The 209,280-nt window shown below is 38.2% G+C and carries 204 protein-coding genes, 2 tRNA genes, 1 rRNA gene and 1 other annotated feature; of the genes, 167 read left to right on the top strand and 40 right to left on the bottom strand.

Annotated elements, in window-relative coordinates; genetic code table 11:
- Positions 1–8 precede the first annotated feature (8 nt).
- From rrf to IWB18_RS01835, 39 genes are all read left to right on the top strand, one after another.
- Positions 9–125 (top strand): 5S ribosomal RNA (gene rrf, locus IWB18_RS02025).
- A gap of 158 nt (positions 126–283) precedes the next feature.
- The gene (locus IWB18_RS02020) at positions 284–955 is read left to right on the top strand and encodes a TetR/AcrR family transcriptional regulator (RefSeq protein ID WP_195681921.1); all 672 of its coding nucleotides are present in this window, start codon (positions 284–286) and stop codon (positions 953–955) included.
- A gap of 246 nt (positions 956–1,201) precedes the next feature.
- On the top strand, positions 1,202–1,819 hold the full coding sequence (locus IWB18_RS02015; protein ID WP_195681920.1) for a corrinoid protein: 618 nt from the start codon (positions 1,202–1,204) through the stop codon (positions 1,817–1,819).
- Between the two features lie 58 nt (positions 1,820–1,877).
- A complete protein-coding gene (locus tag IWB18_RS02010; protein ID WP_195681919.1) occupies positions 1,878–2,861 on the top strand; it encodes a uroporphyrinogen decarboxylase family protein in 984 nt (327 codons plus the stop codon).
- 114 nt (positions 2,862–2,975) lie between these two features.
- On the top strand, positions 2,976–3,299 hold the full coding sequence (locus IWB18_RS02005; RefSeq protein WP_195681918.1) for a hypothetical protein: 324 nt from the start codon (positions 2,976–2,978) through the stop codon (positions 3,297–3,299).
- 24 nt (positions 3,300–3,323) lie between these two features.
- Entirely contained in the window at positions 3,324–5,099 is a 1,776-nt protein-coding gene (hflX, locus tag IWB18_RS02000; RefSeq protein ID WP_195681917.1) for a GTPase HflX, read from the top strand.
- A complete protein-coding gene (locus IWB18_RS01995) occupies positions 5,089–5,715 on the top strand; it encodes a YigZ family protein (RefSeq protein ID WP_195681916.1) in 627 nt (208 codons plus the stop codon). Before hflX ends, IWB18_RS01995 begins: the two co-directional genes overlap by 11 nt.
- Before the next feature lie 68 nt (positions 5,716–5,783).
- Positions 5,784–6,509, top strand: a complete 726-nt coding sequence (locus tag IWB18_RS01990; protein WP_195681915.1) for a YebC/PmpR family DNA-binding transcriptional regulator — start codon at positions 5,784–5,786, stop codon at positions 6,507–6,509.
- A 116-nt stretch (positions 6,510–6,625) separates the two neighbouring features.
- Positions 6,626–7,228, top strand: a complete 603-nt coding sequence (ruvA, locus tag IWB18_RS01985; protein ID WP_195681914.1) for a Holliday junction branch migration protein RuvA — start codon at positions 6,626–6,628, stop codon at positions 7,226–7,228.
- Positions 7,225–8,271: a Holliday junction branch migration DNA helicase RuvB gene (gene ruvB / locus IWB18_RS01980; protein WP_207740719.1), complete on the top strand. Its 1,047-nt coding sequence runs from the start codon at positions 7,225–7,227 to the stop codon at positions 8,269–8,271. Before ruvA ends, ruvB begins: the two co-directional genes overlap by 4 nt.
- A gap of 106 nt (positions 8,272–8,377) precedes the next feature.
- Positions 8,378–9,400 (top strand): tRNA preQ1(34) S-adenosylmethionine ribosyltransferase-isomerase QueA, encoded by a 1,023-nt coding sequence (queA, locus tag IWB18_RS01975; protein ID WP_195681912.1) that lies wholly within the window; start codon positions 8,378–8,380, stop codon positions 9,398–9,400.
- Positions 9,401–9,409: 9 nt separating this feature from the next.
- Positions 9,410–10,525 (top strand): tRNA guanosine(34) transglycosylase Tgt, encoded by a 1,116-nt coding sequence (gene tgt, locus IWB18_RS01970; protein WP_332310647.1) that lies wholly within the window; start codon positions 9,410–9,412, stop codon positions 10,523–10,525.
- Positions 10,526–10,578: 53 nt separating this feature from the next.
- Positions 10,579–10,884, top strand: a complete 306-nt coding sequence (gene yajC / locus IWB18_RS01965) for a preprotein translocase subunit YajC (RefSeq protein ID WP_195681910.1) — start codon at positions 10,579–10,581, stop codon at positions 10,882–10,884.
- Positions 10,885–10,914: 30 nt separating this feature from the next.
- Positions 10,915–11,058 carry a six-cysteine ranthipeptide SCIFF gene (gene scfA, locus IWB18_RS01960; RefSeq protein WP_195681909.1) on the top strand — a complete coding sequence of 48 codons (144 nt, stop codon included), beginning with the start codon at positions 10,915–10,917 and terminating at the stop codon, positions 11,056–11,058.
- Positions 11,059–11,152: 94 nt separating this feature from the next.
- On the top strand, positions 11,153–12,511 hold the full coding sequence (gene scfB / locus IWB18_RS01955) for a thioether cross-link-forming SCIFF peptide maturase (protein WP_195681908.1): 1,359 nt from the start codon (positions 11,153–11,155) through the stop codon (positions 12,509–12,511).
- A 54-nt stretch (positions 12,512–12,565) separates the two neighbouring features.
- Positions 12,566–13,813: a protein translocase subunit SecD gene (gene secD, locus IWB18_RS01950; protein WP_207740718.1), complete on the top strand. Its 1,248-nt coding sequence runs from the start codon at positions 12,566–12,568 to the stop codon at positions 13,811–13,813.
- Positions 13,814–13,823: 10 nt separating this feature from the next.
- Entirely contained in the window at positions 13,824–14,708 is an 885-nt protein-coding gene (secF, locus tag IWB18_RS01945) for a protein translocase subunit SecF (RefSeq protein ID WP_195681906.1), read from the top strand.
- Between the two features lie 17 nt (positions 14,709–14,725).
- A complete protein-coding gene (locus IWB18_RS01940) occupies positions 14,726–15,118 on the top strand; it encodes a LapA family protein (RefSeq protein ID WP_195681905.1) in 393 nt (130 codons plus the stop codon).
- Positions 15,119–15,209: 91 nt separating this feature from the next.
- Positions 15,210–16,949, top strand: a complete 1,740-nt coding sequence (gene recJ / locus IWB18_RS01935) for a single-stranded-DNA-specific exonuclease RecJ (RefSeq protein WP_195681904.1) — start codon at positions 15,210–15,212, stop codon at positions 16,947–16,949.
- 63 nt (positions 16,950–17,012) lie between these two features.
- The gene (locus IWB18_RS01930; protein ID WP_195681903.1) at positions 17,013–17,531 is read left to right on the top strand and encodes an adenine phosphoribosyltransferase; all 519 of its coding nucleotides are present in this window, start codon (positions 17,013–17,015) and stop codon (positions 17,529–17,531) included.
- 104 nt (positions 17,532–17,635) lie between these two features.
- Positions 17,636–19,801: a RelA/SpoT family protein gene (locus tag IWB18_RS01925; protein WP_195681902.1), complete on the top strand. Its 2,166-nt coding sequence runs from the start codon at positions 17,636–17,638 to the stop codon at positions 19,799–19,801.
- 8 nt (positions 19,802–19,809) lie between these two features.
- Positions 19,810–20,259 carry a D-aminoacyl-tRNA deacylase gene (dtd, locus tag IWB18_RS01920; protein ID WP_195681901.1) on the top strand — a complete coding sequence of 150 codons (450 nt, stop codon included), beginning with the start codon at positions 19,810–19,812 and terminating at the stop codon, positions 20,257–20,259.
- Between the two features lie 11 nt (positions 20,260–20,270).
- On the top strand, positions 20,271–20,891 hold the full coding sequence (locus IWB18_RS01915; RefSeq protein ID WP_195681900.1) for an MBL fold metallo-hydrolase: 621 nt from the start codon (positions 20,271–20,273) through the stop codon (positions 20,889–20,891).
- Between the two features lies 1 nt (position 20,892).
- Complete coding sequence (hemZ, locus tag IWB18_RS01910; RefSeq protein ID WP_195681899.1) at positions 20,893–22,368, top strand: coproporphyrinogen dehydrogenase HemZ; 1,476 nt, start codon at positions 20,893–20,895, stop codon at positions 22,366–22,368.
- Between the two features lie 32 nt (positions 22,369–22,400).
- Positions 22,401–22,592 (top strand) — a binding site (T-box leader).
- Between the two features lie 169 nt (positions 22,593–22,761).
- The gene (aspS, locus tag IWB18_RS01905; protein WP_408626542.1) at positions 22,762–24,534 is read left to right on the top strand and encodes an aspartate--tRNA ligase; all 1,773 of its coding nucleotides are present in this window, start codon (positions 22,762–22,764) and stop codon (positions 24,532–24,534) included.
- Positions 24,535–24,545: 11 nt separating this feature from the next.
- Positions 24,546–24,806 (top strand): metal-sensitive transcriptional regulator, encoded by a 261-nt coding sequence (locus IWB18_RS01900; protein WP_195681897.1) that lies wholly within the window; start codon positions 24,546–24,548, stop codon positions 24,804–24,806.
- 16 nt (positions 24,807–24,822) lie between these two features.
- Positions 24,823–25,257, top strand: a complete 435-nt coding sequence (locus IWB18_RS01895) for a SoxR reducing system RseC family protein (RefSeq protein WP_195681896.1) — start codon at positions 24,823–24,825, stop codon at positions 25,255–25,257.
- A gap of 115 nt (positions 25,258–25,372) precedes the next feature.
- Positions 25,373–26,062 carry a response regulator transcription factor gene (locus tag IWB18_RS01890; RefSeq protein WP_195681895.1) on the top strand — a complete coding sequence of 230 codons (690 nt, stop codon included), beginning with the start codon at positions 25,373–25,375 and terminating at the stop codon, positions 26,060–26,062.
- Positions 26,063–26,070: 8 nt separating this feature from the next.
- A complete protein-coding gene (locus tag IWB18_RS01885) occupies positions 26,071–27,855 on the top strand; it encodes a sensor histidine kinase (protein WP_195681894.1) in 1,785 nt (594 codons plus the stop codon).
- Positions 27,856–28,031: 176 nt separating this feature from the next.
- On the top strand, positions 28,032–29,360 hold the full coding sequence (locus IWB18_RS01880; protein ID WP_195681893.1) for a DUF512 domain-containing protein: 1,329 nt from the start codon (positions 28,032–28,034) through the stop codon (positions 29,358–29,360).
- 15 nt (positions 29,361–29,375) lie between these two features.
- A complete protein-coding gene (gene der / locus IWB18_RS01875) occupies positions 29,376–30,698 on the top strand; it encodes a ribosome biogenesis GTPase Der (RefSeq protein ID WP_195681892.1) in 1,323 nt (440 codons plus the stop codon).
- Positions 30,699–30,710: 12 nt separating this feature from the next.
- Positions 30,711–31,736 carry an NAD(P)H-dependent glycerol-3-phosphate dehydrogenase gene (locus tag IWB18_RS01870; RefSeq protein ID WP_195681891.1) on the top strand — a complete coding sequence of 342 codons (1,026 nt, stop codon included), beginning with the start codon at positions 30,711–30,713 and terminating at the stop codon, positions 31,734–31,736.
- Between the two features lie 95 nt (positions 31,737–31,831).
- Positions 31,832–31,908 (top strand) — tRNA-Pro (locus IWB18_RS01865).
- Between the two features lie 28 nt (positions 31,909–31,936).
- The gene (locus IWB18_RS01860; RefSeq protein ID WP_195681890.1) at positions 31,937–33,154 is read left to right on the top strand and encodes an HlyD family efflux transporter periplasmic adaptor subunit; all 1,218 of its coding nucleotides are present in this window, start codon (positions 31,937–31,939) and stop codon (positions 33,152–33,154) included.
- Between the two features lie 9 nt (positions 33,155–33,163).
- The gene (locus IWB18_RS01855) at positions 33,164–33,820 is read left to right on the top strand and encodes a YggS family pyridoxal phosphate-dependent enzyme (RefSeq protein ID WP_195681889.1); all 657 of its coding nucleotides are present in this window, start codon (positions 33,164–33,166) and stop codon (positions 33,818–33,820) included.
- Positions 33,821–33,834: 14 nt separating this feature from the next.
- On the top strand, positions 33,835–34,293 hold the full coding sequence (locus IWB18_RS01850; protein ID WP_195681888.1) for a cell division protein SepF: 459 nt from the start codon (positions 33,835–33,837) through the stop codon (positions 34,291–34,293).
- 9 nt (positions 34,294–34,302) lie between these two features.
- Positions 34,303–34,572 carry a YggT family protein gene (locus IWB18_RS01845; protein ID WP_195681887.1) on the top strand — a complete coding sequence of 90 codons (270 nt, stop codon included), beginning with the start codon at positions 34,303–34,305 and terminating at the stop codon, positions 34,570–34,572.
- 4 nt (positions 34,573–34,576) lie between these two features.
- A complete protein-coding gene (locus IWB18_RS01840) occupies positions 34,577–35,314 on the top strand; it encodes a YlmH/Sll1252 family protein (RefSeq protein WP_195681886.1) in 738 nt (245 codons plus the stop codon).
- 6 nt (positions 35,315–35,320) lie between these two features.
- Positions 35,321–36,241, top strand: a complete 921-nt coding sequence (locus tag IWB18_RS01835) for an RluA family pseudouridine synthase (RefSeq protein WP_195681885.1) — start codon at positions 35,321–35,323, stop codon at positions 36,239–36,241.
- Positions 36,242–36,261: 20 nt separating this feature from the next.
- Here IWB18_RS01835 and IWB18_RS01830 read toward each other — a convergent pair whose 3' ends face one another.
- Together IWB18_RS01830 and IWB18_RS01825 are read right to left on the bottom strand one after the other, a co-directional pair.
- Complete coding sequence (locus IWB18_RS01830) at positions 36,262–36,744, bottom strand: ferritin-like domain-containing protein (RefSeq protein WP_195681884.1); 483 nt, start codon at positions 36,742–36,744, stop codon at positions 36,262–36,264.
- Between the two features lie 59 nt (positions 36,745–36,803).
- Complete coding sequence (locus IWB18_RS01825) at positions 36,804–38,546, bottom strand: Rqc2 family fibronectin-binding protein (RefSeq protein WP_195681883.1); 1,743 nt, start codon at positions 38,544–38,546, stop codon at positions 36,804–36,806.
- 116 nt (positions 38,547–38,662) lie between these two features.
- Here IWB18_RS01825 and dapF point away from each other — a divergent pair, with 116 nt between their 5' ends.
- The 14 genes from dapF to IWB18_RS01755 all read left to right on the top strand — a co-directional run bounded on the left by dapF (position 38,663) and on the right by IWB18_RS01755 (position 52,276).
- Positions 38,663–39,514, top strand: coding sequence for a diaminopimelate epimerase (gene dapF, locus IWB18_RS01820; RefSeq protein WP_195681882.1), 852 nt, complete (start codon positions 38,663–38,665; stop codon positions 39,512–39,514).
- Entirely contained in the window at positions 39,514–40,392 is an 879-nt protein-coding gene (locus tag IWB18_RS01815; RefSeq protein WP_195681881.1) for a YicC/YloC family endoribonuclease, read from the top strand. Before dapF ends, IWB18_RS01815 begins: the two co-directional genes overlap by 1 nt.
- A gap of 12 nt (positions 40,393–40,404) precedes the next feature.
- On the top strand, positions 40,405–41,031 hold the full coding sequence (gmk, locus tag IWB18_RS01810) for a guanylate kinase (protein WP_195681880.1): 627 nt from the start codon (positions 40,405–40,407) through the stop codon (positions 41,029–41,031).
- A gap of 5 nt (positions 41,032–41,036) precedes the next feature.
- The gene (gene rpoZ / locus IWB18_RS01805; protein WP_195681879.1) at positions 41,037–41,225 is read left to right on the top strand and encodes a DNA-directed RNA polymerase subunit omega; all 189 of its coding nucleotides are present in this window, start codon (positions 41,037–41,039) and stop codon (positions 41,223–41,225) included.
- Positions 41,226–41,294: 69 nt separating this feature from the next.
- Positions 41,295–43,556 carry a replication restart helicase PriA gene (gene priA / locus IWB18_RS01800; protein ID WP_195681878.1) on the top strand — a complete coding sequence of 754 codons (2,262 nt, stop codon included), beginning with the start codon at positions 41,295–41,297 and terminating at the stop codon, positions 43,554–43,556.
- An 11-nt stretch (positions 43,557–43,567) separates the two neighbouring features.
- Positions 43,568–44,044 (top strand): peptide deformylase, encoded by a 477-nt coding sequence (gene def / locus IWB18_RS01795; RefSeq protein ID WP_195681877.1) that lies wholly within the window; start codon positions 43,568–43,570, stop codon positions 44,042–44,044.
- Positions 44,044–44,997 (top strand): methionyl-tRNA formyltransferase, encoded by a 954-nt coding sequence (gene fmt / locus IWB18_RS01790; protein ID WP_195681876.1) that lies wholly within the window; start codon positions 44,044–44,046, stop codon positions 44,995–44,997. Before def ends, fmt begins: the two co-directional genes overlap by 1 nt.
- A gap of 50 nt (positions 44,998–45,047) precedes the next feature.
- A complete protein-coding gene (locus IWB18_RS01785) occupies positions 45,048–45,734 on the top strand; it encodes a zinc metallopeptidase (RefSeq protein WP_195681875.1) in 687 nt (228 codons plus the stop codon).
- Positions 45,731–47,071: a 16S rRNA (cytosine(967)-C(5))-methyltransferase RsmB gene (rsmB, locus tag IWB18_RS01780; RefSeq protein ID WP_195681874.1), complete on the top strand. Its 1,341-nt coding sequence runs from the start codon at positions 45,731–45,733 to the stop codon at positions 47,069–47,071. Before IWB18_RS01785 ends, rsmB begins: the two co-directional genes overlap by 4 nt.
- A gap of 11 nt (positions 47,072–47,082) precedes the next feature.
- On the top strand, positions 47,083–48,108 hold the full coding sequence (gene rlmN, locus IWB18_RS01775; RefSeq protein ID WP_195681873.1) for a 23S rRNA (adenine(2503)-C(2))-methyltransferase RlmN: 1,026 nt from the start codon (positions 47,083–47,085) through the stop codon (positions 48,106–48,108).
- A 14-nt stretch (positions 48,109–48,122) separates the two neighbouring features.
- Positions 48,123–48,863, top strand: a complete 741-nt coding sequence (locus tag IWB18_RS01770; protein WP_195681872.1) for a Stp1/IreP family PP2C-type Ser/Thr phosphatase — start codon at positions 48,123–48,125, stop codon at positions 48,861–48,863.
- Positions 48,863–50,752: a Stk1 family PASTA domain-containing Ser/Thr kinase gene (gene pknB / locus IWB18_RS01765; RefSeq protein WP_195681871.1), complete on the top strand. Its 1,890-nt coding sequence runs from the start codon at positions 48,863–48,865 to the stop codon at positions 50,750–50,752. The genes IWB18_RS01770 and pknB overlap by 1 nt, the downstream gene beginning before the upstream one ends.
- A gap of 8 nt (positions 50,753–50,760) precedes the next feature.
- On the top strand, positions 50,761–51,630 hold the full coding sequence (gene rsgA, locus IWB18_RS01760; RefSeq protein WP_195681870.1) for a ribosome small subunit-dependent GTPase A: 870 nt from the start codon (positions 50,761–50,763) through the stop codon (positions 51,628–51,630).
- 4 nt (positions 51,631–51,634) lie between these two features.
- On the top strand, positions 51,635–52,276 hold the full coding sequence (locus tag IWB18_RS01755) for a thiamine diphosphokinase (RefSeq protein ID WP_195681869.1): 642 nt from the start codon (positions 51,635–51,637) through the stop codon (positions 52,274–52,276).
- A gap of 57 nt (positions 52,277–52,333) precedes the next feature.
- Here the strand turns inward: IWB18_RS01755 and rpmB are convergent, their stop codons facing one another.
- A complete protein-coding gene (gene rpmB / locus IWB18_RS01750; protein ID WP_195681868.1) occupies positions 52,334–52,525 on the bottom strand; it encodes a 50S ribosomal protein L28 in 192 nt (63 codons plus the stop codon).
- Positions 52,526–52,709: 184 nt separating this feature from the next.
- On the opposite strand from rpmB, the gene IWB18_RS01745 reads away from it, so the two are divergent.
- From IWB18_RS01745 to IWB18_RS01720, 6 genes are read left to right on the top strand one after another with little or no spacing between them, the layout of a single operon-like run.
- Positions 52,710–53,060 (top strand): Asp23/Gls24 family envelope stress response protein, encoded by a 351-nt coding sequence (locus IWB18_RS01745; RefSeq protein WP_195681867.1) that lies wholly within the window; start codon positions 52,710–52,712, stop codon positions 53,058–53,060.
- Between the two features lie 22 nt (positions 53,061–53,082).
- On the top strand, positions 53,083–54,702 hold the full coding sequence (locus IWB18_RS01740) for a DAK2 domain-containing protein (RefSeq protein ID WP_195681866.1): 1,620 nt from the start codon (positions 53,083–53,085) through the stop codon (positions 54,700–54,702).
- Between the two features lie 5 nt (positions 54,703–54,707).
- Positions 54,708–56,735, top strand: a complete 2,028-nt coding sequence (gene recG / locus IWB18_RS01735; protein WP_195681865.1) for an ATP-dependent DNA helicase RecG — start codon at positions 54,708–54,710, stop codon at positions 56,733–56,735.
- Between the two features lie 11 nt (positions 56,736–56,746).
- Positions 56,747–57,307, top strand: coding sequence for a 16S rRNA (guanine(966)-N(2))-methyltransferase RsmD (rsmD, locus tag IWB18_RS01730; protein ID WP_195681864.1), 561 nt, complete (start codon positions 56,747–56,749; stop codon positions 57,305–57,307).
- Positions 57,304–57,810 (top strand): pantetheine-phosphate adenylyltransferase, encoded by a 507-nt coding sequence (gene coaD / locus IWB18_RS01725; RefSeq protein ID WP_195681863.1) that lies wholly within the window; start codon positions 57,304–57,306, stop codon positions 57,808–57,810. Before rsmD ends, coaD begins: the two co-directional genes overlap by 4 nt.
- On the top strand, positions 57,788–58,231 hold the full coding sequence (locus tag IWB18_RS01720) for an ATPase (RefSeq protein ID WP_195681862.1): 444 nt from the start codon (positions 57,788–57,790) through the stop codon (positions 58,229–58,231). The genes coaD and IWB18_RS01720 overlap by 23 nt, the downstream gene beginning before the upstream one ends.
- Positions 58,232–58,257: 26 nt before the next feature.
- Here the strand turns inward: IWB18_RS01720 and IWB18_RS01715 are convergent, their stop codons facing one another.
- Positions 58,258–59,487, bottom strand: a complete 1,230-nt coding sequence (locus IWB18_RS01715; RefSeq protein ID WP_195681861.1) for a nucleotidyltransferase — start codon at positions 59,485–59,487, stop codon at positions 58,258–58,260.
- A 294-nt stretch (positions 59,488–59,781) separates the two neighbouring features.
- Between IWB18_RS01715 and IWB18_RS01710 the strand changes: the two genes are divergently transcribed.
- The 20 genes from IWB18_RS01710 to IWB18_RS01615 all read left to right on the top strand — a co-directional run bounded on the left by IWB18_RS01710 (position 59,782) and on the right by IWB18_RS01615 (position 76,079).
- Complete coding sequence (locus IWB18_RS01710; protein ID WP_195681860.1) at positions 59,782–61,002, top strand: acetate/propionate family kinase; 1,221 nt, start codon at positions 59,782–59,784, stop codon at positions 61,000–61,002.
- 38 nt (positions 61,003–61,040) lie between these two features.
- Positions 61,041–61,520, top strand: coding sequence for a YceD family protein (locus IWB18_RS01705; RefSeq protein ID WP_195681859.1), 480 nt, complete (start codon positions 61,041–61,043; stop codon positions 61,518–61,520).
- Positions 61,521–61,531: 11 nt separating this feature from the next.
- Entirely contained in the window at positions 61,532–61,711 is a 180-nt protein-coding gene (gene rpmF / locus IWB18_RS01700; RefSeq protein WP_195681858.1) for a 50S ribosomal protein L32, read from the top strand.
- 80 nt (positions 61,712–61,791) lie between these two features.
- Entirely contained in the window at positions 61,792–62,787 is a 996-nt protein-coding gene (plsX, locus tag IWB18_RS01695) for a phosphate acyltransferase PlsX (RefSeq protein WP_195681857.1), read from the top strand.
- Positions 62,788–62,824: 37 nt separating this feature from the next.
- Positions 62,825–63,052: an acyl carrier protein gene (gene acpP / locus IWB18_RS01690; RefSeq protein WP_195681856.1), complete on the top strand. Its 228-nt coding sequence runs from the start codon at positions 62,825–62,827 to the stop codon at positions 63,050–63,052.
- A 114-nt stretch (positions 63,053–63,166) separates the two neighbouring features.
- Positions 63,167–63,859, top strand: coding sequence for a ribonuclease III (rnc, locus tag IWB18_RS01685; RefSeq protein WP_332310646.1), 693 nt, complete (start codon positions 63,167–63,169; stop codon positions 63,857–63,859).
- Positions 63,849–64,964: an elongator complex protein 3 gene (locus IWB18_RS01680; protein ID WP_195681854.1), complete on the top strand. Its 1,116-nt coding sequence runs from the start codon at positions 63,849–63,851 to the stop codon at positions 64,962–64,964. The genes rnc and IWB18_RS01680 overlap by 11 nt, the downstream gene beginning before the upstream one ends.
- The gene (smc, locus tag IWB18_RS01675; RefSeq protein WP_195681853.1) at positions 64,945–68,496 is read left to right on the top strand and encodes a chromosome segregation protein SMC; all 3,552 of its coding nucleotides are present in this window, start codon (positions 64,945–64,947) and stop codon (positions 68,494–68,496) included. Before IWB18_RS01680 ends, smc begins: the two co-directional genes overlap by 20 nt.
- Before the next feature lie 10 nt (positions 68,497–68,506).
- Complete coding sequence (gene ftsY, locus IWB18_RS01670; RefSeq protein WP_195681852.1) at positions 68,507–69,421, top strand: signal recognition particle-docking protein FtsY; 915 nt, start codon at positions 68,507–68,509, stop codon at positions 69,419–69,421.
- Positions 69,422–69,492: 71 nt separating this feature from the next.
- Complete coding sequence (locus IWB18_RS01665; protein WP_195681851.1) at positions 69,493–69,849, top strand: sigma factor-like helix-turn-helix DNA-binding protein; 357 nt, start codon at positions 69,493–69,495, stop codon at positions 69,847–69,849.
- A 12-nt stretch (positions 69,850–69,861) separates the two neighbouring features.
- A complete protein-coding gene (gene ffh / locus IWB18_RS01660; protein ID WP_195681850.1) occupies positions 69,862–71,196 on the top strand; it encodes a signal recognition particle protein in 1,335 nt (444 codons plus the stop codon).
- A 19-nt stretch (positions 71,197–71,215) separates the two neighbouring features.
- Positions 71,216–71,461, top strand: a complete 246-nt coding sequence (gene rpsP, locus IWB18_RS01655) for a 30S ribosomal protein S16 (protein ID WP_195681849.1) — start codon at positions 71,216–71,218, stop codon at positions 71,459–71,461.
- 23 nt (positions 71,462–71,484) lie between these two features.
- Positions 71,485–71,715, top strand: coding sequence for a KH domain-containing protein (locus IWB18_RS01650; RefSeq protein WP_195681848.1), 231 nt, complete (start codon positions 71,485–71,487; stop codon positions 71,713–71,715).
- Positions 71,716–71,778: 63 nt separating this feature from the next.
- Positions 71,779–72,291, top strand: coding sequence for a ribosome maturation factor RimM (gene rimM, locus IWB18_RS01645; protein WP_195681847.1), 513 nt, complete (start codon positions 71,779–71,781; stop codon positions 72,289–72,291).
- A complete protein-coding gene (trmD, locus tag IWB18_RS01640; protein WP_195681846.1) occupies positions 72,288–72,986 on the top strand; it encodes a tRNA (guanosine(37)-N1)-methyltransferase TrmD in 699 nt (232 codons plus the stop codon). The genes rimM and trmD overlap by 4 nt, the downstream gene beginning before the upstream one ends.
- A 99-nt stretch (positions 72,987–73,085) precedes the next feature.
- A complete protein-coding gene (gene rplS / locus IWB18_RS01635; RefSeq protein ID WP_195681845.1) occupies positions 73,086–73,427 on the top strand; it encodes a 50S ribosomal protein L19 in 342 nt (113 codons plus the stop codon).
- A 122-nt stretch (positions 73,428–73,549) separates the two neighbouring features.
- Positions 73,550–74,077, top strand: coding sequence for a signal peptidase I (gene lepB, locus IWB18_RS01630; RefSeq protein WP_195681844.1), 528 nt, complete (start codon positions 73,550–73,552; stop codon positions 74,075–74,077).
- Positions 74,078–74,085: 8 nt separating this feature from the next.
- On the top strand, positions 74,086–74,940 hold the full coding sequence (gene ylqF, locus IWB18_RS01625) for a ribosome biogenesis GTPase YlqF (protein ID WP_195681843.1): 855 nt from the start codon (positions 74,086–74,088) through the stop codon (positions 74,938–74,940).
- A gap of 1 nt (position 74,941) precedes the next feature.
- Positions 74,942–75,715 carry a ribonuclease HII gene (locus tag IWB18_RS01620; protein ID WP_195681842.1) on the top strand — a complete coding sequence of 258 codons (774 nt, stop codon included), beginning with the start codon at positions 74,942–74,944 and terminating at the stop codon, positions 75,713–75,715.
- A gap of 10 nt (positions 75,716–75,725) precedes the next feature.
- The gene (locus IWB18_RS01615) at positions 75,726–76,079 is read left to right on the top strand and encodes a YraN family protein (RefSeq protein WP_207740716.1); all 354 of its coding nucleotides are present in this window, start codon (positions 75,726–75,728) and stop codon (positions 76,077–76,079) included.
- Between the two features lie 63 nt (positions 76,080–76,142).
- On the opposite strand, the gene IWB18_RS01610 is transcribed toward IWB18_RS01615, so the two are convergent.
- Positions 76,143–77,681, bottom strand: a complete 1,539-nt coding sequence (locus IWB18_RS01610; protein ID WP_195681841.1) for a YifB family Mg chelatase-like AAA ATPase — start codon at positions 77,679–77,681, stop codon at positions 76,143–76,145.
- Positions 77,682–77,768: 87 nt separating this feature from the next.
- Between IWB18_RS01610 and dprA the strand changes: the two genes are divergently transcribed.
- From dprA to IWB18_RS01535, 15 genes are all read left to right on the top strand, one after another.
- On the top strand, positions 77,769–78,854 hold the full coding sequence (gene dprA, locus IWB18_RS01605; RefSeq protein WP_195681840.1) for a DNA-processing protein DprA: 1,086 nt from the start codon (positions 77,769–77,771) through the stop codon (positions 78,852–78,854).
- A 102-nt stretch (positions 78,855–78,956) separates the two neighbouring features.
- Positions 78,957–81,041 (top strand): type I DNA topoisomerase, encoded by a 2,085-nt coding sequence (topA, locus tag IWB18_RS01600; protein ID WP_195681839.1) that lies wholly within the window; start codon positions 78,957–78,959, stop codon positions 81,039–81,041.
- Between the two features lie 173 nt (positions 81,042–81,214).
- Positions 81,215–81,763, top strand: coding sequence for an ATP-dependent protease subunit HslV (hslV, locus tag IWB18_RS01595; protein WP_195681838.1), 549 nt, complete (start codon positions 81,215–81,217; stop codon positions 81,761–81,763).
- On the top strand, positions 81,760–83,160 hold the full coding sequence (hslU, locus tag IWB18_RS01590; RefSeq protein ID WP_195681837.1) for an ATP-dependent protease ATPase subunit HslU: 1,401 nt from the start codon (positions 81,760–81,762) through the stop codon (positions 83,158–83,160). Before hslV ends, hslU begins: the two co-directional genes overlap by 4 nt.
- Positions 83,161–83,175: 15 nt before the next feature.
- On the top strand, positions 83,176–83,964 hold the full coding sequence (gene codY / locus IWB18_RS01585) for a GTP-sensing pleiotropic transcriptional regulator CodY (RefSeq protein WP_269747892.1): 789 nt from the start codon (positions 83,176–83,178) through the stop codon (positions 83,962–83,964).
- A gap of 159 nt (positions 83,965–84,123) precedes the next feature.
- The gene (gene rpsB, locus IWB18_RS01580) at positions 84,124–84,861 is read left to right on the top strand and encodes a 30S ribosomal protein S2 (protein ID WP_195681836.1); all 738 of its coding nucleotides are present in this window, start codon (positions 84,124–84,126) and stop codon (positions 84,859–84,861) included.
- Positions 84,862–84,954: 93 nt separating this feature from the next.
- Positions 84,955–85,602, top strand: coding sequence for a translation elongation factor Ts (gene tsf / locus IWB18_RS01575; RefSeq protein WP_195681835.1), 648 nt, complete (start codon positions 84,955–84,957; stop codon positions 85,600–85,602).
- 168 nt (positions 85,603–85,770) lie between these two features.
- Entirely contained in the window at positions 85,771–86,490 is a 720-nt protein-coding gene (gene pyrH, locus IWB18_RS01570) for a UMP kinase (RefSeq protein WP_195681834.1), read from the top strand.
- Positions 86,483–87,040 carry a ribosome recycling factor gene (gene frr / locus IWB18_RS01565; RefSeq protein ID WP_195681833.1) on the top strand — a complete coding sequence of 186 codons (558 nt, stop codon included), beginning with the start codon at positions 86,483–86,485 and terminating at the stop codon, positions 87,038–87,040. The genes pyrH and frr overlap by 8 nt, the downstream gene beginning before the upstream one ends.
- A 77-nt stretch (positions 87,041–87,117) precedes the next feature.
- Positions 87,118–87,831, top strand: coding sequence for an isoprenyl transferase (locus IWB18_RS01560; protein ID WP_195681832.1), 714 nt, complete (start codon positions 87,118–87,120; stop codon positions 87,829–87,831).
- The gene (locus IWB18_RS01555) at positions 87,831–88,628 is read left to right on the top strand and encodes a phosphatidate cytidylyltransferase (protein ID WP_195681831.1); all 798 of its coding nucleotides are present in this window, start codon (positions 87,831–87,833) and stop codon (positions 88,626–88,628) included. Before IWB18_RS01560 ends, IWB18_RS01555 begins: the two co-directional genes overlap by 1 nt.
- Before the next feature lie 11 nt (positions 88,629–88,639).
- Complete coding sequence (rseP, locus tag IWB18_RS01550; protein WP_195681830.1) at positions 88,640–89,644, top strand: RIP metalloprotease RseP; 1,005 nt, start codon at positions 88,640–88,642, stop codon at positions 89,642–89,644.
- A 62-nt stretch (positions 89,645–89,706) separates the two neighbouring features.
- On the top strand, positions 89,707–90,774 hold the full coding sequence (ispG, locus tag IWB18_RS01545) for a flavodoxin-dependent (E)-4-hydroxy-3-methylbut-2-enyl-diphosphate synthase (RefSeq protein ID WP_195681829.1): 1,068 nt from the start codon (positions 89,707–89,709) through the stop codon (positions 90,772–90,774).
- A 69-nt stretch (positions 90,775–90,843) separates the two neighbouring features.
- Complete coding sequence (locus IWB18_RS01540; protein ID WP_195681828.1) at positions 90,844–95,058, top strand: PolC-type DNA polymerase III; 4,215 nt, start codon at positions 90,844–90,846, stop codon at positions 95,056–95,058.
- A gap of 78 nt (positions 95,059–95,136) precedes the next feature.
- On the top strand, positions 95,137–95,979 hold the full coding sequence (locus IWB18_RS01535) for a PHP domain-containing protein (protein ID WP_195681827.1): 843 nt from the start codon (positions 95,137–95,139) through the stop codon (positions 95,977–95,979).
- Between the two features lie 18 nt (positions 95,980–95,997).
- Here IWB18_RS01535 and IWB18_RS01530 read toward each other — a convergent pair whose 3' ends face one another.
- Entirely contained in the window at positions 95,998–96,696 is a 699-nt protein-coding gene (locus IWB18_RS01530) for an MgtC/SapB family protein (protein ID WP_195681826.1), read from the bottom strand.
- Between the two features lie 166 nt (positions 96,697–96,862).
- On the opposite strand from IWB18_RS01530, the gene IWB18_RS01525 reads away from it, so the two are divergent.
- The 29 genes from IWB18_RS01525 to thiI all read left to right on the top strand — a co-directional run bounded on the left by IWB18_RS01525 (position 96,863) and on the right by thiI (position 129,702).
- Positions 96,863–97,912 (top strand): extracellular solute-binding protein, encoded by a 1,050-nt coding sequence (locus tag IWB18_RS01525; protein WP_195681825.1) that lies wholly within the window; start codon positions 96,863–96,865, stop codon positions 97,910–97,912.
- Between the two features lie 101 nt (positions 97,913–98,013).
- Positions 98,014–99,717, top strand: coding sequence for an ABC transporter permease (locus IWB18_RS01520; protein ID WP_195681824.1), 1,704 nt, complete (start codon positions 98,014–98,016; stop codon positions 99,715–99,717).
- A gap of 14 nt (positions 99,718–99,731) precedes the next feature.
- Positions 99,732–100,808 (top strand): ABC transporter ATP-binding protein, encoded by a 1,077-nt coding sequence (locus tag IWB18_RS01515; RefSeq protein ID WP_195681823.1) that lies wholly within the window; start codon positions 99,732–99,734, stop codon positions 100,806–100,808.
- On the top strand, positions 100,801–101,556 hold the full coding sequence (locus IWB18_RS01510; protein ID WP_195681822.1) for an MBL fold metallo-hydrolase: 756 nt from the start codon (positions 100,801–100,803) through the stop codon (positions 101,554–101,556). Before IWB18_RS01515 ends, IWB18_RS01510 begins: the two co-directional genes overlap by 8 nt.
- 142 nt (positions 101,557–101,698) lie before the next feature.
- Positions 101,699–102,163: a ribosome maturation factor RimP gene (locus tag IWB18_RS01505; protein WP_195681821.1), complete on the top strand. Its 465-nt coding sequence runs from the start codon at positions 101,699–101,701 to the stop codon at positions 102,161–102,163.
- Positions 102,164–102,213: 50 nt separating this feature from the next.
- Entirely contained in the window at positions 102,214–103,302 is a 1,089-nt protein-coding gene (nusA, locus tag IWB18_RS01500; protein ID WP_195681820.1) for a transcription termination factor NusA, read from the top strand.
- A 15-nt stretch (positions 103,303–103,317) separates the two neighbouring features.
- Positions 103,318–103,584 (top strand): RNase P modulator RnpM, encoded by a 267-nt coding sequence (gene rnpM, locus IWB18_RS01495; protein WP_195681819.1) that lies wholly within the window; start codon positions 103,318–103,320, stop codon positions 103,582–103,584.
- The gene (locus IWB18_RS01490) at positions 103,571–103,900 is read left to right on the top strand and encodes a L7Ae/L30e/S12e/Gadd45 family ribosomal protein (protein WP_195681818.1); all 330 of its coding nucleotides are present in this window, start codon (positions 103,571–103,573) and stop codon (positions 103,898–103,900) included. The genes rnpM and IWB18_RS01490 overlap by 14 nt, the downstream gene beginning before the upstream one ends.
- Positions 103,897–106,074 carry a translation initiation factor IF-2 gene (infB, locus tag IWB18_RS01485; RefSeq protein WP_195681817.1) on the top strand — a complete coding sequence of 726 codons (2,178 nt, stop codon included), beginning with the start codon at positions 103,897–103,899 and terminating at the stop codon, positions 106,072–106,074. The genes IWB18_RS01490 and infB overlap by 4 nt, the downstream gene beginning before the upstream one ends.
- A 15-nt stretch (positions 106,075–106,089) precedes the next feature.
- Entirely contained in the window at positions 106,090–106,461 is a 372-nt protein-coding gene (gene rbfA, locus IWB18_RS01480; protein ID WP_195681816.1) for a 30S ribosome-binding factor RbfA, read from the top strand.
- Entirely contained in the window at positions 106,454–107,392 is a 939-nt protein-coding gene (locus IWB18_RS01475; RefSeq protein WP_195681815.1) for a DHH family phosphoesterase, read from the top strand. Before rbfA ends, IWB18_RS01475 begins: the two co-directional genes overlap by 8 nt.
- Positions 107,393–107,400: 8 nt before the next feature.
- Entirely contained in the window at positions 107,401–108,306 is a 906-nt protein-coding gene (truB, locus tag IWB18_RS01470; RefSeq protein WP_195681814.1) for a tRNA pseudouridine(55) synthase TruB, read from the top strand.
- A gap of 2 nt (positions 108,307–108,308) precedes the next feature.
- On the top strand, positions 108,309–109,247 hold the full coding sequence (locus tag IWB18_RS01465) for a bifunctional riboflavin kinase/FAD synthetase (protein ID WP_195681813.1): 939 nt from the start codon (positions 108,309–108,311) through the stop codon (positions 109,245–109,247).
- A gap of 9 nt (positions 109,248–109,256) precedes the next feature.
- Positions 109,257–110,009: a tRNA threonylcarbamoyladenosine dehydratase gene (locus IWB18_RS01460; RefSeq protein ID WP_195681812.1), complete on the top strand. Its 753-nt coding sequence runs from the start codon at positions 109,257–109,259 to the stop codon at positions 110,007–110,009.
- 102 nt (positions 110,010–110,111) lie between these two features.
- The gene (locus IWB18_RS01455; protein ID WP_195681811.1) at positions 110,112–110,300 is read left to right on the top strand and encodes a hypothetical protein; all 189 of its coding nucleotides are present in this window, start codon (positions 110,112–110,114) and stop codon (positions 110,298–110,300) included.
- Between the two features lie 22 nt (positions 110,301–110,322).
- Complete coding sequence (locus IWB18_RS01450; protein ID WP_195681810.1) at positions 110,323–111,555, top strand: serine hydroxymethyltransferase; 1,233 nt, start codon at positions 110,323–110,325, stop codon at positions 111,553–111,555.
- Between the two features lie 211 nt (positions 111,556–111,766).
- Entirely contained in the window at positions 111,767–113,827 is a 2,061-nt protein-coding gene (locus IWB18_RS01445; protein WP_195681809.1) for an N-6 DNA methylase, read from the top strand.
- On the top strand, positions 113,802–114,839 hold the full coding sequence (ltaE, locus tag IWB18_RS01440; protein WP_195681808.1) for a low-specificity L-threonine aldolase: 1,038 nt from the start codon (positions 113,802–113,804) through the stop codon (positions 114,837–114,839). The genes IWB18_RS01445 and ltaE overlap by 26 nt, the downstream gene beginning before the upstream one ends.
- 13 nt (positions 114,840–114,852) lie before the next feature.
- Positions 114,853–116,178 (top strand): replication-associated recombination protein A, encoded by a 1,326-nt coding sequence (locus tag IWB18_RS01435; protein ID WP_195681807.1) that lies wholly within the window; start codon positions 114,853–114,855, stop codon positions 116,176–116,178.
- Between the two features lie 12 nt (positions 116,179–116,190).
- Positions 116,191–119,118 carry an insulinase family protein gene (locus IWB18_RS01430; protein ID WP_195681806.1) on the top strand — a complete coding sequence of 976 codons (2,928 nt, stop codon included), beginning with the start codon at positions 116,191–116,193 and terminating at the stop codon, positions 119,116–119,118.
- Positions 119,115–120,410, top strand: coding sequence for a D-alanyl-D-alanine carboxypeptidase (locus IWB18_RS01425; RefSeq protein ID WP_195681805.1), 1,296 nt, complete (start codon positions 119,115–119,117; stop codon positions 120,408–120,410). The genes IWB18_RS01430 and IWB18_RS01425 overlap by 4 nt, the downstream gene beginning before the upstream one ends.
- Positions 120,407–122,800, top strand: coding sequence for a U32 family peptidase (locus IWB18_RS01420; RefSeq protein ID WP_195681804.1), 2,394 nt, complete (start codon positions 120,407–120,409; stop codon positions 122,798–122,800). Before IWB18_RS01425 ends, IWB18_RS01420 begins: the two co-directional genes overlap by 4 nt.
- A gap of 1 nt (position 122,801) precedes the next feature.
- Positions 122,802–125,174: an endonuclease MutS2 gene (locus tag IWB18_RS01415; protein ID WP_195681803.1), complete on the top strand. Its 2,373-nt coding sequence runs from the start codon at positions 122,802–122,804 to the stop codon at positions 125,172–125,174.
- Positions 125,175–125,198: 24 nt separating this feature from the next.
- Complete coding sequence (gene dcd, locus IWB18_RS01410) at positions 125,199–125,732, top strand: dCTP deaminase (RefSeq protein ID WP_195681802.1); 534 nt, start codon at positions 125,199–125,201, stop codon at positions 125,730–125,732.
- A gap of 11 nt (positions 125,733–125,743) precedes the next feature.
- Complete coding sequence (locus tag IWB18_RS01405) at positions 125,744–125,935, top strand: hypothetical protein (protein WP_195681801.1); 192 nt, start codon at positions 125,744–125,746, stop codon at positions 125,933–125,935.
- Between the two features lie 5 nt (positions 125,936–125,940).
- A complete protein-coding gene (locus IWB18_RS01400) occupies positions 125,941–126,237 on the top strand; it encodes a YkvA family protein (protein ID WP_195681800.1) in 297 nt (98 codons plus the stop codon).
- A complete protein-coding gene (locus IWB18_RS01395) occupies positions 126,234–127,358 on the top strand; it encodes a hypothetical protein (RefSeq protein ID WP_195681799.1) in 1,125 nt (374 codons plus the stop codon). The genes IWB18_RS01400 and IWB18_RS01395 overlap by 4 nt, the downstream gene beginning before the upstream one ends.
- 12 nt (positions 127,359–127,370) lie before the next feature.
- Positions 127,371–128,528 carry a cysteine desulfurase family protein gene (locus IWB18_RS01390; protein ID WP_195681798.1) on the top strand — a complete coding sequence of 386 codons (1,158 nt, stop codon included), beginning with the start codon at positions 127,371–127,373 and terminating at the stop codon, positions 128,526–128,528.
- Between the two features lies 1 nt (position 128,529).
- Positions 128,530–129,702, top strand: a complete 1,173-nt coding sequence (thiI, locus tag IWB18_RS01385) for a tRNA uracil 4-sulfurtransferase ThiI (RefSeq protein WP_195681797.1) — start codon at positions 128,530–128,532, stop codon at positions 129,700–129,702.
- Positions 129,703–129,956: 254 nt separating this feature from the next.
- On the opposite strand, the gene IWB18_RS01380 is transcribed toward thiI, so the two are convergent.
- Entirely contained in the window at positions 129,957–133,058 is a 3,102-nt protein-coding gene (locus tag IWB18_RS01380) for a transglycosylase domain-containing protein (RefSeq protein ID WP_195681796.1), read from the bottom strand.
- 450 nt (positions 133,059–133,508) lie between these two features.
- Here IWB18_RS01380 and alaS point away from each other — a divergent pair, with 450 nt between their 5' ends.
- The 11 genes from alaS (at position 133,509) to IWB18_RS01325 (ending at position 143,221) form a co-directional block, all read left to right on the top strand.
- Positions 133,509–136,145 carry an alanine--tRNA ligase gene (gene alaS, locus IWB18_RS01375; protein ID WP_195681795.1) on the top strand — a complete coding sequence of 879 codons (2,637 nt, stop codon included), beginning with the start codon at positions 133,509–133,511 and terminating at the stop codon, positions 136,143–136,145.
- A gap of 104 nt (positions 136,146–136,249) precedes the next feature.
- Entirely contained in the window at positions 136,250–136,510 is a 261-nt protein-coding gene (locus tag IWB18_RS01370) for an IreB family regulatory phosphoprotein (protein WP_195681794.1), read from the top strand.
- A gap of 114 nt (positions 136,511–136,624) precedes the next feature.
- The gene (locus IWB18_RS01365; protein WP_332310644.1) at positions 136,625–137,527 is read left to right on the top strand and encodes an aldo/keto reductase; all 903 of its coding nucleotides are present in this window, start codon (positions 136,625–136,627) and stop codon (positions 137,525–137,527) included.
- A gap of 2 nt (positions 137,528–137,529) precedes the next feature.
- Entirely contained in the window at positions 137,530–137,976 is a 447-nt protein-coding gene (gene ruvX / locus IWB18_RS01360) for a Holliday junction resolvase RuvX (protein WP_195681793.1), read from the top strand.
- The gene (locus tag IWB18_RS01355) at positions 137,963–138,241 is read left to right on the top strand and encodes a DUF1292 domain-containing protein (protein WP_195681792.1); all 279 of its coding nucleotides are present in this window, start codon (positions 137,963–137,965) and stop codon (positions 138,239–138,241) included. The genes ruvX and IWB18_RS01355 overlap by 14 nt, the downstream gene beginning before the upstream one ends.
- A gap of 121 nt (positions 138,242–138,362) precedes the next feature.
- A complete protein-coding gene (locus IWB18_RS01350) occupies positions 138,363–138,809 on the top strand; it encodes a Fur family transcriptional regulator (protein ID WP_195681791.1) in 447 nt (148 codons plus the stop codon).
- 17 nt (positions 138,810–138,826) lie between these two features.
- On the top strand, positions 138,827–140,491 hold the full coding sequence (locus tag IWB18_RS01345) for a ribonuclease J (RefSeq protein WP_195681790.1): 1,665 nt from the start codon (positions 138,827–138,829) through the stop codon (positions 140,489–140,491).
- A gap of 59 nt (positions 140,492–140,550) precedes the next feature.
- The gene (locus IWB18_RS01340; protein WP_195681789.1) at positions 140,551–140,883 is read left to right on the top strand and encodes a YlbF family regulator; all 333 of its coding nucleotides are present in this window, start codon (positions 140,551–140,553) and stop codon (positions 140,881–140,883) included.
- A gap of 1 nt (position 140,884) precedes the next feature.
- A complete protein-coding gene (locus IWB18_RS01335; RefSeq protein WP_195681788.1) occupies positions 140,885–141,532 on the top strand; it encodes an O-methyltransferase in 648 nt (215 codons plus the stop codon).
- Positions 141,533–141,557: 25 nt separating this feature from the next.
- Positions 141,558–142,799, top strand: a complete 1,242-nt coding sequence (locus IWB18_RS01330) for a peptidase U32 family protein (RefSeq protein ID WP_195681787.1) — start codon at positions 141,558–141,560, stop codon at positions 142,797–142,799.
- Positions 142,796–143,221, top strand: a complete 426-nt coding sequence (locus tag IWB18_RS01325) for a methylglyoxal synthase (RefSeq protein ID WP_195681786.1) — start codon at positions 142,796–142,798, stop codon at positions 143,219–143,221. Before IWB18_RS01330 ends, IWB18_RS01325 begins: the two co-directional genes overlap by 4 nt.
- A gap of 15 nt (positions 143,222–143,236) precedes the next feature.
- On the opposite strand, the gene IWB18_RS12545 is transcribed toward IWB18_RS01325, so the two are convergent.
- The gene (locus IWB18_RS12545; protein ID WP_269747889.1) at positions 143,237–143,365 is read right to left on the bottom strand and encodes a hypothetical protein; all 129 of its coding nucleotides are present in this window, start codon (positions 143,363–143,365) and stop codon (positions 143,237–143,239) included.
- A gap of 349 nt (positions 143,366–143,714) precedes the next feature.
- On the opposite strand from IWB18_RS12545, the gene IWB18_RS01320 reads away from it, so the two are divergent.
- The 22 genes from IWB18_RS01320 to pulA all read left to right on the top strand — a co-directional run bounded on the left by IWB18_RS01320 (position 143,715) and on the right by pulA (position 165,979).
- The gene (locus IWB18_RS01320) at positions 143,715–145,403 is read left to right on the top strand and encodes a GspE/PulE family protein (RefSeq protein ID WP_195681785.1); all 1,689 of its coding nucleotides are present in this window, start codon (positions 143,715–143,717) and stop codon (positions 145,401–145,403) included.
- A 21-nt stretch (positions 145,404–145,424) separates the two neighbouring features.
- Entirely contained in the window at positions 145,425–146,486 is a 1,062-nt protein-coding gene (locus tag IWB18_RS01315) for a type IV pilus twitching motility protein PilT (protein WP_195681784.1), read from the top strand.
- 15 nt (positions 146,487–146,501) lie between these two features.
- Complete coding sequence (locus tag IWB18_RS01310; RefSeq protein WP_195681783.1) at positions 146,502–147,716, top strand: type II secretion system F family protein; 1,215 nt, start codon at positions 146,502–146,504, stop codon at positions 147,714–147,716.
- A gap of 91 nt (positions 147,717–147,807) precedes the next feature.
- Positions 147,808–148,146, top strand: coding sequence for a prepilin-type N-terminal cleavage/methylation domain-containing protein (locus tag IWB18_RS01305; protein WP_195681782.1), 339 nt, complete (start codon positions 147,808–147,810; stop codon positions 148,144–148,146).
- A gap of 78 nt (positions 148,147–148,224) precedes the next feature.
- Positions 148,225–148,545: a type II secretion system protein gene (locus IWB18_RS01300; RefSeq protein WP_195681781.1), complete on the top strand. Its 321-nt coding sequence runs from the start codon at positions 148,225–148,227 to the stop codon at positions 148,543–148,545.
- 33 nt (positions 148,546–148,578) lie between these two features.
- Complete coding sequence (locus IWB18_RS01295) at positions 148,579–148,881, top strand: DUF5658 family protein (RefSeq protein WP_195681780.1); 303 nt, start codon at positions 148,579–148,581, stop codon at positions 148,879–148,881.
- A gap of 167 nt (positions 148,882–149,048) precedes the next feature.
- Entirely contained in the window at positions 149,049–149,807 is a 759-nt protein-coding gene (locus IWB18_RS01290; RefSeq protein WP_195681779.1) for a prepilin peptidase, read from the top strand.
- Positions 149,804–150,256, top strand: a complete 453-nt coding sequence (locus tag IWB18_RS01285; RefSeq protein ID WP_195681778.1) for a type II secretion system protein — start codon at positions 149,804–149,806, stop codon at positions 150,254–150,256. Before IWB18_RS01290 ends, IWB18_RS01285 begins: the two co-directional genes overlap by 4 nt.
- 2 nt (positions 150,257–150,258) lie before the next feature.
- Positions 150,259–150,639 (top strand): hypothetical protein, encoded by a 381-nt coding sequence (locus IWB18_RS01280; protein WP_195681777.1) that lies wholly within the window; start codon positions 150,259–150,261, stop codon positions 150,637–150,639.
- Positions 150,632–151,120 (top strand): hypothetical protein, encoded by a 489-nt coding sequence (locus tag IWB18_RS01275; RefSeq protein WP_195681776.1) that lies wholly within the window; start codon positions 150,632–150,634, stop codon positions 151,118–151,120. The genes IWB18_RS01280 and IWB18_RS01275 overlap by 8 nt, the downstream gene beginning before the upstream one ends.
- Positions 151,113–152,192, top strand: a complete 1,080-nt coding sequence (locus IWB18_RS01270) for a PilX N-terminal domain-containing pilus assembly protein (protein ID WP_195681775.1) — start codon at positions 151,113–151,115, stop codon at positions 152,190–152,192. The genes IWB18_RS01275 and IWB18_RS01270 overlap by 8 nt, the downstream gene beginning before the upstream one ends.
- Positions 152,193–152,216: 24 nt before the next feature.
- Positions 152,217–153,305, top strand: coding sequence for a pilus assembly protein PilM (gene pilM / locus IWB18_RS01265; protein ID WP_195681774.1), 1,089 nt, complete (start codon positions 152,217–152,219; stop codon positions 153,303–153,305).
- 2 nt (positions 153,306–153,307) lie between these two features.
- The gene (locus tag IWB18_RS01260; RefSeq protein WP_195681773.1) at positions 153,308–153,841 is read left to right on the top strand and encodes a PilN domain-containing protein; all 534 of its coding nucleotides are present in this window, start codon (positions 153,308–153,310) and stop codon (positions 153,839–153,841) included.
- Complete coding sequence (locus tag IWB18_RS01255) at positions 153,838–154,521, top strand: hypothetical protein (RefSeq protein WP_195681772.1); 684 nt, start codon at positions 153,838–153,840, stop codon at positions 154,519–154,521. Before IWB18_RS01260 ends, IWB18_RS01255 begins: the two co-directional genes overlap by 4 nt.
- 143 nt (positions 154,522–154,664) lie before the next feature.
- Positions 154,665–155,222, top strand: coding sequence for an elongation factor P (gene efp, locus IWB18_RS01250; protein WP_195681771.1), 558 nt, complete (start codon positions 154,665–154,667; stop codon positions 155,220–155,222).
- A gap of 57 nt (positions 155,223–155,279) precedes the next feature.
- Positions 155,280–155,762, top strand: a complete 483-nt coding sequence (locus tag IWB18_RS01245) for a CD1247 N-terminal domain-containing protein (RefSeq protein WP_195681770.1) — start codon at positions 155,280–155,282, stop codon at positions 155,760–155,762.
- Positions 155,763–155,934: 172 nt separating this feature from the next.
- Positions 155,935–157,833 (top strand): 1,4-alpha-glucan branching protein GlgB, encoded by a 1,899-nt coding sequence (gene glgB, locus IWB18_RS01240; RefSeq protein ID WP_195681769.1) that lies wholly within the window; start codon positions 155,935–155,937, stop codon positions 157,831–157,833.
- Between the two features lie 32 nt (positions 157,834–157,865).
- Entirely contained in the window at positions 157,866–159,002 is a 1,137-nt protein-coding gene (locus IWB18_RS01235; RefSeq protein WP_195681768.1) for a glucose-1-phosphate adenylyltransferase, read from the top strand.
- Between the two features lie 12 nt (positions 159,003–159,014).
- Positions 159,015–160,148: a glucose-1-phosphate adenylyltransferase subunit GlgD gene (gene glgD / locus IWB18_RS01230; protein WP_195681767.1), complete on the top strand. Its 1,134-nt coding sequence runs from the start codon at positions 159,015–159,017 to the stop codon at positions 160,146–160,148.
- A complete protein-coding gene (gene glgA, locus IWB18_RS01225; RefSeq protein WP_195681766.1) occupies positions 160,145–161,578 on the top strand; it encodes a glycogen synthase GlgA in 1,434 nt (477 codons plus the stop codon). The genes glgD and glgA overlap by 4 nt, the downstream gene beginning before the upstream one ends.
- 17 nt (positions 161,579–161,595) lie before the next feature.
- Positions 161,596–164,025: a glycogen/starch/alpha-glucan phosphorylase gene (locus tag IWB18_RS01220; RefSeq protein ID WP_195681765.1), complete on the top strand. Its 2,430-nt coding sequence runs from the start codon at positions 161,596–161,598 to the stop codon at positions 164,023–164,025.
- A gap of 4 nt (positions 164,026–164,029) precedes the next feature.
- The gene (gene pulA, locus IWB18_RS01215) at positions 164,030–165,979 is read left to right on the top strand and encodes a type I pullulanase (protein WP_195681764.1); all 1,950 of its coding nucleotides are present in this window, start codon (positions 164,030–164,032) and stop codon (positions 165,977–165,979) included.
- A 17-nt stretch (positions 165,980–165,996) separates the two neighbouring features.
- Here pulA and malQ read toward each other — a convergent pair whose 3' ends face one another.
- On the bottom strand, positions 165,997–167,481 hold the full coding sequence (gene malQ / locus IWB18_RS01210; RefSeq protein ID WP_195681763.1) for a 4-alpha-glucanotransferase: 1,485 nt from the start codon (positions 167,479–167,481) through the stop codon (positions 165,997–165,999).
- 120 nt (positions 167,482–167,601) lie between these two features.
- On the opposite strand from malQ, the gene IWB18_RS01205 reads away from it, so the two are divergent.
- Positions 167,602–168,147, top strand: coding sequence for a DJ-1 family glyoxalase III (locus IWB18_RS01205; protein WP_195681762.1), 546 nt, complete (start codon positions 167,602–167,604; stop codon positions 168,145–168,147).
- 18 nt (positions 168,148–168,165) lie between these two features.
- On the top strand, positions 168,166–169,020 hold the full coding sequence (locus IWB18_RS01200; protein WP_195681761.1) for a Cof-type HAD-IIB family hydrolase: 855 nt from the start codon (positions 168,166–168,168) through the stop codon (positions 169,018–169,020).
- A 1-nt stretch (position 169,021) separates the two neighbouring features.
- On the opposite strand, the gene IWB18_RS01195 is transcribed toward IWB18_RS01200, so the two are convergent.
- The 6 genes from IWB18_RS01195 to IWB18_RS01170 all read right to left on the bottom strand — a co-directional run bounded on the left by IWB18_RS01195 (position 169,022) and on the right by IWB18_RS01170 (position 175,070).
- Complete coding sequence (locus IWB18_RS01195; RefSeq protein WP_195681760.1) at positions 169,022–169,516, bottom strand: ferredoxin-thioredoxin reductase catalytic domain-containing protein; 495 nt, start codon at positions 169,514–169,516, stop codon at positions 169,022–169,024.
- Positions 169,516–169,797 carry a glutaredoxin family protein gene (locus IWB18_RS01190; protein WP_195681759.1) on the bottom strand — a complete coding sequence of 94 codons (282 nt, stop codon included), beginning with the start codon at positions 169,795–169,797 and terminating at the stop codon, positions 169,516–169,518. Before IWB18_RS01190 ends, IWB18_RS01195 begins: the two co-directional genes overlap by 1 nt.
- 12 nt (positions 169,798–169,809) lie before the next feature.
- Positions 169,810–170,433: a cyclase family protein gene (locus IWB18_RS01185; protein WP_195681758.1), complete on the bottom strand. Its 624-nt coding sequence runs from the start codon at positions 170,431–170,433 to the stop codon at positions 169,810–169,812.
- Positions 170,420–171,910, bottom strand: coding sequence for a glucose-6-phosphate dehydrogenase (gene zwf / locus IWB18_RS01180; protein ID WP_195681757.1), 1,491 nt, complete (start codon positions 171,908–171,910; stop codon positions 170,420–170,422). The genes IWB18_RS01185 and zwf overlap by 14 nt, the downstream gene beginning before the upstream one ends.
- A gap of 13 nt (positions 171,911–171,923) precedes the next feature.
- On the bottom strand, positions 171,924–172,823 hold the full coding sequence (gene gnd / locus IWB18_RS01175; protein ID WP_195681756.1) for a phosphogluconate dehydrogenase (NAD(+)-dependent, decarboxylating): 900 nt from the start codon (positions 172,821–172,823) through the stop codon (positions 171,924–171,926).
- Positions 172,824–172,904: 81 nt separating this feature from the next.
- Positions 172,905–175,070, bottom strand: a complete 2,166-nt coding sequence (locus IWB18_RS01170) for a DNA topoisomerase III (protein WP_195681755.1) — start codon at positions 175,068–175,070, stop codon at positions 172,905–172,907.
- Positions 175,071–175,304: 234 nt separating this feature from the next.
- Between IWB18_RS01170 and IWB18_RS01165 the strand changes: the two genes are divergently transcribed.
- Positions 175,305–176,066 (top strand): MBL fold metallo-hydrolase, encoded by a 762-nt coding sequence (locus tag IWB18_RS01165; RefSeq protein ID WP_195681754.1) that lies wholly within the window; start codon positions 175,305–175,307, stop codon positions 176,064–176,066.
- Between the two features lie 30 nt (positions 176,067–176,096).
- Here the strand turns inward: IWB18_RS01165 and IWB18_RS01160 are convergent, their stop codons facing one another.
- Positions 176,097–177,332, bottom strand: coding sequence for an aminopeptidase (locus tag IWB18_RS01160; protein WP_195681753.1), 1,236 nt, complete (start codon positions 177,330–177,332; stop codon positions 176,097–176,099).
- A gap of 230 nt (positions 177,333–177,562) precedes the next feature.
- Here IWB18_RS01160 and IWB18_RS01155 point away from each other — a divergent pair, with 230 nt between their 5' ends.
- Positions 177,563–178,066, top strand: coding sequence for a hypothetical protein (locus tag IWB18_RS01155; protein WP_195681752.1), 504 nt, complete (start codon positions 177,563–177,565; stop codon positions 178,064–178,066).
- Between the two features lie 350 nt (positions 178,067–178,416).
- On the opposite strand, the gene ytvI is transcribed toward IWB18_RS01155, so the two are convergent.
- Positions 178,417–179,499 carry a sporulation integral membrane protein YtvI gene (gene ytvI, locus IWB18_RS01150; protein ID WP_195681751.1) on the bottom strand — a complete coding sequence of 361 codons (1,083 nt, stop codon included), beginning with the start codon at positions 179,497–179,499 and terminating at the stop codon, positions 178,417–178,419.
- A gap of 142 nt (positions 179,500–179,641) precedes the next feature.
- Here ytvI and IWB18_RS01145 point away from each other — a divergent pair, with 142 nt between their 5' ends.
- The 5 genes from IWB18_RS01145 to IWB18_RS01125 all read left to right on the top strand — a co-directional run bounded on the left by IWB18_RS01145 (position 179,642) and on the right by IWB18_RS01125 (position 183,683).
- Positions 179,642–180,100 carry an FHA domain-containing protein gene (locus IWB18_RS01145; protein WP_195681750.1) on the top strand — a complete coding sequence of 153 codons (459 nt, stop codon included), beginning with the start codon at positions 179,642–179,644 and terminating at the stop codon, positions 180,098–180,100.
- Positions 180,100–181,380, top strand: coding sequence for an FtsW/RodA/SpoVE family cell cycle protein (locus tag IWB18_RS01140; protein WP_207740715.1), 1,281 nt, complete (start codon positions 180,100–180,102; stop codon positions 181,378–181,380). Before IWB18_RS01145 ends, IWB18_RS01140 begins: the two co-directional genes overlap by 1 nt.
- Entirely contained in the window at positions 181,373–182,785 is a 1,413-nt protein-coding gene (locus tag IWB18_RS01135) for a peptidoglycan D,D-transpeptidase FtsI family protein (RefSeq protein WP_195681749.1), read from the top strand. Before IWB18_RS01140 ends, IWB18_RS01135 begins: the two co-directional genes overlap by 8 nt.
- A 76-nt stretch (positions 182,786–182,861) precedes the next feature.
- Positions 182,862–183,131 (top strand): TIGR03905 family TSCPD domain-containing protein, encoded by a 270-nt coding sequence (locus IWB18_RS01130; RefSeq protein WP_195681927.1) that lies wholly within the window; start codon positions 182,862–182,864, stop codon positions 183,129–183,131.
- Positions 183,132–183,278: 147 nt separating this feature from the next.
- Positions 183,279–183,683, top strand: coding sequence for a hypothetical protein (locus tag IWB18_RS01125; RefSeq protein WP_195681748.1), 405 nt, complete (start codon positions 183,279–183,281; stop codon positions 183,681–183,683).
- Positions 183,684–183,688: 5 nt separating this feature from the next.
- Here the strand turns inward: IWB18_RS01125 and IWB18_RS01120 are convergent, their stop codons facing one another.
- Together IWB18_RS01120 and IWB18_RS01115 are read right to left on the bottom strand one after the other, a co-directional pair.
- Positions 183,689–184,771 carry a tyrosine-type recombinase/integrase gene (locus IWB18_RS01120; protein ID WP_195681747.1) on the bottom strand — a complete coding sequence of 361 codons (1,083 nt, stop codon included), beginning with the start codon at positions 184,769–184,771 and terminating at the stop codon, positions 183,689–183,691.
- Between the two features lie 445 nt (positions 184,772–185,216).
- Positions 185,217–186,134: a tyrosine-type recombinase/integrase gene (locus IWB18_RS01115; RefSeq protein ID WP_195681746.1), complete on the bottom strand. Its 918-nt coding sequence runs from the start codon at positions 186,132–186,134 to the stop codon at positions 185,217–185,219.
- A gap of 216 nt (positions 186,135–186,350) precedes the next feature.
- Between IWB18_RS01115 and IWB18_RS01110 the strand changes: the two genes are divergently transcribed.
- A tRNA-Trp gene (locus IWB18_RS01110) sits at positions 186,351–186,426 on the top strand.
- 58 nt (positions 186,427–186,484) lie between these two features.
- On the opposite strand, the gene purB is transcribed toward IWB18_RS01110, so the two are convergent.
- The 15 genes from purB to rpsO form a co-directional block, all read right to left on the bottom strand.
- Positions 186,485–187,915, bottom strand: a complete 1,431-nt coding sequence (gene purB, locus IWB18_RS01105; protein ID WP_195681926.1) for an adenylosuccinate lyase — start codon at positions 187,913–187,915, stop codon at positions 186,485–186,487.
- Positions 187,916–187,919: 4 nt separating this feature from the next.
- Positions 187,920–189,119 (bottom strand): pyridoxal phosphate-dependent aminotransferase, encoded by a 1,200-nt coding sequence (locus IWB18_RS01100; protein WP_225877731.1) that lies wholly within the window; start codon positions 189,117–189,119, stop codon positions 187,920–187,922.
- A 33-nt stretch (positions 189,120–189,152) separates the two neighbouring features.
- Positions 189,153–189,962 (bottom strand): PHP domain-containing protein, encoded by an 810-nt coding sequence (locus IWB18_RS01095; RefSeq protein ID WP_195681745.1) that lies wholly within the window; start codon positions 189,960–189,962, stop codon positions 189,153–189,155.
- 89 nt (positions 189,963–190,051) lie between these two features.
- Positions 190,052–190,831, bottom strand: a complete 780-nt coding sequence (locus IWB18_RS01090; RefSeq protein ID WP_195681744.1) for a TIGR00282 family metallophosphoesterase — start codon at positions 190,829–190,831, stop codon at positions 190,052–190,054.
- Between the two features lie 126 nt (positions 190,832–190,957).
- Positions 190,958–192,505, bottom strand: a complete 1,548-nt coding sequence (rny, locus tag IWB18_RS01085) for a ribonuclease Y (protein WP_408626543.1) — start codon at positions 192,503–192,505, stop codon at positions 190,958–190,960.
- A gap of 205 nt (positions 192,506–192,710) precedes the next feature.
- Positions 192,711–193,730 carry a recombinase RecA gene (gene recA, locus IWB18_RS01080; protein ID WP_195681743.1) on the bottom strand — a complete coding sequence of 340 codons (1,020 nt, stop codon included), beginning with the start codon at positions 193,728–193,730 and terminating at the stop codon, positions 192,711–192,713.
- Between the two features lie 88 nt (positions 193,731–193,818).
- On the bottom strand, positions 193,819–195,054 hold the full coding sequence (locus IWB18_RS01075) for a competence/damage-inducible protein A (protein ID WP_195681742.1): 1,236 nt from the start codon (positions 195,052–195,054) through the stop codon (positions 193,819–193,821).
- Positions 195,055–195,064: 10 nt separating this feature from the next.
- The gene (gene pgsA / locus IWB18_RS01070) at positions 195,065–195,607 is read right to left on the bottom strand and encodes a CDP-diacylglycerol--glycerol-3-phosphate 3-phosphatidyltransferase (RefSeq protein WP_195681741.1); all 543 of its coding nucleotides are present in this window, start codon (positions 195,605–195,607) and stop codon (positions 195,065–195,067) included.
- Positions 195,591–196,931: a 30S ribosomal protein S12 methylthiotransferase RimO gene (rimO, locus tag IWB18_RS01065; protein WP_195681740.1), complete on the bottom strand. Its 1,341-nt coding sequence runs from the start codon at positions 196,929–196,931 to the stop codon at positions 195,591–195,593. Before rimO ends, pgsA begins: the two co-directional genes overlap by 17 nt.
- A gap of 13 nt (positions 196,932–196,944) precedes the next feature.
- Positions 196,945–199,239: an FtsK/SpoIIIE family DNA translocase gene (locus IWB18_RS01060; protein ID WP_332310642.1), complete on the bottom strand. Its 2,295-nt coding sequence runs from the start codon at positions 199,237–199,239 to the stop codon at positions 196,945–196,947.
- Positions 199,240–199,275: 36 nt separating this feature from the next.
- The gene (locus IWB18_RS01055) at positions 199,276–200,112 is read right to left on the bottom strand and encodes an undecaprenyl-diphosphate phosphatase (protein ID WP_195681739.1); all 837 of its coding nucleotides are present in this window, start codon (positions 200,110–200,112) and stop codon (positions 199,276–199,278) included.
- Positions 200,113–200,171: 59 nt separating this feature from the next.
- On the bottom strand, positions 200,172–201,353 hold the full coding sequence (locus IWB18_RS01050) for an aspartate kinase (RefSeq protein ID WP_195681738.1): 1,182 nt from the start codon (positions 201,351–201,353) through the stop codon (positions 200,172–200,174).
- A gap of 20 nt (positions 201,354–201,373) precedes the next feature.
- Positions 201,374–201,817, bottom strand: coding sequence for a dUTP diphosphatase (dut, locus tag IWB18_RS01045; protein WP_195681737.1), 444 nt, complete (start codon positions 201,815–201,817; stop codon positions 201,374–201,376).
- Positions 201,818–201,988: 171 nt separating this feature from the next.
- Complete coding sequence (locus tag IWB18_RS01040; RefSeq protein WP_195681736.1) at positions 201,989–204,076, bottom strand: polyribonucleotide nucleotidyltransferase; 2,088 nt, start codon at positions 204,074–204,076, stop codon at positions 201,989–201,991.
- 104 nt (positions 204,077–204,180) lie between these two features.
- Positions 204,181–204,450, bottom strand: a complete 270-nt coding sequence (gene rpsO, locus IWB18_RS01035; RefSeq protein WP_195681735.1) for a 30S ribosomal protein S15 — start codon at positions 204,448–204,450, stop codon at positions 204,181–204,183.
- Positions 204,451–204,643: 193 nt separating this feature from the next.
- On the opposite strand from rpsO, the gene deoC reads away from it, so the two are divergent.
- Positions 204,644–205,300 carry a deoxyribose-phosphate aldolase gene (deoC, locus tag IWB18_RS01030; RefSeq protein ID WP_207740712.1) on the top strand — a complete coding sequence of 219 codons (657 nt, stop codon included), beginning with the start codon at positions 204,644–204,646 and terminating at the stop codon, positions 205,298–205,300.
- Between the two features lies 1 nt (position 205,301).
- On the opposite strand, the gene IWB18_RS01025 is transcribed toward deoC, so the two are convergent.
- The 6 genes from IWB18_RS01025 to IWB18_RS01000 all read right to left on the bottom strand — a co-directional run.
- Complete coding sequence (locus tag IWB18_RS01025) at positions 205,302–205,721, bottom strand: flavodoxin domain-containing protein (protein WP_195681734.1); 420 nt, start codon at positions 205,719–205,721, stop codon at positions 205,302–205,304.
- Between the two features lie 78 nt (positions 205,722–205,799).
- Positions 205,800–206,390 carry a class I SAM-dependent methyltransferase gene (locus IWB18_RS01020; RefSeq protein ID WP_195681733.1) on the bottom strand — a complete coding sequence of 197 codons (591 nt, stop codon included), beginning with the start codon at positions 206,388–206,390 and terminating at the stop codon, positions 205,800–205,802.
- A gap of 287 nt (positions 206,391–206,677) precedes the next feature.
- Complete coding sequence (locus IWB18_RS01015; protein ID WP_195681732.1) at positions 206,678–206,821, bottom strand: hypothetical protein; 144 nt, start codon at positions 206,819–206,821, stop codon at positions 206,678–206,680.
- Between the two features lie 64 nt (positions 206,822–206,885).
- A complete protein-coding gene (locus tag IWB18_RS01010; RefSeq protein WP_195681731.1) occupies positions 206,886–207,353 on the bottom strand; it encodes a pyridoxamine 5'-phosphate oxidase family protein in 468 nt (155 codons plus the stop codon).
- A gap of 521 nt (positions 207,354–207,874) precedes the next feature.
- A complete protein-coding gene (locus tag IWB18_RS01005) occupies positions 207,875–208,780 on the bottom strand; it encodes a hypothetical protein (RefSeq protein WP_195681730.1) in 906 nt (301 codons plus the stop codon).
- Positions 208,781–209,022: 242 nt separating this feature from the next.
- Positions 209,023–209,280 (bottom strand): hypothetical protein (locus tag IWB18_RS01000; protein ID WP_195681729.1); only part of this gene is annotated, 258 nt, incomplete at its 5' end.

Genomic DNA, 209,280 nt, shown 5'->3' with positions numbered 1-209,280 from the left:
TAAAGTAATTCCGCGGCAATGGCGGAGGGGCTACACCTGTTCCCATCCCGAACACAGAAGTAAAGTCCTCCTGCGCAGATGGTACTTGGATGGCGACGTCCTGGGAGAGTATGTCGCTGCGGGATTCCACAAGAATGACTCTTGGTCTTATGACCGAGGGTTTTTTCTTTTTTTGTAGAAGACAGTAAATGCTATTTTAAAAAGCTAAAAATATAGCTTTCCAAGTTGGAGTTTTAAAAGATGTATGTTATTATAAAAGGAAAAAAGAATGAGGGCATCTTACATGAATACTCGAGACAAAATATTTAATACGGCAAAAAGATTGTATTTGGAGAACGGCTTTATCAATACACCCAATAAAATGATAGCCAAAGAAGCAGGTGTGAATTTAGGTCTTATAACCTATTATTTTAAGACTAAAGATTGTATCGCAAGTGACATGTTAAATTTTAACTATGAAACTTTGTACAAACACGTTAAAATGTATCTCACTGAAGAGGATGAATTGCTGCAAATTCTGACATTTTTTAAATTGCACTTTATATTAACTGATATTGACCCGGATTATGATCGTTTTATTTACGAGATGAACAAGCTTGATTTGTTGGAAAAGGCGACTAGAGAAGGAAAATTGTACGTATTATATCAAAAAATGGTGGAGAAAAATCCGGACATACCTGACCAGGAGAAAGATATCTTATGCGATCGGGGCGTGACCATGGCTTTTTCAGTTATACGGGGTTTGACTTTAAAACAATATGAAAAGGAACTTCAATTAACAAAGGAAGAACTGTTTCAACTTTGTTTGGATCAGATGTTTTATGCTTTAAAAATACAAACCAACCATTTGATTATGCAAACATTAACGATTTCAGCTAAAATGACTGTGGAGAGATTGTTGGAAGAACATCCAGAATTAAAACGTGTGAAAAATTATTTATATGTTGAATATTAAAATAAAAGGACTAGGAATTGTTTGTAAACAAATCCTAGTCCTTCTTTTGTGTTGAAAAATGCAATAAATAACTAAAATACATAGAAAGTGCTTGATGAAAATAAATATGCACAAAGAATTTACAAAAACATTTGACTTTATAAGCAAGATTGTGTATATTTAAATTGCTTGCAAGCAAAATTGAAAATTGTGTCATGGTTATTAAAAAAACAAATTAAAACGATTACAATCAGGGAGGAAACAACGATGTCAAAAATTCAAGAAGTACAGGAAATGGTAGCAAAGGGAAAAACCAAATTGGTAGCAGGTTTGGTTCAGGAAGCACTTGACGAAGGCGCACAGCCAAAAGAGATATTGGATGCAATGATCGAATCCATGGGAGTAGTTGGAGACAAGTTCTCTGCAGGAGAGATCTTCGTACCCGAAATGCTTATAGCAGCAAAAGCAATGAGCAAGGGTGTAGACGTACTTAAGCCCCTGTTGGCAGGAGACGCTTCAACATCTTTGGGAACATGCGTTATCGGAACAGTTGCCGGAGACCTTCACGATATAGGAAAGAACCTTGTAAGCATGATGCTTGAGAGCTCAGGATTTACAATGATCGATCTTGGAGTTGACGTACCAGCAGAGAAGTTTGTAGAAGTGGCTAAAGAGAACAACGCAGTTATAGTAGCTGCATCAGGACTTCTTACTACTACAATGCCTGCACTTAAGCAGACATCGCTTGCACTTAAAGAAGCAGGATTCACTGTAATCGTAGGTGGAGCACCTGTAACACCTGAGTATGCAGCAGAAATCAAGGCAGACGGATACGCTCCTGATGCTGGTAGCGCTGTAACCAAGGCGAAAGAACTGTTGAAATAATAAGACTAATATTAGATAAGTAAAACAATATAAATCGATAAAAACGGGGGGAATTGATATGTTAACTATTAAACAAAATTTGCAGGAAGTTATCTCAGGTGGAAATCCGGACAGATATGTGAAGCAATATGAATTTATGGACATAATAATGGAGGCCCCTATGGATTTGCCGCTGGCTCCAGCTCCAGGTACACGTGTCAAAAATAAATGGGGTATAACTTTTGATTGGCCAGAAGGTCAAATAGGATCATTTCCAATGCATGATGAAGATCACAAAGTTTTAAAAGATATTACTAAGTGGAGAGATTATGTAAAAGCGCCTTCCGTTAAATATTCGGATGAAGAGTGGGCTGCAGCCGTAGAGCACGCAAACAGTGTAGACAGAAACGAAAAATACGTAACTGCATTTTGTGCTCCGGGTGTATTTGAGATGACACACCACTTGATGAGCATGGAGGACGCTCTTATGGCTTTGTATGAAGAACCTGAGGCAATGAAAGAATTGATCGAATACGTGATAGAGTACGAACTGGCTTATGCTGCAGAGTACTTAAAGCATATCAAACCTGATGCATTGTTTCACCACGATGACTGGGGTAGTCAAATAAGCAGCTTCTTGTCGCCGGAAATGTTTAAAGAGTTCATTTTGCCGGCCTACAAGAGAATATACGGATTTTGGAAAGAGAATGGCGTAGATTTGATTGTTCATCATTGTGATAGTTATGCGGCAAATCTGGTTCCATTCATGGTAGAGATGGGGATTGATATTTGGCAGGGGGCGATGACCACAAATAATATTCCCGAGCTGATAGAAAATTACGGAGAAAAAATCACTTTTATGGGAAACATAGATAGCGGTCGAGTAGACTTTCCGGGTTGGACTCGTGAAAAGATATACGATGATGCAAGAAAAGCTTGCGAAGAATGTGGAAAAGTGTATTTTATTCCATGTTTGAGTCAAGGATTAAATATAAGTTCATTTCCAGGAGTATATGAAGCAACAGATGAGGTCATCGACCAACTCAGCAAAGAGATGTTTTAAGTCAAAAAACACCCTAGGGTGTTTTTTTATTGGCTGCTTTAAAAACACTAGTATTGATGCCGCGCCTTCTGTATAATGATAAGAGCACAAAATAATAACCTGAAGGGTGATAAAATGGACATACAAAAGATTTTAGTATGGGCTTTGGTGGTATTCGGTACTGCAATGATAATAATCGGGATCATGGATTTTTACAAGGGCCTGAAAGTTGATGAAGAAGACGAAGAGGATAATGAACAGGTGAAAAAATTGAAATTGATACAGCATCTTTTGGATGCTTTTTCAGGTTTTGTTTATGCTGTCCTTGGAACTATGGCACTAACGAAAACAATAGAAGTTCAATTAGTCTACGGATTGGTTTTCATATATGCAATAATCAAGAAAATCATAGATGTTTTGATTAAGAAGAAAATACATAAAATTTATGAAGAAGAGTAATACAAATGGAAGCAAGGTGATCGAATGATTTACGGAAATATTGATGGATTGAAGAAATCAACGTTGGAGCAACTTGAAGATCTTAGAGGCTACATCATGGAAAATGGATCTTATCTCGATTTGCAGACGGCAGAAATCCTCTTGGATATTACCGAATCCACCAATAGGGAAATTATAATTGTAACGGATAAAAGAAATGAGATTTTAGAGATTGGTGTGGGTGATTTCAGAAGTACTTCTTTTCCTGAGATGGACTACGACAAGATCCAAGGAGTTAAAAGTTTTCACACTCATCCAAATGGAAACCCGATTTTATCGGAACAGGATATTTCAGCAATGATAAATATAGGATTCGACCTTTTAGGCGCTGTTGCCGTTCAAAATGGAAAGATTTTGATAGGAGCTGCAGTTTTGGATGTTCAGGACGGACAGGTGTCTGTTAAAGATTTGGGAATATTTGATTTGAAAGGACTAAACGAACTCGATATAAGCGACTATACGGAAAGAGTCGGAAAATACAGAAGAAAATCCCTGTCCATAGTTGAAGATGACAAGGAAAGGGCTATTCTCATTGGAGTAAATTTAAAAAGCCAAAAAGATTACCTGGACATTGAATCATCAATGAATGAGCTAAAGGAGCTGTCCATTACAGCTGGGGTCGAGCCATTGGACATGGTAATCCAAAACAAGGAAAGAATCGACTCGAATTTTTACATCGGAAAAGGAAAACTTCAGGAACTCAGGGAACTTATCCAAATCAAAAATGCCAATCTGGTGATATGCAATGATGAACTCAATGCAATACAGCTGAGAATAATAGAAACTGTATTGGGAGTTAAAGTGATCGATAGGACAGCATTGATACTTGATATATTTGCAAATCATGCCAAATCCGGTGAAGGTAAACTACAGGTGGAGTTGGCACAATTAAAATACAGATTGCCCAGACTTATGGGAATGGGAAAAGTATTGTCCAGGACTGGCGGGGGGATCGGAACCAGAGGCCCGGGAGAAAAGAAGCTTGAAACTGATAGAAGGTCGATTTACAAACAAGTGAATATTCTGGAAAAACGGCTAAAGGATATGGAATCCGCCAGAAAGACACAAAAAAGCAGAAGAGTTAAAAATGAAATGCCTGTGGTTTCATTGGTGGGGTATACCAATGCAGGGAAAAGTTCACTTTTTAATGTTCTGTCATCAAGCGAAGTACTGGCGGAAGACAAGTTATTCGCCACGCTGGATTCAAAAACCCGTAAAATCAAGCAGGATGACAAGGAATTTTTATTGTCGGACACTGTTGGTTTTATTGAAAAATTACCTCACGACCTTGTAAAATCATTCAAGTCCACATTGGATGAAGTAAGAGATGCAGATTTGATCCTTCATGTGATAGACAGTTCAAATCCGAATTTCTACCAGCAGATCAGAATTGTTGAAGATGTTATGAAATCAATAGAATGTGAGAACAAGGAATCGATATATGTTTTTAATAAGGTTGACTTGGTTGATGATGACCAGTTGGAAAATTTTGATTTGATACGGGGTGACAAAATCAAGGTAAGTGCATTGACTGGTGAAGGAATCGATGTTCTGAGGGAAACCATAATTAAAAAGATTTTTGGATCCTTGATTGAAATGACTATAAAAGTTCCATATAGTGACAGTAAATATGTAAGTTATCTCCATGACATGGGAGTCGTAGTAGATGAATCCTACGAAGAGGATGGCGTAATTTTAAAAATCAAAGTCAGTGAGAAAAATAAACATGTGATAGATAGGGGCAAGGATCATGCTCAATAATTTCAATACCGTTAAAGGAACTGCCATGACGGAGATTGTTATTAAGAAGTCAAGGTTTTTGGCTTTTTCGTTCCACGTTGAAAATGTTGATGAAGCAGAAGCGTTGCTTAAGTCGGTACAAAAGGAGCACCATAAGGCTACTCATAATACATATGCTTATATCTTGGATCCTGACGGGAACACTTTTAAGTACTCTGATGACGGAGAACCTTCATTGACAGCTGGAAAACCTATTTACGATTGCATGAAGGGTTTGGGCATGAGCAATACTCTGGTGGTCGTAACAAGGTATTTTGGTGGGACCAAACTGGGTACGGGTGGTCTTGTTCGAGCTTACGCACAAAGTGCCAAATCGGTTTTAGATGCAAGTACGATCGTTCGGATGGAATTACACACTTGTTGCCGGATCATATCAGACTATAGCATGATTGGAACTTTGCAAAATTACTTTTCGACATTCGATCTTGTTGTCAACAACATGGATTTCACCGACAATGTATTGTTTGATGTTAGCGTGAATAAGGACCAGGTCGACAGATTCGTGAAAGGATACGTAGAACTCTCCAACGGCGGTGATATTTCTTGCGTTGGAGATATTTTTGTTGAAAAAAGTTAAAAAATTTGGTTTGAACTATATTGCTATGTTAAAATATAAAAGCAAAATTATTTCAAGGAGGAAATCTTATGTCAGGACACTCAAAATGGTCAACCATTAAGCATAAAAAAGGCAAGGCAGATGCTATCAGGGGTAAAATCTATACGAAGTTATCGAAAGCAATTGCAGTTGCAGTTAAAGAGGGTGGCTCTGATCCCGAGATGAACGCAAGGCTCAGGGATGCAGTAGCAAAGGCAAAAGCGGCGAACATGCCTAACGACAACATAGATAGAGCGATAAAAAAAGGATCTGGTGAGCTTGGGTCGACTAATTATGAAGAAATAACTTATGAAGGATATGGTCCAGGTGGTGTTGCAGTTATAGTCCAAGCATTGACCGAAAATAAAAATAGAACAGCCGGCGATGTAAGACATGCATTTGATAAAAATGGTGGGAATTTAGGTACTACCGGTTGCGTATCTTTTATGTTTGAAAAGAAAGGTCAGATAATGATCGAAAATGATGGGGAATCTGATGAAGATGAACTTATGATGGTAGCTCTCGAAGCAGGTGCTTCCGATATAAATGTAGAGGATGAAGGGTATGAAATCATAACGGAGCCAGAGGATTTCGACAAGGTGTATAGTGCTTTGGACAAAAAGGGCTACGCTTTTGCCTCGGCTGAAGTGGCAATGATACCTACGACGTATTCCAAACTTAATCAAGATGACGAGAAAAAAATGAACAAGATGCTGGACATGTTCGATGATAATGACGATATCCAAGAGGTTTATCATAATTGGGAGGAAGAGTAAATCGAATATATGTTTGCCTGAAACTGCAGATTTATATATAATGGACTTGATAATCAAATATTTGCAATAATCATTATTTAACGGAAAGTAAAAGATTTCAGGGAAGGGGTTTTAAATTGTACGAATATATAATCGGTTCAATTGCAGGTGCAGACGAAGATAGACTAATAGTAGAATGCAAAGAAATCGGTTATTCGATTTTAGTCTCTTCACAGACGCTCGCAAAATTGACCAAGGACAAAGAAAAGGTGAAAATATATATACATCAGCACATAAGGGAAGATGAAATGACTTTATACGGTTTCTGGAGCAAAGAAGAAAGAAAATTATTTAGAGATCTGATAAGTGTTTCGGGAGTTGGTCCAAAAGTTTCACTGGGAGTACTGTCGACATTTTCCATGGATCAATTCATACAGCACATTTCATCTTCAGATGAAAAAGCAATCTCTTCCGCTCCCGGGATAGGCAAGAAGACTGCTAACAGGTTGATCCTGGAATTGAAGGACAAATATAAAAATTTCAATTTTACTTCTGATGTTTCCATGCCTTCAAATCCGTTCATGACAGATAAATTAAAGGAGGCCTCTGAAGCTCTTGAATCTTTAGGGTTTCCATACACTGAGGCTTTAGCCATGGTTAACAAGGTGTTTGATGAGAACAAACCAATAGAAGATTTGATCAAAATGGCCCTGAAAGCAAGCAAATTCGGAAATAAATGACTGGGGATGATATTGTGAAAGATAGAATAATAACAACTGAATTCACAGAAACTGACCTGGATATAGAAAAAAGTCTCAGACCTAAAAAACTTGTTGATTATATAGGCCAGGAAAAAGTCAAAGAGAAGATGAAAATTTTTATAACGGCAGCTTCTGAAAGAAACGAAACGTTGGATCACGTCTTGTTGTATGGTCCTCCGGGGTTGGGGAAAACTACCCTTGCAAATATAATAGCCAACGAAATGGGTGTAAATATAAGAATAACTTCAGGACCCGCTGTTGAGAAGCCGGGAGATTTAGCGGCGATCCTCACAGGGCTTAATAGAGGAGACGTTCTTTTTATTGACGAAATACACAGATTGAATCGAAATATTGAAGAAATACTTTATCCTGCCATGGAAGATTTTGTAATTGATATAATCGTGGGAAAAGGCCCTGGAGCAAGATCTATACGATTAGAGTTGCCTCCCTTTACATTGATTGGAGCAACTACCAGAGCAGGACTTCTTACATCACCTCTCAGGGACAGGTTTGGTGTGATTTCGCGACTTGAGATCTACAACACAGATCAACTTTCTGAAATAGTGACGAGAAGTGCGGGCATATTAGATGTTAGTATAGAGGTCGAAGGTGCCCGAGAGCTGGCGAGACGTTCAAGAGGAACGCCTAGAATAGCAAACAGGTTGTTGAAAAGAGTCAGAGACTACGCTCAAGTCAGAGGAAACGGTGTGATCGATCTGGAGACGGCCAGAGAAGCTCTCGAGCTTCTGGAAGTTGATGAAATCGGGCTTGATGAGGTGGACAGAAAAATGTTGTCCAGCATCATTACAAAATTTTCCGGTGGGCCTGTGGGGTTGGACACACTTTCTGCCACCATCGATGAGGAAAAATCGACTATCGAAGATGTCTACGAGCCTTATTTGTTGCAGTTGGGCTTCATTAAGAGAACACCACGTGGACGTGTTGCCACTCGTAGAGCATTTGAGCATATGGGAATACCTATTGAGAGTGATAACATAAGTTTTTTTGATGCGAAGGGCTAACAAAATCTCCCGAAAGGGTAATCGACCCAAAGGAGATTTTTTTAAATCAAAAATTGAAGTGACACTGCAATTTGATCAATATGATGTTATGAAGACAGGAGAACAAATGAAAACAAAAGATTTTTACTATGAGTTGCCTCAGGAACTCGTAGCTCAGCACCCAATAAAAAATCGGGATCAGGCCAGAATGATGGTACTTGACCGAGCAACTGGAACCATAGAAAATAAACGGTTTTATGAAATAGTCGACATGCTTGACAAGGGCGATACCCTGGTCTTGAACGATACAAGGGTCATGCCGGCCCGTTTGTTTGGAGAAAATAAATCAAGAAATGGTAAAGTTGAAATTCTCTTGCTTAAAAGAACTGGTAAAGACCAATGGGAGATCATGGTAAAACCAGGGAAAAAAGCAAAACCAGGGGATATCTTGTCATTTGGAGATGTTTTAACTGGAGAAATCGAATCTATTGAACAGGATGGTCTCAGGAGAATTAAATTTACCTATGAAGGTGTATTTGAAAATATAATCGACGACTTGGGTCATATGCCCCTGCCACCTTATATAACTGAAAGATTGGAAGACAGGGAAAGATATCAGACTGTTTACTCAAAAGAGACCGGTTCTGCTGCTGCGCCTACCGCCGGATTACATTTTACCGTGGATTTAATGGAAAAGATCAGAAAAAAGGGAGTAAATATATGTTATATAACACTACACGTCGGAATAGGAACATTCAGACCTGTAAAAGTTGAGAATATAACCGACCATCAAATGCATTCCGAATATTATTCTATAACCAAAGAAACTGCAGAAATTTTAAATGAAACCAAGAGAAACGGCGGAAGAATAATCGGTGTGGGCACAACTTCGGTAAGGACTTTGGAGAGTGTTTTCGGGGATGGTTATCCTATCGGAGAAAAAAGTGGATGGACAGATATTTTTATATATCCTCCATATGAATTCAAGGCGGTAGATGGGATAATAACAAATTTTCATCTTCCGGAATCAACTTTGCTTATGCTGATTTCAGCATTTGCTGGAAAAGAAAATATTATGAATGCATATAAGTCGGCTGTTGACAACAAGTATAGATTTTTTAGTTTTGGAGACAGTATGTTTATAAAATAATAGGAGGATATTATGGCGGTAAAATATGAATTGTTAAAGAAATGCAGTCAAACCGGTGCTAGACTTGGGAAACTACATACACCTCACGGAATAATAGAAACCCCAATATTCATGCCTGTTGGAACCCAGGCTACGGTCAAGAGTCTGACACCTGAAGATGTAAAATCCACCGGGGCTCAGATTATACTGTCCAACACTTATCACCTTTACATCAGACCGGGAACAGAAGTGATTGAACAGGCTGGAGGTCTGCACAAATTTATGAATTGGGATATGCCGATTTTGACCGATAGCGGCGGATTTCAAGTTTTCAGCTTAGGGGATTTAAGACAGATAAAAGAAGAGGGGGTAACATTCAGATCCCATCTGGATGGATCAAAACACTTTATAGGACCGGAAGAAGCCATGGAAATACAAAATATTTTGGGTTCAGATATTATGATGGCATTTGATGAGTGCACACCTTATCCGGCGGATTACGAATATTCAAGAAAATCCATGGAAAGGACATTGAGGTGGGCACAAAGATGCAAAGATGCTCACAAAAACACCGAAAATCAGGCGTTGTTTGGAATTGTTCAAGGCGGCATGTATCAGGATCTAAGGGAAATGAGCGCAAAACAAACTGTAGATATCGATTTTCCCGGTTATGCAATAGGAGGACTCAGTGTTGGTGAGTCAAAGGAGCTTATGTACAAAGTCCTGGACTACACAGTGCCTTTTCTGCCGGAAAACAAAGCCAGGTATCTTATGGGCGTGGGAAGCATTGATGCTTTATTTGAAGGCGTGATCAGAGGGATAGACATGTTTGATTGTGTACTGCAAACCAGAATAGCAAGAAATGGAACTGCCATGACTTCTTTGGGCAGAGTTGTTATCAAAAATGCCAAATATGAAAAAGATTTTACTCCACTGGATCCCAATTGTGAATGCAATACATGTAAAAATTACTCTAGGGCGTATTTGCGGCATCTTATTAAAGCTAACGAAATATTGGGCTTGAGACTGCTCTCTTCACATAACCTTCATTTTACTTTGAAGACGATGGAGAATATCAGAAAAGCTATCATGGAAGACAATCTTTTAGATTATAAAAATGAATTTTTCAAGAATTATATATATTAACAAAAAAAAATGCTATAATTAAAGTCAATACTTTGAAAGGGGTTTTTTAACCGATGAGCACACAGGATTTAATTTCTTTTTTACCAATAGTGGCTGTTTTTGCTTTCTTTTATTTTTTTGTGATCAGACCTCAAAGCAAACAGCAGAAAAAAATTCAAAATATGAGGCAAGGTCTTCAAAAGGGCGACAAGATCATCACGATCGGAGGATTTTATGGCCGTGTTGCAGGATTCAAAGATGATGGATTGATAATCGAACTGAAGCCTGACAATGTAAAAGTTCAGATGAGCAGAACCGCCGTAGCTGATGTTTTAAACAAAGAAGATGTGAAATTTGAGGAAACAAAAGAAGAAAAATAAGATAAACAATATTTAACGAGGAGTGAAATTATGAAACACATTAAGATTATCAACGTTGGAAATTTGAACAAAGTTGATGGAAAAGGCTGCGGAGAGTGCCAAACATCTTGTCAATCTGCATGTAAAACTTCTTGTACTGTAGGAAATCAAAAATGCGAAAATACTGAAGTATAGGAATTGGCAGTAAATATTTTTATATTTACTGCTAATTTTCTGTTTGTTGCAATAGCGAGTGCATAATCAATAGCAAGTTTTTTAGGAGGAAAAAATGATACATAAATATTATTTGAATGGACATCACATACTGATGGATATCAATTCAGGTTCAGTATTCGAGATAGATGAGCTTACTTATGAAGTATTGGATTATTTTCCGGACAAGGACAAGTGTTTTGATTTATTGGGAACAAAATACGACGAGGATCAACTCGCTGAGGTTTGGAATGAATTAACTTATCTGAAAAATCAGGGGATACTATACAGTGAGGATATTGTGCTTGATGAAAAGATCATTAAAAACAGGGATGTAAAAGCAATGTGTCTGCACATATCTCATGACTGCAACATGAGATGTGCCTATTGTTTTGCCGCTGAAGGCAGTTTCAACGGAGATAAGCTGCTAATGAGCTATGAAACCGGTAAAGAAGCAATCGATTTTTTGATCGAAAATTCAGGGGAACGCAAACATTTAGAAATCGATTTTTTTGGCGGAGAACCTTTGATGAATTTTTCAGTAGTGAAGGATCTTGTTGAATATGCGAGATCTATAGAAAAGAAATACAACAAAGAATTTAGATTTACCATGACTACAAATGCACTACTTTTAAATGATGAAAACATGAAATACCTTGATGAAAATATGGCAAATATCGTGTTGAGCCTTGATGGCAGAAAAGAAACAAACGACAAGATGAGAAAAACCGTTACCGATGAAGGTACTTATGACCTTATAATCGATAAGATAAAAAGAATGGTTGAACTCAGAGGTAACAAGGATCATTATGTTAGAGGTACGTTTACAAAAAACAATCTGGATTTTTCCAAAGATGTGATGGATCTGGCTGATAGAGGCTTTAAAAGCATATCAGTGGAGCCAGTCGTTGCGTCACCTGAAATGTCATATGCCTTGACTGATGAAGACTTGGATAGATTGATTAATGAATATGAAGATCTGGCGGTCAGGTATTTGGATTATTGGCGTTCAGGCAAAGGCTTTGATTTCTTTCACTTCAATATCGATCTACACGGGGGACCATGTGCATATAAAAGAGTATCGGGCTGTGGTGCCGGTACTGATTATATTTCGGTAACGCCGACAGGAGAGATCTACCCATGCCACCAGTTTGTGGGTATAGAAGATTTTGTCTTGGGAAGTTTAAAAGAGGGTATAGTAAGAACGGATCTGAGAAAAGATTTTGAGCGGGTAAACCTTACTGATAAAAAAGCTTGTAATGATTGCTGGGCAAAATATTATTGCGGTGGAGGTTGTTTTGCCAATGCATACAACTTCAATAAAGACATTTATCAACCTTATGAATTAGGGTGTGAACTTGAGAAAAAACGAGTGGAATGTGCAGTGATGATAAAGATAGTTCAACAGGCTGAGGACCGGGACAATCAAAATTGACGTTATAAATCACAAAATATATAATAAATGTTGTTTTGTACGAGGAGGATGCATATGGAATTAAAAAACAGAGTAAAGTTGTCGGCGATATTGGTCATTATCCTTATTATTGGATGGATTCTAATAAATGGCATGTCTTTGGGAAATTATAAAATTATTCCAGTAAAGGATGCGATCAATTACGGGTTGGATCTGACTGGAGGAGTATATGTGGTTTTGGAGGCTGAAGAAACCGAAACTGATCCTATTACAGATGAAAAGATAAATAGAGCCATCGCTACGATTCGACAAAGGATAGATGCTTTGGGAGTTTCTGAACCTGTTATTGCGCGACAAGGAGACACCAGGATCAGGATCTCGATACCTAACATATCTGATCAGCAGGAGGCTTTGGAGTTGATTGGAAAGACCGCTCAATTGGAATTTGTTGGACCTGATGGAGAAACGGTAATTACCGGAGAACACGTGATGGATTCGACAGCAGTGTACCAAAATAATTCCATGGGAATTCAAGAAGCGGTAGTTTCCTTAAAATTGAATGAAGAGGGTACTCAGGCATTTGCCCAAGCAACACAAGAATTTTTGAATCAGGTCATAGAGATCAAGTTGGATGGCGAAGTGATATCTGCACCTGTTGTTAATGCTGTGATCACTGATGGCCAAGCCGTTATTCAAGGTATGGGAGACATTGATGAAGCCGGCAATTTGGCCATGCTGATAAAAGGCGGAGCGCTACCGGTACAATTGGATGCGGTTGAGATCAGGACGATAGGGCCAACGCTGGGTCAGGATTCTTTTGATAAGAGCTTGCTGGGCGGAATGATTGGGGTGGCTTTGGTATTTGCATTTATGTTTTTATATTACAGGGCTCCGGGTTTCGTTTCGACAATAGCTTTATCAATATATATCATACTGTTTATGCTTAGTTCGGTAGCAATTGGATACACTTTGACTCTTCCTGGAATAGCAGGGATAATCCTTTCCATAGGAATGGCTGTAGATGCAAATGTAATCATTTTTGAAAGAATACGTGAAGAGTTAAAATTGGGAAAATCTGTATTGGCTTCTGTAGATGCCGGCTTTAAGAGAGGCTTTACCACAATTATAGATTCAAATGTAACCACTTTGATTGCCGGTGTAGTATTGTTCACTTTGGGAAGCGGTTCCGTAAGAGGTTTTGCGGTTACTTTAATGCTGGGTATTATATTGAGTTTGTTTACTTCTTTTGTATTGACAAAGAGAATACTGAAAACATTTATCAATGCTTCGATTTTGAATAATAAAAAAATGTACGGAGCTTAGGAGGCAGTTTATGATAAAAGTCAAAATAACTAAAAATCACAATAAATTTTTTATCCTTTCAGGGCTGTTGATTCTAGTCAGTATTGGAGCCTTGTTGTTGAGCGGTCTTAACCTTGGCATCGATTTTTCAGGAGGAACTATAGTTCACGTAGATTTAAATCAACAATTCGAAACCTCCGATATAAGAGAAATCTCAGATAAATTTGACGAAAATGCGGATATAACCTATGCTGGAGAAGATAGGGATCAAATGATTTTGAGTACTAAAGTAGATTTAAGTGAGCAACAGAGAGCAGATTTTTTAGATGCTCTATCTGAAAAATTCGGGATAGAACAGGCTGATGATTTGCTTTCGATTGACAATGTAAGCGCTACTGTAGGAGATGAGTTGAAAAAGCAGGCATTAATAGCTGTTGTTGTGGCGATCGTGGCAATGCTTGTGTACATCTCATTTAGATTTGAACCTTTTTTCGGCGTAGCGGCAGTAATTGCATTAGTTCACGATATAATTATCGTTTTAGGAGTATATGCGGTCTTGGGCATTCAGGTCAACACTCCATTTATCGCAGCGTTACTTACAATTTTAGGTTATTCGATCAACGACACCATAGTGGTTTTTGACAGGATCAGAGAAAATAGAGGAAAGTATAATAAATATGATTTTGAAAATCTCGTTGACGACAGCATACAACAGTCAATGAGACGATCGATCAATACCTCGCTTACTACGGTACTGGCCATTGGAGCATTGTATTTTGTCGGAGTTCAGTCCATAAAAGACTTTACATTGCCAATGATAGTTGGTTTTTTAAGTGGAACATATTCTTCGATTTTTGTTGCAAGCTCTATTTGGTACTTATATAAGAGCAGAAGAAAATCTGCAAAAAATATTTAAGGAAAAGAGGAGATATCATGCAGGCAGGTTTCATACTCTCGATAATATTTGCGATATTGGTTAGCATTTTTGCATTGCAGAATGCTCAACCGGTAGACATCAATTTTTTTGTTGTTCACGGTCAAGCTTCATTGGCTTTGGTGATTTTGATTTCGGTGGCGCTTGGTGCTGTTATTTTAGGTTTATTCAATATTTACAACTACATAAAGAGCAGCAAAAGCATCAAAAAATTACAGAGTCAGGTCCAAGAATTGGAAGGGCAACTGTCGGCTGCAAAAGATGCACTGAAAATAATGGAAAATTCAAACAAGCCTGATGACAAATCCGATTCGTTAACTGAGACTGTAAATGATAATGCCGACAACTTGGAAGGATCTGTCGACATTGACAGTGAAGATATTCAAGACTAGAGATAAATTCTTAATAATACGAAAACCAACAAAGAGGTAAAGAAATCTTTATCTCTTTGTGTATTAAAGAGTATTTTACGGAGGATGATCGATGAAAAAATGGATTTTGACCAATAAAAAGGGCGATGTCGATAAACTCTCGAAAGCTCTTGGCTTGTCGAAACAATTTGCCAATTTATTGGTTAATAGAGGCCTTGATTCTATAGAATGTATTAAAAGTTATCTTGATCCAAAGCTTTATATAAAATCAAATTTTAAGATGAAAGATTTAGAAGAAAGTTCAGAAATTTTAAGAAGAAAAATAATAGAAAAAAAACATATTAGAGTCGTCGGTGATTATGATGTAGACGGAATCATGTCCACGTATATTCTCGTGAACACTATTAGAGATTGCGGAGGCTTGGTTGATTACGACATACCCGATCGGGTCAATGATGGTTACGGAATAAATGACAGGATAGTTCTCAAATGTTTGGAGGACGGAGTTGATACCATTTTAACCTGCGACAATGGTGTAAGTGCCTTTGAGCCCATCGAATTGGCTAAAATGAATGGTATAACTGTGATAATAACTGATCATCACGAATTGGCGGTTGAAGAAGGGGAAGAATTGATCCCGGATGCAGATTGTTTGGTGAATCCAAAACAAAGCAGTTGTTTGTACCCTTTTAAAAGCTTATGCGGAGCGGGCATTGCCTATAAATTGTCCGAAGCCTTAGCAGTTAAATTTATGGATGATTATCCCAGAAAAACGGAAATTCTACAATTTGCAGCTATAGCTACTGTTTGTGACGTGGTTGATTTGCTCGATGAAAATAGATATATTGTTAAAAAAGGCTTGGAAAGCCTGCATTTGACTGAAAATATTGGTTTGAAATCCTTGATCGACGAAAATGGGTTAGGTGATAAAAAAATAACTTCATACGATATCGGCTTCGTAATAGGTCCCTGTATAAATGCAGCTGGAAGACTTAAGGACGCATTCAAAGCGTTGGACCTGTTTTTTTGCAATGAAGGGTCTGAAGCTTGCAGATTGGCTTCTGAATTAAAGAAGTTGAACGATGAAAGAAAAGAACAAACAGAAGAAGGTGTAGTTTCAGCATACAGACAAGTAGAGGAATATAAAAATGACAGAGTATTGGTTTTATATCAGCCGGACTTGCATGAAAGTATTGCAGGGATAGTCGCTGGAAGAATAAAAGAGAAATTTAATTTGCCTACGATTGTACTTGCCAAAACTGAAAGTCTCGTGAAAGGTTCTGGTCGATCTGTAGAGGGCTACGATATATTCAGTGAAATGACAAAGTACAAAAGGTTGTATTCAAAGTTCGGCGGACATCCCATGGCTGTGGGTTTGTCAATGGAAGAACATAACATAGAAAAATTGAGAATCGTTTTAAATGAAAACTTTCCTCTATCTGACGATGATATCAAACCGAAATTAAGATTGGATCTATTCATGCCTCTAAGATTTGCAACAGAGAGTTTTTTAAATGAATTGAGTAAAATGGAACCCTTTGGCAAGGGGAATCCAGTTCCTGTATTTGGAGATAAAAAAGTGGTTTTTAAGGGAGCAAGAATCGTCGGAGCCAACAAAAATGTTCTTATCGTTGATCTCCGCGACCCAATCGGGAATGAATTTAAAGGCATTATATTTAAATATTCCGATGATTTCGATAAATATATGGACAATAAATACGGTAAAGGTTCCATGTCCGTCTTGTTGAATAATCAAGGTAATGGATATGCTATGGACATAGCATATCAGCCAACCATAAATGAATATCAGGGCAGAAGGAATGTTCAAATCGTAATTAAGGAATACAGATAAAATTCTATTATAAATTGTATTTTAGTGATAAAATATATACGATAATGCAAAGGTGGGGTATAGATGGACTTAAAGGAAAAGATTAGAGTAATACCTGATTTTCCCGAAAAGGGAATAAGCTTTAAAGATATTACAACTTTATTGAAAGACAAGGAAGCTTTAAAATACAGTATTGATAAATTCACTGAGCTGGCTAAAGATTTGGATGTGGATTTGGTCGTTGGGCCTGAAGCTAGAGGGTTTATATTTGGCACTGCCTTGGCATATAATATAAATGCCGGGTTTGTACCTATAAGAAAGCCTGGAAAATTGCCGCACAAGATTTTGGTTCAAGATTATGTACTTGAATACGGCAAGGACTCATTGGAAATTCACGAGGATTCAATAATACCCGGACAAAGGATTTTAATCATAGATGATTTGTTGGCTACGGGTGGCACCTTGCTTTCAACAGCAAAATTGATCGAACAACTTAAAGGAGAGGTCGTTTCAATAATGACCTTGATAGAACTTACCGATTTAAAAGGTCGAGAAAAACTTTCCAATTATCGTGTGGAATCCTTGGTTTCATACCCTTATTGATTTGGGATCAAAATATTTAAGTTATAGATGATGGAAAGCAGCAAGGCTGCTTTCTTTAAATTTCGACGGTGTTGTGAACTAGCTATACGTTGGGTGGTGAAATTATGAACAACAAACTTATAAACAAGGTATTAGAATACAATAAAGAAGCTGATGTAGAGGTTTTGAGGAAAGCCTATAATCTTGCTTTGGAGGCGCATCAAGGGCAAAAACGTGTCTCGGGTGAAGATTATATAATTCATCCCATGGAGGTGGCCATGATTTTGGCAGACCTTCAGCTTGACGTGCCTACGATCACTGCTGCCATACTCCATGATGTCATTGAAGACACAGATTATTCATTCGAGGATGTTCAACGGGAATTCGGTCAAGAAATTGCCGATTTGGTGGATGGAGTGACAAAAATCAGCAAACTGGAATTTAAGACAAAAGAAGAACAACAAGCTGAAAGTCTTAGAAAAATGATTATAGCCATGGCTAAAGACATACGAGTGATCATGATCAAGCTTGCTGACAGATTGCATAATATGAGGACTTTAAAATATATGCCGATAGACAAACAAAAGGCCAAAGCACAGGAAACATTGGATATTTACAGTCCAATTGCTCACAGGCTTGGTATTTCAAAGATCAAGTGGGAACTCGAAGATATATCGCTCAGATACCTCGACGAAGAGGGATATTATGACCTGGTCAGTAAAGTAGCACAAAAGAGAGAAGTAAGAGAGAAATATATCACCGACGTAATAGAAATATTAAAAGAAAAATTGGCAGACGTTGGAATTGAGGCGGACATTCAAGGCAGACCCAAGCATTTTTACAGCATTTACAGAAAGATGTACCAGCAAAATAGAAGTTTTGAGGAAATCTACGATCTGATAGCCGTAAGGGTCATCGTCAACAGCATCAAGGATTGTTATGGTGTATTGGGTGTCGCGCACACAATGTGGAAGCCAATACCGGGAAGATTCAAGGACTATATCGCTATGCCCAAACCCAATATGTACCAGTCATTGCATACAACTGTCATAGGACCTAAAGGTGATCCATTCGAGATTCAGATTCGCACATGGGAAATGCACAAGACTGCGGAATTTGGAATTGCGGCACACTGGAAATATAAAGAAGGCATAGAAGAAAGTGACAATTTCGAGGAGAAACTGGTGTGGCTTCGTCAAATACTTGAATGGCAAAGAGAACTTCAAGATGCCAGTGAATTTATGGAGACGTTAAAGGTTGACTTGTTTACCGATGAAGTATTTGTTTTTTCACCAAAAGGGGATGTAATTCAGTTGCCAAAGGGCTCATGCCCGTTGGATTTTGCATATAGGATTCATAGCGACATCGGAAACAAATGTATTGGGGCAAAAATCAATGGTAAAATAGTGCCATTAAACTATACACTCCAAAATGGGGACATAGTAGAAGTGCTTACATCGTCTCATTCAAACGGACCCAGCAGGGACTGGTTAAAAATCGTCAAGAGTTCCCATGCCAGAAATAAAATCAAACAATATTTTAAAAAAGACAAAAAAGAAGAAAATATTCAAAAGGGCAAGGAACTTTTGGAAAAAGAAGTCAAAAGACAGGGGCTTCAGCAATCCAATGTGCTTAAACATAATTATTTGGAATATGTATCTCAAAAGTCAAATTACAATTCTATAGATGACTTGTATGCCTCGATAGGGTATGGAGGTATAAAACCGAATTTTGTTATTCAAAAGATAAAGAATCAATTCAAAAATGAACTGAATCTTGCACCCGAACATCCTACATTGGAAGAGATACAAGTAGAAAGCAAATCCAGCAAACCGACAGCGGGCTATGACAAGTTGGAAAAAGCAGTCAAGGTCTCGGGTTTTAAAAATATGGCTGTAAGGTTTTCAAGATGCTGCAACCCGGTACCGGGCGATAAAATAATTGGGTACATTACAAGAGGTCGTGGTGTGAGTGTTCACAGGGCAGATTGTTCCAACATCAGAAATGCAGATGATATTGGACGTTTGATCGACGTCGAATGGGTAAAATATACCGTTGCCAACTTTGTTTCTGAAATCAACATCAAAGCAAAAGATGCCAAAGGACTTTTGACAAAAGTTACAACTGTTTTATCCGATCAAAATATAACAATAGTTTCTTTAAATGTCAGGACGGACCAAGACTATGCATATTTCAATATATCTTTTGAGGTCAAGAGTACCAGAGAGCTTAATCAACTTATAAAAAAATTGAACAAAATACCTGAAATAATTTCAATATACAGAATATAGGTGTGACTATGAGAGCAATAGTTCAAAGAGTCAACAAAGCTTCGGTGGAAGTTGACGAAAAAACAGTAGGAAGCATAAAAAAGGGGATTTTGGTATTTTTGGGTATTAAGAAGGAAGATCAAATTTCTGATATGGAGTATATAGCAGATAAATTGATCAACTTGCGAATATTCGAAGATGAAAATGATAAAATGAATAAATCTGTCAAAGACATTAACGGAGAAATATTGATCGTATCGCAGTTCACTTTATACGGAGATTGTAGAAAGGGTAGAAGACCAAGTTTTATAGAAGCAGCGCCGCCTTTCGAAGCAAGGGAATTGTACGACAAGATTGTACTGAATTTAAAAAAGTCGGGTTTGAATATTCAACAGGGAGTTTTTCAAGCTCATATGGACGTGTGCCTGGTCAACGATGGTCCTGTCACTTTAATGCTGGACAGTGAAAAAATATTATAGCGGGTGGAAATATGATTTTAAAAAAAATGTTGAACATGTTTACAACAAACAGCTACATACTTATTCAAGACAAGGTTGCGGTTTTTATCGATCCGGTCGGAAAAATCGAGGATTTTATTGATATTTTAAATAGAAATGATGCAACTCTTGCAGGCATAGTTATGACCCATTGTCACTACGATCATATTGCAAATTTAAATCAATTGACCGATCATTTCGATGTAGATGTTTATGTGCACAGCTCTGAAGTAGAGATGCTATTTAAACCAGAGCTGAATTTGTCGGCTCATTTTTCCAGAAGTTTTACTTTCGACAAACCAGAACGAGTTATAGCGGTAGAAGATAATGACATTATGTCTTTTGAAGGGATTGAACTAAAAGTCATACATACTCCAGGACATACTCCAGGATGCATATGTCTGCTGTACGGTAAAGATCTTTTTACCGGAGATACTTTGTTCAATGGCTCTATCGGACGAACAGATTTTCCGTCAAGTGACTTTAACCAAATGAAGATTTCATTGAAAAAACTTAAGGAACTGGATAAAGAGTATAAAGTGCATCCTGGTCATGGGGACAGCAGTTCGATTGGTGAAGAACTCAAAATAAATCCATATCTTCAAGAGGTATAAAATGGGAAATGCGATTTATCTAGATTTGACCGGTGATATATTTGAGAATGATGTCAGAGAAATAATGATGTCTTTTTTTCCGGGATATCCGATAGTAGTTCAACAAAAATTGGATAAAAGCTGCGAAAAAAATTTTTTGAAAATCACAAAAACAAAGACTTCCATGCACATGGAAGCTGATTTGTTAGATTTCGACAAATATGAGTATAAGCAGTTGATTGAAAGTAAATTGAACGAAAGACACCAACTGAAGATTTTTTTATATGATTCTCTTTCAATTGTGACTGGTCGCAAATTGAAATGGGGAACATTGACAGGCATAAGACCTGCTAGGATCGCTCACAAGAAACTTCTTGAAGGAAAATCATGCCAAGGGGTTTTAAACGAGATTTCAACAGAATACAGAGTAGGCGGAAGAGAAACGGAAATGCTTGTTTCCATCGCAAAAAAAGAGATCAGAGAGCTGTATCCGTTGAATGTTAAGAAATACAGTCTTTACATAAACATACCATTTTGCCCGGGAAGGTGCAGTTATTGTTCTTTTATCACTTATGATGCAGTCAATAATGAACAGATGTTGGAGAAATATCTGGAAAGTCTCGTCATTGAAATCGAAAAAATGGGGAAGTTTCTGAATGAAAGTGCTTTTGAGCTGGAAACTGTTTACGTTGGGGGCGGTACTCCCACCGTTTTGAATAAAATTCAGATTCACAGACTAATGAAAGCGATACACGATAATTTCGACACTTCGTCTTTAGTAGAGTTTACATTTGAAGCTGGACGCCCCGACACTATTACTAACGATAAACTCGATGTTCTTAAAGAATGGAATATTGACAGGATATCCATAAATCCCCAGACATTCAATGAAAATACTTTGAATAAAATTGGCAGATCACATAGCATAGAAGAATTCCGCAATGCTTTTAAAATGGTAAAGGCTCATAAATTTAGGACCGTAAACTGTGATATGATCATAGGTCTTGAAGACGAAAACAGCTCAGATATGATAGAAACTGCAATTGAGATATCAAAACTTGAACCCGAAAATATTACTGTGCATAGTTTGTCACTTAAAAATTCTTCCAGATTGAAAAAAGAATCTGGTACAGATTTTTTTTCATCCCATAAAGATGTTGACCATGCGGCAAAAACCATCTATGATATATTTGTAAAAAGCGGTTATGAACCATATTACATGTATAGACAAAAATATTCAATCAATAACGGAGAAAACATTGGTTATGCAAAAGAGGGACATAACGGTATATACAATATGGCAATAATGTCGGATAAGAGAACGATAATAGGTTTGGGAGCAGGATCTTCAGGCAAGTTATACTCGCCATCAAATGATCGCTTGGTGAGATTGGAAACAGTCAAAAATCTCAGTATTTATATTGAAGATATTGAAAAAATAGTGGAAAGAAAAATCATGTCGGTTAAAAGTGGTTTAATTGATGTTGACATGAAATAAATAAATAATTATAATAATAAACAATTGCATATAAAGGGACTATGAAAAAGGGAGTACGATGTCTAAGTCTGACAGGGATAAAATGCCGCGACTGAAAGCATTTTTTTGTACATTCATCGGAATAACACTTTGGAGTCTGTTCGCTAAACGCGTTATAATACAAAGTGGGTTGTTAATTCAACCAAACAGGGTGGTACCACGGGTTATCAAAGCTCGTCCCTGACGTAATTGTCAGGGACGGGCTTTCGTTTTTTTAGAAGATCTCTTAAAAACATTGGCACTTCAATATTTTATTTAAGGTGCATTGCTTTCATATAGACATGATCTTGGGAACAGATATTTTGTGATTGAAACAAATAAAATCTAACGGATATATTAAACAAGGAGGAAATGATGAAAACTTATTACAGAAGCGGTATGTGCGCAGAAATTAACGAAAATAATATTGGTGAAAATGTTAAATTGTGTGGTTGGGTACAGAACAGAAGGGATTTGGGAGGAGTTGTATTCATAGATCTGAGAGACAGAACTGGAGTGATACAGCTTGTATTCAATGGAGAAAACAACGAAGAAGCATTGAAAATTGCGGATAGACTTAGAAGCGAATTTGTAATTCAAATCGAGGGAAATGTGGTAAGAAGAGATGCAGGAAATTACAATGCAAACATACCTACAGGCGAGCTGGAGATAATCTGTGATAATGTCAAGATATTGGATACTGCTCAAACACCTCCCATATACGTGGATGACAGTGATACTTCCAAGGAAAGTGTACGATTGAAATACCGATACTTGGATTTGCGAAAAAGCAAGATGCAAAACAACATGAAAACAAGACACAAGGTATCAAAATATATAAGAAATTTCTTGGATAATGAAGAATTCATCGAAGTTGAAACGCCATTTCTCACAAAACCCACACCTGAAGGAGCAAGAAGTTTTTTGGTTCCGAGCAGGGTTCAAAAGGGCAATTTTTTTGCTTTGCCTCAATCTCCTCAGTTATTCAAACAAATATTAATGGTATCGGGATTCGATAGATACTATCAGATCGTCAAGTGTTTTAGAGATGAGGATTTAAGGCAGGACAGACAACCCGAGTTTACACAGGTGGATATAGAAATGTCCTTCGTGGATGAAAATGATGTCATGTCAATTAATGAAAAAATGATAGCGGGTCTTTTCAAAGAAATGTTGGACGTAGAAGTAAAACTTCCTATAAGAAGAATGACTTACCTTGAAGCCATGAATAGATTCGGGTCCGATAAACCTGATTTAAGGTTTGGATTTGAACTTAAAGATATAAAAAGTGCAGTGGAAAATTCTGCGTTCAAAGTGTTTTCCGACTCAATCAAAAACGGTGGGGACGTCAGGGCTATAAATGCGAAAGGTTGCGGGGACCTGTTCAGCAGAAGGGAGATTGACGCCTTGGTAGACTTTGTCAAGATCTATCAAGCCAAGGGCCTTGCATGGATAAAAATCACCGAAGAGGGTGTGAAGTCACCAATAGAAAAGTTTTTAACCGAAGACGAAATAAATGATATAATATTAGGGACGGGTGCTGAACCTGGTGATTTGATATTGATTGTCGCAGACAAGCAGAATATAGTATGGGATGCATTGGGACAATTAAGACTTGAAATTGCACGAAAACTCAATTTGAACCACGAAGGCAAGTACGAATTTGTCTGGATAACGGATTTCCCTCTTTTGGAGTATGATGAAGAGGAGAAACGTTATGTAGCCATACATCATCCGTTTACCAGTCCCAAAGATGAAGATGTTGATCTTTTAGATACGGAACCTTTGAAAGCAAGGGCAAAGGCATATGATATGGTTCTTAACGGTGCAGAGATCGGGGGCGGAAGCATAAGGATACACAACAAAAATCTTCAGGAAAAATTGTTTAATACACTGGGATTCAGTGATGAGAAGGCTTCTGAAAATTTTGGATTTTTACTTGACTCGTTTAAGTACGGTACTCCACCACATGGAGGGATAGCATTTGGATTGGATAGACTTGTAATGGCAATTTTAGATACCGACAATATCAGAGACGTTATAGCGTTTCCCAAAACACAAAATCATAGTTGTCCAATGACAATGGCTCCTGACATAGCCGAAGACGCTAGGTTGGATGAGTTGGGATTGATTCTTAAAAAACTTTAAGAGGTGATTTTATGAATGAATCAAAAAAAAATATTTTGGTCAGATTAAATCGTATCGAGGGTCAAATAAGAGGAATTCGCAAAATGATAGAAAATGATGAAGATTGCAAATCTTTATTGACCCAATTGAGTGCTGTCAAGTCTGCGTTGGAATCCACATCTGCAATTGTGCTTGATAATCATGCAAAACAATGTTTGAGTGGAATCATTGAAAATAAAGACGATATGGATTTGGACGAGTTGTTGGGGCTGATGAAAAAGTTCCTTAAATAGATGAACAGGTGATAATATGAAAGAAATTGGTGTAGTAAGGAGTATTACAGGGAAAAAGGCAAATGTTACAATAAATAGGCACGCAGCTTGCGGTGACTGCGGTGCCTGTTCCGTGGGCAAAGAAAAAATGACCATGGAGGCAGTTGCATTCAATGGAATAGGAGCAAAAGAGGGTGAAATCGTAGAAGTTGAGATGCAATTCACCAATATTATGAAAGCTTCCATGATAGCATATGGAATCCCGCTGGTAATGTTTGTGGTAGGAGCCATCATTGGTTTTTATTTTCTCAATGAAATGATGAATTTAGGCGACAGTCCCATGCCTGCGTTTTTTCTTGGAACAGTTATGACAGCCATGACATATGTGATAATAAAAATAGCTGAAAAAGCTGGAAAGTTTTCTAAAGGGTACGAACCTCAAATAACAGCTGTGATCGGAAAATGTGATTAGACTGGAGCGATCTCGTTAAATGCGAGATTGCTCTTTTAAATTTCGAAAATTAACATTAAATTAACACAGTAGAAAAATAGTATTATATAATTAGTAGAGAATCAAGGAGGTAAACATGAGTTGTAAAATTGCTGTAGTTGAAGATGAAAAAAATATTTTTGAATTGATAAAATTCAACCTTGAGAAGAATGGTTACGTGGTTTCAGGGACTAATGATGGAGCGGATGCCATCGACCTCGTGAAGACAACAAACCCTGCTTTGGTTATATTGGATTTGATGCTTCCCAACAAGGATGGGCTGAACATTCTTAAGGAAATGAGAGAGACCGAAGGAATAAGTAAAACACCAGTTATAGTTTTGACAGCTAGAGACACTGAATTTGACAAGGTATTGGGTTTTGAAATAGGTGCGGACGATTATCTTACAAAACCTTTCAGCATCAAGGAGCTCGTTGCAAGAGTGAAGGCCGTATTAAGGAGAAGTTTAGAAGTTGTACATGATGAAGACATTATTAAAATCGACAATATTGAAATGCATCAAGAGGCCTTTAAAGTCTTCAAATCAGGTGAGTTGGTTAATCTCACATTAAAGGAATATGAGCTTTTGGCACTATTGATCAAAAATAGAGGCAAGGTTCTAAATAGGAATTATTTGTTGGATACGGTGTGGGGTTACGATTATATTGGAGAAACAAGAACTGTCGATGTTCATATAAGACATTTAAGACAAAAGATCGAAGATGATGACAATAATCCAAAGTTTATTGAAACCGTAAGAGGTGTAGGTTACAGGTTTAAAGAATAGGAGCTGTTATGATAAAAAAAATATTTTTGTCTACATTGATGATATTATTCTTGACATTGGCGCTTATGGGTTTTTTAACTTTGAACAATTCAAAAAGCCTATATTATGATTTTGTGGAAGACGGGCTCGATAGAGCTTTAAGCGCCATAGAACTGTCCATCAGCGGAACAGAAGATTTTTACAATGCAGAAAGCAACACCATGATCCAGAATACGGTGCTTAATAATGAATATAGGATAACACTCATTGACAATAAAGGAAATGTTGTCTATGACACTGACAGGGATGCCGAAACCATGGAAAATCATTTAGATAGGCCTGAAGTAAAAAGTGCATTTGCAGATGAACCCAAACGTACCATCAGGCACAGCGATTCGATCAAAGCAGATATGATGTATCTTGCCAGAAAGATTTATCTGGATGAAGCAGAGACTGCCGTTGTAAGATTGTCCATGAGACTAAGTCTTACCGAAGATATATATTATCAAAGCCTTAAAAACATGTTGTTTTACATTTTATTCAGTTTTTTTGTTGCTGCATTTTTTTCCAGATACATACTGGCCTATTTGTTGAAGCCGGTTAAAGAAATCAGCCTGTTCGCAAAAAGTATAGCGGGGGGCAATTATACTGAGAGGATGACCTGGTTCAAAAGAGATGAAATTGGAGACTTGACCGATTCATTGAACGATATGGCAGATGAATTACAGGATACATTTAATCTTTTATCTGATAGAAATTCTGAACTCGAAGTGATCCTTGCAAATATTGTTGATGGAATTATCGCAATCGACAATAATATGAGTGTAAAGATAATCAATAAGAGTGCCAAAGAGATTCTGGAAATCACAGAAAATGAAAAAGTGATAGGAAAAAATATTTTTGAGATCATTCGGACTATAAAAATATTTGACGAACTAAAAAGGTTTGTTGATGATGTAAATAGCGGTACACTTGTCTCATTTGAATCAGAGATATCCGGTAAAATAGTAAGGCTGACTATTAGCAAAATCAGCGAAAATGACTTCGTACAAGGTTATATCCTTGTTTTACAAAATGTTACCCAAATTAGAAAATTAGAAAATATCAGAAAAGATTTTGTGGCAAACGTATCTCATGAACTTAAAACTCCAATAACAAGCATCAAAGGTTTCATTGAAACTTTGAAAGAAGGAGTGGAAGATGAGCGAACAAGAGAACAATTTTACAATATAATCCATATGGAAACAGAAAGATTGATAGATTTGGTTGAAGACATTTTGACATTGTCGTTTTTGGATAACGAAAACAACATTAAAGGTCTAAATAAAGAGTGGATCGATCCTAAAACCAATTTGGAGGAAGCAGTTGAAATTTCTAAAAATCTGGCCAAAGAAAAGGGTATAGAGATTAAAGTCGAAACCTCTGAAAATTTACCGAGAGTGCTTTTCAATAAAGACTATTTCAGGCAAATGTGTTTAAATCTGATAGGCAATGCCATTAAGTTCAGCAATGAAAATTCTCAAATTATAATAAGGATGTATAAAGACCCAAAGTCAGTAAAACTCGAGGTTTTGGATTCAGGAATAGGTATAGCAGAGGAAGATCTGGAAAGAATTTTTGAGCGTTTTTACAGGGTAGAGAAAGGACGGGCCAGAAAAGAGGGTGGAACAGGACTGGGATTAGCTATTGTCAAGCATATAGTTCAATCGCAAGGAGGCGAAATCAAAGTAAGCAGCAAGGTCAACGAAGGCACTGTGTTTACAGTTTCGTTTAATTATGTGAAAAATGATTTAAGCGGTAATGACTTATATTGAGAGGTAAAAAGAAGTGCGTCTCAAAAATTTAAAATATTTTTGGGGCGCATTTTATAATTGCTAAAAATATAAAACTTGACCGTCTGCGTTCATAAATGATAATATACATAAAGAATTGACTGATCAACTTTGTATTTAGAAGTTTGTGGGTAAACCCAATTGAAACAGGTGATAGAGTGAACGAGAAAAAAACAAAAAAAATAGTTATATCGGAAGTAGAAGTAAACAGCATTGCCGAAGAGTTGGATATCGAACCCGGTGATGTTTTGGTTTCTATAAATAATAAAATCCCAAAGGACATATTTGATTACTATTATCTCTTGAATGACAATGAAATTGTGGTAGAGATAGAAAAAATGTCCGGCGAAATATGGGAACTTGAAATTGAAAAAGAATTGGACGAATCACTAGGGTTGAGCTTTGAACAAGGACTTCTTGATGAACCCAAAAGCTGCAATAACAAGTGTATATTCTGTTTTATCGATCAATTGCCAAGAGGTATGAGACATACATTGTACTTCAAGGACGATGATACCAGATTGTCTTTCATGCACGGGAACTATGTAACCTTGACGAATCTTAAAGAGGAAGAAATACAGAGGATCATAGATTACAGGATCCAACCGATCAATATTTCGATACATACGACCGATCCCGAATTGCGCAGGCAAATGCTCAACAACAAAAATGCGGGCAAAATAAACGATCTTATTCAAAGATTTGCTGATAAAAACATGCATATGAATGGTCAGATAGTGTTATGTCCCGAGATAAACGATGGAGACAATTTAATAAAAACACTCAATGATTTATCAGGGCATTATCCATACATGGAAACTGTTTCAGTTGTACCCGTAGGCATAACCAAGTTTAGAGAGAAATTATCTCATCTGAGGTCTTTCACCAAGGAAGAGTGCAGGAAAACCTTAAAAATAATTCGAGATGTTCAAGACAATATGCTTTCTAAGCACAATACCAGGTTTGTATTTCCCAGTGATGAATTCTTTCTAAAAGCAGAAATCGAGATACCTGAAAAAGAATACTATGAAGGATTCAACCAATTGGAAAATGGCGTAGGAATGATGTCATTTTTTATCAATGACTGCAAAGAGGCTATAGCTAAGGCGACCAGCCCATCATCTCCCAAGGAGATATCCCTTGCTACGGGTGTTTTGGCCTACGAGGACATTTTAGATATCAGCGAACTGATCATGTTAAAATATCCCGACATAAAAATAAAAGTCCACAGGATAATCAATGAATTTTTCGGAGAAAAAATAACTGTAACCGGATTGATCACAGGACGGGACTTGATTGATCAATTGAAGTCAAGTAGTCATTATAATCAAATATTTATTCCTTCCAACATGCTTAAACACGATGAACCTGTTTTTTTGGATGATTTGAGTTTGGATGATGTAAGGAAAGAATTAAAGGCAAATGTGACACCACAGGATCTGGATGGATTCAGTTTTATAAAAAATATATTGGAAAGCAACATTTAATTTGGAGGTAGAATAATGGCTAAACCCGTAGTTGCAGTAGTTGGCAGACCAAATGTAGGAAAATCAACGCTGTTCAACAAAATAGCAGGGGCACGTATTTCCATAGTGGAAGATACCCCTGGAGTAACAAGAGATAGAATTTATGCTGATTGTGAATGGACAGGAAAACAATTCACGCTGATAGATACAGGAGGAATTGAACCGTATTCTGATGACATCATACTGGCACAAATGAGAAGACAAGCCCAGTTGGCCATAGACACTGCTGATGTAATAGTTTTGCTTGTAGATGGCAGGGAGGGTATGACAGCATCTGATTTGGACGTTGCAAATATGATCAGAAAATCAAATAGACCTGTAATATTGGCCGTTAATAAAATCGAAAACAAGGAACTTGAAAGAAATATTTTTGAATTCTACAATTTAGGACTGGGAGATCCAATAGCAATTTCTGCAGAACAAAGCCTTGGACTTGGTGATTTTCTTGATATGGTAGTAGAAAAATTCATGATCTCCGATAAAATCGATGAAGAAGATACAAGGTTGAAGATAGCAGTTTTAGGAAAGCCAAATGCAGGTAAATCAACACTTGTAAACAAGATGATTGGGGAGGAAAGGGTCATAGTCAGCAACGTGCCCGGAACTACAAGAGATGCCATTGATACTAGTTTCAATTATTATGGAGAAGAGTATGTTATCATAGATACTGCTGGACTCAGAAGAAAAAGCAAGGTATATGATGATATTGAAAGATACAGCATCGTTAGAAGTGTCGCAGCAGTAGACAGAGCTGATGTCTGTTTGATATTGATAGATGCAAAAGACGGCATAAGTGAACAGGATGCCAAGATAGCAGGAATAGCTCACAACAGGGGAAAGGCTTCCATTATCGTCGTCAATAAATGGGATATTTATGACAAGGACCAATCCAGCCAAAAGAAATTCGAAAAGGATATTAGAAGCACATTGTCTTTTATGGCGTACGCTCCAATTGTTTTCATATCTGCCAAGACCGGCCAGAGAATGAATAAAGTTATGGAGACAGTTCTTTTGGTTTCAAACGAATATGCCAAAAGAATAACTACCGGTACATTGAACGATGTCATCGGTGAAGCTGTTTTAATGAATCAGCCGCCTGCTGACAAGGGTAGAAGACTAAAGATATATTATGCAACTCAAGGAGCTGTCAAGCCTCCAACCTTTATTATTTTCGTTAATGACAAGAGTTTATTACATTTTTCGTATGAAAGATATCTGGAAAACCAGATTCGAAATGCTTTCGGATTTGTAGGAACACCTATCAGGCTTATTTCACGAGAGAAAAATGAAAAATCATAGGGGGGACTTTAAATGAAGATCGGCGTATTGGGAGCGGGCAGTTGGGGTACTGCGTTGGCAACTTTATTGGCGGAAAAGGGTTTTGAAGTCATGCTTTGGCATAGACGTGAAGAGTTCATCAATGACATGATCATCAAGGGAGAAAATACCAAATATCTGCCCGGAGTTCCTTTTGACAATAACATATATCCTACCAATAATCTTGAAAAGGCAGTTGTAGATTGCGAAATAGTTATCTTGGCAGTTCCGTCTCACGGTATCAGGGAATTGTGCCAAAATATCAAGGGATTTGTCAGTGCGGATCAACACATTGTCAATGTAGCCAAAGGTATAGAGGACAAGACATATTTTAGGTTGAGTCAAGTGGTCAACGAAGAGTTGTCCTATAACAATGTTTACGTTTTGTCAGGACCAAGTCATGCGGAAGAAGTTGCAAAAAAGCTTCCGACCACGGTCGTGATTTCAGGCGAAGAAAGATCAAAATGCGAGTACCTCCAGGATGTATTCAGTACAGATAATTTCAGGGTGTATACAAATCCAGACATGATCGGTGTAGAACTTGGAGGAGCGTTAAAAAATATCATCGCTCTGGGAGCAGGAATATCTGACGGCTTGGGATATGGCGATAACAGTAAAGCTGCTTTAATGACAAGAGGAATTGCAGAGATAAGCAGATTGGGCAAAATATTGGGGGCTAAAACCGAAACTTTTGCAGGTTTGACAGGAATAGGAGATCTTATCGTAACCTGTACCAGCATGCACAGTCGAAACAGAAGAGCCGGTATCAAACTGGGTCAAGGTGAAAAACTGGAAAAGGTACTTGAAGATATTGGAATGGTTGTTGAGGGGATAAAAGCTACGAAAACAGCTTATGAATTATCAAATAAATTCGAATGTGAAATGCCGATCACCAGAGGAATATACAAGATTCTATACGAAAATATGGATCCGAGAGACATTGTCACACAAATTATGACGAGGTCAAACAAACATGAAATAGAGGAAATAAACAGTTTGTACTATTATGGATGGAATTGATAAAACAGGGAGCTTTGTCTCCCTTGTTTTAAATTTAGTACATGATAAATTAACCTTGAAATTAACTCAGTTAATGTTTATAATAAGGTATATGTCTGGGTGTGGCGCAGTTTGGTAGCGCGCGTGAATGGGGTTCACGAGGTCGCAGGTTCAATTCCTGTCACTCAGACCATTTTATTTTAAAAGACGGAAGTGGTCTGTTGAACAATAAAAAAAAAATACGCAAGACCAATAACAGGAGAATCCTTGTTTACATATTTGTACTTTTCTTCGTGGTTTTGGCATTGATAAACTTAAACAGTAAAAGAACTTTAGTCTTAAAGAGCGAAGATTACATAAAAAAATACGACACAAAAACTTTCCTGCTCAAAGATGAACAGGTTTTTTATTTTGATCAGAAACCGTCCTATGACCTATCTGAAGGAACCAAGGTGTCAAAAAACCAATTGTTGTCAACAAAGAGCCTGACTCTAAATTCGTACGCTAATCAAAAACTGAAGGCAATTAATTTAAAAGTTGATTTTAGCGGTGGATTGGAAGAAATAGTTGATTTAGCCTTAAAATCAGGATTGAAAGATAAAGATGTTTCATCTCAAACCATAGACGAATTTTTATTGAATCTGGATGGTCTTAAGTATTCAAAATTCGATGTAGAGCAACTTGAATCAGAGAAGTCGAAAATAGAAAACCTGTTACAGGGATCGTTCATAAATGGTATATCATTAAATAAAATCAATGCGTCTTGTCCTGGTTATGTTTTTTATTCTTTGGATGGTTATGAACAGATATTTGATATTTCAAATATTGAAGATTTGATCGATTTGGATTTTGAAGATCTGAATATCGTTTCTGAATCATTATCAAAAAATATCAAAAATGTCTTAAAGGTAGTTAATGACGATTCTGTATACATTTGGGTCCCAGTGCCACATGATTTGGAAACTGACTGGGAAGAGTCTATGATAGCCAAGAAATTAGATGTTATAAAAAATCTTGACAATGAAACATCAATTGATTATCTTGAACGACTGTACTCACGTGTTGACATACTCAGGTCCATGCCCAAAGTAGATTTTGCATCAAACGATGTATTATATACTGCTTATGCCGTAGATGTTTTTAAAAACAAATCTAATAAGGCATATTTGTTTCAAATAAAAGAAAATGTGATAAAAGAAATATTGTCAAAAAGAAGCATGGATATCGAATTGATAACATACAGAAATAAAGGCTATTTAATACCTGAGAAATCTATTTTGGAAAAAGACGGCAAGAATTACATAGTTGTATTAAATAAAGGTTACTTAAGGAAACTCGTTGAGGTCTTTATCACTGAAATAGATGAAGACAAGGTTTTTTTAAGCAGGTCTGAAAACAACAATATTTCTGAAGGCATGCAGTTGATAATAAATCCATAGAGGTGTAGAATGGACAGTATTAGGGAAAATATTGAGAACATAAAAAATAATTTGAATAAAAATACAATTCTGGTGGCAGTTACGAAGTATCGAAGCATTGATGAAATTCAAAAGGTTTTACAATGTGGTATTAAGGATCTCGGAGAAAACAGAGTGCAGGAATTCAAAGAAAAATTTGATCTTTTGCCTAAGGATATTAGATGGCATTTGATCGGACACCTGCAAAAGAATAAAGTAAAATATGTTATCGGAAAAACATTTCTGATTCATTCTGTTGATTCCGTATCATTGGCCGAAGAAATAAGCAGGTTGTCTATTAAATCTGGGATTATAACAGATATTTTAGTTCAGGTAAATGTTGCTAAAGAGGATAGCAAATACGGTTTTGACCAGGATGATCTTGAAACAAACCTGAGAAAAATCGACAAACTGGATAATATACGAATACTGGGTTTGATGGTAATGGCCCCAAATACAAAAAATACAAAGATGCTTGAAGATATTTTTACTACAACAAAGAATTTGTATGATAAAATAAAGAGTAGTGAAGATGAATACAATAATCTGGAAATGAAATATTTATCCATGGGTATGACAAATGATTACGATTTGGCTGTAAAGTGCGGTTCGAACATGGTCAGAGTGGGTTCAGGGATTTTCAAATAAGAGGAGGAATAACCGTGGCAAAAGATTCTTGGGGTAAAGTAAAAAATATTTTAGGTTTGGAGATCGAAGACGAAATCGATGATGAATTTGATGAAGTTGAACAATATGACGAAGAACCTGAAACTACAAGCAATATATTCAATAAAAAACAAAAGAGGGATAAACCTTTGATATCAGGGAAGGAAAACTCAAAAGTACTTGTTGTAGAACCCGAATTTTTTAATGATGCACCAGTTATTTGCGATAACCTTAAAAGCAATAAAACAGTTGTAGTGAATTTGGAAAATGCGGACTACGAAGATGGAAGAAAAATTTTTGATTTTCTAAACGGAGCTGTTTATGCTCTTGATGGTACGATTCAAAAGATAGGTGAAAACGTATTTATCCTTGCACCAAGCAGTGTCGATGTAATTACTGAAGATCTTGACACAGATCACAGCCATGAGTTTTTGGACTGGAATAATGAAAAATAGGTGTATTAAATGAGTGAAATGCTAATCAGAGTAGGCAATATTTTCTTTGTCTTTCTTGATGTAATGATAATATTGAACTTGATTCTCGGTTATATAAACAGTGACGGAAAGGGCAATCTGGCCAACTTCGTTCATTCAGTGACTGAACCCATGCTAAAACCTTTTCGGAAATTCGCACGAATTGGTGCCATGGATTTTTCTCCTTTTGCAGCGGTGATGTTTATTGAATACATAATCACACCTTTGTATAAAGCTATAGTTCTGAAGATTTTTGGTTAAACATATGAAAAAATATAATGACGATGATTTGATAGCTAAAAACATTATTGAAAAAGCCTCGTATATTTTTGACGGGGTTTTTTATTCAGATTTTCTCGATCCAGGCATTCAAAGAAAAATATCAACGACTCTCGATAAAATGAAAGTGGACCATATATTCTTTGGAGGTTATGAAGATGCTGAACGAAAAATTTTGATCACTGGTATTAACAATGATGATGAGAAAGTTCCACCCATCGATCTATTGCTGATCGAAAATGCGAACGGACTTACCCATAGAGACATTTTAGGCTCTCTTTTATCTACTGGAATCAAAAGAAACGTTTTGGGAGACATAATTGTGGATGAGAAGAATGCTTATGTATTTGCTAAGTCCAATTTTTCCGGATACATTGACTCAAATTTGGAAAAAATTAAAAGCAAATATCCTGTAATAAGGATTTTGCGTCCGGGAGAAGTTTCATTGCCTGAAAAAAGGGTGGCTAAAAAAGTTTTTGTAATTTCATCTACAAGACTGGACAATGTGATTTCAAAAGTTTGTTCCATATCTCGAAACGAATCCTCGGCTTTGATCAAAAAAGGATTAGTAAAATTAAACCACGAAGTAATTGAAAAACCAACAGTTGCAGTTACAGAAAACACATTGATCTCTATCAGGGGACATGGCAGATATCTTATAAGCTGCATGAATGGTCTTACCAACAAGGGGAATCATAAAGTGGAAATACAAAAATATTTGTGAGGTGCCATGGAAAAGGAATATATAATCACCATAACGGAAGAGCATGAAGGATTCAGACTCGATCATTTTCTAAACGATCGATTCAAGGATATTTCACGTAGCTATTTAAAAAAATTGATCGACTCAGGTAAAATACTTCTTAATGGAATCAAGGTGAAGGCAGGATCAAAAGTTCAAATCGGCGATACGATCACCGTTAGCATTCCTGAACTTGACGACAGTGACATTGAACCTCAAGATTTACCGCTTGATATAGTATACGAGGATAATGATGTTATGCTTATAAACAAACACAAAGGAATGGTAGTCCATCCGGGCCATGGAAACCGGGAAGGGACTCTTGTAAATGCACTTCTGTATCAAGTGGAAGACCTTTCGGGAATAAATGGTGTAAAGAGACCTGGGATAGTTCACAGGATCGATAAGGATACGTCTGGACTTTTGTTAGTTGCAAAAAATGACACAGCTCACAGATCCCTTGCCGATCAATTAAAAGAACATAAAATATCCAGAAATTACATGGCTTTAGTAGAGGGCGTTATTAGAGAAGACAACGGAAAAATTGAAGCCCCCATCGGAAGAGATCCTAAAAATAGAATAAAGATGGGTGTGACACAATATAATTCAAAACATGCGATAACTCATTTCAAAGTCATTAAAAGATTTAGGAAACATACATTGATTGAAGCAACACTTGAAACAGGGAGAACTCATCAGATTAGAGTTCATATGGCTTACATAGGACATCCACTTGTGGGAGACAAAGTTTATGGATTTCAAAAACAGAATCTTTTTGACAAGGGACAATTACTGCATGCGTACAAACTGACCTTTACTCATCCCGCATCAAAAGAACTGATGTCTTTTGAAACGGAATTACCCGAATATTTTATGAAAATTTTGAGAAAGCTTGAAAACCAAAATTAAGGAACCCCAAGGGGTTCCTATTAATATACTTCTCTTATGTTAAATTCAGCATCTTCGACCCATGTTTCAGGCTTTTTCATATAAAGAATTATATCATCAAGAGTCAATATGTGCTTTCGTTCTTCTTTTTCCAACATTTTCAAAAGTTTGATGGTTTTTTCATCTTTTGTCTGATTCTGCATCTTCCTGTAATACTCCACGCTTTCCACTTCAAGTTTTCTCGCAAATTCGTATGCTTCGATTGTTGATAGATCCATCTCAAACCGCACATCATTTTCAAGAAACTCGGTAAAAATATTTTTTACGTCATCTAAAACATCTGTTTCCACAAAGGATTCATTTACAAATCCAAGCCCGCGAATATATTCATAGTGACGCTTTTCGTCATCGGCAAGCTTCAGAAATATTTTCTTAAGCCCCTCATTATCAGAGTTTTCAGCCTGTTTTAAATAAAAAGCCCGGCTTTCAGTTTCCATTTTTAACGCTACATCGTAAAGACTCAATCCAATCCCTCCTTTAAGCTATTCGAAATAATGATACCCTTGATTAAAGAATCAAAACATTATTCGGCATATTCCACGGCTTTTACCACTTTTTCATCTGGAGTAACGAATATGGTTTTATTGTCTGTATATATGACCATTCCCGCTTTGGATCCCTTTGGTTTTTTGACGTATTTTACCTGCGTGTAATCAACGGGAACATTCGCCGACATCTTGGCTTTACTGTAGTATGCAGCTAGTACAGCTGCTTCTTCGATGGTTTTTTCGCCAATCACTCTACCTTCGGTTTTGACTATTACGTGCGAGCCTGGGATATCTTTCACATGAAACCAAAGATCATCTTTTGAAGAACTTTTTAATGTCAAAAGATCATTTTGCTTGTTGTTTTTGCCCACGTAGATTGTGAAGTTTTCTGATGACTTGAATACCATGGGTTTGCTCTCGACGGTTTTGCTTTTCTTTTGCCTTGACTTGGCAGACTTAAGAAATCCGGTTTCTGCTAGCTCTTCCTTTATTTCGTTTAATTCATCATATGTCGTGCATTTTTCCAAATTGTCAAGTACACTTTCGAGATAATATATTTCTTCCAGAGTCTTTTGCATCTGTTCGTCTATATATGTCAGTGCCCGTTTTTGCTTGTTGTACCTGTCATAATATTTTTTTGCATTTTCTGCAGGGGTCAGTCGAATGTCCAAAGGGATGGTAATATCCTTGTCGCTATAGTAGTCATAAAGATCAACACTGGTTGTCTTGTCGCTTAAGTTGTATAAATTGGCAAAAATCAAATCACCATACACTTTGAATTTCTCAGCGTTTTCAGCTTCAACTCTATCTTGGTTCAGATTGTCCAGTTTGTTGTAATCTCGTTCTAATTTGTTTCCAATCAATTGGTTGATCGATGCGGATCGTTGTTTGATTCGTTGACTGCTGTCTTTCAACTTGTAATAATCTTCCAAAAGACTGCTGATTTCACTGTATTCTTTTTTGGTGGCTCTATCATTTAAGCAGGTTGAATCGTAAGTGGTGAAATCCAGGATATCTCCGGTATCTTTATCAGAATAAATATAAAACGATGGATTATTTATAAAATCGTGAAGTTGGTCTATTATGTTCGAGAATATATTTTTGGGGATTTCGGTGACAAGTTGATTTTCATCCAATGAATTTCTTGTGCATAATTCCAGCATGGCCGGCTTGCTTATGCCCTGAAGAGTATCCATTATGACCTTACCAATCCTTTTGTTTGGAGATTTTTGCACTTCATCATAAAGTTCTTCCGGTCTCAATCTACGGAAGTCCTTTTTTCCCATAGGTGGCAGTATATATTCTCGACCGGGCAAAACTTCTCTATAGGAACTTATGAATTTATTGATTCTCTTAATGCTGTCTGATATAATATTGTTTTCAATCAATATTACGTTACTGTGTCTACCCATGATTTCCACCACTAATTTAAGCTCGGTATAGTCCATAAGCTCATCTCTTGAAGAAACTGTAATCTCAATGATCCTGTCGAATTCAAGCTGCTTGACGCTAGTAATGATACCTCCCATGAGTTTTTTTCTTAAAAGCATGCAAAACATGGGTGGAGAGGCCGGATTGTCTTTTGTTGTTGAAATCAAATGAATCCTTGGAAAACTGCTGTTGGCAGATACTAGAAGGTTATATTTATTTTTATTTTTAAGGACATTAAAGATCAATTCATCGGTTTCAGGTTGATATATTTTATTGATTTTGCCTCCGGACAGTTTATTTTCAAGTTCAGAGGCTATATGAAACATTGCAATGCCGTCTAAAGCCATGTTGACAACTCCTTTTCCATTTAAATGTGGAACACCTAATATTGTAACAAAGACAGATTAAAAATTCTATAAGATTCAATCTGATATATGTTATAATGTAATAATACAATTGGAGGTTGGTTAAAATAAATTTCAGTAAATATCACGGTACGGGAAATGATTTTATAATTGTTGAGAATTTAGACAAGAGAATATCTTTGAGTCAGGATGCGATAGCAAAAATGTGTGATCGACATTTTGGCATAGGTGCAGATGGGTTTTTATTGGTTGAAAAATCTGACAGTTCCGATATAAAAATGGTATATCATAATTCAGACGGTAGCCTGGCAGCCATGTGCGGTAATGGTATAAGGTGCTTTGCAAAACATGTATATGACAATGGAATATTGGACAATAAAATTTTTACTGTTGAAACACCGGCCGGTGAAAAAATAATAACTATTGAGGAACTCGACGGTTGCAAGGCTTCAAAAATTAGTGTCGATATGGGACCGGCTATTTTTGAAACGGAAAAGATAGGAGTTGTCACCACTGAAAAACAATTGATCGATTTTAGTCTTCAGACAGAATTTGGGGATATTCTTTTATCAGCAGTGTCTATGGGAAATCCACATGGAATAATACAGGTCGATGATATGGATTCATATCCAATAGAAAAGATAGGGCCGTTTGTGGAGAAAAATAAATTGTTCAGCCATGGTGCAAATGTAAATTTTGCTCAAATATTAGACCGAAAAAATATCAGGGTAACCACTTGGGAAAGAGGATCGGGTCTTACCTTGGCTTGCGGAACAGGTTCATGTGCCAGCGTTGCACTGCTAAATAAAAAGCAAATGATAGATGAAAAAGTCAATGTAAAAACACCCGGAGGGATATTGACTGTAGAAGTTGGAGATACAGTGATCATGACAGGCCCTGCGATCCACGTATTTGAAGGAAAAATTTCATTTGCCGAGGAGGAATTTTGATGAACAGCATGACCGGGTATGGAAAAGGCGAATTTAAAGACGATCTTATAGATATAACGGTCGAAATCAAAACTATCAATCATCGTTACAAGGATTTTTTTATAAGAATGCCCAGACAGCTTAACTTTGCAGAAGATATGATTCGCAAGGAAGTCGGCAAGTTTTTAGTTAGAGGCCGAATCGAAATAAATGTCAAGATAAATCATTTCGGTTTGGAAAGCAAAAACATCAAGGTCGATTTGGACTTGGCCAAAGCTTATATGGATTGCCTGAAGACTATAAAAAATCAAATACCTGAAGTTACAGGAGAATATTCGCTGTCTTTGATTTCCAAGTTCCCCGATGTGATTTATTCGGAAGAAACTGAAACCGACATGGAAATTCTATGGAGAAAAGTAAAGGCTGCACTAGGAAAAGCTTTAGATGGAGTTGTTGAGACCAGAAAGAGTGAAGGCGCCGCGCTTGAAAGCGATTTTGTCAAGCGACTGGGCTTGATAGAAAATGATTTAAAACAGATCAAATCTCTTGAAGATGTTGTATTGAAGGATAATACTGAAAAATTAAGGATGCGAATTCAAGAATACACGCAGGAAATTGAAATAGATGAAAAAAGACTGCTTGAAGAAATAGCATATTTATCGGACAAAGCAAATATTACTGAAGAATTGATCAGATTAAACAGCCATATCCAGCGTTTTGGAAAAATAATGAACGAGTCTGATTCTGTTGGCAGAAAACTAGATTTTCTGATTCAAGAGATGCATCGAGAAATAAATACAATCGGTTCAAAGTCAAATCACTTGGATATATCAAATTTTGTAGTAGACATTAAGAGCGAGATAGAAAAAATGAGAGAACAGATTCAAAATATTGAATGATGGAGATAAAATATGAGTAGCAGCTTTTATGAGAGAGATAAAGGATTATTAATAGTAATATCAGGTCCTTCAGGCGCCGGCAAGGGGACTATTTGCAAGGAACTTTTAAAGCATGAAAAGAATCTGGAAGTATCGGTGTCGGCCACCACGCGAGATCCTAGAAACGGTGAAGTTGAAGGGAAAAACTATTACTTTATAAACAAGGCGAATTTTTTGGATATGATAGGCAACAATGAATTTTTGGAATATGCCAAGGTATATGACAACTATTATGGAACTCCTAAAAGTCCAGTTTTGGAAAAAATGGATAGAGGAATCGATGTGATATTGGAAATTGATATTCAAGGAGCTGCACAGGTTAGAGCAAACTATCCTGAAGGGATCTATATTTTTGTTGTACCTCCTTCAATCAAGGAGCTGAAAAAGAGAATCACTGAAAGAGGCACAGAAAATCCTGAACAACTCAATAAAAGAATGGAATGTGCCTGTGATGAAATAAGAAATGCAACAAAATACAGTTATATAGTAATCAATGATGAGGTTACGGTGGCTGCTAAGCAGGTTTCTGCAATTATAACAGCGGAAAAATGCAGATCAGAAAGACTTAAAAGTAAAATTGAAGAGATAATAGGGAGGTAACCAAGATGAGATATCCTGCACTGAACAAGTTGATCGCAAAGGCCGGCAATAAGTACTCTCTTGTTTTGATCGTATCAAAAAGAGCCAGACAAATAGTTGAAAAGAACCAGTTTGTTGAAGGAGAGATCAAAAATCCGGTTTCATTGGCGACAAAGGAAATTGCTGAGGACAAATTGAAATTTTATTACAAGTAAGATTGATCGGCAATGGCTTGACAGCTGTTGCTCTTTTTTTAAACTTAAAGCTGGACATTGGAGGGAAATGTGAAAATTGCCCAAGTTTATATCAATCAATTAAACATCAACACGGATAGACCTTTTGACTATTTTGTTCCTGAAAAATTGGAAAATGAAATTATGCCCGGAATGAGAGTAATAGTACCCTTCGGCATAAATAATAAAAAAATCGACGGTCTGATATATAAAATCACTGAAGGTAACAATACAGAAAAATTAAAGAAAATTTTGGGAACCATAGACGGTTTTCCAACACTTGACTGGAGACAACTAGAAATTTGCGAATGGCTGCAGTTTAATTATCATTCTTTTTTCATGGACGCTGCTAACTCTTACTACCCTGGAACCATATCAATTAAAACGAGGAGACACAAGTCGGGGGAAACAGAGTATTACGTAAACTCAAAAGCGAAAGAAGATATCAGTTACAGGTTTACTGAAAAATTTCAAGAGATGGACTTTGAAAAGTTATCGGATCTATTGAAGTCAAATGCCATTATACAAAAGAGAATTCTAAGATTGATTTTTGAAAAGAAGCAAAAACACGAATGGATCAAAAGCGAAATCAATAACTGCAATACTGCCTTGAAAGCTTTGATCAAAGCCAATATAATAGAACCTTACAAGAGCGAAAATGACCGCAGTTCAAATTTTAATCTATCAGAAAAGCCTGCTTTGACAATCATACAGAAGAAAATCCTTGAAGAATACGAAAAATCGGATCACAAAGGATATCTAATACACGGTGTGACAGGTAGTGGAAAGACAGAAGTATATCTAAGAATGATGGAAGCAAGCCTGAAAACAGGAAAGTCTTGTCTTTACCTGGTTCCTGAAATTTCTTTAACACCACAAACAATAAACAGGATCAGGGAAAGATTTGATGAAGAGATAGCGGTTATACACAGTAAAATAACTGAAAGTGATAGAATAAGACAGTATCGTGATATCGAAAATCGCAAAATCAAAATAATAATAGGAGCAAGATCGGCCATATTTTCGCCATTTAAAAATTTAGGTGTTATCATAATTGATGAAGAACATGAAAACACGTATAAGTCCGGCAATAGGCCGAGATTCGACACTATAACTCTTGCAGGGAAAATTGCTGAATTGCACGGTGCCAAATTGGTTTTGGGAAGTGCGACTCCTTCAATTGCTACTTACTATAATGCAATCATGGGAAAGTATAAACTGTTCAAGATGCCAGATAGAATCAATGGACAATCCATGCCACCATCGACGATTGTAGATATGCGAGAGGAACTCAAAAATGGTAATAGGTCTTTTTTGAGCAAAAGACTTTACGATTCGATAAAACGCAGATTGGAAGAGAAAGAACAAGTTATATTGTTTTTAAATAAAAGAGGATATTTTAGTTTTGTATTCTGTAGAGAATGCGGACATGTGATAAAATGTAATAAATGCGATGTGGCTATGACATATCATGGAAAATCAAACAAAATGGAATGCCATTATTGTAAGAGCAGCAAACCAGTCGCTGAGTTTTGTCCCAATTGCAACAGTAAAAAAATCAAATATTCAGGAAGTGGGACCGAGAGGATTCAAAGTATGCTTGCAAAATATTTTCCGGAATCAAAAATTCTTAGAATGGATACAGACACCATGCGGAAAAAAGACGATGTTCAAAATGCGTTGACTTCTTTTTCAAAGGGAGAGGCTGACATACTTCTGGGAACGCAAATGATCACCAAGGGATTTGATTTTGAAAATGTAACACTTGTAGGCGTCTTGTTGGCAGATTTAACTTTGAATTTTCCTGATTTCAGGGCATCAGAGAGAACCTTTCAACTAATAACCCAAGTTTCAGGCAGGGCTGGCAGAGGGGAACGTCAAGGTGAAATTGTTATTCAAACATATGATCCGGAGCATTATGTCTTGGAATTTGCATCAAGGCATGATTATGAAGGGTTCTATGAAAAAGAAATAAAATATAGAAAAATCGGAGATTATCCTCCCTTTACACAGCTTCTATACGTTGGTTTTTCAGGAAATCAAAGAGATGCGGTAAAAAAAGATTGCGAAACCTACTACAAGATGCTTGAAGAAGAGATTAAAGACCTGGGTGATCAAGATATGATGAATCAGGTTTATCCTCCGGCACAATCGAATATTACAAGAATCAACAATAAATACAGATATTATATTCTCATAAAGACAAACGAAATCAAAACGTTCAATAAAGTGATTTCAAAGATAAACAGATCTAGAACAAATAAAATCAAATCAAATATGGTAGTGGATGTAAATCCAAATATCATTTATTAGGAGGAATTCAAATGGCGCTGAGAAACATAAGAATAGATGAAGACCCGGTCTTGAGAAAGCGGGCCAGGGAAATAGACCAAATCACCGACAGGATTAAAGTTTTGCGGGATGACATGCTTGAAACCATGTATGACGCAGAAGGAATCGGACTGGCGGCAAACCAAGTGGGAATACTTAGAAGAATTGTAGTTGTTGATATTGGAGAAGGACCCATAACGTTGATCAACCCTGTGATTATTGAGGAATATGGATGTCAAGACGGACTAGAAGGATGCTTGAGTATCCCGGATGTAACAGGCCGGGTCGAGCGTCCAGAAAAGATCGTGGTCGAGTTTACTGATATTGATGGCAAAAACAATACATTGGTTGCAGAAGAACTTTTGGCAAGAGCGATATGTCATGAGGTGGATCATTTGAATGGAGTTTTGTTCACTGACAAGGTAGTCGAAGAAGAGTTGACAGAATTTGATGAAGAGGTTGATGAATAATGAAGGTCATATTCATGGGAACACCGGAATTCTCTGTGGATTCACTAAAAGCTCTTGTTGAAAGTGATTATGAAATATGTGCGGTTGTTACTCAGCCGGACAAACCAAATCAAAGAGGCAAAAGGGTAAAATACAATCCGGTAAAGGAAGCTGCATTAAAATTTGGATTGAAAGTACTGCAGCCCCAAAATATAAAAGACCCGAAAATTGTAGCTGAATTGAAATCCATGGAGCCTGATTTTTTAGCTGTAGTTGCTTACGGGCAACTATTGTCAAAGGAAATTTTAGATATTCCGAAGAAAGGCAGCATAAATGTTCATGCGTCACTTTTGCCAGAATACAGGGGTGCGGCCCCAATTCATTGGGCAGTCATTGACGGTAGAGAAAAATCAGGCGTAACCACCATGTTAATGGATGAGGATATGGATACTGGGGACATGTTGCTACGTAAAACAGTTGAAATTAGCGGGGATATGACAACCAGTGAGTTGCACGATGAATTGGCAAAATTGGGCGCTGCATTGCTTGTAGATACGTTAAATCAAATTGCCAGTAACCGACTTGTTCCAGAAAAGCAAAACCACGACGCAGCAACCTATACTCAAAAGATAAACAGGGAAACGGGAAAAATTCAATGGGAAAAAAGTGCAAAAGAGATCCATGACTTGATCAGGGGAACCTACTCCTACCCGGGAGCTTTTTCTTATCTGAACGGAGAAAGAGTGAAATTGTCCGCCTCGCAAATTCTGGAGAAAGAAGATAAACCCGAGTTTGAAAAGGCAAAGCCAGGGACAATTCTGGGGATAGATAAACGTGGAATGTCCATAAGGACAGGCACTGGTCTGTTGTTGATAAAAGAAATCCAATTTCCGGGCAAAAAAGTAATGAGCGTTGAGGAATATTCAAGAGGACATAAAGACTTGACAGGGGCTGTGTTTGCCACTTTAAGTTAATATTAAGCTATGTGAGATATTCTTAAGGAAAATATTTGGAGGGGAAAATCATGTTTCCATTTTTATTTGATTCAACAATGTTAATTCTCATACCGGGAATTTTGATAGCTGCCTACGCACAAAATAAAGTGAGCAGTACATATAACAGATATTTGCGTGTCCCCAATTCAAGGGGCCTGACCGGAGCGCAAACAGCAAGGAATATTCTAGATAGGAACGGTCTAACAGGAATCTCCATCGAGTTGGTGGGCGGCAAGTTATCGGATCATTACGATCCGAGAAAACGAGTTCTCAGATTGTCAAACGAGGTTTATAACGGAAGAAGCGTGGCAGCTGTGGGAATTGCTGCTCATGAAGTGGGACATGCAATTCAACACAATGAATCATATGCTCCGCTGAAAATTAGAAATGCCATAGTCCCTGTGGTCAATCTTGCATCAAATGCAGCTTGGATACTTTTCTTAATAGGATTTATTTTTTCGGCTACGGGATTGATGAATCTTGGAATAATTTTTTTTAGCGGATCAGTCGTATTTAATTTGATTACATTGCCGGTCGAATTTAACGCCAGCAGAAGAGCTGTAACCCAGCTATCAGCCAATGGACTGGTTTTACAGGAAGAAACAGTAGGTGTTAAAAAAGTATTGGATGCGGCAGCCTTGACTTATGTAGCTGCTATGTTGATGTCCATACTGCAAATTGTAAGACTTCTTGTGTTAAGGGGTTCGAGAGATTGATAGAAAATAATTACAGAATCAAAAGCGCACGTGGGACGGCGATTTCCATATTATATGATATAGAGGAAAAGGGTTCGTACACAAATATCATATTGAAAAAGAAATTGGACGAGGGTTCTTTGAGTCAAGTAGACAAAGGACTTGTGAAGGCCATAGTATATGGAACGGAAAAAAACAAACTTTTTTTGGATAGCGTTATTGCCAGTTTCACTAAAAAGAGCTTGAAGAGCATTTCGCCTTGGATATTGGCAATATTGAGGACAGGCATTTATCAAATTCTATATTTGGATAAAGTGCCTTCTTTTGCTATTGTAAATGAATGTGTAGAAATAAGCAAAAGTGTCGACAAAGGCAGAGGTTCGGGTTTTGTTAATGGAGTTTTGCGCAACGTTGCAAGAAATGCGGATCAGATCAAATCAAGGGAAATACCGGAAAATCTCAAATATTCAGTGCCAAAGTGGCTCTTCGATTTTGTGAAAAGTTTTTATGGGAGTAGATTCACTACAGAATTTTTTAAAGCTTCAATGGATGAGCCAGAGCTTAATATCAGGGTAAACACTTTAAAGACAAATAAATTGGAATTACAGGACATCTTAAGAAGTGAAGGAATAGAGAGCTTTTCGAACAAATATGTATACGATTCTCTAAAAACTTTGGGGATGGTCAATATATCCGATTTGGAAAGTTATAAGAAGGGTTTGTACATAATTCAAGATGAGGGTGCCATGCTGAGCGTGGAGGCAATGGATCTGAAAGACGGGAATACTGTTTTGGACATGTGTGCAGCACCGGGAGGAAAAACTACGCACATTGCTCAAAAGATTGGCTCTGGAACCGTGGTTGCCAGAGATGTTCATAAACATAAAATAAAACTCATAGAGGATAACCTTAAACGCATGGGGATGAAAAACGCAATTTGTCAATTGCATGACGGTTCGATGCCGCCTGACAGGGATGAATTGGAAAGTTATGATAGTGTTTTACTGGATGCTCCCTGTTCGGGCATTGGAATCATCCGGCGAAAGCCTGATATAAAGTACAATCTGACCCCGAAAAAATTACATGAGCTTCAACTAATTCAAAAAAATCTCATATTGAATGCATACGACAGCTTGAAAAAAGGTGGTTTGTTGGTTTACACCACGTGCACCATCAATCCCAGAGAAAATCAAGGAGTAGTCGATTTTCTGCTAAAGAAACGGCCTGATTGTGAAATAGATAGGGAATTCGAGGCGAACATTTTTAATGGTTTAGTTGATGAAAATGGCTTCGTCAAATTGTTTCCAAATGTCCATGGAACTGATGGCTTTTTTATTGCGAGAATAAGAAAGAAATAAATAGGTGGATAATGATAGATTTAATAGATAAGACCAAGGATGAATTGCAGAAAGAAATGGTTCTTAAGGGAATGCCAAGATTTAGAGCCAATCAAATTTTTAAATGGGTGAATTCAGGAATAGAAGAAATTGACGAAATGATGAATTTGCCTAAAAATTTAAGAGAAAGATTAAAGGAAAACTATTCGATAAATAGAATAAAACTTGTCAAAAGATATGAGGATGGCAAAGACTCTACAAGGAAGTTCCTTTTTTCCTTGAATGATGGAAACATCATTGAAACTGTCCTGATGAAGTACACATATGGATATAGTTTATGCATATCATCTCAGGCGGGATGCAGGATGGGATGCTCTTTTTGTGCTTCTACTATTGACGGTCTTGACCGTGATTTGACCGCTGGCGAAATGGTCGATCAAATTTCAAGTGTTGAAAAACTCGAAGGTATCCGTATTTCCAATATTGTAATAATGGGTAGCGGAGAGCCATTGGACAATTTTGAAAACACCATACGTTTCATAAAAATAGTAAATGACAAGGACGGTTTGAATAAAGGGCAAAGACATATAAGCATTTCAACATGCGGGCTGGTTCCGGAAATATACAAATTAGGTGAACTTGGTTTGCAGGTCAATCTCTCAGTATCATTGCACGCCCCCAATGATGAATTAAGAAGACAATTGATGCCTATAGCAAAAAAGTATACTCTAAAGGATCTGATGCAGGCTTGTGAGTTTTATTACGAAAAAACCAGTAGGAAAATCACCTTTGAATATGCTATGATTAAAAATGTGAATGATTCAGATGATATGGCCAAACAATTGGCATTATTACTCAAACCATTGAGAAATTCTATGGTCAACCTTATACCTGTAAACGAAATTGAGGAACGCAATTATAAAAAAAGCAACGACGATTCAATTGTGCGTTTTAGTAAAATCTTGACAGAAGCGGGAGTGTCTAATACTGTAAGAAGAAAATTGGGTACGGAAATCGATGCCGCATGCGGACAATTAAGAAGAGGATTTGTGAAATAACAAGGAGTGTTACTATGAGGATTGGTTTTGGAACAGATATAGGCAGACAAAGAAGAGTCAACCAAGACGCTCTTTTGGCAACTGAAGCAAAAGACGGTGTGGCAGTTTTTGCAGTGGCAGACGGGTTGGGCGGACATAAGGGCGGTGAAATTGCCAGTCGCATGCTTATTGATGAAATAGGCAACTATTTTAAGAATACATCGATTTCTTCATTTAATGATTTCAGACATTTAAAGGCTGCGGTCATGCAAGAGATTGAATCCATAAACAGCAAGATTTACCATGCAGGATTGGGTGATCAGGATCTTTTAGGTATGGGCAGTACTCTGACCATGTGTATTTCGAACGGTGACCAGCTGCATATTTTTCACGTGGGTGACAGCAGATTGTATGTGTTTGAAACAGACTCGTTCAAGAAGTTGACAAAGGATCACTCTTTAGTGGAATCATTGGTCGAAGCTGGTGAAATCACAAGAGAAGAGGCAAAAAGACATCCTAATAAGAATGTTTTGACCAGGGCAGTGGGAACTGATGAAAATACAAATGTAGATTATGTGAATTTTCAATTACAAAACGGACAACGTTTTTTGATTTGTAGTGACGGTCTTACCAATTATGTGGAAGAGGATAAAATTTCAGAAATTGTATTGGAATATGATCCTCAAGAGGCTGTTAACAAATTGATAGAAACCGCAAACGAGAATGGCGGCGGAGACAATATAACTGCAATAATATTTGCACCGGAGGTTAATTAATGGAGGGCAAAAAGTTATTAAATAGATATCAAATAATGGAGTTGATAGGTCAAGGAGGTATGGCCTTGGTTTACAAGGCCAAGGACACCCTTTTAAATAGAGTTGTAGCCGTCAAGGTATTAAAAAGCGAGTTTAATGAAAATGAACAGTTCATAAAAAAATTCAAACGAGAATCACAGGCTGCTGCAAGCCTTTCGCATAATAATATCGTCAGTGTTTTCGATGTTGGAGTTGAAGACAACAACCATTTCATAGTTATGGAGTATGTCGAGGGCGATACTTTAAAGGAATACATACAAAAAAAAGGTAAACTGAGTTGGAAAGAGACCGCGTATATATCAAAACAAATTGCGCTCGCACTGGATCATGCCCATAAGAATAAAATAATACATAGGGACATCAAACCACACAATATATTAATAACTGAAGATTTAATACCAAAGGTAACCGATTTTGGCATAGCACGAGCAATAACCACCTCTACCATAACCCTCGTTGAAGAAACCATGGGATCGGTACACTATATCTCTCCTGAACAGGCGAGAGGAGGGTTTGTTGACGAAAGGTCAGATTTGTATTCCCTTGGAATAGTGATGTTTGAAATGCTTACTGGAAGAGTTCCTTTGGATGCTGACAACGCAATTTCCGTAGCAATCAAACACATACAAGAAGAAATAGAATTTCATGAAGATGACTTGGACGACATTCCTGAAAGCATGGAAGAACTTGTCCTGAAATTGATCAAGAAAAATCCTAATGACAGATATGAAAACGCAAAAGATTTGATTCAAGATCTAGTCGCAGTTCAAAACGGCGAAAAAGTCAAAAATATAAAATCCCGAGATAAAAGAACAAGGATACTGCCGGGAATAAAACCAGTACAAAAACCAAAATCAGTTGACGCAGATACTAAAAAATCTCAGAATAAATCAAATAACATTTATAGAAAGCCCGCATTTTGGATCATGGCATCGGCAATTGCTGTAGTCGTAATTGTAGGCCTTATATTTGTTGCGTCGATTTTTAAAGTTAAGGACGTGCAAGTGCCCAAAGTGGAAGGTATGGAAATGACGGAAGCAATAAGCCTTATTGAAGAAGCCGGGCTTAATTACGAAATAGAAAAAAGAGAAAATCATCCGAACATTCCGGAAAATCATGTAATAAGCCAGAATCCGGCATCATCCACCTATATAAAAGAATCTCAAACAGTAAAATTGACAGTTAGCGAAGGGCCTAGAGAAGTAGAAGTGCCAGATGTTATAGGGAAATTTGAAGTTGAAGGGATTCAAGAATTGGAAAATTTCAACTTTGTAGTCAAGGAGATAAATCGACAATTCAACGAAGAAATTGAAAAAGACATAATATACGATCAAAATCCGATGCCCGGATTGGTGCTTAAAGAAGGGTCGGAAATTATCTTATACGTCAGTAAAGGGAAAGACACTGTGATAATGGAAGACTACAAAGGCAAAACGGTAGAAGAAGCAAAGGCAGCCATACAGGCTGCTGGACTGCAGGTTGGCAATATTACTGAAGTTGTGAGCGAACAATTCGACAAAGGTCTAATTATAGATCAAAATCCCAAATCCAATGAAGAAGTGCCTAGAAACTCAGTGGTTACATTGACAGTGAGTAAAGGAAAACTTCAGACAAAAACCATAAACATAAGAATTCAAGATTATTTGGACATAGATTTAGATGATGAGGAAATTCCAACAGTCAATTTAAAAGTTGTCTTGATCAGCCAAGACAACGGTAGTTCTGTTGAATATGAAAAGAAACACAAGGCTGATGAGACAGTTAGTGTTGAACTTGAGGGATTTGGTGTACAATATTATCAGGTCGAAATCGACGGTAAGCAATTTAGTCCTGAAATCATAACATTTTAGGTGAAGAAATGATTAAAGGAAGAATTATAAAAGGTATCGGAGGATTCTATTATGTAGAAACCAAAGATGAAATAATTGAATGTAAGGCCCGGGGAATTTTTAGAAACAGCAGCGAAAAGCCTTACGTTGGAGATTTGGTCAGAATATCGATGACTGGAGAAATGACAGGAATAATTGAAGAAATTTTAGACAGGGTCAGTTTGATAAAAAGACCCCCTGTGTCCAATGCAACCCAAGTGTTGGTAGTATTTTCATGGATCGAGCCTAAGTTGAATCTCCAATTGCTCAACAAGATAATTCTGGGTGCTGAAAAATTAATGTTGGATATCGTCATTTGTTTCAATAAATCGGATCTTACCGATTTGGAAACAGAAGAAAAGATTAGATCCATTTTCAAAAATACCGGATACAAGTTAATTTTTTCATCAGTGGAAGAAGCCAAAGGTATCGATGAGATTAAGTCGATCTTGCAGGATAATATAACAATATTATCGGGACCTTCAGGAGTAGGAAAATCTTCCTTGATACGAAAACTAACTGGATTGTCAAATTCTGTAGAAGTTGGAGAATTAAGCGAAAAAATCAAAAGGGGTAAACATACCACGCGGCATGTGGAACTTTTTAAAATCCAAGAAAATTCATATTTGGCTGATACGCCGGGTTTTGCAAACTTTGAGGTGGATCAAATGGACGAGAGTGAATTGGAAATGTTGTTTCCTGAGTTTGAACCATTGAGAGAACAATGCAGGTTTAAAGGATGTCTGCACATAAACGAACCGGACTGCATGATAAAGAAAAATATCGGTAAAGAAGTCTCGGAAGAAAGATATGAATTTTACAAGCAAATGCATATGGAATTGATACAAAATAGGAGATGATCGCGTGAAAGGTCTTTTGATTGCAAACGGACCTGTGGATGACACGGAATTTTATAAAAAATTGGCATTTAAAGAAGAATTTGACATTATAATCTGTGCAGATGGCGGCGGTAACAATGCCAGAAAGATTGGGATCGTGCCGGACTTGGTAATAGGAGATTTGGATTCCATTTCCAGCAATACAAAACAAGAATTTATTGCTCAAGGTGTTAGATTTGAAAAACATCCCATCGAAAAAGACGAAACAGACACCGAGTTGGCTTTGCAGCGATTGGTCGATTCAGGGTGCGACGAAATAGTGATGATTGGATGTACCGGCGGAAGGTTCGACCACACTATGGCTAATGTATTTTTGTTGATCGAACTGGCAAAAAAAAATATCCACTCAAAAATAGTGGATGAACAAAATGAAATTCAAATAGCGATCAAATCTACGAAGATATTCGAAAGAAAAGGGTCTACGATTTCTTTGATTCCGATAAGCGATACGGTTGCAGGCATTACCTTGAAAGGATTTAAATATCCATTGAAAAATGAAAATCTTTATGTTGGCTTGTCTCGAGGAATCAGCAATATAGTGGTCGACAATAGGAGTGAGATCGTATTTGAAAAAGGGATACTCATGTTGGTGTATTCCGAAGATTGATGGGATTTGAAAAACAGACGTTTATAAAGGGGATGAAGACATCCCCTTTAAATTTTATTATAGTGCTCTTTCAATTTTGTTGCTTCTTAAACATCTGGTGCAAACTGAAATTCTCTTAGGAGAACCGTTTACCATGGCTCTTACTTTCTGTAAATTAGGCAGCCACACTCTTTTAGTGTGCCTAACAGAGTGACTTATTTGATTTCCAGAAACGGAACCTTTTCCGCAAACTTCACAAACTCTTGACATTTCCAACCCTCCTTAGCTATAATCACATAGCATTAAGATTATAGCACAATTGATATTGAAGTTCAATAACTAGTTTAAAAAGTTGATTTGAAATTGGTGTTGAGAATAAAAACGTATTGTTACTTGAATAATTACATGGCATAACTTAGAATAATAATGTAAACAATTAAGAGGAGGAAACAAAATGTCAGCAAAAATATATAATAAATTTGGATATATCAATATTTCTGAAAATCTTATTGCCAACATTGCAGGCCTTTCCGCAACAGAATGTTACGGTGTGGTAGGAATGGCATCAAAAAAAAGTACTGATGGAATAGTGCAGCTTTTAAAAGGAGAAAACCTAAGCAAAGGTGTTAAAGTCTCTGAAGAAAATGGAAAGATCAGCATAGATCTTTACGTGATAATCGAGTTTGGAGTGAAAATTTCAGTTGTGGCTGAGAACATAATTGAAAAAGTCAAATACAATGTAGAAAATCAAACAGGTTTAAAAATTGAAAAAATCAACGTTATAGTAGAAAGCGTCAGGGTATGACAGCCAGAGGAGGAATAACAAAATGCAAACCAAATTTATTAATGGGAATTTAATAAAAAGAATGCTGATGGAAGCTTCGGCAAACCTTGATGCAAATAAGACAACAGTGGACGATTTAAATGTGTTTCCCGTTCCAGATGGAGATACAGGTACAAATATGTCATTGACCATGAGACATGCTGCAAAAGAAATTGAAGCTTATGCAGATACGAGTGTTTCCGAAATAACATCAGTTGCGTCAAGTGGTGCTTTAATGGGAGCGAGAGGAAATTCCGGAGTAATACTTTCACAACTCTTGAGAGGACTATCGAAAGCCTGCAAGGGACTTGATGAAGCAAATATGGAACAGATGGCAATTGCTCTTCAAAGTGCTTCGGACATGGCCTACAAAGCTGTGATGAAACCCACTGAAGGTACTATATTGACAGTAGCCAGGGGAATGGCGGAATTTGCCATGAACAATCACTCTAAATATGAATACATGGAAGATTTTTTGATGGATATCATCACAGAAGGTAGAAAAGTTTTGGATAAGACACCCGAAATGCTTAAGGTGTTAAAGGACGCAGGTGTGGTAGATGCAGGAGGAATGGGTTTGATCTTTATAATGGAAGGAGCTCACAATGCCCTTACTGGAAAAGAGTCGGTCTATAATGAAGTCATAGATTGGGAGAAACCTGTTGAAGACAAAATTCTGTCACCGGAAGACATTACTTTTGGATACTGTACTGAATTTATCATAATAGGAGAAAATGACGAGCAGATCCGTTCAGATTTAGCTGAAGAATTCGAAAAAATTGGAGATTCAATAATTGTTGTCGGGGACGAGGAAAAAATAAAAGTTCACTTACATACAGATAATCCTGATATTGCCATGGGCAAAGCTATGAAAATAGGTTCATTGACAAAAATAAAAATCGACAACATGAGAGAACAGGTCGAAACCAAATCACAGGCAAAAAGTGAAGTACAGACTGATGAACCCAAGAAGTATGGGATCATAGCTGTGGCATCAGGCAAGGGCATGCAAGATCTTTTTATGGATATGGGTGTTGATGAAGTAATTTTAGGTGGCCAAACGATGAACCCGAGTACTGAAGATTTTATCAGCAGGATAGATAAGATCAATGCTGAAAATATTATTATTCTACCAAACAACAGCAATATAATACTTGCAGCAAACCAATCGAGAGCCATCAGCAAGAAAAATGTTATCGTAATACCGACCAAAACAGTGCCACAAGGAATAACAGCGCTTATTGGATTCAATTCTGAATCAACAGTGGAAGATAATGATAAGAATATGTCAGAAGCTATTAAAGGAGTCAAGACCGGGCAGGTGACTTATGCTGTAAGAGATACCAGTTTTAAAGGCAAAGAAATCAAGAAGGATGACATTATAGGAATTTTCGACGGCGAAATAGCATGCATAGGGAATGATCCGCAGAAAGTTTGTTTGGATCTATTCGAAATCATGATCGATGAAGATAGCGAACTCGTTTCGATTTATTACGGGGAAAATGTCAGTGAAGAAAATGCAAATGATCTTCTAAACAATGTTGAAGAAGATTATGAAGAGCTCGATGTGGAACTACACTGGGGGGGACAACCACTTTATTATTACATCGTATCAGTGGAGTAATATAAATGAACAAGTACGAGTCAATAAAATCTTTAAAAGGCATAGGAGAAAAAAAAGAGACACTCTTTCATAAAGTTGGTATATTTAACATTCGTGATCTGATCAATTATTTTCCATGGGATTATGAACGCAGAGTGTTGATAGAAAATTCGGATGAATTGACGGAAGGTGAGAAATTCGTTGTCAAAGGTACTATTTCTTCTCTTCCGCTTGAAAAAAGAATCAGAAACAATCTTAAGATAATTAAATTTGCATGTAGAGGTAGTATTGGAAATTTCGATGTAATTTGGTACAATATGCCTTATGTAAAAAATTCAATAAAAAAGGGAAATGAGTATTATTTTTACGGAAAAATCAACAGAAAATTTGGTGTTATTACTATTGAGAGTCCCGATTTCAACAAAGATATCGGTCAAATAGTGTTTAGCGAATACACACCAAAGTACAGCCTGACGAAAGGTCTGGGACAGAAGGACTTTCGTAATGCCGTTTTTTCGATATTTGAAGATGGATATTCCGAGAAAGAGTATTTAAACACAGAAATTTTAGATGAATTTGAATTGCTGCAACGTGATTTGGCATTAAAGATGATTCATCTCCCCACTTGCAGCAAAGATATTCTGCAAGCTAGAAATAGATTGGTCATCGATGAATTGCTTCAAGTAAGAGCTGGATTTGAATATTTGAAAAAATTTAACGTGACAGATGTTAAATTGGATTTAACTGATGAAATAATAGAGAAAGCAAATAGATTTATAGATTCACTGCCTTTCAAATTAACTTCGGGACAAGAAAATGTAATTGGTGAAATTTATTCGGATTTAAAAGAAGCCAAAAGAGTAAACCGATTGATACAAGGAGATGTCGGAAGCGGAAAAACCGTTGTTGCAGTGGTTCTTCAGTATCTGTTTTATCTCTGCGGTTATCAATCGGTAATGATGGCGCCAACTGAAATTCTTGCGACACAACATGAGAAGACTTTAAAAAAGTTTTTGGAACCATTCGGCGTCAGGGTGGCCCTTTTAAAAGGCAAAATGAAAAAGCAAGATAAAGAATTGGTCTACAAGGATATAAAAAACAATTCAGTCGATGTTTTGGTAGGCACCCACGCTTTAATAGAACCGGATTTAAAGTTTGCTGATCTTGGGTTGGTCATCACAGATGAACAGCATCGTTTTGGTGTAGAACAAAGAAAAAAGCTGACAGCAAAGGGTGCTTCACCCCACATGATGGTTATGAGCGCAACTCCGATACCCAGAACAGTCTCCCACGTTCTTTACGGAGATTTGGACATTTCTACCATTGACACACTTCCAGTAGGAAGAAAGGAAATAAAAACTCATACACTTAAAAGAAACAAACTTGAAAAATTATATGGTTTCTTGTTAAATGAAGTTAAAAATGGAAGACAGGCTTTCATTGTTTGTCCCGAGATAGAACTTTCGGATTCAGGCAATTTTTCTGCCGAAGACTTGTACAAGGAATTAAAAAGCACTTATTTTAATAAAATAAATTTGGGTTTGGTTCATGGTAAGATGAAAAATCCTGAAAAAGAACAAGCCATGGGAAAATTCAACTCAGGTGAAATTGATGTTTTAATTGCGACTACGGTTGTAGAAGTGGGGATAGATGTTCCCAATGCCAGCATAATGGTCGTGATGGATGCTGATAGATTTGGACTGGCTACTCTTCACCAATTAAGAGGAAGAGTGGGAAGGGGCAATCACGAATCCTGGTGTTTTCTGGTCTCTGAATCTGACAATGAGAAAACAAGGGAAAGATTAAAAGTATTGACTGAAAGCACTGATGGATTCTATATAGCGAACAAGGATTTTGAAATGAGAGGGCCTGGAGATTACTTTGGATTTAAGCAGCACGGACTTCCGGATTTTGCGCTGACGGATCTGGCCAGGGATTTGGTTCAGGTAAAGATTTCAGAAAGAATTTTTGAAAGACTCAAAGAAGATGGAAGGACAAAGATAATAGAAAATTTGATAGGATCATTCAAGGAAAAGATCCATTATCTTGATTAACAGGTGATATCATGCGAGTTATCAGCGGAAGAGCCAAGGGGAAAAAGTTATTTTCTCCCAAAAATTTGACTGTAAGACCTACTACGGATAGAATAAAAGAGTCCTTATTTAATATAATCAGTCCGTGGATTTATGAAAGTGTATTCATAGATTTGTTTGCAGGCAGTGGTTCAATGGGAATCGAAGCAATAAGCAGAGGAGCAAAAGAAGTATATTTTTTTGACAACAATAGAGAAAGTATAGAGTTGATAAAGAAAAATCTTAAACATTGCAATTTTGCCGACAGTGGCATCGTAAGAGAATCGTCCTATGTCAAATCCTTGGACTTTCTTGAAAAATCAGGTAAAAAATGTGATGTCTTTTTTCTGGATCCACCTTACAATATTGAAAATTTGGAAAGCGTCGTCAATTCAATTTATCGTCGTGATTTGCTGAATGAAGACGGAATAATTCTCTTGGAGCATGACATTACCAGAAACATAAATCTTGATCTTATTGAATTTGAGTGTTACGATTCCAGAAAGTTTGGCAATACTGGAGTTTTATTTTTTAGAAACAGGGTGATTGAATGAAAATTGCAGTATATCCTGGTAGTTTTGATCCTATGACCAAGGGCCATCTCGATGTGATCGAGAGAGGGTCGAATATGTTTGACAAATTGGTTGTGTCCATTTTGGTCAATTCTTCAAAAACGCCATGTTTTACTACAGATGAAAGAATGGATATGATACGAAAAGCTACAAGTCATTTGAAAAATGTCTCCGTTGACCATTTCGAGGGTCTTTTAGTCAATTATATGAAAGAGAACAACTATGAGTATATTCTCAGGGGACTCAGGACTGTAGCAGATTTTGAAAACGAAATTCAAATGTCCACGATGAATAAAAAGCTTAACAATAAAGTTGAGACTATTTTCTTAATGACAGACGTAAATTATTCTTACATTAGTTCCACTTTGATCAGGGAAATCATCAAATTCAACGGTGATGTAAAGAATATGGTCCCTGATTTGGTGTATGAAAAGATAGCTCAAAAATACGGGAGGACAAAAGATGAAGATCATAGCACTTCTTAATGAATTGGAAAGCATACTTAATGAAGGTACACATGTTCCTTTTTCATCAAAAGTCATGGTGAATACGGAAGAGGCACTGGAAATCATACAGGAGATAATGCTGTCATTGCCTGATGAAATAAAACAGGCTCAGTGGATCAAAGAAGAGAGAAAAAAAATTCTTTTAGAAGCCCAAAAAGAGTCGGAAAAGATTTTGAATGATGCAGAATCAAAAATAAGATCAATGGTTGACGAAAATCAAATTACACAGTCGGCATATCAAGAAGCTCAGGAAATCAGAAAAAAAGCTGAGGAGATTTCCAGAGAAATTAGAAAATCAACCAACGAATATGCGGACAGCATCCTAAAAGATTTGCAGAGTCAATTAAAAGAAGTTTCTGAAACTCTGGAATTGAATAGAAAACAGCTTAAAGGGAAATGAAAAAGCAAGGAATTGTTCGCGATTCCTTACTTTTTTTTGACATACACCGGCTTTGTGACAAAGTCAGCTCCAAGTCTGTCAGGATTTGATTTTAAAAAAAACATATCGGTTGATCTAGTGTCGAATTTTAGGCATTGCTTTTGTTTTTCATCAAGGTTTTTAACAGACTTACCAAGATTCACAACCATGGGAATGTCAGAAGATCCGCTTATTTTTTTTAAAATTTCTCGGCCATTGTCATTAAAAGACAGCACTCTTGCATAGGGCTTGAAAATTTTTGACTTGAAGAAGTCATCCATTTGAGTTTTTCCGTAATTGTTCATCAAGTGGCACAAAATTCTGGAAATCCTGGTGTATGTGTATCTTTTGGAGTTTACACATTTAATTAATTCATCCATGTTTTTAGACTTTGAACCACAGGCGTACAACTTGTTTTCGATACCTTCCGATACATCAGGTATCGATTTTAATTCAAGGATGTTTGACCTGATTATGCTGTAACAAATTTCTTTTGAATAATGTTCTAATTTGTTAAATTCATGATTTCTCTTATAATCCATAACTTCTTGATAAGTCACGGCTGGAACCAGCTGGAATAATTTTTCAGACCAATTTGGATCCTCAAAAATCAAGTTTCGAATGAAAGTAGCACTAGCAATCCCATCCAATGCGAAATTGCTGTGATAACCCACCTTGGTTCTTTTAACAGCCATGGGTTTGATTTTACTATTAAGTCTATATAACCATTTTAAATATTCGATACCCAGTATGTCGTTTGATTTATCTATCTGAATTTCCCCGCCGATCGCCCTTTCGATAGCCAGCTCTCTTGCTTTGGGAAAAGAAAAACCTTGTTTCAACTTTTCGTGGAGTGTTGTTTTAAAAACATCACTTTCATTGGCTAGAAGAAAAGCGATCCTTTCAAGTTCCGCAATTTTGCCGGATTCACTCCCGAAAGCAAGTACGTCCACCAGGCCTAATTCATCCAAAGTCTTTATAGAGCCATAAGCGAAGATTTCGGCACTTTGACATGAAAAAGCATACGGAAGTTCCAAAACCAAGTCTATTCCGTTTTTAACTGCGATTTCGGCTCTTTTCCATTTGTCGATAAGTGCGGGTTCGCCTCTTTGCAGGAAATGTCCACTCATTATGGCTATTGTGTGAGTGCATTCACTGATTTTTTTTGATTCGTTTAAATGATAAAGATGGCCGTTGTGAAAAGGATTGTACTCTGCGATAATACCCAAAACTTTCAAATAACCCCCCCCTTAATGAAACTTTGATTTTATCATACAATAAAAAGAAGTCTGAAGAAACCATTTTGACATCCATATGAAACAAATTAATGTTAATTAAATATCACAACAGTGATGTATATCGTATACACTATCCTGATTTTGACAAAATAAATTCAAATCATGGAAGACTTTACAAAATTGTACTGTGATTGATCTAAAAAAACAACTAAAATAAAAGTGTTTTTTTGATTGAATCAGTTATGGTATATGTTAAAATGATAACTATACGATAATAAGTTAGGAGATGTTTTAATGAATTTACTAGTTATTAATTGTGGTAGTTCATCGCTAAAGTACCAATTGATCAATGCAGACAACGAGTCTGTTTTAGCTAAAGGATTAATAGAGAAGATTGGCTTGGAAACAGGGATCTTTACTCATAGCCCCACTGGAAAACATAAGATAGTACAAAAGGAAAACATACCTGATCACAAGGCCGCATTGAATTTAGTTATGAATGCTCTGACGGGTGAAAAGTACGGAGTAATAGAATCCCTGTCGGAAATATCAGCCGTTGGGCATAGGATTGTCCACGGGGGAGAGTTCTATTCAGAATCAGTGATGATCGATGATCAAGTTATGGAAGCTTTGGAGAAATGTATTGAATTGGCACCTTTGCACAATCCGGCAAATATTACGGGAATAAATGCTTGTACTGCACTTTTACCGGGAGTTCCTCAAATAGCTGTATTTGATACTGCTTTTCATCAAACCATGCCCAAGGAAGCATACATGTATCCTTTGCCTTACGAGTATTACGAAAAATACAAAGTGAGAAAATACGGATTTCACGGTACATCCCACAAATACGTCTCTGACAGAGCTGCGAAATTTTTAGGCAAGGATATAGGATCTTTAAAAATCATTACCTGCCATTTAGGCAACGGCGCCAGCATATCCGCCATCAAAAACGGCTACTCGATTGATACAACTATGGGATTCACACCTCTTGAAGGTCTGGCCATGGGAACACGATGCGGAAGCATAGACCCGTCGATAGTAACTTTCTTAATGGAGAAGGAAAATCTGACTACCGATGAAGTGTATGAGATATTAAATAAAGAATCCGGAGTACTTGGGATTTCAGGAGTAAGTTCCGACTTCAGAGATATTGAAAGTGCGGCAGAAAATGGAGACAAGAGAGCTCAACTGGCAATAGACGTTTTTAATTACAAAGTAAAAACATCCATAGGATCATATGTTGCAGCTATGGACGGTGTGGATGCCATTGTATTCACAGCAGGTCTTGGAGAAAATTCAGGTTCAAACAGAAAGGCCATATGCGGAGGATTGACATATCTTGGTATAGAGATCGATGATGAGAAAAATAAAATCAGAGGACAGGAAAACATGATTTCGACTCCTGAATCAAATGTCAAAGTACTTGTCATACCTACTGATGAAGAAATGGCCATAGCACGAGACACCAAAAAAATCGTGGATGGGATAGTACTTGACAAAGCCTTGTCTTAGAATATATAATACTCTTTGCAAGTTATGAGGTGGTTTTTTTGAATATCAACATTGCAGATTTGATTAAAGGACACAAAATTGTCCAAGAAATTGAATTTGTTTTAAATTCAGATGTTATTTCTGACAAAAATGTTGCAATAGTCACGCCAATCAAGGTAAAAGGAACAGTCAGCCTGTTGGAGGATGAATTGCACGTTGCATTTAACTGCTCATTCAGAGCTAAGTTAAATTGCTCAAGGTGCACAGCTTTATTCGAAAGAGATTTTTCCATCGATTTTGATGAAGTACTGGAATTGAGTGATATTCAAAAAGACGGAAATGAAAACCTGGACTTGACAGAATTGATACGGGATAATATTATTCTAAATTTGCCAACAAAACCGTTGTGCAAAGAAACCTGCAAGGGTCTTTGTGCCGTTTGCGGCAAAGATAAGAATTATAATGACTGTAATTGTGAATCGGAACAATTTGATCCTCGTTTATCTGTTCTGAACAATCTATTAAATGAGGACGAATAGGAGGTGTAAACATGGCGGTACCAAAGCGAAAAACATCCAAATCAAGAAGAGATAAAAGAAGGACCCACTACAAGCTTACTGTTCCGGGAATGAGTACTTGTCCCAAATGCGGAGAGGTAAAGCTCCCACACAGAGTATGCAAATCTTGTGGAACTTACAAAGATAAAGAAGTTATTTCAGTTGAAGCATAACTATGGCAGAGTTTAACTCTGCCGTTTCTTTTATTTATCAAAAATTTATTGGTGCTTAAAAGATTGACGAGAGGTGGATCATGAATATTTATGTAGACGGCATGGGTGGGGACAATGCTCCTGAAGCGATTGTTGAAGCTTGTGTCAAGGCTGTCGGTGATTTTAACAAAAAAATACACATATTGGGTTCTGAAATCGCAATCAACAACGAATTGAAAAAGATTGGATATACCGGGACCGACATTGAAATAATTAATACTACTGAAGTAGTTGAGAATGAAGATGAACCTTCCAAGGTAATCAGGCAGAAAAAAGATTCGTCAATGGTTGTCGGAATAAGACGCTTAAAGGAGGACCCGGAGTCGATTTTTGTATCTGCAGGCTCTACTGGGGCTTTATTGGCAGGTGGAACTCTTTTGTTGGGGAGGATCAAAGGAATACAAAGACCGGCTCTTACGATTGCGTTACCTTCGAAGAAAGGAACTCCCACACTGCTTTTGGACGTTGGTGCAAATGCTGATTGCAAGGCGGTCTATTTGGAACAGTTTGCCATGATGGCGTCGGTTTATGCAGAAAATATCATGGGGATCCAGAGTCCCAAGGTAGGTTTGATAAATATTGGAACCGAAGCGAACAAAGGAAGCGAATTATATAAGGAAGCTTACGTTTTGCTGAAAGAATCGGGTGTTAATTTTATTGGCAACGTGGAAAGCAGAGATCTGGTGGAATCAGAGGCGGATATCTTGGTTTGTGACGGTTTTACGGGAAATGTTATTTTAAAATTGACTGAAGGCTTGAGCAATTACATAATGGGATCACTTAAACGATCCATGACGTCCAATATTAGGTCAAAAATCGGTGCGCTTCTCTTAAAACCTGCTTTGAAAAAATTCAAAAAACAATTCGATTACAAGGAGTACGGCGGTGCACCGCTTCTTGGTGTAAAGGCTGGAATCATCAAAGCACACGGCAGTTCGGATGCCAAGGCATTTTATAATGCTATAAGACAAGGCATCATTTTTCAGGAAAAAAAAGTTTTAGAAAAAATAACAAATAAAACAGTTGAAAAATTATAGGTTTCTTGCATAATATAAGTAGTAGGAGGTGTGACATATGAGTACATTTGATAAGATCAAAAACATTATTTTGGAACATCTGGACATTCAGGAAGACGACATAACCCTAAATGCTGATTTTATGGAAGATTTAGGTGCCGATTCACTAGATGTTGCAGAACTTATAATGTCTATTGAAGACGAATTTAATTTGGAAATCAATGAAGAGGAAATCGAAGGAATGCGCACTGTGGAGGATGTTGTTGAGTATCTCGACAAACTATAAATAGTGAAAGACATTGCTGGTTAACAGACAAGAATCTAAAGCACACAGCTTGAGATTCTTTTTGTCCGTTTGGAACTTTTTTTGCATTGAGAGATTGAACACAGGAGGTGAATGATGGATACGAAAAAAATCGAGAGTATAATTGGTTACAAGTTTGGAGATAAAAGATTGTTGAAGAAGGCCATGACACACAGCTCGTACATAAATGAAAAATCAAACATGGAAAACAATGAAAGACTTGAATTTTTAGGAGATGCTGTACTCGAGGTCATAATAAGTGATTACTTGTATAAGAATTGTCCTTCAAAAACAGAGGGAGAACTTACAAAGATAAGAGCTAAAATAGTTTGTACAGAGTCATTGTCGTCCGTATCCGCTCATAATGATTTTGGGAAATACATTTTGATGGGCAAGGGAGAAGAAAATACAGGCGGCAGGGAACGAAAATCTATTTTAGCTAATACCTTTGAAGCCATTATTGGAGCCGTTTATCTTGATGGTGGGATACAAGATGCGGAAAAAGTGATATTGGGCCTCCTTAGTGAGAATATTACAGAGTCAATCAACGGTAATCTGGTGTTCGATTACAAGACCAAATTGCAGGAGATAGTCCAGCAAAAATCAGAATCATTTGCAGAGTATACAGTGTCAAAGGAAGTCGGCCCAGAACATAACAAAATTTTTTACGTCGATTTGATTTACAACGATAAAGTCATCGGCAAGGGCAAAGGAAACAACAAGAAAGAGGCAGAGCAAAAGGCTGCATACCGGGGACTGGTATATTTGGGTGTTTTGGATGAAAAATAAGATAATACCTGTTTTTATTCCTCATGAAGGTTGTCCGCACGACTGTTCCTTCTGTAACCAAAAAAAGATATCCGGAGCCGTTAAAACGCCATCTCTTAAAGAAATACAAAATATAATTGATGATTATATTAAAAGTAATCGAAATGATGAAATTGCTTATACCCTGGCTTACTACGGTGGAAGTTTTACAGCTATCGAGATAGAGCTGCAAAACGCCCTTTTGAAACTTGCCGGGCAAAACATTGATGAAGGAAAAATCAACGATATTAGAATTTCCACCAGGCCTGATTATCTGGAAAAAGACGATGTGAAACGCTTGTCTGCATTTGGAAATATTCACGTTGAAATCGGCATTCAATCCACAGATAATGAAGTTTTGAATTTATCCAATAGAAATTACGACTTGAATATAATTAAACGGGCGGTAAAAAATCTGAATGAAGAAAACATGTCGTATGGTTTTCAAATAATGGTCGGAATGATGTCTGATAACGAGCAAAAATTGTACAAGACAACCACAGAACTACTGAAATTGAAGCCGAAGACCATGAGGATATACCCGTGCATAGTTATAAAGGAAACCTTGCTTGAAAAACAGTATGAAATGGGTACGTTCATGCCATTGAGCTTAAATGAAGCGATAGAAGCCGTAAAGATACCATACACGATATTCACCAATCACAATGTCCCAATAATAAGAATAGGGCTTCACGCATCAAAATCCTTGACAGAAGGTGGAGAAATAGTGGCCGGTCCATACCATCCTTCTTTTGGAGAAATTTTGATATCTTCAATTTATCTGGATATGTTAAGGAAATCCTGCGATGTGCACGATTTGAAATCCGGTGAATTGATCATTCATTGTCCTGTGAAGCTAAGATCTAAAATTGTTGGCAACAGATCCTTTGTTATAAAAACTTTGTCTGAAGAAATGGATCTGAAAATACGTTTTGTACATGCTGATGATTTGGAAGGTCGTTTAACTTTGGAATTTGAAGGAAAGTCATATTTACTGGATCTGAGAACATTTCTTTTAGAAAAAGAAAAATACTACAATTGGAAATTCAATGTTGGGAGTGAAGGTTTTGCACCTGAAGAAAATTGAAATATACGGATTCAAATCATTTGCCGATAAAATAGAATTGGATTTTGACAAGGGTATTACAGCTGTGGTAGGGCCGAACGGAAGTGGTAAAAGCAATATTTCCGATGCAATCAAATGGGTTTTAGGTGAACAAAAGGTCAAATCTCTCAGGGGCACAAAAATGGAAGATGTTATTTTTGCCGGTACAGTGGCAAGAAAACAACTTGGGTATGCTGAAGTAACATTGATCCTGGATAATTCGGACAAAAATATGGATCTGGAATTTGATGAAGTTTCGGTTACAAGGAGGTTGTATAGATCAGGAGATAGCGAATACCTTATAAACAAGGTACAGTGCAGGCTCAAGGACGTGCAGGACCTGTTTGCTGATACTGGGTTGGGAAAAGAAGGATACTCGATCATAGGTCAAGGAAAGATCGATTCAATAGTAAGCAGCAATCCCCAGGATATCAGACATTTATTTGATGAAGCTGCGGGTATAGTCAAGTTTAAAAACAGGAAAATCGAATCTGAAAGAAAACTCGAAAGAACCGTCGACAACATACACAGGGTAACTGATATAGTCGCTGAACTGGAGAAACAACTTGGACCATTAAAAAGACAAAGGAAAAAAGCTCAAGATTATCTTGAAATTGCCGATGAACTAAAAAAGATCGACTTGAATGTATTCGTTTATAAAACGGACCGTTTGAACAAGATCATCAGAGACTTTGAAAATGATAGAGACGATGGCCTGGAAAACCAAAATTATAAGAATGCAGAAATCCAAGCCGCGGATGAAAGATATCAAACTTTACGCAGAGACATAGGAAAAATAGATATGGATATGGCTGATTTGAACGATCGATTACTTCAAATAAGTCAAAGTGCCGAGAAGTTTAATACAGAAATTCAGGTTTCTGTTACGAACATAAGCAACAGCAAAAGCAGCATCACTCAACTTGAAGAAGAAAAAGCCGAAACCTTTTTGAACAACGAAAGACTACTTGAGTCGATGGACAAGATCTTGCTTGCAATAAAAGACACCTTAAATAAACTTGATATCTTAAAAGCAAAAATTGAGAGTTTGGAAGAAAGCAAAAAAGATTACGAAGAATCGATCGTGCAAATCAAAAACTCCAATATTTTATCACAAGATAAAAATCGTGATTTAAATGAAAAGTATAATATAAAAAGAAACGAAATCTTGAAGCTGGAACGAGAAACCGAGTTTGCCGCCGAAAAAATCAGGGACTTGGAAACTGCAAAAGATACTCTAAAAGATAAAGAAAAGATATTTAATGAAGATCTTTTGGAAAGTTTGAAAAAATTGGAAATTCTTGAAGAATCACTGGTGAAATCGGAATCGGAAAAAATCGATCAGAATGAGGAAATACTACAAATAAAAGAATCAAAAGAAAGTAAGTTGCTCCATAAAAGTACGATCTTGAATAATATCGCATCACAAAAATCCAAGCTTCATATGCTTCAGGAAGATCAGGATATAAAGGGTTATTACAAAAGTGTCAAGAATCTTCTTTCATACAAGGAAAAGGACGACTATTTCAGGACGAATATCCATGATATAACAGGAAATTTGCTGGATGTTGATGAAAAATATTCAGTAGCTGTAGAAACGGCCTTGGGCGGAGCATTCCAAAACATTGTAGTCCAGGACGATGAATGTGCCAAAAAAGCCATCAAGCTTTTAAATAAGTTCAATTGGGGCAGAGCTACCTTCCTGCCTATCGACACTGTTAGAGGGAACAAAGATGTTTTGCCTGAATCTGTCAAATCGCTTCCCGGTGTCATTGGCCTTGCGGTGGATATAGTACAATTTGATAAAAAATATGAAAATATCTTCAACAATTTATTGGGTAGGACTTTAATTGTTGAATCAATGGAAAGTGCTTCCCAGGTTAGACAAAAATTCAATCATAAATCTAAAATAGTCACTCTTGAAGGAGAAGTATTTTATCCGGGCGGAGCAATAGTCGGGGGAAGTTTTAATAAAAATAATCTTTTGCTTCAGAGAAGCCAGCGAATAACAGCTTTAAAAAATGAAATCAGAAATTATGGTCTTGAAATAAAAGAGATCGACGATGAGTTAAATGTTTTGGACAATGAATTGGCTGATCGAACGCAGTATTTTGATAGGATACTAAAAGATGTCAATGAAAAAAGCATCGAAAAAAAATTGTTGGAGCAAAAGATTTCGAACATTAAATCAGAATTGCATGAAAATCATAAAAAAATCGAAGAATATGCGAATACCATGCATTCAATCAGAGAGCTCTTGTTGACAGCAGATACTGAGAAAGTATGTTTAATGAACCATTTGACTAGCCTGAAGAAGGAGATGGAAATATCTGAAAAGGAAGTTGACAGTAGCGAACTTGAAAAACTTGAATCTGAACTGGGCAGAATAAATGAGATGCTTAATGAATCCAAAATGGAAAGAGTAAAACTTGATACGGAACTCACCAACTTGAATCAAAGACAGGAAGAAATGGAAATAACCATAACTGAACAAAAGAATCTTATTGAAAAAAAAGACAATCAGATCAAATGCCACAAAGAAAAAATAATTGAGTTGGAAAATACAATTAAAGTAAGAACCGAAAGCATGGTGAGTTCTGAAGAAAAAAAGAATGAAGTCAAAAACGAGCTTAAAGAGATGCAGGAAATGCGTCATGACCTTAATTCAGAATTTGATTCTCTCGAGCGAAAATTGAAGGATCTGAATCACGAAATGGCGTTAATAAATGAATCCTTGGGAAAACTTGATCTGAAAATAAATTCGAACACAATCGAGAAGGAACATTTGTCGGAAAGTATCTTTGAAAATTATCAAATGACCTATTTAATGGCCAAAGAGTATAGCTATCCGGTCGAAGACATGGATGCGGAGATCAAGAAAGTTCGGGAGCTAAAAGACAGAATAAAGAGCTTGGGAAACATTAACCTGGCAGCCATCGAACAATACACTGAAGTAAAAGAAAGATTCGAATTTCTCACCGAGCAAAAGGAAGATCTGTTAGCTGCGAGGGACGAATTGAAATCTTTGATAAAGAATATCAGCAAGGATATAGAAATTCAGTTTGTAGAACAATTTTCATTGATACAGAGCCAATTCAACCAAACGTTCAAAAAATTGTTCAACGGTGGAAATGCAGGACTGTTAATTATCGACGATGAAGATATAATGGACACAGGAATCGAAATCGTCGCTCAGCCTCCGGGGAAAAAACTTAAGAATATAACTCTTCTTTCAGGTGGAGAAAAGGCATTGACCGCTATAGCGTTGCTCTTTGCCATAATAAGCATCAAACCTGCTCCGTTCTGCGTGTTGGACGAAATCGATGCAGCATTGGATGACAGTAATGTAGATAGATTTGCTGAATTTTTATCAGTTATTAACAAGCAAAATCAATTTATTACAATTACTCACAGAAAAGGTACCATGGAAATAGCTGACAGGCTTTATGGAATAACCATGGGAAAGGACGGAGTTTCAAAAATGCTCTCTGTTCAAATATCAGATATTATTTAGGAGGATGCAAATGGCGGCAAATTTTTTTGAAAAATTAAAAAACAGTCTGGTTAAGACAAAAAAGAATTTTTCAGGAAAAATAGATCAACTGATAAATTATTCAGGGGTCTATGATGAAGAATTTTTTGAAGAGCTGGAAGAAATATTGATTTTAGCGGATATTGGATATGAAAGTACGAATAAAATCATTGAAAGAACCAGAGATCTTATTTCCAAAGAGAATATAACGGAAAAAGCTATGGTAAAGTCAGCGATCAAAACTGTTATCAAGGAGATCCTGGAAGTAGAAAATGTTGAAAACAAGAACATTGATACTCCCGCTGTAATTTTGATAGTTGGAGTTAATGGAGTGGGTAAAACTACGAGCATAGCAAAATTGGCAAAAATGTTCAAGGATGAAGGGAAGTCCGTGATGCTGGCTGCTGGAGACACTTTCAGAGCTGCAGCAGTGGAACAATTGGAAATATGGGCCGAAAGAGTAGATGTTCCTATCATAAAAAATGCGCAGGGTGCTGACCCGAGCTCGGTGATTTTTGATGCGCTCCACGCTGCTAGAGCCAAGGGTGTGGACATACTGATTTGTGATACGGCTGGAAGACTTCACAACAAGGATAATTTGATGAAGGAATTGTCCAAGATGAACAAAATTATCAATGGGCAATCTGATTATTTCAATATCTACAGATATTTGGTGTTGGATGCAACCAGCGGTACAAATGCATTAAACCAAGCTGCCACATTCAATGAAGTAACCAATCTCGACGGGATCATTTTGACAAAACTTGATGGATCTGCAAAAGGCGGTATCGTGATACCTATAAAAAATCAATACCGGATCCCCGTCGAATACGTTGGAGTGGGTGAGGGCATGGATGATTTGCAAAAATTCTCTCCTGAAGATTTTGTTGAAATTTTGTTTGAATAAAACTTGACAGAAGGATGTCTTTCTATTAGAATCTTACTGTAAAGCAAATAACCTTTACAGCGAGGTGCCAAATGGAAGAATTTTTTGAGATATCCATTTTGTATGATTTTTACGGTGAGTTTTTAACTGAGAAACAAAAGAAAGCTGTAGAATATTATTACAGCTTCAACTATTCTTTGGCAGAAATTGGTGAAAAAATGGGTATTACCAGGCAGGCCGTCAGAGATCTTCTGATCAGATCCAAGGAAATACTGCATGATTTTGATATAAAACTAAATTTAGTTCAAAGATACAAAAAGAGACAAACAACAGTATTGGAATGCATGGATATTTTAAACGAGATCGATCAAAACGGTAGTGATCAAGAAATAAAGGGCATGGTAGATTCAGTAAAAGCAAAACTCGGTGAACTGTTGGAGGAAAATTGATGGAGGTCAACTATGGTATTTGAGGGACTTAGCGAAAAACTTCAGGACACGTTCAAGAAGCTTAGAGGAAAAGGCAAACTCACAGAGAAGGACATCAAAGAAGCGACAAGAGAGATAAAATTAGCATTGCTTGAAGCGGATGTAAACTTCAAGGTAGTAAAAAAATTTGTCAACAGCATAAATGAAAGAGCCATGGGATCAGAAGTGCTCAAAAGCCTTACACCGGGGCAACAGGTTATCAAGATAGTCAATGATGAATTGACTCAGTTGTTGGGTGGAGAACCGTTTAAGTTAAAATATTCGCCAAAAGGCATGACGTCCATCATGCTTGTAGGACTCCAAGGTGCAGGTAAAACCACCACGGCGGGCAAGCTGGCTGCTTACATGAAAAAAGATGGAAAGAAGGTATTGCTGGTCGCCTGTGACGTATACAGACCTGCTGCCATAAAGCAGCTGCAAGTAATAGGCAAACAACTGGAAACTCATGTATATGCTGACGAGAGTGCTAAAGATCCGGTTAAAATAGCTGCAGATGCGCTTAAATATGCGAGAGAATACCTTTTTGACACTGTGATTTTCGATACTGCAGGAAGACTTCAAATAGATGAAAAACTTATGGATGAATTGGTGGACATTAAAAAAACTGTGGAACCTGATCATGTAGTTTTGAATATCGATTCGATGACAGGGCAGGAAGCAGTAAATGTTGCTGAAACGTTTAATGAGAAAATCGACATAACCGGTGTCATACTAACTAAACTTGATGGCGATACAAGGGGTGGTGCGGCCCTATCCGTGGCGTCTGTGACCGGTAAGCCCATATTGTTTGCAGGTATGGGAGAAAAACTTACGGATCTGGAAGTTTTTTATCCGGACAGGATGGCATCTCGAATTCTGGGAATGGGAGACGTCCTCAGTCTTATTGAAAAAGCCCAGACTGACTTTGATGAGGAAAAGGCAATTGAACTTCAGGAAAAGATCAGAAAACAGACATTCACGCTCGAAGATTTTAAAAATCAACTGATTCAAATGAAGAGCATGGGTTCGTTTAAAGATATATTGAATATGATGCCTGGAGGAAACAAAAAAGCTCTCAAAGGATTGGATTTTGATGAAAAAGAGTTTAGCAGATCAGAGGCTATTATCAACAGCATGACTCCCGAAGAACGTATCAATCCCGGAATAATAAATGCGAACCGCAGAAAAAGGATCGCTGCAGGGTCGGGAACGCGAGTACAAGATGTGAATAAATTGCTGAAAGGCTTTGAGCAATCAAAGAAGATGATGAAGCAGTTCAGCGGTTTAAATAATAAAAAACATGGAAGAATGAAATTTCCATTCATGTAAATTTCAAGGAGGTGAAAAAATGGCAGTTAAAATCAGATTAAAAAGAATTGGTGCTAAGAAAAAACCTTTCTATAGAGTTGTTGTTGCAGATTCAAGATCTCCAAGAGATGGTAAATTCATCGAGGAGATTGGTTACTTCAACCCTTTGACTGAGCCGGTTCAATTGAAAATCGATGAAGAAAAGGCAAAGAAGTGGTTGGATAATGGCGCACAGCCTTCTGACACAGTTAAAGCTTTACTCAAGAAAAACGGAATTATCGGTTAATTATGATTTCCGGAGGTGTCTTTTTGAAAGAACTAGTAGAAATTCTGGCTAAATCACTTGTAGATCATCCCGAAAACGTTGAAGTCAGAGAAATTAAAAAAGATCAATCAATAGTTCTGGAGTTGCGAGTCTCGCCTGACGATATGGGAAAAGTTATCGGCAAGCAGGGAAGGATCGCCAAATCACTGAGAACTGTTTTAAAGGCAGCGGCGACGAAAGAAAATGTTAAGGTTGTACTGGAAATAATGCAATAAATAAGTCAGGGAAACCTGGCTTTATTTATTATAAATTAATTGTTTATACGGGACGGTGAGCTTTTGAAAAATGATAATACACTTGTTGTCGGCAAAATCGCTGCGGCACACGGTATAAAAGGCGAAGTGAAGGTTATGCCACTGACAGATGATCCTGAAAGATTCGAGGAACTGAACGAAGTCAGAGTCAAAACAAGATCCGGCGAAAAAACACTTCATATTCAAGGCGTCAGATATCACAAGAATGCCATACTCATTACTTTTGAGGAAATTAAGGATAGAACGCAGGCAGAATCATTAAAAGATTTTTTGCTTGAAATTGACAGGGAGCAGGCGGTAGAACTTCCTGAGGACAGGTATTTTATAGTTGACTTGATCGGAAGTGACGTTTACGAAAATGAAACAAGAATTGGAGTGCTAAAAGACGTGCTTCAATTTGGCGCTGCTGACATCTACGTAGTCAAAACTGAATCAAAAGAATTGATGATTCCGGCGACAAGAGAGAATATTGTCGATATAGATATTGAAAATAATAGAGTAGATGTTTCCATACCGGAAGGTTTGTGGGATCTATGAAGTTTTTTATCTTGACAGTGTTTCCGGAGTTTTTCAAAAATTTCATTTCGGAAAGTATTATTGGCAAAGCTGTAAGCAAAGGGCTCGTTGAAATCGAAGTAGTTAACATAAGAGATTTCACTTTGGACAAGCACAACAAGACAGACGACTATCCTTTTGGTGGAGGTCCGGGAATGGTTATGACACCACAACCTTTGGCTGATGCTATAAAATATTCATTGGGAAAGGCAAATTCCGGCAAAGTGATATATCTTACACCAAAAGGAAAAATATACGATCAGGAGCTTGCTGCAGGTCTTTCAAAAGCTGGAGAAGATCTTATCTTGGTTTGCGGTCATTACGAAGGTATAGATCAAAGAATAATAGATAAATACGTGGACTTTGAAATTTCCATTGGTGATTTTATACTGACAGGAGGGGAAATACCTGCAATGGTCATGATCGATTCGATCACCAGGCTTTTAGAAGGTGTTTTAGGAAACGAGGAAAGCTCTGAAAGTGAAAGCTTTTACGACCATCTTTTAGAACACCCTCAATACACCAGACCTCGAGAATTTGAAGGAATGAAAGTACCAGAGGTCCTTTTGAGCGGCAATCATAAAGAAATCGAAAAATGGCGTCTTGAAGCTTCGATAAATGAGACCAAAGAAAAACGGCCTGATCTAATTAAAAAATATATGAGTAAGAAACAATAATCATTGAATCTTAAAAATTAATATGTTATAATACTTGAAGTTATCTCAGGCGGTCCTCTGCCAGGAGCAAGAACGTCCAGAAAGGGAGGAGGTAAAAAAATGAACATATTGAAAGAGCTCGAAAGAGAACAACTTAAGCAGGATATTACTCCATTTAATGTTGGTGATACAGTAAAGGTGCATGTAAAAGTTGTGGAAGGAAAAAGAGAGAGAATCCAGATTTTTGAAGGTACCGTTTTAAAAAGACAAAATGGTGGAATCAGAGAAACTTTCACAGTAAGAAAAATTTCTTCAGGTGTAGGTGTCGAGAGAACTTTCCCTTTACACAGCCCAAGAATCGAAAAAATCGAAGTATCTAGAAAAGGTAAGGTCAGAAGAGCAAAATTATTCTACCTTAGAGACAGAATCGGCAAGGCTGCCAAAATTAAAGAGAAGATGTAATGACATGGGACTGCTGGACAGTCCCGTTTTTCATATACATACTAGAAAAAAACAATTATAATAATTGAGTAGCATATAGTACAGCTAAATTGCTGAACACAAAAAACTCGGGAAGTGAACGCATGAAAAAAGAAGCAAAAAAAACAAAGGGTGATCTCAGAGAATGGGCTGAATCTGCTGTAGTTGCAATAATTTTGGCGGTGGTGATAAAGCTTTTTGTTTTTGAATTCGTGATGGTAGAAGGTAGCTCAATGAATCCTACGTTAAACAACGGCGACAGACTGATGGTTACCAAGATAGATTATTTTTTTAAAGAGCCTGATTACGGTGATGTGATAATTTTGAATTATTCTGACGGTGTTGAATTCGTCAAGCGCATAGTGGCCATTGGAGGGGATTCGGTCGAGATCAAGGACAGCAAACTCTATGTCAACGATAAAATGGTCCAGGAAAGCTACACGGATGATTCAAGTTATCCCGATTATCCCAAAACTACCGTTCCCGAAGGAGCATATTTTGTTCTGGGTGATAATAGAGACAACAGCAGGGATAGTCGCTTTGCAGATGTAGGATTTGTAGCAGAGGATGAAATAGTGGGAAAGGTATTTATAAGAATATACCCTTTCGATGATCTGGGAAGGATAAAGTAGGTGATTTAATGGATATACAATGGTATCCCGGCCATATGGCAAAAGCGAAGAGACAAATCAGAGAAAATCTTAAATTGATAGATGTCGTAATTGAATTGGTGGACGCCAGAATTCCAATCAGTAGTTCCAATCCGGAAGTAGATGATTTGATCAATGGGAAAAAGAAGATAGTAGTATTAAATAAATCCGATTTAGCAGATCCGGAGATCAATAAGCTTTGGGAGAAGCACTACAAAAAAGCCAATCAGCCTTATGTATTTGTGGATGCGATCTCGGGAAAAGGTTTAAAGGAGCTCATTGCCACTGTTAAAACTACAATGAAACCCGTCTTGGACAGAGATAAGGCGAAAGGCAGGTTAAACAGGCAAATCAGGTGTCTGATTTTAGGCATTCCCAATGTTGGAAAATCGACATTGATAAATTCCATCAGCGGTAGGGCATCTACCAAAACAGGAAATAAGCCCGGCGTAACAAAAGCCAATCAATGGATAAAAGTCAGTAATGAAATTCAACTGCTCGACACTCCGGGGATTTTGTGGCCTAAATTTGATGATGAAACCATCGGACTGAAACTTGCGTGGATCGGATCAATAAAAGACACGATTTACGATAGGGAAGAAGCTGCTCTTAAGCTTCTTGAATTTCTGAGAAGTGCATATCCGAATGTGATCTACGATCGATATAAAGTTGAATTTGATGAGAATACCACTGCATTAGAGCTAATGGAATCCATAGCCCGAAAAAGAAATTATGTCATAAGAGGCGGAGAAATCGATTATTCCAGGACGGCAGAGATGCTAATGGATGAAATCAAAAAGACTACTCTTGGCAAGGTTTCTTTTGAATGGCCGGAGGTGGACTAGATTGGATTTTAAAAACATGTCTGTAAAAGCTGTTAAAGAAATGGTAGAAATGTCGTCTATGGACGATTATGCCCGACTGATGAGTTCTCTTGAGAAGGATACCCGGCAGGGAGTTCGCTCAATTGTTAAATCAATGAGAAAACGAATCGAAAAAAATAATTTGGAAGATTTGAGAATACAAGAGCTCAAATACATCGAAGAAAACCTGCATGCCAACGGTTTTAAACTGATAGCAGGGATGGACGAGGTTGGCAGAGGTCCACTGGCAGGACCGGTAGTCAGTTGTGCAATAATGTTGCCTATAGAGTCGAAAATCAGATTTGTCAATGATTCTAAAAAACTTAGTGCTGAAAAAAGAGAAGATTTAAGCAGGGTCTTGATTGAAAGCGCCATCAGCGTAGGACTTGGAATAATAGACAATAACGAAATAGATCATTACAACATTTTGAACAGTACAAAAAAAAGCATGGTACAGGCTTTGGAAGATCTCGCGGAAAAGCCTGATATCATACTTGTTGATGCTGTACATCTGGAAAGAGTATCTATACCACAGAAGTCTTTTATCAAAGGGGATGAAAGGTGCTATGCCATTGCGGCTGCCAGCATTGTTGCCAAGGTGAAAAGAGATGCCATGATGGATGAATACCATGAGTTATATCCCGAGTATAATTTCAAGACAAACAAAGGATATGGCACTAAAGAGCATGTTGACGCCATACGGAAGTACGGTCTGAGTCCGGTTCACAGAAAGTCGTTTTGTGGTAATTTCATTTAAGAGGTGTCTCATGATTTCTAATCAGAATAAAGGAAAATTTGGAGAAAGTTTGGCCGTGGACTACTTAAAATCTCTGGGATACAGTATTTTGAAGAGAAACTACAGGTGTAGAATGGGAGAAATAGACATAATTGCCAAAAGGTGTGAAGATGTTATATTTGTGGAGGTAAAATCCCGCAGCAGTGATGAATATGGTGCTCCTTCTGAATCAGTGCCCGTATCGAAACAAAAACATATAATCAAGACAGCGCTGCATTACCTTGGAACGAATACCGAATTTGAAGATAATTACCGATTTGATGTCATTGAGTTATTGGCAGGAGAGATCAACCACATTGAAAATGCTTTTGGGATCAACTGGTAGATTTGAAAATAAAAAAATTCATCCGAAAGAACCGATCAGGTTCTTTTTTCGATTTTAATAAATTTAAAAAATTTCCCAATATTTTCTATCCAAACTCCTGTATTGTACAGCTTCACCCAGGTGGATACCTCGGATCAGTTCACTTTTATCCAAATCAGCTATTGTTCTGGAAAGCTTGATTACTTTATGGTAAGCTCTGGCGCTTAAGTTCATGGTATCGAAAGCACTCTTAAGCATGGATTTTGCTTCCTTGTCCATGGGACAAAATTCATCTATCTGTTTGACGGACAATTGTGAATTGAAAGTTAAATTCTGGTTTTTATATCTCGACAACTGTAACTGTCTGGCTTCTTCCACACGTTTCTTGATCGAAATCGAGCTTTCTTCTTTTGCAGATTTGTTCAAATCTTCGTATTCAGCTTTTTTGACTTCAACATGTATGTCTATCCTATCCAAAAGGGGACCGCTTATCTTGTTAAGATAGTTTTTTATTTGGGTAGTACTGCATTGGCAGTTGTGAGAACTATCGCCATAGTACCCGCATGGGCAAGGATTGATGGAACTTACAAGTAGAAATGACGCTGGAAAAGTCATTGTTGCATTTACTCGCGAAATGTTTACGAATTTGTCCTCCATGGGTTGTCTGAGGACTTCTAAAGCCGATTTTTGAAATTCAGGCATTTCGTCAAGGAATAAAACACCCAGATGGGCAAGCGAAACTTCTCCCGGTTTTGGTATTCTTCCCCCGCCAATCAAACTGATTTTGGAAATTGTGTGATGGGGACTTCTGAACGGACGGTCTGTAATTAAAGGTTTGCCTTTTAAAAGGCCTGAAATACTGTATATTTTTGTTGATTCAAGAGCTTCGGAAGGAGTCAGCGACGGCAGTATGGATGGAAGTCTTCTGGCCAGCATAGTTTTACCGGAACCCGGTGGGCCAATCATTATTATATTGTGATATCCTGCAGCAGCAATTTCAAAAGATCTCTTGACTTGAAGTTGTCCTCTGACATCGGAAAAATCCAAATCAAAATTTTGCTGTTGATTTAATAATTCATCAAGATCATTAACATATGGCTCTATTGGATTGATGTCGCAGACATGCTCGATGGCATCAGAGAGTTTTTTTACCGGATATATGGTAATTCCCTCAACCAGTGAAGCTTCCCTGGCATTGTCCCAGGGGACGACAGCAGCCTTGAAATTCTTTTCTCTGGACTCAATGATCATGGGAAGGATCCCCTTCACTGGTCTGGTATCACCATTTAGTGACAATTCTCCGATAAAAACTGTTTTTCTTAAATCAACAACGGGCTTTATCTCTTCCGAAGATGTTAAAATTCCCATTGCTATGGGCAAGTCGTACGAAGGGCCCTCTTTTTTCACATCAGCTGGAGCCAGATTGATAGTAATCCTTTTCATAGGATATTTGAATCCGTTGTTTTTAATCGCGGAAAAGACTCTGTCTTTAGACTCCTTTACTGCAGCATCAGGCAGACCGACTAAGGAAAAGCTTGGCAGTCCCTTTGATATGTCGACTTCAACGCTGACGATCAGTCCGTTCACTCCAATGACCGAACAGCTGAATATTTCTTCTATCATATAATCACCTCCATAACATTATATATGATTGTTTCCAAACATGCTATAATATATAACGTGTTAAAAAATATATTCGGAGGCGGTTGTTTGGAAGAAAAAATGTATTTGATCTGGTTGAGTGAGCACAAGGGGATCAGTCTTGATAAGAAATATCATTTGCTTGGATATTTCGGCTCAGCAAAAGAAATTTATCAAAGTAAAAAAAGAGACTTGGTGAATTCCAAGATTTTAACTTCAGAACAAGTAGAGAGTATTGAACACAAAATAGTGGTCGATGAAAAAATTTTGGAAAGTTACAAAGGATCCAATGTGGGAGTGATTGATTTCAGGGATAATGATTACCCTGAATTTCTGTCACAAATTTATCTGCCGCCGATGGTATTGTATTATAAGGGAACTTGCAATACAAAAATGTTTAAAAAGACTTTTGGAATAGTAGGAGCCAGAAATGCAACATTTTCTGGAAAACTGAACACGGAGAAAATCGCTGCTGACTTGGCCTCTTCAGGCATAACAGTGGTTAGTGGATTGGCTAAAGGCATAGACGCAGCAGCCCATAAAGGTGCGCTGGCATCAGGAGGTATCACAACTGCTGTTTTGGGCTCGGGTGTAGACATCTGTTATCCGAGGGAAAACATGAAGATATACGAATCTATAATTCGTGATGGAGGATGCATTTTTTCAGAATTTCCCATGGGAACACCTCCTCTGCCCATGAACTTTCCACGTAGGAATCGAATCATTAGTGGAATTTCTATTGGTTTGATGGTGGCGGAGGCTGAGGTGAAAAGCGGATCCTTGATCAGTGCAGGTTTTGCCTTGGAGCAAGGCAGGGAAGTGTACGCACTTCCAGGTGACATAAACAGGAAAAACAGTCTGGGAACCAATTTACTGATACGCGATGGAGCCAAGATGGTATTGAAATCATCGGATATAATTGAAGACATCGTGCCCATGTTCGATACTCGCCAGATGAAACAAGATAAAAACAATGTGGATATTGATGAAAAAGAGAATGAAATTATGGATTTGGTAAGAAAAGGCTGGGATACAGTGGAAATGATCGGAGAAAAATCGGATTTTTCTTTATCTGAAATAAATTATATCTTGACAAAACTGGAAATAAAGCAGATTATCACTATTAACAGAGGGCGCTGTCATATACTTGTTTGACTGTTTTATGTGATCATAGATAAAATGAAAACTGTCTTTATATTGAATAGTTCTTGGCTTTCTGTTATAATTTACAACTGTTAAATAATTTGAGGTGATTAAATGGCTAAAACGCTTGTTATCGTCGAATCTCCGGCTAAAGCAAAAACTATAAACAAGTACTTGCCCAAAGGGTACAAGGTCCAAGCCACTATGGGACATGTAAGAGATTTGCCGAAAAGCAAATTGGGAATAGATATAGAAAATAATTTTGAACCCAGCTACGTAACTATACGTGGAAAGGGAGACATACTTAAAAAAATGAAAAGTGAAGCCAAGAAAGCAGACATGGTTTTATTGGCTACTGACCCCGACCGAGAAGGGGAAGCCATATCCTGGCACATAGCAAACTATTTAAATTTGACAAAAGAAGGATCAGCTCGGATAGAGTTTCACGAAATAACCAAAAATGCGATAAGAAATTCTATAAAAAGCAAAAGGGAAATCAATATGGATCTGGTAGATGCGCAACAAGCCAGAAGGATTTTAGACAGACTTGTAGGTTATAGCATCAGTCCATTATTATGGAAGAAAATAAAAAAGGGGTTAAGTGCAGGAAGGGTCCAATCCGTCGCAACCAAATTGATAGTAGACCGTGAAAAAGAAATTATGGACTTTGTCAGCCAAGAATACTGGAATTTGAATCTTGATCTGATCAAGGAAAAGAACTCCGATGATTATTTTGTTGCAAGATATCACGGTATCAACGGCAAGAAGAAAGATATTGGCGACGAAGAGGAACTGACAAAAATAACCGATACCCTAAAAAACGAAGAAATCAAAGTACTAGACGTGAAAAAGGGTAAACGCAACCGTAAACCGCCAAACCCCTTTACCACCAGCACCATGCAACAGGAAGCTTTCAAAAAATTAAATTTCACTACCAAGAAGACAATGAGTATTGCACAGCAACTATACGAAGGCCTTAATATCGAAGGAATAGGAAGCGTAGGACTAATCACTTACATGAGAACCGATTCCATCAGAATTTCGGACGAGGCCAAGGATAATTGCAAGAACTATATACTTGAGAATTTCGGGAAAGAATATTTGGGAACGAACATAGGAAAAAACAAAGGTAAAAATGTTCAGGATGCTCACGAAGCGATTCGACCAACTACCATAGATCTGGACCCAAAAACTGTGAAAGGCTCTCTAAAGCGCGATCAATACAGGCTTTATAAACTGATTTGGGAAAGATTTGCAGCAAGTCAGATGTCAAATGGAGTCTACGACACGACTTCTGTGGATATCACATGCGGTCAATACGGTTTCAAGGCATCAGATTCAAAATTGATATTCAAGGGATTCATGAAGGTTTATGACATGACCGAAGATTCGGACGAGACCAATGACAAGGGATTTATTCCCGAATTGACTCCGGGGGAACTGCTTTTCCTTAAAGATATGCAAAAGGAACAAAAATTTACTCAACCACCGGCAAGATATACGGAAGCGTCCTTGGTAAAAGCCATGGAGGAAAGAGGGATTGGAAGGCCAAGCACCTATTCTCCTACGATCCAAACAATTAGAGCCAGGGGGTATGTTGAGAACATAGATAAAAAGTTCCAACCTACAGAATTGGGTATAATGGTTACCGAGCTTATGGAGGAGTACTTTAAAAATATCTTGGACTACGATTTCACTGCAGAAATGGAATCATCACTGGACAAAGTTGCAGAAGGAGATGTGAAGTGGCAGACGGTTATTGAGTATTTTTACAAGGATTTTGAAAAAGATCTGGCTCATGCAGAAAAGGACATGGAAAAGATTATAATAGAGGATCCGGTTTCTGATGTAGAATGTGATAAATGTGGACGAATGATGGTAATAAAGAACGGCAGATACGGAAAATTTCTTGCTTGTCCCGGATTCCCAGAATGCAGAAATACCAAAACCATCGTGGAGGACCTGGGAATACCGTGTCCTGAGTGCGAAAATGGAAGCATAGTTCAGAAAAAATCAAAAAAAGGCAGAGCTTTCTATGGGTGTACAAACTATCCTGAATGCAATTTTATGGTTTGGGACAAACCCGTAAAAGATGAACAATGTCCAAAATGCGGTTCGCTGCTTTTACAAAAAGGTTACAGCAAAACCAGCAAGATATATTGTTCCAACGAAAAATGTGATTATGTAAAAAAACAATAATTGTCAGCAAGTCCTATCGGTGCTTAGACCGATGGGGCTTTTTCTACCGTAGGGCAATTGTTTCAAATTGCGAAATATTCTGAAAAATCAATTGAATTAATATAACCCCTATGTTAATCTTAAATTGCTATGCTTGATCAGGAAATGAATCGAGAATAATATGAGGTGAAGATATGTTTCATGCCACTACTATAATAGCTGTAAGAAAAGACGGTGTTTGTGCCATGGCCGGGGATGGACAGGTAACATTTGGTGAAAATACCATAATGAAGACAACAGCAAAAAAAGTAAAAAAAATATACAAGGACCAGGTTTTGGTGGGATTTGCCGGATCGGTTTCCGATGCATTCACTCTGAGTGAGAGATTCGAGGCAAAACTTGAAAAATATGGTGGAAACCTTCTCAGAGCAGCAGTCGAACTTGCCAGGGAATGGAGGAGCGACAAAGTGCTCAAGAACTTGGAAGCTCTGCTGTTGGTAATGGACAAGGATGATTTATTGTTGCTTTCGGGCAACGGTGAAGTAATCGAGCCTGATGAAAATGTAGCAGCCATCGGTTCAGGCGGGAATTACGCTCTTTCAGCAGGTTTGGCTCTTATGAAGCATTCTGATATGAGCGCTACTGAAATAGCGGAGGAATCTTTAAGGATAGCTGCCAGGATATGCGTATATACCAATGAAAACATTAAAGTCGAGTCCTTGACAGAGGAGGGGCTAAAATGACAGACATGACTCCCAGGGAGATAGTAAATCAACTCGACAGGTTTATAATTGGACAGAAAGAGGCGAAAAGGAAAGTTGCGGTTGCCTTGAGAAACAGGTATAGAAGATCACTTTTGCCCATTGAGCTACAGTCTGAAATAACCCCCAAGAATATAATATTAATGGGCCCCACAGGAGTGGGTAAGACAGAGATTGCAAGAAGATTGGCAAAACTGGTGGAAGCGCCTTTTGTAAAAGTTGAGGCTACGAAATTTACTGAAGTTGGTTATGTGGGCAGAGATGTCGAATCCATGATAAGAGATCTTGTGAATACATCCATCAGGAATGTAAAAGAAAAACATATGAATAGTGTAAAATCCAAGGCAGAAGAGAATGCCAGATTGAAATTGCTTGATCTGTTGGTTCCAGTTCCAGGCAAAGATAAAAAGATAAAGACGCCCTTTGATATGCTCTTCAATACAGATGTACCCAAAGAAAATGCAGTCGAAAGTGAAAAAGAAGAGCTGAATGAAGGCTTGATCAGGAAGAAAGAAAGAATAGCGGACCAATTGGACAATGGAGAGTTGGAAGATCACATCGTAGTGGTCGAAGTCGAGGATAAAGGATCCGGATCCATGGCTTTGATGGGTGGCGGAAGCGGAGAAGACATGTCGCTTAATATGGGAGACATATTCGGAGGAATTTTGCCAAAACGCACAAAAAAGAGGAAGGTGTCGGTTTCCGAGGCAAGGGAGATTTTAATACAAATGGAATCTCAGGAACTTATAGACATGGATGCTGTAACCAGTGAAGGCTTGAAAGAAGCGGAACAGAACGGGATAATTTTCCTTGACGAAATAGACAAAATTGCTGGTTCCGGAAATCGAAACGGGGCTGAAGTGTCCAGAGAAGGGGTGCAACGCGACATCCTCCCCATAGTTGAAGGATCGACTGTCAACACCAAGTACGGTCCTGTCAATACAGACCATATCCTGTTCATCGGAGCAGGGGCTTTTCATGTCAGCAAGGTTTCAGATTTAATACCGGAACTTCAAGGACGTTTTCCAATCACAGTTGAATTGGAAAGCCTGGATGCTCGAAATTTTGTAGAAATTCTAACACGACCCGAAAACTCGATCATCAAGCAGTACCGGGAACTTTTGAAGACCGAGGGCGTGGAGCTTGAGTTTACTCAAGATGCTATAAATCAAATAGCGGAGATAGCCGCATCAATGAATGAACAGCAGGAAAACATAGGAGCAAGAAGATTGCACACTGTCGTGGAAATGCTGATGGAAGAGATATCTTTTCATGCCTCTGAATACGACCGGGAAACGTTTGAAATCAACGAAGATTACGTGAAGAGGACATTCAAAAATGAAGAAAAGCAAAGAGACCTAAAAAAATATATTTTGTGATTGGAGACGGTAAGAATGATGAGCCTTCTTGAAAAAGTCAGAAAGGTAAACAAGGTTTTACAGGAACCTAGAAGCGGTGGCAGACATTTTTCCGAACTGAGTGACACCTTGAGTGAAGTGCTGGGATCAAATGTTTATATAGCCAGTAACAATGGAGACTTGCTCGGGTATTCCTTCTTTAAGGATTTCGAGTGCGAATTAAATATAAAAACACTTCAGGAACAGGGAACTAAGTTTCCAAAGGACTTCAACAAACTCTTGGGTGAAATAAAAGAGACTGTTTCGAATAAGGTGGAAAATGATCCAGGTTGCGTTTATGACCACAGGGAACTTTGCGGCTTCAAAGACAGATATTCCACATATGTTCCCATCAACAGCGGTGGAGAAAGGCTGGGGACTTTGGTACTGGCTCGATTTGGTAAGGAGTTCACCGCGCCAGATCTTATTTTGGCAGAATTGTCAGCTACAGTAGTGGGCATGGAGATGATGCGTCTTAAGAATATTGATTTGGAAAAAGAAGCACGCCAAAAGACAGTGGTCCAGATGGCAATCGGAACTCTGTCTTACTCTGAGATGGAAGCCGTAGTTCATATATTCAAGGAATTAGACGGAAACGAGGGACTTTTGGTGGCAAGTAAAATTGCCGATCGAGTAGGAATAACAAGATCGGTCATTGTTAATGCCCTCAGAAAACTTGAGAGCGCCGGGGTAATAGAGACAAGGTCATTGGGAATGAAGGGAACATTCATAAAAATCCTGAATTCAAAATTCCTGGATGAATTGGACAAGGTGGAAGGAAAATAAGTGCGGAATAAATATCAAAAATTAAAGATTGATTTTAGATGCAGGTTGTGTTAAACTTTTAAAGCACACAAAACACACATCTCTCGATGAGCGTCCGGTGCCCAATGGGTGGAATGTTCAGTAGACGGAGATGGAGGAAAAACCATAGGAGGTGTAGCAATGTCTTACGTATCAATGAAACAATTATTGGAGGCAGGTGTTCATTTTGGACACCAAACTAGAAGATGGAACCCTAAGATGGCTCCTTATATCTTCACAGAAAGAAATGGGATCTACATTATCGACCTGCAAAAAACAGTAGGGTTGATAGACAAAGCTTACGATTTTATCAGAGAGCTTGTAGAAGACGGACAAGACATCTTGTTTGTAGGAACAAAAAAGCAGGCACAGGATGCAATCAAGACACACGCGCTTAGAAGCGAGAGCTTTTTTGTGAATCACAGATGGCTTGGAGGAACGCTCACAAACTTCCAAACTATCAGCAAAAGAATCAAAAGACTTCATAAGTTGGAAGAAATGGAAAATGATGGAACTTTCGAAGTTCTTCCCAAAAAAGAAGTTATCCAACTTAAAAATGAAAGAGAAAAGTTGGAGAAATTCCTGGGTGGAATCAAAGACATGAAAAAACTTCCGGGAGCACTTTTCGTAGTTGACCCGAGAAAAGAAAGAATTGCGATTCTTGAAGCTAAAAAATTGGGTATTCCTGTAATAGGAATTGTCGACACAAACTGTGATCCCGATGAGATTGATTATATTATTCCAGGAAACGACGATGCTATAAGAGCAGTAAACCTATTGTCTGAAGCAATGGCAAATGCTGTTCTTGAAGGAAAGCAAGGCGTTCAAATGGAAGATGCTGAAGCGGTGGCCGAGGAAACTGCTGAAGTTGAAGCGTAAATGACTTATAGGGAGAAGACGGGGAGAGAATCCTCCTTCTTCCATTTTTATGGTCGATACAAATGATCATAACAAATACGAGGAGGTAATAAAATGGCAAGTGCGCAAATGGTTAAAGAACTTAGACAAAAAACCGGTGCAGGCATGATGGACTGCAAGAAGGCTTTGGAAGCAAACAACGATGATATGGATAAAGCAATAGAGTTTTTAAGAGAAAAAGGATTGGCGGCAGCCTCCAAAAAAGCTGGCAGAGTTGCAGCTGAAGGCGTAGTTGAATCATACATACACATGGGCGGTAAAATTGGAGTTTTAGTTGAAGTAAACTGTGAAACTGATTTTGTAGCCAAAACTGATGATTTTAAAAATATGGTTAGAGACATAGCCATGCATATAGCTGCTACAAATCCATTATTCCTTAATGTTGAAGATGTTCCAGCGGATTATGTTGAAAAAGAAAAATCCATTCTTAAGGCTCAGGCACTCAACGAAGGAAAACCTGAAAAGATCATTGAGAAGATGGTCGAAGGAAGGATCAAGAAGTTTTATCAAGAGATTTGTTTGATGGAACAAGCATTTGTTAAAGATCCTGACAAGACGATCAAAGAAATCGTAAATGAAAAAATTTCCAAAATCGGAGAAAATATCAAAATAAGAAGATTCACCAGATACCAAATGGGTGAAGGAATTGAAAAGAAAGAAGAGAATTTTGCTGAAGAAGTAGCCAAGCAAATGAGCCTTTAATGAAAAGGACACCTTAAGCGTGTCCTTTTTTAACGCAAATCAACAGAATATAATAACGCTGTTGTAAAGCCGTAAATTTAAAATACAGTCTACGGTCATTAATTAAATTCAAATTACTACTTCTATAAAATTAAAGTAAGTGTTATATTATAAAAGGGAGGTACTTATATGAAACCTAAATACAACAGAGTTATAATTAAGCTCAGCGGAGAAGCTTTGGCGGGGGAAAAAAGCTTTGGGATCGATCCTGCCACGATTGCTGAAATCTGTAAAAATATAAAAGATGCAAAAGATCTGGGTGTTGAAATCGCAATAGTTGTAGGCGGAGGAAATATCTTCAGAGGAAGAGACGGTGAAGGAATCGACAGGGCTACAGCCGACTATATGGGCATGCTGGCAACAGTTATCAACGCATTGGCTCTACAAGACGCTTTGGAGTCCATGGGCGTTCCCGTCAGAGTTCAGACTGCCATAGAAATGAAAGAAGTTGCGGAACCATATATAAGAAGAAAAGCCATGCGTCATTTGGAAAAGGGAAGAATAGTCATTTTTGCTTCAGGTACGGGAAATCCATATTTTTCAACTGATACCACTGCTGCGCTTAGAGCGGCGGAGATAGATGCAGAAGTTATTCTCTCAGCTAAAAAAGTGGATGGCGTTTACGACAGTGATCCGAAAGTAAATCCTGAAGCGAAGAGATTTGATGTTCTAAGTTACATAGATGTTTTAAATAAGGGTTTGAAGGTTATGGATTCAACTGCAATATCCTTGTGTATGGATAACAACATACCGGTACTGGTATTCGGTCTGGAACAACCTGAGAATATAGTAAAAGTACTTTGCGGTGAAAATATCGGAACAATAGTCAAGGAGGATACTCATGATTAAGGAAATCAAAAAGGAAACTATTGAAAAGATGGACAAAGCCATAGGAAGTTTGAAGTATGAACTTAATTCCCTGAGAGCAGGAAGAGCGAATCCACAAATCTTGGAAAGAGTTACTGTGGATTATTACGGAGCCGTAACACCGTTGAATCAATTGGGCAATATCAGCGCTCCAGAACCCAGAATGATCTTGATACAACCTTGGGACGCAAACTCTATAGGGTTGATCGAGAAAGCTATTTTGAAAGCTGACTTGGGCCTGAATCCTGGAAATGACGGAAAAGTAATTAGGATAGTACTTCCACAATTAACTGAAGAAAGAAGAAAAGAACTGGTAAAAACGGCAAAAAAATTTGGTGAAGAATCAAAAGTAGCCGTAAGAAATATAAGAAGACATGCCATACAGGATTTAAAAGATTTGGAAAAAGAAAGCATGATAACTGAAGACGAGTTAAAGCATGCTGAAAATGACATTCAAAAGATGACAGATGATGAAATAAAAAAAATCGATGAGATCGTAGCAGCAAAAAATGATGAAATAATGGAAGTTTAATAGATAAACACCCTTAGGGGTGTTTTATTCTAAATGAAACTATTATTGTGCACTAGACTATTTAGGGGGTATTGCCCATGTCAATTGAAATCAAGCATTTGCCAAAACACATAGGCATCATAATGGATGGAAACGGAAGATGGGCCAGTAGACAAAATAAGCCGAGACTATTCGGACATAGGGCCGGTGTGGAGACAATAAGGGATATCGTGAAATTGGCCTCGAAATATCAAATTGAAGTTCTGACGCTTTACGCATTTTCCACTGAAAACTGGAAAAGACCCAAGGCAGAAGTCAGTGGATTGATGAAGATATTTGGAGAATACTTGAGGAAAGAAATAAAGGAACTTTATTCTAATAATGTCAAGTTCAGGATCATTGGCGATAGAGATCCTCTTTCCGCGAGATTGAAAGATGAAATTTGCAAGGCTGAAAAACTGACTGAAAATAATACAGGCCTTGTTCTCAATATAGCTGTCAACTATGGAGGACGATCCGAGGTGATTTATGCCGTAAAAACTATAGCGCAAATGGTCGTCGATAAAAAAATCCAAATCGATCAAATCGATGAGAAAATCATGGATAAAACTTTGTTCACTGAAGGACTTCCAGATCCTGATTTAATAATACGGACCAGCGGCGAATTAAGGTTGAGTAATTTTTTGATATGGCAGTGCGCTTATTCTGAATTATGGTTTACACCTGTATTGTGGCCGGATTTCAATGAAGAAGTTTTCATGGAAGCTTTAAACGACTTCCAAAACAGAAAAAGACGATATGGAGGAATATGATGAGTAAAAGGCTGTTAACAGCAATAGTTGGTATTCCGGTGTTGGCTGCGATTTTAATAATTGGAGATCTTTTGCTTTATTTGTCGATTTCTCTGGTTGCTGCTATCGGTATTTACGAATATTGCAAATCAATAAATGGCAATGAGAACATCGATCTAAGCCTGCCATTGATGATGGTTCTGGTTTTGGGAACGTTGTCGTCTTTTCGTTATTTTCAAGATTTTACAATGGCTTTCATAATACTGTCTGCTGCACTTTTGGTATCGAGGGACATATTTCGGGATAATGTGAACATATACAATACCGTTTTTGGTGTTTATGGTCTTATATACGTTTCATTTTTCTTAGGTCACCTTATTCTATTGGACGGCCTAGCAGCCGGAAGTTATTTGGTTTGGCTTGTTTTTATCATTAGTTTTTCTACGGATACTTTTGCATACATTGTAGGAATGAGGATTGGAAAGCACAGGCTCTCGCCCAAAATCAGTCCCAAGAAATCTATAGAAGGCTCTATTGGAGGGACACTGGCTGCCGTATTGATAACACTGGTGTACGGCATTTTCGTGTCTAATGTTTCTGATATTGGGTTATCTGTGATCGATTATGGTATAATAGCTATTGTCGCCAGTCCTGCTTCGCAAATCGGTGATTTGGCCGCATCCATGATAAAGAGGCAGTTTGGAATAAAAGATTTTGGAAATTTGCTCCCCGGTCATGGAGGAGTTCTAGATAGATTTGACAGTGTTATTTTTGCATCACCGGTTATATATTATATGGTGATCGCACTGACTTTATAAGAGGTGATAAAGTGTTCCCAACGGTAATAATAGCAATAATAATGTTTGGTTTTCTAATAATAATCCACGAGCTGGGTCATTTTTTGGCGGCCAGGATGACTGGTGTTAACGTATTGGAGTTCGCCATTGGAATGGGACCGGTCATATATAGTCGTCAAGGGGCTAGAACTAAATTTTCATTAAGGGCATTGCCCCTTGGTGGATTCTGTAAAATGCAGGGTGAAGACGAGTCAGATTACTCTGAAGGAAGTTATAATTCAAAAAGCAAGGTCGCTCGTATATTCATTTTAGCCTCCGGCGCACTAATGAATATTTTAGGGTGTATAATTTTACTTGCTGTAGTATTTTTTATGATTGGTTCACCCATAAACAAGATAGATTTGGTAGAACAAGGATATCCGGCATACGAGTCCGGTATGCTAAGCGGCGATGAGATCGTCTCGATCAATGACCAAAAAATCGATTCTTGGGAAGACATAAATTACATAATCGACGATGAAAATCAGGATTCTTACGAGCTTGTGATCAAAAGGGATGGGGAAGAATCCAAAATAACCCTGGTATCCAAGTACGATGAGGAACTGGACAGATTCAGGATAGGTATTACTCCTGCAAGACAACATGGGGTTTTTCGGTCCATTGGCGAAGGGTTCAACCAAACCGTTTTATACACGGGATTAATGCTGGATGCCTTGACTCAACTGTTCACCGGAAAGGCTTCGACCAATGATTTCATAGGACCAATAGGAATCGTTAACGTTGTTGGCGAAACTGTACAGTATGGTGCTGTTGCCATGCTCAACCTGGCGGCGGTCATAAGTCTGAACTTGGCCATATTCAATTTATTGCCAATTCCTGCACTAGATGGCAGCAGGATCATATTTGTATTGATAGAATGGATCAAAGGATCGCCGGTAGACCCGGAAAAGGAAGGGATGGTCCATCTCATAGGATTCATACTTCTAATTATTCTGGCTATATTCATCGCTTATAATGATATTTTAAGGTTGAATTGATAAAATATGCCTGTTCTGATTTCAGAATATAAAATCTAATATAAATTTTAAGAGGTGATAAGTTGAACACCCGTGACAAAACTAAAGAAATATCTATTGGAGATATAAAAATAGGCAAGGGAAATCCAATTGCAATACAAAGCATGACTACTACAGATACCAGGGATGTTAAAGCGACTGTCGATCAAATTTTAATATTTGAAGGAGCCGGATGTGACATTATCAGAGTAGCTGTGCCGGACATTGAAAGTGCTCAGGCCATCAAGGAAATAAAAAAACAAATAAGCATACCGATCGTAGCCGACATACAAATGGATTACAGGCTTGCACTTGAATCTCTAAAATCCGGAATCGACAAATTGAGAATAAATCCTGGAAACATCGGCGATATTGATAGAGTTCAGGAAGTTGTGAGAGAGGCCAAAGCCAGAAACGTCCCTATAAGGATCGGAGTAAACAGCGGTTCTGTGGGGAAAGACCTTTTGGAAAAATATAATGGAGAAGTTAGTGCCCGGGTTTTGGTGGAAAGCGCCGAGGAACACATAAAAATTCTTGAAGACATGAATTTTTCCGATATAGTCGTATCCATAAAAGCCTCAGATGTTCTTACAAGTGTTGAGTCATACGACTTGTTTGCAAAAAAATACAACTATCCGACCCATGTTGGGATAACTGAAGCTGGAACAGCTTTCAGAGGAACGATAAAATCATCTGTGGGTTTGGGCATAATTTTGAACAAGGGGATCGGAGATACCATCAGGGTTTCCTTGACGTCAAATACCACGGAAGAAATAAGAGTTGCCAAAGAAGTTTTAATGTCATTGAATCTTTATAACAAACCAGATATAAAGTTCGTCTCTTGTCCCACGTGTGCACGTTGCAAGATAGATTTGATAAAATTGGCAAATGATGTTGAAGAATTGACCCAGGGATTAGAGAAAAAAATCAAAGTTGCCATCATGGGTTGCGTGGTCAATGGGCCTGGAGAGGCCAGAGATGCAGACATAGGCATTGCCGGAGGAGATGGCAAAGCTGTTTTGTTCAAAAAAGGCAACGTAATTAGAAGTATAGACGAAAAAGACGTACTGGATGAATTAATAAAAGAAATAAAAAATTTTAAGTCCGAATAAGCGATTACTCGGACTTTAATAAATATTTAAACATTTTTTAAAGATGGAAGATAGGTTGCGGTGATCGAAATGGTAGAAAAGAGACTTCAAATCAAAAAAGATTTGGAAAAGCTCATGTCAGACGAAAAATTAAATGTTAAAAAAGCTGAGATATCCAGAGACAAAAAGAAATGGACACTTTACATTGATCCGGTTAAATCAGGCAAGTACGAAAAAATAGAAAAAGCCATTGAGATAATTATGGGAAATGAAGTCAAAGTCATACTGGTAGTCAATGATCACGAGGATAAATTGCTTAACGAACATCAAAAGGAAGCCATTAAGCAATGGATCCGTGATTTTCAAAAGGGAGTGCTTCTAACTAAGAATAACTGGAAGGTGAAAGAAAATCGCGTCACCATTCCTTTGATCCAGCTAAGCGATCACAAATCCATCAAGCAAAATAATGGAGAAATAAAGCTTTCCCATTGGTTTAAAAATACTTTTTCTCATGATTTGGAATTTGCATTTGAATTATTCGATGAGGTCGAAAAGCTTTCCGAAGAGATACACGCTGAAAAGAAAAATTTAAAAGTAAGCTACAAACCGAAACACGAATCCAAAGAATCGACGATCTCTGGAAACACACCGGGAAATGTATTGTTGGGTCGTAAAATCAAAGATGAACCCCAACCGATATCTGAGGTCCAATCGGATCAGGATGTGGTTGTAAGAGGAAAAATTTTCAACATAGAAAAAAGAGAAATTCGTAACAATATGACAATAGTGTCATTTGACATAACTGATTTTTCATCATCATTGACCTGTAAATCTTTTTTGAATGAGGAAAAAACCAAAAAAATTCTGTCGTGTGTAAGTGAAGAGTCCTGGTTGAAAGTTAAAGGAAAAATTCAATACGACACATTTGCCAGGGAGAATGTTCTAATACTAAGTTCAGTGGAGACCAGCTCGGTCATAGAGCGGGAAGACAAGCATGAAGTCAAGCGGGTTGAACTTCATGCCCACAGTCAGTACAGCTCCATGGACAGTGTAGCAAAGGTATCAATGCTTGTTGAAAAAGCTCTGAAGATGGGACACAAATCTCTGGCTATAACGGATCATGGGATATTGCAGGCATATCCTGAAGCCATGGAACATTCGGAAGGAAAAGACATAAAAATTATATACGGCATGGAAGGTTACCTTGTTAATGACGACAGTAATCCAAAATGGGGCGATAAAAACGAGCCTTTGGATGGGACTTTTATTGTTTTCGACATTGAAACAACGGGTCTTTCAGCTAAAAACAGTGAAATAATCGAAATAGGTGCGGTCAAAATTAACAACAACCAAATAGTTGAAACTTATAATTCCTTTGTTCGACCTGAAAAAAAGGTTCCAGTCAAAATAACTGAAATAACCGGGATATCTGATGAAATGGTAAGAAACCAAAGGGATATTCGAACAGTTTTAACAGAATTTTTGGATTTTGTGGGAGATCATACCTTGGTGGCCCACAACGCACGTTTTGACATTTCATTTATTGAAGCATACTGTAGAAAACTTGATATCGAAAAGGATTTTACTGTCATTGACACATTGGCTTTGGCACGGAATATATTAACGGATGTGGGACGATTCAATTTAAAGAGCTTGTCGCGCTATTTCAAGATCGATCTGACCAATCATCACAGAGCTTCTGACGATGCGATGGCCACGGCAAAGATTTTTATCAAATTAATCAACTTAAGCAGGGATAAAGGTGCATCTTTTTCCGAAGACTTGAATGACATATTCGATTCAGAAACTGCTATTAAAAAAATGGATACTTATCATATAATCATTTTGGTAAAAAATCTTATAGGCCTTAAAAATTTGTACAAATTGGTGTCTCTGTCACATTTAAGATATTTTTACAAAAAGCCCAGAATACCAAAGAGCCTTCTCAAAAGATACTCTGAAGGATTGATATTCGGCAGTGCTTGTGAAAGCGGCGAATTATACAAAGCCATTCTAAATGACAGATCCGAAGAGGACATAGAAAAAATAGTTGAATTTTATGATTATCTGGAAGTTCAGCCACTGGGAAACAATGCTTTCTTGATCGACAAAGGTATGGTTGGCAGTGAAGCAGAGCTTGCAAACATAAACAAAAAAATAATATCTCTGGGTGAAAAATTCAACAAACCGGTCATTGCCACTGGAGATGTACATTTTGTAGATCCTGAAGATGAATGCTATAGAAAAGTGTTGATGTGCGGCCAAAAATTTGACGATTTTAAAAACCAGCCACCTTTGTATTATAGAACAACTGAAGAGATGCTCGAAGAATTCAGTTATCTTGGTGATGAAAAGGCAAGAGAAATTGTAATTCACAACACAATAAAAATCTCAGATATGATAGAAAAAATAAAACCGATACCTGATGGCACTTTTCCGCCTAAAATCGAAGGATCCGATGAAGAAATACGCAATATGGTAATGGATTCAGCCAAAAGGAAATATGGTGATCCGTTGCCTGAATACGTTGAAAAAAGGGTTTCACGAGAGTTGGACTCAATTATCAACAATGGGTACTCAGTATTGTACCTGGTAGCTCACAAACTGGTCAAAAAGTCCATGGACGATGGATACCTTGTAGGGTCTAGAGGTTCGGTCGGTTCCTCTCTTGCAGCTACGTTCTCGGGAATAACGGAAGTAAATCCCCTTTCTCCGCATTACGTTTGCCCAAAATGCAAAAAATATGAATTTTTTGACAGTTCACAGGTAGGCTCCGGTCCTGACCTGGAAGACAAAATATGTCCTGATTGTAATACCCCATATGAAAAAGACGGATTCGACATACCTTTTGAGGTATTTTTAGGCTTTGAAGGCGACAAGGAACCAGATATTGATCTTAACTTTTCTGGAGAATATCAAAGTGTTGCCCACAAGTATACAGAGGAACTTTTCGGTAAGGGATACGTATTCAGAGCCGGAACGATCTCCACTATAGCGGAAAAAACGGCATATGGTTTTGTCAAGAATTATCTTGAGGAAAATCAATTATTGGTGACAAATGCAGAAATCAACAGACTGGTGAAGGGATGTACAGGCATCAAGAAAACCACCGGACAACATCCTGGAGGTATAATGGTAGTCCCTTCCGACAAGGATATTTATGATTTCTGTCCCATACAAAAACCTGCAGATGATGCGGGAACTGATACTGTTACAACCCACTTCGACTATCATTCAATAAGCGGAAGATTATTGAAACTGGATATTTTAGGACATGACGATCCGACTATGATAAGAATGCTTGAGGATCTGACAGGTCTCGATGCGACAAAAATACCCTTGGACGATCGCGAAACCATGAGTTTGTTCACATCTGCTAAAGCCTTGAAATTATTGGATGATGAAATCGGATCGACCATTGGAACTTATGGAATACCGGAGTTTGGCACTGGATTTGTCAGAGAAATGTTGTTGGACACAAAACCCACAGCTTTTTCAGACCTCATAAGAATTTCCGGTTTGTCTCACGGAACGGACGTATGGCTCAATAATGCTCAAGAGTTGATCGTAAACAAGGTTGCAACTATAAAAGAAGTAATATGTACCAGGGACGACATCATGGTTTATCTCATTCATAAAGGTTTACCAAGCAAAAAAGCTTTTAGTATCATGGAAAATGTGCGTAAGGGAAAAGGCCTTAAAGAAGATGATGTGAAAATTATGAAAGAGAACGAAGTTCCCCAGTGGTATATAGATTCATGCAACAAGATCAAATACATGTTTCCAAAGGCCCATGCTGTTGCGTACGTCACTATGGCCTTTAGGATAGCTTATTTCAAAGTTCACTATCCAATGGCTTATTATGCAACCTACTTTTCTGTAAGAGCGGATGATTTTGATGCTCACATTGCGATCCAAGGAAAAGACCAAGTTAGAAAAAAGATAAGGGAAATTAAGGAAAACGGAAACGGGGCAACGGCAAAGGAAAAATCAATGCTTACCGTATTGGAACTGGTTTTGGAAATGTTGTGCAGAGGTTATGACTTTTTGCCGGTCAGCCTGTACGAGTCCCACTGCGATAAATTCATTATAAAAGATGACAAACTCCTGCCTCCCTTCAATGCTCTTGACGGTATAGGGCTGAAGGCTTCGCAAAACATAGTTGAAGCAAGACAGAGTGGGGTATTTATTTCAATAGAGGATCTTCAATCCAGAACTAAATTGAGCAAGACAAATATTGAAACTTTGCTTAAGCATGGAACTATAAATGAATTGCCCCAATCGAATCAAATTTCTCTGTTTTGATTTGTTTGAAATGGATTTTTGTCGGATACAAATAACAATGGTTGGAGTATCCGACTTTTTTGATATGGAGGTGAAAAAATGATTGATTTGCATTCTCATACAACTGCTTCCGACGGTTCCTTGACACCTGCAGAACTCGTGGATAAAGCGGTGGAAATAAAACTGGAAGCACTTGCTATAACCGACCACGATACAATAGCCGGATTAAAAGAAGCCATGGCACGAGGAAAAGAATTGGGCTTGGAAGTGATAAGCGGTGTGGAAATCAGTTCAGATGTGGACGAGCTGGACGTGCATTTGGTTGGATTGTTTTTTGATCCTAAAAATCCAGAAATCGACAAAAAGTTGAAGGAAATGGCACTTGCCAGAAGCGACAGAAATTATAAAATGGTGAATAAGCTTAAAAAGGCGGGGTTTGATATTTCAAGACACGATATAGACGCATTGGGAAAAGACAAACAGATAGCACGCGGTCATATAGCTGAAATTTTAATAGACAGGGGGTATGCCTCTACCCTGAGAGAAGCCCTTGACGGTTATTTAATAAAAGGAAAAGCGGGTTATGTAAAGAAGAAGGTATTGAGTCCGCAAGAGTGCATCGATTTGATCCACAACGCAGGCGGATTGATATTTGTAGCACACATTAATCAGATCGATCCGGAAAATCCTCAAAAGTCTGTAGAAATAACCAAAAGATTGATAAGTATGGGAGCCGACGGTTTGGAAACCATTTATTCCGAATACGACGAATTCTGGGCGGCGGTGGCTGAGAAGATCGCTGGAGAGACAGGATGTCTTCGTTCCGGAGGAAGTGATTTTCACGGAAAAATGAAAAAGAATTTATATCTGGGCTTCGGATATGGAAATCTAGAAGTACCCTATAAATTTATTAAAAAAATGAAAGAAAAACTAAAAATATAGAAAGGGAACGATCCCTTTCTATATTTTTGTTTCTTCAACATTAACGACGCCTTCAACGTTTTCCAGTTGGTTGATGATTTCATCATGAGTGGAATTATCCTCTATGGTAATTGTCAATGTTGCAGAGATAATGCCTTTATTATCTTCCTTTGGATTTAAAATTTCCAGGTCGCGGATTTTCATCCAGTGCTTTTTTGCATAATTCAATGTCTTTGACAAACTATTGAGGTCTGTAAACTCCATAAAGAGAAAAATCACTTTAGTTTTATTGAAGTAGTAATTTTCAAAATTACTTAAAGCTCTAAGTGCGAAAAAAACTATTATAAAACCTGCAATGGCTCCCGTATAAAATCCACTTCCCACTGCTATTCCCAAAGCGCCTACCGTCCACAAGCCTGCAGCAGTGGTCAGACCTTTTACCTGATTTCTTCCGGTAAAGATTATAGTACCTGCACCAAGAAAACCAATTCCGCTTATGACTTGAGCTGCGATCCTAGAAGAATCTTCAAGTCCCATATAATCTTTGAGGTATTGTCCGGTCATCATGGCCAAGGCAGATCCGACGCAAACCACCAAATATGTTCTAAATCCTGCCGGCATCCGTTTTCTGGTTCTTTCCAATCCAAGACTACCGCCTAATATCATGGCGAGTAAAAGTCTGAGTATTATTGTAAGTAGATGCAATTCGCGAAAGTATACATTATTTTCGAGTATCATTTTCCACTTCCTTATTAACATATTATACTAAGTATTCCAATATCCTGATGACTTTGTTTTATTCTAATTGAAATTGGGTAATTGTGCAATAGGACGCGATTTTAACACGATTAAATACACATTGACATTTTTGCTCAAATTTAATTAATAATTAGGAGGAAAGGGAATGAAAAAATTTTTGGTTTTGATTTTGTCGTTGTTATTTGTGTTTGCAATTGCAGGTTGTTCGGGTACTGATGATGGTGATAACGGCGATGGCAATGGTGGTGACAATGGAGATTCAGAAATAACAGGCCATCTGGTTATTTATACCTCGGAACCTCAGGATCTGGTGACGGAAATGCTGGATGCATTTACCGATGCAAATCCTGGCGTCACGTACGAATTGTTCAGATCGGGGACAGGAGATGTGAAAGCAAAGTTGGACACCGAACTTCAAGCAGGTGGAACTGATGCAGACATTATTTGGTTTGCAGACATCGGCTACATGTATAATTTGGATGATCAAGGGCTGATATATCATTTTACTCCGGATGCTGTATCTGATCTTCCGGCAGATTACAAGTACAATGACGGGATGGGACATGAAGTTCGTGCGATTTATTCCGTCATAGCCTATAACACGACTAAAGTTAGCGATCCGCCAAAAGATTGGAAGGATATAACGACTGAAGATTACAGAAGTGTGGTGGCACTGGCAAATCCCAATTATTCGGGTGGAGCGTTTACCACTCTCGTGGGACATATACAAAACGAAGATCTGGTGGGTTGGGACTGGTACAATGATTTGAAGGCTATCGATGTAAAAATGGAGCAATCGAACGGGACGTTGTCCACAAAAGTGGCATCCGGTGAATATGAAGCTGTTGTAGTTGTAGATTACCTTCCAAGAAATGCCAAAAAAGAGGGGTCGCCTGTAGATTATGTGTATCCTGAATCCGGTGCGGTTATGATCCCTACGCCATTGTGTATAGTGGAAACAATAGAAGAAGACAATATAGATGCAGCAAAAGCACTTGTTGAATTCATGTTTACAGTGGATAATCAGAAGCTGTTCGTAGAACAGGGATATGTGCCCATGAACAGTGACGCTGCAGAGGGAACAGATGTACCGACCATAGAAGATATTACTGTAATGCCATTTGATCTTGATTTTTATGTTGAAAATGCAGATGCCATAAGGGCGGAGTACGTGAGGATTTTTGGAGCTGAGTAATGATTCTTGATTCAGATGATTTTAAGGGCAGGGTCAGTTCTTAACTGACTCCTGCTTCGTAGTTTAATTCGGGCAATCCGACTGTGAAAGGTGGTTTTTATATGTCGGGAGGTATGAAAACCAATGATCAAAGATCCTTTGGACCAACATTGATCTGGTGGGTGGTAGTGTCTTTTCTTGTGTTTGCCGTCGTTTATCCATCGATAGAGCTGATAATAAACAGCTTCAAGGTTGGAGAAGGGTATGGTTTGGACAACTATATAACTGTATTTACCGACAAGTCAATTGTTCGAAGCATGACAAATTCATTTAAAGTAGTATTGTCATCGACGGCATTTTCTACAGCTTTGGGAGTATTCTTGGCTTGGGCGGTAGTAAGAACAGATGTGCCGGGTAAAAAGTATTGGCAGAGACTTTTAGCGATACCATACTTTATACCTCCGTTTATCGGAGCAATAGCTTGGACTTTTCTTCTTGGTCCCGTAGGATATATAAACAAGGCCTTTATAAATGTTTTTCATTTAAACAGCTCCCCGTTCAACGTTTATAGTATCGGGGGTATGATATTTGTCATGACCATGTATCGTTATGCCATTTCCTTTATAGTTGTGTTGCCGACAATGAAGAAGATATCAGCATCTGTGGAGGAGGCGGCAAGAATATCCGGAGCATCACCATGGAGGACCTTAAGGGACATCACACTGCCGTTGATATCGCCATCTATCATCGGAGCCATGTTGTTGACGTTCATGTTCATATTGGCAGATTTTGGTGTTTCGTCGATCTTGGGAGCGCCCAACAGGATAAATTTGATGACGACCCAAATATATTATCTGGTGAACAGGACTGATATGGCCAACAATCTTCAAATAGCCTCTGCGTATTCTCTATTCTTGGCCTTGTTTGGTCTAGTGGGCCTGTGGTCGTACAACAGGGTGCTTAAAACAAATAAATTCGTTGTAGTCAGTGGAAAGAGTGCTTCTGTCGAACCTACAAAACTCAAGAAAAAAGCAAAAGTTTTACTTTTCTCTTTGTTGTCTTTTGTGTTTTTGATGTCTACATTTGCTCCTATTGCCTCCACCTTGGTAACTTCATTCACCAAGGTTTACGGGTTGCCTTTCGCTTTTGACAATGCAACTTTTAGAAACTATACGAGGCTTTTGGAAATTCAAAATATTAAGAGGGCTTTTGGAAATAGTGTCTTTTTATCTGTGAGCAGTGGTGCGATAATCACTATAGCGACCCTTGTCATTGCATATATAGCCATAAGAGGTGGAGTTAAAGGGGTAAAGGGAATAAGATTCATGCAGACCATGGTCACACTACCGTATGCCGTACCTGGTACGATAATCGCCTTAGCCATGATTTTGGCTTTTTCCCAGGAATTGCCGCTTTTGAATTACAGGCTATATAACACCATTTGGATTTTACTCATAGCTTACACTGCCAGATTCATGAATTTGGGATACAATAATATATCAGGAGCAATAAGCCAAATAGACCCATCTTTGGAAGAAGCAGCCAGAATATCTGGTGCCACGCATTTACGATCATTTAGGGACATTATGTTACCATTGTTGAAAACCAGCTTGATCGGATCATTTTTTCTTGTAGTGGCTCCTACTTTATCTGAAATTTCCCTGTCCGCGCTTTTATGGTCGGTAAGAAACGAAACCATTGGAACTATAGTATATTCGGCAAAAGAAGAAGGCAGGATACTACTGACTGCTTCAATTGCAATAGTTTTGATAATCCTGGTAGTCATGATAAACGTGACGATCAATAATTTATCCAGAGAAGACTGATTGGGGGGAATGGAATGGCAAAATTGGAAATAAGAAATCTGCTGAAAAAATACGGAGACAATCCGGTAGTCAACAATATCAGTTTGGATGTGGATAATGGAGAGCTCATGACTATCGTTGGCCCTTCGGGCTGTGGCAAGACCACTATACTTAGAATGATCGCAGGGTTCATAAAACCCACCGGTGGAAGGATCGTTCTCGATGACAGGGTTTTGGTCGATGTAGAGAACAACATACCTGAAGTAACACCCGAAAACAGAAATATCGGCATGGTCTTTCAGACTTACGCTGTGTGGCCGCATATGAATGTTTACAACAATGTAGCGTATCCTCTCAAGATACGGAAGACTGATAAAAGTTTGATGGAAGCCGAGGTTGCGCGGGTATTGAGGATCGTTCATTTGACCGGTTATGAAAAAAGGATGGCTCACGAACTTTCAGGTGGTCAACAACAAAGGGTTGCACTTGCCAGAGCTCTCATTCTAAAACCAAAACTGCTGCTTTTGGACGAACCCCTGTCAAACCTTGATGCTGCTTTGCGGGAGGAGATGAGAGGTGAAATAAAGGAAATCCAAAAAACTCAAAATGTGACTATTATAAACGTCACTCACGACCAAATAGAAGCCATGACCATGTCCGACAAGGTTGCTGTGGTAAGGGACGGATATTTGGAACAGTACGCCTCTCCATTTGAACTTTACGAAAATCCATATAATAGTTTTGTAGCAAAATTCATAGGTTCAGCCAATATTATTAAAGCAAGAAAAGATCCGGATCAGGAACCTGATGAAAATGGAATGATGGAAGTGGAGGTATCCAAAGACTACAAACTAAAAGTACCATATAAGAAATCCGATAAAACCCATGGATTTATATCTGTTCGTGCTCACCATATAGATCCCGAAGAAAATTCAGGACTGGTTGCCAAAATCGTACGTAATTTATACCAAGGCAGTCAAATCGAGTACTATGTAGTCATTGAAGGAAACGGTGAAGAACTGGTCAGGATGTTGATGGATGTAGATTATATGTGGGAGGAAGGGAAAAAAGTCGAAGTAGTAATCAAGAAAGCAGTGTGGTTGGATGAATGACAAAAAATTTTTCAAGATAAATATTTTGGGATGGTGGGGTGCTTTTCCACAACCTGGCGGCGCCACAAGCGGAGTATTGATCACAACTGAAGAAGGCAGATTCCTGATAGATATTGGCAGTGGAGTTTTATCAAAATACGTTGGATTAGGTAACGCAGACGATGATTTGAAAGGTGTGTTGATTTCACATCTCCACTATGATCACATGGGGGATTTGGGTTGCCTGGGATATACAGTGAATTTTTCAACGAGAACGGGTCTTAGAAAAAACAAGTTGAAGGTGTATGCGCCTCAAACACCGGATATTATGTGGAATGCCATACAATACCCTTATTATGAAACCTTTGCTCTTTCGGACGGAATGAAAATAAGTTTGGCAGGTACGATAATTACGGTCAAGAAATTAAACCATACTATAGAATGTTATGGATTTAGGATCGAAAAGTGCGGAAAAGTATTGGTTTATCATACGGACAGTTCTTTTGAAGAATCTCATAAAGACTACATGAGGGAAGCCGACTTGTTATTGTGCGAAGCCACAGTTTCAAAAAATACGAAACATTCAACGGGGATAGGCCACATGTCGGATCTGGAGGCTGGGAAAATCGCCGAGTTGTCGGGTGCAAAAAAACTCTGTTTGATCCATCTTCCAAGCGATGGAAATTTGGAATTGATGAGAGCCAGGGCGGCAACAGAATTTACTGGTAGCGTGTCAACCCCCGACATATGTTCCGAATTTATTCTCTGACCTTCGATTCGTAAAAATAACCCGGGTCTGATATACTTGAAAATTTATCAAAAGTATGTTATGATGATAACAACAATTTGAGTGAACTTTACGAAGAGTGGGATAAACCCGCTCTTTGTTGTTTAATACAGGAGGTGTTAAAATGGCTAAAATAAAAACTGAGGATTTGGTAAAGGAAGCTGCAGATCCTATCGCTGAGTCCATGGGCTTCGAACTAGTTGATGTAGAGTACCTTAAAGAGGGCCAAAATTGGTTTCTAAGAATATATATAGACAAAGACGGTGGAGTAACTTTGGAAGATTGCCAAACATTCAGCGGCAAGATAAATGAATGGCTCGATCGAACAGATCCCATACAATCCAGCTACTTTTTAGAAGTGTCTTCACCAGGGCTGGACAGGCCACTGAAAAAGCCGTCTGATTTTGAGAGATACCTTGATAAGGAAATAGAGGTTACTTTATATACTCAATTGGATGGAAGCAAGTATTACAAGGGAGTAAATAAAGGTATTGTCGGCGAAAATCTGTTATTGATTATAGATAAAGACAAATCCATAGAAATTCCATATAAAAATGTAGGAAGTGCCAAGTTGTATTTCGAATTTTAAGGTTTGAAGTCATAAACAACAGGTAAAGTAAACGGAGGTTTTGAAAAATTATGAACAAAGATTTCATGCTGGCATTGGACTCAGTAGAAAAAGAAAAGGGAATAAACAAGGAGGAACTGATCGACGCCATTGAATTGGCAATAACTAGTGCGTATAAAAAAAATTACGGCAGTAATCACGAAATAAAAATCAATATCGACAGGGAGACCGGAGAGATAAATGTACATGCGCTAAAAAAGGTAGTTGAAAACGTGGAAGATCCTACTGTACAGATTTCATTGGAGGAAGCCAAAACAATCAATCAGTCATATGAGTTGGAAGACGTGGCTGAAATAGAGATCAAGCCAAAAAACTTTGGAAGAATAGCCGCGCAGAATGCCAAACAGCAGGTTGTGCAAAAAATTAAAGAAGCGGAAAGAAACATCATCTTCAACCAGTTCATAGAAAGGGAAGATGAAATCATCAACGGCGTCATTCAAAGAAAAGAGAAAAACAACATTTTTATCGACTTGGGAAAAACCGAAGGTATCATGCTTCCTACCGAACAGGTTCAGGGGGAAACGTATGATCAGAACAAGAGGATAAAGGTTTACGTCCTGGAAGTAAAGAAAACTACCAAAGGCCCGCAAATTCTTGTTTCGAGGACTCACCCCGGTCTTGTTAAAAGACTTTTTGAAAGCGAAGTTCCAGAAATATACGATGGGACTGTTCTTATCAAGTCAATTTCGAGAGAAGCCGGTTCCAGAACCAAGATTGCAGTGTTTGCCATGGACTCCAATATTGATCCTGTAGGATCTTGTGTAGGACCTAAAGGAATAAGAGTCCAGAACATAGTAGATGAATTGAACGGAGAAAAAATCGATATAATTAAATGGAGCGATGATCCAAAAGAATATATCGCCAGTTCCTTAAGTCCGGCCAAGGTTCTGAGGGTGGATATCAATGAATTGGAAAAATCAGCTCTCGTTGTGGTGGATGACTATCAGCTTTCACTGGCTATAGGCAAAGAAGGTCAAAATGCGAGATTGGCTGCAAAACTCACTGGTTGGAAGATTGATATAAAAAGCAAGAGCCAAAGTGAAGCCATGGAAAACATTGACAAGCTTGAAGAAGATTTGCTGGAAGATCTCGAGTTATGATCATGGGAGGTCAGTATGAAAAAAATACCTCAAAGAACGTGTGTAGTGTGCGGTAAAAAAATAGAAAAAAGAAATCTTGTCCGTGTGGTCAGAAACAAAGAGGGAGAAATTTTTTACGATCCTACCGGTAAAGCCAATGGTAGAGGCGCCTATCTTTGTGGAGAAGACGAATGCATAGAGGGAATAATCAAAAAAAATGCATTGAACAGGGCCTTCAAGATGGATATAGATGCAGAAACTAAAAATAAAGTGGTGGAAGAAATAAAAAATGCAAAAAAATAAGCTTTTGAATTTTATTGGAATATGTAAAAAATCAGGCAGGATCGTCATGGGTGACCATATGGTGGAAAAGGATCTCAACAGAGGTTCAATAAGACTTGTACTGGTAGCGGAGGACACCTCCGAAAGAATATGGAACAAATACGAGAGATTCTGCAATGAGTTGGGAATTCCGGTCCTGAAATTTTCCACAAAGGAAGATTTGGGAAAAGCTCTCGGAAAGAAGCAAGCTGCAGTAATAGGTTTTACAGACGAAAACCAGAGCAGGAACATTATGGATATTTATGAGAATATAAAAGAAACAGGGGGAGTTATATGAGCAAACTAAGAGTATATGATTTAGCAAAGGAATACGAAATAAACAGCAAGGAACTGGTAGGGATTTTAAATAAAATGGACATACCGGTAAAAAATCACATGAGCGCTTTGACGGATCAACAGGTCAAGTATTTCAAAAACAATTTTAAAAAAGACGCAGACGACAAGCCGCAAGCCCCGGTGAAAGAAGAAAAATCCCAAGATCAATCAAAACCACAGCCCGTACAGAAAAGTGCAGACGAAGGTGCTGAAAAATCGGGAGATAAAAAGCAAACTCAAAAACGTGATCCTAAAAAAGATCCGCGAAAGAACAAAAAAAAGAGAAACATTATCCCTGTTGCCATCGATAACAGCAAAAAAGAGAAGAAGTCCAGAACAGCGTACAAAAAGAAAAGAGACGATGACGATAAGGAAGAAACAATCATCATGATCCCTACATCTTTGACCGTAGGTGATTTTGCAGCTAAAATCAACGTTCCTTCAACGGAAATAATCAAGACCTTGATAGGATTGGGTATAATGGCTTCAATAAATCAGGAAATTGATTTTGAGACAGCTGAAGTGGTAGCAACAGAATTGGACATACAGATCCAATTGGAAGATGTTGAAGAGGAAGTAGCAGAAATTCTTGCTGAAACACTGGAAGAAGTTGAGGACGAGGCAAAATTAAAACACAGAGCACCTGTAATTACCGTAATGGGTCACGTAGATCACGGTAAGACATCTTTGCTGGATGCAATAAGAAAGACAAGTGTTACCGAAAAAGAAGCCGGCGGAATAACCCAGCACATAGGTGCATATACTGTCAAGGCAAACGGAGAGCAGATAACTTTTATCGATACACCGGGTCACGAAGCCTTTACCGCAATGAGACACAGAGGCGCCAGCATCACGGATATAGCCGTATTGGTCGTAGCTGCTGACGATGGTGTAATGCCTCAAACCGTTGAGGCCATCAACCATGCCAAAGCCGCAAAAGTTCCAATAATTGTGGCAATCAACAAAATAGACAAACCAGGAGCCAATCCCGATAAAGTCAAACAAGAACTGACCGAGTACAATCTTGTTGCCGAGGAATGGGGTGGTGATACTATCTGTGTTCCGGTTTCCGCAAAAACAAGAGAAGGTCTTGACACTCTCTTGGATATGATCATATTGGTTGCTGAAGTGCAGGAATTGAAAGCAAATCCGGACAGATTGGCTAAAGGGACTGTCATAGAGGCAAAGCTTGACAAGGGAAGAGGAACTGTAGCAACTGTTTTGGTCAATGCAGGTACGTTGAGAGTTGGAGATGCAGTTGTATCCGGAGTTGCTTACGGCAAGATAAGAGCGATGAATAATGACAAAGGCAAAAAAGTGAAGTCAGCCGGTCCGTCTACACCTGTTGAGATACTGGGACTAAGCGAAGTACCAGAAGCCGGTGAAGAATTTTATGCAGTTAAGGATGACAGAACTGCAAGACAGATCGCCGAAAAACGCAAGAGTTACATTAAAGAGCAGAAGGTAAAAAGAAGTGCTCCATTGTCGCTTGATGACCTTTACAGCCAAATCAAACAAGGCGAAGTTCAAGATATAAACATTATAATCAAAGGTGATGTTCAAGGTTCTGTGGAAGCACTTAAGCAATCGTTGGAAAAACTTACAAATGAAGAAGTCAGAGTAAACATAATCCACGGTGGAGTAGGTGCGATTTCCGAATCGGATGTCATGCTGGCTGCTGCTTCAAACGGCATAATAATAGGATTCAATGTAAGACCGGGAAATAATGTCAGTTCCATGGCGGAGAAAGAAGAAGTTGACATAAGACTTTACAGAGTAATATATGATGCTATCGAGGATATTGAACAGGCAATGAAGGGTATGTTGGCTCCTGAGTACAAAGAAGTGGTTCTTGGAACAGCCGAAGTCAGACAAACTTTCAAAGTTCCGAATTTAGGCACTATTGCTGGGTGTTATGTTACCAACGGAAAAATAAACAGAAACAATGATGTCAGAATAATCAGAGACGGTATCGTTGTCTTCGAAGGAAAGATGACTTCATTGAAGAGATTTAAAGACGATGCCAAGGAAGTTGCACAGGGATATGAATGCGGTATTGGCGTGGAAAAATTCAATGACATCAAGGAAGGCGATCAAATAGAAGCCTATACCATGGAGGAAATAGCAAGAACATAGATTGCGGGTGATACAATGTCTAAAAACAGGATACATAAAATCAATGAAACAATAAAGAAAGAACTAAGTCAACAAATCAGAATGAATATCAAAGACCCCCGATTGACAGATCTGTTAAGCATTATGAAAGTCGATACTACCGGAGATCTCAGATATGCAAAAGTGTACATAAGCGTATACGACAGTGATGAAAAAAAGAACCAAGCAATTGAAATTCTGACGAAAGCCTCAGGATTTTTAAGAAAAAGTGTCGGCAAGGTACTCAAGACCCACTATACTCCCGAATTGATTTTTTTGCTTGATGATTCTATGGAATACGGAGCTCATATAGACGAAATTCTTAGGGATATCAAGAAAAAAGAGGGTGAAGGTCATGGGGATGAATAAGATAATCCAAACTGTAAACAACAACCGATCTTTTTTGATAAGTACACACAAGTCACCGGACGGCGATGCTTTGGGATCAAGCATCGCCTTGGGGCTTGCTTTGAAAAAAATCGGAAAAGAAGTATTTTATGCCTTTGAAAAACCAGGTGGCGGAAAGTTTTCCTTTTTAAATGAACTTAACGAAGTGAATGGCTCATATATGGATAAGAAATTTCCTGTGGGCTTTTTTTTAGATTCCTCAGATCAAGACCATTTATACGATGCGAAACTTTTGGAAAAATGTAAAATCAAAATCAATATGGATCACCATGTCAGCAATAACGGTTATGGCGATTTAAATTATTTGGATGTAAATGCAAGCGCTACCGGAGAAATCATATTTGCATTGATAGAAGAGATGGACATAGAATTTGATGAAGAAATGGCTTTGGCCATCTACACGGCTATTGTTTCCGATACGGGAAATTTCAAATATAGCAACGTAACTTACAGAACTCACGAAATTGCAGGCAAATTGTATAAGTATTCCAATAAATATTGGGAAATAAACAGAAAATTGTTTGATGAGATCTCTTTTGAAAAAGTTCAAATAATTGGACATGCCCTAGGGAAAATAAGTCTTATCAAAAACGACAAAGTAGCGTTGATACATTTGACTTTGGAAGATTTGAAGAAATTTTCCGATGATACCGACATGGAGGGAATAATAAACTATGCCAGGGATATCATAGGAGTAGAAGTAGCAGTGCTTGTAAAAGAGACTTCTCCTGATACCTTTAAAATTTCATTAAGAAGCAATACAGATTTTGACGTAAGCAAGGTAGCAATACACTTTAATGGCGGTGGCCACAGCAAGGCTGCAGGTTGTACCGTAAGAGATATCAAGTTTGATGATTTATTAAACAGACTGGAAAACCAATTGACATTATGAGGTATGATATGAACGGAATTTTAAATATATACAAGCCACCGGGTATTACTTCCCACGATGTGGTTAGTGCTGTTAGAAGAAAATTGAATACTAAAAGAGTGGGACACACAGGTACTCTGGACCCCATGGCTGAAGGCGTTCTGCCAATTTGCATCGGGCAGGCCACCAGGCTTTCCTCTTACATGCTTGAAAAAGACAAGGAATACATTGCTGAGTTAAAACTCGGAGAAGCTACAGATACCTTCGACGCATCCGGAAATATTCAATACGTAAAAGAAGTCAATTCAACAGAAAGCGAAATAAATGCGGTGGTAAAATCCTTTTCAGGTGAAATTATTCAAAAACCTCCCGTTTATTCGGCATTGAAAGTTAAAGGTAAAAAGCTTTATGAATATGCCAGGGAAGGCAAACATGTGGATATAGAGCCTAGAAAAGTTACGATCAATAAAATAGATGTTATGGGAATAAGGTTGCCTTTGGTAAAGATTTTGGTCAATTGTAGCAAGGGAACTTACATACGTTCATTGATAAGCGATATAGGTGAAAAACTCGATTGTGGAGCGCATATGATCTCCTTGATCAGAACGAAAAGCGGATATTTTCAACTGGAAGAATCCATTGCATTGGAAGATTTTAAAAACATGGATATACACGAAATATCTGTTAAAATAATACCCATGGATTTTCCCGTAATGAATTTTGAGCGGATTGATATACACGAGCATTCTGAAAAATATTTGAAAAATGGAAATGTGTTGTATGGCAGAAATTTAAAAACGTCCGTATCAGGACTTAAAGATGGAGAATTAGTGAGACTTTACTGTGAAAGTCGTTTTTATGGTATGGGAGAAGTGTTTACGGAAGACGGACAGAAAAAAATCAAACCAAAATGCATATTCAATGAGGAGATATGACAATGGAGATATATGATTGGAAATATTTGGAGGAGCAGGAGCCTACAGCTGTAGCCTTAGGATTTTTCGATGGAGTACACCTCGGACATAAGGCATTGATCGATGGAATGCTCAAAATATCAAAGGAAAAGAATTTGAAAAGTTGTGTAGTGACCTTTAAACAACATCCCTTGACCAGAGTCTTTCCAAAATATGCCCCTAAATTGATAACCTCAAATGAAGAAAAAATCCGGATATTGGAGCAATTTGATATCGATATGCTGGTTTTTATCGATTTTACGGAAGAAATCATGGGAATGGAACCTGAAGAATTTATAGAAAAGATTCTCCATGAAAAACTAAATGCAAAAGGTATCGTGGTTGGTTTCAACTATAATTTCGGCAAAAAAGGGTCAGGAAATCCTGAGATTTTGGAGCATTTGAAAAATAAGTACGATTATTGCGTAAGCGTTGTCAAACCAGTTACGATCAAGGACGGGCAAATTGTGAGTTCCACGCTTATCAGAAATCTTATCGTCAATGGAAAAGTCGACCAGATAGAAAAATATCTGGGGCGTAAATTTTCCGTTTTCGGAAAGGTAATACGTGGAAAAGGTTTGGGAAGACAGTTTGATATACCTACAGCAAATATAAAAATCGCAGAAAATCATATTTTGCCTGATGCCGGAGTATATTATACCACCATTATCGTAGATGGTGAGAAATACCATGGATTGACAAATGTTGGGTATAATCCTACATTTGAAAATCATCCATTCAGCATAGAAACCTACATTTACAACTTTGGAACAGATATCTACGGTGAAACGGTTGAACTGATTTTCAACAAAAAAATTCGAAAAGAGAAAAAATTTGATACTCTTGATGAACTTATCGACCAGATTAAGACGGATATATCAAATACCTATGAAAAATATGTTTTAAAAGTAAAAAAGCAATAAGGAGAAGCCATGTTTAATGAATTCAATAGAACTCAAATGCTGATCGGTGAGGAAGCCCTTGAAAAACTGAGAAATTCTAAAATCGCAATTTTTGGAATAGGGGGAGTGGGCAGTTTTACAGCAGAGGGCCTGATCAGAGCAGGAATAGAAAACTTTTTGCTTGTAGATGCGGATTACGTTTGCGATACAAACATCAACAGACAGATCCATGCGACCACTAAGACGATCGGTAAAGCAAAGGTTGAAGTAATGCGGGATCGAATGCTTGAAATAAACCCTCGCGCTCATATAAAAATAATTCAAAAGTTTTATACATCAGAAAATGCAAACGAGATTTTAAATGAACCCTGGGACTACGTAATCGATGCAATAGATACTGTTTCAGGTAAAATAAGCCTGGTGGAAACATCCAAAAAATTGGATATCCCCATCATAAGTTCCATGGGAGCTGGAAACAAATTGGATCCCACAAAATTCGAAGTTGCCGATATTTATAAAACGTCGGTGTGTCCATTGGCTAAGGTTATGAGAAGAGAACTGAAAAACAGAGGCATAAAAGATTTAAAAGTAGTTTACTCAAAGGAAGTTCCTTTAAAACCACTGGAAGAGATGGTTGAATGCAAGTATTCGCACCACGAGACGGACAAAGTTCAATCGGTAATAAGACCAAAAAAACAAACACCGGGAAGTATCTCATTTGTCCCTTCAGTAGCAGGTTTGATCATTGCCGGAGAAGTTGTGAAAGATTTGATATGTCCGTAAAATACGTACATTAGATAAAAAAAAATAAAAAACGTTCAGATTGCTCTTCATTTTTAGCGCTAAATATGAGATAATACACTAAGATTTTAAGGGAGGTGCCGTATGGACAGCTTTATTACCAGATTATCGGGTATAACCACACTGCTTAATCCTGTTATGACTTTTATCTTGTTGATATCGGGAGTTTTTTTTCTGCTGTATCTAAAAGAACGCGTTGACAAGTTCGATACTTACGTCAGAAGCATAGCCCTGAGTTTACAAAAGATAGCAGAAAAAAAGTCTGATCAATAATCATAGACGAGGAGGAGTTAATTTGAGTTTTTCAATAATCAAGGATTACGATCCGGAAATTTATAATGCAATGGAAAAAGAGCTTCAAAGACAAGAAAACAACCTTGAACTTATAGCTTCCGAAAATTTGGTAAGCAAAGAGGTAATCGAAGTCATGGGTAGCCACCTTACGAATAAATATGCGGAAGGATATCCAGGGAAGAGATACTACGGAGGATGTGAACATGTAGACGTGGTGGAAACAATAGCCAAAGAGCGAATTGAAAAACTCTTCGGCGCCGAGTATTCAAATGTTCAACCACATTCGGGGGTACAAGCCAACATGGCTGTTTACTTTGCTTTTCTGGAACCGGGAGATACGGTGCTAGGCATGGATCTGGCACATGGAGGACATTTGAGTCACGGTAGTCCTGTCAGCATGTCCGGAAAATACTACAATTTTATTTCATACGGGATCAATAAGGACACAGAATTGCTGGACTATGATCAATTGGAAAAATTGGCGAAGGAAAATAATCCTAAATTGATAGTTGCAGGTGCAAGCGCTTATCCTAGAACTATCGACTTTGAAAGAATTTCAAAAATAGCAAAAGACGTTGGAGCGCTTTTTATGGTTGATATGGCGCATATTGCCGGGTTAGTTGCAGCAGGTGTACATCCAAGTCCGATACCTCACGCTGATATAGTTACTACAACCACACACAAAACTTTGAGAGGACCACGAGGTGGTGCCATCCTTTGCAGGAAAGAGCTTGGAAAGGCTATCGACAAAGCCATATTCCCAGGAAGCCAGGGTGGGCCCCTAATGCATATAATTGCAGCAAAAGCAGTAGCATTGAAAGAGGCTTTAAGTCCAGAATTTACAGAGTACCAAAAACAGGTCGCTTTAAATGCAAAAGCGCTTGGCAAGGCTTTGATGGATAAAGGTTTCAAACTTTTATCCAATGGAACGGATAATCATTTGATGCTTTTGGACTTGAGAAATTTCGGATTGACAGGGAAATTTGCAGAAAAGGCTTTGGATGAAGTAAATATAACTGTAAATAAGAATGCGATACCATTTGATCCGGAAAGCCCTTTTGTAACCAGTGGCATCAGGATCGGAACTCCTGTGGTTACAGCAAGAGGAATGAAGGAAGAGCATATGGAAACTATTGCTCAGGCAATTTACGATTGTTTAATAAACAAGGATGCAGAGTCGGCAAGAAAACAGGTTGCAGGCCTTTGTACTCAGTATCCAGCATATAGAGATTGATGTTTGCCCGGGATGATCAGGTTCATTCCGGGTTTTTATTTTGCGGACCGGTTCCGTGCCGTCATATTTAACTGAAGCGGAGGATCTGAGTAACTGAGCAGATCCTTAGGACAAACCTCCAGATGAGAGATTTTATGAACCGTAAATAAACCCTTTGCGTTTAAAAGCCAGGTTGGTTCTTTTATTGAATTTGATATAATGATATAATAATATGTCAGAACTTAATCGAGGTGAAGATTTGAATCACACGACATATTTAAAAGAATTGAAAAAATATCACAAAGCTCTCAACTCCCCTGAAGATCAAATGCTAATGGTAAAGGCAGTTTTTTTAAAACTTCTCAGGGACAAAAACTACATAACTGCCAAAATTGACGATAGAATATTCGATTCTTTCAAGTTTGACAACATACTCGGGTTATGGGCACCGGGAGAAATATCGATCTATTCGGAGCCTGATCATCATTTGTCATCGCAGGATAGGAGTCTTGTTAAAGAATACATTATAAATGGCATGTCATTAAAAAACATCGATTCCATTTTTTTAGGAATGGTTTATGAATACTTTTCGAAAATTTCCGATAAAAAGAAAAAGGGCATGTATTATACCCCGGAAAAAATTGTAGACCTGATCGGGGATTATCACGCATCAAATTCTTTGATCGGTAATAAAATACTGGATCCTGCATGTGGTTCAGGTTTTTTTCTCTCTAAAATGTATGACAAATACATGGATCAAATCTGCAAAGATGGCAAGGGGACAGACAAATATCACATAGCTATACTTCAAGATGTCTTGTACGGTTTCGACACTGATATCAAAGGTATTTTAATTAGCTCACTGGTTTTAAGCTTGAAATATAAGAAGTTTCACAAACCTAAAAATATCATAAAACAGGATTTTTTATTTTATGACAGCGATGATGACCTGAAATTTGATATCATTGTGGGAAATCCACCCTACATAGGTCACAAACAATTGGATAGAGAGTACTTCGTGAGACTCAAAGATCCTTATTCCGATGTTTTCTACGACAAGGGCGACATCTCATACTGTTTTATGAAAAGAGCCTTGGAAAGCCTGCAAACATGTGGGAAACTGACCTTTGTAACTTCTCGATACTTCATGGAAGCTCATAATGCCAGGGGTATTCGCAGGTATATTGCCGCAAATTCAAGGATAGATCAAATAATCGACTATTACGGTTGCAGAATAATACCGGGAGCCAAAGTGGATCCTTCCATCACTTTTTTGACAAAGACCGATTATGAGAATGAACGAACAAAGGCCCTTATATACAGACTTTCCGGTAAAATAAGCAAGGGAGATAAACTGCCGGGTTTGAACCAGTTAAATGATGCTGATCGATTTGAAAAGTGTGAACTGATTTTTGATCCAAATGAAATGGGTTCATGGAAAATAAACAACCCAGATTTTGAAGGGATTTTCAATAAGATGCACAAAAAATCCATGATCGACCTCGAATCTGTCTGGGAAAGTTATCAAGGGGTAATAACCGGTTTGGACAATGCTTTTGTAATTGACTCGAGACTCGCACCATCATTTCCAGACGAGATTGCAAAACCATGGATAAAGAACAGTCACATAACTAAATTTAGCATACAACACAGTACAAAAAATGTTTTGTATACCGATCTTGTAGATGAAATAAACGGATGGGACATACTTGAAGAACGACTTGAAGCGTACAAAGAGAGGTTATCCAAAAGAAGGGAATGCAAATCCGGCATACGCAAATGGTTTCACCTCCAATGGGGACGTGAACCCGCGAATTTTGATCAGAATAAGATAGTGTTTCCTTATAAATCTAAAGAGAACCGATTTGCACTGGATGTGGGAAAAAGGTATTTCAGTGCAGACATTTACGGTTTTACAATCAAAAAAAATTTGATGTTGAATTACGGCTATAAAACCATAGTTGCTTTGCTGAATTCAAATCTTTATGAATTTTACTTCAAATCATTTGGGAAGAAGTTGGGCAATGAGCTTTACGAGTATTATCCTAATACTGTCGGAAAACTAAAACTGCCCTGTCTTGAAAATAGAGTGGCTTTAAAGCTCGAAGAACTTCACGATATTATCCAAAATGAAACTGATATATTTAAAAGAGATGCCCATATCGATGATCTGAATAAGTTTGTTTACAAAATTTTCGATATTTCGATGGAAGAGATTAAAATCATAGAAAATTATTTGAATCAACATAAAAGAAAAGGGGAATACTATGAAAGTGATGGATTATCGAAGTGATACGATAACGAAACCGACCGAGGTCATGAGAAAAGCTATGTACGAAGCAGAAGTTGGGGACGATGTTTATCGTGAAGATCCGACGATCAAAAAATTGGAGGAACTCGGAGCACAAATGACCGGCAAGGAAAAAGCTCTTTTTGTTCCCAGTGGTACCATGGGTAATCAGATAGCAGTCAAAGTGCACACTCATCACGGCGATGAAGTGATTCTTGAAGAAAATTGTCACATACACACATATGAGGTTGGGGGCATAAGCGCCATAAGTGGCGTGCAAAGCAAGCAGATAACTTCTGATATGGGAACCATGAGGTTACAGGATATTAAGGACGCCGTAAGGGCTGAAGATATACATTTTCCAGTCACATCACTTATTTGCATGGAAAATACCCATAATAAATGCGGTGGTACCGTTTCATCCAAAGAAAACATGGAAGAGATATACGAATTCGCTAGAACGCAAAATATAAAAGTTCACTTGGACGGAGCAAGGATCTTCAATGCATCCACTTATCTTGGGGTACAGGTATCGGAATTGACAATGCATAGTGATTCAGTTATGTTCTGTCTTTCGAAAGGGTTGTGCGCACCTGTAGGATCTCTATTGGCAGGAGATGCGGATTTTATCGAAAGATCAAGAAGAGTCAGAAAGATGCTTGGGGGAGGAATTCGGCAGGGAGGTGTACTGGCGGCAGCCGGTATAGTCGCTTTGACGGAAATGACCAATAGGTTGCAAGAAGACCACGATAATGCCTTGTCCCTTGCAAAAGGGCTTAAAGATATAAACGGCCTGGATGTAAACATGGATACAGTTATGACAAACATAGTTATGTGTGATATTACGGATGAGAACATAAATGTCAATGATCTTAAGGAAGGACTGAAACATGAAGGCATTTTAGTTAGTCCCATAAGTCCTACAAGATTGCGGTTTGTACTGCACTACTACATCACCACAGAAGATGTGAAGACAACGATTGAAAAAACCTCAAAGGTAATAAAAACAATTTAAGGGGGAAAATCCCATGCAACAGGATTTTTTCACACAAAATTTAAACGACAATTTAAAATCCAGCGGCCCTTTGGCCAGCAGGATGCGTCCGGAAACTCTTGAGGATTTTTATGGTCAGGAGCATATTGTCGATAAAAACAAATTGCTTTATAGAATGATAAAAGCAGATCGGGTGACTTCTATAATACTTTACGGTCCACCTGGTACAGGAAAGACCACTTTGGCTCGTATAATAGCCAATTCGACAAAATCTAATTTTGTTCAATTGAACGCCGTTACATCGGGAGTCAAGGATATCCGATCCGTTGTTGAAAAGGCAAAGGAAGATCTCGGGATGTACGGTATTAAAACGATCTTGTTTATTGATGAGATCCACAGATTCAACAAGTCGCAACAGGATGCTCTTTTACCGTCTGTTGAAGAAGGCAGTATCGTGCTGGTGGGCGCAACTACTGAAAATCCGTATTTTGAAGTGAATGCCCCCTTGGTATCGAGATCAAGGATTTTCAAGCTTAACAGGCTGGAAAACGAGGCTGTCAAGATGATATTGAAAAGAGCCCTTGCAGATGAAACCAAAGGGCTTGGAGGCTACAAAGCAGTGATAGATGAAAAAGCATTGGATCACTTTTCCCAAGTCTCCAACGGAGATGCCAGAAATGCATTAAATGCCTTGGAGCTTGCAGTGCTTACCACTGAAGAGAGTAATGACGGCATTGTTCACATCGATTTGGAAACCGCTCAGGAGTGCATTCAAAAAAGAGCCATTCAATACGACAAGGATGGAGACAATCATTACGACAACGCTTCGGCATTTATTAAAAGCATTCGAGGATCTGATCCGGATGCAGCATTGTACTGGATGGCAAAGATGCTCTGGGCCGGCGAAGATCCCAAATTTATTGCCAGGCGAATCATTATCTCTGCATCAGAAGATATAGGAAATGCAGATCCCAATGCATTAAATATTGCAGTTAGCGCTTTCAGGGCACTTGAGATAATCGGCATGCCGGAGGCAAGGATCAATCTTTCACAAGCAGTGACATATCTGGCAGGAGCGCCCAAGAGCAACGCGTCGTACATGGCTATTAACAGAGCTTTGTCCGATATTCAAAACAAGCGGACTGGAGATGTGCCAAATCACCTTAAAGATTCGCACTACAAGGGAGCTAAAGATTTGGGGCACGGAAAAGGTTACAATTACCCACATGAATACGAAAATCATTATATTGAACAAAATTATATGCCCATTGGAATGGAAGACGTACGATACTACTATCCCACAGATCTAGGTTACGAAAAAAAAATAAAAGAATATTTGGAACAAACCAAATTAAAGTAAAGGAATGAAATCATGAATTTAAATATAAACCAGGTATACAGCGGATTCAAATTGGTAGATTCAAAATACATCAAGGAAAATGATTCAACGGGATTGCTTTTTGAACATGAGAAAACCGGGGCCAGACTGTATTATCTAGTAAACGATGACGATAACAAGGTCTTTTCCATAACTTTCAGGACCCCGCCTGATGATTCCACAGGATTGCCCCACATACTCGAGCATTCAGTGCTATGCGGGTCAAGAAAGTATCCTGTGAAGGAACCCTTTGTAGAACTGATAAAAGGATCTTTAAATACATTTTTGAATGCCATGACGTTTCCTGACAAGACCATGTATCCCGTTGCCAGCACAAATAGTAAAGACTTTATGAATTTGATGGATGTTTATCTTGATGCTGTTTTCTTTCCAAGGATATATGATCACAAGGAAATCTTCCTTCAGGAAGGATGGCATTATCATTTGGAAGACAAAGATGACGACATAACGTATAACGGTGTAGTCTACAACGAGATGAAAGGCGCTTTTTCAAATCCCGAGGATGTACTGGGAAGAAAAATTCAAGAAACTGTATTCCCTGATACACCGTATGGCAATGAATCCGGTGGTGATCCTGCCGAGATACCCAATTTGAGATACGAGGACTTCCTTGATTTTCACAAAAAATATTACCATCCGTCCAACAGTTACATTTATCTGTATGGTGACGGTGAAGTTCTTGAACATCTGAAGTACATCGATGAAGAATACTTGTCTAACTTTGAAAAAATGGAGATAGATTCGAGTATACCGGTTCAGAAAGCCTTCGACGAACCAATGGAGACCATTTATACGTACCCGATCGGAGAAAGCGAAGATGAGAGCAGTAAAACATTTCTTTCAATGAATTACGTTACTCACAGATGCACAGACGGAGAACTTCATTTGGCACTGGATATTCTTACGCATATTTTAACAGATGCACAATCCTCTCCTGTAAACAAGGCTTTGCTTGAAGCCGAAATAGGACAGGACGTGGAAGGACATTATGACGGCAGCATCCTGCAGCCCGTATTCAGCGTCATAGTTAAAAATTCAGATGAAGACAAGATAAAAAAATTCAAAACGATTTTAGATAAGACATTGAGAGACTTGGTAGAAAATGGTTTGGACAAGGACATGGTCGAAGGTGCTATAAACTACACAGAATTTAAATTGCGAGAGTCCGACCACGGGTCTTATCCCAAAGGACTGATATATGGAATAGAAATCATGGAAAGCTGGCTTCATGACGAAGATCCTGCAATACATCTGCAGTATCAAAATTATATAGATAACATCAAAGCTAAATCAAGCGAAGGATATTTTGAGCAACTTATAGAGAAATATATGCTGAACAACAACCATGTAAGCCTTGTCGTATTAAAACCCGAAAAGGGATTGGCTTCAGCAAACGACAGGGAGACCAGGGAATTTCTTGCATCCTACAAAAAAAGCCTTACTGACGAAGAAGTGGAAATGCTGGTTGAAAAGACCCTTTGGCTTATTGACGTTCAAAACAGTCCTGACAGGGAAGAAGATATCAAAAAGATACCTGTATTACCGGTGTCTGAAATAAAAAAGGAATACGAACCTATTCCAATTGAAATCAGTTCTTACAAAAATTCTGAAATTATTTATCACGACATTAATACAAATGGCATCAACTACATAAATTTGTATTTTGATGTAGACCATATTGAAAAAGAAGATTTGGGGTATCTTTCCCTGCTATCCTTGTATCTGGGAGAGGCCGGCACCGAAAAATATGATTATGTGAAGTTAAACAACGCCATAGAAATACACACGGGCGGTGTGGATTTTGACGTGGAAATTTTTGCAGATACATTGAAAAATGATGTATTCAGTCCTAAATTCAGCGTCAAATCAAGAGTGTTGGAAGAAAAGACGGATGAACTTTTCAACATTATTGAAGAAATAATATTCAAATCAAGGTTCGATGAAAAACAAAGGCTGAAGGAAGTTCTTCAGAGCCAGAAATCAAAAGTGGAAATGGACTTTATGACTGTAGGACATAAGATAGTCTCTGGAAGGGTCATGTCCTATTTAAGCGATACTTCCAAGTACGTCGAGGCTATAGCAGGATTGGATTATTACAGATTTTTATGTGACTTGAACGAGCGGTTTGACTCTGACTGGGAAGAGATATTTGAAAAACTTTCCCAAATATCAAATCGAATTTTTGATTCCAACGGGCTTCATGTCAGCATTACCGCCAGCAACGAGGGTTTTGACAAAACTATGGGAAGAATTAAAACCATGTATGAAAAACTGTCTGATGATCTAAAAGAAAAGGCGGATTTGACTTTTGAAAAAGGAGCTCTAAACGAAGGGATAGCAACCCCCGGCAAAGTACTTTACGTTGGAAAGGCATACAACACCAAGCTTTTAGGTTTTGATTACAAAGCTTCAATGCAGGTGGCAAAGACGATTTTGAGTACCGACTACCTGTGGAACAAAGTCAGAGTACAAGGCGGAGCCTACGGAGCGTTCTTCTCTGCCGGAAGAAGCGGTGCCATTTTCATGGGATCTTACAGGGATCCCAATCTTACACCGACCCTTGAAACGTTTGATAAGGCGCATGAATATTTAAATGGCCTCGAAATAAGCAGAACTGAATTGGACAAGTACATAATCGGTACAATCAGCGGTTTGGACACACCAATGACTCCGTCCATGAAGGGACTGGTATCCACAGGAAATTATTTTAGAAATGTTGATGACGATATGCTTCAAAAGGAAAGAACGGAAATACTCGATTGCGATCTGACAGCCCTGAAAGATGCGGCCATGCAGATAAAAGCTGCTATGGAACAAAATTACATATGTGTTTTAGGGGATGAAAACAAGATAAGAAAAGAAGAGAAGTTGTTCGGAACCGTAATCAATATATTCAAATGAAAACACTTATAAAAACAATAGGGACGGTTCTTTTTGTTTTATTGTTGTTATCCGATCCTGCAAAGGCGGAAGCAATATTTGACTATCAGACGCAAGGAGATACCTCGGTATTGTTATATGAAAAAAACACCGGTCAGATACTCTACGGCATAACTGAAAATGAACGCAGATATCCGGCAAGCCTGACAAAATTGATGACGGCTGCGGTCGCCATGGACTACATGGAATTGGACGAAAAAATTGTTCCTGGACCTGAAATCCACATGATTTCATCAGACAGCAGCAGAGCAGGCTTAAAAGAAGGAAGGGAAATGATCTTTGCCGATTTGATGGCAGCCATGCTGCTGCCTTCAGGCAATGATGCTGCAAACACGGTTGCTGTTTTGACTGCGAGAAAAAGTGTTGATGATCCCAACATGGATATTGCCAAAGCCTTAGAAGTTTTCTCAAACTTGATGAATGAAAAAGCCATGGAACTTGGCATGATCGATTCAAATTTTACAAATCCCCACGGTCTTCATGACGAATCCCATTACACAACGGCAGAGGATATGCTGAAATTGGCACTTTACATCCAGAAGGACACGTTTTTGAATGATCTTGTGTCTAAACCAGTCTATCACGGAATCGATCAGGAGCTGGTCTTTTATTCCACCAACGTATTTCTGCATGAAACTTTGGATGATATCTGGTTTTTACGCCGTACAGGTTCAAATCCAGATTACAACCCATATGTGAATGGAATGAAGACCGGAAATACTAATGAAGCCGGTAGATGCGTGGTTTTTTCAGCGGAAAGAGACGGCATATCTTTGATTGGAGTGATCCTTAAGAGTGATTTAGAAAATATCTATCCTCAAGGAAATTCTATGATCGATATGGTTTTTGAAAACATGATCATGATGGAAACTCCTAAGAAAGGCGACCTGGTTGGCGAAATAACAATAGATTTAGGATTTGGGACGAAAGAAATGGATGTTTCGCTGATAAATGGCGCTGGATTCAAGTTTTTATCAAATAGAGACGAAATTGATGGAATCAAATACGAAATAAAGATCACATCATCCAGTTTAAAATACAAAGGTGAAAACACTTACGACCTGGAAGAGGACATATTTCCTGGAGAAACAGTAGGCAAACTCCTTGTTTATTCAGGAGGCGAAATAATAGGAGAAACAATGCTTTCGGTTGATGAAAGGATTGAAAATAAAAACATGATTGCATATTTGGTCATGGCATTAGTTGCTCTGACTTTGATATTGTTGATTACAAGGAAATTGGTGAAGAGATGAAGAAACCTGAAATTTTGGCTCCAGCCGGAACTTTAGACGCATTGAAAGCCGCGGTATATGCTGGTGCAGATGGAGTTTACATTGGAGCTAAAGAGTTCAATGCCAGGCAGAGAGGGCAAAACTTTGATGAAAATGAAATACGCGAAAGCGTAAAATTGTGCCATATGTTTGGTGTAAAGTTGTATGTGGCAATAAACATCGCCCTTAAAGACAATGAAATAAAAGGAGCAATTGATCTGGCGGGATTCTTATACAACGAAAATGTTGATGGCTTGATAGTTCAAGATTTAGGCCTTTTCAAACTTTTGAAAAAGAATTATCCGGATTTCAAGATCCACAGCAGTACTCAAATGTTCATTCACGAACTTGAAGGGGTCAAGTTGCTTGAAGAAATGGGTTTTTTCAGAATAGTACTGGCAAGAGAGTTGACTCTGGAAGAAATAAAATACATAAAGGAAAACTCAAAAGCAGAAATAAAGATATTTTCCCATGGGGCGATTTGTATCTCATACTCGGGTCAGTGCTACATGAGCAGTATGATTGGCAACAGAAGCGGCAACAGGGGAAGATGCGCTCAACCTTGCAGAAAAGAATATAAATTATTAAACTTACAGGGGAAGGAACTGGCAAAGGGAAGGCTTATAAGTCCCATGGATCTCAACACACTTGAAATAATCGACAGGATAATCGATACAGGTATCGATTCAATAAAGATTGAGGGAAGGCTGAAAAATCCGGACTATGTGCATACAGTGGTCAAAGCTTACAGGCAAGCAGTACATGAATCTGGTGAAGTTACACCCAAAAGCATAAACTATGACGTTAATGATGTATTTAACAGAAAGTATACCACAGGTTACCTCTTAAATGAAAGCCCTGAAAGTGAAAAATTGATCGAAGGATCAAAAACAGACGAAAAATTTATAAAAGCTGGAATTATCAATAAAGTGAATGGTTACAATTATGGATTCAAGAGCCTTGTTGACCTTTCGCAAGGAGACGGGGTTTTCATAAAAAGCAAAGGTGAAAACTTCGGCGAGACTCTATCAAGCCTGTTTGATAAAAATTTTAAACCTGCAGGTAAGATTTCTAAAGGGGACTATTCGTATATAAATTTGAGAAAACCCGTGTTTGAAGGTGATGTTATATATAAAACCCATGACGTCAGAACCAGACAAAAAATTTCCGATGACATGAACTTGGCTAAGGCGCAAAAGAATCATGTGAAAATGAAAGCTTGTTTTCATGTAGGAGATAAGCCTGAAATTGAAATGATCTTTAACAACATCGATATTAAAATTCAAGGGGAGGAACCTGTGCAAATTGCCAGGAAAGCTCCTTTGACTGCTGAAAGGATCAAAGAACAACTTATCAAGATGAAAGATACTTTTTTTGAGGTATCTGAACTGGAAATACAGGTTGATGAAAATATTTTTATGGCTGTAAGCTCCTTGAATGAACTTAGAAGAAAAGCTGTAGCTGAACTGGAATCAGCCGTTCTCAGACAGTACCAAAGACCAAAAATCGAAATCGCCCCTGTTTTGCCGCATAAGCAGGAAAGTTTAAAAAGAAAGATTGTAAAGGACCGTATATTGTCTGTGAGAGTTACTGATTTGGAAAATATGAAAAGAGTCGCAAAAACAAAAGCGGATGAAATTGTTTTTGGTTGGGATGAACCATTAAATGTTGAGGTTTTCAAGAGAGCGTCCGCGATGGCGAAGGATGTTGGAAAATCGATCCTGTTCTCATTTTCCAGAGTGATCAGAAAAAGTGAATCTGAAAATATCAAGAGAAATCTTGATAACATTATGAAACTTGATTTTGACGGATTTCTTGCAGGCTCCTTTGAAGCTATAAGACTTCTTCAAAATACAGGAAAACCCTTGGATGGGGACGATAATCTTAATATCTTCAACAGTTATTCAATGGCGGCATTTAAAGAACTTGGAATCGGCAACGTATACTTGTCACCGGAACTGAATTTCGATGAGATATGCGAACTGGAGTCCGATCCTGATTTGGATGTGAGTCTTGTGGTTCATGGCAGAAAAGATTTGATGATCCTTCAGTATGATTTGGAAGAGAGCGTATCTGCGGGCAAGAGATTCTATCTGGAGGATGGGATGGGATTTAAATTTCCCGTGAAGAAAGATGGTTTTGGAAGAACTCACATTTTTAATTCTAAAGAACTTTGTCTCTTAGATGAAATCAAGAATCTTGCCATGTTAAAAAAACTGAGGATCGATAATTTGTGGGAAAACGAAAAACCGGAAGAACTAATACAACTCTACAAATATGCAATTGACGTATTGCGGAGTAATTACGATGATTATATAGAAAGACATAGAGACGGCTTTACAAAGGGTCATTTTAGGCGAGGTGTATTGTAGAATGAACAAAAGAGCTTTAAAGGTTTTGGAGTACGATAAAATTTTAAATATCCTATCGTCTTTTGCCCAGTCACAGACTGCAAAGGACGAGATAATGAGTTTGGTCCCCTCCGCAGACGAATACGAAATAAATAAGATGTTGGATGAGACAGACCAGGGCACCATTGTTCTTTTCAAGAACGGCAATATTCCCATGGCTCCTTTCAAAGATATAAGAAACAGTATAAAGAGAGCTTCAATAAACTCGATCCTTACTTTAAGCGAGTTTCTTGCGGTAAGAGATTTTTTGAAAATCATTTGGGATTTGATCAAGTACTTTGAAAAATTGGAGAATTCAGAAATAATAGTTCCTGCGATCCATGAATTGTTTGATTCTTTGGATCCGCTTGTGCAACTCAGAAAGAGTATCGAAAATGCGATTTTATCAGAAGATGAAATAAGCGACAGCGCTTCTCCGGAACTATTTCGTATAAGAAGAGAGATAAATAGGAAAAATGCTCAAATCAGAGAAAAGCTTAACAGCATGATTTCATCATCGGCTTATCAAAAACATCTACAGGACAATATCATTACTATAAGACAGGACAGATACGTTATTCCTGTAAAACAGGAATCCAGAGGCAGTGTTCCCGGGATAGTTCACGACCAATCATCAAGCGGTGCCACATTATTCATAGAACCAATGGCTATTGTAGAGCTAAACAACAACATACGAACCCTGCGAATGGAAGAATCCAGGGAGATAGAAAAAATACTCTTAGAGCTTACAATTCTGGTTGGGGATAATGAAATTTCTTTAAAATTCAACTATGATATAATGGTGCACCTTGACGTGGTGTTTGCAAAGAGCCGATATGCCTTGGAAATCAACGGTAGCAGACCCAGATCAAGCCAGAATAAGGTCCTGGATCTGAAACAATGCAGACACCCTCTCATACCAAAGGACCAGGTGGTGGCATCTGACATAAGGATAGGCAAGGACTATTCCGTGCTTATCGTTACCGGGCCGAATACCGGTGGCAAGACAGTTGCTTTAAAGACTACCGGTTTATTGAGTCTCATGTACCAAACGGGGATGTTCATTCCTGTAAAGGAAGATAGTGAAATTTGTGTTTTCAAGAGTGTCTATGCCGATATAGGCGACGAGCAAAGTATTGAGCAAAGTCTAAGCACGTTTTCATCGCACATGTCAAATATCGTCAAGATCGTAGAGGAGGCGGATGAAAACAGTCTGGTCCTTTTTGATGAACTTGGCGCAGGGACCGATCCGGTAGAGGGTGCGGCACTTGCCATGTCCATATTGGATTTTCTCTATAATAAGGGATCCTACTGCATGGTGACTACCCATTACAGTGAGTTGAAGCAATACGCTTTGAGCACCGCAGGAATGGAAAATGCCAGTGTTGAATTTGACGTAAACACTTTGAGCCCTACTTACAGATTGACAATAGGCATTCCTGGAAAGAGCAACGCCTTTGAGATATCTGCAAGATTGGGGTTGAACAAAAACATAATTGAAAATGCAAACATGTATTTGACGGAAGATACCCTTAAATTTGAAGATGTGATCAAAGACATACAAGAAAATCAAAAAAAAGCGGCAAGAGAGCTTGAAGACATTGAAAAGATCAAGAAGGAAAATTCAAGTTTAACGGAGTATCTTGAAATAGAGAAAAGAAAATTAGAAGAAAATAAACAAAAAATCAAAGACAAAGCTCGTGAAGAGGCATTGGAAATAATTACTGAAGCCAAAGAGGCAGCAAGTTCCATCATCAAGGAAATGCAGAGCATTAAATCGAAAAATATCAAGGATTCATTCAAGGAACTTGAACATTTAAGAAAAAATCTGAAAGAAAAAGAAGACGATATATATTCGCAGTTTGAATCAAAGGCCATCGGAAAAAAATCTGTTGCCAAACAACTTAAAAATCTCAAACCCGGGGATGACGTTCTTATAAAAAGCATGAATCAAAAGGCAATAGTCGTCTCAAAACCCGATAAGGATGGAAATACCCTGGTGGAAGCCGGTATAATGAAACTCAGGGTACATTTAAGTGATTTGATCAAAGTAGAACCCGAGGAAAATAAAAAGACCTACAGCACGAAAAGTGTAGCAAAAAAAGCCGCTGCCATAAAATCTTCCATTGATGTTAGAGGTATGACTTCAGAAGATGTTATAATGGATGTAGAGAAGTATTTGGACGATGCAACTCTTGCAAATTTAAAAGTCGTGACCATAGTCCATGGGAAAGGAACGGGTGTTCTTAGAAAGACAATACAAGACCTTCTAAAACGAAATAGAAATGTAGAGGATTTTCGATTGGGAGGTTACAACGAAGGTGGAGACGGAGCCACTATTGTCACATTAAAATAATTGAGGCATGAGAGGAAGATCTAAATGATATTATCAGATAAAAAAATAATCGAATTGTTGAGTACTAGAGAGTTGGTGATCGATCCCATAAATCCTGAGCAGATCCAACCTGCATCGGTAGACATTAGATTGGGAAATCACTTTTTAAAGTTGGACGAGAATAGAATAGAAGCCATGACCATGACTGACGAGATAAAGTATATCTCCTTTGAATGCGATGAAGTGATAATACCGCCTCACTCATTTTTGTTGGCTACCACAAAAGAGTATATAAAGCTGCCGGGAAATTTGACCGCCTTCGTTGAGGGGCGTAGCTCCATAGGAAGAATGGGACTCTTTATCCAGAATGCCGGTTGGGTGGATCCGGGGTTTGAAGGGGAGATAACCCTTGAATTGTACAACGCAAACAGACTGCCTATAAAACTGCAGAGTGACAGAAGAATATGCCAACTTGTATTCGCATCAATGGATCAGTACGCCCAAAAACCATACAGCGGAAAATATCAGGGCCAGAAAAAGCCAGTGGGAAGCAGAGTTTATCTGGATTCGGAAATCTAGGGTCAGAGGATATGACAAACATTTTAGGCACCACTTTCTTGGTGTTGTTCGTATTGGTGGTGGCAGGGGTTTTTTTGAAAATGTTTTTGGAGACCAACAATGCCATAGACAATTCAATCAAGAGAAGCGGTTTTCAGGGCGGGTATAAAGAGTACAAAAGATACTTGAAGAGAAATAAGAAAAGGATCAGGTCAAAGAGGTGAGCTCTGTGTTTAAGAATTTATCAAATATCAAATACATATTCAGGATGCTGAAGGACAAGGAAGTTTCAAAACTTAGCAAAGGGGTATTGATTTTTGCCATAGTTTATTTTTTTCTGCCTTTTGATTTTATACCGGAAGCCGTATTTCCGGGATTGGGTCATTTTGATGATCTTTTAGTTTTGCTTGCAGTCCTTGACAATCTTAGCAGCATTTTCAGCAGGTATCGAACTAAAGATGCAAAATCCGAAAAATATATACCCGATGAAAAGGTTGATTACAGCGTAAAGGACGAAAATCAATGATTAGAAAAATTACAGTTGTGGGAATAGTCATTTTTATGTTGCTTGTATCCATTTCCTGCTCAAAAGAAGACGTTAAAACAGGTGAAGATGAAATAAGTGAGGCTGAGACTCCCAGTGTCGATTATCAGGCGGCATTCGAAAGTGTTGAAGTTTCTGACGAAGGATCATATATTTCTGAAAGAAGCAAGCTTGTTGGAGACATAGTTGAGGCAATAGACTCAAATACGCTTTTGTGCACTTCAGACAACAAGATTTTGATATACGATTTTAATGAAGGCACTACCAGGACATTGGCTGAGGACTCATGGAATATCCGATTGTCTCAAGACAGAAATAAAATTGCCTATGAAAATGATCAGGGGATTTATGTCATGGACATTGAGGGCAAAGGTGAAAAACAGTTGTATGAACGATCTGATGATCAAATAGTAAGAGACTATATATTATCAAGCGACGGAAGCAAGGCATTGATAACGCTAATCGAAAAAAATGACTATGTGACCATTATTGCGGATTCCAATGGCGTCATTCAATATCTTCCGTTGGATGAGAGCGAGAACTTTTCAATAACAAAACCTCTCTACCTGACTCGCTACAGGTTGTACGCTCTCGTTGAAACACGAGAAATGATTTCAGACGGAGAAGATGTTACTTACGGTTCCATGGTAGATTTTGTATATGTGGAACTGGATAGCGGTGATTATAGAAATATCACTAGAAATGTTTACGGCAATACAGTGGAATACGTTGACCGATCAGACAGCGGAAATATTATTTTAAGATCCATCAAGAAAACTACAAACGAGGATGGTTTGATTGAAACTGAAGAATACAAGACCTTCAATACCTCCACGGAATACATATATTCATCCGGCATAGAAAGCAAGGATATCAACCTGTTTAAAAGCATTAATGACGACAAGGATTTTATAACCGTCGAAGATCCCGTTGATCTTGATTACAGGTATCCAAAACTGGTACTGATAAAGCAGTACACTGATCACAAGGCCACATTGGTAGGTACGATCTTTACTGGAAATCCCTCACAGATATTTTACAGAAATGATTCCATATTTTTTAATTCGAATGGAGATACCTACAGGATTACGATAATAAACTAAGGGGGGCATATGATGAGCAGGATATATTTTGACAATAGCGCCACCACTTGTGTTGATGATGAAGCTATAGATATTATGACAATGTATCACAAAGATCTTTATGGTAACCCCTCGTCACTTCACAGAATGGGTGTGGAAGCGGAAAAAGCGGTGGAAGAGTGCAGAAACAAGATTGCCGAAATGCTTTCCGTCAAATCCAAGGAGATCTATTTTACTTCAGGTGGAACTGAAGGAAACAACATGCTGATAAGAGGCGCAGTAGAGAAAAATAAACGAATTGGCAACAGGATAATCACATCAAAAATCGAACATCCTTCAGTGCTGGAAGTATTCAGATATTATGAAAGTCAGGGACTGGACGTTATATATCTGGATGTGGACGAATACGGGAAAATAGATTTTAAAAAACTTGAGGAGTCGATCAACGGAGATACGATACTCGTAAGCATTATGATGATAAACAACGAAACAGGTGCTATTCAAGATTTGAAAAGAATTGGTGAATTAGTAAAAAAGAATTCGAAAAAAACCTTGTTTCATTCCGATTGTGTTCAGAGTTTCGGGAAGAGTGTTATCGATATTAATTCATGCAACTTGGATATGCTGACCTTTAGTGCCCATAAGCTGCACGGTCCCAAGGGGCTTGGTGGTGTTTACATCAGGCAGGGATTGAATCTGCCGCCTCTGATTTTGGGCGGAGGCCAGGAGTCTGGATTCAGATCTGGAACTGAAAACGTCGCTTCGATAGCCGGGTTTACAAAAGTGCTTCAAAACATCGACATGAAATCAAACACCGATCGTTTTGTATCATTAAAAAAATATTTTATATCCAAGGTTGCAAGTGCTGTCGATGAAGTGATAATCAACAGCCCTCAAAGGGATGATTTTGCAGATTTCATTATAAGTATATCGTTAAAAAACGTAAAAGGTGAAATCCTGCTTCATGCATTGGAGAAAAAAGAGATCTACGTATCTACAGGTTCTGCATGTTCATCGAAAAAAAATCGTACCAGCCATGTATTGGAAGCCATAAATATACCAAGAGATTACATCGAAGGGACTCTTAGAGTAAGTTTTTCCAAACACAATACGTTAAATGAAATAGACAAATGCATAGAGGCTTTGGCTGAAGAAACTTCAAAAATAAGAAAATTTACCAGGAGGAAATAATTTGGAGAAAATTATATTGATCAGATACGGTGAAATAGGATTAAAAGGATTAAATAAACATTATTTCATCGATGTTCTTATAAGAAATATCAAAGACAGTCTGAAGTCTTTGAAAAACAAGAAAATTGAAAAAATACAAGGTCGTTTTATAATAAGACTTGCAGAAGAAGACATACATAGAGCTTGTGAGGCTTTGAAAAAAGTATTCGGCATTGCATCCATAAGCGTTGCATCCGTGGTGGAAAAAGATTTGGAGAATATCAAGGAAGTCGCTGAAATATTAACTGAAAAAGAGTGCAGGGGTGACGAGACAACTTTCAAAGTAAACGCAAGGAGAGGGGACAAAAATTTCCCCATGACTTCCCCTGAACTTAACGGTTATTTGGGTGGGCACCTATTAAAGACTTTCCCAAACTTAAAAGTTGACGTCCACGAACCCCAATTCACCTTATTTGTGGAAATAAGAGAAAAAGCCTACCTTTATACCGAGATAATACCCGGAAAGAACGGATTGCCTGTGGGAACTGGAGGAAAGGCTGCACTTTTGATTTCAGGTGGTATTGACAGTCCTGTCGCAGGATATATGATAGCTCAAAGAGGCGTTGAACTGATGGGTGTCCACTTTCATTCATATCCCTACACAAGCGAAAGAGCCAAGGACAAGGTCGTAAAATTGATGGAAAAGGTTGCGGCCTACTCCGGAAGGATAAAATTGTTTGTAGTTCCATTTACGGATATACAGCTGGCTATAGGGGAGTTCTGCGAAGAAAAATATTCCACATTGATAATGCGACGCTACATGATGAAGATCGCATCTGAACTTGCAGTTAAAAATGGAGCTTTGGCATTGATAACAGGAGAGAGTATCGGACAGGTGGCAAGCCAGACATTGGAAAGTCTTGCAGTTACCAACGCTGCCACGGATCTGCCTGTATTCAGACCGGTAATTGGTATGGACAAACACGCAATAATCGACATAGCCAACGAAATCGACACTTTTGAGACATCCATATTGCCTTATGAGGATTGCTGTACTATATTTGTGCCGAAACATCCTCAGACAAAACCCAAATTGGAATACGTTCTTAAGGAAGAGTCCAAGCTGAAAGACATCGACGAAATGATTAGTGAGGCAATCGATAATACGGAGATAATTACAATTTATCCCAAGTGACAACCGATTGATCGATTAGATTCTTCATATTCATTCAGAATGACGACCACACTGATCATTCCACATATCGTCATCCTGAGCCCGCCGAAGGATCTCCACAAATACTTAGATTCTTCACATTCGTTCAGAATGACGTCCCATATTGATTCGTCATCCTGAGCTTGTCGAAGGATCTCGACAATAACAAAGGAAATATAATATCAATATAAAAGGATCTGCTCTTCAAAATAGAAAGAGCAGATCCTTTATTTTTCCTATTTAACTGTCAATGTCAAGGTAGCCTTGGCCGTAGCACCTTCATTATCCGTTGCCGTGTAGGCCAATACATAATTGCCGGTTTTGTCGGTATCCACCTTGTTAACTGGACTTCCGTTGAAAGTGATGGAAGTTGTAACCTTTGGATTTCCTCCGTCAGGATCGCTTACATTCTTTTTAACTGCGTTCTCTGCAAAGGCTGTTCCAGCGGCGATTTCAAATGAAATATTAGTTCCACTCTTACCACCGTACTCCAGGGATATCTGGGGCGGTCTGTTTGCCTGGGTGACCGTGTAGTTCAAAGTATCACTGTAGCTGTAAGTCTTGGTCTCGGTTTGAGCGCCCGTAGTTACTTTGTACTCGTAGGTTATATTTGCAGTTATGGTGCCTTTGCCGGCAGATAGAGCTGAAACAGTATAGTTTCCACTGCCTGCCGGAGTAACAGATACATTACCGGTGCTTGGAGTAACAGTCAATGTTCCGCTTTGAATATCCACATAATCTCCCATCTGAGTTACTCCTCTTACCCTGATGGTCGTGCTTTGACCTTGTTCGATAGTAATATTGTCTATGGTACCGCCGTTACTGCCCAATATTGCCAGATCAACTATAGAGTTTCCGGTGTGAACAGTACAAATGTCATCCAGATCCGGAGCAAGAACGCCTCTTTCGGGACCAGGTATGTAATTTGCCCTTAATGGCTTAACTACTGAAGGGAATCTGTCATCAGGTTTCAGAATCCTTACTACGGTTTCCACAAGGTGTTCGGGACAGTAGTCAGAAGCCACTTTTCCAGTAGACACATCGATTCTTACTTCAATATGGTAATCATCCGATTCTGTTGGAACGGTGCCGGATATAAATTTTTCACTTATTACTGTAGAACCTCTAGGATCCTTGGCAGTAAGTTCGGTAGGAAGCAACCCAGAAATCCTGTCTACACTAGCAGTTACGATCCCGCTTGGCTGAGAAGGTAATTTCGCACTTTCAAGATCTTTGTGGATGTCTCGCATTACTGCTTCCCACATTTTTGCGGGACCTCTGCTGCTACCGCCTGACAGTCCGATATTCAAAACATATGTTTTTCCGCCTGCAACAACTTTGTTTTGGTCGTATCCATACCATACTGATGCTGAATAGTAGGGTGAATAACCTGCAAACCAAGCGTGCATTTGTTCATTTGTTGTGCCGGTTTTACCAGCGATTTCTGTACCAGACACTGAAATAGATGTGGTTCCACCTCTAACGGCTGTTTTTAGAACGTCAGTGATCAAATATGCCGTCTGTTCTGAAAATACCCTGATTTTTTCCTGGGGATTCTCAAGAACAACATTACCTTTGCTGTCTGAAATTTTTGTGTACATTATCGGTTCAGTTCTTACTCCTTGATCAGGGAATGTCGAAAAAGCACTTGCCATTGTAAGGGTGGTCTGTCCGTAAGTGTAGCCTCCAAGAGACAAAGCCGATGCATTAAGATCGTTGACATCGCCTTCCTTAACCAGTTCAAGTCCAAGAAGTTCGGCGTATTTTACCGAAGTCTCAACTCCTATATCGTAAAAAGCCTGTACGGCTATGACGTTTTTAGAACGTCTCAGACCTTCTCGGATAGTTGTCATTCCAGCGTAACTGCTTTCACCGGCATTGCCGGGATCCCAGTTTCTACCGATCAAAATAGGCTGATCATCATAAGTTGTGGCCAGGGTGATCTTTTTTGACTCTAGTCCTGGGCCATAAACTGTTAAAGGCTTTGTAGAAGATCCCACCTGAAATTTCTGTGTCGCTCTGTTTAGAGATCTACTGCTTTCCTTGCTTCTTCCACCGATCATTCCAACTACATGGCCTGTCGAATTCTCTACTATGGTCATCGCACCTTCAGGAGTGAGATTGACTTCTTCGCCAGTGTCTGCGCTCAAGGCTTCAGAAGCTCTTTTTGCTGTTGAAGACTGGCTTGGGAACAGGGAATCGTCACTGAATTTTTCGTCCAGGACCTTTTGAACACTTGGGTCAATGGTAGAATGTATCGTCAATCCTGAATTCAAAAGGTAGTTTTGCGCCTCTTCTTTGGATTCAAAGTTAAAGTCCTCATTTGCAAGTAGATCTGCAGTCAGTTGATCGTACAATGCATCTGTAAAGAATGAGTAAATTTCGGATTGGGCAGGTTCTTGAAGTCCAAAATCGTTGTTTTTAAGCTGCTCGGTTGCAACTTGAGCTTCTTCTGCATTTATATGGCCCAATTCTTGCATTTTTGCTACTACTGAGAGGGCACGGCTTTGATTTTTTTCGTTGTATACAACTTTTCCATCTTCGTCTTTTTTGATACCGAAAGTTCCGTCTTCAAGTTCTTCGATGATGTAGGGTTTGTAATTTGTAGGGCTTTTTATTATGGAAGCAAGTGATGCGGCCTGTGCAACGGTCAACTCCGAAACATTTTTGCCGAAGTATACTTTCGAGGCTGACTGAACGCCCCAGGCGTAGGCAAAGTTGATTTTGTTCAGATAGGCTTCCAGAATTTGGTCTTTGGTGAATACTTTTTCAAGTTCCATTGCAAGATAGATCTCGACTATCTTTCTTTCCAAAGCCTTTTCCGGAGTAAGGTGAGTCAATTTTATCAACTGTTGAGTTATGGTGCTTCCACCGGGTCCGCTCAAAGATCCGGTCCTTACCACTTCCAAAGCAGCCCTTGTGAAACCTTGGATGTCCACGCCGTTGTGGGTTTCAAAACGTTCGTCTTCGATGGAGATGAACGCATTTTGAACCAATTCGGGTATTTGGTCGATGGTTACAATTTCACGTTTTTCCTTGCCTTGGAGTTCCTGGTAAAAATCGCCGTTTTTATCCACTATGACCGAAGGTTCTATGTATTCAAATCTGGTCATGTCAAGATTTGGTGCGTCTTTTATCCAACTGTAGGCCAATGCTCCGCCTACGATACCGCCCAGCAGTATCATTATCATCAATACGAGTATGGTTATCTTAAAAGCTTTAAAGACCTTTTGCTTTCCCGTCAAGGTCTTCTTTTTTTTACGTTTTCCTTTATTTTTATCGTTTGTATCCTTGTTGACCGCAGAAGCTTTTTGCGTCTCTTTAGAGTTTTCTGACATTAGTATGCCTCCTTGATTAGAAATTATCATTACAATTATAACTTCAATGTAGGTTAAATATCAATCTTTTTAATGGAATATTACCTTTTGGACATTACTTGTATATATTTTGTATAAGGTGTAAAAGTGGACGAAAGCCGCATATATTATATTGAAAAAAGAAGATTTGTTTGACAACGATCCTTATACTTATTATAATTTAAAGATAGTTTGAAAGTGCGTAGAAGGAAACATGTGCCCATTGTCTGTTTGTTCAGAGACGAGATCCTTGGCTGTGAGATCTTGGAAACTGCAATCGGCATGCTATTCCTGAGCATCGGTCCGAAAGGACTGCGTAAGGCGCGTTAAGTCCAAAGAGTGAATCCCAAAAGATTAACAAGGGTGGTACCGCGGAAAGATCCGTCCCTTGGTATAAGTTGGGGATTTTCTACGTTAAGGAGGAATTAATATATGAAAAATATGGGATTGAACGAAATAAGGGAAAAGTATCTGAGTTTTTTTGAAAGCAAGGGACACTTGAGAAGGCAAAGCGCTCCGCTGGTTCCAATCAACGACGACAGCCTGCTTTTGATTAACTCCGGAATGGCACCGTTGAAGTCTTATTTCACCGGCGACGAAATGCCTCCAAGCAAGAGGATGACTACATGCCAAAAATGCATCAGGACTCCGGATATAGACAATGTGGGAAAGACTGCGAGACACGGAACCTTTTTTGAAATGCTTGGAAACTTTTCATTTGGCGATTATTTCAAGGAAGAGGCCATCGAGTGGGCATGGGAATTTGTAACTGAAGTCATGGAAATACCCGAAGAACTTCTCTATGTCTCCATATATGAAGAAGACGACGAAGCATACGAAATATGGAACAAAAAAGTAGGTCTGCCTCCGGATAAAATAGTTAGGCTGGGCAAAAAAGACAATTTTTGGGAACATGGACTTGGACCTTGCGGACCTTGCTCGGAAATATACTTCGACAGAGGGGAAAAACACGGATGCGATAACCCTGATTGTGCAGTAGGTTGTGAATGCGACAGATACATCGAATTTTGGAATCTGGTTTTCACCCAGTTTGACAAAGATGAACAAGGAAATTATAACCTTCTGGAAAATCCAAATATCGATACGGGAATGGGTCTTGAAAGAATGGCGACCATCATGCAGGATGTTGGTACGATTTTTGAAGTTGATACCATAAAGCATGTTCTTGACTGTGTTTGCTCCCTTGCAGGAGTCAAATACAAGGAAGACAATAAATTGGACATATCCATAAGGGTGGTTACGGACCACATACGAAGCGTCAGCTTTATGATCGGGGACGGAGTTCTTCCAAGCAACGAAGGCCGCGGTTACGTTTTAAGACGACTTTTAAGGAGAGCCGCCAGACACGGAAAACTTTTGGGTATAGAAGGTATTTTCCTTTCCCAGTTGTCAAAAGAAGTGGAAAAGATGTCCGGTGAAGCTTACCCCGAGCTGACCGAAAAGAAAGACTATATCGCAAAGATAATAAGAATAGAAGAAGAAAAGTTCCAGGAAACTATTGACCAGGGACTTATGATCCTTGAAGAAGAAATTGAAAAGATGAAACAATCAAATCAAAAGATCCTGACCGGAGAAGCTGCCTTCAGACTTTATGACACATTTGGATTCCCACTGGATCTGACAAAAGACATCCTTCAAGAGTCCGGCTTTGATGTAGATGAAGACATGTTTCACGAAGAAATGAAAAAGCAAAAGGAAAGGGCAAGAAAAGCCAGATCCGAAAAGGAAATAGGCGCATGGGGTGAAGATCCTTTCAGTTTTCTGTCTGAAGATGCATTGACTGAATTTGTTGGCTACACCCACTTGGAAGATGTGGGAAAAGTCATGGGGATCGTACTTGACGGTGGTAGCACTCAAAATGCTGAAGAAGGTGACCAGGTCATATTCGTACTTGACAAGACTCCATTTTACGCTGAAAGCGGCGGTCAGGTGGGAGACAAGGGAACCGTAGAAAACGATAGTTGTCTGGTGGAAATCACGGATTGCAAAAAAGGAAGTTTGGGAAGACACATACATCACGGAAAAGTTTTAAAGGGTTCGTTGACCCTGGGCGATATGGTGACCTGCAAGGTAGACAAGACCCACAGAATGTCCGTTGCAAGAAATCATACTGCGACTCACCTTTTGCACAAGGCGTTAAAGGAAGTTTTGGGATCTCACGTCGAACAGGCAGGATCATTGGTTGACAGCACCAAATTCAGATTTGACTTCAACCATTTCGAAAAAGTAACTTCAGAAGAATTGGCTCAAGTGGAGAAAAATGTAAATGCCGCAATCCAAAAAGCCATGAAAGTGGAAAAATTTGAAACCGATATAGCAACTGCCAAAAAAATGGGCGCTACTGCGCTATTTGGCGAAAAATATTCCGAACAGGTCAGGGTTGTCAAGATTGCCGACTACAGCATGGAGCTTTGCGGAGGGACTCATCTTGACAATATAAGCCAAATCGGGTTATTTAAAATCGTTTCAGAAGGCGGTGTAGCTTCCGGGATCAGAAGGATCGAAGGAGTTACGGGAATCAACACTTTGGCCTATGTTGAAAATCTGGAAAACAACGTGAAGCAGACCTCGGCCATGCTTAAATGTTCGGCTGAAAACATACAGCAGAGAATAGAAGACCTTTTTGCCGCCAATAAAGCATTGGAAAAGGAACTGGCCGCACTTAAACAGCAGCTGAATAAAAATGCTGCCGACGAGTTCATGAACGACGTCGTTGAAATCGGCGGATTCAATTATCTTGGTATCGAAGTTTCAGGAATGGAAATGGACGATATCAGAGATCTGGCTGACGGTCTCAGAGACAAGCTTTCGGGAATCGTATTGGTGGCCTCGGACGCAAACGGCAAAGTCAACATTGTTTCAATGGGAACAAAAGACGCAGTCAAAAGGGGATTCCATGCTGGAAAACTGGTCAAGGAAGTCGCATCAATAACCGGCGGCGGCGGTGGTGGAAGACCCGACATGGCACAAGCCGGCGGGAAAGACCCTTCAAAGATCCAGGAGGCTCTTAAAAAGGCTCAGGAAATCTTAAAGGATCAGCTGGTTTAATAAAGGAATGGAAAAAATGCTTGTATAATTCGAACATTTGTTTTAAACTCTATATAAAGCAAGTTGACCGGAAGTGATTCATTTAACAGAGAGGAGCATCGCAGATGGACCAAAACAAAGACTTTACAGTAAAATTTGATATCGAAGACGACAAATCTCAACAAATCAAGGATTTGGTCAAGGAAGTATACAATGCTCTAACAGAAAAAGGCTACAAGCCTGTAAATCAGTTGGTTGGATATATAATGTCGGGAGACCCCACGTATATAACCAGTTACAACAATGCAAGAAATCTAATTAAAAAAGTGGAACGGGACGAATTACTGGAAGAATTGGTTAAAAATTATTTTGATCATTTGGATTGATGCTAAAGACCCTTGTACAAGGGTCTTTCTTTTATAAGTGCTCTCAAATTTATTTTGGAGGTGTGACTTATTTTATACAACAAACTGGGTCAAACCGACCTTAGCGTTTCCAAGTTGTGTTACGGAAGCCTGACTTTGGGCCCCTTGCAAGCCGATCTTGATACAGACCTTGCAGCTGAACTTATCGCCCATGCCTCGGATAAGGGAATCAATTTCATCGATACGGCCGCTCTTTACGGCAATTACGAACACATAAAAAAGGGAATCAAAAAAAGCAGAAAAGATTGGATCGTTTCTTCAAAATCTTATGATTACGATGCCAAAGGAATGAAAGCAAGCCTTGAAAAGGCAAGGGTAGGTATGGACAGGGATGTTATAGACTTGTTCATGCTTCACGAAACGGAAAGCGAACACACGATCAGGGGTCATTGGGAAGCCTTCGAATACCTTTTAAATGCCAAATCAAAAGGCATGGTTAGAGCTGTGGGAGTGTCAACTCACAGGATAGAAGGGGTTAGAGGTGCCAATAAGTTCAACGAGATCGATGTCATCCATCCCATTTTTAATTTTACGGGACTGGGTATAGAAGACGGATCTGTAGAAGAAATGGAGTCTGCAATAATTGAAGCCCATTTGAAGGGAAAGGGAATTTTTGCCATGAAGCCCCTGGGTGGCGGAAATCTTATAAGTCAAAGGGAAATTGCCTTCGATTTTTTGAAAAGCAAGAATTTCATTCATTCCATCGCCATAGGAATGCAGTCCTTTGAAGAAATTGATTACAATGTTTTAATGATAAAAAATCAAAAAATACCCGAAGATGTTATTGAAATTACGGGAAATAGGGTAAGAACCCTTCATATTGACGAATGGTGCAACGGCTGTGCAGAGTGCATAAAAGTATGCGGTCAAAAGGCTTTAAAAATAAAAGACGGGCGATCCACGGTGGATGTAAATAAATGCGTGCTTTGCAGTTACTGCAGCAGTGTTTGTCCGCTGTTTTGCATAAAGGTGGTATAATAATGGAAAGAATGATGGGACTTGATGTTGGAGACAGGACCATAGGTATAGCCTTGAGCGATCCACTAATGCTTACGGCGCAAAGCCTTAAAACTATAAAGAGGGGCTCTTTAGACCGAGACCTTGAGGAACTTAAAGAAATAATCGCAGAAAAAGGTGTAGGTACCCTGGTAATAGGTATCCCCAAAAATATGAACGGCACCATTGGATCCCAGGGACAGAAGGTAATAACTTTTTCAAATTACCTGAAAAAACGTCTCCAGGTGGAAATTGTTCACTGGGATGAAAGACTTACAAGTAAGTTTGCTGAAAACCTCATGCTTGAGGGCGATGTAAAGAGAAATAAAAGAAAAGAAAAGATTGATATGATGGCTGCGCAAAATATTCTGCAAAGCTACATGGATTCTATAAACAACAAAAACAGGAGGAATGAAAATGAGCAACCATAATCACGATCACGATCATGAACATGAAAACACCATATTTTTGGTAGATGACAACGGGGAAGAGATAGAATTTGAAATTATTGTAACCCTGGAGTACAAAGGTGCGGAATACGCACTGCTTAAAAAACCCCACGATGAAGAAGACGACATGTTCGCCTTCAGGATCGAAGAAGATGAAGAAGGCGAGATACTCATGCCTGTGGAAGATGATGAGGAAATAGCCGCAATTCAAGAAATTTACGACCAATTGTCTGCCGAAGAAGAATAAAAGGAAATCCGGGGGTTGTCTTTTGTGGATGACCCCCTTTCTTATGGCACCTTGACAAAACACGTATAAACCTGTAGAATTTAAATGATAACAATTATTAATTGATAAAGCAGGTGAACGAATGCCTATTGAAAAATATAAGGAAATACTTAGGGAAAACGGCTACAAGCTTACCCCCCAGAGAAGACACGTTATTGATGCAATCATAGATAAGAAAGATTGTCACATGAGTATTGATGAAATTTATAAAGTCGTTAAGGGCAATTGTCCTGAAATAGGCATCGCAACGATTTATCGCACAGTACAACTGTTTGAGGAGATAGGTATCTTGTCAAAACAGTATTTTGACGATGGATGCCACCGATATGAAATATCTGACGGAAGCAGGCATCATAATCATCATCATTTGATTTGCAACGAATGCGGGTCGGTAATCGAAATACAGGATGAGTATTTCGACGCATTGGAACAACACATAGAAAAAGAAAAAAAATTTAAGATAACGAATCACAACGTAGTATTTTTTGGCATTTGCGAAAATTGCCGTAAAAAGAGCGGAGATAGTTGATCGAAAGGAGAATATTTTTGGCTAACAAAAAAAACAACAAATTAAAGGTTATACCCCTCGGAGGACTGGGAGAAGTCGGAAAGAACATCACGGTATTCGAATACAAGAGGGATATAATAATCGTGGATTGCGGACTTACGTTTCCAGATGAGACGATGTACGGAATCGATGTAGTCCTGCCTGATTTTACGTATTTAATCAACAACAAGGACAGGATAAGGGGGATAGTGGTAACTCACGGTCACGAGGATCATATCGGAGCGATACCATACCTTCTAAAAGAGATGAATGTGCCTATTTACGGCACCAAGCTTACCATGGGGCTTATCGAAAACAAATTGACGGAACATGGATTGCTTAGAGATTCAATAAGACATGTGGTAAGGCCAAAGGACAGGATAGACCTTGGTGAATTTAACGTGGAATTTATCAGAACAAACCACTCTATAGCTGACTCTGTAGCAGTCTGCATCAGATGTGACGCGGCCACAGTAGTCCATACGGGAGACTTTAAAATCGATTATACACCAATCGATGAGGAAGTTATTGACCTCGCCAGATTTGCGGAAATCGGAAGCGAAGGTGTAGATCTGTTGATGGCAGACAGCACAAACGTAGAACTCCCGGGATTCACATTGTCTGAAAAATCAGTGGGAAAAAGATTCATCGAACTATTTGACGGAGTACAAAGCAGGATAGTGGTGGCAACATTTGCATCAAACGTCCACAGGGTGCAGCAGATAATCGATGCTGCAGTAGTTCACAACAGAAAGATCGCAATCAGCGGAAGAAGCATGATAAACGTTTCAAAAACGGCTCATGAACTTGGCTATTTGAACATTCCGGATGGAACTTTGATAGATATAAGGGATATAAACAAGTACGATCATTCGGAAATAGTCGTGATCTCCACCGGAAGCCAGGGGGAGCCCATGGCCGCCCTTAGCAGAATGGCAGTTGGTGAATTCAGACAGTTTTCCATTACAGCTGGAGACCTTGTAATACTTTCAGCTTCCCCGATCCCGGGAAATGAAAAAATGGTAGGTCAGGTCATAAACAACCTGTTCAAATTGGGCGCCGACGTTATTTATGAAAAACTGGCCGAGGTTCACGTATCCGGCCATGCCAGACAAGAAGAGCTGAAGCTTATCCATACGCTTATAAAACCCAAATTCTTCATACCTGCCCATGGAGAGTACAGAATGCTCAAGCATCATGCGGAACTGGCTCAAAGCCTGGGCATGCCCGAGGAAAACACTTTGGTTGTAAACACCGGCTCAATAGTAGAAGTGGACAAGAACTCATGCAGAGAGATCGGAAGAGCTCCGTCAGGGATCGTATTGGTAGACGGCCTTGGAGTCGGAGATGTGGGAAACATAGTATTGAGAGACAGAAAGCATCTTTCGGAAGACGGGATTTTTATAGTAGTTGTAACCATGAGCAAAGGAAAGACCGTTGCAGGACCGGACGTTATTTCCAGAGGATTCGTATATGTAAGGGAATCTGAAGCCCTTATAAATGAAGCCAGAAATGTGGTAAAAGCCGCACTGATGGAATGTGAAGAAAAGAAAATCACAGACTGGAACAAGATCAAAGGAGCAGTAAGGGATTCCCTGGAGCGCTTCCTTTACGAAAAGACAAAAAGAAGACCGATGGTGCTTCCAATATTGATGGAAGTATAAAATATGATGCGATGTGCCTTAAACGGTGCATCGCTTTAGCTATGAGGAGGATCAGGAAATTGAAAATTTATGATGAAGCGCACATGCTAGCAAAGGCAATCAAGGAAAGTCCCGAGTATAAAAGGATGAAAGAAACCCAGGAAAAGGTCAGAAAGAATCCAAATGATTGGGAAATGGTCACAGATTACATGAAAAAACAGATGGAAGTCCAGACAATGCAAATGATGGGACAGGAACCAACTGAAAGCCAGGTCGAAAAATTCAATCAAATGACTTCAGCTTTGATGGCAATTCCTGCAATCGCAGAATACTTTCATGCCCAATACACCTTCTCCAACATATATCAGGATGTCATGAAGATAATTACGGAAGGCCTGGATTTGGGATTGTAAGATGGGTCTGATAAACCAAAGCTACATAGAAGACTATATAAGAGATCTACTCCCAAAGAGGGAGGGGATCCTAAAAGAACTGGAGGACTTTGCAAAAGAAAATTCCGTTCCCATAATCCATCCCGAAGTGGCAAAACTGATTGAAATAATTTTAAAAACGGGCACGTATAAGACTATCCTGGAAATAGGCACTGCCATTGGTTATTCTTCCATACTCTTTGCCAATACAAATCCTGATATCTGTATCGACACCATGGAAATCAACGAGGACATGATACGGTTGGCCTTAAACAACATCGAAAGGGCTTCCTTGACGGACAGAATAAATATAATACCCGGTGATGCCACAGAAAACATCAAAAAAATCGATAAAAAGTACGATGTGATATTTTTGGATGGAGCAAAGGGACATTATATACACATTCTTGAGGAATGTATCTCCCTTTTGAATCCGGGAGGCATGATAATTTCGGACAATGTTTTGTTTAGAGGCATGGTTGCATCAAACGAACTGGTGAAAAGAAGAAAAATAACCATAGTCAAGAGAATGAGAAAATATCTTGAGGCACTCAGCAGCGATTCGAGACTTGAAACTAGTGTAGTGCCCATAGGGGACGGCCTTGCACTCACTTTGGTCAAGGAATCATAAATAGATGAAATCAGAGGTAAAAATCATGAAAAAACCTGAACTGCTTGCACCTGCAGGTAATTTGGAAAAATTAAAATTCGCACTGGCTTATGGTGCAGATGCCGTTTATATGGCCGGGCAGGCCTACGGCCTTAGGGCCAAGGCGGGAAATTTCACTAAAGAAGAAATGCAGGAGGGTGTAAACTACGCCCACGACCTTGGAAAAAAAGTATATACTACACTGAACATATTTGCCCATAATGAGGATTTTGAAGGTCTGGAAGAATATATCGAAGATCTAACAAGATTGGAAGTTGACGGAGTCATAGTTGCCGATCCGGGTATTTTAAGTATTGTTAGATCCGTTGCACCGGATTTAAGGGTATCTCTAAGTACCCAGGCCAACAATACAAACTACCGAAGTGCAAAATTCTGGTACGACAACGGAGTGGGGAGGATAGTTCTGGCAAGAGAGATGAGCATAGATGAAATAAAAGAGATAAGGGCAAAGACTCCCTTGGATCTGGAACTTGAAGCATTTGTCCATGGAGCTATGTGCATGTCTTATTCCGGTAGATGTCTGCTAAGCAACTACATGGCCAACAGGGACGCCAATCGGGGAGACTGTGCACAACCATGCAGATGGAACTATACCCTTATGGAGGAAAAACGACCTGGTGAACATTTTCCCATCTATGAAGATGAAAGAGGGACTTATATATTCAATTCAAAGGATCTTTGCATGATCCACAGGATCCCGGAGCTTGTAGGGGCGGGAATAGACAGTTTTAAAATAGAGGGCAGGATGAAGAGCCTTTATTACGTTGCAACGGTTGTTGGAGTGTACAGAAGGGCCATTGATGCTTATTTTGAAGATCCAAAAGGGTACGTGTTTAATCCCGAATGGTTTGAAGAATTGCAGAAGGTTAGCCATAGAGGTTATACTGAAGGATTTGCCTTTGAAAAACCCGGATTCACCGAGCACAACTATTCTACAAGTTCGTACACGAGAAATTATGACTTCACGGGTTCTGTCCTGGGTTACGACGATCAAACAAAGCTGGCAAAGATAGAAGTTAGAAACAAGACTTTCTCGGGAGAAACTTTAGAGTTGATGTCTCCCGGCAAAGCGCCCAGAGAATTTGTTGTTTCAAAGATAATTGATGAGGAAGGTAATGAAGTGGAGAATGCTCCACATCCAAAGCAGATAATCTACGTTCCAATGGAAGAAAAACCCACACAGTGGGATCTTCTCAGAAGAGAAAATAAAAAGGGGGAAGCCCAATGATATCACCTGCAAAAAAAAGAATTGCCCTGGTAGCTCACGACAACAGAAAACCTGCTCTTTTAGACTGGGTGAAAGAAAACGCCGACAAATTAAAAAATCACGAACTTTGCGGAACCGGCACCACATCAGGCATGTTGTCAAGAAATACAGGTCTTAAAATAAAAGCCTACAAAAGTGGACCACTTGGAGGAGATATCGAGATCGGCGCCAAGATATGCGACAATCAAATCGACTTGCTGGTTTTCTTTTGGGATCCATTGACAGCTCAACCCCACGACCCGGATGTCAAGGCACTTTTGAGACTTGCGGTTTTGTATGACATACCTGTTGCCATGAATAAAACTTCGGCAAATTACCTTATAAGTTCAGATTTGATAGACATTGAATACGAAAGGCACGATATGCAGAAAGAGACGATTTGATTCGTCTTTTTTTATTTACCAAAATACTTGATTATTAACCAGATCTTTCTCTCCGCAAGCTTCGATCAAGATGACGATAAATATATTTTCCGTCATTCTGAGCTTGTAAGCAACGTCATCCTGAGTGTAGCGAAGGATCTCCACAAATACTTAGATTCTTCACATTCGTTCAGAATGACGTTCCATATTGATTCGTCATCCTGAGCCCGTTGAAGGATCTCCTCAAATACTTAGATTCTTCACATTCGTTCAGAATGACGTTCCATATTGATTCGTCATCCTGAGCCTGTCGAAGGATCTCCTCATCTATGCTTCACGTCATCCTGAGCTTGTCGAAGGATCTCCTCATGTATGCCTGTTTTCTTTAACAGCGAAATATCTCCACAATAATTACCGATTTAAATTTAACGATTTAATTTTGTCAATATTAAATATAATGTTATAATATATTAAACACTTATAAAAACAGAAAATTTCGATTGCGGGTGATAACGTGAGAAGCACAAAAAGAATCGGAGATATTCTTATAGCAAGCGGCAAATTGACCCAAGAGCAACTAAACGACGCAGTAAAGCTTCAGCAGATAAAAAAGAAAAAATTGGGCGAATTGCTCATCGAAGAAAAATTCGTCGAAGAAGAAGACATTATAGATGCCCTGAGGCACCAACTGGGAATACAGCGTGTTGATTTTGAAAATACTTATGTGGACAAGGATGCGGTAAAGTCCATACCTTACGTATTGGCAAAAAAACATGTTACCGTACCTCTTTTCTATGACAACAGCGACAACATGGTGGTGGCCATCAACGACCCACTGGACATCATAGCTCTTGACAACCTTAAACTGGTTACAAAGAAGAACATAATACCGCTTATAGCTACAAAGAAAGAGATCATTGACCTAATAGAAAGGTTTTACAATACCGACGATGCAGCCAGGGCCGTAGAAGAGTTCAACAAATCTCAAAGCCTTGATACCATCGAACAGGCGGCACAGGAAAATCTGGAACAGATCAACAACGCACCTGTAGTAAGACTTGTAAACAATATAATCGAAACAGGGGTAAGAAGCTCCGCAAGTGACATCCATATAGAGCCCTTTGAGGACAGGATAAGGGTAAGGATGAGGGTGGACGGTATCCTCCTTGAAATGATGAAACTGGATGTGAGGACCCACAATGCCATAGTCAGCCGTATAAAGATACTAAGTGATTTAAATATTGCAGAAAGAAGGCTTCCCCAGGACGGAGCCATTGTAATGAAAATAGACAACAGGGACATCGACTTCCGTGTGTCAATATTGCCTACCATATACGGCGAAAAAGTCGTTATACGTATATTGGACCAGGCCCAGTTCCAAATGAGGATGGAAGATCTGGGTTTTACCGAAGAAGAAATGGTCTTGATAGAAGATTTTATCAGTGCACCCCATGGTATCATACTTGTAACAGGACCTACGGGAAGCGGTAAGTCAACTACCCTTTATACGCTTCTTAGGAGCCTTAACACCATGACGGACAACATAATAACTGTAGAGGATCCTGTAGAATACAAATTGGACGGAATAAATCAGGTTCAGGTAAATACCAAGGCGGGTCTGACATTCGTTGCCGGACTCAGATCCATACTTCGTCAGGACCCTGATATCATAATGATCGGAGAGATCCGTGACGTTGAAACTGCAGAGATCGCCATAAGATCCTCCATTACAGGTCACTTGGTATTCAGTACCATCCATACTAACGATGCAGTAAGCACAATAAGCAGGCTTTTAGACATGGGAATGGCCCCATATTTGGTGTCATCTTCCATATACGGCATAGTTTCGCAACGGCTTGTGAGAAAATTATGTCCAAGATGCAAAGAAAAACACGAAGCAACTGTTCATGAGAAGGAATTGTTGGGTATAAACCCTGAAGAGGAGCTAATCATATACGAGCCGAAAGGCTGCATGGCCTGCAATAATACAGGCTATAAAGGCAGAATGGGTATCCACGAAGTACTAAAGGTAAACAGGCATATGAGAGAGCTCATTACAGCTGGGGCAACATACGATCAACTTGCAGATCAGGCCAAGGCGGACGGCATGATACCACTTATGCAAAACGCAAAGGATCTGATATTGCAGGGAATCACTTCCATAGAGGAAACACTTGAAATCACTTTCTTTACGGAGGAATAATAATCATTAGGGGGATGGATTATGAAAAGCGACATTTACGAAATGCTGAAGACTACTACAGAATGCAAGGCGTCCGACCTTCATATTACCGCAGGTCTGCCACCCATGGTAAGGATCGACGGATCATTGAAACCACTTGTCAACGAAGAACCATATACTCCGGATGAAACCGAAAGTCTGATATTTTCCATCATGGACGATCAGCAGATAAAGGTGCTTCAAGACAAGGGTCAGGTAGACTACTCCTACAGCCTGCCCGGCTTCGGAAGGTTCAGGGTAAATGCCTTCAGACAGAGAAACAGTTACTCCATGGCATGCAGGGTCGTAGGTTCAAAAATACCTACGCTGGAAGAACTTAATCTTCCCGAGACTCTGGCGGAACTTACAAGGCTTAACAAAGGTCTCATACTTGTAACGGGACCTACGGGAAGCGGAAAGTCAACCACCTTGGCATCAATGATAGACATCATCAATCAGGAGAGAAAGTGCCATATACTGACACTGGAAGACCCTATCGAGTATTTGCACAAGCACAAGAGCAGCATGGTAAACCAACGTGAGGTAGGGCACGATACCAACAATTACAGCGAAGCCCTTAGAGCGGCTCTTCGTGAGGATCCTGACGTTATACTGGTTGGAGAGATGAGAGACCTCGATTCCATATCCATCGCTCTAACGGCGGCAGAGACCGGTCACCTTGTACTTTCAACTTTGCATACAGTCGGTTCTGCAAAGACCATAGACAGGGTAATAGACGTATTTCCACCTCACCAGCAGCAGCAGATAAAGGTCCAGCTTTCCACCGTACTTCAAGCTGTAATATCCCAGCAATTGATTTCCAAAAAAAATCAATCTGGAAGGATAGTAGCCCTGGAAGTAATGGTAGCCAACCCGGCCATTAGAAACCTTATCCGTGAGGGCAAGACCCATCAGGTCAACTCCATCATTCAGATGAGCGGTAAGCTCGGCATGGTAACTATGGACAATTATCTGTTCGACCTGTACAGCAAAGGGCTTATCAGCATGGATAATGCGTTGTTCTATTGTCTGGATCAGGAGAACATGAGAAAGCGATTTATCTAACGAGGGGGGAGCATTATGGCCACATTCAATTATACAGCCAAGGACATGAGCGGAAACACCATAAACGGTACATTCGAGGCTGCCAGCAAAAATGAGGTGATAGGCCTCATTCGCGAGAAGAAATACATACCCGTAGACATCCGCGAGGAAAGAAGCGGAACCAAGTTGAACAAGGACATCGACTTTTTCGAGAAAAAAGTAAAACTCAGAGATCTTGCCCTTTTCTGCAGACAATTTGCCACTACATTAAGGGCCGGCATTACAGTTACAGACAGTTTGGACATACTAAAAAAGCAGTCTACCAACAAGAGACTTAAATCTGTTGTTGAAGTACTACATGAAGACGTACAGAAGGGTAATGCACTCTCCTATGCATTTTCAAAAGAACCCAAGATTTTTCCGCCGTTGCTGGTAAACATGGTGGAAACCGGCGAGGTCAGCGGAACCCTGGACGCAGTAATGGACAAAATGGCAGATCATTTTGAAAAAGAATTCAAGATAAACCAGAAGGTAAAAAGCGCCATCACTTATCCAATCGTGGTGTCAGTTGTGGCTGTAGCTGTAGTAGTAATGCTTTTGACATTTGTCGTGCCTACATTTGTACAGATGTTTGCAACCTTTAATGCACAACTGCCGCTACCTACAAAGATTTTAATATCCATAAGTGAAACACTCAAGAGTTTCTGGTACATCTATATTTTGGTAATAGGGGTTGCGATTTACCTTTATAAAAAATACAAGGAAACGCCGGAAGGAAGATTGAGGGTAGACAGGATAAAGCTTAATATGCCCGTCTTTGGAGATCTTAATACCAAAGTAGCCATGAGCAGATTTGCCAGCAACCTTGCTGTTATGATCAATTCAGGTGTAGACATCATCCAGGCTGTAGAGATAGTCCAGAAAGTAGTGGGAAACGATTATTTAAAAACCAGACTTGAAGACGTAAAGGACGGGATAAGAAAAGGCTACGGCATAGGAATGACCATGGAGCAAAACGGTGCTTTCCCTCCGCTTGTCTATCAAATGATAGATGTAGGGGAGAGTTCGGGTACTCTTGATTACGTATTGGACAAGGTTTCAGACTTCTACGAGACAGAGGTGAACACAGCAATAAGCCAGCTTACCACAATCATTGAACCGCTCATAATAGTGGTTTTGGGTTTTGTTGTGGCGTTCATACTGATATCCATGCTTCTACCAATGTTTGACCTGTATAATATAATATCATAAAAAAAATTACAATTTTGTGATTGAAGTTATTAAAAAATGGATATATAATATTCATGATTAATAAAATAAAATTAATGAGGGGGATGTAAAGATGTTGGAACTAAGAAAGAAACTTAAAAAGAACAGAAAAGGTTTTACGCTTATTGAATTGATTGTTGTTATTGCCATTTTGGCTATTTTGGCGCTGTTGGCAATACCGAGGTTTGCAACTACACTAGAAAATTCTAAAGTCAAAACCGACGAAGCAAATCTTAGGGTTATTGCGAGTGCTGCTCAGTTGCACTATGCTGAAGTAGGTTCATACCCCGCTGATGTCGATGCATTAGTTACGGGTAAATATTTAGATGTTGCGCCAACAATTCAATCGGATACCTACAATGGATTAGGCTTTGTTATTGACGGTGCTACAGGTGTTGTTACTATCGAATGACAAAAAATAAGTAGCACTTGGTTTATTTGAAACTGCAAGTTAACTTGCAGTTTTTTTAAATTCATTTGGAGGATACTTATGCATCAAAAATCGATAGTCAAAAAAAAAGGTTTCACATTGATAGAATTAGTAGTAATTTTAGCCATACTATCCTTGCTGGCTGCAATGGCATCCATTTACGCATCAAACATCCTGCAAAAATCTAAAGACAGGGTAGACATTTCAAACGTATCCTACCTTAACAGTGCAACAAGAGTCTACAGAGTCGAGACCGGCAACTGGCCTGATCAGGCAACAGATCTGGTTTCAGATTATATCGACTCCATACCCGTTTCTCCAACCGGAGGAAGTTATGAATATGATGGGGTGGATCACGAGTTTAGTTACGTGGAACCGTAAATCCGGGTGAAAGTCTAGAAAGGTGTGTTTCTCATGACGAGAAATCAGGAAAGGCTTCTTTGGCTGCTGCTTGTTGGCATCGCTGCTTTTAACAAGACCGACTATTTTCTTACCCTGGACGCTCTTGACAAGGGCTACAAGGAAGCCAATCCGATCCTTTCGCCGTTGATAGGGACTTATGAATTTCCACTGGTCAAGCTTGTACTGGTTCCACTGTTATTGATACTGGTGTGGCTCATGCGTAATCGAATTGGCGATAAATTGATAAGATTCGTCTGGTTGCCCTTTATCGGCTATTTTTTGCTGATGGTTTATTTTCGAATTTTCATCGTATAAGCAGTGCTTGCGAGGATATTTTTTCCTTTTTTAAAAAGGATTTTTTTGATTTACGGTATATTATAATATTAAGCATTCGATTTTCTGCTTTAAACTTTATGTTTTTCACTTTATACTTTCCACTTTCAACTTGATACTTTGAACTTTAACAAGAAAGGACACGTCAAATGGACTTATACTTTAAATTCGTATTTTTTCTTCTTGGCCTAACCATAGGCAGTTTTCTAAACGTTGTAATATACCGTATTCCCGAAGGGGAGTCCATAGCACAGCCACCGTCTCATTGTCCTTCCTGTGGCACCAGGCTTAAGCCTTTAGACCTTGTTCCGATTTTTAGCTGGCTTTTCCTTAAAGGCAGGTGTAGACATTGCAGTACGAATATTTCCCCAAGATATGCCCTTGTAGAGCTTCTAACGGGCATTGTGTTTCTTTTTACGTACATAAAATTTGGTCTTGACTGGTACATTATTGTAGCCTTTGGGTTTATGGCTGTTTTGATAGCCATGACATTCATAGACATGGATCATCAGATAATACCCGATGAACTGAATATTTTTCTTATCGTATTTTTTGTAGCAACGAACCTTTTCATATCATACATTCCATGGAAGGATGCAATATTCGGAGCATTGATTGGATTTGCACCTCTATTTCTTATTGTTCTTCTTACCGGAGGATCCGGTATGGGAATGGGAGATGTCAAATTGATGTTTGCCCTTGGCCTTTATCTGGGATTCTGGAATTCAATACTCACTGTATTTTTGTCTTTTATTTACGGAGGTGTTTTTGGCGTACTCCTGCTTGTGACAAAGATCAAAGGCAGAAAAGACGCCATACCGTTCGGTCCATGGATTGCTCTGGGAGCAGTCACAGCCTTTTACTTTGGAGCTGGAATAATCGGATGGTACATGGGGATGCTTGTTTGAACCGGGGGAAAAGGGGTTTTACCTTGGTTGAACTGATCGTTACGATATCTCTTCTGGCAATTTTAATCTCCATTGGATCAATAAATTCAAAAGCAGTTGCATCTATCAGGGACAAGTACAACTTTGAAACCCAGGTAAAAACTGTTTATCAAACCTTCAAGGAAGAAAAACAATCTGCCATCCTTGACGGACGAAAAAGGCAAATCTACATTTTCAAAAACTACATCTATATTCAAACCTTCGATCCCGAAGGAATAAAAACCCAAAAGATAAACTTTGAACATGGCATGACTGTAACCACCAATACCTATTCCGGTTCCGCACTAATATTCAATCCTGTGGGAACTGTAAACAAAGGTGGTCAGATAATATTTTCAAGCAAGGGAGGGGATAAACAGACCATCGTGGTACAGATAGGCTCAGGGAGAATCTATCTGAAAGAAGGGTGATAATGAATCTTAAATCACGTATTGGATCCACGTATATCGAAATCATCATATCTTTATTTATTATTGGCATGATTTCCGTAGTTTTCATCTCGGCCCTGAATCTGACTTTGGGAACTTTGAAAACATCTACGGATCGCTATGCTCTTATTCATCAAAGTGAAGAAACAATGGCGGCCATAAAGGATGAGATAAAAAATAAAGCATCTACAGAGATGACGGATGAGGCAATGGAATATTTAAATGTGAAGTACAGCAGCAATGAAATCAAAGCCGAAATCTTTTCCAAACCAGCAAACCCGGGAGCATATGATATATATGTTTCTTATCGGGTAAAGGATTACAACGAACAAGACCGACTTTATACAAGGGTTTATCTTGAATAACTCAAAGGCGGGCTACACCCTCATAGAGCTGGTAATAAGCCTGGGTTTGGTCGTAATGGCCATTGGCGTTGGAGGTTCGATGATCAAGACCCAGTTTTTTTCGCTGGAGACCATAACCAGTAAAATCGAGGCGGAAAACTTGGTCAGATACCCGATGACAGTCCTTGAAAAGCAAATCAAAGATACTGACCTTGTTTATGTCTATAACGATATAGTTTATTTCAGGGACATGGAATCTAATGCTTATTTCAATAACTATGCTTTATCCGGGGACATGGTGTACAAGTACAAGACCTCTGAAACTCTTGGAAGCATAGGTATCGGAGGGACTTCTCAGTTTGCAGACAGCCTTTCGAACTTTGAAATCACAAGTTTGCCTGACGGCAGGATCCGGGTTTTTCTTGAGAGTACCTTCAACGGCAGGACTTTTTCGCAAGAGAAATTTCTTTCATTGGATTGTCCGGTGTACACAATTGATTAAGTTTGGTTTAAAGGAAAAAGACGGCGGGATACTGATTTTAACTTTGATAATAATTTTACTGTTGGAAGTGCTTGTAATATCCTTGATGCCACTGTCCATGATGCAACACAAATCCATTTTGAACTACAGAGATCACATTCAGCTGGAAAAACTTGCTGAAGCCGGAAAAACGGAAGCTTATTTGAATGCAAAAGACGATTGGAGTGAAAATCTTCAAACAGACTGGGTCCATGTCGAAGGCATAGGCTATTACAGTGTAACCACCTTCGATGATGGAGCTGATACAAAAAAAATATTGATCAAGGTAAAAGATTCAAATATCGAGAGAAGTTATGAGGGACGCATCTACAGGCAGGTCCCCGAAAATAATTTCGCAAATCTCCTGAAGTACACACTCTACTCCGATTCGGAATTGTTGATCGGAGACATCTCCAAAATAAGAGATCAGATGCAGTCTGAAGGCGTAGCTGTAAATGGAAATTTAAAAATTAAAAATATTAGGGACCCAAATAGTTTAAAACTTAACGTTAATGGAAATATATATACAGAGGAAGGCATAGGAAAAAGTTTCATAAGTCAATATCCTGTTTCAAGGGATGTTACACCCAAATTTCTAGTAAATTCAATTTATCAATATAAAAATTTACTAATTTCTGAATTTGGTGATAAAATAGAAGTAACAGAAAATATGTCTTTTTCAATATTCGACCAAAATTATTTCGACAAGGGTTGTGATGTTTTCTATTTTGATTCCATCGACGACCTGAAAATAACCAATGCGACATTCAATGGTGTGTTGATCATTGACGGATGCAATCGTGTCCGGATCGACAATCTGAAGCTTGACGGCGTATTGATGGTTTTCAATGCAGATATGGTAGATCTGGCAAATACCGCAATTAACGGTGCAGTCGGACTTATGGGAACCCATATGGAAGAACATCTCGATCTCGAAATCAATTACGATTACAATAATCTGGAAAGTTTAAGGGATTATTTAGAATTTGATTTTGGATCCGTGGACTTCGGAAATTATATTTACAGTATATCGAAATTGACAGAGGTCGGATAAATAAGCGTGGCAGGGGGGATGCACATGTTTGGCAATAAAAACAACATCACGGTTTTTGACTTTGGCAGCAAGAGCACGAAAGTGCTGTATGCTACCGTAAAGGACAAAAGTATTCATGTGGAAGACTACGAAATCATCGGGACTCCGCAGGGAGCCATCAAGGACGGCAAGCTCAATGACGTCAATTCAGTCGTCAATATGCTGTCTACTCACCTGAAAAGGATGAAGGGCAACGAGAACCGGTTATTGCTTGCTTCCAGCGAAGTTGTACTACGAACCTTTGAAATGCCCAAAATGGGAACCAAGGAATTAAAAGAAGCCGTCAAGTATGAAATGTCCGTATTGTTGCCTGAAAGCCTGGACCACTTCGTTGTGGATGCCAGCATAATCGACGAATACGACAGGATCAGCGAAGACGGAAAAGAAGTAAAGATGAACCAGCTTCAAGGAGTCGCCGTAAACAAGAAGATAGTAAACGATTATCTTGATTTTTTCAACAAGCACGGCGGCAAGATTTCAGTGGTTGACGTGCAGTCAAATGCCGAGATCAAACTGTTTACAGGCAATAATCCGAACATCAGCCCCAAAAATGATGCTGGCGAGGATTGCGGAGACATTGCCATTATCGATTTCGGACATCAAAAGACAGGCATCACCATACTTGAGGACAAGAAATTGTTTCTCCACAGGACTCTCCACAAGGGAGGATTTGATATCACCAATATCATTTCGGAAACCCTTGATCTGCCTTTTGATGAAGCTGAGAAGTGGAAGCATACAAACGATTTCGAATTTTTGAAAAAGAATTCCATGAATGAAGTGGAATCCATACTTTACGATGAGATATCAAATGTTTTCCACGACATCACCATGGAAATATCCCAGATAATAGAATTTTTCATTTCCATGTCAAAACAGAAAAAGCTTGATAGGATCTATCTGGTGGGTGGAGGATCTCTCATCCCGGGATTTACGGACTACATCCATAGATATGTGAACATTCCTGTTGAATTGGTCCTTGATTTGGACAATGTCACATTCAAGAATCTCAGGAATCCATCCCATGTCGCATTATTGGCTGACAGCATAGGCGCAGTCATAAGGAGGGTATAGCCATGAGAGATATTAACTTACTACCGGACGAACTCTACCAGCAAAAGGACAACAAGCAAAAGCGAGCGATGTTCATATTGAAGGTCTTGGGTTTTCTCGCAGTGCTTCTGGTTATTTACGGCGGAATGTATTACTTGAACATGCAGGTGACAAACGATATAAAGCAGGTGGAATCAGAAATTACCGCACTGGCTGACGTTCAGGCAAGAAAAACCCTGCTTGATAAAAAGAAAGCAGAACTTTCCCACAGGGAAGGCGTTGTATCTACCATGGATGAAGGAAAAACCAATTTCTTCGATCTTTTAGGCAGTGTAGAAGCCACATTGCCGGATACCATCAAATTTACCCGTCAGGAGGCTGAAGGCGGACAGATGCACTTGAACGGAACTGCCGGAAGCAGAGATGAAGTGGCGCAACTGGCTGCCAAACTTGCCCAAATCCAGGGCGTGGAAAATGTTTGGATAAATTCGGTCAACGTAGATGAGACTCTGGCTTTTGATATTGCATTTACCTACAACGGAGGTGACCAGCAATGAGCATGAACAGAAGAGAACGCATATTGGTTACCCTGCTGGTAATTGTAGCCGTAGGGGCTCTGTACATAAATTATCTGGTTTTGCCAAAGTATGACGAGTACAAGGCAAACAAGGACTTCCTGGCACAAAGGCAAGCAGTTCTTGAAGAACTTCAAATTCTTGCTGCAGGAAACAACCTTGAAAATCAGGAAAGGGAAGTTGATGAGAAATCTGCTCAGCTGGATCTTGTAGTGCCGAGAGGTGCTGATCTGCCCTTGTTGTATCTGGATATGCTGGCTTTAGTCCAGAATTCGGCCGTAGCACTGGATTCATTCGACTTTGGAGTTCCTGCCAAAGGTGACGATGCCGGATTTGAAGGAGTTGCAATGAATGAAATAGGAATTCAGGCAAACATGATTGGCACTTATTCAGACCTTGATAAATTTATTGGGCTTGTGTATGAAAATGAAAGAAAATTGTCTGTGGAAGCCATAACATATGAAGCCACCGATGACGGGATCAGAGCAGCAGTCAAATTGAAATCCTACGCTTTCCTTGAAGATGGAGAAAGCTATTCTGAAGCTGAGGAATACGATTTTCTTCAGGGCAAGACATTCGGAAGAAACGATCCTTTCACTTTAGGAGCTCAACCAGCTGTTGATGAAACTGAAGGAACTGATACAGATGTCGAACAAGAATGATCTTGAATAATAAGCACCAATGCCGCCGGTACTTGGACCGGCGGTTTTAACTTTGTCCCAGTTCAGGTTTTTTATGGTAAATAGTCAGGATTTATGATAATATTAGTTAGATATTATATGCAACTTTTATACGGAGGGATATTATGATTTCGGCAGGAGATTTTAGAAAAGGCGTCACTTTTGAAATGGATAACGAGGTTTTCGTTATTATCGATTTTCAGCACGTTAAACCCGGCAAGGGAGCTGCTTTCGTCAGAGCGAAAATCAAAAACGTAAAAACTGGCAGTGTAGTTGAAAGAACTTTCAACCCATCTGAAAAATTCCCCAAAGCTCACATCGAGACAAAGGAAATGCAATACCTTTACAATGACGGAAATCTATACTATTTTATGGATCAGGAAACATTTGAACAGATTCCTTTGAATTACGATCAAGTTGAAGATGCCATGCAGTATCTTAAAGAGAACATGACTGCAACGATCAAATTCATAAAAGGACAGGCTTTTTCGGTGGAAGCTCCGTTCTTCGTTGAACTGGAAGTTATCGAAACTGATCCGGGCTTTAAAGGCGACACTGCAACTGGTGCAAATAAACCTGCCAAGGTTGAGACTGGTGCAATCATAAATGTGCCCTTGTTCGTTGAGATCGGCGATGTTTTGAGGATCGATACCCGAACTGGAGAGTACATGGAAAGAGTGTAACCTGTTGATGCAATAATTTTTGTAATAAGGTATAATAAACAAAAGGAGGTTTGCGTGATGGACTACATTAATGAAAAGGTATCTTACTTAAAAGGACTATGTGACGGAATGGAAATCGACGAAACCACAAAAGAAGGAAAGTTGTTTGTCAAGATAATCGATATTCTTGAGGATTTGACCGATGCTGTGGAAGGTCTCACAGACGCTTACGACGATCTTGAGGATTACGTTGAACTTGTAGACGAGGATTTGATGGAAGTCGAAGACGAGCTTTACGACCTGGACATCCTTGACGATGAATATGATGAGGATGAGGATGAGGACGACGAGGATTACCTGGACGACGAAGACATATACGAAATCGAATGTCCAAACTGTGGAAATGAGTTTATCACAGACTTTGACGATATGGAAGATGAAGATTTCCAGATAGAATGCCCTGAATGCGGTTATGTGCTGGATATCATGGACCTTATGTGTGAATGTGACGATGATGAGTGCTCTTGTGGAGAGCTTCCTGAAGAGGACGAAGAAATATAACCTGTTGAACCCGGTATCGATTTTGATATCGGGTTTTTATTTTTTGTCAAATTTCTGTTAATGCCCCCATTTGGTTTTAATCAAGTTTTAAAGGGTATAAATCCATAAATAACTAATTTCAGTTTTCCGCATTCCAATACATTGCACTCAAAAAAAGTTTCGGAGGTATCTCATGGTCCCCAAAGAAGAAATCCGTTCAGAAAAAAAATTTTATTACAGCAACGTTGGAGCTTTCGATGCCCATTTGTTTCACGAAGGAACCTTTTATCGAAGTCATGAATTTCTAGGTTCACACCCCTACAAAGGAGACGTAAGATTCGTAGTATGGGCTCCCAGAGCAAGTCAGGTATTCGTTGTCGGTGATTTTAACGACTGGAATGATGAAGATTACCCTATGCAAAGGGTGCACAGCAGCGGTCTGTGGGAGGTATGTATCAAAGGAGTACAGGAATATGACAGATACAAGTACAGAATAATCTCTCAGGATAGTAATGTCATATTCAAGTCTGACCCCTATGGATACCACTTTGAAGAAAGGCCATTGACTGCTTCCAGGTATTTTGACATAAAGAATTACAAATGGTCTGACAAGCAATGGACAAAAGCGAGGGACAAGGCCAAACCATACGATAGGGCCATGACGATATACGAAGTGAACTTGATGTCATGGATGAGAAAAGAAGACGAAAGTCCGTTTTCCTACAGGGAGCTGGCTGTTAAACTGGCCACTTACGTAAAAAAAATGGGATTCACGCATATAGAGCTTATGCCGGTTATGGAGCACCCATTTGACGGTTCGTGGGGGTATCAGACCACAGGATACTTTGCACCAACCAGCAGATTTGGAAATCCAAAGGATTTTATGTACTTTGTAGACCACATGCACCAAAACGGCATTGGTGTCATTCTGGATTGGGCTCCGGCACATTTTTGCAGAGATGAACATGGTCTGAGAATGTTTGATGGAACGGCATGTTTCGAATCATCAAATAATCAAAAAGCCGACAATGTACAATGGGGGACTTCAAATTTCGATTTTTCCAAGCCGGAAGTTTCAAGTTTTCTGATCTCAAATGCAATGTACTGGCATGAATACTATCATATCGACGGTTTGCGCATAGATGCTGTAGCCTACATGCTCTATCTTAACTTTACCGGAGATGATGTTAAAAATGACCAGGGCGGATACGAAAATTTTGAAGCGATTGAATTTATAAGAAAGTTGAATACCGTGATATTTGAACATTACCCCGGGACACTGATGATAGCTGAAGAATCAACTGCATGGCCAATGGTCACAGGCCCTGTTTCCAACGGGGGGTTGGGATTTAATTTCAAATGGAACATGGGATGGATGAACGATATCCTGAAGTACATGGAAACAGACCCGTATTTTAGATGCGGAAATCAGAATGCCCTGACTTTTTCCATTACATATGCTTTCTCGGAAAATTTCGTATTGCCTTTGAGCCACGATGAAGTCGCCCACGGGAAAAGATCGTTGCTTGATAAAATGCCCGGTACATACGATGAAAAATTTGCCAACTTAAGGCTGTTGTATCTTTATATGTTTACCCATCCCGGGAAAAAGCTTGTGTTCATGGGTGGTGAATTCGGCCAATTCATCGAATGGAACGAGTGGCAGGAGTTGGATTGGTTCCTTTTAGATTATGAAATGCATTCAAAGATGAAGCAGTACTTTTCTGAATTAAATAAATTCTATACATCCGAAAAGTCCTTGTATGAACTGGATACCAGTTTTGACGGATTCGAATGGATAGAACATGAGAATCATGCTGAAAGCATTTTGGTTTACGAAAGGTTGGATAAATCCGGGGACAAGGTTATCGTTGCACTCAACTTCACCCCTATAGAAAGAAAAATATATCCCATAGGTGTTGAAGAAGCCGGAACCTACAAGACCGTATTCAATACGGACAAGATGAAGTACGGTGGAAATCTTCCAAGGATAAAAATGTACAAGACCAGTAAAGAAAGTCACCATGGGAGGCCACTCTCCCTTAGAGTGGATATTCCGGCTCTGGGTGGAATAGTTCTCAAGAAAAAGTAAATGCACATATATTTCAGAAGGAGGGCTTCAACATGAAAAAAGAAAAAGTGCTGGCTATGTTATTGGCTGGAGGTCAAGGTACCAGACTGAAAACACTTACTAAAGATTTGGCTAAACCGGCAGTGCCTTTCGGTGGGAAATACAGGATCATCGATTTTCCTTTAAGCAATGCAGCCAATTCCGGCATATCGGATATAGGCATACTTACCCAGTATAAACCCTTCCAATTGAATGAACACATAGGGATCGGGTCTCATTGGGATTTTGATAGAAATACCGGCGGCTTAAGAATACTATCACCCTACACCAATGAAATAGGTGGACGATGGTACAAGGGAACTGCAAATGCGATTTTTGAAAACATGAGTTTTATCGACCATGTGGATCCCGATTACGTTTTAGTTTTATCCGGCGATCATATCTATAAGATGGACTACAAGAAAATGCTGGAATATCACATAGAGAAAAAGGCCCATGCAACCATATCCGTAATCGAAGTTCCGTGGGATGAAGCCTCAAGATTCGGTATTATGGCTGCTGACAAATTGGGAAGGATCACAGAATTTGCTGAAAAGCCGGAAGTGCCTAAAAGTAACCTGGCATCCATGGGAATTTACATATTCAACTGGAAAGTTCTTAGAGAATACCTGCTTGAAGATATCAAAAAAGAAGATTCCTCCAATGATTTTGGAAAAGACATAATTCCCGCCATGTTGGGAGACGGTCTGGGAATGTATGCATACACCTTTGAAGGATATTGGAAGGATGTCGGCACAATTAAAAGTTATTGGGAAGCCAACATGGATCTTCTATCTGACGACAATCAGTTGAACCTGTACGATAGAAGTTGGAGAATTTACACAAAGAACAAAAATTTACCTCCTCAATACGTTTCGGAAGGGTCAATAATCAAAAATTCTCTGGTAAATGAGGGTTGCGTGATCGAAGGGCATCTTGAAAAATCAATACTCTTCAGTGAAGTTGCAGTCAAGAAAAATGCGTGCGTATACAACAGTGTGGTATTATCCAATGCTGTTATTGAAGAAGGGGCAAAGGTTTGCAATGCCGTGATCATGGAAGGTGTAACGGTAAAAAGCGGACAGGAAATCGGCGAAAAAGACAGCAACAATGTATACCTGGTTTCTGCTGACGATATTATCAAGGAATAAGGGGGAAGTAGAATGGATAATTGTATGGGAGTAATAGATTTTAGCTGTACTGATCAAAACTTTGGAACGTTGACCAAGAAAAGGGCTGCAGCAATGTTGCCTTTTGGTGGCCGTTATCGTTTGATAGATTTCTTTCTTTCAAATATGGTGGATCAGGACATCTCGACCATAGGTGTTTTTACAGGCACTAAAATTCGTTCCGTAATGGATCACATAGGTAGCGGCAAGCCTTGGGACTTAAACAGAAGATTCAACGGTTTGTTCGTGTTTCCACCTCTTTACGATGATGAAAAACGTACTTCGGTAGGAGACATATTTCACTTTCACAGCAATGAATCTTTCTTTGTAAGATCATCTGAAGAGAATATTTTTATCAGCGATACCAACATGCTTTTAAAAATAGACATGAATGATGCATACAAATGCTTCAAAGAGTCAGATGCAGACGTAACTGTCATCTACAAAAGGGTCAAGGATCCAGGAGGAAGATTCATCAACTGCGACAAACTTGCAATTTCTCAAGACGGTACCCTGGAAAACATCGGGACCAATCTTGGAACTGAAGAAGAGTTCAATCTGTTTGCAGGCAGTCTTTTCATCAAAAAAGATGTGTATTTAAAAATAGTCAGATCTGCCATAGAAAAAGGGAATGCAGGATTTTTAAAGGAAGCTTTGATGAACAGCGTTAAAAGATACAAATTCAATTGCTACGAACACGAGGGCCATATAGAATCTATCAGAAACGTTAAAAATTACTTTGATGCCAACATGAATTTGCTTGACAAGGACATATACAGCGAATTATTTTCGCAATTTGGCATAGTCTATACAAAAAATCAAGATGAACCCTCAACTTTTTACAAAGAAAATGCCACAGTCACCAACTCCATAATAGCAAACGGATGCATCATAGATGGAAACGTTCAAAATTCCATTATCTTCAGGGGAGTAAAGATCGGCAAAAATGCAATTGTGAAAAATTCAATAATAATGCAAAAAACAAAAATAGAAGACAATGCAGTCATTGTAAATGCCATTCTGGACAAAATGGTCACAGTTGAAAATGGTGTTGAGATTATCGGAAACCATACCGTTCCTTATGTAGTCGAAAAGGAAATGATTCTTAGCAGGGAGGAAATCATATGAATATTCTATACACCGCCTCAGAGGCGGTTCCTTTTATTAAAACCGGTGGATTGGCAGATGTTGCAGGATCTTACCCTCGAGCTTTAAAAAGCAACAACAACGATGTAAGGGTAGTTTTACCAATGTACAAATCTATAAAGAACAAATACTTTGAAAGCATGGAAAAGATTGCCGAATTTCATGTAGACCTTGGATGGAGAAAACAATATGTTGGGGTCATGACCATGGAATATGAAGGCGTGATACATTATTTTTTGGACAACGAATATTATTTTGACCGTGACGGCATATACGGATATTTTGACGATGGCGAAAGATTCACCTGGTTTTCAAAGGCAGTTACTCTGCTTGGAAAATTTATCGACTTTAAACCTGACGTAATCCACACCAACGACTGGCATACAGCCTTGGTAAATCTTTATGTGAAAGATTTCGCACTGGGGGATTCGTGGTTTGATGATATAAAGACCGTTTTTACAATTCACAATTTGAAGTATCAAGGCGTGTTCGATCCCGAAATGCTGGGAGACATAATGGGAGTCAGTGAAAACTATTTTCACGAAGACGGTATCAAGTTTTACAATCAGATAAATTTTTTAAAGGGCGGAATAGTTTATTCCGACGCATTTACGACTGTATCTGAAAACTATGCACAGGAGATAAAAACACAATATTTTGGTGAGCAACTGGATGGGATCATAAGAAAACACGAGGGGAAATTATCGGGAATAGTAAACGGCATAGATTACGAAGAATTCAATCCGGGCAAGGACAAGAATATTTTTAAAAATTATGATCTAAGATCTGTAAAGAGAAAAAAAGAGAATAAGATAGGATTGCAGAAAAAATTTGGATTGCCGGAAGACAGCGATATCCCAATGGTATCAATGGTAACCAGACTGGTGGATATGAAAGGTCTGGATCTGGTAGCTCACATATTTGAAGAGTTGATGCAGGAAGATATTCAATTCGTTGTACTAGGCACAGGCGACAAGCGCTATGAAGACATGTTTAAATATTTTTCCCATAAATACCCTCAAAAGGTTTACGCCGGATTGTACTTCAACGAGCAAGAAGCACACGGCATATATGCGGCTTCCGATATTTTTTTGATGCCTTCAAAGTTTGAGCCCTGTGGAATAAGTCAGCTTATTGCTATGAGATATGGTACAATACCTGTTGTAAGAAGTGTGGGAGGACTTAAAGATACGGTTATCCCATACAATTACGAGACTGAAGAAGGTACAGGATTTACTTTTGAAAATTATAACGCCCACGATATGTTATTTAAGATAAAAGAAGCTTTGGCGTTATATAATGACAACGCCAAGTGGAATAATCTGATAAAGAAGGCCATGAAATCAAAAACTGATTGGAATGAGTCTTCGAAAAAGTATGTGAAATTATACAAGAGTATAGTCAAAAAGTGAAATGATGAGGTGAAAGAATGACAACAAAGGAAGCATTTGCCCAAGAATATGAAAAATCTCTTTACGCAATTGCCGGAAAGGGCTTTGAGGAGAGTGACATCAAGGAAAAATACTACGCATTGGGAAATTTGATAAAGTCTTACAGCGGTGAACTTTGGCACAAAACCAGAAAAAAACAAAATGCCAGCAGTGAAAAATCCGTTTACTATTTTTCCATGGAGTTTCTTACGGGTAAATTTATGAAAAAGAACTTGGAGTATTTGGGATTGTTCGACTTAGCCGAAGAGTTTTTCGAATCAAAGGGCGTTTGCCTGGGAGACTTGTTTGATGCCGAGGAGGAACCGGGACTTGGAAACGGCGGCCTAGGAAGATTGGCGGCAGCTTTTCTGGATTCTCTCAGTTCCCTCGGTATGCCGGGTCACGGATATGGCATCAGGTACGAAAAAGGCCTGTTCAGACAGGGAATTAAAAACGGATATCAGGAAGAAATTCCAGATAATTGGCTGGTCGACAGAAATATCTGGGAGCATAAAAGATATTCTGAAAAGTTGGAAGTAAGATTTGGCGGAAGGATAGACTATATCTTAAAAGGTGACAAGTACACCTTTAAACACGCAGACTACAACGTCGTTTACGCCATACCCTACGATACTCCGGTTTTAGGATACAAGAACCAGAATGTTAACAACCTCAGACTATGGGGAGCTGAAAGCCCTGAAGACCTGGATCTGAAAGAATTTTCCAAGGGGAATCTTTGCGGTGCATTTAATAAAATTGACGAAACTAAAAGTATTTCCCAGGTTTTATACCCCGATGACAGCTACTACGAAGGTAAAAAATTGCGCCTCAAACAGGAATATTTTCTGGTAAGTGCCGGGATCCAAGATGTTGTGAGAAATGCCGTCAAAAATGGCATTGATCTAAAGAGCATGGATGAATATATTGCCATTCACATAAACGACACTCACCCTGCAATGGCCATACCCGAGCTTATGAGAGTCCTGATGGATGAACACGGTTTGGAATGGGAGGATGCCTGGGAGATAACCGTAAAAACCTGTGCATTCACAAATCATACATTACTTCAGGAAGCCATGGAAAAGTGGGATGTCAATCTATTTCGGGAACTGCTTCCCAGAGTATGGCAGATCGTCGAAGAAATCAACAATAGATTTCTAAACAAAATCAGAAACGGTGAAAAAGCTGTATCTTTGACCGATATAGAAAAGCTTTCCATTATAAGCCACAATACCATACACATGGTAAATCTTGCAATAGTAGGATCCCACAGTATAAACGGGGTTGCAAAATTGCATTCAGACTTGCTCAAAGACAGGGAATTGAACCATTTTTACAGAATTTTTCCCGAGAAGTTCAACAACAAGACAAACGGAATAATTCATAGACATTGGCTGTTGAGTGCCAACAAAGGCTTGGCTGATTTAATCAGAGATCTAATTGGAACGGGCTTTGAAAGAAATCCCATAGAACTTAAAAAGCTGTTGGAATTTACCGAGGACAGCCAAGTTTTAAACAAAGTTGAATCCATAAAGCATAACAATAAGATCAGATTGGCAAAGTACATTTTTGACACCAAAGGCATAAAAGTCAATCCATACAGCATATTTGATATCCATGCAAAGAGGATCCATGAGTATAAAAGACAATTCTTGAATATACTGCATGTTATTTACCTGTACGACCTGCTCAAGAACAATCCGAATCTTGACATATTGCCGAGGACTTTCATTTTTGCCGGAAAGGCTGCTCCCGGATATTACCTGGCAAAGGAAATAATAAAACTTATCAATCGGGTAGCGGACATAGTAAACAACGATTTGACAATTAAGGACAAGTTAAAGGTCGTATTCCTCGAAAATTACAACGTGAGTCTGGCATCCCTTATGATCCCTGCGGCAAATGTAAGCGAACAGATTTCAACTACGACCAAAGAAGCTTCCGGTACCAGCAACATGAAGTACATGATGAATGGGGCAATCACCCTGGCTACATTGGATGGCGCCAACATTGAAATAAGGGATGAGGTAGGAGACGACAACATAGTTATCTTCGGTCTTAATGATTACGAGGTAAATGCTTATTATAGAGACAGAAATTACGATCCAGTCAAAATTTACACTGAAAATAAGCGGATCAAAAATACAGTGGACAAACTGCTAAATGGATATTTGGGAGATGCATTTGGCGAATTTCAACCTCTTTACGACTCACTTATCAAACATGGGGATCAATTCTTCGTACTGGGCGATTTTGATTCGTATGCAACAGCTCAAAAGAGGATCAATACATTGTACAAGGATAGTCAAAACTGGTCCAAAATGTCCCTTGTAAATACCGCCGGTTCAGGAGTATTTTCATCGGATTATACGATAGAAAGATATGCAAAGGAAATTTGGGGAGTAGGCGCCCCAGAAAGAAAGGACTGATATCATGAGCTGGATTCAATACAAGGCAACTGATAAAAAGCTTGGGTCCTTTATTGAAGATCAAAAACTATATTTTAGAGTTTGGGCTCCAGGAGCAAATAAGGTAGAGTTGGCACTATACGAAAACCATCTTTCTCCGAAAAGGAAAACCTATGGGATGAGTGCGGACGAAAACGGAGTTTATGAAGTCATCCTGGGAATGGAAAATCTTGATAAGTTTTATACGTACATATTGAACGATTCTTTTGAGATAACAGATCCCTATTCAATTGGTGTATCCGTAAACAGTTTAAGGTCGTATTCCATAGACCCGGGTAAAATCGATCCCGTTGGATGGGGAGATCACAAAATTTCAGGTACGTCTGATGTGATGGACACAATTATTTATGAAGTCCATATAAAAGACTTTACAGTGAGTGAAAAATCCGGAGTCAAAAACAGAGGCAAATATGCAGGTATGGTCGAAAAGGGTGCAAAATTTAAAAATTTTGCTACAGGAATTGACCATTTGAAGGAACTGGGTGTAACACACATTCACCTGATGCCTATCTTTGATTTCCTTACTGTGAACGAAAATCCCGAATACTTTTACAACGACGACAATTACAACTGGGGATATGATCCGGAACATTACAACGTTCCTGAAGGCTCCTATTCCACAAAGCCTGAAGATCCCTACAACAGGATACACGAGTTGAAAAAAATGATCATGACTCTGCACGAAGAAGGATTCAAGGTGATCATGGATGTGGTCTACAATCATACGTACAGAGGAGAAACGTCTAACTTCAATTTGCTGGCACCTGAATATTATTACAGGATGAAATCAGATGGAACTTTTTCCGACGGTTCCGGATGTGGAAATGAACTGGCAACGGAGAGACCCATGGTCAAGAGATTCATAATCGAATCGCTGAAGTATTGGATGGATGAATACAAAATTGACGGGTTCAGATTTGATCTAATGGCTTTGATAGATGTTGAAACTGTAAAGGAAATCGTATCAGAACTAAGAAAAGTCAAAAGTGATGTCTTTATTTACGGGGAACCTTGGACCGCCGGAGAAACAGTTTTGCCCGACAACTTAAAGACGACAAAGGGAAAACAGCAAAATATGGAATTCGCATTATTGAATGACGGATTCAGAAACAGTGTAAAGGGTGACAACAACGGGGATCTTAGAGGATTTATTCAAGGAAACTGCGATTATACCAGAGACTTCATTACCGGACTGGCCGGCTCCATTTATTTGAATGAAGGGCATATAGGTTTTGCGGCTCAACCCAAAGAAACAATAAATTTTATCAATTCCCATGACAACTTGATATTGAACGACAAGATGAAAAAAGTATTTATGAATGCACCTTCCGATTTTATCGACAGACTCAACAGGATGGCTTTCGCTTCTCTTTTCATAGCACAGGGCATACCCCTTGTTCACGCAGGAAACGAATTTTTAAGGAGCAAGGACATGAAGCATAATACTTACAACGAGCCCTTGAGCGTGAACGGAATCGATTGGTCATTGAAAGAAAGAAACTATGAATTCTTCAAGTACTTCAAGGATTTAATTAGAATGAGAAAAAAATACCCGGAGTTCAGGTTGAGTTCTGCGCAACAGATAAAGGATAACTTGAAATTTTGCAATTTGACCACTTCAGATTGCCATTGTGTAGGCTACACAATAAAAGGTCTCGGTGATTCATACAAGTATTTATTTGTAGCAATAAATTCCAGTGAAGTAAAAAAACTTCTTACATTGGGATTGGTAAAGGATCATATATTAAAAAAATATGGAAACACTGAAAAAGATCTTTGCATCTCTAAAGTATTCGACATGTACGGTATAGTGGAAGATGACGATGGGGAAAAACTAATCAACCCCCATGCAATAGAAATCGAGGGATATTCTTTAAATGTCTTCATTATTGCTGAAAGTTGCGAAACAATATGATACCCGGAGATGATGATTCATCCCCGGGGTTCTTTTAATTTTATGATGATTTCAGTCAAATCTTTCATGTTTACATTTGGATCTGCCTTAAATATCCAGTTGCCGACCGTAGTGCCTGGGATATTCATTCTAAGCCCCTTTTTCGGTTCTAAAAGATCTTGAAATTGAATAATAGACATGGGAGCATCGGCATTAAAAGCCGCCCTTATTAAGGCCTGGGACAGGCTTAGTCCTTTAACCTCAATTTTATGCTCGCTAAGATAATCTAAAATCGTGTTCGTCTCCATTTGATTTAAATCCTTTTCCCACAAGGGAAGGGGAGGATTGTCATGGGTTCCGGTATATACCGCATCGGCTTTATTATCATCAAAAGGCAAGTGAGGATTAAATGGATTTGAATCGAATGCAAATTGCAAAACCTTCATGCCGGGAAATCCGAAAACCTTCTTCATGGACAGGACTTCTGGTGTTATCAATCCCAAATCCTCAACTAAAAAACTGTTGTCATTGAAGTTTTCTTTAATTTCGATTATAAAATCTTCAGCCGGTCCCTTCATCCAAATGCCGTCTCTGGCATCCTCAGCATCAGGCTTTACAGCCCAAAAGGCTTCAAAACCTCTAAAATGGTCCAGTCTTAGTATGTCGTAAAGTTTAAAGGCATTGGATATTCGATTTTTCCACCATTCGTAATTTTCTTTTTTGTGTTCAAGCCAATCATACACAGGTGTGTCCCATTTCTGACCGCCTTCGGAAAATCCATCGGGAGGAGCTCCTGAAACCCATAGTGGTTGCATTTGGTCGTCAAGCATGAAAAGTTGAGGATTTATCCAAACGTCTGCGCTGTTTAATGGGACGTATATGGGTATATCGCCGATGATCTTTACATTTTTTTCTTTCGCTTTTTCTCTCAACACCTGCATCTGTTTGAAAAACATGTACTGTAAAAATATCGAAAAGTCAATTTCATCAGATAACTTTAATTTGTAATTTTCCAAAGCCAGTCCGTTTCTGAACTTTATTTCTTCTGGCCATTTCCACCAAGGATCCATATCAAAATAAGATTGAAGTGCGGTAAAAAGGCCATAATCTTCAACCCAGGAGTTGTAGGTCATAAAATTTGTCAATTCAGACTGAAACTCCGGATCAAACCTTCTTTTTTGAAAATACTTTCTTAATATTGGAATTTTAAGGGAAGTTGCCAAAGAGTAGTCAATATTTTCACCTTTATGAGATTTTTCTATCTGATTCAAATATTCTCTAACCAGTGCTGAATCATCCAGGGACTTGATGTCTATGTAGAGAGGCTCTCCGGCAAAAGCGGAAGCAGGGGAATAGGGTGACCAGACCCTGTCTACTGGATTCAAAGGAAGGATCTGCCATATATCCATTCTGCTGTTATTTAAAAATTCGATAAATTCTTTAGCCTCTTGACCTAAGTTGCCTATGGGTTCAATGCTTGGAAGTGATGCGATATGTAGTATTATTCCCGATTCCTTTTTCATTGTATCTCCCACTAATTTTATTTTACTCAATAATAACACATATCCCTGTCTTTGTTTATGAACTTGAAATTTTTATTATAAAACTATAAAATAAAAACATAAAGAAGAGAGGTGTAAATTATGGAAGCAGCAGTTTTTTTAGCTGATGGATTTGAAGAGATAGAAGCTCTGGCAACAGTTGACGTACTTAGAAGAGCTGGTATCGACACGGTAATGGTGTCAATAAGCGATAATTACGATGTCAGGGGCAGTCACAACATCATAGTAACAGCTGACGTTCTATTTAATGGTCAAAGCTTCGATGATGCAGATATTCTTGTTTTACCGGGCGGAATGCCGGGTACGTTGAATTTGGGAAATCATGACGGTTTAAAGCGGCTTTTGCTCCGACAAAACGAAATGAAAAAGTGGATCGGTGCCATTTGTGCAGCTCCAAAAATCCTTGGAGAACTTGGACTTTTAAAGGGGCAATTTGCCACATGTTATCCCGGATTTGAACACACCCTTGAAGGAGCCATATTGGCTGACGAAAAAGTTGTAGTCTCGTCTCATTTCGTTACCGGCAAAGGTGCAGGTGCTGCAATTGATTTTGCCTTGAAAATAGTTGAACTGTTAAAAGATCACGAAGCTGCTGATTCATTGAGAGAAAGTATGATCGCTGATTAATAAAGAATTGGAGACTAGATGAAATACAAACTTATAGTAATGGACATTGATGGTACGGTACTTAAATCCAATCACAATGTATCGAGAAAAAGTATAAAGGTTTTGCAAACGGCAAGGGAAAAAGGACTAATAACAACTCTCGCATCAGGTAGAAACTATTCTAACATGCTGCACATAGCAGAAAAATTATCTATCAGAGAACCTTTGATATCCAGTGACGGAGCATTTATCAAAAATCCTTCAAGCGGCAAGATCCATCACATGGTATCTTTTGATGTTGAAAGCATCATAATTGTGTTAAAAATGATGGAAGATCATGGTCTGCATTATACTGTTCACTTTGAGCACGGAAGCATATCGAATAGAAAGGTAAATTATCTGTCATTTGTCAAACGAATGGGACTAAGGGCAATTTCAGCCGGCATATATGAAAAAGGAATTATGGAAACTATGAAGTATGACCATATGATCGAAAAAATCCTTAAAGGATACCTTAAACCCCTGAAAATTACCACAATGGCAAATGATCCGAACGACCTTAATCTTGAGGCAGTATCCGAAAAAATAAAAATCAACTTTAAAAACACAATGCGAGTATCCTATTCCGGACTTAAAAACTTTGAATTGTTGCCGGGCGGAGTGTCCAAGGCAATTGCACTGGAAGTCATTGAAGAGATTTACGGCGTTTCAAGCTCGGAAGTCATTGCTTTTGGGGACAGTTTTAACGATCTTGAAATGATCGAGAGGGCAGGACTTGGGATCGCTATGGGGAATGCCTCTGAAAATGTGAAAAAAACCGCAGATTTCGTTACAAAAAGCAACGATCTCCACGGCGTGGCATACGCCATAGAACAATTCGTCTTAAAAGATTGAATTATAAAAATCTTTCGAATCGTTCCTTCTGGGCTTTGCAAATTGGGCAAAGCTCAGGGGGATTTTTTCTTGCGCAAAGGTAACCGCAAACTTTGCATCGCCAGACCGGATAACTGAGATTATTTTCAGGCGACTTAACAGTACCGGAAGCTAAATTTTTATCGATTTTTTCCGATTTTCTCCTATCTGGAATTGATTCAGCTTCTTCTTTTCCTTCATATATGGCCTTATTGACATATAGTGCGCAAAAGCAGGCGCCATATTCATCCAAATCTATATCCCTGTAGTCACATGGGCAAATTATATCAAGATCTTTTTCCATTATTCCATCAGACAGTCTGCATGGACATGCTTCGTAGCCATATCTGTCTTTATTGGTAAGCAACCCTTCAGCCAAATCAGCTAAAAATTCTTCATCAGGATTCAAGAAATATCCGGTTTTTTCTGCATTGGACTTTAATTTCTCTACATATTCATTTATTCTACCAATGTTCATTATTTAAATCTCTCCTTTATGTCTTTTGGCTTGTAGCCGATTATGCAGTCATCTTCGTCAATTATGATTGTAGGGAAACTAAGGGAAGGATTATGTTTTTCAATTTCTTCTTCCAAAAGTTTTCTTTCATCAGAATCTTCAAGATCAACATAAATATAATCGTATGATATCCCTAAATCATCAAGCAGTTTTTTTGTTTTCTTGCACCATACACAAGTGCTTAGAGCGTAAAGCAGTATCTTTCCGTTATCTTTTCCATCAACATGTTTTACATTGGCCATAATTAGTCTCCTTTATTTGTAGTCTAGTAGAATCACTCTTGCAGGTGATGCCTCAGCTCCCTTGATTTTAAGAGGCAGAGCGACAAGCTGGTAGACACCTTCGGATATGCCATTCAGTCTAAGACCCTCGATTATCAAAATATTTGATTCAAGGAGAGTCTTATGGGTTCCGTAATCCGATTGAGCTCTCTCTATGCCCAATCCATCGATCCCTACACCTTCTATTCCTTGAGATTTCAAATATTTTGCTCCAAGCTCATCCAAATAAACAAAATTATAGTTAAACTCTTCAGAATCTGAGTTTTGGGTCTTCAAGATCAAAAATTTTTCCTCACCAAATTCTTTGGTTTTTAGATCTTCTGCGGTTATAACCTCATTAAGATGAGAAAAATCAAGAACTCTGCAGTTTGTTACGACTTTATTCAAGTCCAAGGATTCTATTGAAGTTCCTCCTTCAACGAAATGAAGGGGCATATCCAAATGCGTACCGGTATGCATATCCATTGAAATCCTGCTCTCCATTGCACTCGAAGATCTAAAATCTCTTGTTGTTTCAATTACAGGACGTTTTTCGTCTTTGTTCTTGTAAACCTGCATGTCTCGATGGATTTCCATTGATATATCATAAATTTTCATGCGTCTCACCTCTTTTCATTTTGTTCAAATGCCACCATTTCCGGTCATCTTTTTTTAAAAGAATGCAGGCCTGTGTTGGGCCGCATGAATTGTCACCATAATGGTATAAAGGTACAAGTTTTTTGTTTATACTGTCAATAAAATACCAGGACAGAGCCAATTCATCCCATCTGGTAAATCTTGTTGAATCACCTTTCATTACATCGAGTAAGAGCTTTTCATAAGCGTCAGGAGTATTGAAGTTGTTTTGGCAACTTTGGCAATATTCCATTTCTGCTACAACGGTTTCATTTATGACAGCAGGCTTTTTAGTATTCAATCTAAGGCTTATGCCCTCTCTTGGCTGTATTTTTATTTCAAGAACATTTGCAGCTGAATTTTGGTTTAACGAAAAAATCTCGTTTGTGGAACAGGTTTCTTCTATATCTTTGGGAAATTTAAATTCAATGGTCACTTGTGCTGTTTTTTCTTCAAGTTTTTTTCCCGTCATCAAATAAAAGGGAACGCCCCGCCATTTTTCATTATCAATGTACAATTTCATTGCTACGAATGTTTCGGTTTTTGAATCATGTGGAATATTAAGTTCATTTTTATAACTCTCGTATTGACCAAACAGAACATTGTCGGCTACAGTTTCATCGCTGTAAAGAACCAATTCACTCATAAGTTTGACTTTTACATCCCTAATGTGATCAGGATCATTGCTTATGGGCGGATCCATTGCAGTGATCGCCAGTGTTTGAAGCAGATGGTTTTGAACCATGTCTCTAAGGGCACCTGTAGAATCGTAATAACCGGCTCTGGAACCCACACCATCCAATTCGGATACGACGATTTGAACATTATCTATAAACTTGTTGCTCCACAAAGGTTCGAATATAGCATTTTGAAATCGCAACATGGTTATGTTTTGTATCATTTCCTTGCCCAAATAATGGTCGATCCTAAAAATTTGGTCTTCTTTAAAAACCTTTCGAATCTCACTATTCAAAGTCTTTGCACTATCCAAATCTACGCCAAAAGGTTTTTCGATAATAAGTCTGTTCCAATTGTTACCGTCTTTTACGATGCCGTTTTGATCCATTAGATTTACGATTTTTCCAAAATTTTCAGGTCCGACTGCCAAATAAAACATAAAATTTGGTGAGTATTCACCTGAATCAACTTTTGAATTCAAAAAGTTTCTAAGAAGTGTATAATCTTCTGGCTTGTTAAAGTCCATCTGGAAATAGGTTGTTCTGTTTTTTACGAACTCCCATGATTCTTCATGGATAAGTAGTTTTGTATAGTTGACCATGCCATCAAACAGGTCTTGCTTGTATTCAGCCTGGGTTTTATTTCTTCTTCCAATTGAAACCAGATTAAATCCCTCATCCATCAAACCTTCATACTTCAACTGATGAAGGGCAGGTACCAACTTTCTTTTAACAAGATCACCGGTTCCACCGAATATAATCAAAGTACAGGAATCTTCCATATTCAACACCTCGTTATTTGCGTTCCATCTTGTGCCCGCCAAACTGGAATCTCAATCCGGCCAATAATTTTCCACTGAAGGTATCTGATTGTTGGCTCCTGTACCTGGTAAACAGGGAAGAAGCTATTACTGGTACCGGTACATTCAATTCAAGAGCTTCTTCTACAGTCCATCTTCCTTCACCACTGGCATTGACAACTCCAATAATGTCTTCCAGATTGTCTTCATGTTCGATAAACACCTTTTCAGTCAGCTCCATCAGCCAACCTCTGATCACCGATCCCTGTTGCCATAATCTGGCAACTTGCATATAGTCTATGTCGTATTCACTCTCAGACATGACTTCAAAGCCTTCACCTATTGCCTGCATCATACCGTATTCAATTCCGTTGTGTATCATTTTTACATAATGTCCCGAACCTGAAGGACCCACATGGGCATAGCCGTCAGGAACACAAATATCAATAAAAACCTGTTCAAGGTACCCGACAGCTTCTTCATCTCCTCCGACCATCATGCAAGCTCCGTTGCGAGCTCCGTCAACACCGCCACTTGTACCCACGTCAACGTAATTTATATTCTTGATCTTTAAAATTTCATATCGTCTCTTAGTATCTTTATAATGACTGTTTCCGCCATCGATCAATATGTCGTTATTTGATAAATAGGGGAGGAGGGATTCTATGGTGTCATCAATGGGATCTCCTGCAGGAAGCATCATGAAAATAATCTTCCTGTCATCAAGTTTAGATGCCAGATCTTCCAATGTATATGCCCCTTCCACACCTTCATTTCTAATTTTGTCTATCTTTTCAGGACTTCTGTTAAACGCAACAGGCTCATAACCCTTATCCTTTAAATTCAATGCTATCGGATATCCCATTTTCCCAAGTCCTATAATTCCTATTTTCATTTTGAAATCTCCTTTCCGGTTTTGGTTCTACTAGAAATGATACCCAAAAATGAAAATATAATGCGAATGTGTTTAATAAAATCAGTCCAGTTTCAATTTAGCCAGTGCATCGGCCATAGCTGAGTTGATCTCTTCATTGTCCTGATTGGCGATATATTTTTTCGCATCCCTTTTGGAGACACCCTTCTTTTCCTGGGATTTTCTCTTGTTGAACGAGGACAGCTTTTCACGATATCCGCAACTGCAAATAAATGTTTGTGCCTCACCAATTCCCGTTATGGTCATTCTTTTTTTGCATTGGGGGCATCTGGCGTTTGATATTTTACGAGTTCTGATCCTTTTTCCACAGTCAATATTTGAACACTTCAGCAACTCGCCGTTTCGATCTTTTTCTTTAAGCATGTAACTGCCGCATTCAGGACATTTGTCGCCGGTTTTGTTGGTGTGTATATATTTGCTTTCGTCATTCTTTATTTCATTTATTATTGACTTGCTGTATTCTATCGTTTCATTTGCAAAGGTCTTTTCATTCATTAAGCCATTTTTAATTTTTTCCAGTTTGTATTCCCATTTGGCCGTCAAATCAGGCGACTTTAGTTCATTTGGAACCAAATTCAAAAGTTGCCTGCCTTTTTCTGTGGTATGCAAATAAGAATCCTTCTTTTCAACATAAAATTTTGAAAACAATTTTTCAATTATATCTGCTCTCGTTGCTACTGTGCCAAGACCACCGGTTTCATCCAATAATCTGGCAAGTTCTTTGTTTCTGGCTGACATATATTTGGTGGGATTTTCCATTGCCGATAGCAAAGTTCCTTCCGTAAAAAGTTTGGGTGGTTTAGTGAAATCTTTAATGGATTTTATTGATGTTACTTTTATAATGTCCCCGGATTTTAAATCCTTTGGCATGCTTTCATTTTTTTCATGTTCGTCATAATCGTAAACCGATTTCCAGCCTTTTGTCGTGCAGACAGAATCATTCAATAGAAATCTTTCCCCTTGGATCTCAGCCTCCACAGAAAATTGCCTGTAAGTATAATGTGGCATCAAGGCTGCCAAAAATCTTCTGACTACCATATCGAAGATTTTCATTTCCGAATCAGACAGGTCGTAGTATCCTGATTTCTCCTCGGTAGGTATCAATGCATGATGATCGGTCACTTTGTTGTCATTAAAAATTTTGTTTTTGGAAAAATCGCTTACTAATTTCAATTGTTTCACGTATCTTGAATAGCTGCCAAAATCAATAGCGGACAATCTTTCTTTGATGGTCGCTGCAATATCTTTTGATAAATACTTTGAATCAGTACGTGGGTACGTTAATAATTTGTGATTTTCGTACAATCTTTGAACAAGTGACAAAGTCTCCTTTGCAGAATAACCAAAACGCTTGTTAGCCTCCCTTTGTAATTCAGTTAAATCAAATAGCAGTGGAGAAGGGATCGATTTATCTTTGATTTCCATGTTTATGATTTCAACTTTTTCTGATTTCTCAGTTTTATTTAAAATTTTATCGACAGTTATTTTTTCGTATATCCTGTGATTTGAATTGTTTTTGTCAACCCACTTAAAGTTTCCGATGGATGTGGACATTATTACTTCCCAATACTCTTTAGGCTTGAAATTTTCAATTTCTTCTTCTCTTGTTTTAATTAAGTTCAGGGTGGGAGTTTGTACTCTTCCACAAGACAACTGAGCGTTATACTTTGTCGTTAGTGCTCTGGTTGCATTGATACCCACTATCCAATCTGCCTTAGCCCTTGCAAGGGCGGATAAATATAAATTATCATATTGGTGACCGGGTTTCAGGTTTTTGAATCCGTCTGCAATGGCTTTATCGGTTACAGAAGATATCCAAAGGCGTTCTATGGGTTTTGTGGATCCCGCCTCCTCAAGGATCCACCTGGCGACCAATTCACCTTCGCGACCTGCATCGGTGGCAATTATTACGTTCTTCACGTCTTTTCTTCCTATAAGTCTTTTAATGGTGGAAAATTGTTTCCCTGTTTTTTTTATCACACTGGTTTTCATTGACTTAGGGATGATCGGAAGATCATCGAGTTTCCATGCAGCATATTTTTTATCATAATACTCAGGTGATGCCAACTCTACCAAATGACCCATGGCCCAGGTAACGATATAATCAGAACTCTCAAAGTAACCATTTTCCTTTTTACCGCATTTCAATACTCTGGCTATGTCTCTTCCTACGGAAGGTTTTTCTGCTATAACTAATTTTTTGCTCATTTCGTTTCCTTTCTAAAAAAAATATATTCAACTACAATGATACAGTATTTTCCCGTTCAAATCCATAAAAGACCCAGACAAGCACTTGATTTGGTTGTTTAAACCTGTAAAAATTGAAATTAAAAATGATAAAGTCGCACTTGTATGCTATCATAATACTTGAAGGACAAAATTTAAGATTCTAAAACATGGTGCGGTTATAATATAGCGAACCATCGAGATGGAGGATAATAAATGAAAATTTCAAATGAACTTTATATGTTGAAAATGCATGTTGTACTTTCTGGAAAAGATCAATTTTTGTATCCTTCTGTCATAAAAGATGAAAATTCACTGGTTTTGATCGATACAGGTGTTGGCGGAGAAAATCATCTTGCAGATTTGACTCGGTTGTTTGATTCAGAAGGATTGCCTTTTAGCAAATTGGATACAATTATTCTAACTCATCAGGATTTTGACCATATTGGAGGACTTCATTCAATACTTGAAGCCTTTGAAAGCAGTGTAGAAGTGTATTTTCACGAAGACGAGAGAGGCTACATCGTAGGCGACAAAGAATTGATCAAAGGCGGTGGAAAGAAAATGCCATCTTTGGTTCAGTTGCTTCTCAAAAAGATGGGGAAGGAAAAACCAAGGACAGTAGAAGAAGAATTTGACATAAAAGTGATAAGAATTCTTAAAGATGGAGATTTGCTTCCTTTTGGAGGAGGTTTAAGGGTAATTCACACTCCAGGTCACACACCGGGAAATATCTGCCTGTACCATGAAAAAAGCAAAACCCTCATAGCGGGTGACACCTTAAACATTTTTGACGGTGAACTTTCCGGACCAAATCCGATCTTTACGCCCGATATGAATTTAGCCATGCTTTCACTGGAGAAACTTCTAGACTATGACATAGAAAATGTCATTTGCTATCACGGCGGGTTTTACGATAAAGCTCCTCATAAAAGACTTTTAAAGATAATTGATGATTTTAGAAGTACAAACGATTAAATGCGGTAGACTAGTCTACCGCATTTGTTATTATATTGCCCAGTTTCCATTTTTAAAAATAATTGTTGTATTGCCGTCTTCATCAATTCCCGTTATGGTCATATCCTTGTCTCCGACCATGAAGTCGACGTGCGTAAGGGAATCATTTACACCTCTGGCTTCGAGTTCTTCATCGGTCATATTTTCACCATTTTTGATGGAAGTGGGGTATGCCTTTCCAATTGCAAAATGACATGATGCATTCTCGTCAAACAAGGTATTCTTAAATAACAAGCCCGTATTGGAAATGGGTGAATCATAGGGAACAAGTGCAACTTCTCCAAGATATCTTGCTCCTTCATCGATTTCAAGCAAATTGTAGAGAACATCCTTGCCAGTGGCGGCATCGAAATCTATTATCTTGCCGTCTTTGAACACAAATGAAAATTCGTCTATCATATTTCCACTGTAGAAGAGGGGTTTGGTTCCAAATACTACTCCGTTGACTCCATTTTTTTCAGGAAGTGTAAAAACTTCTTCTGTAGGAATATTGGCAATGAAAAATCTGTTTTTACTATTGTGATCTCCACCTCCTGACCATATATGTCCCTTAGGTAAAGAAACTTCCAAGTCTGTGCCCTTACCGGTCTTGTAAACCAATTTTCTAAAAGATTTGGAGTTTAGAAAATCAACCTTGTGGGATAAATTTTCGATATGTGAATCCCAGGCAAATTCAGGGTCATCCAAATCGGTTCTTGTTGCTTTGAAGATTGCCGTCCATAACTCGGTTATAGCCTTTTCATCTTCCAAATCAGAGAACAGGCTTTTAGCCCAGTCTTTTCCTGCGGCAGCTATTACACACCAGGTATTGATGTTGTTCATTGTGTATTTTCTAAAATTCTTCATAACTGTAGAAGAAGATTTGTTGTTGGCCGCTATTTTTTTTGTATCCGCATCCTTTAGAAGTTCGGGATCACTTGAGACTATCGATAAAAAAGCTGCTCCGTCCTTGGCATATGTTTCCATGGCGTCTGCATACCATTTTGGAAAATTTTCAAAAACTTCCATAGGGGAGTACTTGTATTTCATTTTAGTCAATTCACCATCATTCCAATTGACATGAACTTCTTTTGCACCTATTTCATAGGCTGATTTTGCAAGGATCCTGACGAAATCAGCATTTTCTATTGAAGAAGTTATAACCAGCGGTTGGCCGCACTCAAGATTCAAGCCTTTTTTTATGGTTAAATCGGCATATTTCTTCTTTGCAGTTTCTAAATTCAGCATATTTTCACCTCTTTATTTTTTAAATGGATCGATTGTTCAGCTCCACTCATTTTCCCGTAACATTTATATTATATACTTTTTATCAGATAAAACAATAATTGCACTTAATTTTAGCAAAATATTCCAAATCATAAAACTATTGAATATATTTCATTGCTAAAAAATCTTTTGTATTGTAAAATCATAAGGTGATTTTATAAAGTTGCCATTAATCTGAAGGGAGTAAACTTATGGTTTACAGTATCGGATATCTTGAAAATCAGTATTTGGAAGAAATGTTTTCACTGGTCAAGGCAGGAATTATGGACATTCTTGAAGTTTTTTTAGAAGCTGAAAACGAACTAAAATCAATTCCGTATTTCTCAAGGTCGAAACTAACAAAAGATATGGAAAAAATTCTGGGATCTAATATCCATGAGATTTCAAATCAATTTTTTGAATTGAAGATTTTAATAGAGAAAATAGAAGCAAATCTCAAGTCTAGAAAATTCATAGAAATGGAACAAAATCTTCAAACGTATATTTACAGCTATATGCCAACCATTGAAAAATCACTGGCACTTTCCGAATATTATAAAAATATTCCTGCTAAAATGGAGAAATACCTTATAAAAAAGGGAAGTCTTGAAGCGACTAAAGAAACTTACGAGAAAAGAGTGGAAAAGTTCAGTGTCCTCTATCAAAATTTAATTGGTCTGTATAAAACCATTTCATTGGAAGATATTTACATATAATAAATTATTTTAGCCGAATATTCACATGAAATGTTTATTGAACCTGCTCCTGGGTAAAATATAAGTAACAAAGAACTGGATCGAAAAAGGGTAGTCCAAAATTTGATAAGAGCCTTTCAAATCGCTTCCTCCAGATTTGAGGTCGCGAATAAAGGAAAATTACTGATTGATAGAAGATGGCAGGCCCCAAAGATTACAGACTTTGATAAAATACATTAGCCGGCCGAAAGGAATGAAGGAATGACTAATGAATTGAAGGCTTGAGGACTAAGAAGGTCAGAAATGATTGGATTGGTCCTCAAGTCATTTTTTGAAAGAAACAAGATATCTTTTAAATCTCCTTTTGATTTTCAATCTCTATCGAGTAGCAGAAGCTCTTTCAGTGTCTGATGTTTAAATACGACTTGACTTACACTTTTCAAGACAAGAAATATAACAGGACCCATGATTATTCCTATTCCACCAAATGCCTTGATACCTATATACATGGATCCAAGAGTAAGTACTGGATGAACTCCGATTTGAGTCCCGACTATTTTGGGCTCTATGATTTGTCTTATAAGCATGACAACTCCATAAATAACCAGTAACGATATTCCCCTTGTAAAATCTTCATTCAAAAATGAAAAAATAGCCCAGGGAATGAGAAAACCACCGGTGCCAACCACAGGCAGTATATCAGCTACTGCAATAATGGCAGCGAGAGCGAGACCATACTTGACATCAAGGATGGTAAATCCAATTATCAATTCTGTAAAGGTGACGGACATTATGATCAAATACGCCTTCATCAATTTAAGAACAGAATTTTGGATGTTGATTTTTACTGCATTGAACTTTCCTATAAGAAAGACTGGTATCTGAATGTTGATAAATCTTCTAATTCTTATTATGTCGCTTGATAAAAAATATGTCGAAATTATCATCATGAAGGTGAAAATTATAGCGGCAGGTATTGAAATTGCTATATCAAGTATTGAATTCACGGCTTGGTTTATCAACTCTCCACCATATCCCAACAAACTTTCGAATACTTCAGACATGAAATTCGCCAATTCTTCAGGTAATTCTATAAATATGCTGTTTCCACTGTCCAACAGAGAAGTTATGATTGCATAGGCTTCATTTATCAGGTTGGGAACCGTCTCCAGAAAATCTCTGGCTTGCGAGTATACTCTGGATATTATAAAAACCAAAAGAAAAAGGATCAAAGCCAGAAGAACAAAAACCACTATCAGGGAAGCGAGCTTTCTTGGTATTTTTTTATTTACCAAAAGTTTCACCAATGGTTCTATAGCAAATGTCAACAATATGGCAAATACAAAAGGGGCAATATAAGGAAATATTTTAAAAAAAAGCCATGTAAAAAGGATAATGCCGGCTACGCTTATCAAAAATTTCTTAACTTTGCTTTTGTCAAAAATTGCCTCCACCAGAAATCACTCCCTTGATCGAATCTTCACTTTTATATTATCACATATTTGCTCTAAAGTTTACAAAACCTTAGTTTGCACGTGCTAAAAAAAATGGTTATAATTAACGTTAGGCTACCATAAGGAGCGAGGAGGTACTATTTTGTTTGAAATTCTGGCATCATTCTTAAAATATGTTTTTATAATAATCATATATTACTTCATATACGGTATTATCAGGCTTATCTATCTGGACATTTCAACTACCACTCATACGGGGAGAAGTCTAAGTTCTAAAGATCCATATCTGAAACTTATCAATCGAAGAGAAAGTTTGAATTTCAAGGTTGAAGAGAGTTATTTTTTAGATAGTACTAAAACCATAGGAAGATCAAACAAAAATCAAATAATTATAAAGGATCCGTTTCTGTCGTCTGAACATGCTGAATTTGTATTTAAAAATAATTATTGGTATGTTTTTGACCTGGGCAGCAAAAACGGTGTTTATGTAAACAACCTTAAAGTAGAAGATATCGGACAGAGTTTAAACGACGGAGATACGATTCATTTAGGACAGCTCGATTTTATTTTCGTAGATCAATTCGACAGGAGTGACCGGTGATGAATGGGTCGAACTCGATTTTTAAACCTGTAAGAATGGTGCTGCTTTTTAACTTTCTGGCCTTCATACTTATGTATTTTTACGGATCTGAAAATAGTTTAAACGTGTTGCTGCTTGGTTTGGCAGTTATTTTTACTATAGGCATCTTGTATCATATTATCAAAGTATATGATTGGGGAGATGAATATCTATTTTTGATTGCATCCATGTTGTGTAGCATAGGGATCCTAATGATATATCGCCTGGATCCGGATTACGGAATTCGGCAGATAAAATGGTTTGGCCTAGGTACGGCTGTCTTTTTTCTGACATTTATATTTTTGGGAAAAACAAAATTTTGGTCTTCAAAACCTATGATATATGCTTACCCACTGATATCAATTTTTTTGTTTTCTGTAACGCTGATTTTCGGACAGAGGATCGGCGGTGCAAAAAACTGGATAGAAATATTTGGAATCAATGTCCAGCCCTGGGAAATAATCAAGTTGTTATATGTTTTTTATGCGGGTTTATTCTTTAGCAACAGGGAACTCATATATTTACCAACTGTAAATCTTAAAGGTAAAGCTATTAAAATCAACAGTATCTTTCTGTTTTCATTGATATCTTATGTACATTTGGGTTTTTTGGTATTGCAAAGGGAGTGGGGAGGAGCAGTTCTTTTATTTTTGATCTTTTTTTCCTTTTTATATGCATTTGACAATCACCGGTCATTTTTATTTGTAAATGGTGTTTTTGCGCTTGTTGGAGGTTTTGTCGGCTATTTGCTGTTGGATCATATCCAAGTTAGGATTTGGACATGGATCGATCCTTGGTCCGATATGGCCGGGAAAGGTTATCAAATCACCCAGTCACTGTTTGCAATAGGGGCTGGAGGGTTCTTTGGAACGGGAATAGGACTGGGAAATCCTGAAATAATACCTGAAGTCCATACTGATTTTATTTTTTCTGCAATTTGCGAAGAAATGGGAATTTTTGGCGGAGTAGCTGTGGTATTATTGTACTTTTTACTTGTGTACAGAGGTATAAAGATTTCTTTGCGAATCGACAATATCTTTTACAAAGCAGCCTCTTTTGGCATAACTGCAATTTTTGGATTTCAGACATTTATAATTATAGGTGGCGTAATAAAGCTGGTCCCATTGACTGGGATAACTCTACCTTTCATAAGTTATGGCGGCAGTTCCCTCATATCGACGTTTTTGGCATTGGGAGCCCTTCAAGCTGTTTCAATGAAAAATTCCTTTAGTGCCTCAAAGGTGGTGGAAGCTGATGAGTGAAAATAAAAAAATGTTGAAGATATTTGTATTCATTTCCATACTTTTTATTACAGTGATATGTTATCTTTCGTATTTTGAAATATTTTTAAAGGAAGAAGTAGTCAATAATTCCTATAATAAACGAATGTGGATCACAAGCAGCGATCGCTTGAGAGGATCCATAATGGATAGAAACGGCGAGGTTTTGGCTTATAGCACTTTTAACAACGATTCGTCACAGACCAGGATCTACCCATATGATGAATTGTATTGTCATGTTATCGGTTATAATTCAAATATTTACGGCAATTCTTTTTTGGAATCAAAGTTTCAGAAAGAACTTACCGGAGATATGGCAACAAATAAACTGTTGGATATAAAAAACTTGATCTTGGGCAACGAAATACGTGGAAATGACCTTGTACTGACTATAAATCACGATCTGCAAACTAAAGCGTTAGAATTATTGGAAGAAAATTCTGGTGCAATAGTTGCGCTTGATCCTAATACAGGTGAAATATTATCCATGGTTAGCAACCCAGGGTTTGATCCTCATAGTGATTATATTGAATCCAATTGGAGTAGCATATCAACTGATGATAATTCTAATTTAATGTCTCGCGCCATACAAGGAACTTATCCACCAGGGTCGATTTTTAAGATTATAACATCCACCGCAGCCATCGAAAGCGGCCTTGATGAATATATTGCAGATGATCAGGGATCTGTGACCATAGATGGCAAAATTTACAGCAATGCTGGTAATGAAAAGTACGGCATAATCGACCTTGGTAAAGCTTTTTCAGTATCCAGCAATGTATATTTTGCTTCATTGGCGATCGAGCTGGGTTCGGAAAATTTATTGCAGTGCGCACTGGATTATGGATTTAACAAACCTATTGATTTTGATTTAAATGTCAAGAAAAGTGAATTTTCAACAAAGGCATTTACTGATACAGATCTGGCTTCAACAGGCATTGGACAGGGAATAACAATGGTTACTCCTTTACACATGGCTTTGGTTGCATCAGCTGTAGCTAATGATGGTATCGTGATGGAGCCTTACCTGGTGTCTGCTGTAATGGCATCGGACGGAACTCAGATTACCAAGAAATCTAGGGAAAAACTATTCGATGTTATTGATAAAAATAGCGCAGACATACTCAAAAAAATGATGATAGATACTGTTGAAACAGGAACGGGAAAAAAAGCGGCCATTACCGGAATTACAGTAGCCGGCAAAACCGGAACGGCTCAAAATGAGAAATCTGACTCTGAAGGTAAAGATCATGCCTGGTTTGTCGGATTTGCTCCTGCCGACGATCCTCAGATCGCTGTTGCGGTATTTTTGGAATACAGTGGTTCCAGCGGCGGAAATGCAGCTGCGCCAATTGCTGGAGATCTTATGGAATTCTATTTGAAATGATATGTTTTTTGTTTTACCTGTGGTATAATTTATGATGTTTGCTATTTGATTAGAGGAGAATATTTATATGAATAAAATGAGTTATGTATTTAAAACTTCAGGTGTGTGTGCAAGAGAGATAGAAATAGAACTTGAGGGGAATTATATTTCCAGTGTTGAATTTATCGGAGGCTGTGCTGGGAATGCACTTGGTATTTCCAGTCTGCTTGTAGGCATGGAAATCGGTGAAGTTATTGAAAGGTTGTCGGGCATAAGTTGCGGCAACAAGATATCGTCATGCCCCGACCAACTTGCCAAAGCTTTGGAAGAAATAATCAATCACTGTTATTTAAAAGCAGAAGCCTGATCGATAGGTGATAATAATTTAAGAAGCGATATCAAGGACCCTTGGTATCGCTTCTTAAATTATAAATACTAAGAAAACATAGAAATTAGTTTTATCGACATGCAGCGGGGTAAGATAACTATTGAACGATTAAAAGGAGGTCCAATAATGAATTTATACTTTTTGGGAAAAACTCTGGGATATCTGATAGTATTTTTCTACACTATGGCATTGCTGAATTACGTATTTAAGTGGATAAATCGAAGATTTAGTGAGTCCATGAAAAAAAGCAAAGGATTCTACAAAAACTTCAGCGGCGCGATGCGCTTTTTCGTCAAAAATCACCGTATTTTCGGGGCTTTGGCAATTGTTTTTGTAGTGGCTCATTTTTTTGTTCAATATTTTAATTTATGGTTCAGCAATACTGGTGCTATCGCAGCAGGTCTAATGGTTTTGCAGGGAATATTAGGTGGGTACGGTTACATGCATAAAAGTGCCGGTAAAGGATGGCTTTATGCTCATAGATCCATAGCACTGATATTGATACTGGCAATTGGCAATCATATTTTATAAAGACATCATTCTTCTTCTCTCAACTTTATCATTTTTGCCGCACGGCGCCTTTGATCGTCACTTATCTCTGCATAGTGTTTTTTTGTAGTATTGACGTCTTTATGTCCAAGCACATCTGCCACCAGATATATATCACCACTTTCTCTATAAAGGTTTGTTCCAAAAGTACTTCTTAATTTGTGTGGGGATATGTTTTTCAAAGGTGCGATTATTTTCGTATATTTTTTGATCAACTTCTGAACTGCGCTTACTCCCATTCTTTTTCTCTGCAAAGAGAGAAACATTGCATCCTCATGATCGGGCAGGGGAGTTATGCTTTTTCTAACTTCCAGATAATTCAGCAAAACCTTTGCTACTTCATCACTGAAATACAGAACTACTTTATTGCCGCCCTTTCTGGTAATAACAAAACTATTGTTGTTAAAATCAAAATGGTTTACATCAAGTCCAACAAATTCGCTGACACGAATACCGGTTCCAAGCAGCAATGTGATCATCGCAAGATCACGCTCTTTGGTTATACTATGGTACTTTTTCTGAGATTCAGTCATCTCTTCAGGATTCTCAACTAAATCCAAGAGTTTTGCAACTTCGTCAACTTCAAGCCTTACAATTGGTTTTTCACGTATTTTTGGTATATCCACCAATAGGGCAGGGTTTCTTTTTATCATTTCTTTTTTATAAAAATATTTATAGAAAGTTCTTAGAGTAGAAAGTTTTCTGGCTTTTCCTGTATTTGAATTTGTATAAGTAATAAACTCGTCTGGATTCTTGTAATTTGGAAGGGAATAAAATGATAAATATTCCAGATACTTTTCAATTGTAACAGGCGAGAGTTCATCTAAATCCTTGAGAGTCAGATCTTTGACAGATTTGTTGTCCGAAATCGTAAAAGATTCTTCAACAAGGTAATGAAAGAAACTTCGAAGATCAAAAGCATAAGCTATTCTGGTTCGAATTGAAGTCGTAGGCTCTAAACCCCTAAAGAACGTTTCACAAAACGTTGGCATTTGATTTACCAATTCTCGTAACTTTATAGTAAGTCTCATATTTTCTTCTTTTATATATTGATCCTTTTTTTCGGCCATGAGAATCTTCCTTTCATCAACAATTGTAAGCAATGGGGAATTAATAAACACAATGCCATTATAACACAATTAAATGCTACTTTAAACAAATTTTAACTATCTGTTAAACACAAGTTTATCGTATAGTTGGCAAAGAAAGGCAGTAAATTAGTGTGAAATCCCTACAATTCATCGTTTAAGGATTGCATATGTGATTTACCACATTGTGTAGCCATGATGAGAACTTTAGTACCATATGCCATATGCCATATACCATTTAGGATGAAAACTTTCGAAGAATGTTCGAAAACTATTCTTTACCATCTATTATTGATACCATATGTCGTTTTGGTTGAGAACTTCTTGCTTTCAGCTTTCTGCTTATTTTATACTTTAACTCTCAAATATCACAGGTAATCTATATAGACCTTCTCAAAAAAAAACGCTTAAATCGCAAATTTGAGCTTCATTTTTTTGACGTTTTTGCACTAATCTTGCTTAAGTCTAGAAAATCTGATTTTGCTGCTAAATCAGATTTATTGATGGAGATTTTTTTTAAGGAATAATACTTTTGGTTTCCAGCATAATTTTTAAGTTCAGCTTCTGAAAATTTCCCGGTAGAAATCATTTTGATTATTGCAGTATTTCTTAAGGAGTCAGATGTAAGTTTGTAGTTTGTGTTTAAATTTACGTTTAACTTCTTAATTAAATCCTGAATAGTTCGTATGCTAATTGAATTATTCTTTTGGCTGGTAAACAAGAATTCGGAATCAATATTTTTTCTTTCATTTTCTAAATAATCATCTAACGCTGATATAGCTTTATCACCTAGTTTTATCGTGCTTTCATTTCCTGTTAAGTATAGACCGTCATAATCATGAATTTTCAAATTGATTATATCTCGGGCTCTGAGTGCACATTCACTTATCAAAATCAATAAAGCCAGGTCTCTCCTTCTATTTCTTGTTTGTATCCTGTTTAACAACTCATCAATTTCGGCAAAGTTGATCCAGCTGGGATCGTATTTCCCCACATTGAAGCGTTTAATTTTTTCTTGAATATTTGAATCATTTAACATGTCGATCTTCTTTAGATAAAAGAAAAAGGAATCCAGTGAAGTCAATTTTCGATTTATTGTTGAATCAGATTTTTTTTCCGAATATTTTAGATAATTGACATACGAATATATGTCTGGCATCCTTAACTTATTAAAGTATTTAGAAATATCCATACCGTCAGATTCAAAATTAAAACTGGTACGTTTATTAATAAAAGTCATGAATCCGTTGATATCATAATAATAGGAATTTATAGTCTTGCCATCCAATTCTTTTACTTCAATTAAAAATTTTTTATAGTTTATTAAAATTTCTGCCATATTCATTATACTCACCTTCACCGATTTATTGTATGAGCTGATAGAAAATAGTATGCTTCTAAATCAAAATGCCTTTATAATTGCGCATAATGTTAAATATGCGCAATTATAAATAGATTATAACAAATACTATTTATTTTTGCACTAATTTTTGACAGTAAGAAAAGAAAAGTTATTGACTTAAGTAATTATTACCCTTATAATAATACTTGTCGTTAACTTAGGGGTATAGCTCAGTTGGTAGAGCAGTGGTCTCCAAAACCACGTGCCGAGGGTTCAAGTCCTTCTACCCCTGCCAATTAATAAAAATAAAAACAGGTGATGTTCACCTGTTTTTTTACGTTGAAATTGATTTGTCAAACGTTGACTTCACCTTTTTCGCCTAAAATATCTCTATTTTCTTCCAAAATCGGTTTGACACAGTTCTGATAAAACTCTTCAACCTGTTGTGGCGCTCTACCTATGTAAAGTTTGGCATCCAGGATAGAACTCAAGTCAGAATCAGTAAGATTAAAGTCAGGATCATTTTTAATTCGCTCTATCAAATCATTGTCTTTGCCTTCAACTTTAACCATTTTTCCCGCTTCCATTGAATGGACCCTGATTTTTTCATGCAAGTCTTGTCTGTCTCCTCCATTTTTAACACCTTGCATAATGATATTTTCCGTAGCCATAAATGGCAACTCTTTTTCGATCCTCTGTTGAATAACCTTTTCGTAAACTACCATTCCCTCCGTAACATTAAGACAAATGTTCAATATGGAGTCTACTGCTAAGAAAGATTCCGGTATGGCTATTCTTTTATTTGCAGAATCATCTAAAGTTCTCTCAAACCACTGAGTCGAAGCAGTAATTGCAGGATTTAAGGCTGTGACTATTACATATCTAGCCAATGCACCTATCCTCTCCGCACGCATCGGATTTCGCTTGTATGCCATTGCTGAAGATCCGATTTGATTCTTTTCAAAAGGTTCTTCAATTTCTTTAAGATGCTGCAATAATCTCATATCATTGCTAAATTTGTACAAAGTTTGAGAAATACTGCTTAAAACGTTGCATACTCTTGAATCAAATTTTCTTGGATACGTTTGTCCTGTAACTGCAAAACTTGAGTCAAAACCCAATTCCTGGGCTATAAAAGCGTCCAATTTAACTACTTTGTCATGGTCACCCTCAAACAATTCTAAAAAGCTGGCCTGAGTCCCTGTAGTACCTTTTACTCCTCGTAGCTTAACATTCTTGATAACAAAATCCAATTCATCCAAATCCATCAACAAATCCTGAATCCAAAGCGTGGCCCTTTTTCCAACAGTCGTCAATTGTGCAGGCTGAAAGTGGGTAAATCCAAGTGTAGGCATATCTTTATATTCAAGTGCAAATTTTGAAAGCTTGTCGATGCAGTTTATCAGTTTCTTCCTTACAGCTTTCAAACCTTGAGTATAAACTATAACATCGGTGTTGTCGCCTACATAGGCACTGGTAGCGCCCAGATGTATTATTCCTTTGGCCTTTGGACACTGTTCTCCATAAGTGTGAACATGAGCCATAACATCATGACGAAGTTTCTTCTCGAAAGATTTCGCCATTTCGTAGTCAATATTATCTGCGTTATCTTCCAACTCCTTGATTTGTTCGTCTGTTATGTTGAGACCTAAAGCTTTTTCCCCTTTTGCCAAGGCTATCCATAGTTTTCTCCAGGTTCCAAATTTATTGTCATGAGAAAAGATAAAACTCATTTCTTTTGAAGCGTATCTTTCAATTAATGGATTTACATATTCGTTTGTTATCAAATCAATCAATCTCCTTTAAGAAATTTTCAATTCTGTCCAGACCTTTTGCAATTTCTTCCATTGAAGTTGCGTATGATATCCTAACAAAATTGTCAGCACCAAAAGCTATTCCGGGAACCAATGCTACCATCTCATTGTCAAGTATCAAATTTGCAAAATCCATTGAACTTTGAATGGTTGTTCCTCTGTATTTTTTTCCGTATACTCCTGAAATATTTATAAAGACATAGAAGGCGCCTTTAGGGTATATATAACTAAGTTCTGTTATTTTATCCAGTCTTTCTATGCAGTACTTTCTTCTTTTATCGTATTCCGCTATCATGTTATTTATACAGTCTTGTGGACAAGTTAAAGCTGCAATGCCTGCATACTGCGTTATTGATGAAGGATGTGAAACTGCATGACCCTGAATAGTACCCATGGCTTTGATTACCTCAGATGAGGCAGCAGTGTACCCCAGTCGCCAACCGGTCATTGCATGGGATTTGCTCATACCGTTAACTACGATAGTCAACTTTTTGATATCTTCATTCAATGATGCAATGCTTATATGTTTTTCTTCATCGTATACAAGCTTTTCATATATTTCATCAGAAATTACATAGATCTGATGTTTAACTGCTATATCGGCAATAGCTTTAAGTTCATCCAGAGTGTACACTGCTCCTACCGGATTGGATGGTGAATTCAAATAAACGGCTTTGGTTTTATCTGTTATTGCTTTTTCCAAAGTACTGGCAGTCATTTTAAAATCATTTTTTTCTTCTGTGTCTACAAAAATCGGAATCCCACCAGCGATCCTTACTATTTCCGGATAACTGACCCAGTAAGGAACAGGTACAATAACTTCATCACCCGGGTTCAATATGCTTTGAAAAGCAGTTGATAAACTGTGCTTAGCTCCACTATTTACAATTATTTGCTCTGGTGAATAATCCAGATCGTTGTCTTTTTTTAATTTTTCGCTGATAAGTTTTCTTAATTCCAGAACACCAACCGCTGGAGTATATTTTGTATGTCCGTCTTTGATTGCTTGTATTGCTGCTTCCTTTATAAATTCAGGCGTATCAAAATCTGGTTCACCAGCGCCAAATCCTATTACATCTTTGCCTGATTTTACCATTTCCTTTGCCTTTGCTGTTATTGCTAGTGTTATTGAAGGTTTTGTTTCTGAAACTCTGTCTGAAATCATTTTTTTCATCGTTTTCCCTCCGGATAAAATTAGTTTGCTACTTTAATATAACTTCTCTTTAATATTTTCAAGATAATAATAGGGAAGTTTTACTGAACCAATGGTCGTATATTTTGTTTCTTCATGGAAATCAGAACCTCCACTAACCAACAGACCATGATCTTTAGCCAGATTATATAGATATATTTTGTCTTCCTGGGTATGTTTGCTATGATAGACTTCCAATCCATCTGGGTTTAAAGAGATCAGTTCATTTAAAATCAATTTATTTCTGATAAGCGCAGGATGAGCTATTATTGAGACACCACCGTATTTTCTTATTTCTGAAATTGCATCTAAAACCGGCAATTTCGTTTTTTCAACATAACAGCTTTTACCTCGGCTTAAGTATTTTTCAAAAGCCTCTTCAAATGTTCCAACAATTCCTTTTTTTATCAATTCTTTTGCAAAATGAGGCCTGCCGATGCTTTCACTGTTGATTACCATTTCTTCAACTGGCATTGCAATGCCATGATTTTTGAATCTGTCACTGATCTTGTAGGCTCTTTCTATTCTGCCTTGTTTCAATTTGTACAAAAAAGGCTTGAAAATATGCGAGACATCTTCCTTGAAATAGCCAAGCAGATGAATATCCTGATCTTCAAAGGAACAACTCAATTCTATTCCCATCAAAACTTCAATGCCATATGAAGCTGAAAGCTTGAACGCCCGAGATGATCCTTCGAAGGTGTCATGATCAGTTACTGCGATGGCTCTTAAATTTTTTTTCTTGCTGTCTGTCAAAATCTCTTCAGGTGTTAAAACTCCATCTGAAAAACAAGAGTGAATATGCAAATCCGCATAATTATTCATATTTCACCTTCAAATCTTAAATATTATAACACAGGATTACTGATAATGTAAAAAAGTATGAGGTATTTTATAGAAATTTCAATTAGTTTTCAATCATATACTTTGATGAAAGCATTTATGTATGTGCATTGCCCTGTGGACTCATTAAATTCGACTATTAACCCGTCGATTTGTTTTTTGCCTTCTGCAATCTCATATTTAACTGGGCGTTTAGTCAAAAATCCTTTTAAGATTATGTCTTTGTCTATACCGATGACTCCATCTAACGGTCCTGTCATGCCCACATCGGTTATATATCCGGTATAATCGTCCAAAATTCTAAAATCAGATGTCTGGACATGAGTATGAGTTCCGAAAACAAGAGAAAGTCTATTAGCTGAATAATAACCCATGGCCAATTTTTCAGATGTGGTTTCAGCATGAAAATCCAGGATTTTAATTTTTACCTGTTTTGGAATTTCTTCAAGTATCCTATCGAGTTTTTTAAACGGACAATCTAGACTTTTTAAAAAAGACAATCCTGATAAATTTATGACCGCCACTGGTGTGTCATTTAATTCAACAATTGTAAAACCTTTGCCAGGGCAAGGATCTGGATAATTGGCCGGCCTAATTATATTACTGTAATCATCTATATAATTTTCAGTTTCTTTTTTATCCCATACATGGTTGCCGGTCGTGATTACATCTACACCCGCATCAATAAACTCTTTTGCATGTTTCTCAATGATACCCAGGCCTGCCGTAGCGTTTTCACCGTTAACTATAACCATATCCGCATTAAATTCCTGCTTTAAGTCATTAAGAAAATTTTTTATAGCCGTGCGTCCGGGTCTTCCGACGATATCACCTAAAATTAAAACTCTCATTTGATTCTCCCTTGCTTTTAATGGTATTTTTGAATTGAACTTGAATTTCAATTTATACTGTTCATAGTATACCACAAAACTAACTCAAATTAATTTTGGCATTAAAAAAAGGAGATGAAAATCTCCTTATTTTGCATATTCTATTGCTCGTGTTTCTCTAATCACATTAACCTTGATCTGTCCGGGATAATCCATTTCATTTTGGATCTTATCAGCAATTTCTCTGGCAACATGTACCATTTCCACGTCGTCTATTTTATCGGCCTTAACCATGATCCTGACTTCTCTTCCTGCTTGAATAGCAAAAGTTTTTTCTATACCATCGAATGAATTTGCTATCTCTTCAAGTTTTTCCAGTCTCTTGATGTAAGAAACCAATGTTTCTCTTCTTGCTCCCGGTCTTGCTGCTGATATTGCATCTGCAGCTTGAACCAAGATTGCTTCAACTGATTTAGCTTCCACATCTCCGTGGTGAGCTTCAACAGCATGAATAACCTGGCTTGACTCTTTGTATTTCTTAAGTATATCCACACCAATATCGATGTGAGGTCCTTCTACTTCATGATCTACAGCTTTTCCTATGTCATGAAGCAAGCCTGCACGTTTGGCGATTTTTGAATTTGCTCCGATCTCATCAGCCATTATTGCCGCAAGATGGGCAACTTCTATGGAATGTTTTAGAACATTTTGCCCATAACTTGTACGGAATCTTAAACGTCCCAGAAGTTTGATGATCTCAGGATGCAACCCGTGTATCCCTGTGTCAAAACTTGCCTGTTCACCATCTTCTTTAATTTGCTGCTCTACTTCTTTTTTAGCCTTCTCAACCATTTCTTCAATTCTGGCTGGATGGATCCTACCGTCAATAATCAGTTTTTCCAAGGCGATTCTGGCTACTTCTCTTCTTATTGGATCGAATCCTGATAGAATTACAGCTTCAGGAGTATCATCAATAATTAAATCGATACCTGTAAGTGTTTCCAGGGTCCGGATGTTTCTTCCTTCCCTGCCTATAATTCTTCCTTTCATCTCATCGTTAGGAAGATTTACCACAGATACAGTAGTTTCGGCTACATGATCAGCAGCAGTCTTTTGTATTGCGTAAGAAAGAATTTCTCTTGCTTTCTTATCAGCCTCATCTTTGGCATTTCCTTCAATCTGCTTGATCAACATTGCAGATTCTCTTCTGATTTTTTTCTCAACATCACTCAACAATATTTGTTTAGCTTCTTCGAATGTCAGTCCTGAAATCCTTTCGAGTTCAAATTGTTCTTTTTCGATCATGGAATCCAGTTCATTTTCTTTCTTCTTCAATTCATTGATTTTATTGTTTAAGTTATCTTCCTTGCTTTGGACCTGTTCGCTTCTTTTATCGATACTTTCTTCACGCTGGATAAGTCTTCTTTCCATACGTTGAATTTCGTTTCGTCGTTCGCGATTTTCTTTTTCTACTTCCATTCTAGTATTGTGTGCTTCTTCTTTTGCATTGAAAAGCATCTCTTTAGATTGAGTGTCCGCATCTTTCAATGCATCTTCAACAATTTTTTTTGCAGTTTCTTCAGCACTCTGTATCTTGCTTTCAGCGATATTTTTTCTGTAAAAATATCCTGCAATAAAAGCGATCAATGTGAAACCAACAATAACAAGAATGATGTAATTTCCTAATGCCTCGATCAAATGTCTACACCTCCTTTATTATGTTATTGAATTTTAATAATCTGTTTCACTTTTCGATGGTATCTCCATAATCAATTAATGGACAGGATTTAACCTGTAAGTAACAATATAATTTTATACGTTTTTCTTTTTAGTGTCAAGTTTATAAAAGTTGTATCAAGTTAAATTTATACAAAAAAGACCTTTTTCAAGGTCTTTTTTTTCATTCAACATCTTCTGTTTCTGGTGATCTTTTTACTAAATTGTAATGTTCTCTTATTTTCAATTCGATTTCTCTACATATTTCGGGATTTTCCTTGAGGTATTGCTTCGCATTTTCCCTACCTTGGCCAATTTTTTCATCATTGTATGAATACCATGCACCAGCTTTATTAATTATATTTACATTGCTTCCCACGTCAAGAATGTCACCTTCGCGTGAAATTCCCTGGCCGTACATTATGTCAAATTCGGCAAGTTTGAATGGAGGAGCAAGTTTGTTTTTTACGACTTTTACCCTGGTCCTGTTTCCAATCATTTCCTGTCCTTGCTTTAGGATGTCTATTTTTCTGACATCCAATCTTACAGATGAATAAAACTTAAGTGCCCTTCCACCTGGAGTCGTTTCAGGGCTTCCAAACATTACCCCCACTTTCTCTCTCAATTGATTGATAAATATGGCTGTAGTTTTTGATTTATTGATAGATCCAGTCAATTTTCTCAGAGCTTGAGACATAAGTCGCGCCTGAAGACCTACGTGAGTGTCACCCATTTCACCTTCGATCTCAGCCCTTGGTACCAAGGCGGCAACGGAATCTACAACAACGATATCGACAGCTCCACTTCTGACCAAAGCCTCGCATATTTCCAAAGCCTGCTCTCCTGTATCTGGTTGAGAAACTATCAAATTATCGATATCTACTCCTAAAGCTTTTGCATAGACAGGGTCAAGTGCATGTTCGGCATCGATGAAGGCCGCATTGCCTCCGTTCTTTTGTGCTTCAGCTATGACATGTAAAGCCACTGTTGTTTTACCTGACGACTCAGGTCCATATATTTCTACGACTCTTCCTCGAGGAATTCCTCCAATCCCGAGTGCGATATCCAATCCAATTGATGTTGTTGAAATTGCAGGTATGTTTTGATTTGCTGATTGTTCCCCCAATTTCATAATGGAACCCTTGCCAAATTGTTTTTCAATTTGTGCGAGAGCCATTTGAAGTGCTTTGTCTTTTTCCATCATGTTTGCCCGATAAAATCGGTTCACATCCTTTCAATAAGCAATAGAACATATGTTCTATTGCCATTATACTCTAAAAGTTGGCATCAAGTCAATCTTTTAAAAGAGTTTTTCTAATAAGATTCAGTGCTATATTTGCGGTCTTAAGTTGTATTCTCTGTCGGTCACCGCTAAGAAGTCTTTCAACTATTTCAATTTTACCATTAAAGGCTATTCCTACGTATACAAGTCCCACTGGTTTGTCATCGGTACCGCCATCCGGGCCGGCTATTCCTGTTGTTGCCACAGCAATGTCCGTATTGTTGTTTTTCAAGAGACCTTCAAGCATTTCTGCAGCGCATTCTCTGCTTACAGCGCCAAATGACTCCAAAGTGTTTTTGCTTACTCCAAGATAATTGATTTTAGACTCATTTGAATAACATACAATAGAACTATGTAGAGATTTTGAAATTCCCGGAATCTCGGTAAGTTTTGAAGAGATCAGGCCTCCGGTACAAGATTCGGCCAAAGATATCGTTTTGCCAGATTCAATGAGTAATCTTGCAGTATATTCGTTCAGGGATATGTCTTCCTTGGCATAGATGTTGTCTCCCAATCTTTTGACGATTATTTCATCTGTTTTCCGCAACAGTTCTCTGGCCTCATCCTCAGTTTTTGCATTTGCAGTGACTCTCAACATAACTTCGTCCGGTTTTGCATACGTCGCTATAGTTGGATTTGTTTGATTGTCAATAATATCCAAAAGCATGTCTTCGAGGGCAGATTCTCCTATACCGGAAACTTTGTAATATTGAGAATAAAATTTATCAAGGCTTTTTCCCTGCAGGTAAGGCATGACAAAATCTCTGAACATTGGAATCAATTCACGTGGCGGACCAGGTAAAAGAATTATGATTTTATTGTCTTTTTCGATCAAGACGCCTGGCGCCGTTCCATTTTCATTTGGTATTATGTGGGAACCCACAGGCATGTACGCCTGTTTAAGATTATTTGATGTCATTTTGGCTGAAAGTTTATTGAAAAAGGCAGCCATTTTTTCATAGCTTTCCGAATGCATTTCCATATCAAGACCCATAAGTTTGGCTACAGTTTCTTTTGTCAAATCATCCTGCGTTGGTCCCAATCCACCCGTCAAAACTATCAAGTCGGATCTTTCTACAGAATTTTTCAAGATCTCCATTAGTCTGTCTGGATTGTCACCAACCGTTGTTTGGAAATAAATACTAACTCCTGCCATGGAAAGTTCTTTACTTATATATTGCGCATTCGTATTTAAAATATCTCCAATGAGTATTTCCGTTCCTACATTTATGATTTCACCTTTCATATAGTACCTCTCATGACAATTGATTAAAAACTTTTTTATTTAATCTGAAATAGTCAAATCCTGATATTATTGTAAATATTACTGCCAAATACATAGCCAGCTGACCAAAAGGGAAGTTGATCATCTCAAAAGGCCAGTTTCCGAAAAGCAATGCAACGATAGCTATCATCTGTGTTATCGTCTTTATCTTTCCCCAATTGCTTGCTGCTATTACTATTCCATCCGAAGCTGCAAGCACTCGCAGTCCAGTGACGGCAAATTCTCTAGCAATGATCACTATGGCCACCCATGAAGAAATATCACCTGTTTCAACAAGACAGATCAATGCTGAACTGACCAATAGTTTGTCGGCCAAAGGATCCATAAATTTTCCGAAAGTGGTAATTAAATTATATTTTCTGGCGATATGACCGTCAAGCAGATCTGTAAATGAAGCAACTACAAAGATAGCTCCTCCAATCAATTGCCCAAGCTTGAATTCGGACAGAAAGAAGAAAATGAAAAATGGTATCATGATTATTCTTAATACGGTGAGCTTATTTGGTAAATTCATCATTTAACACTCCAATCAAATCAAAATCTGTTGAGTCTGTAATTACAATTCGAACGATAGATCCTATCGGGGGTTTGATATCAGATGAAACGTAAATCAAACCATCGATTTCTGGTGCATCCATCCATGTTCTTCCTGAAAAACCTTCTTCGGTATACTCTTCAACTATCGCATCAATTGTTTTTCCAATTTGTAAAGATAGTCTCCTTTCAGAAATGGGTCTTTGAACCTCCATGGCTGAAAATTGCCTGTATTTTTTAGTTTCATCGTCGATTTGCCCGTCCATGTTTGCCGCAGGAGTATCTTCTTCCCTTGAATATTCAAACACTCCCAACTTATCGATTTGAAGCTCTTCTATGGATCTTAACATTTCCTGGTGATCTTCATCTGACTCTCCCGGAAAACCTGCAATCATTGTAGACCTTATGATCATATCTGGAATTTCTTTTCTTAAAGTACTGAAAAGATCGAAAATTTTTCTCTTGTCGGTCCGTCTGCCCATTCTTTTAAGTATTTTATCCTCGGTATGCTGGATGGGTATGTCAAGGTAATGAAGTATTTTTTTTGAATTTTTTATGGTTTGAATCAATTTGTGGTCGATATTTTCAGGATAAGCGTACATCAGCCTTACCCACTCTAGCCCCTCGATCAAATCGATATCTTCTAAAAGTTTGTGCAATATCCTCTTTCCGTATAGATCGTAACCGTACATCGTAGTATCCTGAGCTATAAGTATGATTTCTTTCGTCCCATTATCAGCTAAAGTTCTAACTTCGTTTAAAATATTTTCCGGTTTTCTGCTTCTGTATTTGCCCCGCAATTTAGGAATAATACAATAGGTGCAATGATTGTCACAACCTTCGGATATCTTGACATACGCCGTATGAGCAGGTGTGCTGATATTCCGCGGCAAATCTTCGTCAAATTCCACATCGATATTACCGAAATGCATCACTTTATTACCGGTTTCTTCGATTTCCTGAATAGTTTCAGCGATTCTCGCAAAATTTCCGGTGCCTATGATCCCATCTAATTCAGGAATAGACTCCATCAAATCATCGTGATACCTTTCGCTTAAACAACCAGTGGCAATAAGACCTTTTAAATTCCCGGTTTTTTTGAACTCGGCCATCTCCAAGATAGCGTCAATGGATTCTTCTTTTGCAGATTCGATAAACCCACAGGTATTGACTATTATATAATCTGCATCTTCACAGTTCTCTATTATTTTATATGACTTTTTATCCAAAAGTCCTGCCATTATTTCGGAATCAACTAAATTTTTTGAACAACCTAGTGAAACCATTGCAATTTTTGCAGCCATTATATCACCTTTCTTATTTTACTTCTTCATCAAATTTGCCAAATTCATTTTTGTCTATAAGAACTTTTCTTGGTTTGCTTCCATCAGGACCTGAGATTATTCCTCTCTCTTCCATTTCGTCTATGATTCTTCCTGCCCTTGAATAACCAAGACGCAATTTTCTTTGAAGCTGAGAGGTTGACACCGTTCCATTCTCCACTGCAATTTCTATTGCTTTGGGAAGCATGTCATCCTCAAAATCCTCAGACAAAGGATTTTTATTTTCTTTAATTTCTTCGATTACTTGATCGTTATATTGAGGTTGAGCATCGGTCTTAACATGATTAACCACATTTTCCACTTCTTTGTCTGATATGAACGTACCTTGTATTCTTACTGGCTTCGGCTCTCCCGTAGGATAATAAAGCATATCTCCCCTACCCAGCAGTTTTTCCGCACCACCCATATCCAGGATCGTCCTTGAATCCATCATTGATGAGACTGCAAAAGAAATTCTGGATGGAATGTTTGCTTTTATCAGACCTGTGATTACATCAACGGAAGGCCTTTGCGTTGCCAATACTAGATGTATGCCAGCAGCCCTTGCCAACTGAGCCAGCCTGCATATGGCGTTTTCAACTTCCCTGGGAGAAACCATCATTAAATCCGCCAATTCATCAATGATAATGACGATTCTGGGCATTGGCTTTTCACCTTTTTCCTTAGCTACTTCATTATATCTGATTATGTCTCTTACCCCGGCGTCTTTAAAAGCCTGATATCTTTCCGTCATTTCCTTGATTCCCCAATTCAATGCACCAGCGGCATGTTTGGGATCAGTTACTACAGGAATCAAAAGATGAGGAATCCCATTGTAGTTGTTGAGTTCCACCATTTTGGGATCGATCAGTATCAACTTCACTTCTTCCGGAGTAGCTTTGTAGAGAATGCTTATCAATATGCTGTTGATGCAAACGCTTTTACCTGATCCTGTCGCGCCTGCAATCAGGAGGTGGGGCATTTTGGATATATCAGCCATAACGGCACTGCCTGACAATTTTTTTCCAAGGGCAAAAGCAATTTTGCTTTTGTGATTTCTAAAAACACTACTTTCTATGATTTCTCTTATATGAACTATATCCGAGTCCTTGTTTGGAACTTCAATTCCAATAGCCGCCTTTCCCGGGATAGGTGCTTCAATCCTTACATCTGAGGTTGCAAGACTCAATGCCAGATCATTAGAAAGATTAACTATCTTACTTACCTTTACTCCAGGTTCAGGGTGTAATTCAAATCTTGTGACGGTAGGCCCTACGGAAACCTCTGATACTTTTGCTTTAACACCAAAGTCCCCTAAAGTTTTTTCCAACAACCTAGCTCTGTTCATGACTTCTTTTCTATTTCTTGGATTGCCGTCCGCAGAGCTGTTCTCCAAAAGGTTTAAAGGCGGAAATGAATATGCAACGGGTTCAACATTGCTTTTTATTCTGTCTTCAATTTCCTTTTCTTCTTTTTCTATATCATTTTTATTTATTTTGGACATTGCCCTTGTTTTTGGTTCCAAGTTTCGGCTTTCTTGAACAGTTGTGTCGTCGGTCTTGATTTCTTCATGTTTGGATGCTTTAAGTCCCGCTGAACGAATTTCAGAATAGTCCAATATCTTTATGTTGTCGATTTCCTTGTCTTTTATTTCAGTTTTCTTATCATACTTGACTTTTTCCTGTTTTTCGGCAACTTGTTTGAAAGTTTTCATTGGACTGGCATCTTTTATCTTTCGTTTTCCACTTTTGAGATATTCCTGGATCGATTTTTTAGTTGTCAAGACAATGGTGATCAACGCCATCAATATCATCAGTATTATCGTTCCTGTGAGAGAGAATAACTTCACAGAGACCGTAGATAAAAAAGATCCCAGAATTCCTCCGCCAATTTGTGGTGAATGTTCAAATTCGAAAATTTCTTTGGAAAACAACTTTTCAGCTACCTGACCATCCACAAGTGAAAACAACATTGACAAAAGCAACAAGGATATGATGACTGCAGCCAAAACTCTTTTGTTGTTCGTACTATTTTTGCTGAAAATAATCAAAATACCCAATAAAATCAATATAATCGACAAGAAATAAGATGTTCGTCCAAAAATCACCGAAATAAAACTGCGCATGAAATTTCCCAATGCACCCGCATCTTCAGATGATAAGTAATAAAGCATGTAGATTCCATAAAAAACTATGGAAAGGGCTATGGTGTCTTTTATAATTATGGCTCTTGCTGAGTCATTTGTTTTTCTATTTGTTTTTGTCGTAGTTTTTTTTCGTTGTCCGGCCACGAATAACCTCACATCCAATCTAAAAGCTTCTAGCTTCTAATTTATAAAAAACAGGTTGACCAACAGTATCGCTGAGACTGTCCAACAATAATACGAAAAATAATGAAGTTTTCCGTTTTTAACCAAGCGTACCAGTAGTTTGATGGCAAAAATTCCGAAAGCAACAGAGGCTAAAAACGAAAAGAACAATACTACAGGTTCCATCCCCAATTTTTCCAATGACATTATATCCTTGGATTTCAAGACGACAGCACCCAATACTGCAGGTATGGATATCAAAAAAGAAAATTCTGTAGCTTCTTCTTTTCTTAATCCCGAGACCAGACCGCCAAAAATAGTTGAACCCGATCTGGAGATTCCCGGAGTGATTGCCATAGTCTGAAAAAGTCCTATAAGAAAGCCTTTTCCAAGTGATAATTTTTCTATGTGTTGGGTATTGTTCCTACCCATTTTTTCTCCCAACATCATCAAAATTCCAGTTAGGATCAAAGTGAATGCCACGACTTCAACTGTAGAAAAGAATTCTTCAAATACGTCTTCCAACATCAAACCAATTACAGCGGTTGGTATGCTGGCCATTATAATGAGAATTATATATTTTCTATATTTGCTTTTGTATACACACAAGGATTTTTCCTTAAACAAATCACCAATCATGGCAAAAAATTCTATTATCATATTTAATACCGATTTTCTATAAACTACAAAAATTGCAATTAAAGTTCCCAAGTGCAATAATACATTCAGTGCCAGATTGCCCTCGGTGATACCCATAAAATGTTGTGCAATAACCAAATGCCCGGAGCTGCTGACCGGTAAAAATTCTGTCAATCCCTGCAGGATACCTAAAAATATCGCGTCTATTATATTCATTTCTTCCTCCATCTGATTTAAAATGTATCATATTATATCACAGAAAGTTTAATTGTATATTATCGGTTGCCTTTAAATCTGTCATGCAAACTAACAATAGCATCTTGTGCTTGATCGGAACCAACGAGAATCGATATGGTCGTGTGAGAATCCGAAGTTTGCAATACGTCTACCTTGTTGTTTAAAGCCGTAATAGCTTTGGCCATAATTCCTGGCACACCTTTTATTTTACTGCCGATAAGAGTTATCTTGGTACATTCGTCCTTGATTTTATAGCTGACATTCATACTTTCCAATGCTGAAATCATGTTGCTTTTATCTTCTTCAGCTATGATGAAGAGACTGTGATCGACAAAAATATTTATCATGTCGATGCTTATATTGCGATGAGCTATTACTTCCAGAACATTTTTATGTTCTTTATCCATTGGCAACTCGACTTGGACCTTCCCGTGTTCATGGGTTATTGCTGTTATCAAATCAGTTGAATCAGGTATCTGTCCACTTATCAGTGTTCCTATATTTTCTTTGTACTTTCTCGTATTTAGAACTTTTAGAGAAAGATTGTGATCTCTTGCATATTCAACCGCTCTGGGATGAATCACTTTGCCTCCGTATTCTGCCAGTTGGAAAACTTCCCCATAATCGATTGATTCTATAAGTATTGCATTTGCGACTACTTTGGGGTCAGCACTCATTACTCCGTCAACATCCGTAAAAATATTGATTTCTTTGGCGCCCAGTGCTCCACCCAACGCTACTGCACTGATATCGCTGCCGCCTCTTCCAAGAGTAGTGATGTCCCCTTTGGCTGTATATCCTTGGAAACCAGTAACCACGGGAGTTATTCCCTGCTTCAGCAGATTTAAAATTCTTACGGGATCTATAGATATGATACTACTGCTTCCGAACTGATCATCAGTCAAAATACCCGCTTGCCCACCTGTAAGTGCCTCTGCTTTGATACCTTTATATTTTAAATGAGCTGCGACAACAGATGCTGAAATTATTTCACCGCAAGCAATACACATGTCCGTTTCTCTGTCCCCCGGAGTTTTAAATGGCATCAATTTTAAAAGTGAATCAGTCGAATAAGGCTCACCTTCCCTACCCATTGCACTTACAACTATAACACATTCGTAATTTTTGGATTTTGCAATTTGTAGATTTTCCACAATAACATCCCTTAAGTCAGGTGAGTTAACTGAAGTCCCGCCGTATTTCTGTACTAAAATATCCATTATCCCAAACCCTTCCAAAATTAAAGATTTCCTGAATGCCCGAATCCTCCGGAGCCTCTGTGTGTTTCATCCAAATTTTCCACGAGTTCGAACTCAGCACTTACATACCTTTTAACTACCATTTGACAAATTCTTTCTCCTGGTTTTATTTCATATTTTTCTTTTCCAAAATTTATCAAAGGCACTTTTATTTCTCCTCTGTAATCAGAATCGATAGTTCCTACTCCATTTATCATAGTAATGCCGTATTTGCTCGAAAGGCCGCTTCGTGCTCGAATTTGCACTTCAAATCCTATGGGCAATTCAATGAAAATCCCGGTGGGTATTAATTTGATCTCCATGGGATTCAATAAAATTTTTTCGTCCGTATCTGCATAGAGATCCAGACCTGCAGCACCTTCCGTTGCATACTTCGGAAGAGGATTTTTCGATTTGTTAACTATTTTCACTTTACACTTTTCCATAATTCCCTCCAATATTTCACATATTAAATTATATAGAAAATAGTCTTCTACTTCAAATAAATATGAAAAATAATACAACGCAAGAACAGTGTGTTTACGCACTGTTCTATCACATAAAAAAACATAAACCACTAGGGTTTATGCAGTTTATAAGGCTTGTTGTATCATTTTTTACTCTGGTTTGGGTAAAGTGGCTTTTCTTGAAAGGTTTATTCGTCCTTGTTTGTCTATTTCGACTACTTTAACGGTGATTTCATCGCCTACATTTACAACATCTTCAACCTTGTTTACTCTTTCATGAGCAAGCTTGGATATGTGGACCATACCTTCTTTTCCGCCGCCTATTTCAACAAAGGCACCGAAGTTCATGATTCTGGTTACTTTTCCTGTGATGATTTCTCCTACTTCCACTTCTTTTACAATGCCCTCGATGATTTTCTTGGCTTTTTCAGCTGATTCAAGATCTGTCGAAGCAATGAATACTTTTCCTTCGTCATTGATATCGATCTTGACACCCGTCTCGTCAATAATTTTGTTAATTACTTTTCCACCTGCTCCTATTACCTCACGGATTTTGTCAGGGTGAATCGACATGCTTATGATCCTTGGTGCATATGGCGACATTTCAGATTTGGGTTCACTTATGACTTCATTCATTTTATCCAAAATGAAAAGTCTTCCTACTCTCGCTTTTTCAAGAGCATCAGTTAGTATGTTTTCATCGATACCGTCTATTTTTATATCCATTTGTATTGCAGTGATACCTTCTTTGGTGCCGGCTACTTTAAAATCCATATCTCCAAGGAAATCTTCCATACCTTGAATATCTGAAAGAACGGCTACTTTTTCTCCCTCTTTTATCAAACCCATGGCAATTCCTGCAACAGGTGCTTTTATAGGCACACCGGCATCCATCAACGCCAGGGAACTTCCACAAACACTGGCTTGAGAAGTCGATCCGTTTGAACTTATAACTTCAGATACAACTCTGATAGCATAAGGAAAAGCCTCTTCTGATGGTATAACCGGCAAAAGAGCTCTTTCAGCCAATGCACCGTGACCAATTTCTCGACGGCCAGGACCTCTCATAGGTCTAGCCTCACCTACGCTGAAAGGTGGAAAGTTGTAATGATGCATATATCTCTTGCTTTCTTCTTCATCAGTAAAACCGTCAATTATCTGTACATCACCCATTGCTCCCAAGGTCAAGGCAGAAACAACCTGAGTCTGGCCTCTTGTAAACATGCCTGATCCGTGTACTCTGTCCAAAAGACCGATTTTCGATGAAATAGGTCTTATTTCGTCAGTTTTTCTATTGTCAGGTCTGATGCCTTGTTCAACGATCATCAGTCTGACCTGTTCTTTTAAAAGACTGTAACAAACTTCCTTGATATCTTTTATGTTCTCGGGATACTTTTCTGCAAATGTATCTTCTACTAAAGCATTTACTTCCTCGATTTTTTCTGTGCGGAGGTTTTTGTCTTCAGTCTGTATAGCTTCAAAGTATTTTGCAGTTGCAAATTCTCGGATTTCCTGATTAATTTCTTCAACCGGTTTAAAAGGTGTAAAATTCATTTTTTCTTTAGGAAGCTCTGCTGCTATCATTTCCACAAATGCAACAATCTTTTTAATTTCTTCGTGAGCGAATAGTATAGCTTTCAGCATTACGTCTTCGCTGACTTCATTACTTCCGGCTTCAACCATCATTATGGCATCCTTTGTTCCGGATACCACTAAGTGCATATCACTGATTTCCTGCTGTGCTGCAGATGGATTTACGATGTATTCGCCATCGATCAATCCAATTATCACCGACCCTGTAGGGCCCTGAAAAGGTATGTCGGATATTGATAAAGCTATTGAAGATCCTATCATAGCCACAACTTCAGGTGCATTGTCTTGACTTATGGACATGGCAGTAGCCACTACCTGTACATCATTTCTAAATCCCTTGGGAAAAAGTGGTCTCAATGGTCTATCCATTAGCCTGCAAGTCAGAATCGCTCTTTCCGAAGGTCTTCCTTCTCTTTTTATGAATCCACCCGGTATTTTGCCCACTGCATATCTTTTTTCTTCGTAATCACAACTCAACGGGAAAAAATCGATACCTTCCCTCGGTGATTTTGAAGCACATGCAGTTACGAGCATATTAGTCTGTCCGTATCTTAAAAATACAGAACCATTTGCCAATTCAGCCATTTCTCCAATTTCAGCTATAAGATCTCTGCCACCCAATTCCATTTTAAATGTCTTAAGCATTTTATTCCTCCTTAAAATAATATATCAAAGGTCGCTACTACTGACGACCTGATTGCATCGACGCCCTCTACATAAAAATACAAGGCGGATCGCTCCGCCTTTGATTATTTTCGAAGATTTAATTGTTCCAAGATTTCTCTGTACTTTGCGATGTCTTTACGCTTTAAATAGTTTAACAATCCTCTTCTTTGTCCTACCATTTTCAGAAGTCCTCTTCTTGAATGGTGATCTTTTTTATGAACTTTAAAGTGCTCTGTAAGTTCATTGATCCTTTTGGTTAAAAGTGCGATTTGAACTTCTGCTGAACCAGTGTCCTTCTCACTTTTTTTAAATTGCTCGATGATTTCTGCTTTTTGTTGTTTTTCTAAACCCATTTTTATTCCTCCTAATTTTTGAATCCCCATTATCACAGTGTACCGCCGGAGATTCGGTTCACCAAGACAAAGGTTATCTAACAAAAGGATTATACCAATATAAGCGACAAATTGCAAATTTATTTTTAGATCGTCCCTTTAACGTTAAAGCTCTTTTGTGTATAATAAACTTGTAAGCGGAAGGAGATTTACTATGATAACAAAAGATGAATTTGTTCGCTACATTGATTATGCCGTGCTGAAACCAGAATCAACAGATGATTTTATTATCAACGAATGCAAATTTGCTTTGGACGCGAATGTGATAAATTTTTGTGTTCACTCAAATAAGGTAAGCCTGATAAAGCCTTTACTGGAAGGAAGCACTACGCTTTTAGGGGCTGTGGCCGGTTTCCCGACAGGCGCCCATACCCCGTATATAAAAGGTCTTGAGGCTGAAGAAGCTGCTGATCACGGAGCTCAAGAAATCGATATGGTAATGAATATAGGCGCTCTCAAGTCACGTAATCATGCTTTGGTCAAGGAAGACATTGAAACTGTCGTCAGAGCATCCGGTGTGCTTGTAAAGGTCATTCTTGAAACCGCATATCTAACAGAAGAAGAAATAATAATGGCTTGCAGGATTTCAGAAGATGCAGGTGCTTCATATGTCAAGTCATCAACCGGTTTTGCTCATGAAGGAGCTAAATTAGAAAAATTAAATATCATGAAAAAAGCTGTGAGTGACAAGATGAAATTAAAAGCATCCGGCGGTATTTCTGATTTAAAAACCGCCCTTACATTCATTGAATCAGGTTGTAGCCGAATTGGAACAAGCAGATTATCAAGCATTTTAAAGGAATTTGATTGATTTATAGTTGAGAAGCAGTTCTTTTGGCAAAAAGAGCTGCATTCTCAACTTCTTCTATCGACGGGTGTCCCATTCCGAAAAAAAGAAAGCTGCCCTTGCAAATGTACTCATTTTTAAATACATTTATGCCATTTTTTTCCAAGGTTTTCCTTACCTCATCTTGGCCTTGCTTGTTGCTCATGCAAGAAGTCACTAAAACAGCATTCACTATTTTATTATTGGTCAATTCTGAAGCAAATTGGACTATCTCGGGAGAACACTTCCCACCATATATTCCTCCGACTAAAAACAGCAGATCCGTTTCTTCAAGTTGCAATTCTGGCTTAATGCTTTTAGGTGTAACGTTTAACTCCTTACCGATTGCCTCTGCAATTTTTCTTGAATGACCGGTTTTTGAATAAAAGACTACGTTGGTTTTCAATTTCAATCCTTCTCTCTTAAATATTATATGATTTTATTAAAAATTTTTCTTGAATTAAATCATATCAAATTTCGGACTTTAGTCTTCGTGCTTTTTTGCGATCACGCTGATCCAACTTTCCTCTCTTCTTTCAGTTCTTTGGTCGGTTGAAATAATTAGTTCTACAATTTTCAACTGATTGCAGCTATCCAATAACTCAACAATCAAAGATTTTGACATGTTGGTAAATGCTCTGCCACTATCTTCGTGGTCATCCTCTCCAAGTTTGAACGACATGAAAAATACGCCATTTTTTTTTAATAGCGAAGTGTACTTATCAATTATGGATTTTAGTTTTGACCTTGGAACGTGCAACAGGCTTGAACAAGCCCAAAGCCCGTCGAACTCCATATTTGAGGTGTAGTCATTAAAAGATGCCACTTGAACTCTGTCATGCAAAAAAATTTTGCAGTGTTCCACCATGGCAATAGATCCGTCGTGAGCCCAAACATCGAAACCTCTCTTTTTAAACCACATGCTATCTCTTCCGGAACCGCATCCTATGTCAAGAACCGTTCCACCCTGGTCGATGTAGCCTGCAAATTTATTCAGCAGTTCATCCATTTTCAAACCAGCAGTCGATATAATATATTCTTTAGCATTTTTGTTGTAGTATTCTATTGAATCCATGGATTCCCCTTTAACGTCGCAAAAATTATTGTAATATATTTTCATCTACAAATATTATATCCAAATGGCATAAGAAAAACAATAACCTGCAAGCTGCACGATTTACTTGATAAACTATTTAATGTAAATTTGATAGGATCATGCCATTTCTTGGGCAAATTCATATATATACTTGCGATTGCAAAAATTCTTCATTTATTTTTGATTAACATGGGTTTCCTTTTCTTAATTTTTTCATACTATATATAGAAAGAGTAATCTTTGAAATAAATGCATGCTTGAACGCTTTAAAATAAAACCATCAACAATATGATTATCAAAATAAACACAAGGCAACCACATCCATTCCCTCTCTTGTGTTTTGATAATTTTTCATCTCCAAAAATTTCATTCATTATATAAATTCCAGGTGCACCTTTGTTATTGTCCATCATTTTTTCTCCTTAAAATATCAATAAATGAATTAATTTGACATATCCAAGTAAATTCTTCATGTCAACCATGAAATTTCCCTGTAAAATTTTCGACCATAATTTTAAAAACGGATACACCATCCAGCATTTTATCATCGATCATAAAATTTAAGCCTGTTTGATGTTTCATCAATGAAGATAATGCAGTTTTTTTCTCTTCCACATCAACTATAAATGAAGCTTTACCAAAACCTACACAACTCTTAAATGAAAACGAATGTTGGCAAGCCGTATCTGCTTTGACTAAAGCATGTTCGCAATCCATTTCGAAACATACGTGGTTCTCTTTTTCCAAAGCAGAAATTTTTCTTCCTTCCCTGGCACTATGAAAGAAAAGGATCAATTTATCATCTTTATATTGGTAACCAAAATTCATAGGTACGATATAAAGACCATCACTATCCTGCATTGCAATCCTACAAATTTTGCACTGATCAATGATTTGTAACAATTCGGATATTTCAAATACTTCTCTATCTTTTCTTCTCATACAGTTCACTCACCTCAAATTATCTTATGGCAAATATAGTCGGTTTAAAATTCATTAATTGCTTAACGACTTAATCTTCAACCCTTGTACATTTGCAAGCTACTCAATTTACTTCTACGCGCATTACTTATTTTCCATTATTGGAACTTATCATTTAAAATAGCCTACCACTTACATATTACCAGAAATCTTAAAATTAATGTTGATTTTAAATTTAAACCAAATTCAGAATGAACTATCTTTTGGACCACCGTCTGCTTGGCAAATGATTTCAAATAAAAAAACCGCACTATGCGGTTGATTTTTATTTGGCGGAGAAGGACTGTTGCCTCCCATATCCCAAAAAAAAGCCATATATTATATAGAAGGTTTTGTAATTTTAGATTTTCAGTTAGAACCTTTGTCATACGTATTTCTACTCTCTGCCTCTTTATTAAATTTTCAGATTGTTTCCCCAAATTTAAACTATAAGTTGAACGCTAAGTTCAGTGATTCTGAATAAGAATATATTACAAAACAACTCAACTGATTATCGCTGTATAATACCAAGAGTCATCCTGAAATATGTACAAAGTATGTACTATATTTCCCTCGATATTTGAATAAACATTGATAGGTTCTGCGTCATTATTAAAACATTCTGCATTATACCCATTCTGTATTTTGTCAGATATTATTTTAGAACTCTTAATAGTTAATTTAGACTCAGGAAACATCGTGATCACATCTTCCCATTTGCTTTCAGTCGGTTTATCTGAGTAAACAACATCCAATATCTGATTTTTTGAAACTATCAAACGACTATTCAATCGAAACGTATTTATACTTGTCATTTCCGATACAGGTTGGTCAACCACTAAGGTTTCATCTGTTTTCATATTATATGCCGCTACAATAGGTCCCATAAAACTATCAGGTGTTACTGCATAGATGAAAAACCATGACTCTACTTGCTCACCCACGAGCTGAAATCCAGTTGTATAAGCTTCTTCATCAATTCTTCGTCCTTCATCTTCTTCAATCATTTCTAATACCTTATGCGTTAAATCTTCTGAGTCTTTAATCCGTTCTAATGATTCAATATTATCAAGTTGTTCTAACTGGCTTTTCTTTTCTTCTGAAATGACAGTTGTACTTGTCCCAATTAAAGTGATTTCGTCTTTAACAGAGTATGTTAGATAAGAAATTTCATCACCGTCAACCTTTAGGAATGTAACAACATAAACTGGCATCTTATCTTCAAAAGACTCCATATTTTGATAAGCATATTTTCCGCTGGAATAAATCAAAGATTCATTTTCATTCTCGAGTACTATATTAACCGCATCGAATAATGTTCCTATGGAATTTTTGGGAGAACATGATGCAAATAGCAATAGACTCATTAGACACATGAAATATAATAATGCCAATTTTATTTTCTTCATGATTAAACTCCTCCTCTTACATCAATGATGTAATAATTTACTTTAAAAAACCGGTGAATAAACATTAGTACTTGTTTAACTATTAAAACACAATCACCAAAATGCCATTTCACAAAATGAAATTGTTAATTAAAAAATTGGTTCCTCGATAGTATATGTTGCATATGATGAGCTGTTTTTCAAATTAAAAGTTAAAGTATAACCTTGATGCATTGCTCCTTCCGCAATATAGAACCACCCTTTCAAAGTACTTTTAGCAGGCAAGCTTGATGTTTCATACTGCCTATAACTAATAAAATAGCGTACACATTTAGAGAGTAAAAATCTCCATCAACTTCCTTCGTATATGTCTCTACCGGACTTTTACTGATATTTAGTGCATCTAAACTCTCACCATTATCAATTTTAGCTTTTAAAGCTTCAATGTTTGAATTTGATAGAGCTTCAACCTCTGGAAATACACTCTGGAATTTTTCTAGATTCTTATAAAAAATATCTTG

The sequence above is a fragment of the Alkalibacter mobilis genome, assembly GCF_015594845.1.
GTDB classification, from domain to species: Bacteria; Bacillota; Clostridia; order Eubacteriales; family Alkalibacteraceae; genus Alkalibacter; species Alkalibacter mobilis.
Note: the sequence above shows the minus strand (reverse complement) of the source record. Positions and strands in the feature narration are given on the sequence as shown.

What these genes read in the sequence shown, in the direction of transcription:
- rnpM (WP_195681819.1), top strand. Translation starts at nt 103,318, where the DNA reads ATGAAAAAAATACCTCAAAGAACGTGTGTAGTGTGCGGTAAAAAAATA.
- IWB18_RS01995 (WP_195681916.1), top strand. Translation starts at nt 5,089, where the DNA reads ATGCTCAATAATTTCAATACCGTTAAAGGAACTGCCATGACGGAGATT.
- IWB18_RS01870 (WP_195681891.1), top strand. Translation starts at nt 30,711, where the DNA reads ATGAAGATCGGCGTATTGGGAGCGGGCAGTTGGGGTACTGCGTTGGCA.
- queA (WP_195681912.1), top strand. Translation starts at nt 8,378, where the DNA reads ATGAAAACAAAAGATTTTTACTATGAGTTGCCTCAGGAACTCGTAGCT.
- ftsY (WP_195681852.1), top strand. Translation starts at nt 68,507, where the DNA reads ATGGCGGCAAATTTTTTTGAAAAATTAAAAAACAGTCTGGTTAAGACA.
- hslV (WP_195681838.1), top strand. Translation starts at nt 81,215, where the DNA reads ATGTTTCATGCCACTACTATAATAGCTGTAAGAAAAGACGGTGTTTGT.
- IWB18_RS01555 (WP_195681831.1), top strand. Translation starts at nt 87,831, where the DNA reads ATGAGTAAAAGGCTGTTAACAGCAATAGTTGGTATTCCGGTGTTGGCT.
- IWB18_RS01465 (WP_195681813.1), top strand. Translation starts at nt 108,309, where the DNA reads ATGGAGATATATGATTGGAAATATTTGGAGGAGCAGGAGCCTACAGCT.
- IWB18_RS01710 (WP_195681860.1), top strand. Translation starts at nt 59,782, where the DNA reads ATGAATTTACTAGTTATTAATTGTGGTAGTTCATCGCTAAAGTACCAA.
- IWB18_RS01940 (WP_195681905.1), top strand. Translation starts at nt 14,726, where the DNA reads ATGCAGGCAGGTTTCATACTCTCGATAATATTTGCGATATTGGTTAGC.
- IWB18_RS01305 (WP_195681782.1), top strand. Translation starts at nt 147,808, where the DNA reads ATGTTGGAACTAAGAAAGAAACTTAAAAAGAACAGAAAAGGTTTTACG.
- IWB18_RS01680 (WP_195681854.1), top strand. Translation starts at nt 63,849, where the DNA reads ATGAAAAATAAGATAATACCTGTTTTTATTCCTCATGAAGGTTGTCCG.
- IWB18_RS01205 (WP_195681762.1), top strand. Translation starts at nt 167,602, where the DNA reads ATGGAAGCAGCAGTTTTTTTAGCTGATGGATTTGAAGAGATAGAAGCT.
- rbfA (WP_195681816.1), top strand. Translation starts at nt 106,090, where the DNA reads ATGTCTAAAAACAGGATACATAAAATCAATGAAACAATAAAGAAAGAA.
- IWB18_RS01840 (WP_195681886.1), top strand. Translation starts at nt 34,577, where the DNA reads ATGAAAAAATATAATGACGATGATTTGATAGCTAAAAACATTATTGAA.
- IWB18_RS02005 (WP_195681918.1), top strand. Translation starts at nt 2,976, where the DNA reads ATGGACATACAAAAGATTTTAGTATGGGCTTTGGTGGTATTCGGTACT.
- pknB (WP_195681871.1), top strand. Translation starts at nt 48,863, where the DNA reads ATGGAGGGCAAAAAGTTATTAAATAGATATCAAATAATGGAGTTGATA.
- IWB18_RS01100 (WP_225877731.1), bottom strand. Translation starts at nt 189,119, where the DNA reads ATGAAAAAAATGATTTCAGACAGAGTTTCAGAAACAAAACCTTCAATA.
- IWB18_RS01310 (WP_195681783.1), top strand. Translation starts at nt 146,502, where the DNA reads ATGGCCACATTCAATTATACAGCCAAGGACATGAGCGGAAACACCATA.
- truB (WP_195681814.1), top strand. Translation starts at nt 107,401, where the DNA reads ATGAACGGAATTTTAAATATATACAAGCCACCGGGTATTACTTCCCAC.
- IWB18_RS01195 (WP_195681760.1), bottom strand. Translation starts at nt 169,516, where the DNA reads ATGAACATTGGTAGAATAAATGAATATGTAGAGAAATTAAAGTCCAAT.
- IWB18_RS01090 (WP_195681744.1), bottom strand. Translation starts at nt 190,831, where the DNA reads ATGAGAGTTTTAATTTTAGGTGATATCGTCGGAAGACCCGGACGCACG.
- IWB18_RS01815 (WP_195681881.1), top strand. Translation starts at nt 39,514, where the DNA reads ATGAACAGCATGACCGGGTATGGAAAAGGCGAATTTAAAGACGATCTT.
- topA (WP_195681839.1), top strand. Translation starts at nt 78,957, where the DNA reads ATGGCTAAAACGCTTGTTATCGTCGAATCTCCGGCTAAAGCAAAAACT.
- IWB18_RS01435 (WP_195681807.1), top strand. Translation starts at nt 114,853, where the DNA reads ATGCAACAGGATTTTTTCACACAAAATTTAAACGACAATTTAAAATCC.
- IWB18_RS01130 (WP_195681927.1), top strand. Translation starts at nt 182,862, where the DNA reads ATGAGTTATGTATTTAAAACTTCAGGTGTGTGTGCAAGAGAGATAGAA.
- IWB18_RS01915 (WP_195681900.1), top strand. Translation starts at nt 20,271, where the DNA reads ATGATTTTAAAAAAAATGTTGAACATGTTTACAACAAACAGCTACATA.
- pulA (WP_195681764.1), top strand. Translation starts at nt 164,030, where the DNA reads ATGAGCTGGATTCAATACAAGGCAACTGATAAAAAGCTTGGGTCCTTT.
- IWB18_RS01615 (WP_207740716.1), top strand. Translation starts at nt 75,726, where the DNA reads ATGATTTCTAATCAGAATAAAGGAAAATTTGGAGAAAGTTTGGCCGTG.
- IWB18_RS01300 (WP_195681781.1), top strand. Translation starts at nt 148,225, where the DNA reads ATGCATCAAAAATCGATAGTCAAAAAAAAAGGTTTCACATTGATAGAA.
- infB (WP_195681817.1), top strand. Translation starts at nt 103,897, where the DNA reads ATGAGCAAACTAAGAGTATATGATTTAGCAAAGGAATACGAAATAAAC.
- IWB18_RS01530 (WP_195681826.1), bottom strand. Translation starts at nt 96,696, where the DNA reads ATGATACTCGAAAATAATGTATACTTTCGCGAATTGCATCTACTTACA.
- recA (WP_195681743.1), bottom strand. Translation starts at nt 193,730, where the DNA reads ATGATGGAAAAAGACAAAGCACTTCAAATGGCTCTCGCACAAATTGAA.
- glgB (WP_195681769.1), top strand. Translation starts at nt 155,935, where the DNA reads ATGGTCCCCAAAGAAGAAATCCGTTCAGAAAAAAAATTTTATTACAGC.
- IWB18_RS01140 (WP_207740715.1), top strand. Translation starts at nt 180,100, where the DNA reads ATGAATGGGTCGAACTCGATTTTTAAACCTGTAAGAATGGTGCTGCTT.
- deoC (WP_207740712.1), top strand. Translation starts at nt 204,644, where the DNA reads ATGATAACAAAAGATGAATTTGTTCGCTACATTGATTATGCCGTGCTG.
- IWB18_RS01075 (WP_195681742.1), bottom strand. Translation starts at nt 195,054, where the DNA reads ATGAAAGGTGAAATCATAAATGTAGGAACGGAAATACTCATTGGAGAT.
- dcd (WP_195681802.1), top strand. Translation starts at nt 125,199, where the DNA reads ATGATATTATCAGATAAAAAAATAATCGAATTGTTGAGTACTAGAGAG.
- IWB18_RS01490 (WP_195681818.1), top strand. Translation starts at nt 103,571, where the DNA reads ATGCAAAAAAATAAGCTTTTGAATTTTATTGGAATATGTAAAAAATCA.
- der (WP_195681892.1), top strand. Translation starts at nt 29,376, where the DNA reads ATGGCTAAACCCGTAGTTGCAGTAGTTGGCAGACCAAATGTAGGAAAA.
- IWB18_RS01095 (WP_195681745.1), bottom strand. Translation starts at nt 189,962, where the DNA reads ATGAATAATTATGCGGATTTGCATATTCACTCTTGTTTTTCAGATGGA.
- IWB18_RS01510 (WP_195681822.1), top strand. Translation starts at nt 100,801, where the DNA reads ATGAATGACAAAAAATTTTTCAAGATAAATATTTTGGGATGGTGGGGT.
- IWB18_RS01315 (WP_195681784.1), top strand. Translation starts at nt 145,425, where the DNA reads ATGAAAAGCGACATTTACGAAATGCTGAAGACTACTACAGAATGCAAG.
- IWB18_RS01505 (WP_195681821.1), top strand. Translation starts at nt 101,699, where the DNA reads ATGGCTAAAATAAAAACTGAGGATTTGGTAAAGGAAGCTGCAGATCCT.
- IWB18_RS01055 (WP_195681739.1), bottom strand. Translation starts at nt 200,112, where the DNA reads ATGAATATAATAGACGCGATATTTTTAGGTATCCTGCAGGGATTGACA.
- pilM (WP_195681774.1), top strand. Translation starts at nt 152,217, where the DNA reads ATGTTTGGCAATAAAAACAACATCACGGTTTTTGACTTTGGCAGCAAG.
- frr (WP_195681833.1), top strand. Translation starts at nt 86,483, where the DNA reads ATGATTAAGGAAATCAAAAAGGAAACTATTGAAAAGATGGACAAAGCC.
- IWB18_RS01380 (WP_195681796.1), bottom strand. Translation starts at nt 133,058, where the DNA reads ATGTCAGAAAACTCTAAAGAGACGCAAAAAGCTTCTGCGGTCAACAAG.
- IWB18_RS01235 (WP_195681768.1), top strand. Translation starts at nt 157,866, where the DNA reads ATGAAAAAAGAAAAAGTGCTGGCTATGTTATTGGCTGGAGGTCAAGGT.
- IWB18_RS01020 (WP_195681733.1), bottom strand. Translation starts at nt 206,390, where the DNA reads ATGGATTCAATAGAATACTACAACAAAAATGCTAAAGAATATATTATA.
- IWB18_RS01415 (WP_195681803.1), top strand. Translation starts at nt 122,802, where the DNA reads ATGAACAAAAGAGCTTTAAAGGTTTTGGAGTACGATAAAATTTTAAAT.
- ruvX (WP_195681793.1), top strand. Translation starts at nt 137,530, where the DNA reads ATGGAAAGAATGATGGGACTTGATGTTGGAGACAGGACCATAGGTATA.
- IWB18_RS01445 (WP_195681809.1), top strand. Translation starts at nt 111,767, where the DNA reads ATGTCAGAACTTAATCGAGGTGAAGATTTGAATCACACGACATATTTA.
- IWB18_RS01255 (WP_195681772.1), top strand. Translation starts at nt 153,838, where the DNA reads ATGAGCATGAACAGAAGAGAACGCATATTGGTTACCCTGCTGGTAATT.
- IWB18_RS01370 (WP_195681794.1), top strand. Translation starts at nt 136,250, where the DNA reads ATGGACCAAAACAAAGACTTTACAGTAAAATTTGATATCGAAGACGAC.
- IWB18_RS01165 (WP_195681754.1), top strand. Translation starts at nt 175,305, where the DNA reads ATGAAAATTTCAAATGAACTTTATATGTTGAAAATGCATGTTGTACTT.
- alaS (WP_195681795.1), top strand. Translation starts at nt 133,509, where the DNA reads ATGAAAAATATGGGATTGAACGAAATAAGGGAAAAGTATCTGAGTTTT.
- hslU (WP_195681837.1), top strand. Translation starts at nt 81,760, where the DNA reads ATGACAGACATGACTCCCAGGGAGATAGTAAATCAACTCGACAGGTTT.
- IWB18_RS01925 (WP_195681902.1), top strand. Translation starts at nt 17,636, where the DNA reads ATGAACAACAAACTTATAAACAAGGTATTAGAATACAATAAAGAAGCT.
- IWB18_RS02010 (WP_195681919.1), top strand. Translation starts at nt 1,878, where the DNA reads ATGTTAACTATTAAACAAAATTTGCAGGAAGTTATCTCAGGTGGAAAT.
- IWB18_RS01475 (WP_195681815.1), top strand. Translation starts at nt 106,454, where the DNA reads ATGAATAAGATAATCCAAACTGTAAACAACAACCGATCTTTTTTGATA.
- hflX (WP_195681917.1), top strand. Translation starts at nt 3,324, where the DNA reads ATGATTTACGGAAATATTGATGGATTGAAGAAATCAACGTTGGAGCAA.
- IWB18_RS01720 (WP_195681862.1), top strand. Translation starts at nt 57,788, where the DNA reads ATGAAGATCATAGCACTTCTTAATGAATTGGAAAGCATACTTAATGAA.
- secD (WP_207740718.1), top strand. Translation starts at nt 12,566, where the DNA reads ATGGAATTAAAAAACAGAGTAAAGTTGTCGGCGATATTGGTCATTATC.
- IWB18_RS01890 (WP_195681895.1), top strand. Translation starts at nt 25,373, where the DNA reads ATGAGTTGTAAAATTGCTGTAGTTGAAGATGAAAAAAATATTTTTGAA.
- IWB18_RS01350 (WP_195681791.1), top strand. Translation starts at nt 138,363, where the DNA reads ATGCCTATTGAAAAATATAAGGAAATACTTAGGGAAAACGGCTACAAG.
- nusA (WP_195681820.1), top strand. Translation starts at nt 102,214, where the DNA reads ATGAACAAAGATTTCATGCTGGCATTGGACTCAGTAGAAAAAGAAAAG.
- IWB18_RS01665 (WP_195681851.1), top strand. Translation starts at nt 69,493, where the DNA reads ATGGAAGAATTTTTTGAGATATCCATTTTGTATGATTTTTACGGTGAG.
- rpoZ (WP_195681879.1), top strand. Translation starts at nt 41,037, where the DNA reads ATGAGATATCCTGCACTGAACAAGTTGATCGCAAAGGCCGGCAATAAG.
- IWB18_RS01395 (WP_195681799.1), top strand. Translation starts at nt 126,234, where the DNA reads ATGATTAGAAAAATTACAGTTGTGGGAATAGTCATTTTTATGTTGCTT.
- pyrH (WP_195681834.1), top strand. Translation starts at nt 85,771, where the DNA reads ATGAAACCTAAATACAACAGAGTTATAATTAAGCTCAGCGGAGAAGCT.
- hemZ (WP_195681899.1), top strand. Translation starts at nt 20,893, where the DNA reads ATGGGAAATGCGATTTATCTAGATTTGACCGGTGATATATTTGAGAAT.
- IWB18_RS01155 (WP_195681752.1), top strand. Translation starts at nt 177,563, where the DNA reads ATGGTTTACAGTATCGGATATCTTGAAAATCAGTATTTGGAAGAAATG.
- IWB18_RS01425 (WP_195681805.1), top strand. Translation starts at nt 119,115, where the DNA reads ATGAAAACACTTATAAAAACAATAGGGACGGTTCTTTTTGTTTTATTG.
- pgsA (WP_195681741.1), bottom strand. Translation starts at nt 195,607, where the DNA reads ATGAATTTACCAAATAAGCTCACCGTATTAAGAATAATCATGATACCA.
- IWB18_RS01405 (WP_195681801.1), top strand. Translation starts at nt 125,744, where the DNA reads ATGACAAACATTTTAGGCACCACTTTCTTGGTGTTGTTCGTATTGGTG.
- yajC (WP_195681910.1), top strand. Translation starts at nt 10,579, where the DNA reads ATGAGCACACAGGATTTAATTTCTTTTTTACCAATAGTGGCTGTTTTT.
- IWB18_RS01120 (WP_195681747.1), bottom strand. Translation starts at nt 184,771, where the DNA reads ATGGCCGAAAAAAAGGATCAATATATAAAAGAAGAAAATATGAGACTT.
- IWB18_RS01040 (WP_195681736.1), bottom strand. Translation starts at nt 204,076, where the DNA reads ATGCTTAAGACATTTAAAATGGAATTGGGTGGCAGAGATCTTATAGCT.
- codY (WP_269747892.1), top strand. Translation starts at nt 83,176, where the DNA reads ATGATGAGCCTTCTTGAAAAAGTCAGAAAGGTAAACAAGGTTTTACAG.
- IWB18_RS01515 (WP_195681823.1), top strand. Translation starts at nt 99,732, where the DNA reads ATGGCAAAATTGGAAATAAGAAATCTGCTGAAAAAATACGGAGACAAT.
- IWB18_RS01785 (WP_195681875.1), top strand. Translation starts at nt 45,048, where the DNA reads ATGTTTCCATTTTTATTTGATTCAACAATGTTAATTCTCATACCGGGA.
- IWB18_RS01005 (WP_195681730.1), bottom strand. Translation starts at nt 208,780, where the DNA reads ATGAAGAAAATAAAATTGGCATTATTATATTTCATGTGTCTAATGAGT.
- ffh (WP_195681850.1), top strand. Translation starts at nt 69,862, where the DNA reads ATGGTATTTGAGGGACTTAGCGAAAAACTTCAGGACACGTTCAAGAAG.
- IWB18_RS01220 (WP_195681765.1), top strand. Translation starts at nt 161,596, where the DNA reads ATGACAACAAAGGAAGCATTTGCCCAAGAATATGAAAAATCTCTTTAC.
- rpmB (WP_195681868.1), bottom strand. Translation starts at nt 52,525, where the DNA reads ATGTCAAGAGTTTGTGAAGTTTGCGGAAAAGGTTCCGTTTCTGGAAAT.
- dtd (WP_195681901.1), top strand. Translation starts at nt 19,810, where the DNA reads ATGAGAGCAATAGTTCAAAGAGTCAACAAAGCTTCGGTGGAAGTTGAC.
- malQ (WP_195681763.1), bottom strand. Translation starts at nt 167,481, where the DNA reads ATGAAAAAGGAATCGGGAATAATACTACATATCGCATCACTTCCAAGC.
- IWB18_RS01990 (WP_195681915.1), top strand. Translation starts at nt 5,784, where the DNA reads ATGTCAGGACACTCAAAATGGTCAACCATTAAGCATAAAAAAGGCAAG.
- IWB18_RS01535 (WP_195681827.1), top strand. Translation starts at nt 95,137, where the DNA reads ATGATTGATTTGCATTCTCATACAACTGCTTCCGACGGTTCCTTGACA.
- IWB18_RS01335 (WP_195681788.1), top strand. Translation starts at nt 140,885, where the DNA reads ATGGGTCTGATAAACCAAAGCTACATAGAAGACTATATAAGAGATCTA.
- scfA (WP_195681909.1), top strand. Translation starts at nt 10,915, where the DNA reads ATGAAACACATTAAGATTATCAACGTTGGAAATTTGAACAAAGTTGAT.
- IWB18_RS01835 (WP_195681885.1), top strand. Translation starts at nt 35,321, where the DNA reads ATGGAAAAGGAATATATAATCACCATAACGGAAGAGCATGAAGGATTC.
- IWB18_RS01540 (WP_195681828.1), top strand. Translation starts at nt 90,844, where the DNA reads ATGGTAGAAAAGAGACTTCAAATCAAAAAAGATTTGGAAAAGCTCATG.
- acpP (WP_195681856.1), top strand. Translation starts at nt 62,825, where the DNA reads ATGAGTACATTTGATAAGATCAAAAACATTATTTTGGAACATCTGGAC.
- IWB18_RS01295 (WP_195681780.1), top strand. Translation starts at nt 148,579, where the DNA reads ATGACGAGAAATCAGGAAAGGCTTCTTTGGCTGCTGCTTGTTGGCATC.
- IWB18_RS01525 (WP_195681825.1), top strand. Translation starts at nt 96,863, where the DNA reads ATGAAAAAATTTTTGGTTTTGATTTTGTCGTTGTTATTTGTGTTTGCA.
- IWB18_RS01325 (WP_195681786.1), top strand. Translation starts at nt 142,796, where the DNA reads ATGATATCACCTGCAAAAAAAAGAATTGCCCTGGTAGCTCACGACAAC.
- aspS (WP_408626542.1), top strand. Translation starts at nt 22,762, where the DNA reads ATGAAAACTTATTACAGAAGCGGTATGTGCGCAGAAATTAACGAAAAT.
- gmk (WP_195681880.1), top strand. Translation starts at nt 40,405, where the DNA reads ATGAGTAGCAGCTTTTATGAGAGAGATAAAGGATTATTAATAGTAATA.
- IWB18_RS01745 (WP_195681867.1), top strand. Translation starts at nt 52,710, where the DNA reads ATGTCAGCAAAAATATATAATAAATTTGGATATATCAATATTTCTGAA.
- rpsP (WP_195681849.1), top strand. Translation starts at nt 71,216, where the DNA reads ATGGCAGTTAAAATCAGATTAAAAAGAATTGGTGCTAAGAAAAAACCT.
- recG (WP_195681865.1), top strand. Translation starts at nt 54,708, where the DNA reads ATGAACAAGTACGAGTCAATAAAATCTTTAAAAGGCATAGGAGAAAAA.
- IWB18_RS01895 (WP_195681896.1), top strand. Translation starts at nt 24,823, where the DNA reads ATGAAAGAAATTGGTGTAGTAAGGAGTATTACAGGGAAAAAGGCAAAT.
- IWB18_RS01125 (WP_195681748.1), top strand. Translation starts at nt 183,279, where the DNA reads ATGAATTTATACTTTTTGGGAAAAACTCTGGGATATCTGATAGTATTT.
- recJ (WP_195681904.1), top strand. Translation starts at nt 15,210, where the DNA reads ATGAAAAAATGGATTTTGACCAATAAAAAGGGCGATGTCGATAAACTC.
- efp (WP_195681771.1), top strand. Translation starts at nt 154,665, where the DNA reads ATGATTTCGGCAGGAGATTTTAGAAAAGGCGTCACTTTTGAAATGGAT.
- ruvB (WP_207740719.1), top strand. Translation starts at nt 7,225, where the DNA reads ATGACTGGGGATGATATTGTGAAAGATAGAATAATAACAACTGAATTC.
- def (WP_195681877.1), top strand. Translation starts at nt 43,568, where the DNA reads ATGGCGCTGAGAAACATAAGAATAGATGAAGACCCGGTCTTGAGAAAG.
- IWB18_RS01190 (WP_195681759.1), bottom strand. Translation starts at nt 169,797, where the DNA reads ATGGCCAATGTAAAACATGTTGATGGAAAAGATAACGGAAAGATACTG.
- gnd (WP_195681756.1), bottom strand. Translation starts at nt 172,823, where the DNA reads ATGAAAATAGGAATTATAGGACTTGGGAAAATGGGATATCCGATAGCA.
- fmt (WP_195681876.1), top strand. Translation starts at nt 44,044, where the DNA reads ATGAAGGTCATATTCATGGGAACACCGGAATTCTCTGTGGATTCACTA.
- IWB18_RS01420 (WP_195681804.1), top strand. Translation starts at nt 120,407, where the DNA reads ATGAAGAAACCTGAAATTTTGGCTCCAGCCGGAACTTTAGACGCATTG.
- rsgA (WP_195681870.1), top strand. Translation starts at nt 50,761, where the DNA reads ATGATTAAAGGAAGAATTATAAAAGGTATCGGAGGATTCTATTATGTA.
- IWB18_RS01355 (WP_195681792.1), top strand. Translation starts at nt 137,963, where the DNA reads ATGAGCAACCATAATCACGATCACGATCATGAACATGAAAACACCATA.
- IWB18_RS01290 (WP_195681779.1), top strand. Translation starts at nt 149,049, where the DNA reads ATGGACTTATACTTTAAATTCGTATTTTTTCTTCTTGGCCTAACCATA.
- rpsB (WP_195681836.1), top strand. Translation starts at nt 84,124, where the DNA reads ATGTCTTACGTATCAATGAAACAATTATTGGAGGCAGGTGTTCATTTT.
- IWB18_RS01430 (WP_195681806.1), top strand. Translation starts at nt 116,191, where the DNA reads ATGAATTTAAATATAAACCAGGTATACAGCGGATTCAAATTGGTAGAT.
- lepB (WP_195681844.1), top strand. Translation starts at nt 73,550, where the DNA reads ATGAAAAAAGAAGCAAAAAAAACAAAGGGTGATCTCAGAGAATGGGCT.
- scfB (WP_195681908.1), top strand. Translation starts at nt 11,153, where the DNA reads ATGATACATAAATATTATTTGAATGGACATCACATACTGATGGATATC.
- tsf (WP_195681835.1), top strand. Translation starts at nt 84,955, where the DNA reads ATGGCAAGTGCGCAAATGGTTAAAGAACTTAGACAAAAAACCGGTGCA.
- IWB18_RS01885 (WP_195681894.1), top strand. Translation starts at nt 26,071, where the DNA reads ATGATAAAAAAAATATTTTTGTCTACATTGATGATATTATTCTTGACA.
- secF (WP_195681906.1), top strand. Translation starts at nt 13,824, where the DNA reads ATGATAAAAGTCAAAATAACTAAAAATCACAATAAATTTTTTATCCTT.
- IWB18_RS01115 (WP_195681746.1), bottom strand. Translation starts at nt 186,134, where the DNA reads ATGAATATGGCAGAAATTTTAATAAACTATAAAAAATTTTTAATTGAA.
- IWB18_RS01170 (WP_195681755.1), bottom strand. Translation starts at nt 175,070, where the DNA reads ATGAGCAAAAAATTAGTTATAGCAGAAAAACCTTCCGTAGGAAGAGAC.
- IWB18_RS01260 (WP_195681773.1), top strand. Translation starts at nt 153,308, where the DNA reads ATGAGAGATATTAACTTACTACCGGACGAACTCTACCAGCAAAAGGAC.
- IWB18_RS01010 (WP_195681731.1), bottom strand. Translation starts at nt 207,353, where the DNA reads ATGAGAAGAAAAGATAGAGAAGTATTTGAAATATCCGAATTGTTACAA.
- trmD (WP_195681846.1), top strand. Translation starts at nt 72,288, where the DNA reads ATGAAGTTTTTTATCTTGACAGTGTTTCCGGAGTTTTTCAAAAATTTC.
- IWB18_RS01930 (WP_195681903.1), top strand. Translation starts at nt 17,013, where the DNA reads ATGGACTTAAAGGAAAAGATTAGAGTAATACCTGATTTTCCCGAAAAG.
- dut (WP_195681737.1), bottom strand. Translation starts at nt 201,817, where the DNA reads ATGGAAAAGTGTAAAGTGAAAATAGTTAACAAATCGAAAAATCCTCTT.
- IWB18_RS01900 (WP_195681897.1), top strand. Translation starts at nt 24,546, where the DNA reads ATGAATGAATCAAAAAAAAATATTTTGGTCAGATTAAATCGTATCGAG.
- rpsO (WP_195681735.1), bottom strand. Translation starts at nt 204,450, where the DNA reads ATGGGTTTAGAAAAACAACAAAAAGCAGAAATCATCGAGCAATTTAAA.
- IWB18_RS01015 (WP_195681732.1), bottom strand. Translation starts at nt 206,821, where the DNA reads ATGGACAATAACAAAGGTGCACCTGGAATTTATATAATGAATGAAATT.
- IWB18_RS01245 (WP_195681770.1), top strand. Translation starts at nt 155,280, where the DNA reads ATGGACTACATTAATGAAAAGGTATCTTACTTAAAAGGACTATGTGAC.
- glgA (WP_195681766.1), top strand. Translation starts at nt 160,145, where the DNA reads ATGAATATTCTATACACCGCCTCAGAGGCGGTTCCTTTTATTAAAACC.
- zwf (WP_195681757.1), bottom strand. Translation starts at nt 171,910, where the DNA reads ATGGAAGATTCCTGTACTTTGATTATATTCGGTGGAACCGGTGATCTT.
- IWB18_RS01740 (WP_195681866.1), top strand. Translation starts at nt 53,083, where the DNA reads ATGCAAACCAAATTTATTAATGGGAATTTAATAAAAAGAATGCTGATG.
- plsX (WP_195681857.1), top strand. Translation starts at nt 61,792, where the DNA reads ATGAATATTTATGTAGACGGCATGGGTGGGGACAATGCTCCTGAAGCG.
- ylqF (WP_195681843.1), top strand. Translation starts at nt 74,086, where the DNA reads ATGGATATACAATGGTATCCCGGCCATATGGCAAAAGCGAAGAGACAA.
- IWB18_RS01560 (WP_195681832.1), top strand. Translation starts at nt 87,118, where the DNA reads ATGTCAATTGAAATCAAGCATTTGCCAAAACACATAGGCATCATAATG.
- IWB18_RS01845 (WP_195681887.1), top strand. Translation starts at nt 34,303, where the DNA reads ATGAGTGAAATGCTAATCAGAGTAGGCAATATTTTCTTTGTCTTTCTT.
- IWB18_RS01330 (WP_195681787.1), top strand. Translation starts at nt 141,558, where the DNA reads ATGAAAAAACCTGAACTGCTTGCACCTGCAGGTAATTTGGAAAAATTA.
- rsmD (WP_195681864.1), top strand. Translation starts at nt 56,747, where the DNA reads ATGCGAGTTATCAGCGGAAGAGCCAAGGGGAAAAAGTTATTTTCTCCC.
- IWB18_RS01160 (WP_195681753.1), bottom strand. Translation starts at nt 177,332, where the DNA reads ATGCTGAATTTAGAAACTGCAAAGAAGAAATATGCCGATTTAACCATA.
- glgD (WP_195681767.1), top strand. Translation starts at nt 159,015, where the DNA reads ATGGATAATTGTATGGGAGTAATAGATTTTAGCTGTACTGATCAAAAC.
- ltaE (WP_195681808.1), top strand. Translation starts at nt 113,802, where the DNA reads ATGAAAGTGATGGATTATCGAAGTGATACGATAACGAAACCGACCGAG.
- rnc (WP_332310646.1), top strand. Translation starts at nt 63,167, where the DNA reads ATGGATACGAAAAAAATCGAGAGTATAATTGGTTACAAGTTTGGAGAT.
- IWB18_RS01770 (WP_195681872.1), top strand. Translation starts at nt 48,123, where the DNA reads ATGAGGATTGGTTTTGGAACAGATATAGGCAGACAAAGAAGAGTCAAC.
- IWB18_RS01460 (WP_195681812.1), top strand. Translation starts at nt 109,257, where the DNA reads ATGTTTAATGAATTCAATAGAACTCAAATGCTGATCGGTGAGGAAGCC.
- IWB18_RS01390 (WP_195681798.1), top strand. Translation starts at nt 127,371, where the DNA reads ATGAGCAGGATATATTTTGACAATAGCGCCACCACTTGTGTTGATGAT.
- IWB18_RS01855 (WP_195681889.1), top strand. Translation starts at nt 33,164, where the DNA reads ATGGACAGTATTAGGGAAAATATTGAGAACATAAAAAATAATTTGAAT.
- rlmN (WP_195681873.1), top strand. Translation starts at nt 47,083, where the DNA reads ATGATAGATTTAATAGATAAGACCAAGGATGAATTGCAGAAAGAAATG.
- IWB18_RS01050 (WP_195681738.1), bottom strand. Translation starts at nt 201,353, where the DNA reads ATGGATATTTTAGTACAGAAATACGGCGGGACTTCAGTTAACTCACCT.
- IWB18_RS01455 (WP_195681811.1), top strand. Translation starts at nt 110,112, where the DNA reads ATGGACAGCTTTATTACCAGATTATCGGGTATAACCACACTGCTTAAT.
- IWB18_RS01200 (WP_195681761.1), top strand. Translation starts at nt 168,166, where the DNA reads ATGAAATACAAACTTATAGTAATGGACATTGATGGTACGGTACTTAAA.
- IWB18_RS01610 (WP_195681841.1), bottom strand. Translation starts at nt 77,681, where the DNA reads ATGATAGAAGAAATATTCAGCTGTTCGGTCATTGGAGTGAACGGACTG.
- IWB18_RS01280 (WP_195681777.1), top strand. Translation starts at nt 150,259, where the DNA reads ATGAATCTTAAATCACGTATTGGATCCACGTATATCGAAATCATCATA.
- IWB18_RS02020 (WP_195681921.1), top strand. Translation starts at nt 284, where the DNA reads ATGAATACTCGAGACAAAATATTTAATACGGCAAAAAGATTGTATTTG.
- coaD (WP_195681863.1), top strand. Translation starts at nt 57,304, where the DNA reads ATGAAAATTGCAGTATATCCTGGTAGTTTTGATCCTATGACCAAGGGC.
- rpmF (WP_195681858.1), top strand. Translation starts at nt 61,532, where the DNA reads ATGGCGGTACCAAAGCGAAAAACATCCAAATCAAGAAGAGATAAAAGA.
- IWB18_RS01185 (WP_195681758.1), bottom strand. Translation starts at nt 170,433, where the DNA reads ATGAAAATTTATGATATATCAATGGAAATCCATCGAGACATGCAGGTT.
- rimO (WP_195681740.1), bottom strand. Translation starts at nt 196,931, where the DNA reads ATGGCTGCAAAAATTGCAATGGTTTCACTAGGTTGTTCAAAAAATTTA.
- IWB18_RS01825 (WP_195681883.1), bottom strand. Translation starts at nt 38,546, where the DNA reads ATGGCTTTAGACGGCATTGCAATGTTTCATATAGCCTCTGAACTTGAA.
- IWB18_RS02015 (WP_195681920.1), top strand. Translation starts at nt 1,202, where the DNA reads ATGTCAAAAATTCAAGAAGTACAGGAAATGGTAGCAAAGGGAAAAACC.
- IWB18_RS01520 (WP_195681824.1), top strand. Translation starts at nt 98,014, where the DNA reads ATGTCGGGAGGTATGAAAACCAATGATCAAAGATCCTTTGGACCAACA.
- rplS (WP_195681845.1), top strand. Translation starts at nt 73,086, where the DNA reads ATGAACATATTGAAAGAGCTCGAAAGAGAACAACTTAAGCAGGATATT.
- IWB18_RS01135 (WP_195681749.1), top strand. Translation starts at nt 181,373, where the DNA reads ATGAGTGAAAATAAAAAAATGTTGAAGATATTTGTATTCATTTCCATA.